Origin of the sequence: Burkholderia sp. MBR-1, from assembly GCF_013822785.1 — a bacterium.
GTDB classification, from domain to species: domain Bacteria; phylum Pseudomonadota; class Gammaproteobacteria; order Burkholderiales; family Burkholderiaceae; genus Burkholderia; species Burkholderia vietnamiensis.
This window is the reverse complement of record NZ_CP053610.1, coordinates 1606669-1837354: the sequence shown is the minus strand read 5'-3', so window position 1 is coordinate 1837354 and position 230686 is coordinate 1606669. Positions and strand designations below refer to the sequence as shown.

Annotated in this window: 186 protein-coding genes, 2 tRNA genes, 3 rRNA genes and 3 pseudogenes (2 of these 194 running past the window's edge); 109 read left to right on the top strand and 85 right to left on the bottom strand. The window is 67.2% G+C overall.

What is annotated here, in order from left to right; all coding sequences use genetic code 11:
- Positions 1 to 357 carry the 3' end of a methyl-accepting chemotaxis protein gene (locus MBR110_RS22825; RefSeq protein ID WP_059475311.1) on the top strand. 1278 nt of this gene lie to the left of the window's left edge, so only the last 357 of its 1635 coding nucleotides appear in the window; the start codon falls outside the window, past its left edge; the stop codon is at positions 355 to 357.
- Here the strand turns inward: MBR110_RS22825 and MBR110_RS22820 are convergent.
- On the bottom strand, positions 330 to 1439 hold the full coding sequence (locus MBR110_RS22820; RefSeq protein WP_059460635.1) for an AGE family epimerase/isomerase: 1110 nt from the start codon (positions 1437 to 1439) through the stop codon (positions 330 to 332). The genes MBR110_RS22825 and MBR110_RS22820 overlap by 28 nt on opposite strands.
- Positions 1440 to 1554: 115 nt before the next feature.
- Here MBR110_RS22820 and MBR110_RS22815 point away from each other — a divergent pair, with 115 nt between their 5' ends.
- The 5 genes from MBR110_RS22815 to MBR110_RS22795 all read left to right on the top strand — a co-directional run bounded on the left by MBR110_RS22815 (position 1555) and on the right by MBR110_RS22795 (position 5291).
- The gene (locus MBR110_RS22815; RefSeq protein WP_011881016.1) at positions 1555 to 2250 is read left to right on the top strand and encodes an MgtC/SapB family protein; all 696 of its coding nucleotides are present in this window, start codon (positions 1555 to 1557) and stop codon (positions 2248 to 2250) included.
- Between the two features lie 46 nt (positions 2251 to 2296).
- Entirely contained in the window at positions 2297 to 3919 is a 1623-nt protein-coding gene (locus MBR110_RS22810; RefSeq protein ID WP_258569980.1) for a flagellar hook-length control protein FliK, read from the top strand.
- A gap of 175 nt (positions 3920 to 4094) precedes the next feature.
- Positions 4095 to 4250 (top strand): hypothetical protein, encoded by a 156-nt coding sequence (locus tag MBR110_RS22805; RefSeq protein WP_011881014.1) that lies wholly within the window; start codon positions 4095 to 4097, stop codon positions 4248 to 4250.
- Between the two features lie 175 nt (positions 4251 to 4425).
- Positions 4426 to 4905 (top strand): GNAT family N-acetyltransferase, encoded by a 480-nt coding sequence (locus MBR110_RS22800; protein WP_046425007.1) that lies wholly within the window; start codon positions 4426 to 4428, stop codon positions 4903 to 4905.
- Between the two features lie 182 nt (positions 4906 to 5087).
- On the top strand, positions 5088 to 5291 hold the full coding sequence (locus MBR110_RS22795) for a hypothetical protein (protein WP_404842078.1): 204 nt from the start codon (positions 5088 to 5090) through the stop codon (positions 5289 to 5291).
- A 56-nt stretch (positions 5292 to 5347) separates the two neighbouring features.
- Here the strand turns inward: MBR110_RS22795 and MBR110_RS22790 are convergent, their stop codons facing one another.
- Positions 5348 to 8122: a heavy metal translocating P-type ATPase gene (locus tag MBR110_RS22790; protein ID WP_081057472.1), complete on the bottom strand. Its 2775-nt coding sequence runs from the start codon at positions 8120 to 8122 to the stop codon at positions 5348 to 5350.
- A 314-nt stretch (positions 8123 to 8436) separates the two neighbouring features.
- On the opposite strand from MBR110_RS22790, the gene MBR110_RS22785 reads away from it, so the two are divergent.
- Positions 8437 to 9876: a DUF1254 domain-containing protein gene (locus MBR110_RS22785; RefSeq protein ID WP_059558505.1), complete on the top strand. Its 1440-nt coding sequence runs from the start codon at positions 8437 to 8439 to the stop codon at positions 9874 to 9876.
- 152 nt (positions 9877 to 10028) lie between these two features.
- Entirely contained in the window at positions 10029 to 13907 is a 3879-nt protein-coding gene (locus MBR110_RS22780) for a DUF748 domain-containing protein (protein ID WP_059568480.1), read from the top strand.
- A 75-nt stretch (positions 13908 to 13982) separates the two neighbouring features.
- On the opposite strand, the gene MBR110_RS22775 is transcribed toward MBR110_RS22780, so the two are convergent.
- Positions 13983 to 14204 (bottom strand): hypothetical protein, encoded by a 222-nt coding sequence (locus MBR110_RS22775; protein ID WP_011881008.1) that lies wholly within the window; start codon positions 14202 to 14204, stop codon positions 13983 to 13985.
- Between the two features lie 251 nt (positions 14205 to 14455).
- On the opposite strand from MBR110_RS22775, the gene MBR110_RS22770 reads away from it, so the two are divergent.
- Entirely contained in the window at positions 14456 to 16114 is a 1659-nt protein-coding gene (locus tag MBR110_RS22770) for an alkaline phosphatase family protein (protein ID WP_059460638.1), read from the top strand.
- 108 nt (positions 16115 to 16222) lie between these two features.
- On the opposite strand, the gene MBR110_RS22765 is transcribed toward MBR110_RS22770, so the two are convergent.
- On the bottom strand, positions 16223 to 17119 hold the full coding sequence (locus tag MBR110_RS22765) for a LysR substrate-binding domain-containing protein (RefSeq protein WP_060122082.1): 897 nt from the start codon (positions 17117 to 17119) through the stop codon (positions 16223 to 16225).
- Positions 17120 to 17280: 161 nt separating this feature from the next.
- Between MBR110_RS22765 and MBR110_RS22760 the strand changes: the two genes are divergently transcribed.
- From MBR110_RS22760 to MBR110_RS22740, 5 genes are all read left to right on the top strand, one after another.
- Complete coding sequence (locus MBR110_RS22760) at positions 17281 to 18132, top strand: ABC transporter permease (protein WP_059453868.1); 852 nt, start codon at positions 17281 to 17283, stop codon at positions 18130 to 18132.
- Between the two features lie 7 nt (positions 18133 to 18139).
- A complete protein-coding gene (locus MBR110_RS22755; protein ID WP_059475307.1) occupies positions 18140 to 19192 on the top strand; it encodes an ABC transporter ATP-binding protein in 1053 nt (350 codons plus the stop codon).
- A 26-nt stretch (positions 19193 to 19218) separates the two neighbouring features.
- Entirely contained in the window at positions 19219 to 20307 is a 1089-nt protein-coding gene (locus tag MBR110_RS22750) for an extracellular solute-binding protein (protein ID WP_011881003.1), read from the top strand.
- A 10-nt stretch (positions 20308 to 20317) separates the two neighbouring features.
- Positions 20318 to 21148: an ABC transporter permease gene (locus tag MBR110_RS22745; protein ID WP_059568482.1), complete on the top strand. Its 831-nt coding sequence runs from the start codon at positions 20318 to 20320 to the stop codon at positions 21146 to 21148.
- 70 nt (positions 21149 to 21218) lie between these two features.
- Complete coding sequence (locus MBR110_RS22740; RefSeq protein ID WP_106919422.1) at positions 21219 to 21674, top strand: TIGR00725 family protein; 456 nt, start codon at positions 21219 to 21221, stop codon at positions 21672 to 21674.
- Between the two features lie 178 nt (positions 21675 to 21852).
- Here the strand turns inward: MBR110_RS22740 and MBR110_RS22735 are convergent, their stop codons facing one another.
- From MBR110_RS22735 to MBR110_RS22725, 3 genes are read right to left on the bottom strand one after another with little or no spacing between them, the layout of a single operon-like run.
- Entirely contained in the window at positions 21853 to 22032 is a 180-nt protein-coding gene (locus MBR110_RS22735; RefSeq protein WP_011881000.1) for a hypothetical protein, read from the bottom strand.
- Entirely contained in the window at positions 22004 to 23011 is a 1008-nt protein-coding gene (cydB, locus tag MBR110_RS22730) for a cytochrome d ubiquinol oxidase subunit II (RefSeq protein ID WP_011880999.1), read from the bottom strand. Before cydB ends, MBR110_RS22735 begins: the two co-directional genes overlap by 29 nt.
- Before the next feature lie 28 nt (positions 23012 to 23039).
- Positions 23040 to 24461 carry a cytochrome ubiquinol oxidase subunit I gene (locus MBR110_RS22725; RefSeq protein ID WP_011880998.1) on the bottom strand — a complete coding sequence of 474 codons (1422 nt, stop codon included), beginning with the start codon at positions 24459 to 24461 and terminating at the stop codon, positions 23040 to 23042.
- A 390-nt stretch (positions 24462 to 24851) separates the two neighbouring features.
- Here MBR110_RS22725 and ltaE point away from each other — a divergent pair, with 390 nt between their 5' ends.
- Entirely contained in the window at positions 24852 to 25865 is a 1014-nt protein-coding gene (gene ltaE / locus MBR110_RS22720; RefSeq protein ID WP_059460645.1) for a low-specificity L-threonine aldolase, read from the top strand.
- 105 nt (positions 25866 to 25970) lie between these two features.
- Here the strand turns inward: ltaE and MBR110_RS22715 are convergent, their stop codons facing one another.
- Positions 25971 to 26879, bottom strand: coding sequence for an HTH-type transcriptional regulator ArgP (locus tag MBR110_RS22715; RefSeq protein WP_059568484.1), 909 nt, complete (start codon positions 26877 to 26879; stop codon positions 25971 to 25973).
- Positions 26880 to 27091: 212 nt separating this feature from the next.
- On the opposite strand from MBR110_RS22715, the gene MBR110_RS22710 reads away from it, so the two are divergent.
- Entirely contained in the window at positions 27092 to 28162 is a 1071-nt protein-coding gene (locus tag MBR110_RS22710; RefSeq protein WP_045577634.1) for an MBL fold metallo-hydrolase, read from the top strand.
- A gap of 34 nt (positions 28163 to 28196) precedes the next feature.
- Positions 28197 to 28295: pseudogene (locus tag MBR110_RS22705) on the top strand (glutathione S-transferase family protein); the annotation flags it as partial.
- Between the two features lie 176 nt (positions 28296 to 28471).
- On the opposite strand, the gene MBR110_RS22700 reads toward MBR110_RS22705, so the two are convergent.
- Positions 28472 to 29167 (bottom strand): phosphatase PAP2 family protein, encoded by a 696-nt coding sequence (locus tag MBR110_RS22700; RefSeq protein ID WP_034193386.1) that lies wholly within the window; start codon positions 29165 to 29167, stop codon positions 28472 to 28474.
- A gap of 426 nt (positions 29168 to 29593) precedes the next feature.
- Positions 29594 to 30826 (bottom strand): MFS transporter, encoded by a 1233-nt coding sequence (locus MBR110_RS22695; RefSeq protein WP_034193443.1) that lies wholly within the window; start codon positions 30824 to 30826, stop codon positions 29594 to 29596.
- A gap of 100 nt (positions 30827 to 30926) precedes the next feature.
- Between MBR110_RS22695 and MBR110_RS22690 the strand changes: the two genes are divergently transcribed.
- On the top strand, positions 30927 to 31910 hold the full coding sequence (locus MBR110_RS22690; RefSeq protein WP_046425034.1) for a LysR family transcriptional regulator: 984 nt from the start codon (positions 30927 to 30929) through the stop codon (positions 31908 to 31910).
- A 15-nt stretch (positions 31911 to 31925) separates the two neighbouring features.
- On the opposite strand, the gene MBR110_RS22685 is transcribed toward MBR110_RS22690, so the two are convergent.
- Positions 31926 to 32564: a 2-hydroxychromene-2-carboxylate isomerase gene (locus MBR110_RS22685; protein ID WP_034193385.1), complete on the bottom strand. Its 639-nt coding sequence runs from the start codon at positions 32562 to 32564 to the stop codon at positions 31926 to 31928.
- 138 nt (positions 32565 to 32702) lie between these two features.
- A pseudogene (locus MBR110_RS22680) lies at positions 32703 to 33180 on the bottom strand (SRPBCC family protein).
- Positions 33181 to 33661: 481 nt separating this feature from the next.
- Here MBR110_RS22680 and MBR110_RS22675 point away from each other — a divergent pair.
- From MBR110_RS22675 to MBR110_RS22665, 3 genes are all read left to right on the top strand, one after another.
- Positions 33662 to 34195 (top strand): GNAT family N-acetyltransferase, encoded by a 534-nt coding sequence (locus MBR110_RS22675; RefSeq protein ID WP_011880989.1) that lies wholly within the window; start codon positions 33662 to 33664, stop codon positions 34193 to 34195.
- A gap of 57 nt (positions 34196 to 34252) precedes the next feature.
- The gene (locus MBR110_RS22670) at positions 34253 to 35038 is read left to right on the top strand and encodes a YhfC family intramembrane metalloprotease (protein ID WP_045577637.1); all 786 of its coding nucleotides are present in this window, start codon (positions 34253 to 34255) and stop codon (positions 35036 to 35038) included.
- Between the two features lie 112 nt (positions 35039 to 35150).
- Positions 35151 to 35729: a membrane protein gene (locus tag MBR110_RS22665; RefSeq protein WP_045577638.1), complete on the top strand. Its 579-nt coding sequence runs from the start codon at positions 35151 to 35153 to the stop codon at positions 35727 to 35729.
- A 92-nt stretch (positions 35730 to 35821) separates the two neighbouring features.
- On the opposite strand, the gene fabV is transcribed toward MBR110_RS22665, so the two are convergent.
- On the bottom strand, positions 35822 to 37024 hold the full coding sequence (gene fabV, locus MBR110_RS22660; protein WP_014724132.1) for an enoyl-ACP reductase FabV: 1203 nt from the start codon (positions 37022 to 37024) through the stop codon (positions 35822 to 35824).
- Positions 37025 to 37336: 312 nt separating this feature from the next.
- Between fabV and MBR110_RS22655 the strand changes: the two genes are divergently transcribed.
- Positions 37337 to 37960, top strand: a complete 624-nt coding sequence (locus MBR110_RS22655; RefSeq protein ID WP_045577639.1) for a glutathione S-transferase family protein — start codon at positions 37337 to 37339, stop codon at positions 37958 to 37960.
- Between the two features lie 51 nt (positions 37961 to 38011).
- Here the strand turns inward: MBR110_RS22655 and MBR110_RS22650 are convergent, their stop codons facing one another.
- Complete coding sequence (locus tag MBR110_RS22650) at positions 38012 to 39415, bottom strand: serine hydrolase domain-containing protein (protein ID WP_059460652.1); 1404 nt, start codon at positions 39413 to 39415, stop codon at positions 38012 to 38014.
- A 252-nt stretch (positions 39416 to 39667) separates the two neighbouring features.
- Here MBR110_RS22650 and MBR110_RS22645 point away from each other — a divergent pair, with 252 nt between their 5' ends.
- The 4 genes from MBR110_RS22645 to MBR110_RS22630 all read left to right on the top strand — a co-directional run bounded on the left by MBR110_RS22645 (position 39668) and on the right by MBR110_RS22630 (position 43030).
- Positions 39668 to 40087: an HIT family protein gene (locus tag MBR110_RS22645; protein ID WP_011880984.1), complete on the top strand. Its 420-nt coding sequence runs from the start codon at positions 39668 to 39670 to the stop codon at positions 40085 to 40087.
- 254 nt (positions 40088 to 40341) lie between these two features.
- Positions 40342 to 40524, top strand: a complete 183-nt coding sequence (locus MBR110_RS22640) for a hypothetical protein (RefSeq protein WP_011880983.1) — start codon at positions 40342 to 40344, stop codon at positions 40522 to 40524.
- A gap of 628 nt (positions 40525 to 41152) precedes the next feature.
- Positions 41153 to 41590 carry a hypothetical protein gene (locus MBR110_RS22635; RefSeq protein ID WP_011880981.1) on the top strand — a complete coding sequence of 146 codons (438 nt, stop codon included), beginning with the start codon at positions 41153 to 41155 and terminating at the stop codon, positions 41588 to 41590.
- A 603-nt stretch (positions 41591 to 42193) separates the two neighbouring features.
- Positions 42194 to 43030, top strand: a complete 837-nt coding sequence (locus MBR110_RS22630) for a bifunctional allantoicase/(S)-ureidoglycine aminohydrolase (protein WP_011880980.1) — start codon at positions 42194 to 42196, stop codon at positions 43028 to 43030.
- Positions 43031 to 43108: 78 nt separating this feature from the next.
- On the opposite strand, the pseudogene MBR110_RS22625 reads toward MBR110_RS22630, so the two are convergent.
- Positions 43109 to 43913, bottom strand: a pseudogene (locus tag MBR110_RS22625) (aminoglycoside phosphotransferase family protein).
- A gap of 324 nt (positions 43914 to 44237) precedes the next feature.
- Here MBR110_RS22625 and MBR110_RS22620 point away from each other — a divergent pair.
- Positions 44238 to 44501: a hypothetical protein gene (locus MBR110_RS22620; protein WP_226097757.1), complete on the top strand. Its 264-nt coding sequence runs from the start codon at positions 44238 to 44240 to the stop codon at positions 44499 to 44501.
- A gap of 10 nt (positions 44502 to 44511) precedes the next feature.
- Positions 44512 to 45123, top strand: a complete 612-nt coding sequence (locus tag MBR110_RS22615) for a trimeric intracellular cation channel family protein (RefSeq protein WP_181709352.1) — start codon at positions 44512 to 44514, stop codon at positions 45121 to 45123.
- Positions 45124 to 45645: 522 nt separating this feature from the next.
- On the opposite strand, the gene MBR110_RS22605 is transcribed toward MBR110_RS22615, so the two are convergent.
- The 4 genes from MBR110_RS22605 to MBR110_RS22590 form a co-directional block, all read right to left on the bottom strand.
- Entirely contained in the window at positions 45646 to 45873 is a 228-nt protein-coding gene (locus tag MBR110_RS22605; protein ID WP_011880976.1) for a hypothetical protein, read from the bottom strand.
- A gap of 71 nt (positions 45874 to 45944) precedes the next feature.
- Positions 45945 to 46328 (bottom strand): DUF6232 family protein, encoded by a 384-nt coding sequence (locus MBR110_RS22600; protein ID WP_011880975.1) that lies wholly within the window; start codon positions 46326 to 46328, stop codon positions 45945 to 45947.
- 109 nt (positions 46329 to 46437) lie between these two features.
- Entirely contained in the window at positions 46438 to 46698 is a 261-nt protein-coding gene (locus MBR110_RS22595; RefSeq protein ID WP_011880974.1) for a DUF2866 domain-containing protein, read from the bottom strand.
- A 219-nt stretch (positions 46699 to 46917) separates the two neighbouring features.
- On the bottom strand, positions 46918 to 48075 hold the full coding sequence (locus tag MBR110_RS22590) for a porin (protein WP_011880973.1): 1158 nt from the start codon (positions 48073 to 48075) through the stop codon (positions 46918 to 46920).
- A gap of 302 nt (positions 48076 to 48377) precedes the next feature.
- Between MBR110_RS22590 and MBR110_RS22585 the strand changes: the two genes are divergently transcribed.
- Positions 48378 to 49184 carry a MetQ/NlpA family ABC transporter substrate-binding protein gene (locus tag MBR110_RS22585; protein ID WP_034193379.1) on the top strand — a complete coding sequence of 269 codons (807 nt, stop codon included), beginning with the start codon at positions 48378 to 48380 and terminating at the stop codon, positions 49182 to 49184.
- Between the two features lie 143 nt (positions 49185 to 49327).
- Here the strand turns inward: MBR110_RS22585 and MBR110_RS22580 are convergent, their stop codons facing one another.
- The 3 genes from MBR110_RS22580 to MBR110_RS22570 form a co-directional block, all read right to left on the bottom strand.
- A complete protein-coding gene (locus MBR110_RS22580; protein WP_011880971.1) occupies positions 49328 to 50443 on the bottom strand; it encodes a succinylglutamate desuccinylase/aspartoacylase family protein in 1116 nt (371 codons plus the stop codon).
- A 256-nt stretch (positions 50444 to 50699) separates the two neighbouring features.
- Positions 50700 to 51482: an ABC transporter substrate-binding protein gene (locus MBR110_RS22575; RefSeq protein ID WP_011880970.1), complete on the bottom strand. Its 783-nt coding sequence runs from the start codon at positions 51480 to 51482 to the stop codon at positions 50700 to 50702.
- A gap of 226 nt (positions 51483 to 51708) precedes the next feature.
- Positions 51709 to 52629 carry a LysR family transcriptional regulator gene (locus MBR110_RS22570; RefSeq protein WP_011880969.1) on the bottom strand — a complete coding sequence of 307 codons (921 nt, stop codon included), beginning with the start codon at positions 52627 to 52629 and terminating at the stop codon, positions 51709 to 51711.
- Between the two features lie 438 nt (positions 52630 to 53067).
- Here MBR110_RS22570 and MBR110_RS22565 point away from each other — a divergent pair, with 438 nt between their 5' ends.
- From MBR110_RS22565 to MBR110_RS22555, 3 genes are all read left to right on the top strand, one after another.
- Positions 53068 to 53814, top strand: coding sequence for an SDR family oxidoreductase (locus tag MBR110_RS22565; RefSeq protein ID WP_014724123.1), 747 nt, complete (start codon positions 53068 to 53070; stop codon positions 53812 to 53814).
- Positions 53815 to 53965: 151 nt separating this feature from the next.
- Entirely contained in the window at positions 53966 to 54820 is an 855-nt protein-coding gene (locus tag MBR110_RS22560) for a DJ-1/PfpI family protein (RefSeq protein WP_059734688.1), read from the top strand.
- 127 nt (positions 54821 to 54947) lie between these two features.
- Positions 54948 to 55430: a YybH family protein gene (locus tag MBR110_RS22555; RefSeq protein ID WP_011880966.1), complete on the top strand. Its 483-nt coding sequence runs from the start codon at positions 54948 to 54950 to the stop codon at positions 55428 to 55430.
- Between the two features lie 54 nt (positions 55431 to 55484).
- Here MBR110_RS22555 and MBR110_RS22550 read toward each other — a convergent pair whose 3' ends face one another.
- The 3 genes from MBR110_RS22550 to MBR110_RS22540 all read right to left on the bottom strand — a co-directional run bounded on the left by MBR110_RS22550 (position 55485) and on the right by MBR110_RS22540 (position 58050).
- The gene (locus tag MBR110_RS22550; protein ID WP_081058948.1) at positions 55485 to 56432 is read right to left on the bottom strand and encodes a GlxA family transcriptional regulator; all 948 of its coding nucleotides are present in this window, start codon (positions 56430 to 56432) and stop codon (positions 55485 to 55487) included.
- A gap of 330 nt (positions 56433 to 56762) precedes the next feature.
- On the bottom strand, positions 56763 to 57455 hold the full coding sequence (locus MBR110_RS22545) for a hypothetical protein (RefSeq protein WP_131929037.1): 693 nt from the start codon (positions 57453 to 57455) through the stop codon (positions 56763 to 56765).
- A 193-nt stretch (positions 57456 to 57648) separates the two neighbouring features.
- Positions 57649 to 58050, bottom strand: coding sequence for a hypothetical protein (locus MBR110_RS22540; RefSeq protein ID WP_230948557.1), 402 nt, complete (start codon positions 58048 to 58050; stop codon positions 57649 to 57651).
- A gap of 823 nt (positions 58051 to 58873) precedes the next feature.
- Here MBR110_RS22540 and MBR110_RS22535 point away from each other — a divergent pair.
- Together MBR110_RS22535 and MBR110_RS22530 are read left to right on the top strand one after the other, a co-directional pair.
- Entirely contained in the window at positions 58874 to 60076 is a 1203-nt protein-coding gene (locus tag MBR110_RS22535) for a hypothetical protein (protein WP_059695108.1), read from the top strand.
- Between the two features lie 11 nt (positions 60077 to 60087).
- Entirely contained in the window at positions 60088 to 60738 is a 651-nt protein-coding gene (locus tag MBR110_RS22530; RefSeq protein WP_034193440.1) for an ABC transporter ATP-binding protein, read from the top strand.
- Between the two features lie 132 nt (positions 60739 to 60870).
- On the opposite strand, the gene MBR110_RS22525 is transcribed toward MBR110_RS22530, so the two are convergent.
- The 3 genes from MBR110_RS22525 to MBR110_RS22515 all read right to left on the bottom strand — a co-directional run bounded on the left by MBR110_RS22525 (position 60871) and on the right by MBR110_RS22515 (position 64107).
- Positions 60871 to 61464, bottom strand: coding sequence for a hypothetical protein (locus MBR110_RS22525; protein ID WP_011880959.1), 594 nt, complete (start codon positions 61462 to 61464; stop codon positions 60871 to 60873).
- A gap of 196 nt (positions 61465 to 61660) precedes the next feature.
- A complete protein-coding gene (locus tag MBR110_RS22520) occupies positions 61661 to 63055 on the bottom strand; it encodes an NCS2 family permease (protein WP_059734691.1) in 1395 nt (464 codons plus the stop codon).
- Positions 63056 to 63456: 401 nt separating this feature from the next.
- Positions 63457 to 64107, bottom strand: coding sequence for a TetR family transcriptional regulator (locus MBR110_RS22515; RefSeq protein ID WP_014724114.1), 651 nt, complete (start codon positions 64105 to 64107; stop codon positions 63457 to 63459).
- 92 nt (positions 64108 to 64199) lie between these two features.
- Here MBR110_RS22515 and MBR110_RS22510 point away from each other — a divergent pair, with 92 nt between their 5' ends.
- On the top strand, positions 64200 to 64865 hold the full coding sequence (locus MBR110_RS22510; RefSeq protein ID WP_059734692.1) for an O-methyltransferase: 666 nt from the start codon (positions 64200 to 64202) through the stop codon (positions 64863 to 64865).
- Positions 64866 to 64902: 37 nt separating this feature from the next.
- On the opposite strand, the gene MBR110_RS22505 is transcribed toward MBR110_RS22510, so the two are convergent.
- The 5 genes from MBR110_RS22505 to MBR110_RS22485 all read right to left on the bottom strand — a co-directional run bounded on the left by MBR110_RS22505 (position 64903) and on the right by MBR110_RS22485 (position 69527).
- A complete protein-coding gene (locus MBR110_RS22505; RefSeq protein WP_034193370.1) occupies positions 64903 to 66018 on the bottom strand; it encodes an alkene reductase in 1116 nt (371 codons plus the stop codon).
- A 64-nt stretch (positions 66019 to 66082) separates the two neighbouring features.
- On the bottom strand, positions 66083 to 66889 hold the full coding sequence (gene dkgB / locus MBR110_RS22500; RefSeq protein WP_059896402.1) for a 2,5-didehydrogluconate reductase DkgB: 807 nt from the start codon (positions 66887 to 66889) through the stop codon (positions 66083 to 66085).
- 121 nt (positions 66890 to 67010) lie between these two features.
- Entirely contained in the window at positions 67011 to 67955 is a 945-nt protein-coding gene (locus MBR110_RS22495) for a TIGR03571 family LLM class oxidoreductase (protein WP_034193368.1), read from the bottom strand.
- Positions 67956 to 67970: 15 nt separating this feature from the next.
- Complete coding sequence (locus MBR110_RS22490) at positions 67971 to 68294, bottom strand: MoaF-related domain-containing protein (RefSeq protein WP_181709350.1); 324 nt, start codon at positions 68292 to 68294, stop codon at positions 67971 to 67973.
- Between the two features lie 30 nt (positions 68295 to 68324).
- Positions 68325 to 69527 (bottom strand): MFS transporter, encoded by a 1203-nt coding sequence (locus tag MBR110_RS22485; protein ID WP_034193366.1) that lies wholly within the window; start codon positions 69525 to 69527, stop codon positions 68325 to 68327.
- 101 nt (positions 69528 to 69628) lie between these two features.
- Between MBR110_RS22485 and MBR110_RS22480 the strand changes: the two genes are divergently transcribed.
- Positions 69629 to 70576: a LysR family transcriptional regulator gene (locus tag MBR110_RS22480; RefSeq protein ID WP_046424027.1), complete on the top strand. Its 948-nt coding sequence runs from the start codon at positions 69629 to 69631 to the stop codon at positions 70574 to 70576.
- 43 nt (positions 70577 to 70619) lie between these two features.
- On the opposite strand, the gene zwf is transcribed toward MBR110_RS22480, so the two are convergent.
- Positions 70620 to 72095, bottom strand: a complete 1476-nt coding sequence (zwf, locus tag MBR110_RS22475; protein WP_126220661.1) for a glucose-6-phosphate dehydrogenase — start codon at positions 72093 to 72095, stop codon at positions 70620 to 70622.
- Positions 72096 to 72299: 204 nt separating this feature from the next.
- On the opposite strand from zwf, the gene MBR110_RS22470 reads away from it, so the two are divergent.
- Positions 72300 to 72878 carry a TetR/AcrR family transcriptional regulator gene (locus MBR110_RS22470; RefSeq protein ID WP_011880948.1) on the top strand — a complete coding sequence of 193 codons (579 nt, stop codon included), beginning with the start codon at positions 72300 to 72302 and terminating at the stop codon, positions 72876 to 72878.
- A 214-nt stretch (positions 72879 to 73092) separates the two neighbouring features.
- Positions 73093 to 73968 (top strand): SDR family NAD(P)-dependent oxidoreductase, encoded by an 876-nt coding sequence (locus tag MBR110_RS22465; RefSeq protein WP_176043885.1) that lies wholly within the window; start codon positions 73093 to 73095, stop codon positions 73966 to 73968.
- A 136-nt stretch (positions 73969 to 74104) separates the two neighbouring features.
- Here MBR110_RS22465 and MBR110_RS22460 read toward each other — a convergent pair whose 3' ends face one another.
- Positions 74105 to 74683 (bottom strand): peroxidase-related enzyme, encoded by a 579-nt coding sequence (locus tag MBR110_RS22460; protein WP_181709349.1) that lies wholly within the window; start codon positions 74681 to 74683, stop codon positions 74105 to 74107.
- Between the two features lie 263 nt (positions 74684 to 74946).
- On the opposite strand from MBR110_RS22460, the gene MBR110_RS22455 reads away from it, so the two are divergent.
- A complete protein-coding gene (locus MBR110_RS22455) occupies positions 74947 to 76137 on the top strand; it encodes a M20 aminoacylase family protein (protein ID WP_014724102.1) in 1191 nt (396 codons plus the stop codon).
- 55 nt (positions 76138 to 76192) lie between these two features.
- The gene (locus tag MBR110_RS22450; protein ID WP_059460665.1) at positions 76193 to 77524 is read left to right on the top strand and encodes an MFS transporter; all 1332 of its coding nucleotides are present in this window, start codon (positions 76193 to 76195) and stop codon (positions 77522 to 77524) included.
- A gap of 96 nt (positions 77525 to 77620) precedes the next feature.
- Here the strand turns inward: MBR110_RS22450 and MBR110_RS22445 are convergent, their stop codons facing one another.
- On the bottom strand, positions 77621 to 78409 hold the full coding sequence (locus MBR110_RS22445) for an IclR family transcriptional regulator (protein WP_014724100.1): 789 nt from the start codon (positions 78407 to 78409) through the stop codon (positions 77621 to 77623).
- A gap of 227 nt (positions 78410 to 78636) precedes the next feature.
- Here MBR110_RS22445 and pcaF point away from each other — a divergent pair, with 227 nt between their 5' ends.
- The gene (gene pcaF, locus MBR110_RS22440; protein WP_014724098.1) at positions 78637 to 79839 is read left to right on the top strand and encodes a 3-oxoadipyl-CoA thiolase; all 1203 of its coding nucleotides are present in this window, start codon (positions 78637 to 78639) and stop codon (positions 79837 to 79839) included.
- A 94-nt stretch (positions 79840 to 79933) separates the two neighbouring features.
- Here pcaF and MBR110_RS22435 read toward each other — a convergent pair whose 3' ends face one another.
- Positions 79934 to 80413: a DUF523 domain-containing protein gene (locus MBR110_RS22435; protein ID WP_046424053.1), complete on the bottom strand. Its 480-nt coding sequence runs from the start codon at positions 80411 to 80413 to the stop codon at positions 79934 to 79936.
- A gap of 374 nt (positions 80414 to 80787) precedes the next feature.
- Between MBR110_RS22435 and MBR110_RS22430 the strand changes: the two genes are divergently transcribed.
- Positions 80788 to 82332: a methyl-accepting chemotaxis protein gene (locus MBR110_RS22430; protein WP_181709348.1), complete on the top strand. Its 1545-nt coding sequence runs from the start codon at positions 80788 to 80790 to the stop codon at positions 82330 to 82332.
- A 399-nt stretch (positions 82333 to 82731) separates the two neighbouring features.
- The gene (locus MBR110_RS22425; RefSeq protein ID WP_175995269.1) at positions 82732 to 84276 is read left to right on the top strand and encodes a methyl-accepting chemotaxis protein; all 1545 of its coding nucleotides are present in this window, start codon (positions 82732 to 82734) and stop codon (positions 84274 to 84276) included.
- Between the two features lie 123 nt (positions 84277 to 84399).
- On the opposite strand, the gene gabD is transcribed toward MBR110_RS22425, so the two are convergent.
- Both gabD and MBR110_RS22415 read right to left on the bottom strand, forming a co-directional pair.
- On the bottom strand, positions 84400 to 85863 hold the full coding sequence (gabD, locus tag MBR110_RS22420; protein WP_059888623.1) for an NADP-dependent succinate-semialdehyde dehydrogenase: 1464 nt from the start codon (positions 85861 to 85863) through the stop codon (positions 84400 to 84402).
- 77 nt (positions 85864 to 85940) lie between these two features.
- Positions 85941 to 87224, bottom strand: a complete 1284-nt coding sequence (locus MBR110_RS22415; RefSeq protein ID WP_011880937.1) for a 4-aminobutyrate--2-oxoglutarate transaminase — start codon at positions 87222 to 87224, stop codon at positions 85941 to 85943.
- A 126-nt stretch (positions 87225 to 87350) separates the two neighbouring features.
- Here MBR110_RS22415 and pdxR point away from each other — a divergent pair, with 126 nt between their 5' ends.
- The 4 genes from pdxR (at position 87351) to MBR110_RS22395 (ending at position 92381) form a co-directional block, all read left to right on the top strand.
- Positions 87351 to 88859, top strand: a complete 1509-nt coding sequence (pdxR, locus tag MBR110_RS22410; protein ID WP_011880936.1) for a MocR-like pyridoxine biosynthesis transcription factor PdxR — start codon at positions 87351 to 87353, stop codon at positions 88857 to 88859.
- Between the two features lie 281 nt (positions 88860 to 89140).
- Entirely contained in the window at positions 89141 to 90205 is a 1065-nt protein-coding gene (gene selD / locus MBR110_RS22405; protein ID WP_059734703.1) for a selenide, water dikinase SelD, read from the top strand.
- A gap of 175 nt (positions 90206 to 90380) precedes the next feature.
- Entirely contained in the window at positions 90381 to 90971 is a 591-nt protein-coding gene (locus MBR110_RS22400; RefSeq protein WP_034193358.1) for a LysE family translocator, read from the top strand.
- Positions 90972 to 91283: 312 nt separating this feature from the next.
- A complete protein-coding gene (locus MBR110_RS22395) occupies positions 91284 to 92381 on the top strand; it encodes a purine-nucleoside phosphorylase (protein WP_034193357.1) in 1098 nt (365 codons plus the stop codon).
- Between the two features lie 206 nt (positions 92382 to 92587).
- Here MBR110_RS22395 and MBR110_RS22390 read toward each other — a convergent pair whose 3' ends face one another.
- Positions 92588 to 92881 (bottom strand): DUF4148 domain-containing protein, encoded by a 294-nt coding sequence (locus tag MBR110_RS22390; protein WP_059475137.1) that lies wholly within the window; start codon positions 92879 to 92881, stop codon positions 92588 to 92590.
- A 486-nt stretch (positions 92882 to 93367) separates the two neighbouring features.
- Positions 93368 to 94372, bottom strand: a complete 1005-nt coding sequence (gene ceoR / locus MBR110_RS22385) for a putative multidrug efflux transcriptional regulator CeoR (RefSeq protein WP_011880930.1) — start codon at positions 94370 to 94372, stop codon at positions 93368 to 93370.
- Positions 94373 to 94545: 173 nt separating this feature from the next.
- Between ceoR and MBR110_RS22380 the strand changes: the two genes are divergently transcribed.
- From MBR110_RS22380 to MBR110_RS22360, 5 genes are all read left to right on the top strand, one after another.
- A complete protein-coding gene (locus tag MBR110_RS22380; protein WP_059734705.1) occupies positions 94546 to 95406 on the top strand; it encodes an alpha/beta hydrolase in 861 nt (286 codons plus the stop codon).
- Between the two features lie 31 nt (positions 95407 to 95437).
- Positions 95438 to 96655 (top strand): multidrug efflux RND transporter periplasmic adaptor subunit CeoA, encoded by a 1218-nt coding sequence (gene ceoA / locus MBR110_RS22375; protein WP_011880928.1) that lies wholly within the window; start codon positions 95438 to 95440, stop codon positions 96653 to 96655.
- 46 nt (positions 96656 to 96701) lie between these two features.
- The gene (ceoB, locus tag MBR110_RS22370) at positions 96702 to 99902 is read left to right on the top strand and encodes a multidrug efflux RND transporter permease subunit CeoB (protein WP_181709347.1); all 3201 of its coding nucleotides are present in this window, start codon (positions 96702 to 96704) and stop codon (positions 99900 to 99902) included.
- Between the two features lie 10 nt (positions 99903 to 99912).
- Positions 99913 to 101448 carry a multidrug efflux transporter outer membrane subunit OpcM gene (gene opcM / locus MBR110_RS22365; RefSeq protein ID WP_181709346.1) on the top strand — a complete coding sequence of 512 codons (1536 nt, stop codon included), beginning with the start codon at positions 99913 to 99915 and terminating at the stop codon, positions 101446 to 101448.
- A 471-nt stretch (positions 101449 to 101919) separates the two neighbouring features.
- Positions 101920 to 102261 carry an aegerolysin family protein gene (locus tag MBR110_RS22360; RefSeq protein WP_224020109.1) on the top strand — a complete coding sequence of 114 codons (342 nt, stop codon included), beginning with the start codon at positions 101920 to 101922 and terminating at the stop codon, positions 102259 to 102261.
- A 792-nt stretch (positions 102262 to 103053) separates the two neighbouring features.
- Here MBR110_RS22360 and MBR110_RS22355 read toward each other — a convergent pair.
- From MBR110_RS22355 to MBR110_RS22335, 5 genes are all read right to left on the bottom strand, one after another.
- Positions 103054 to 103905 carry an alpha/beta fold hydrolase gene (locus tag MBR110_RS22355; protein ID WP_014724087.1) on the bottom strand — a complete coding sequence of 284 codons (852 nt, stop codon included), beginning with the start codon at positions 103903 to 103905 and terminating at the stop codon, positions 103054 to 103056.
- A 263-nt stretch (positions 103906 to 104168) separates the two neighbouring features.
- On the bottom strand, positions 104169 to 104390 hold the full coding sequence (locus MBR110_RS22350; protein ID WP_011880922.1) for a DUF3579 domain-containing protein: 222 nt from the start codon (positions 104388 to 104390) through the stop codon (positions 104169 to 104171).
- Between the two features lie 16 nt (positions 104391 to 104406).
- The gene (locus MBR110_RS22345; RefSeq protein WP_059460667.1) at positions 104407 to 105768 is read right to left on the bottom strand and encodes a sigma-54-dependent transcriptional regulator; all 1362 of its coding nucleotides are present in this window, start codon (positions 105766 to 105768) and stop codon (positions 104407 to 104409) included.
- Positions 105758 to 107644 carry a sensor histidine kinase gene (locus tag MBR110_RS22340; protein ID WP_059568497.1) on the bottom strand — a complete coding sequence of 629 codons (1887 nt, stop codon included), beginning with the start codon at positions 107642 to 107644 and terminating at the stop codon, positions 105758 to 105760. The genes MBR110_RS22345 and MBR110_RS22340 overlap by 11 nt, the downstream gene beginning before the upstream one ends.
- Positions 107645 to 107829: 185 nt before the next feature.
- Positions 107830 to 109194: a 2-hydroxycarboxylate transporter family protein gene (locus MBR110_RS22335; protein WP_034193352.1), complete on the bottom strand. Its 1365-nt coding sequence runs from the start codon at positions 109192 to 109194 to the stop codon at positions 107830 to 107832.
- A 431-nt stretch (positions 109195 to 109625) separates the two neighbouring features.
- On the opposite strand from MBR110_RS22335, the gene MBR110_RS22330 reads away from it, so the two are divergent.
- Genes MBR110_RS22330 through MBR110_RS22305 form a run of 6 tightly spaced genes read left to right on the top strand, consistent with a single transcriptional unit; the run spans position 109626 to position 115845 of the window.
- A complete protein-coding gene (locus MBR110_RS22330) occupies positions 109626 to 110456 on the top strand; it encodes a MetQ/NlpA family ABC transporter substrate-binding protein (protein ID WP_011880918.1) in 831 nt (276 codons plus the stop codon).
- Between the two features lie 10 nt (positions 110457 to 110466).
- Positions 110467 to 111879 (top strand): LLM class flavin-dependent oxidoreductase, encoded by a 1413-nt coding sequence (locus MBR110_RS22325; RefSeq protein ID WP_014724080.1) that lies wholly within the window; start codon positions 110467 to 110469, stop codon positions 111877 to 111879.
- A gap of 18 nt (positions 111880 to 111897) precedes the next feature.
- Positions 111898 to 113076, top strand: coding sequence for a methionine ABC transporter ATP-binding protein (locus MBR110_RS22320; RefSeq protein ID WP_181709345.1), 1179 nt, complete (start codon positions 111898 to 111900; stop codon positions 113074 to 113076).
- Positions 113069 to 113725 carry a methionine ABC transporter permease gene (locus tag MBR110_RS22315; RefSeq protein WP_011880915.1) on the top strand — a complete coding sequence of 219 codons (657 nt, stop codon included), beginning with the start codon at positions 113069 to 113071 and terminating at the stop codon, positions 113723 to 113725. The genes MBR110_RS22320 and MBR110_RS22315 overlap by 8 nt, the downstream gene beginning before the upstream one ends.
- Positions 113726 to 113779: 54 nt before the next feature.
- The gene (locus MBR110_RS22310; RefSeq protein ID WP_011880914.1) at positions 113780 to 114637 is read left to right on the top strand and encodes a hypothetical protein; all 858 of its coding nucleotides are present in this window, start codon (positions 113780 to 113782) and stop codon (positions 114635 to 114637) included.
- A complete protein-coding gene (locus tag MBR110_RS22305; RefSeq protein ID WP_011880913.1) occupies positions 114634 to 115845 on the top strand; it encodes an acyl-CoA dehydrogenase family protein in 1212 nt (403 codons plus the stop codon). The genes MBR110_RS22310 and MBR110_RS22305 overlap by 4 nt, the downstream gene beginning before the upstream one ends.
- 226 nt (positions 115846 to 116071) lie before the next feature.
- On the opposite strand, the gene MBR110_RS22300 is transcribed toward MBR110_RS22305, so the two are convergent.
- Both MBR110_RS22300 and MBR110_RS22290 read right to left on the bottom strand, forming a co-directional pair.
- Positions 116072 to 116923 (bottom strand): helix-turn-helix domain-containing protein, encoded by an 852-nt coding sequence (locus tag MBR110_RS22300; RefSeq protein ID WP_011880912.1) that lies wholly within the window; start codon positions 116921 to 116923, stop codon positions 116072 to 116074.
- Between the two features lie 306 nt (positions 116924 to 117229).
- A complete protein-coding gene (locus MBR110_RS22290; protein WP_059734710.1) occupies positions 117230 to 118606 on the bottom strand; it encodes an MFS transporter in 1377 nt (458 codons plus the stop codon).
- Positions 118607 to 118856: 250 nt separating this feature from the next.
- On the opposite strand from MBR110_RS22290, the gene MBR110_RS22285 reads away from it, so the two are divergent.
- Complete coding sequence (locus tag MBR110_RS22285; RefSeq protein WP_059734712.1) at positions 118857 to 120434, top strand: aldehyde dehydrogenase (NADP(+)); 1578 nt, start codon at positions 118857 to 118859, stop codon at positions 120432 to 120434.
- Between the two features lie 302 nt (positions 120435 to 120736).
- On the opposite strand, the gene kdgD is transcribed toward MBR110_RS22285, so the two are convergent.
- Positions 120737 to 121651, bottom strand: coding sequence for a 5-dehydro-4-deoxyglucarate dehydratase (kdgD, locus tag MBR110_RS22280; protein WP_011880909.1), 915 nt, complete (start codon positions 121649 to 121651; stop codon positions 120737 to 120739).
- 230 nt (positions 121652 to 121881) lie between these two features.
- On the opposite strand from kdgD, the gene garD reads away from it, so the two are divergent.
- The 3 genes from garD to MBR110_RS22265 all read left to right on the top strand — a co-directional run bounded on the left by garD (position 121882) and on the right by MBR110_RS22265 (position 124675).
- A complete protein-coding gene (garD, locus tag MBR110_RS22275) occupies positions 121882 to 123435 on the top strand; it encodes a galactarate dehydratase (protein WP_034193347.1) in 1554 nt (517 codons plus the stop codon).
- Positions 123436 to 123602: 167 nt separating this feature from the next.
- Entirely contained in the window at positions 123603 to 124058 is a 456-nt protein-coding gene (locus tag MBR110_RS22270) for an RbsD/FucU family protein (RefSeq protein WP_011880907.1), read from the top strand.
- A gap of 179 nt (positions 124059 to 124237) precedes the next feature.
- Complete coding sequence (locus tag MBR110_RS22265) at positions 124238 to 124675, top strand: DoxX family protein (protein ID WP_011880906.1); 438 nt, start codon at positions 124238 to 124240, stop codon at positions 124673 to 124675.
- A 122-nt stretch (positions 124676 to 124797) separates the two neighbouring features.
- Here MBR110_RS22265 and MBR110_RS22260 read toward each other — a convergent pair whose 3' ends face one another.
- Together MBR110_RS22260 and MBR110_RS22255 are read right to left on the bottom strand one after the other, a co-directional pair.
- Entirely contained in the window at positions 124798 to 126108 is a 1311-nt protein-coding gene (locus MBR110_RS22260; RefSeq protein WP_059558592.1) for an MFS transporter, read from the bottom strand.
- 333 nt (positions 126109 to 126441) lie between these two features.
- A complete protein-coding gene (locus MBR110_RS22255; protein WP_011880904.1) occupies positions 126442 to 127578 on the bottom strand; it encodes a branched-chain amino acid ABC transporter substrate-binding protein in 1137 nt (378 codons plus the stop codon).
- Positions 127579 to 128300: 722 nt separating this feature from the next.
- Between MBR110_RS22255 and MBR110_RS22250 the strand changes: the two genes are divergently transcribed.
- Positions 128301 to 129095 carry an AraC family transcriptional regulator gene (locus tag MBR110_RS22250; protein WP_045577671.1) on the top strand — a complete coding sequence of 265 codons (795 nt, stop codon included), beginning with the start codon at positions 128301 to 128303 and terminating at the stop codon, positions 129093 to 129095.
- A 73-nt stretch (positions 129096 to 129168) separates the two neighbouring features.
- On the opposite strand, the gene MBR110_RS22245 is transcribed toward MBR110_RS22250, so the two are convergent.
- Together MBR110_RS22245 and MBR110_RS22240 are read right to left on the bottom strand one after the other, a co-directional pair.
- A complete protein-coding gene (locus MBR110_RS22245; protein WP_011880902.1) occupies positions 129169 to 129432 on the bottom strand; it encodes a hypothetical protein in 264 nt (87 codons plus the stop codon).
- Positions 129433 to 129737: 305 nt separating this feature from the next.
- Positions 129738 to 131630, bottom strand: coding sequence for a bifunctional sugar phosphate isomerase/epimerase/4-hydroxyphenylpyruvate dioxygenase family protein (locus MBR110_RS22240; RefSeq protein WP_046426016.1), 1893 nt, complete (start codon positions 131628 to 131630; stop codon positions 129738 to 129740).
- Between the two features lie 253 nt (positions 131631 to 131883).
- Here MBR110_RS22240 and aroQ point away from each other — a divergent pair, with 253 nt between their 5' ends.
- Genes aroQ through MBR110_RS22225 form a run of 3 tightly spaced genes read left to right on the top strand, consistent with a single transcriptional unit; the run spans position 131884 to position 134568 of the window.
- Complete coding sequence (gene aroQ / locus MBR110_RS22235; RefSeq protein ID WP_011880900.1) at positions 131884 to 132339, top strand: type II 3-dehydroquinate dehydratase; 456 nt, start codon at positions 131884 to 131886, stop codon at positions 132337 to 132339.
- Positions 132336 to 133190, top strand: a complete 855-nt coding sequence (locus tag MBR110_RS22230) for a shikimate dehydrogenase (RefSeq protein ID WP_014724070.1) — start codon at positions 132336 to 132338, stop codon at positions 133188 to 133190. The genes aroQ and MBR110_RS22230 overlap by 4 nt, the downstream gene beginning before the upstream one ends.
- Positions 133191 to 133233: 43 nt before the next feature.
- The gene (locus MBR110_RS22225) at positions 133234 to 134568 is read left to right on the top strand and encodes an MFS transporter (protein WP_011880898.1); all 1335 of its coding nucleotides are present in this window, start codon (positions 133234 to 133236) and stop codon (positions 134566 to 134568) included.
- Positions 134569 to 134657: 89 nt separating this feature from the next.
- On the opposite strand, the gene MBR110_RS22220 is transcribed toward MBR110_RS22225, so the two are convergent.
- Positions 134658 to 135767 carry a 2-aminoethylphosphonate--pyruvate transaminase gene (locus MBR110_RS22220; protein WP_181709343.1) on the bottom strand — a complete coding sequence of 370 codons (1110 nt, stop codon included), beginning with the start codon at positions 135765 to 135767 and terminating at the stop codon, positions 134658 to 134660.
- Positions 135768 to 136021: 254 nt separating this feature from the next.
- Here MBR110_RS22220 and phnS point away from each other — a divergent pair, with 254 nt between their 5' ends.
- The 13 genes from phnS to MBR110_RS22155 all read left to right on the top strand — a co-directional run bounded on the left by phnS (position 136022) and on the right by MBR110_RS22155 (position 151202).
- Positions 136022 to 137113 carry a 2-aminoethylphosphonate ABC transporter substrate-binding protein gene (gene phnS / locus MBR110_RS22215; RefSeq protein WP_011880896.1) on the top strand — a complete coding sequence of 364 codons (1092 nt, stop codon included), beginning with the start codon at positions 136022 to 136024 and terminating at the stop codon, positions 137111 to 137113.
- A 34-nt stretch (positions 137114 to 137147) separates the two neighbouring features.
- Entirely contained in the window at positions 137148 to 138251 is a 1104-nt protein-coding gene (gene phnT / locus MBR110_RS22210; protein ID WP_059475493.1) for a 2-aminoethylphosphonate ABC transport system ATP-binding subunit PhnT, read from the top strand.
- Complete coding sequence (phnU, locus tag MBR110_RS22205) at positions 138229 to 139149, top strand: 2-aminoethylphosphonate ABC transporter permease subunit (protein WP_046426008.1); 921 nt, start codon at positions 138229 to 138231, stop codon at positions 139147 to 139149. Before phnT ends, phnU begins: the two co-directional genes overlap by 23 nt.
- Entirely contained in the window at positions 139139 to 139999 is an 861-nt protein-coding gene (gene phnV, locus MBR110_RS22200; RefSeq protein ID WP_014724067.1) for a 2-aminoethylphosphonate ABC transport system, membrane component PhnV, read from the top strand. Before phnU ends, phnV begins: the two co-directional genes overlap by 11 nt.
- Entirely contained in the window at positions 139996 to 141306 is a 1311-nt protein-coding gene (gene phnA, locus MBR110_RS22195; protein WP_046426010.1) for a phosphonoacetate hydrolase, read from the top strand. The genes phnV and phnA overlap by 4 nt, the downstream gene beginning before the upstream one ends.
- Positions 141303 to 142757, top strand: a complete 1455-nt coding sequence (phnY, locus tag MBR110_RS22190; protein ID WP_059621747.1) for a phosphonoacetaldehyde dehydrogenase — start codon at positions 141303 to 141305, stop codon at positions 142755 to 142757. The genes phnA and phnY overlap by 4 nt, the downstream gene beginning before the upstream one ends.
- 4 nt (positions 142758 to 142761) lie before the next feature.
- Complete coding sequence (locus MBR110_RS22185; RefSeq protein ID WP_034193339.1) at positions 142762 to 143313, top strand: phosphonate degradation HD-domain oxygenase; 552 nt, start codon at positions 142762 to 142764, stop codon at positions 143311 to 143313.
- Positions 143314 to 143820: 507 nt separating this feature from the next.
- Positions 143821 to 145356 (top strand): 16S ribosomal RNA (locus MBR110_RS22180).
- 64 nt (positions 145357 to 145420) lie between these two features.
- Positions 145421 to 145497: transfer RNA gene (locus MBR110_RS22175), tRNA-Ile, on the top strand.
- 38 nt (positions 145498 to 145535) lie between these two features.
- A tRNA-Ala gene (locus MBR110_RS22170) sits at positions 145536 to 145611 on the top strand.
- Between the two features lie 285 nt (positions 145612 to 145896).
- Positions 145897 to 148774 (top strand): 23S ribosomal RNA (locus MBR110_RS22165).
- A gap of 154 nt (positions 148775 to 148928) precedes the next feature.
- Positions 148929 to 149041: ribosomal RNA gene (gene rrf / locus MBR110_RS22160) — 5S ribosomal RNA — on the top strand.
- The 16S, 23S and 5S rRNA genes sit together here with 2 tRNA genes alongside, the layout of an rRNA operon.
- 733 nt (positions 149042 to 149774) lie before the next feature.
- Entirely contained in the window at positions 149775 to 151202 is a 1428-nt protein-coding gene (locus MBR110_RS22155; RefSeq protein WP_046424451.1) for a DHA2 family efflux MFS transporter permease subunit, read from the top strand.
- 567 nt (positions 151203 to 151769) lie between these two features.
- Here the strand turns inward: MBR110_RS22155 and MBR110_RS22150 are convergent.
- The 3 genes from MBR110_RS22150 to MBR110_RS22140 form a co-directional block, all read right to left on the bottom strand.
- A complete protein-coding gene (locus MBR110_RS22150; protein WP_034194759.1) occupies positions 151770 to 152513 on the bottom strand; it encodes a 2OG-Fe(II) oxygenase in 744 nt (247 codons plus the stop codon).
- A 316-nt stretch (positions 152514 to 152829) separates the two neighbouring features.
- The gene (locus tag MBR110_RS22145) at positions 152830 to 154422 is read right to left on the bottom strand and encodes an inorganic phosphate transporter (RefSeq protein WP_014724061.1); all 1593 of its coding nucleotides are present in this window, start codon (positions 154420 to 154422) and stop codon (positions 152830 to 152832) included.
- A 153-nt stretch (positions 154423 to 154575) separates the two neighbouring features.
- The gene (locus tag MBR110_RS22140) at positions 154576 to 155484 is read right to left on the bottom strand and encodes a LysR family transcriptional regulator (protein WP_034194758.1); all 909 of its coding nucleotides are present in this window, start codon (positions 155482 to 155484) and stop codon (positions 154576 to 154578) included.
- A 109-nt stretch (positions 155485 to 155593) separates the two neighbouring features.
- On the opposite strand from MBR110_RS22140, the gene metE reads away from it, so the two are divergent.
- Positions 155594 to 157897: a 5-methyltetrahydropteroyltriglutamate--homocysteine S-methyltransferase gene (gene metE, locus MBR110_RS22135; RefSeq protein ID WP_181709342.1), complete on the top strand. Its 2304-nt coding sequence runs from the start codon at positions 155594 to 155596 to the stop codon at positions 157895 to 157897.
- Positions 157898 to 158002: 105 nt separating this feature from the next.
- Here metE and speB read toward each other — a convergent pair whose 3' ends face one another.
- Entirely contained in the window at positions 158003 to 158959 is a 957-nt protein-coding gene (speB, locus tag MBR110_RS22130) for an agmatinase (RefSeq protein WP_181709341.1), read from the bottom strand.
- A gap of 139 nt (positions 158960 to 159098) precedes the next feature.
- Here speB and MBR110_RS22125 point away from each other — a divergent pair, with 139 nt between their 5' ends.
- Positions 159099 to 160010 (top strand): LysR family transcriptional regulator, encoded by a 912-nt coding sequence (locus tag MBR110_RS22125; RefSeq protein ID WP_011880883.1) that lies wholly within the window; start codon positions 159099 to 159101, stop codon positions 160008 to 160010.
- Positions 160011 to 160067: 57 nt separating this feature from the next.
- Here MBR110_RS22125 and MBR110_RS22120 read toward each other — a convergent pair whose 3' ends face one another.
- Complete coding sequence (locus tag MBR110_RS22120) at positions 160068 to 160532, bottom strand: Lrp/AsnC family transcriptional regulator (RefSeq protein WP_011880882.1); 465 nt, start codon at positions 160530 to 160532, stop codon at positions 160068 to 160070.
- Between the two features lie 133 nt (positions 160533 to 160665).
- On the opposite strand from MBR110_RS22120, the gene MBR110_RS22115 reads away from it, so the two are divergent.
- The 3 genes from MBR110_RS22115 to MBR110_RS22105 all read left to right on the top strand — a co-directional run bounded on the left by MBR110_RS22115 (position 160666) and on the right by MBR110_RS22105 (position 164883).
- On the top strand, positions 160666 to 161289 hold the full coding sequence (locus tag MBR110_RS22115; RefSeq protein ID WP_011880881.1) for a LysE family translocator: 624 nt from the start codon (positions 160666 to 160668) through the stop codon (positions 161287 to 161289).
- Positions 161290 to 161547: 258 nt separating this feature from the next.
- The gene (locus MBR110_RS22110) at positions 161548 to 163134 is read left to right on the top strand and encodes a S53 family peptidase (protein WP_046424458.1); all 1587 of its coding nucleotides are present in this window, start codon (positions 161548 to 161550) and stop codon (positions 163132 to 163134) included.
- Between the two features lie 72 nt (positions 163135 to 163206).
- A complete protein-coding gene (locus MBR110_RS22105; protein WP_059669183.1) occupies positions 163207 to 164883 on the top strand; it encodes a S10 family peptidase in 1677 nt (558 codons plus the stop codon).
- 87 nt (positions 164884 to 164970) lie between these two features.
- Here the strand turns inward: MBR110_RS22105 and nadE are convergent, their stop codons facing one another.
- From nadE to MBR110_RS22090, 3 genes are all read right to left on the bottom strand, one after another.
- Entirely contained in the window at positions 164971 to 165819 is an 849-nt protein-coding gene (gene nadE, locus MBR110_RS22100; protein ID WP_014724057.1) for an ammonia-dependent NAD(+) synthetase, read from the bottom strand.
- A gap of 437 nt (positions 165820 to 166256) precedes the next feature.
- A complete protein-coding gene (locus MBR110_RS22095; RefSeq protein ID WP_046424465.1) occupies positions 166257 to 167126 on the bottom strand; it encodes a DMT family transporter in 870 nt (289 codons plus the stop codon).
- Positions 167127 to 167334: 208 nt separating this feature from the next.
- A complete protein-coding gene (locus MBR110_RS22090; protein ID WP_011880876.1) occupies positions 167335 to 167520 on the bottom strand; it encodes a hypothetical protein in 186 nt (61 codons plus the stop codon).
- A 200-nt stretch (positions 167521 to 167720) separates the two neighbouring features.
- Between MBR110_RS22090 and MBR110_RS22085 the strand changes: the two genes are divergently transcribed.
- Positions 167721 to 168479, top strand: a complete 759-nt coding sequence (locus MBR110_RS22085; protein WP_014724053.1) for a DeoR/GlpR family DNA-binding transcription regulator — start codon at positions 167721 to 167723, stop codon at positions 168477 to 168479.
- 104 nt (positions 168480 to 168583) lie between these two features.
- A complete protein-coding gene (locus MBR110_RS22080; protein ID WP_059568034.1) occupies positions 168584 to 170368 on the top strand; it encodes a phospholipase D-like domain-containing protein in 1785 nt (594 codons plus the stop codon).
- 133 nt (positions 170369 to 170501) lie between these two features.
- On the opposite strand, the gene MBR110_RS22075 is transcribed toward MBR110_RS22080, so the two are convergent.
- Together MBR110_RS22075 and MBR110_RS22070 are read right to left on the bottom strand one after the other, a co-directional pair.
- On the bottom strand, positions 170502 to 171176 hold the full coding sequence (locus MBR110_RS22075) for a TetR family transcriptional regulator (protein ID WP_034194751.1): 675 nt from the start codon (positions 171174 to 171176) through the stop codon (positions 170502 to 170504).
- 116 nt (positions 171177 to 171292) lie between these two features.
- Positions 171293 to 172561: an NAD(P)/FAD-dependent oxidoreductase gene (locus tag MBR110_RS22070; protein ID WP_181709340.1), complete on the bottom strand. Its 1269-nt coding sequence runs from the start codon at positions 172559 to 172561 to the stop codon at positions 171293 to 171295.
- A gap of 623 nt (positions 172562 to 173184) precedes the next feature.
- Between MBR110_RS22070 and amaB the strand changes: the two genes are divergently transcribed.
- Positions 173185 to 174696 (top strand): L-piperidine-6-carboxylate dehydrogenase, encoded by a 1512-nt coding sequence (gene amaB, locus MBR110_RS22065; RefSeq protein ID WP_034194750.1) that lies wholly within the window; start codon positions 173185 to 173187, stop codon positions 174694 to 174696.
- Positions 174697 to 174826: 130 nt separating this feature from the next.
- Here the strand turns inward: amaB and MBR110_RS22060 are convergent, their stop codons facing one another.
- On the bottom strand, positions 174827 to 177286 hold the full coding sequence (locus tag MBR110_RS22060) for a DUF3772 domain-containing protein (protein ID WP_014724048.1): 2460 nt from the start codon (positions 177284 to 177286) through the stop codon (positions 174827 to 174829).
- Between the two features lie 439 nt (positions 177287 to 177725).
- Here MBR110_RS22060 and MBR110_RS22055 point away from each other — a divergent pair, with 439 nt between their 5' ends.
- Together MBR110_RS22055 and MBR110_RS22050 are read left to right on the top strand one after the other, a co-directional pair.
- The gene (locus tag MBR110_RS22055; RefSeq protein ID WP_011880869.1) at positions 177726 to 179144 is read left to right on the top strand and encodes an MFS transporter; all 1419 of its coding nucleotides are present in this window, start codon (positions 177726 to 177728) and stop codon (positions 179142 to 179144) included.
- A gap of 262 nt (positions 179145 to 179406) precedes the next feature.
- Positions 179407 to 180663, top strand: coding sequence for a hypothetical protein (locus MBR110_RS22050; RefSeq protein ID WP_059475919.1), 1257 nt, complete (start codon positions 179407 to 179409; stop codon positions 180661 to 180663).
- Positions 180664 to 180673: 10 nt separating this feature from the next.
- On the opposite strand, the gene MBR110_RS22045 is transcribed toward MBR110_RS22050, so the two are convergent.
- Both MBR110_RS22045 and MBR110_RS22040 read right to left on the bottom strand, forming a co-directional pair.
- Positions 180674 to 182869: a penicillin-binding protein 1A gene (locus MBR110_RS22045; protein WP_181709339.1), complete on the bottom strand. Its 2196-nt coding sequence runs from the start codon at positions 182867 to 182869 to the stop codon at positions 180674 to 180676.
- Positions 182870 to 182973: 104 nt separating this feature from the next.
- Positions 182974 to 183327 (bottom strand): hypothetical protein, encoded by a 354-nt coding sequence (locus MBR110_RS22040; protein WP_144410608.1) that lies wholly within the window; start codon positions 183325 to 183327, stop codon positions 182974 to 182976.
- Between the two features lie 41 nt (positions 183328 to 183368).
- Here MBR110_RS22040 and MBR110_RS22035 point away from each other — a divergent pair, with 41 nt between their 5' ends.
- Positions 183369 to 184007: an FMN-binding negative transcriptional regulator gene (locus tag MBR110_RS22035; RefSeq protein ID WP_181709338.1), complete on the top strand. Its 639-nt coding sequence runs from the start codon at positions 183369 to 183371 to the stop codon at positions 184005 to 184007.
- A 49-nt stretch (positions 184008 to 184056) separates the two neighbouring features.
- Here the strand turns inward: MBR110_RS22035 and MBR110_RS22030 are convergent, their stop codons facing one another.
- Complete coding sequence (locus MBR110_RS22030) at positions 184057 to 184683, bottom strand: thioredoxin family protein (protein ID WP_181709337.1); 627 nt, start codon at positions 184681 to 184683, stop codon at positions 184057 to 184059.
- Positions 184684 to 184907: 224 nt separating this feature from the next.
- Between MBR110_RS22030 and MBR110_RS22025 the strand changes: the two genes are divergently transcribed.
- The 6 genes from MBR110_RS22025 (at position 184908) to MBR110_RS22000 (ending at position 189255) form a co-directional block, all read left to right on the top strand.
- A complete protein-coding gene (locus MBR110_RS22025) occupies positions 184908 to 185648 on the top strand; it encodes a response regulator (RefSeq protein WP_011880864.1) in 741 nt (246 codons plus the stop codon).
- Positions 185649 to 185659: 11 nt separating this feature from the next.
- Entirely contained in the window at positions 185660 to 186982 is a 1323-nt protein-coding gene (locus MBR110_RS22020) for an ATP-binding protein (RefSeq protein ID WP_041494234.1), read from the top strand.
- A gap of 212 nt (positions 186983 to 187194) precedes the next feature.
- Positions 187195 to 187557, top strand: a complete 363-nt coding sequence (locus MBR110_RS22015) for a hypothetical protein (protein ID WP_131753930.1) — start codon at positions 187195 to 187197, stop codon at positions 187555 to 187557.
- A gap of 103 nt (positions 187558 to 187660) precedes the next feature.
- The gene (locus MBR110_RS22010; RefSeq protein ID WP_146230277.1) at positions 187661 to 188002 is read left to right on the top strand and encodes a hypothetical protein; all 342 of its coding nucleotides are present in this window, start codon (positions 187661 to 187663) and stop codon (positions 188000 to 188002) included.
- 210 nt (positions 188003 to 188212) lie between these two features.
- Complete coding sequence (locus MBR110_RS22005; RefSeq protein ID WP_080938725.1) at positions 188213 to 188470, top strand: hypothetical protein; 258 nt, start codon at positions 188213 to 188215, stop codon at positions 188468 to 188470.
- Between the two features lie 263 nt (positions 188471 to 188733).
- Positions 188734 to 189255 (top strand): GNAT family N-acetyltransferase, encoded by a 522-nt coding sequence (locus MBR110_RS22000; protein WP_249208000.1) that lies wholly within the window; start codon positions 188734 to 188736, stop codon positions 189253 to 189255.
- Positions 189256 to 189516: 261 nt separating this feature from the next.
- Here the strand turns inward: MBR110_RS22000 and MBR110_RS21995 are convergent, their stop codons facing one another.
- The 3 genes from MBR110_RS21995 to MBR110_RS21985 form a co-directional block, all read right to left on the bottom strand.
- Entirely contained in the window at positions 189517 to 189942 is a 426-nt protein-coding gene (locus MBR110_RS21995; RefSeq protein ID WP_014724038.1) for a cupin domain-containing protein, read from the bottom strand.
- Positions 189943 to 190019: 77 nt separating this feature from the next.
- Positions 190020 to 190847: an AraC family transcriptional regulator gene (locus MBR110_RS21990; RefSeq protein ID WP_014724037.1), complete on the bottom strand. Its 828-nt coding sequence runs from the start codon at positions 190845 to 190847 to the stop codon at positions 190020 to 190022.
- A gap of 189 nt (positions 190848 to 191036) precedes the next feature.
- The gene (locus MBR110_RS21985; protein WP_034195535.1) at positions 191037 to 191864 is read right to left on the bottom strand and encodes an SDR family NAD(P)-dependent oxidoreductase; all 828 of its coding nucleotides are present in this window, start codon (positions 191862 to 191864) and stop codon (positions 191037 to 191039) included.
- Between the two features lie 99 nt (positions 191865 to 191963).
- Between MBR110_RS21985 and MBR110_RS21980 the strand changes: the two genes are divergently transcribed.
- The 3 genes from MBR110_RS21980 to MBR110_RS21970 all read left to right on the top strand — a co-directional run bounded on the left by MBR110_RS21980 (position 191964) and on the right by MBR110_RS21970 (position 195774).
- Complete coding sequence (locus tag MBR110_RS21980) at positions 191964 to 192335, top strand: heavy metal-responsive transcriptional regulator (protein WP_034195534.1); 372 nt, start codon at positions 191964 to 191966, stop codon at positions 192333 to 192335.
- Positions 192336 to 192728: 393 nt separating this feature from the next.
- Positions 192729 to 194126: a cysteine--tRNA ligase gene (gene cysS, locus MBR110_RS21975; RefSeq protein ID WP_181709336.1), complete on the top strand. Its 1398-nt coding sequence runs from the start codon at positions 192729 to 192731 to the stop codon at positions 194124 to 194126.
- A 253-nt stretch (positions 194127 to 194379) separates the two neighbouring features.
- On the top strand, positions 194380 to 195774 hold the full coding sequence (locus MBR110_RS21970) for a Kelch repeat-containing protein (protein ID WP_196480344.1): 1395 nt from the start codon (positions 194380 to 194382) through the stop codon (positions 195772 to 195774).
- A 340-nt stretch (positions 195775 to 196114) separates the two neighbouring features.
- Here the strand turns inward: MBR110_RS21970 and MBR110_RS21965 are convergent, their stop codons facing one another.
- The 3 genes from MBR110_RS21965 to MBR110_RS21955 all read right to left on the bottom strand — a co-directional run bounded on the left by MBR110_RS21965 (position 196115) and on the right by MBR110_RS21955 (position 198164).
- A complete protein-coding gene (locus MBR110_RS21965) occupies positions 196115 to 196726 on the bottom strand; it encodes an alpha/beta fold hydrolase (RefSeq protein WP_034195550.1) in 612 nt (203 codons plus the stop codon).
- Positions 196727 to 196779: 53 nt separating this feature from the next.
- Positions 196780 to 197514: a metallophosphoesterase family protein gene (locus MBR110_RS21960; RefSeq protein WP_011880854.1), complete on the bottom strand. Its 735-nt coding sequence runs from the start codon at positions 197512 to 197514 to the stop codon at positions 196780 to 196782.
- 116 nt (positions 197515 to 197630) lie between these two features.
- Positions 197631 to 198164: a GNAT family N-acetyltransferase gene (locus tag MBR110_RS21955; RefSeq protein ID WP_181709335.1), complete on the bottom strand. Its 534-nt coding sequence runs from the start codon at positions 198162 to 198164 to the stop codon at positions 197631 to 197633.
- 123 nt (positions 198165 to 198287) lie between these two features.
- Between MBR110_RS21955 and MBR110_RS21950 the strand changes: the two genes are divergently transcribed.
- Both MBR110_RS21950 and MBR110_RS21945 read left to right on the top strand, forming a co-directional pair.
- Entirely contained in the window at positions 198288 to 198488 is a 201-nt protein-coding gene (locus tag MBR110_RS21950; protein WP_045577694.1) for a hypothetical protein, read from the top strand.
- Positions 198489 to 198783: 295 nt separating this feature from the next.
- Positions 198784 to 200706 carry an SMP-30/gluconolactonase/LRE family protein gene (locus MBR110_RS21945; protein ID WP_059896487.1) on the top strand — a complete coding sequence of 641 codons (1923 nt, stop codon included), beginning with the start codon at positions 198784 to 198786 and terminating at the stop codon, positions 200704 to 200706.
- 28 nt (positions 200707 to 200734) lie between these two features.
- Here MBR110_RS21945 and MBR110_RS21940 read toward each other — a convergent pair whose 3' ends face one another.
- The 3 genes from MBR110_RS21940 to MBR110_RS21930 all read right to left on the bottom strand — a co-directional run bounded on the left by MBR110_RS21940 (position 200735) and on the right by MBR110_RS21930 (position 205199).
- Positions 200735 to 202930, bottom strand: coding sequence for a TonB-dependent siderophore receptor (locus tag MBR110_RS21940; protein WP_181709334.1), 2196 nt, complete (start codon positions 202928 to 202930; stop codon positions 200735 to 200737).
- Between the two features lie 227 nt (positions 202931 to 203157).
- On the bottom strand, positions 203158 to 204123 hold the full coding sequence (locus tag MBR110_RS21935; RefSeq protein WP_059622862.1) for a PDR/VanB family oxidoreductase: 966 nt from the start codon (positions 204121 to 204123) through the stop codon (positions 203158 to 203160).
- Complete coding sequence (locus tag MBR110_RS21930) at positions 204120 to 205199, bottom strand: aromatic ring-hydroxylating dioxygenase subunit alpha (RefSeq protein WP_041494232.1); 1080 nt, start codon at positions 205197 to 205199, stop codon at positions 204120 to 204122. The genes MBR110_RS21935 and MBR110_RS21930 overlap by 4 nt, the downstream gene beginning before the upstream one ends.
- Positions 205200 to 205395: 196 nt before the next feature.
- Here MBR110_RS21930 and MBR110_RS21925 point away from each other — a divergent pair, with 196 nt between their 5' ends.
- The gene (locus tag MBR110_RS21925) at positions 205396 to 205884 is read left to right on the top strand and encodes a MarR family winged helix-turn-helix transcriptional regulator (RefSeq protein ID WP_011880848.1); all 489 of its coding nucleotides are present in this window, start codon (positions 205396 to 205398) and stop codon (positions 205882 to 205884) included.
- 70 nt (positions 205885 to 205954) lie between these two features.
- Here the strand turns inward: MBR110_RS21925 and MBR110_RS21920 are convergent, their stop codons facing one another.
- Positions 205955 to 206701: a TetR/AcrR family transcriptional regulator gene (locus MBR110_RS21920; RefSeq protein ID WP_080938586.1), complete on the bottom strand. Its 747-nt coding sequence runs from the start codon at positions 206699 to 206701 to the stop codon at positions 205955 to 205957.
- A 170-nt stretch (positions 206702 to 206871) separates the two neighbouring features.
- On the opposite strand from MBR110_RS21920, the gene MBR110_RS21915 reads away from it, so the two are divergent.
- The 7 genes from MBR110_RS21915 (at position 206872) to MBR110_RS21885 (ending at position 215985) form a co-directional block, all read left to right on the top strand.
- Positions 206872 to 208053 carry an isovaleryl-CoA dehydrogenase gene (locus tag MBR110_RS21915; protein WP_011880846.1) on the top strand — a complete coding sequence of 394 codons (1182 nt, stop codon included), beginning with the start codon at positions 206872 to 206874 and terminating at the stop codon, positions 208051 to 208053.
- A gap of 31 nt (positions 208054 to 208084) precedes the next feature.
- The gene (locus MBR110_RS21910) at positions 208085 to 209692 is read left to right on the top strand and encodes a carboxyl transferase domain-containing protein (RefSeq protein WP_014724023.1); all 1608 of its coding nucleotides are present in this window, start codon (positions 208085 to 208087) and stop codon (positions 209690 to 209692) included.
- Between the two features lie 19 nt (positions 209693 to 209711).
- Positions 209712 to 210497, top strand: a complete 786-nt coding sequence (locus MBR110_RS21905; protein ID WP_181709333.1) for an enoyl-CoA hydratase/isomerase family protein — start codon at positions 209712 to 209714, stop codon at positions 210495 to 210497.
- 36 nt (positions 210498 to 210533) lie between these two features.
- On the top strand, positions 210534 to 212534 hold the full coding sequence (locus tag MBR110_RS21900; RefSeq protein ID WP_059889085.1) for an acetyl/propionyl/methylcrotonyl-CoA carboxylase subunit alpha: 2001 nt from the start codon (positions 210534 to 210536) through the stop codon (positions 212532 to 212534).
- 270 nt (positions 212535 to 212804) lie between these two features.
- On the top strand, positions 212805 to 213947 hold the full coding sequence (locus MBR110_RS21895; RefSeq protein WP_011880842.1) for a DUF2827 domain-containing protein: 1143 nt from the start codon (positions 212805 to 212807) through the stop codon (positions 213945 to 213947).
- Positions 213948 to 214688: 741 nt separating this feature from the next.
- The gene (locus MBR110_RS21890; RefSeq protein ID WP_011880841.1) at positions 214689 to 215492 is read left to right on the top strand and encodes an EAL domain-containing protein; all 804 of its coding nucleotides are present in this window, start codon (positions 214689 to 214691) and stop codon (positions 215490 to 215492) included.
- Positions 215493 to 215553: 61 nt separating this feature from the next.
- On the top strand, positions 215554 to 215985 hold the full coding sequence (locus MBR110_RS21885; protein WP_011880840.1) for a hypothetical protein: 432 nt from the start codon (positions 215554 to 215556) through the stop codon (positions 215983 to 215985).
- A gap of 46 nt (positions 215986 to 216031) precedes the next feature.
- Here the strand turns inward: MBR110_RS21885 and MBR110_RS21880 are convergent, their stop codons facing one another.
- The 7 genes from MBR110_RS21880 to MBR110_RS21850 all read right to left on the bottom strand — a co-directional run.
- Positions 216032 to 217996: an FkbM family methyltransferase gene (locus MBR110_RS21880; RefSeq protein WP_059735957.1), complete on the bottom strand. Its 1965-nt coding sequence runs from the start codon at positions 217994 to 217996 to the stop codon at positions 216032 to 216034.
- 34 nt (positions 217997 to 218030) lie between these two features.
- A complete protein-coding gene (locus MBR110_RS21875; RefSeq protein WP_011880838.1) occupies positions 218031 to 219167 on the bottom strand; it encodes a DUF2827 family protein in 1137 nt (378 codons plus the stop codon).
- 21 nt (positions 219168 to 219188) lie between these two features.
- The gene (locus MBR110_RS21870; RefSeq protein ID WP_059462763.1) at positions 219189 to 219656 is read right to left on the bottom strand and encodes a DUF4019 domain-containing protein; all 468 of its coding nucleotides are present in this window, start codon (positions 219654 to 219656) and stop codon (positions 219189 to 219191) included.
- A 25-nt stretch (positions 219657 to 219681) separates the two neighbouring features.
- A complete protein-coding gene (locus tag MBR110_RS21865) occupies positions 219682 to 220836 on the bottom strand; it encodes a DUF2827 domain-containing protein (RefSeq protein ID WP_034195520.1) in 1155 nt (384 codons plus the stop codon).
- 14 nt (positions 220837 to 220850) lie between these two features.
- Positions 220851 to 221996, bottom strand: a complete 1146-nt coding sequence (locus MBR110_RS21860; protein ID WP_059735955.1) for a DUF2827 domain-containing protein — start codon at positions 221994 to 221996, stop codon at positions 220851 to 220853.
- A 310-nt stretch (positions 221997 to 222306) separates the two neighbouring features.
- Complete coding sequence (locus tag MBR110_RS21855; RefSeq protein ID WP_059735953.1) at positions 222307 to 222987, bottom strand: OmpA family protein; 681 nt, start codon at positions 222985 to 222987, stop codon at positions 222307 to 222309.
- A 94-nt stretch (positions 222988 to 223081) separates the two neighbouring features.
- Positions 223082 to 230686 carry the 3' portion of an ESPR-type extended signal peptide-containing protein gene (locus MBR110_RS21850; RefSeq protein ID WP_181709514.1) on the bottom strand. Its footprint extends 2241 nt past the window's final position, so only the last 7605 of its 9846 coding nucleotides appear in the window; its start codon lies beyond the right edge, outside the window; it ends in the stop codon at positions 223082 to 223084.

The window sequence follows — 230686 nt, the reverse complement described above, 5'->3', positions numbered from 1 at the left end:
TCGGAGCTCGTCGAGCGCGCGGGCGCGGCGATGCGCACGGTATCGACGTCGATCACGCGCGTCGCGCAGACGATGACGGAAATCACGTCCGCATCGGTCGAGCAGAGCGTCGGCATCGAGCAGGTGAACCAGGCCGTCACGCAGATGGATCAGCTGACGCAGCAGAACGCGGCGCTGGTCGAGCAGGTCGCGGCGGCGGCGTCGTCGCTGAACGACCAGACCGCGCAGCTGATGCGCGCGGTGTCGGTGTTCGAACTGGGCGACGCGCGTGCGCAGCGTGCGGTGCGCGACGAGCGCGCCGCGGTGTCGCCGTCGCCGGCCGACGCCGCTTACGAAGCGGCGGGCAGCGCCGCGTAGGCGGTCGCGAGGTGGTAGGGCGTGGTCGACGGCATGTCGGCGCGCGACACCTGCCCGTCGGCCGACTTGCATTCGATCCAGCCGCGCGGCAGCAGGAAGCGCGCGGCGAAGCGCGCGATCTGCTGCGCGAGCGGCGCGCCGGCCGGCGTGTCGCCGTGCGTCGCGAGTGCGCGCAGGTATTCGGTCTGCGCCCAGATCCGCTGGGTGCCGTCGATGCATGCGCCGTGCGCGTCGAGCGCCGCGCACACGGCGCCCGTCTGCGCATCGACGCCGTGCCGTTGCGCGAACGCGAACGCGCGCCCGAGCGCGTCGCGCAGCCCCGTATGCGCGAGCCGCGCGCCGGCCGCATCGACCAGATAGAACCATTCGAACTGATGGCCGGGCTCGAAACGGTTGCTGGACGCACCGAGCGGCAGCTCGGCGACGCAGCCGGTCGCGGGATCGACGAACGTGCGCTCGACCGCCTGCGCGGTGCGCGCCAGCGCATCGTCGAACGCCGCGTCGCCGAACGCATCGGCGGCCGCGAGCCACGCTTCGGTCAGATGCATCAGCGGATTCTGCAGCGCGCCGCTGCCCGACGACGAGAAATCGGCGTGGCGCGCGGCATCGAGCAGCGCGGCGCGCGGCTGCGGCGCGAAGCGGTCCTGGATCAGCGCGGCGGTCTGCTCGGCGACCGTGCGTGCCGCGGCGTCGCCCGACGCCGCATGCCATGCCGCGCATGCGAACACGACGAACGCATGGGTGTAGAGATCCTTCGTCGTGTCGAGCGGCGCGCCCTGCGCGTCGATGCTGTAGAACCAGCCGCCGTGCTGCGGGTCGCGAAAGCGGCTGCAGAGCGAATCGAACAGCGTGGCCGCGTGCGCGGTGTGACCGGCTTGCGCGAACACGAACAGTTGCCGCGCACAGGCCATCGCGCGATACCGCGTGACGGGCAGCGGCGCATGGGTGACCGGATCGACGGCTTCGAACGGCAGCCGCAACGTGCGGTCGAACCCTGGACCCTGCCAGATCGGCAAGATGACGTGCGCAAAATGGTCGCGCAACTGGGCGGCCTGGGCGGAAGCGGAGTCGGAAACGGACATGACGGGGTTGTGCGCTGGGATCGAAACGTGTCGGCGCGGCCCGGTGGACCGGCGCGACCGAGGCCAAGGATAAAACATTCCGCGGCGCCGGCAGCAAAAAAAGGAGATAAATCCGATGCTCGGCAATCTGGAACTCGTGATGCGGCTGGTGCTCGCGGCCGCGCTCGGCAGTGTGATCGGCTTCGAACGCGAGCGGCTGTCGTGGGCGGCCGGCCTGCGCACGCACATGCTGGTGTGCGTGGGCTCGACGCTGATCATGATCGTGTCGGCGTTCGGGTTTGCGGATGTGCTCGGCCGCGAGCACGTCGTGCTCGACCCGTCGCGGATCGCCGCGCAGGTCGTGTCGGGCATCGGCTTTCTCGGCGCCGGCTCGATCCTGCTGCGCGGCGAGATCGTGCGCGGGCTGACCACGGCCGCGAGCCTGTGGTCGGTCGCGGCGATCGGGCTCGCGGTCGGCGGCGGCCTGTACGTCGCGTCGATTTCCGCGACGATCATCATTCTGATCATCCTCGCCGGCATCAAGCCGCTGGAGCGGCGCTACTTCACGGTGCGGCAGCGCCGGCAGCTCGCGCTGACGGTGGTGAGCGGCGCGCTGACGTTCGATTCGCTGCACGCGGCGCTCGGCCCCGACAGCGCGCGCGTGAAGCAGTTCATCGTGCAGCGCGCCGACGAAACGGGCGAGCACGACGAAGTCCGCATCGCGCTCGCGCGCGTGTCGGACCTCGAATTCCGCGCGATCTGCGACAAGCTGCGCGGGTTGCCGTGCGTGACGCGATTCGACGAAGGCAACGGGTTGGCGGGCGACGAATGAACGTCGGTCGAGCGCGTCGGCGCAGCGGCCGGATCGACATTTGGTCATGCGACAATGGCCGTCACCGATTCCGTTCGACATCCGGCGCCGCTGGCGCGACCCGTCATCCGACTCCATGACCGAATCCGTTTCCGTGCCGCGTTCCCGTTCCCGTTCCAGCCGTTCTTCGACTCGTTCGCGTTCGGCCGCGGCCGCCGCTGCCGCGGATATCGCCGCTAATGCCTCTGCGCGGCCGGCCAACGCGCCGGCTGGCGATGCGTCAGACTCCAACCGTTCTTCGACTCGTTCGCGCTCGGCCGCGGCTGCCGCGGATAGCGCCGCCAAGGCATCCGCGCGGCCGGCCAACGCGCCGGCTGGCGATGCGTCGCGGGACGAAGTTACGCTCGACCTGTTCGGCGATCCGGTGCTCGAGCCGGCTGCTCGTGCCGCGGGCGCTGCGCGTGACGATACGTCGGCGGACGCACGAGCGGCAGCGGCCACGGCGGACAGCGAGGACGCCGGGCGGCAGGCGACGCTGGACGGGTTTGGTGCCACCAGCGCGATCGGTGCGACCGCGATGCGTGATGGAGACGTTGCCGCGTCGGCGGAATCGGAACTGGGGTCGTCGCCTGCGGTGCGACATGGCGATACGCGCGACGCGGATGTCGTGCACACGGTCGACCCCCACGCAACGAAGGCAGCCGACGTACGGCAACCCGCTGACGTCGGTGCGATTGCGATTAGCGAGCCGGCGATCGACGGCGCGCAAGCTCCGGCCGGCGGCGTGCCGGAAACCGCCGCCGAGGCCGTAACGGCTGCGGGGCTTGCGACCGAGACTGCCAGCGCAGTTGCCGATGCGGCCGCCGCTGAACCGCCCGTGAAATCCGCTAACGATGCGGAACTTGCGGGCACGCCGGACCAACGCGACGAAGCAGAGCGGACGCGCGGCCAGAGCAGCAGGGCGCGCCGCGCGTCGTCGGGCGGCAAGCGGCGCGCAGCGAGCGGTGCGCGCGAAACGACGGCAGCGAGCGGCACGCCGGAAGCGCAGGCGTCTGTTGCGACCGCGGAGCCGGCTTCGGCTTCGGTCCCGTCTTCAACGATGCCCGAGTACGTTGCGCCATCCGCTGAACGGCAGGCGTCGGTCGAGCCAGCCAAACCGGCCGCTCCCGCCGCCGTAGCGATTGCCACGAGCGCCGGAAATGCGCCGCGCACTGCCGCGCCGACGCAGCCCGCCGCGCCGCCGGTGGCGTCCGCGGCGTCGTTCGTGACGAAGCCGTCGGCCGATCGCGTGCAACCGGCCGTGCAGAATTCGTCGGCCTTCGATCCCGACGTTCATCTGCGTCCGCTGTCCGAGCGGCTCGCCGCGTTGCAGGCCGACACGGCCGGCATCAAGCAGGTTGCCGATCGCGAGATGCGCCGTGTCAACCGGCTGCTGCTGGCGTTGGCGGTCGTCGTGTGCGCGGGGCTCGTCGCGCTGGTGTTGCAAACCCGGCAAATCGCGCAGTTGAAACAGGACCTCGATATCAGGCAACAGCGAATCGATCGGCTGGCGGCCGATCTGTCGGCGCAGCAGGCGACGTTGATGACCCTCGCGGACCGCCACGAGGCGCTGCTGTCGCAAGTCGACCGGCTCCAGCGCAATGCGAATCGCGAGGCCGCGGCCGCGAAGCGCGTGCGTCGAACCCGCTAAGCGGTCCGACCCTACCTGCAACGCCACGCCGGGCAACGATCGCCGTATTACGGCGTCGTGAGACGACTACAGCGGTGCGACGAATTGATGCGTAACGCTGGCGGAGTTCAGGGAAAACCCTTAGAATGGAAGCCGTCTAAGGGAAAACCCTAGCGCACTTTGTCAGGAGTCTCAAATGAGCTTCATTCTCGCCCTGCTGCAAAAGATCGACGACCTGTTCGTCTCCCCGCACCTCCCGCTCGACACCGATTATTCGTACGCCGCGCGTCACGCCGAAGTCGAGCGTATGCGCCGTGCGAACCTCGCGCCGATCGTCCTGTACCGTCGCTGATTCGCTGATTTGCTGATTCGCTGATTCGCTGATTCGCTGATTCGCTGATTCGCTGATTCGCTGATTCGGCGCGGCGCTCGCCGCACCTGCCTGCCCGTTTTCCGCCGCCGCATCGCGCGCCGGTGCGACCGTCCCGCTACACTGGAAGTCCGACTCTCCTCGCGACCTCCGAGCCATGCTGCTGATGCGGCCGATGACGGCCGGCGAATTCCATGCATACCGCACGCGCGCCGTCGACGGCTACGCGCGCGACCTCGTGTCCTCCGGCCAGAACGCGATCGACGATGCGGCCAGCCGCGCCCGCGCCTGCTTCGATACGCTGCTGCCCGACGGCCTGCTCACCCCCGGCCAGACGCTCGTCCAACTGATCGACACCGCCACCGGCGATACGGTCGGCGATCTCTGGTACGCGATCGTCGCCGAAGGGCCGAACCGCACGCTGTTCATCTACGACCTCGACATCGTCCCGTCCCGGCGCCGTCAGCGCTGGGCGACGCGCGCGCTTGATGCGCTCGAGGCCGAGGCGCGCCGTCATGGCGTCACGGAGATCGGACTGTCGGTGTTCAATCACAACACGGCTGCACGTGCGCTTTATCGGGCGTGCGGCTTCGTACCGATCACGACCACATTGCTCAAGCCGGTCGTTCAGGACTAGCGGCGGGGATTCCCCCAACGACGGCTCGGCGTTCGCATTCCATTCCATTCCGGAAGGAAGCGTGATGCATCGGCCATGCGTTCGAGAAATCGTGGCCGCAACGAAAGACGCCCCGGAATGCCACGTCCCACGGACGGTTCAATACTGATATGCGAAAACGCCCGTTGCGCATCTCGATCGGTATGGCGCTGCTGATTGCCATCCTGCTGACTTGTGCGTTCAACGCAATCAGTCTCAATGCGGCGTACGGCGATGGTCCGCCGTACTGCGCGCGCAGCGCCAACATGGCCAAGTGGACGAACCCGCTTCCGTTGCCGGGTATGGTCGACGGCGCGATGTTGGTCGTGATCGCCGCGTATCGTTCGTGGCTTCGTCGAAGCCGTTGAACCCTGCGCGGTGCGAAGCGGGCGGATGATGGCCCCCGTGTTCGCCCCGCGCCACATCACCGCGCCTTGCCTTTCCATCTCCTCAACAGCAACGCGTTGGTCACGACGCTGACGCTCGAAAACGCCATCGCCGCGCCCGCGATCACCGGATTCAGCCAACCGAGCGCCGCCAGCGGCACGCCGATCAGGTTGTACACGAACGCCCAGAACAGGTTCTGCTGGATCTTCCGGTAGGTGCGCTTCGAGATGTCAATCGCGTCGGCGACGAGCGTCGGATCGCCGCGCATCAGCGTGATCCCGGCCGTATGCATCGCGACGTCGGTGCCGGTCGCCATCGCGATGCCGACGTCGGCCGCGGCGAGCGCCGGCGCGTCGTTGATCCCGTCGCCGACCATCGCCACCACGCCGCCATGCGTGCGCTTCAGCTCGGCGACCACGCGCGCCTTGTCGTCGGGCAGCACCTGCGCATGCACTTCGTCGATCCCGAGCGCCGCCGCGACGGCCGCCGCGCTGCCGCGGTTGTCGCCCGTCACCAGCACGCTCGCGACGCCGCGCGCCGACAGCGCCGCGATCGCGTCGCGCGCGCCCGGCTTCACCGTGTCGCCGAAGGCGATCAGCGCGAGCAGCGCGCGCGGCGCGTCGGCGCGCATCAGCCACGAAATCGTGTTGCCCGCGCGTTCGAGCTCGGCCGCGCGCGCCCCGAGTTCGGGCGGAACCGCGATGCCCAGCTCGTCGCGCCAGCGGCTGCTGCCGAGCGCGACCAGCCAGCCGTCCACACGCGCTTCGACACCGCGTCCGGCGACCGCCCGCGCGTCGGTTGCCGCCGCAGCATCGGCCGCCACGGCTGCGCCGCCGCGCGCGGCGACGTCCGCGTCGTACGCGGCGACCACCGCGCGCGCGAGCGGATGATTGCTGTGGCGCTGCACGGCTGCTGCCACAGCAAGCGCTTGCTCACGCGGGATGTCGACGGCGTCGAAGGCCGTCACGGACGGCTTGCCTTCGGTCAACGTGCCGGTCTTGTCGAACGCGATGACGGTCGCGCGCTGGGCGAGCTCGAGCGCCTGCGCGTCCTTGATCAGCACGCCGCGGCGCGCCGCGACGCCGGTGCCGGCCATGATCGCGGCGGGCGTCGCGAGACCGAGCGCGCACGGGCATGCGATGACGAGCACCGCGACGGCGTTCAGGATCGCCGTTTCGGCGCCGGCGCCGGCGATCAGCCAGCCGATCAGCGTCAGCACGGCGATGCCGAGAATCGACGGCACGAACACTTCGCTGACGCGGTCGACGAGCCGCTGGATCGGCGCCTTCTCGGCCTGCGCGGATTCGACGAGGCGGATGATGCGCGCGAGCGTCGTCTCCGCGCCGATCGCGGTGGTGGCGACGACGAGCGCGCCTTCGCCGTTGATCGAGCCGGCCGTGACGGGATCGCCGTCGTCCTTCGGCACCGGCAGGCTTTCGCCGGTGATCAGCGATTCGTCGACGTGCGAGCGGCCCGACACGATGCGCCCGTCGACCGGCACGCGCTCGCCCGGACGGATCGCCACGGTCGTGCCGACGCGCACCTGCGCGAGCGGCACGTCGCGCTCGACGCCGTGCTCGACGATGCGCGCGCGATCGGGGCGCAGCGCGTTCAGCGCGCGGATCGCGTCGGTGGTCTGGCGCTTCGCACGGGCTTCGAGCCATTTGCCGAACCGCACCAGCGTGACGATCACGGCCGATGCCTCGAAATACAGGTGGCCCGGATGCGCGGGCTCGCGCAGCAGCATCCACAGGCTCAGGCCGAAGGCGGCCGACGTGCCGAGCGCGACGAGCAGGTCCATGTTGCCGGTGCGCGCCTTTACCGCGTGCCACGCGGCCCGATAGAAGCGCGCGCCGAAACCGAACTGGACGATCGACGCGAGCACCAGCTGCAGCCAGCCGGGCAGCATCGCGTCGATGCCGAGCGGCGCGACGAGCATCGGCACGATGAGCGGTGTGCTCAGCACGGCCGCGCCGATCACGAGATTGCGTTCGCGGATCGCGTCGCGGCGCTTGCGCGCGTCGGTGGTCTGCGCTGGGTCGGCCGCGGCGGGACCGGCTGCCGCGGCCTGCGCCTCGGCGGCGAGCGACGCCTGATAACCGGCCGACGTGACCGCCGCGATCAGCGCGGCGGCGTCGAGCGTGCCGGCCGCCTGCACCGACGCGCGCTCGGTCGCGAGATTGACCGACGCGCGCGCGACGCCCGGCACCGCGGCCAGCGCCTTCTCGACGCGGCCCGCGCAGGACGCGCAGGTCATGCCGCCGATGTCCAGCTCGAAACTGGCCGGTCCGGCGCGGTCGGCCGTGGGTGTGGCGGCGACCGGCGTCGCGCCGTAACCGGCCTGCCGGACCGCGTCGACGAGCCGCGACGCGGACACGTCCGGCGCGGCGTCGACGCTCGCGCGCTCGGTGGCCAGATTGACGGATGCACGCGTGACGCCCGGCACCTTCGCGAGCGCCTTCTCGACGCGGCCGGCGCACGATGCGCAGGTCATGCCGCCGATGTCGAGTTCGATGCTGGCCGGAGCCGCAGCCTGAGGAGCCGCAGCCGGCTGCGCGCTGGCGGTCGGCTCCGCCGCGACCGGCGTTGCGCCGTAGCCGGCCTGCCGCACAGCGTCCGCGAGCTGCGTCGCACCGACGTCCATAGTGGCGGCCACGCTCGCCCGTTCGGTCGCAAGGTTCACGGATGCCCGTGCGACGCCCGGCACCTTGGCGAGCGCCTTCTCGACGCGGCCGGCGCACGATGCGCAGGTCATTCCGTCGATGTCGAGTTCGATCGTGTGCGTTGCCGTGGACGCGAGTGATTCAGTCATGTCGGATTCCCCAAAGGCACGGTTCGTGCCGCGAATGACATCAGTATCGACATTCCCATGATGGGAAGGTCAAGCGGCGATGTCGATTCGGAGCGAGATATCAAAATAATGGTTCGCGATCGACCCTCGGCCCCGCAATGACCCTAGCCTGCTATTCGGCATATTGGGGGATGCCCTTAGGCGCTATGATACCGGCCTGACATCAGCGCCCGCCGCGACGAGACGGCAACCGGGGCCGCTGAAGTGCCTTGCTTGCGCCGAGCATGCGTCGAACAAGGCGTTGACTGACAAAAAAGATATTCGGCCAGTGATCAATGATTGAAAATCGACGAGAAACCGTTTCTCTGCGACGCGCCGCCGCCGCGTCGCTCGCCATCGCGGCGCTGTTGGCGGGATGCGCGTCGCAACCCGATGCGATCCAGCGCAAAACCGGCTGGATGCGCGCCGAAGTCGCCGACTCCTATATATATGCGTATCCGCTCGTGCTGATGGACGTCGCGAAGGAAGCTGCGACCGGCGGGGACGGCGCGCAGCCGGGCCAGGCGCCGCTCAACACGCTGCGCCACGCGCAGGCGCTGCCGCCGGTCGGCGCGCTGAATCCGCCGCTGCCGGGCGTCGATACGCTCGACTCGACCGGCTGGCTCGACGTCGGCGCCGAGCCGGTGATCGTCTCGCTGCCCGACACGCGCGGCCGCTACTGGGACGCGCGCGCACTCGACATGTGGACGAACGTGCTGTGGTCGTCGTCGAGCGTGGCCGTGCGCGGTGCGCGCGGCGCCATGCGCTCGCAAACGATCGCCTTCGTCGCGAAGGACTGGCAGGGCACGCTGCCGAAGGGCGCGGTGCGCGTCGACGTGCCGTCGGCCAACGCATGGCTCGAAGTGCGGCTGCAGACGAGCGGCGGCCGCGACCTGACGAACGTGAGGAAATTGCAGCGGGCGATCCGCGTGGTGCCGCTGTCGGTGTATACGGGCGCCGCGCGCGGCGCGTCGGTGGCCGTCCATGCGGGCAGCGCACCGTCGGAAGCCGCGAGCGGCGGCACGCCGGCCGAACAGGTCGCGGCGCTCGATCCGAAGGCGTTCTTCACGCGCTTCGCGCAGGCGCTGCAGGACAACGCGCCGCCCGCCGACGACGCGCACGCGCAGGAACTGCTCAGCGACATCGGCGTGTCGGCCGGCTACCCGGTGCAGTGGACGGGCGACCGCCTGAGCGCGGCGACGGCCGGCGTCGCCGAAGCGCGCGCTCGCCTCGCGACGCCGCCGTCGAACCTGCTGGGCGCGAACGGCTGGAGCTGGATCGGCGACACGGCCGGCAAGTACGGGCAGGACTACGCGCTGCGCGCGTACGCGGCCTACACGCAGTTCGGCACCGCGACGCGCGACGACGAAACGCTCGCGCTCGTGCGCGTCGACAGCGACGGCCAGCCGCTGAACGGCGCGAACCGCTACATGCTGCATTTCGCGCCGGGCGCGGTGCCGCCGGTGCGCGGCTTCTGGACGCTCACGCCGTATGCGACCAACGGCGCGCTGCCCGACGTCGGTGCGGCACGCCGCTCGCTCGGCGATCGCGAGCGGCTGCGCCGCAACCGCGACGGCTCGATCGACGTGGTCGTAGCGGCGACGCCGAGCGGCGCGCGCGGGGCCAACTGGCTGCCGGCGCCGCGCACCGATTTCGCGCTCGCGCTGCGCCTGTACGCGCCGAAGCCGCAAGCGACCGACGGCTCCTGGTTGCCGCCCGCCGTCGTCCGGAAATGAACGGACACGCGCCGCCGCTGTCCGATGCGCGGGCGTGGCGGCCGCACCCCAACGACGCTCCGTCACCACCTCGGCCTATACTTTCGGGATAGCTTGCAAGGCCGCGCCGGAAAACCGGCGCGGCCTTGCTCGTGTTCCCGAGGCATTCAAGCATGGCAAGCGCAGACAAGAAAACCGTAACCTCGACCCTCCATGCCCTCGGCGGCATTGCACGCTCGCGTCGGACCCGGCGCATCGGCATCGGCGTGCTGATCTTCGTCATCGTGTTCGGGCTGCTGGGTTTCTTCGCCGCGCCGCCGCTGATTCGCCATCTCGCCGAACAGCAACTGAGCAAGCAACTCGACCGGCCGTCGACGATTCGGCGCATCGCGCTGAACCCGTACACGCTGAACCTCGAAGCCGATGGCGTGCATATCGGCGAGCGCGGCGGCCGCGGCGACTTCATCGACATCGGCAAGCTGGTGGTGCGGCCGTCGTGGACGTCGCTGCTGCGCGGCGCGCCGATCGTCAACGAACTGCGCGTCGACTCGCCGCGCTTTCACATCGTCCGCTACGACGCGCAGCGCCTGAACTTCACCGACCTGATCGAGAAGTTCTCGACGCCGTCGCAGCCGGCCAGCAAGCCGACGCTGTTCTCGGTGTCGAACATCCAGGTCAACGACGGCCGCATCGATTTCGACGACCGCCTGCTGAACGAGCGGCACGTGGTCGACAACTGGACGCTCGGCATCCCGTTCATCGCGACGCTGCCGTCGAAGACCGACATCTTCGTGCAGCCGAAGCTGCGCGCGCGGTTCGACGGCAGCCCGATCGCGATCGACGGCCGCACGAAGCCGTTCGCGCAGTCGCGCGAATCCGAAGTCACGCTGACGTTCGACCGGCTCGACGTGCCGAAGCTGATTTCGTATGCGCCGACGAAGCTGCCGGTCGTCGTCACGAGCGGCCTGCTGAGCAGCAATCTGACGCTGAAGTTCGTGATGAGCGGCGACACGCCGTCGCTGCGCGTCGCGGGCACCGTCGATCTGAACGACGCGAAGGTGACCGGCCTCGCGTCCGAGCCGCTGTTCGCCGCGCGCGGCGTGCACGTTGCGGCCGCGGGCCTCGAGCCGCTGCGCAACGTGCTGCATTTCGACGAGATCCGCATCGACCAGCCGGTCGTCGATCTGTCGCGCGACCGGCAGGGCGTGCTGAACGTCGAGAAGCTCGGCGGCCAGCCGGCCGCCGCGGCGAAACCGGCAGCGGACAAGACCGCAGCAGAAAAGACGGCAGCAGAAAAGCCCGCAGCCTCGGGCGCGGCCGCATCGGGTGCCGCGAGCGTCGCCACGGCGAGCGTCACCGCCGCGAACGTCACCGCCGCCAGCACGCCGACCGCCCCCAACGCCGACACCACCGCGAAGCAAGCGCCGCCGCTCGACCTGACGATCCGCCATTTCGCGATCGACGGCGGCACGCTCAACTTCGACGACCGCGCGCCAGCGACCCCGGCCGCGATCTCGCTGACGAAGCTCGCCGCGACGCTCGACGGCTTCACGCTGCAGGGCAAGACGCCGGCGAAATACACGCTGTCGACGTCGCTGTCGCGCGGCGGCGACCTGAAGGCCGAAGGCGCGGTGAGCGTCGCGGCGAAGCAGGCCGACACGAAGCTGAGCGTCGCTGCGCTCGCGCTGCCGGCGCTGCAGCCGTACCTCGCCGATGCGACCCGCGCGCGCGTGCTCGACGGCACGCTGGGCGCGAACCTCAACGCGAAGGCTGACTGGGGCAAGACGCCGCTCGACGCGCAGGTCGTCGACAGCACGGTCAGCCTGACAGCGCTGAAGCTCGCGACGCCCGACGCGAAGGCGCCCGCGATCGCGCTCGGCGACGCCAGCGCGAAGATCGCGAAGATCGACGTCGGCGCGCGCACGGCGGACATCACGAGCGTCGACACGACGGGCCTCGCGCTCGACGTGCAGCGTCTGAAGGACGGCAGCATCGACCTCGCGGCGCTCGGCGAGCCGGCCCGGCCGGCGGCGCCTGTGCCGGCGCGCACGGTCGCGCGCAAGGCCGCCGCGAGCGCGCCGGCGTGGCATTACCGGATCGACGCGCTGAACGTGAAGGACGCGTCCGCGAACTTCACGGACCTGACGACGCCGCGCCCGGTGAAGCTCGCGATCAAGCCGCTCGAGCTGTCGGTGCAGCAGATCAGCGACGACCTGACGAAGCCGCTGCCGGTGCGCCTGAAGGCGACGCTGAACCGCAAGGGCTCGCTCGCCGCGTCGGGCGACGTCACCGCGATGCCGCTGAAAGTCGGCCTGAAGATCGACGGCAACCGGCTCGACGCAGCCGCGTTCGAGCCGTACTTCGGCAGCGCGCTGAACGCGACCATCGCGAGCGCGCTGCTCAATGCGCAGGGCAACCTGACGTTCGCGCAGGTGAAGGGCGCGCCGCGCGCGACCTACCACGGCGACGCCGCGCTGGTCGACGTGCGGATGCTCGACAAGGCGACGTCCGACCCGTTCGCCGGCTGGCGCTCGCTCGCGCTGTCGAGCCTGAAAGTGAACTACGACGAGAAGGGCACCGACGTCGACGCCGCGCGTGTGACGTTCTCGAACTTCTATGGCCGCGTGCTGCTCGACGCGCAGGGGCGGCTGAACCTGAAGGACGTCGTCGCGAAGGAAACCGGACCCGCGCAGTCGCTCACGCGCGACGCGAGCAAGAGCGAACCGGTGCCGCTGTCGCCCGGCGTGACGCCGCCGGCCGCCGCGCAGGCGGCGTCGGCCGCGGCCGCGCGGCAGGCATCGGCGCCGTCCGCCGCAGCGGCGACGGTGATCGTGAAGGCCGCGCCGCCGCCGCAGAATCCGGTGCGTATGCATTTCGGCGAGCTGGTGCTGCAAAACGGCCGCGTGACCTACACCGACAACTTCATCAAGCCGAACTACACGGCGAACCTCGTCGCGATCAAGGGCACGGTCGGCGCGTTCGGCACGGATTCGACGACGTCGGCTCCGGTCGACGTCGCCGCGAACCTGGCCGGCAACGGGCCGATCTCGATCAGGGGCTCGGTGAACCCGCTGATCGACAAGCCGGCGCTGGACCTCACCGCCACCGCGCACGGCGTCGAGTTGACGAACCTGACGCCGTATTCGGCGAAGTACGCCGGCTACCCGATCACGAAGGGCAAGCTCAACGTCGACCTGCATTACCAGCTCGCCAACGACCAGCTGCAGGCGAACAACCATATCTTCATCGACCAGCTGACGTTCGGCGATCACGTCGAGAACGACACGGCGACCAAGCTGCCGGTGAAGCTCGCGATCTCGCTGCTGAAGAACACGCGCGGCGAGATCGACGTGAACCTGCCGGTGTCGGGCTCGCTGTCGAATCCGGAGTTCAGCATCGGCGGGCTGATCTGGCGCGCGGTGCTGAACCTGATCGCGAAGGCGGTGACGTCGCCGTTCACGCTGCTGTCGCATGCGTTCGGCGGCAGCGGCGGCGAGGATCTCGGCTACGTCGAGTTCGCGCCGGGCTCGTACGCGCTCAGCGACGCGCAGCAGAAGAAGCTCGACACCGTCGCGAAGATGCTGACCGAGAAGCCGTCGATCCGGCTCGACCTGATCGGCCGCGTCGATCCGGCCGTCGACACGCCGGGGCTGCGCGACGTGTATGTCGACCGGCTGGTTCGTCAGCAGAAGCTCAAGGACGTGATCGGGCAGGGCGAGAGCGTCGACCCGATGACGGTGAAGGTCGCGCCGGCCGAGTACGACAAATACCTGACGCGCGCATACAAGGCGGCCGATTTCAAGAAGCCGCGCAACCTGGTCGGCCTGCAGAAGACGTTGCCGGATGCGGACATGAAGAAGGCGCTCGCCGATCACGCGCCGGCCGACGACAACGCGCTGCGCGCGCTCGCGCAGCAGCGTGCGCAGGCGGTGCGCCAGTATCTCGACGGCAAGATCGATTCGAGCCGGATGTTCGTCGTCGCGCCGAAGCTCGATGCGAAGGGCATCGAGGACAAGGGCGCGACGACGCGCGTCGATTTCGGCCTGCAGTAACGCGGCAAGCGAGCGGCCGCGCGTCGTTCGGCGCGGCCGCGCCGCGCACGATCGCGCGGCGCGGCCCGTGCGGCGTCAGCGCCCGTCGAGCGCCGGTTCGCGCTTGTCCAGTTCCTTCCTCGCGGCGAGCGGCAGGCGCGCATCGTCCCACTGCGTCAGCCATTCGACTTCCTTGGCCGTGAACACCTGGCCGTAATTGCGCAACGCGTACTGCAGCGCGTCGACGACGTGATGGCGAATGATTTCGGGGGTGCGTGCATCGTCCAGCACGAACCTGAGCGCTTCCAGGGTCGACATACTCGTGCTCCGGGTCAGGGAAAACCCTTTATTACACGCCAATAGTCGCGCGCCAAGTCCGACAAAAATCCGGCCGCGTGCACGCGCGGCGGCCGACGCGGCGCATCGCGACCGTCCGATGCCGCTTGCGATTGGTTACGTTTGACAGACAACAGAAAGCCCCGCTTCATCGGACCGCCGCACGAGCCGGCCATATTTTGCGCGCCTTCCGGCAAGTCATGCGGTTCAACGTCAATCGATGAGGTGGGGTGATGATTTCCAGATTCGCCAAGCAACGAAACGTCGCGGTGATGGTGGCGGGCGCGCTGGCGCTCGCGAGCGCCAGCGCCCAGGCGGCGCAGCAGGACGACGGCAGCCACGGCCGGCGCGTCGCGAAGCACGTGCTGCTGATCAGCGTCGACGGCCTGCACGAGCAGGATCTCGCGCGCTGCATCGGCGCGAACACGTGTCCGAACCTCGCGGTGCTCGCGCAAAGCGGCGTCACCTATACGAATGCGTACACGCCCGGCCTGTCGGACTCGTTCCCGGGCCTCGCCGCGCTCGTGACGGGCGGCTCGCCGAAGACGGCCGGCCTGTTCTACGACGTGTCCTACGACCGCAACCTGTACGCGCCGAGCGACACGACCTGCTCGGGCAAGCAGGGCTGGAACGTGGTGTTCGACGAGACGACCGGCATCGACGCGATGAACGGCGGCGCGCTCGTGCACCTCGACGGCGGCGGCGCGTTCAACCCGCAGGCGATTCCGCACGCGAAGGTCGGCGGCCGCTGCGTGCCGGTCTACCCGCACGATTACCTGAAGACCAACACGGTGTTCGAGGCCGTCAAGGCCGGCGTGCCGAACGCGTACACCGCGTGGGCCGACAAGCACGCGTGGGGCTACGACTGGCTGAACGGCCCGTCCGGCACGGGCGTCGACGATCTGATGCGCACCGAGATCAACTCGATCGACCCGGCCACCAACAGCCCGTACACCGACGTTTATTCGCACACCGCGCGCTTCGACAACCTGCACGTGCAGGCGCTGATCAACCAGATCGACGGCCGCGATTCGACCGGCGCCAGGACGGCGCCGGTGCCGACGCTGTTCGGCGCGAACTTCCAGACGCTCAGCGTCGCGCAGAAGGCGCCGGTCGCGAAGGGCGGCGGCTATCTCGATGCGAACTTCACGCCGAACGGCCAGGTCGCGAATGCGATCACCTACGTCGACGGCGCGATCGGCCACATCGTCGCCGAGCTGAAGCAGCGCAACCTGTACACGTCGACGGCCGTGATCGTCACCGCGAAGCACGGCCAGTCGCCGACCGATCGCACCAAGCTCGTGAAGAATGGCGACACGCTGACGAAGCTGCTCGAAGCGAACGATTACCTCGATCCGAACGGCAACTTCGGCCAGAACAACACGACGACGGGCAACCCGAACGACGGTTCGGGCCTCGCCGGCACGGGCTTCGTGCAGACCGACGACGTCGGCCTGATCTGGCTGCGCGACCGCGGCCAGCGCACGGCCGTGGTGCGCACGCTGCAGGCCAACCTCGGCTGCAACGCGCCGGGCATCTGCGCGGACGGCCCGCAGGCGTACATCCTGTACGGCGCGGCGCTGGCCGAGCGGTTCGGCGACCCGGCCAACGGCCGCACGCCGGACCTCATCGTGCAGCCGAATCCGGGCGTGATCTACACGTCGAGCACGAAGAAGGACGAGGAGCATGGCGGCAACGCGCCGGACGACAGCCATCTCGCGCTGCTGGTGTCGTATCCGGGCCTGCAGCGCGCGCGCAGCGTGAGCGATCTGGTCGGCACGAAGCAGGTCGCGCCGACGATCCTCGGGCTGCTCGGCGCCGATCCGAAGCTGCTGCACGCGGTCGTCGCCGAGAACACGCGCGTGCTGCCGGGGCTCGGTATCGATCGCTGACCTTGCGCGGGCCGGATGCCGCCGTCGCGCGGCGTCCGGCACCGGATACGCCAGCCCGCGTCCGGTCGCCCGGACGCCGATGGCGACCGCTCCGGCGCTCGCCGTCGATCAACCCTGCGTCGCTTCGTCGAGCATCCACTCGCGGAAACGCCGCAGCGCGTCGCTGGTCGCGAGGCGTTCGGGCGCGTAGCAGAGATAGTGCCCCTGCGCGTCCAGGTCGACCGGGGCGTCGAACGGCTCGATCAGCGTGCCGGCCGCGCGATTGTCGAGAATCAGGAAGCGCGGCACCAGGGCGATCCCGAGCCCGGCCTGGACGGCCTGGATCAGCACCGAATACTGTTCGAAGCGGGCGCCGGCCAGCGCATTCATCCGCGTCGCGTGGTGGCGCTGCGCCCATTCGGACCATGCGCTCTCCGCCTGTTCGTGCACCAGGCGCGGCGCCGACGCGACGTCGGCGGGGCCGCGCAGCGCATGCCGCTCCGCGAATTCGCGCGTGCAGACCGGCACGAAGGTCCGGCCGTCGAGATAGTCGCTTCGTACGCCTTCCCATGCGCCGTCGCCATAGCGGATCGCCGCATCGAGCCCGAACGGAAACGGGTCGCCCGGCGCGAGATGGCGGCGAAAGCCGAGCGTGACGCCCGGCGCGCCGGCGAGAAAGCGCGTGAGCCGCGGCAGCAGCCACTTGGTCGTAAACGTCGGGACGCTCGCGATCGTCAGCAGGTCGCGGTTCTCGCGGGCGCTCAGCAGCTCGATCGACGCATTGCCGATCTCGCGCAGCGGCGCGACGACGCGTGCGTGATACACCTCGCCCGCGCGGGTGAGCGTGAGGCCGCGTCCTTCGCGCACGAACAGCTTCACGCCGAACAGCGCCTCGAGGCTGGCGATCTGCCGGCTGACCGCGCTGGGCGTCAGGCCCAGCTCGCGTGCCGCGTACGAGAAGTTCAGGTATTTCGCCGACGCGACGAATGCGTGCAGTTCCGCGACGTTCGGATACAGGTGTTTCATCGGCTGCTGTTCCGTTCTCGCATGGATCGATGCCGTCTTTGTACGTTTTTTTCATGACGGTGCCATGTCGAATCCGCACACTGCGCGGGTTCCGACAACGCCCACGAGCCCGTTCCGACGGGCATTGCGCGCGGTCCTCCCCCATCGTCAGCGAGTGTGTCATGCATCCGTCATCCGTCCCGGCATTGGCCGACGGTGTTCCGATTCGTCGTAGCAAAGCAGCGCGCCCCCGCATCGGCCGGCTGTTGCTGCAGGCACTCGTCGCCGCGTTCGGCCTCTACCTGCTGTTGCCGATCGCGCTGCTGCTGGTCGGCTCGGTCGGGCAGTCGTGGACCAATACGCTGCTGCCCGCCGGCTTCACCGCGCACTGGTTCACCGATCTGGCCGCGAACCGGGGCTTCACGCGAGCGTTCGGCGTCAGCCTGATGGTCGCGCTGGCCTGCTGCGCGCTCAACGCGACGATCGGGCTGCCGCTCGCGTATGCGCTGCATCATCGCGCGCAGGCCGGCGGCGGGCTTGCGACGCGCATCGTGATGCTGATGCCGATCGCCGTGCCGGCGCTCACGCTCGGTTTCGGCTACATCGCGATCTTCAGCGGCGACACGCTGCCCTGGCTCGGCACGCTGCCGCTGATGATCGCCGCGCATGCGGTATTGACGCTTCCGTATCTGCTGCAGACGCTGCTGAGCGATTTGCGGCATCTCGGGCTTGCGCGTCTCGAGGCCTGCGCGGCGACGCTCGGCGCGACGCCGCTGCGCCAGTTCTTCACGATCGTGCTGCCGAACCTGCGGCACAGCCTGTTTTCCGGTCTGGTGATGGTGGCCGCGTTGTCGATCGGCGAATTCCAGATCTCGAACCTGATCGCCGGTTTTCGCTACCGGAACTATCCCATCGTGCTGCTGCAGGCGTTCTACGGCGCGACGGGGATGGCCTGCGCGGCGACCGTCGTGCTGCTCGTCCTCGCCGTGCTCGCGACGCTCGTGTCCACCAGCACCATGCAACGCCTGAAGTGAATCAGCCATGAGCCTCGAATTCGAACACGTCAGTTTCCAGTACCCCGGTGCGCGTCACGGCCTCGACGACGTCACGCTGTCCGCCGCCCAGGGCGAACTGCTCGCGGTGATGGGGCGCAGCGGCTCCGGCAAGTCGACGCTGCTGCGGCTCGCCGCCGGCCTGCTCGACGGCTGGCGCGGCCGCATTGCAATCGGCGGCGACGACGTCGCCGGCGTGCCCGTATGGCGGCGCGAAGTCGGGATGGTGTTTCAGCACTACGCGTTGTTTCCGAACCTGTCGGTCGTCGACAACGTCGCCTACGGGCTGCGGATGCGCGGCGTCGCGGCCGGTGCGCGGCGCCAGCGCGCGCTGGACATGCTCGAGCGGGTCGGCCTGGCCGCGCATGCGACGCGTGGCGTGGCGATGCTGTCGGGCGGGCAGCAGCAGCGCGTCGCGCTGGCGCGCGCGCTCGTGATCGAGCCGAAGCTGCTGTTGCTCGACGAGCCGCTCGCCGCGCTCGACGCCGGCATCCGCCACCAGCTGCGCGACGAGATCCGCATGCTGCAGCGCGCGTGCGGCGCGACGACGCTGTTCGTCACGCACGACCAGGACGAGGCGCTGAGCATGGCGGATCGCGTCGCGATCGTCGACGGCGGCCGCGTGCTGCAGGCCGGCACGCCGCGCGACCTGTACGAGCGTCCCGCGAGCGCGCAGGTCGCGCGCTTCGTCGGGCATTCGACGCTGCTGCCCGGCCGTGTGCTCGCGCACGGCGCCGTCGACGTGCGCTTCGCGACGCTGCACGCGGACACGGGCGCGCACCGGCCCGGCGCCGAAATCGCGGTGCTGGTGCGGCCCGAGCACGTGCAGGCGGATCCGCCGACGCACACGGTGAACCGGCTCGACGGCCGTCCCGGCCACGTGCGCTACCTCGGCGCGACGCAGCGCTACGACTTTCATCCGCACGGAGCGTCCGACCCGTTGCTGTGCGAGGGGCGCGAGCCCGCCGCCCGCAGCATCGCGATCGATCCGCGCCATCTGCTCGTGTTGCCCGTGCTGCCGGCGTCGCCGGACGCGCCATGACCCCTTTCGTTCAACGGAGATTCACCATGTCTGCAGGTTCCCTTTTCGTGAAAGGCATGCGTGCGCGCGTGCTCGCACTGTGCGCGCTCGCGGCGCTTTCCTGCGCGGCTGCGCATGCGGCGCCGCTGTATCCGGGCGAGGACGCGCTGTATGCGAAGGCCGCCGACGAAGGGCTCGTCGTGTCGTTCGACACCGGCCCCGAATGGGCGAACTGGAAGGCGCTGTTCGCCGAATTCCGCAAGCGCTACCCGAAGGTCGAAATCACGTACAACGACATCGGCTCCGCGGCCACCGTCGTCGCGCTGGACAAGTCGCGCCGCCGTCCGCAGGCCGATACCGCGTACTACTTCGCGGCGTCGGCGCTCGACGCCGCGAGCAAGGACGTCGTCGCGCCGTTCCGGCCGATCAACTTCGACAAGCTGCCGGGCGTGTTCCGCGCGGCCGACGGCCGCTGGTTCGCCGTGCATTCGCTGAACATCGCGTTCCTCGTCAACCGGAAGCTCGTGAAGGACGTGCCGCAGCGCTGGTCCGATCTGCTGAAGCCCGAGTACCGCAACGCCGTGGTCTATCTTGACCCGCGTTCGACCGGGCAGGGCCAGGTCGCGGTGTTCGCGGCCGCGTATGCGAACGGCGGCGGCGTCGACAATCCGAAACCGGGCGCCGAATTCTTCGGCAAGCTCAAGCGCGCGGGCAACGTGCTGCGCGTCGAAGGCACGACGCCGTATGCGAAATTCGTGAAGGGCGAGATCCCGATCCTGATCGGCTACGAGAACGACGGCCTGAAGGCGAAGTATGCGGACGGGATGGGCGACGCGGCCGACGTCGTGATTCCGCAGGACGGCAGCGTGTCGGCGCCGTATGCGATGAGTCTCGTGAAGAACGGGCCGAATCCGTCCGCCGCGCAGCTGTGGCTCAACCTCGTGATGAGCGACGTCGGCCAGGCGCTGTTCGCGCAGGGTTACGTGCGTCCGGCCGTGCCCGGCACGCCGGTGGCGCAGGACGTCGCGGCGAAGCTGCCGAATGCGCCGCAGGTTCGCCCGCTCGATGTCGCGAAGGCGGCCGCGCGCAAGGCCGAGGTCGACCAGCTGTGGTCGCAGGCCACGCTCGGCAACTAAGGGGCTCGCGATGCAGGCTTCGTTACCGGAACGCGGCGTGCTGCGCCGCTTCGGCGCGCTTCCCGCGGCCGCGCTGCTCGCGGTGTGCTTCGTGCTGCCGCTCGCCGCGCTGGTCGACGCCGCCTGTGCGGACGGCGGGCGGGCATTCGCGGCGGTGCTGCGCGACCCGCTCGTCGCCGCTGCGATCGCCCGCTCGCTCGCGCTGGGCGTCGGCGCCGGGACGCTGTCGGTCGGCGTGGGCGTGCCGCTCGCCTTCGTGCTGGCGGGCCAGTCGCCGGCCCGCCGCCACTGGTCGCTGGCGCTGCTCGGCGTGCCGCTCGCGTTCTCCGGCCTCGTGATCGCGTACGGCTTCATCCTCGCGTTCGGCCGCGCGGGCTTCGTCACCATGCTGCTGGCGGCGCTGGGCGCCGATCCGAACGCGATCGGCGGCGCGATCTACACGATGCCGGGGCTCGCCTTCGCCTATGCGTATTACCTGATTCCGCGGGTCGCGCTGATGATCTATCCGGCCCTCGCGAATTTCGACCGGCGGCCGCTCGAAGCGGCGCTGACGCTCGGTGCGCGGCCGTGGCGGGCGTGGCTCGACGTCGCGTGGCGCGAGCTGTGGCCGTCGATCATGTCCGCCTGGTGCCTCGTGACCGCGATCGCGCTCGGCACGTACGGCACGGCGCTCGCGCTGGCCGGCACGCAGATCAACATCCTGCCGCTGCTGATGTATCTGAAGCTGTCGGACGGGCAAACCGATTTTTCGCAGGCGGCCGTGCTGTCGATCGTGCTGACCGCCATCTGCATCTGCGTTCTTGCACTGGGGGAAGGCCTTGTTCGGCAACGGCGGCATTGAATGGTCGGGGGCGGCGCGGGATCAGCTCGCGCGGCTGGCGCAGCGGCAGAACGGCTTGCGCCGGCATCGGATGCCGGTGGGCGTGATCGGCCCGCGCGACGCGACGGACGAGCAGATGCGCGTCGCGGAGCGGCTCGCCCATGCGTTGGCGACGGCGGGTGTCGCGCTCGTCGGCGGCGGCAAGCAGGGCGTGATGGAAGCCGCCGCGCGCGGCGCGCATGCGGCGGGTGGCTGTGCGATCGGGCTGCTGCCCGAAGACGACGCGACGCTCGCGAATCCGTATCTGAGCGTCGCGCTGCCGACCGGGCTCGGCATCACGCGGAACGCGCTGGTGGCGCGCGCGTCGCTTTGCCTGATCGCGGTCGGCGGCGGTCTCGGCACGCTGTCCGAAATCGCGCTCGGCTTGCAGTGGGGCAAGCCGGTGTTCACGATTTGCGACGCGCCGCAGGTGGCGGGCGTCGAGTGCTTCGACGACGCCGACCGGCTCGTCGCGCGGGTGGCGCAGTGGCTGGCCGATTCGGCGTAGCGCCGCACGGCCGGGATGCAGCGGGCCAACGGTTCAGACCATCCGCCGCAGGTTCTGCATGGCGGGATCGAAGCCCGGCATCGTGCGATGGGTGCGCACGGTCCGTACCGTTGCGGGGGGAGCGCGCATCCGCCGGTTGATCGACGGATGCGCGAGGAGGCGGTATGGGCCGCGCCGCTTACTTCACCGCAAACAGCGTCAGGTTCATGAACAGCTTGAACGCGTAGCCGAGCGTGACCGCGCCGAGCACGCCGCCCGCCCACAGCACGACGAACCACATCCAGCCGCGCATCCGGGGCCGCGGCGCGCCGGCCGGGCGCGCGCGGCAATCAGTGGTGGTAGTAATGCTGGTCTTCATGACGCACCTTGCCTCGGAATACCCAGTAGCCCATCGTCGTGTACGCGATGATGATCGGCAGGATGATCGCTGCGCCGACCAGCGTGAAGGTCTGGCTCGAACGCGGCGCGGCGGCTTCCCAGATCGTCATCGTCGGCGGGATCGCATACGGGAACATCGTGACGAGCAGCCCGACGTAGCCGAGCAGCACGAGCGCCAGCGCCAGCACGAACGGCGTCATGTCGTGCCGGTCGCGCACCGCGCGACGCATCCACACCGCGCATCCGGCGACCAGGAACGGCACCGGCAGCAGGCGCCAGAACAGCCCCGTGTCGAACCAGCGCTGCGCGATCGCCGGGTCCTGCAGCGGCGTCCACAGGCTGACGACCGCGATGAAGCCGAGCAGCACGACCGTCAGCGGCCACACGACGCGATGCAGGCGGCGTTGCAGGTCGCCTTCCGTCTTCGCGACGAGCCAGCAGCAGCCGAGCAGCGCATACGTGACGACGAGGCCGAGGCCCGTCAGCAGGCTGAACGGCGTGAGCCAGTCGAACGCGTCGCCGGCGAATACGCCGTTCTTCACGTTGATGCCCTGCAGGAACGCGCCGAGCGCGATCCCCTGGAACAGCGTCGCACCGGCCGAGCCGCCGATGAACGCGAGGTCCCACAGATGCTTCGTGCGGCGCGCCTTCGCGCGGATCTCGAACGACACGCCGCGGAAGATCAGGCACACCAGCATGAAGATCAGCGGCAGGTAGAGCGCCGACAGCACCGTCGCATACACGACCGGGAACACCGCGAACAGCCCGGCGCCGCCGAGCACCAGCCACGTTTCGTTGCCGTCCCACACGGGCGCGACGGTGTTCATCATCAGGTCGCGTTCCTTCTCGTCCGGGAAGAACGGGAAGACGATGCCGATGCCGAGGTCGAAGCCGTCGAGCACGACGTACATGAAGAGCCCCAATGCGATGATCGCGGCCCAGATTACGGTGACGTCCATAGGTTTTCTCGTTTGCTCAGAAGGGGGCTCAGACGGTCTCGATCAGTTCGTCGACCGCCGACATCGGGCGGCGCGCGGTGTGATCGCGGCGCGAGCCGGGCGCGTCGTGGTTCGCGTCGTGCGTCGCGTCGGGCAGCGCGGGGCCGGCCTTCATCAGCTTCAGGATGTAGTACATGCCGGTGCCGAACACCAGGAAGTAGACGATCACGAAGGTCATCATCGACAGGCTGACCTGCTGCAGCGTCAGCGGCGACACGGCCTGCGCGGTGCGCATCACGCCGTACACGACCCACGGCTGGCGGCCGGCTTCGGTCGTCACCCAGCCGGCGAGCAGCGACACGAAGCCGGTCGGGCCCATCGCCAGCGCGAAGCGGTGGAACCACTTCGATTCGTACAGGCTGCCGCGGCGGCGCAGCAGCCACGCGAGCACGGCGAGGCCGATCATCGCGAAGCCGATGCCGACCATGATCCGGAAGCTCCAGAACACGATCGTCGAATTCGGGCGGTCTTGCGGCGGGAAGTCCTTCAACCCGCGGATTTCGCCGTCCCAGCTATGCGTGAGGATCAGGCTGCCGAGATGCGGAACCTTCACCGCGTAGCGCGTCGTTTCGGCCTTCATGTCCGGAATGCCGAACAGGTTGAGCGCCGTGCCGCCCTTTTCGGTGTCCCACAGCCCTTCGATCGCGGCGATCTTCGCGGGCTGGTGCTTCAGCGTGTTGATCCCGTGCTGGTCGCCGATCACGGCTTGCAGCGGCGCGAGCACGAGCAGCAGCCACAGCGCCATCGAGAACATCTTCTTCACGCCGCGGTCGCGACGGCCCTTCAGCAGATGCCATGCGCCCGTCGCGGCCACGACCAGCGCCGCGACGATGAACGCGGCGATCGCCATGTGCAGCAGGCGGTACGGGAACGACGGGTTGAAGATGATCGCGAGCCAGTCGGTCGGCACGATGCGTCCGTCGACGATCTCGAAGCCCTGCGGCGTCTGCATCCAGCTGTTCGACGCGAGGATCCAGAAGGTGGAGATCAGCGTGCCGATCGCGACCATCAGCGTCGCGCCGAAGTGCGCGCGCGGGCTGACGCGATTCCAGCCGAACAGCATGATGCCGAGGAAGCCCGCTTCGAGGAAGAACGCGGTCATGACCTCGTACATCAGCAGCGGGCCGGTGACGGAGCCGGCGAAGCTCGAGAAGCCCGACCAGTTCGTGCCGAACTGGTAGCTCATCACGACGCCGGAGACGACGCCCATCCCGAACGCGACCGCGAAGATCTTCGACCAGAACAGACACAGGGTTTTGTAGTAAGACTTGCCCGTCTTCAGCCAGCGATATTCGAGCACGGCGATGAAGCTGGCGAGGCCGATGCTCAGCGCCGGGAACACGATGTGGAAGGAGACGGTGAACGCGAATTGCAGGCGGGCCAGATCGAAGGCCGAAAATGCGGTGTTCATACCAGTTGACCGAGGCTGACGATACCCGCCGGCGGGTGCCGGCGGCCCCCGAACCGTCGAGGGCGGCGGGGTTGGCTGGAGTATCTGCCCCGATGCTGCGCTGCGAAATGTGCCAACTCGTCGCAGATGTCCAGCGCGTCGCGCCCGTTTTCGAGATAAATCGTTGATTCGTATCAACAACGCGATGCGCGGCGCATGCGACGGCTGCGCGGCGGTCTGCCGCACGTGCGGCAATATGGCGCGACGCATCATGCGGATCGCCTGTCGTGCGTCAACACGCCGCTGCGTGCGCGGCTGCGGCGTGCGTCGCATGAATTGCGTACACTCTGAGTCTCGTTTCGGCAGGGCCGGGCGTCTCGGTTCCGGTCCGCTTTCACACAGGGCACGAAGATGATCGATTTACGCAGCGATACCGTGACGCGTCCGAGCCAGCCGATGCTGGCCGCCATGACTGCCGCCGAAGTCGGCGACGACGTGTGGGGCGACGACCCGACCGTGCTGCGCCTGCAGGCCGTCACGGCCGAGCGCGCGGGCAAGGAAGCCGGCCTGTTCTTCCCGAGCGGCACGCAGAGCAACCTCGCTGCCTTGATGGCGCATTGCGAGCGCGGCGACGAATACATCGTCGGTCAGCTCGCGCACACCTACAAGTACGAGGGCGGCGGCGCGGCGGTGCTCGGCAGCATCCAGCCGCAACCGCTCGAGAACGCGCCCGACGGCACGCTGCCGCTCGAGAAGATCGCCGCGGCGATCAAGCCGCTCGACAATCACTTCGCGCGCACGCGCCTGCTCGCGCTCGAGAACACGATCGGCGGCAAGGTGCTGCCGGAAGGCTATGTGCGCGAAGCCGTCGCGCTCGCGCGCAGCCGCGGGCTCGCCACCCACCTCGACGGCGCGCGCGTGTGCAATGCGGCCGTCGCGTCGGGGCGCTCGCTCGCCGAGCTGTGCGAGGGCTTCGATACCGTGTCGATCTGCTTCTCGAAAGGGCTCGGCGCGCCGGTCGGGTCGGTGCTGGTCGGCAGCCGCGCGCTGCTCGAGCGCGCGCAGCGCTGGCGCAAGGTGCTGGGCGGCGGGATGCGGCAGTCGGGCATCCTCGCGGCCGCGTGCCTGTACGCGCTCGATCACAACGTCGAGCGGCTCGCCGACGATCACGCGAATGCCGCGCACCTCGCCGAGGGCCTCGCGCGCATCGAGCCGGTGAAGGTGACGTCGCAGGCGACCAACATGGTGTTCGCGCAATTCCCCGAAGCCGACTGCGCGCCGCTCGAGGCGTGGCTCAAGGAGCACGGGATTCTGACGCAGATGCTGTACGCGTCGCGCTTCGTCACGCACTGCGACGTGTCGCGGGCGGATATCGATACCTTCGTTGACGCAGTGCGCGCGTATTTCGCGAAGCGTCGCGGGTAACCGGATGGGTGGGGCGGTTCGGCCGATTGCGTTGGTTGCGTCGGTTGGGCCGATTACACGGATCACGCGGTGCAGAGTGCGATGCGCACGTGGCCCCACCTGCTCTCAATCCGCCAGCGGCGCGAGCAAACGGCGCGCCGCTTCGACGACCCGCGCGGACAGCGACGCCATCGTCGGCGACTGCACCGTCCACGCGTGCCAGTACAGCGTGATGTCGGTCGGATGCGCGGGCGCGAGGTCGACGAGACCCTGGGCGTCGAGCGGCACATCGCCGAGCAGCGGCTCGGGCGCCATCGCATAGCCGAGCGCGTGCCTGACTGCCGCGAAGTGGGCGTGCGTGCCCGGCACGTAGTGGCACGGATACGCGCCGTCGGGCAGCCCGAGCTTCTCCCTCAAAAACGTGGACTGCAGCGTGTCGCGGCGCGAATACGCGACGACGGGCGCCGCGCGCGCGCTCGCGCGGTTCAGCCCGCGCGGAAACCACCGCGCGGCGAACGCGGCCGCCGCGAGCAGCCGATAGCGCATCGTGCCGAGCGGCGTCGCGACGCAGCCGCGCATCGGCTTCGACTCGGTCGTCACGCAGCCGACGGCCATGCCGCTTTCGAGCAGCGCGAACGTGTGGTCCTGATCCTCGACGATCAGCTCGAACAGGATGCGCTCGCCGGCCAGCACCGACGTCAGCGCGGGCAGGAACCACGTGCCGAGGCTGTCGGAGTTCAGCGCGATCGTGACCGAGATCGGCGATGCACGCTCGGCCGCGAGCGTGCTTTGCAGGTCGGCTTGCAGCAGCGCCACGCGGCGCAGATGCTGCAGCACGCGCTGGCCCGCGATCGTCGGTCGGCATGGCCGCGTGCGCAGCACGAGCGGCGTGCCGAGGCTCGCCTCGAGCGCGCGCACGCGCTGCGTGACGGCCGATGCGGTCACGTGCAGCCGGACGGCGGCCTGTTCGAAGCTGCCGGTGTCGGCGACGGCGAGCAGCGCGGCGGCCTGCTTGGGGTCGATCGTCAGAGACATGCGACGCAACTCCGGTGACGTGAGATGAGGCCCGCCAGTGTAAGGCCGCACGCGACTGCCCGCAGCGTCACGCGTTGCCCGTACGAAGCCGCCAATGGCCGCCGCGTTTTGCACTACGCTTGTGGGTACACGTGCGCATATCGCCCCGCATCGGCGGCATCCATGCCGCCTTCCGCGCGACCGCCACACTCCGCCGACGGAGCAACATCGCCATGATCTTCCGCCAACTGTTCGACCCGCAATCGTCGACCTACACCTATCTGCTCGCCGACCCGGCATCGCGCGAAGCGCTGCTGATCGATCCCGTGTTCGAACAGGTGCGTCGCGACGCGGCGCTCGTCGACGAGCTCGGGCTGCGGCTCGTCGCGACGATCGATACGCACGTGCACGCCGATCACGTGACGGGCGCGTGGCTGCTCAAGCAGCGCGCCGGCAGCACGATCGCGATCTCGGCCGCGAGCGGCGCGCAAGGCGCCGACCGCTATCTGAACGACGGCGAGCGCTGCCGGTTCGGCGGCCGCTACCTGACCGTGCGAGCGACGCCCGGCCATACGAGCGGCTGCATCAGCCTCGTGCTCGACGACGAATCGATGGCCTTCACCGGCGATTGCCTGCTGATTCGCGGCACCGGCCGCACCGATTTCCAGCAGGGCGACCCGCGTGCGCTGTATCGCGCGGTGCACGGCCGGCTGTTCACGCTGCCGGCCGCGTGCCTGCTGTATCCGGCGCACGACTACCGCGGGCTGACGGTGACGAGCGTCGGCGAGGAGCGGCGCTTCAACCCGCGCCTCGGCGGCGATCTCAGCGAAGACGATTTCGCCGGCTACATGCGCAACCTCGGGCTCGCGCATCCGCGGCAGATCGACGTCGCGGTGCCCGCGAACCTGCAGTGCGGCGTCGCCGCGAACGCGCCCGATGCGCAGGCCGCGCCGGATTGGGCGCCGCTCGTCTACACGTTCGCCGGGTTCTGGGAAATCGATCCGCAGTGGCTCGAAGATCATCTGCGCACGGTGCAGGTCGTCGACGTGCGCGAACCGGACGAATTCACCGGCCCGCTCGGCCATCTGCCCGGCGCGACGCCGATTCCGCTCGGCGAACTCGCCGCGCGCACCGGCGAGCTCGAGCACACGCGGCCGATCGTGACCGTGTGCCGCGCGGGCGGCCGCTCCGCGCAGGCGACCGTGATCCTGCGAAAGGCCGGCTTCGACGCGGTGGCGAACCTCGGCGGCGGGATGCTGCGCTGGCGCAGCGAAGGGCGCATCGTGGCGGACGGGCGAGCGTAAGAACATCACGAGCGGATGTCGAATTGGCTGGACGCGCACGCGGTTGCTTGCGCGTCCGTCGTTTGCATGCGCGGTTGATGAAGCGCGATCGTATCGTGCGTCCTTTCCGCTCGGCGCGTCCGATCGCGACTGACGCACGTGGACGCAGCCTTACTCACGCCGGCACCGGTTCGGCATCGGCATCGGCTCGGCATCGGCACCCGCATCGCATCCACCTCCATGCGAGCTGCGCGATGCGATCGCCCGCGGCCCACAGCGTATGCGCGCGCGTCGCGACGACCGCACCGAACGCATCCGCCGACCACGCCGTTACAACGTCGTATGCGTGACCGACTGCGCGAGCGTGAGCAGTTCGTCGAACTGCGTGATCAACTCGAAGCACAGCAGGAACGCGAGCGTATAGGCCGGCGCGGGAAAGCGCCGGATCGCGGCGAGCGCGTGCGGCGCGAAGCGCGAGCGGACTGCATCGCGCGTGAGCAGCCACGCGATCGCGATGCCGATCGCGGCGCCGGCGATCAGGTCGGTCGGATAGTGATAGCCGAGATACGCGCGCGGCACGCAGATGAACACGACCGCATACAGCAGCGCGAACACGCCGGCGCGCCGCGCGATGATGAAGATGCCCGTCGCGATCGCCATCCACAGCATCGCGTGGTCGCTCGGGAACGAGCTCCACGCTTGCAGCGTGGCCGCGCGCAGCGTGTCGGACGGGAAGTGCAGATGCAGCTCGGGGTTGTAGATCGGCCGCACGCGGAACGGCAGCGTTTTCGCGAGCAGCCGCCCGACCGCGAGCGCGACGAGCCCGCTCGCCACCGTCGCGACGACCAGCTCGCGTTGCCGTTCGCGCCGCGGCCCCGGCTGAAACCATAGCCAGCACAGCACGGGGATCAGGACGAAGCCCTTGAACGTATAGAGGCCGGCGATCACGCGGATCGCGTGATTCATCAGCGGCCCGAACGTGATGTGCGTGAGGAAGACCTGGATCGTGGTGTCGAAATCATTCATGTCATGCGGCCCGACGGCACGGCAACCCATCGGCTGCGACCGGCGGAATCAGAAAGCGCGCTCGCAACGGAGCACGACGGGGGGCAAGTATGTCATCGGTAATGTTGAAGAAAATGGGAAAAAATACCGGGAATTCCCGGAGAAAATGCGGTTTTTCGATGGGGCCGGATTGCTCGACGCCGTGCGGCGCGGCTCCGCGAAATCGTCATACGGTTGCAGGAGCAACCATCGGGGCGTGCGGAAAAATAATCGGCCGGACTGCCGAGCGGGCGACGTGCCGTCGACCTTGCACCGGATGAGCGGACCGGGCGCGCCGGCCGCGCCCGGCTGTCGCGCGGCGGCGCCCCGTGCGACCCGCGAAAGAAAATAAAAAAAGCGGGCAGGCCGTCGAGCCTGCCCGCTTCGTATCCGCGCTACGCGGAAGAATTACCGGCGCCACATCCGCACGGCGAGCGCCGCGACCGACGTCGCGACGGCCAGCACGATCACCGCATTCCAGCCGAACTGCGCGAGCAACGCACTGCCCGCCGCGGCGCCGGCCGCCATCCCGATGAACATGCCGACGAACAGCACGGCGTTCAGGCGGCTGCGCGACGCGGGATCGATCCGGTAGACGATCGCCTGATGCGCGATCAGCGTGGCCTGCACGCCGAGGTCGAAGCCGATCGTCGCCGCGGCGAGCAGCGCGAGCTGTGCATGCGGCGTCATCAGCGGCGCGGCGCCCATCGCGGCGAACGACACCGTCGCGATCGCGATGCCGATCCGCGTGACGCGCTCGGGGCCATGATGATCGGCCAGGCGTCCGGCGATCGGCGCGGCCAGTGCGCCCGCCGCGCCGGCGAGGCCGAATGCGCCGGCGGCCGCGCTGCCGAGATGGAACGGCGCGCCGTGCAGCATCACCGCGAGCGTCGACCAGAACGCGCTGAAGCCGACGGCCAGCAGCCCTTGCGCGAGCGCCGCACGGCGCAGCGCGGGATGACGGCGCCACAGTTCGCCGAGCGACGCGATCAGCGCGCGGTAGGACAGCTGCGTGGCCGGCTCGAAGCGCGGCAGCCCGCGTGCGGCGATCACGCCGATCGCGGCGACGCTCGCGGCCGCGAGCGCGAACATCGCGCGCCAGCCGATCGTTTCGGCGACGAAGCCGGCGACGACGCGCGACAGCAGGATGCCGAGCAGCAGCCCCGTCATCACCGTGCCGACGATGCGGCCGCGATGGGCGTCGTGCGCGAGCGTCGCGGCGGCCGGCACGACGTCCTGCGCCATCGTCGCGGTCAGGCCGATCGCGAAGCTGGCGGCCAGCAGCAGCCCGAGCGACGGCGCGAACGCGGCGAGCAACAGGGCGACGACCAGCGCGGCGGCCTTCGACACGATCACGCGGCGTCGGTCGAAGCGGTCGCCGAGCGGCGCGAGCAGCAGGATGCCGAGCGCATAGCCAAGCTGCGTCAGCGTCGGCACGAAGCCGATCGCGCGGGCCGATGCGCCGACGTCGGCGCCGAGCGCGGCGAGCATCGGCTGAGCGTAATAGAGCGGCGCAACGCCGAGGCCGGCCGCCGCGGCTAGCAGCATCACGAGACGGCGGTCGGGCAGAGACGCAGCGGCCGCATGGGCCGGCGCGTGAGCCGCGCGGGGCGCGGCGGCGAGATGGGTGGGGGTGGACATCGCGTGCATCCTGGTTCGGGTAACGGATGGAACGCAGTGTGCCGATTGCCGCCAGGCGTGGGTAGTACCGCGCGGCGCACATTTGTTATACGCTGCGCGAATGACAGACGAAATCTCCGATTCGCCCGCTGCTGGCCGGTCTCCGCGCCTCGAGACGGTTCCAGTCGACGGCGCAGGCTACCGTTTCGAGCTGATGGAAACGTTCGTGCGCATAGTCGAAGCCGGCAGCCTGTCGGCGGCCGCCGCGCAGTTGCACACGACGCAGCCGACCGTCAGCCGGCGGCTGCAGGCGCTCGAGCGCTCGCTCGGCATGCGGCTGCTGCAGCGCACGACGCATGCGATGCGGCTGACCGTCGACGGCGAACGCTGCTTCACGCGCGCAAAGGAGCTGCTGGCCGGCTGGGCCGCCTTCGAGGCCGACCTGCGCGGCGCGCAGGAGGAGCCGGACGGGCTGCTGCGGGTCGCGGTGCCGCATGCGTTCGGGCAGGAGCGCTTCGTCGCGCCGCTAGCGCAGTTCCTGCGCGACTATCCGCGCGTCTCGGTGGAATGGTTGCTGCAGGACGAGGTGCGCGACTTCGTCGGCAGCGGCATCGACTGCGCGATCCAGGTGGGTGAGCCGAGCGACCCGGGCGTCGTCGCGATCCGGCTGACGAAGGTGCCGCGCTTCGTGGTGGCCGCGCCGTCGGTGCTCGATCGCGCGGCCGTGCCGGCCGATCCCGACGCGCTCGCCGCGTTGCCGTGGCTCGCGCTGCGCACCTATTACCGGAACGAACTCACGCTGACGCACGCCGTCACCGGCGACACGCGACGCATCGCGATCCGTCCGCGCGTCACGACCGAGAACCTGTACGCGCTGCGCAGCGCTGCGCTGCTCGGCGTCGGCGCATGTGTCGGCTCGTCGTGGCTGCTCGCCGAGCATCTCGCACGCGGCGAACTCGTGCATCTCGCGCCCGACTGGCAGGCGTCGCCGCTGCCGGTGTACCTGACCTATCCGCATGCGCAGTTCTATCCGTCGCGGCTCGTGCGCTTCGTCGCGATGATGCGCGACGCGGTGCCGCCGCTCGTCGAAGACCGCGGCGCGTAGGCGCCGGGCGCGCCGTCAGCCGCGCCGGAGGCCTTCCGGCAGCGTGCTGATGCGGCGCACTTCGGGCGAGTCGAGCCACGCGCGCGACGTCGCGCAGTCGACGAACATGTCGGTCGCGTCCTCGCCCCAGAACAGGTCGCCGTCGAGTTCGAAGGTCGGCACGCCGAACACGCCGTGCGCGATCGCCCGGTCGGTGTTCGCGCGCAGCGCGTCCTTCACCGGTTGCGCGTCGACGGCCGTCACGCCGTCCGGGAAGCCGACCGCCTCGCACAGCGCGGCGAAGCCGTCCGGTGTCGACACGTCGTTGCCGTCGCGCCAGATGTGCCGGAAGATGCGCCGGATCGCGTCGGGCGAGCCGCCCATCGCGATCGCGAGCCGCAGCGGCCGGATCGGGTTGAACGGATGGGCGGGCGGCATCCGGAACGCAATGCCGAGCTTGTCCGCGCGGTATTGCGCGTGGCGGTAGGTGAACACGCGCTTCGCCGCAATCTCGGCCGGCGCTTTCTGTCCCCAGTGCGCGAGCAGCGCGCCGAGCACGATCGGCTTGGGCTCGAAGGCGATGTCGGGCGGCAACGTGTCGAAGCGTTCCTGCTGCAGATAGGCGAACGGCGAAACGAAATCGAAATACCAGGTGGCGGTGCGCGTGGCGTTCATCGTCGGTCCCTTGTGCGGAGTCGGAAGGCGGGCACGTGCAGCGCGCCGGCGGGCGGCGCGCTGCACGCAGCGGCGGCCAGTGTCGCATGCGGCGGGCTTTCGCGCTGCCGGCTGGCAGTGTGTGCGCTGCGGGCCGGCTCAACCGTGCTCGACGAGCGCCGCGAGCTTCGCGAGCGCCATCCGCCAGCCGATCTCGTTGTCGGCGGCCGGCACGCCGGGCGGCACGCCGTCGTGCACGGCCTCGACGCGCGTGCCGCCCGCTTCGTCGGACAGCGTGATCGTGACCGTCATCGCGCCGCGCAGCAGCGGATCGTCGGTTTCGAACACGTCGATCTCGACGATCCGCTCGTCGGGCACGAGCGTCACGAAGCGGCCGTGATAAGTGTCGGTGTGCGCGGTGGTCTTGCCGGTGCCGTCCGACGGCGCGTCGTAGCTGAGCGACACGCGCAGCGCACCGCCTTCGCGCGCGTCGTAGGCGTGCACGCGGCACGTCATGCCGTCGGGCACCCTTCCATCGTTCGACCGCGTGCGGGTCGAGCAATGCGCGGTAGACGCGTCCGCGCGGTGCGTTCAGGTGCCGGCTGACCCGGGTCGAATGCGTGTGCATGTGCAGCATGTCGCCTCCTGCGAAGCGCGTGACGGTGCACGCCGGCGACGGCGTGTCGTCGTGCTTCTTTCACGCATCGTAGGCGCGCGGCAGGCGTCTCGCAATGACGAGCCGCTTGCAGGGCCGCGAGCGTTCCGATTCGCGGATCGCGCCAGGGCGGGGGCGCTGCGACACGCTTCAGGACGACGGTCGCGTCATATCGAACGGTGCGGCCAGCGCCGGAATGGTCCGCGCGCCGTTGTCGGCGCAGCAACGCTCAACGCATCGACCCGGCGGCCGGCGCCTGCGATACACCGCTGAAAGCGGGCCGTGCAGCGAGCATAGGCCGTGCCTCGTCGGTTCGCGTAGCATGACGGGGCGGCATCACTCGGCGGCCCGGCTCGGTGCCGTATTGGCGGACGCGGGCCGTCCCGTGCGCGCCTTCGCGCGCATGCCGTCGTCGGCTTCGATCGGGCGCATGCTGCCCGCCTGACTTCCGGAGAGAGAAGGAATGACCGAACCTGTCACCGTGCGTCGCGTCGACGCGCGCGAAGCACATGCGTGCGTCGATGCGCTGGCCGACGTGCTGATCGACTGCGTCGAGGGCGGCGCGTCCGTGAGCTTCATGCTGCCGATCGCGCGCGCGACGGCCGTTGCATTCTGGAAGCAGGTTGCCGAAGGCGTGGCGCGCGGCGAGCGCATCCTGCTCGTCGCCGAGGACGCGGCCGCGCGCATCGTCGGCACCGTGCAGATCGTGACCGCGCAAGCGGAGAACCAGCCGCATCGCGCCGACGTCGCGAAGATGCTCGTGTCCCGGCGCGCGCGTCGGCAGGGCATCGCCGCGAAGCTGCTGGCCGCCGCCGACCACGCCGCACGCGAAGCCGGCAAGACCGTGCTCGTGCTCGACACGGTGACGGGCGGCGATGCCGAACGCCTGTACGAGCGAGCCGGCTGGCAGCGCGTCGGCGTCGTGCCGAACTACGCGCTGATGCCCGACGGCACGCCGTGCGCGACCACGTATTTTCACAAGCAGCTTGTGTCGTGATGCACGCACGATCGGCGCTGCGCACGTCCACTCGCCCTTTCATCCCGTTCCGTTCCCATGCACATCATCGATCCGGTTCTGCTGTTCGCCACGTTCTGCGCGGGCGTCACCGCGTTGGCCGGCCCGCCGCTGCTCGCGCTCGTGTGGCGGCATCGCGCGGGCGTGCCGTGGCGCGCGTTTTTCTGCGGGATGCTGATCTTCTTCGTATTCCAGCCGGTGCTGCGGCTGTCTTGGCAGATTCCGCTGTTTCGCTGGCTCGGCGACGATCCGCGCTGGCATATGCCGATGCTCGTATTCGCGGCGCTCACCGCGGCACTGTTCGAGGAGTGCGGGCGCTGGGTCGCGTTCCGCTATCTGCTGGCCGGGCAACGCGATCCGCGCACCGCGGTGATGTACGGGCTCGGCCACGGCGGGCTGGAGGCGATGCTGCTGGTCGGCGTCGGCTTCGTCGCGCTCTGCGGCGGCTATCTGCTCGCGCGCGCCGGGCTCGTGACCAGCGCGGGCGTGCAAACGCTGATCGCGTCGCAGTTCGCCGGCATGACGCTCGCGTCGCCGTTCCTCGCGGTGCTCGAGCGCGTGAGCGCGGTTGCCGCGCATGTCGGGATGTCGCTGATGGTGATGCAGACGTTCGTGCGCGGCACGAAGCGCTGGCTGCTCGGCGCGATCGCGGTTCATTTCGCGATCGATCTCGTCGTCGTGCTGCTGTCGCGCTATTGGCACCTCGACTCGACGCTGCTCGAGGCGCTCCTGCTAGGATGCAGCGTCGCGATTCTGTGGCTCGGGATCCGGTCGAGTCGATGGGGCGCCGCGGCCGACGGGCTGCGGGGCGGGCAGGCGACGTGATCGCGCCGCCGCTGGCGCGCGACGGCGCAAAAAGCTGCGCAGGCCGCGCCGCCCGACCGTCCGATCGATCGATGCCGCAACATCCTCCTTCCCACCAAGGAACCCCGCCCCGATGAAACGCACCCCCATCGCCGTTGCCCTCGCGGGCCTGCTCGTCGCGTTGCCCGTCGCCGCATGGGCGCTCGTCAAGCCGTTGCGCGTGATCGCGCCCGCGCTGGTTCCCGGCGTGTCGTGCGCGGGCGCCGACATCTGCATCGACGATCCCGCGAAGCTCGGCGAGGCGCGGCAGCTCTATCGCGACGGTTACGCGCGCGCGGCGGCGGTGACCGGCGCATTCCGCTTGGCGCCGCGCGTCGTGTTCTGCTCGACGCGCGCGTGTGCCGACCGGTTCGGCCTCGGCGAACGCGCGGCATTGACGCTGGGAGACTTCGGCGTGGTCTTCGCGCCGCGCGGCTGGCAGACCTACTTCGTGGCACACGAGCTGATCCACCATCGGCAGGCGGAAGCGCTCGGCAATCTGACGGTCGCGACCAAGCCGCGCTGGCTGATCGAGGGAATGGCGTATTCGCTCAGCGGCGATCCGCGTCACCCGCTGACCGAGCCGTTCGAATCGTGGCGCACGCGTTTCGATGCGTGGCATGCGGCGCTCGGCCGGCAGCCGCTGTGGGATGCCGCCGCGGCCGTCCAGTGAAGCGACCGCGCTGCGCGCTGCGGCGGCGAACGCGATGACGTCCGCGCCGACACGGCCCGCCGCACGCATGCGCACGCGGCGGGCATCGGCCGTCAGGCCGTCGTGTCGATGATGCCGGGGATCTTCACGTCCGGGTTCACGTCCGCGTCGTAGTCGACGCCGGCGATCTCGAAGCCGAACAGACGCAGGAACTCGGTCTTGTAACCGGCGAAGTCGGTCATCTCGTACAGGTTGTCGTTCGTGACCTTGTCCCACATCGCGACGACCTGCGCCTGCACCTGCGGATCGAGCTCCTTGTAGTCCGCGCGCAGCCGGCCTTCGTCGTCGATGTGCGGCGTCGCGCCGTACATGCTGTCCTTCAGCAGCCCGTACACCTGCTCGATGCAGCCTTCGTGCGTGCCCTTTTCCTTCATCACCTTGAACAGCAGCGACAGGTACAGCGGCATCATCGGGATCGCCGAGCTCGCCTGCGTGACGACGGCCTTCAGCACCGACACGCGCGCGTCGCCGCCATGCACGGCGAGCTTCTCGCGGATCGACACGACCTTCTTGTCGAGATCCTTTTTCGCCTCGCCGATCGAGCCGTTCCAGTAGATGTCGTGCGTGATCTGCTCGCCGAGATACGTGAACGCGGTGGTCTTCGCGCCGTCGGCCAGCACGCCGGCGTCGGCGAGCGCGTCGATCCACATCTGCCAGTCCTCGCCGCCCATCACGGCGACGGTGCCGTCGATCTCTTCCTGCGTCGCCGGCTCGAGCGTCACCTCGCGGATCGTTTCCTTGTCGGTGTCGAGGCCGCGGAACGTCACCGACTTGCCGACCGGCTTCAGCGTCGAGCTGATCGTCTCGCCCGTCTTCGGATGCGTGCGGCGCGGCGCGGCCAGGCTGTAGACGACCAGATCGACCTTGCCGAGGTCCTGCTTGATCGTGTCGATCGTGATCTGCTTGACCTTGTCGGAGAACGCGTCGCCGTTGATGCTGCGCGCATAGAGCCCCTTTTCGGCGGCGAATTTCTCGAACGCGGCGCTGTTGTACCAGCCGGCGGTGCCCGGCTTGGTGTCGCTGCCGGCGCGCTCGAAGAACACGCCGAGCGTGTCCGCGCCCGAGCCGAAGGCGGCCGAGATCCGGGCCGCGAGGCCGTAGCCGGTCGACGCGCCGATCACGAGCACCTTCTTCGGGCCGTTGGCGATCGGGCCGTGCGAAGTCACGTAGTCGATCTGTTCCTTGACGTTGGCCTCGCAGCCGACCGGATGAGTGGTCACGCAGATGAAGCCACGCACGCGCGGTTTGATGATCATGAAATCCTCTTGTCAGAAAGGCAGGGACGGCCTGAAAACGGAAAAATCCCGCGCATTGTAATGGAAGCGGCGGGCGCGGCGGGCGCGGTGGGAACAGGGCGGCGCTTGCGAGCGTCGGGTCGGACCGCCGCGGCGCGTGCGTGCCGCGGCGCGTAGCCGGGCCGATGCGGGCGGCGCGACGGCGGCGGAAACGCCGATTTCACGAGCGCGCGCTGTCGATTTCCGCGCGCTCGTGTATAAATCCGACGTGACCGCGTTCGGCCGCGCCGTGCCGGCCGACCGCTCCGCTCTCGACCCTCACAAGGAGCCCGCATGCTGCAGATCCTCGGCAAGATTCCGTCCATCAACGTGCGCAAGGTGCTGTGGCTGTGCACCGAACTCGACCTGCCGTTCGAGCAGGAAGACTGGGGCTCGGGTTTTCGCTCGACCAACGACCCCGCCTATCTGGCGCTGAATCCGAACGGCCTCGTCCCGGTCATCAAGGACGACGATTTCGTGCTGTGGGAATCGAACACGATCATCCGCTATCTGGCGAACCGCTACGGCGACGACGCGCTGTATCCGGCCGACCCGCGCGCTCGCGCGCGGGTCGATCAGTGGATCGACTGGCAGGCGTCGGACCTGAACCGTTCGTGGGTCGGCGCGTTCCTCGGCCTCGTGCGCAAGTCGCCGCAGCATCAGGACCCGGCCGCGATCGCGCAGTCGATCGCCGGCTGGACCAACCACATGCAGGTGCTGAACGCGCACCTCGACGCGACCGATGCGTTCGTTGCCGGCGAGCACTTCACGCTCGCCGACATTCCGATCGGCCTGTCGGTGAACCGCTGGTTCGGCACGCCGTTCGAGCGTCCCGATCTGCCGGCGGTGCAGCGCTACGTCGAGCGTCTGGCGACGCGCGAGGGCTTCAAGAAGTACGCGGGCAGCGCGAACCCGTAACGATGCACGCGGCGTCGCGCGCGTGCGGCCGCGTGCTGCGACGTTGCAACGTCATCGGCCCGCCGCCGGCACCGCCTGCAGCACGCGCGCGAGAAACGCGTCGTGATTCCACGCGGATTCCGGCCGCGACAGCCCGAGCCGCACGACTACCAGCTGGCGGCTCGGCACCACGCTCACGAACTGGCCTTCATGGCCGACCGCATGAAACGCGTCGGCCGGCAGCGCGCTCGCGGCTCCATCGTGAGCGTCGAACGGCTCCGGCACCTTGACCCACAGGTGCGCGCCGAATTCGCCGCGCGTCGACAGCGGCGTCGGGCGCGTCAGGTAGCGCACCCAGCCTGCCGGCAACAGCCGCCGGCCGTCCCATACGCCGTCCTGCAGCAGCAGCTGGCCGAAGCGCGCCCAGTCGCGCGCGCTCGCATACATGAACGACGCGCTGCCGAGCGTGCCGGCCGCATCGGGCTCGAACACTGCGCTGCGCATCCCGAGCGGCGCGAACAGCGCGCGGCGCGGAAAGGCGAGGTAATCGGCGTCGCTGCCGCCCATCGCTTCGCGCATCACGCGCGCGACGATCGCGCTCGTGCCGCTCGAGTACTGCCACTGCGTGCCCGGTCGCGCGGCGAGCGGCATCGCGGATGCGAAGCGCGCGGTGTCGGGCTGCGTGAACAGCATCACCGCGACGTCGGACAGCGGGTCGTCGTAGTCCTCGTTGAATCGCAGGCCGCTCGTCATGCGCAGCAGCTCGTCGAGCGTGATCGCCGCGCGCGGGTCGCCGCTGCCGCGCCATTCGGGCAGCAGCGCCGCCGCCTGCGGCGACAGCCGGTGCTGCGCGACCAGCATGCCGACCAGCGCGGCCGTCACGGTTTTCGTCATCGACCAGCCGGGCAGCGGCGTGTCGGCGGTGAAGCCGGGCGCATAACGTTCGGCGATCACCTGGCCGCGCCACATCACGACGACCGCGCGCGTGCGCCGCGGCCGGGCCGGATCGGGTTCGTCGAAGGCGCGGTCGAGCGCGTGCTGCAGCTTGCCGGTGTCGATGCCCGATAGGGCGGCCGGCGCGGCTACGGCCACGGCGTGCGGCGGATCGGCAACGGGCGGCAGCGCGGCCGGCAGTACATCGTGCGCCGGCCCGAGCGCGAGCGTGCAGCCGAGCCCTGGCCGGAAGTCGGCCTCGCGTCGCGCGAAACCGGCGAACGTCGCGACCGCGCGCCGATGCTCCGGATCGAGCGACGGACGCACGAGCTTCAGCAGCGGATGAACGCCGGCCATGATGTCGACGTCGATCACCGATGCGGCCGGACGGCCCGACACGAACACGCCCGAACACAGCGCCTTGGCCGCATAGCCGGTGGCGATCGGCGCGAGCCGCGACAGCATGTAGCCCGCATAGCCGAGCGTGACGGCGACTGCGACGGCGGTGCCGCGCAGGATCAGCGATTTGAACGGGAGCGTCATGCGCGAGCGTCCTCGGTGGCGTGCCGGCCGGCAACGATCCGGCAGTGTCGCAGGTTCGGGCGACGCGGTGCAATCGCGCGCGCGTGACGAACGGCGGCAGCGTGCATCGCGCGTCGCTGCACGTGCGATGGCGCGACCGGCAAGCCGGCAAACGCGCGCCGGAGATGCGCAGGTTGAACTGCGGACGGCGGCCGGTCGATAATCGACCGGCATCGTTACCCCTCGAACCCAATCCAGAAACCGGAAAACGCCATGTCCTACGACAACAACAACCCGTTTGCCAGGATCCTGCGCGGCGAACTGCCGTGCGTGAAGATCGCCGAAGACGACGCCACCGTCGCGATCATGGACGTCATGCCGCAGGCCGACGGGCACGTGCTCGTGATCCCGAAGGAGCCGGCCGCGCAGCTCTTCGAGCTGTCCGGCGACGCGGCCGCGGCGAGCATCCGCATGACGCAGCGCGTCGCGGCGGCCGTGCGCGACGCGCTCGGCCCGGACGGCATGTTCATCGGCCAGTTCAACGGTGCTGCTGCGGGCCAGACGGTCCCGCACGTGCATTTCCACGTGATTCCGCGCTGGGAAGGCGTCGAGTTGCGGATGCACGCGCGCGACTTCGCCGATGCGGCGACGCTGGAAGCCCTCGCGCAGCGCATCCGCGCACGTTTCGTGTAACGGCCGCGCGGCTCGCTCCGGCCAGCGCGCGAGCACGCGCGCGCCGCGCCGCCCGCCGCGACTGTTTCCGCGGTGACGCCCGGTAACACCTGTAACGGCCAGCGAAACGCCTCCCGCGGAGGCCGGCGCTAGACTCCGCGCATCGCTACACCGGGCGACGGCAACGCGGATCGGCGCATGCGGCCGTACGGTCGCGCGCCGCGACGGCACGGCGCTCGCGCGGTGCGATGCGTTCTTTTCGCCGGAGTCGAGCCATGTACAAAGTCCTCATCTCGTTTGCGCTGATCGCCGGCCTGTCCGGCTGCTATGTCGCGCCGCCTTACGGCTACGCGCCCGCGCCCGCGTACGGCTATGCGCCCGCCTATTACGGTTATGCGCCGGCCTATTACGCGCCGGCGGTCAGCGTCGGCATCGGCGGCCACTTCCGCATCCGCTGATCGCGCGGTACGCGCGGCGCGTGCAGCATGCGCGCCGCGCGGCCGTGTCGAGCCGGCGTGTTCACATTGCTGCGCGTCGTGACGCCGCGTTCTCCGTACGTCGCGCCATCCCATCCCAACTCTGTCGCGCGAGCCATCGACGGCTTGCTCGTTCATTGAGCCGGCTGCGCCTCGTCCTATTCTTCACGTGGATTCCGCCCGCCGCAGGCAGCCGCTGCGACGAACCCGCAATGCATGCGTAGCGCAATGCGCGCGTCGATCGGACTCCGCGTGTCGCGCGATCGTTGCCGCCGCGTGCGGCTGCGCCGATGTGTTGCCACGTGTGTCCGAAGCGATGCCTCGCGCCCGTTCCGGCCCGCGCGGAAACCGTGGGCGGCCGCCGGCGGAGCCCCGTCCGACGGGCCTTCGCGGCCGATTTTCGGCAAGCTTTTCCGGTTCGGTTTCGGCGAACAACTTGTTACCGAATGACGGCGGCAAGGACCTGCGAGCGGTGCTATTCTTCGCCGCAAGCTCATTGAAATGAATTGGTCGCGGTTCCGCACAATGCCGGAGTCGACGCCGACCGGTTCGGATCGTGGTAGCGAGCGGACCTTCAATAACCAGATTGCGAACAAGGAAGAATACGGGAATGTGGAAGAAAATCGCCCCCGCTCTCGTCGTCGCCGTGCTGACCGGCGCGACTGCAGTGCCGGCAATGGCCGGTGACCTGAACAATGCGCTTGGCGGCGCGCTCGGCGGGGTTGCCGGCGCAGCGGTCGGCGGCGCAGTCGGCGGCAGCACGGGTTCCGTGATCGGCGGCGCGATCGGCGGCGGCGCGGGTGGCGCGGTGACGTCGAACCGTCGCGAGCGCACCGGCGCGATCATCGGCGGCGCGCTCGGCGGCGGCGCAGGCACCGCGGCGGGCAACGCAATGGGCGGCCGCACGGGCGGCCTGCTGGGCGCGGCGGTCGGCGGCGGCGCCGGCGCGGCGCTCGGCGGCAACCTGTCGCGCAGCTCGTACGACCGCGACCATGGCGATCGCGGCTATCGCCATCGCAAGCACCGTCATCACCGCGACTGGGACTGATCGCGACGGGCCTCGCACGGTGCGCGACGCGCGCACCGGCGCGCCCGATCCGGCAGGCGCGGCGGCCTCGCAGAGGCCGCCGTCGCCGACGAAACCTGCAGTCTTGTCGTTCCTCCGCAGTCCTTCCCCGGCTACGCTCGATTGGCCGGCGCATTCTCTCCTGCCGTACCTTCTCCTCTTCGACGACATCGCGCGCTACGTTCCCTTGTAGCCGTTCGGCATACGCGCGTACATCCATGCAACTGCTCGGCACAGAGCCCGATGTCCGCCGACACCGTCACGATTCCCCCCGACGCGCACAACTCGCGCTCGCCGAGCCTCGGCACCGGTAGTGCGGAATCGAATGAAAGGCATCGCAACATTTAATTGGTCGATCGCAATCGACTTCGCTATCGTCAGCGCTGCCCGCGTACGGAATCGAGCGTTGCCGTCCCGATCCCGTCCCGCGTGACGCCGAGCGTGTGCGGAGCGGCAAGCATCGGCGCGCGCCCGGATCCGCGCACGGCCCCGTCGCGAAGCCTGTCCGACCGAACGAAGGCGCTGTCGTGCGACGCGGCCGCGTTGCGCAGCGGACGTCGGACCAACCCATTGCCTGGATGCCTTATGTCGAAGACTACGTATTACGCGCCGCATGGCGGCCACCCGCCGCAGACCGATCTGCTGACCGATCGCGCGATGTTCACCGAGGCGTACGCGGTCATTCCGAAGGGAGTGATGCGCGACATCGTGACGAGCTGGCTGCCGTTCTGGACCCACACGCGCCTGTGGGTGATCGCGCGCCCGCTGTCGGGTTTCGCCGAGACCTTCTCGCAGTACATCGTCGAAGTGAATCCGGGCGGCGGCAGCGACAAGCCCGAGCAGGACCGCAACGCCGAAGCCGTGCTGTTCGTCGTCGAGGGCGAGGCCGAACTGACGCTGCAGGGCAAGCAGCACACGCTGAAGCCGGGCGGCTATGCGTTCATTCCGCCGGGCGCCGACTGGACGCTGCACAACGTCAGTGATGCCGCGGTGCGTTTCCACTGGATCCGCAAGCACTATCAGGCCGTCGACGGCATCGCGCTGCCGGACGCGTTCGTGACCAACGAGCAGGACGTCGAGCCGATTCCGATGCCGGGCACCAACGGCGCATGGGTGACGACGCGTTTCGTCGACATGAGCGACATGCGTCACGACATGCACGTGAACATCGTGACGTTCGAGCCGGGCGGCGTGATTCCGTTCGCCGAGACGCACGTGATGGAGCACGGTTTGTACGTGCTCGAAGGCAAGGCCGTCTATCGCCTGAACCAGGACTGGGTCGAGGTGGAGGCGGGCGACTTCATGTGGCTGCGCGCGTTCTGCCCGCAGGCGTGCTATTCGGGCGGGCCGGGCCGCTTCCGCTATCTGCTGTACAAGGACGTGAACCGCCACATGAACCTGACGCTGAATCCCGCGCGCTGAGCATCGCGCGTCGGATCGGAGGAAACGCCAGCGCATGCCGGCGTCTTTTTGGGTGATACGGGGCGTGTGCGTCGCGTGCTACTTCAGGCCGAGGGAACCGGCGGCCAGCATCGCGACCTGCAGCGGCGTATCGGCCGTTCGTCCGTCGTCGATCGACCACACCGCGGACAGCCCGGCCCACGCGACGATCCATTGCAGCAGCCGTTGCCGGTCGATCTGCGCGGCGTCGGCGACGAGCGCCACACGGCGCTCGAAGCGCGCGCGATCGACCGCGAGGTCGTGCGCGGGATTGCAGAACAGGTTCGCATAGTCGAATGCGCGCTCGCCGTGCAGGCCCTTCGGGTCGATCGCGAGCCAGCCGCGATCGCCGAAGTTCAGCACGTTGCCGTGATGGATGTCGCCGTGCAGCACGGCTTCGTCGACGGGGGGCGGCCAGCAGCCGCTGGGCTATCTCGGCCGACACGCGCAGCACTTCGTCGTGGCCGTCGTCGCGCGCGTGCGCGAGCAATGCGTGGAACCAGTCGCGCAGCGGCACCGTCGCGGGCGGCTGCGGCGCGCGATGCGCATGCAGCCGCGCGACGGCGTCGCACGCGATGCGGATCGCATCGTCGTCATGGCCGGCGGCCGACAGCTCGCCCAGCGTCGGCGTCGCGCATGCGCGTTCGAGCAGCACCGCGTCGCGATCGTGCAGCCATACCCGCGCGGCGCCGTTGCCGTTCCACCACGTCATCAGCGCGTTGCCGCGCCGCTCTTCGTCGCAGGTCGCGACCTTCAGCATCGCGGGCTGCGCATGCCGGGTGACCGGCAGCACGCCGCCGCTCGCGCTGAGGATCGGGCCGCCGTCGGGAACGAGATCCCATCGGCGCAGATAAGTGTCGAACATGCAGACGATGGTACAGGCGAAGCCGCCCGCGCGCAGGGCGCGGCGCCCGGGGCTGAGGCCCGTGCATCGGCCTTTCCTAAATAAAATTTAGCCAGTCAAAGTTTGGCTAAAGAATGTTCCGGTATCGCGGCATCCCTTCGACAATGCGCGCGTTTCGCGATCGACGAACGCCGCTGCGGCGCGCGCGGTCGCCACATCGAATCAGGAGCCTGCATGATCCATCGCACCGCCGATCCATCGTCGCGACCACGAGTGTGTGCGGCATTGCCGCGCCGCTGTGTTCGGCGCATCCCGCTCGCGGTGACCGTCTCGCCCGACTACTACATGAAGACTACCGACGACGGAACCCTATCGGTGGCCGTGAAGCCGCCGCGCATGGCGCGCGTCGGCCGACGCGATTTCGCACATGCGCGATCCGCGCGCAGTACGCGCAGCGACGACTTCGCGCCTTTGATCCGCCGCGTCGTCGCGCTCGGCGCTTCGGGAACCATCGAGCGCCACGCGCAACGCAAGCCGGCAACGCCGCTGCCCGCGATCGACGCAGCCGGGCGCGCGCGTGTGCGCGGCCTGTTTCGTATCGAAAGCTGAGGCGCGCACGATGCATACGCTATATCTGATTGCGATCGTTGCGGAAGCGATGTCGGGCGCGCTGATGGGCATGCGGCGCGGGATGGACCGGTTCGGCCTCGCGCTGGTCGGCGCGGTGACGGCGCTCGGCGGCGGCACCGTGCGCGACGTGCTGCTCGGACACTATCCGCTCGGCTGGATCGCGCATCCGGCCTATCTGCTGATCACGCTCGCGGCCGCGACCGCCGCGTCGTGGGCTGCGCGGCACCTGTCACGGATGAAGACGCTGTTCGTGACCGTCGACGCGATCGGCCTCGCGGCGTTCACGATCATCGGCTGCGACATCGGCGCGTCGACCGGCGCGGCGCCGATCATCGTCGTGCTGGCAGGTGCGATCACCGGCGTGTGCGGCGGGATGCTGCGCGACCTGCTGTGCAACGAGGTGCCGCTGGTCCTGCGCGACGAACTGTACGCGAGCGTCGCATTGTTCACGGGCGGGTTGTACGTCGGCATGCAGTATCTGGGTATCGGCGCGGGGCCGGCGACGATCGTCGCGCTCGTGGCAGGCTTCGCGACGCGGATGCTCGCCGTGCGACTCGGATGGAAATTGCGGACTTTCGCGGTCGCGGATGTCGAGCGCTGAGCAATCGTGCCGGCGCGAACCTTGGCGCGCTGCTCGGGCAGCGGGGCTGACACGCGGAGATGCGGCGCGCTGGTGGTGCCGGTCGTGCCGGTCACACGCCGGAGCCTGAATACGGGGAGGGCATGGCGAGCGCCCTGGACATGCGGTCATCGACGCAACAAGCGGCGAACGATGGCCTACATCGCTACAGATGAGGAGCGTTCACGACAAATGGACGGAAAACGGCCGATTCGCCGGCGTGCTGCATAGGCGGCGGGGTTCGCTTGGCTCACACCGGCAACCCGGCAACCCGGCAACCCGGCGGACCGGGGGCCGGCAAACCGGGAGAACGGGGAGAACGAGGCGAACGAGGCGAACGAGGCGAACCGGGCGAACCGGGCGAACCGGGCGAACCGGGCGAACCGGGCGAACCGGGCGAACCGGGCGAACCGGGCGAACCGGGCGAACCGGGCGAACCGGGCGAACCCGCCCCCACGGCCCAACCGCCCCGCACGAAGCCTGCCCCACCATCCGCCCGCCCCACTACGCCAACGATTCGATCCGAATCAACAGGTTGCGCGCATGCGCGATGAACGCCTCGTGCGTCGCACGATCCCCATGACCTTCGAACCCGCCTTGCTCGGCGAACGCGAGCTGCTCCGCATAGAGATCGACGACGGCGCTGCGTGTATCCGGCGGCAGCGCGCGGATCATCGACACGAGCAGCAGCTCCTGCGCGCGCAACATGCCGGACAGCGATTGGGCGTTCATGCCGACCTCCTCGAACGATGCGGCGGCGTGCCGCTCGTTTCATAGTAGGCGCTCGGCGCGCCCAACGGAAATCAGCCGGCGGCCGTGGCGGCGCGTGCGTCGCGCACCGTGCGGGCGACGCGCTCGACGAATTCGACATCGACGCTCGACAGCGCTTCGCGCTTGCCGTCGGGCGTCTCGACCATCAGCCGGTACGTGACGTCCTGCGTGGTCCAGGCGAGATAGCCGACCACGACCAGCATCACGCCGACCACCAGCGCGGCGCTCGATGCGCCGATACCGCCGGCCACGGCGACGGCCGCGCCGATCAGCGAGATCAGCCACGGTACGAGACGATTTTTCGGAATCTTGACGACGTCGACGTTGCGAATGTCACGCAGCGGAAAGACCTGCCCGGCGGCCGACAGGCCGTTGCGCGTGATCGTCACGCCGCGTTCGTTGAATGCGTTTTCCATCGTGTGTTGCGTGGACGAAAACGCGCAGCGTAGCAGACTTCGCTGCCACGTCAAACGGGACCGAGTGCCGCACGAGCCATGCGCGCGGCGCAACCGGCCGCGGCGGGCGTCAGAACTGCAGCCGGCCGTCGCCGTACAGGCGGCCCGGCACGTGCGACGCGACGACCTCGGCGATCTGTTCGTCGGTCGATTCGGCCGGCACGATCTGGCGCCGCGCGGGCGCGTCGAGGTGCATCGTCCATTCGACGAGCCGGTACGGGCGACCCCACGGCCGCAGCATTTCCACCGACACGCGGCAACTCTGGACCGGGAGCGAATGCTGGCGCGTCAGAATCGCGTGCAGATGGCTGAAAACGGTATCTTCGATCATCATGGCCTCCGATCCTGTCTTGTGAGCAGTTGCTGGCGGTGCCGTAGTGGTTCTCAAAAAAAAGAAGCCGCCGATGCTCAGGCGGCCAACAGGGGGGGTGAGAGCATCCTCTCAGCCCAGAATTAAGCGAAACTTAAAAGCGCATAAAAAAGCGCCCCGCACGCGGGGCGCTGCTTGCCGGCGGGGTCCGCGAACCGCGCGGACCCTCGGCCGAGTGCCTTAGAACTTGTGGCGGATACCGACGCGCACCGCGAGCTGGTTCTGCGAGTTCGTGCCCGACGTGCCGAAGTAGCTGCTCGTGCTCGAGCCGATCGCCGCTTGCGCGCCGTCGCCCGACGCGTCCTGGTAGATCACCAGGCCATACACGTCCGTACGCTTGCTGAGCGCGTAGTCGAGCGCGAGGTTGCCCTGGTTCCAGTGAGCCGAGCCGCCGTTGCGCGTCGCGTTCGTGTACGTATAGCCCGCCGCTGCCGACAGCGCCGGCGTGAATGCATACTTCAGGCCGCCTTCATATGCGTTGAAGAACGTGCCGCCCGCGCCCGAGATCGTCGAGAACTGCGTACGCGTCCACAGCAGCCATGCCGTTGCCGGGCCCCACACGTAGCGGCCGCCCACGCCGTAGGTGCGCAGGTCGCGGATGTTCGACAGCGCGAGGTTCGCGATCGTCGTCGAGAACGCCGGCGCCGACTGGCTCGGGTAACGGATGTCCGTGTAGGCCGCACCGATCGCGAACGGGCCGTTCGCGTAGTTCATGCCGAAGCTGTAGGCACGCGACGAGCCGCCCGTGTTCGTGGTGCCCGTGCCCGGCGCACCCGCGAAGTCGGTCGAGTTCGAGAAGCCGTACAACGCGCCGAACGTGAAGCCAGAGTAGTTCGCACTCTGGAACTTCACGGCGTTGTTGATGCGGCTCGACGTGAGCTGGTCGACGTCGTTGACGTGGTATGCGTAGTTGCCCGCGACCGTGTTGCCGCCCGTCGAGTAGGACGAGCCGAGGATGTCGGTCGAGAACGAATACTGACGGCCGAACGTCAGCGTGCCGTACTGCGTCTGGCTCAGACCGACGTAAGCCTGGCGGCCGAACATCGCGCCGCCCTGACCGGCCGCGCCGGTGCCGACGCTGAAGCCGTTTTCGAGCACGAAGATCGCCTTCAGGCCGCCGCCCAGGTCTTCCGTACCGCGCAGGCCCCAGCGGCTGCCTTGCGCGATGCCGTCGTCGAACTTGAACAGCTTGCTGCCGGCCGCGGTCGAGCTCTTGGTGCTGTGGTTCACGTAGCTGATGCCGGCGTCGATCACGCCGTACAGCGTGACGCTGCTTTGCGCGTGGGCGGTACCGGCCGTTGCTGCCAGGATGGCGATGGTCAACAGTTTCTTGTTCAAAGGATTCTCCGAGCGAGTAAAGGGCTTTTACAGTTGCGGCTCCGGCGCTCTCTATGGGCGCTCTCACGGACCGGCGGCAACTTTATCGACGGACCACTTAATGAATGTGACAGCGTTGTCATCTGACGAATATGTGGTTCTGATGCCACAGTCGCTCCCGCGCGATCGCGCCACGGGTTATGCCGAACGCGCGCGTCATTCCATCGCTGTCCGGAATATGCACATGAAATAAGCTTGGTTGGTGCCGCTGAGCGGGCGTGCCACGATGCGCGCTCCATCACGAAACGGGACAAGAGCACACCATGCGACGTTCGATCCTGACCGGCCTCGGCGCGCTTGCCGCGGCGCTGGCCTTTGCCTCATCCGGCGCGCACGCCGATTCGCAGACCTTGAAGATCGGCACGATGAGCGGCCCCGATGCGCAGATCTGGAGCGAGGTGACCAAAGTCGCCGCACGCGAGGGCCTCGCGATCAAGGTGATCGAGTTCAACGACTACGTGCAGCCGAACGCGGCGCTCGACGCCGGCGACCTCGACGCGAACGGCTTCCAGCACCAGCCGTTTCTCGACAGCCAGATCAAGCAGCGCGGCTACCGGATCGTCAACGTCGGGCTCACCTACACCGCGCCGATGGGCTTCTATTCGAAAAAGCTGAAAGCGCTGAAGGACTTGCCGGCAGGTGGGAAGGTCGGCATCCAGAACGATCCGTCGAACGGCAACCGCGCGTTGCTGTTGCTGCAGAAGTACGGGGTGATCAAGCTGAAGCCGGGCGTCGGCACGAACGGCGTCAATGCGACGCCGCTCGACGTCGCCGAGAATCCGAAGAAGATCAGGATCGTCGAGCTCGATGCAGCGCAACTGCCGCGCGCGCTGCCCGACCTCGATGCCGCGTCGATCAACACCGACTATGCAGTGAAGGCCGGGCTCACGCCGGTGAAGGACGCGATCGCGATCGAGGACCTGCGCGGCCCGTATGCGAACCTGATCGCGGTGCGCGCGCAGGACAAGGACAAGCCGTGGGTGAAGAAGCTCGTCGCGGCCTATGAATCGGACGACGTGCGCAAGTTCATCGACCGGACCTTCGGCGGCGCGATCGTGCCGGCGTTCTGAGCGTCGACAGCACGTCGGCCGCTGCCGGGCCGCTGCGCCGGGGCATCGGTCGCATTCGCCTGAGCCGAAAAGCAAATCGCCCGCGCAAGCGGGCGATTTCGTTGATGTTGATGCACGCGGCGATAGCGCCGCGGGCCGTTCGCTCAGGCCGACAGCAGCGAGCCGCTGCGGATCGGCGTCGCGCCGGCGATGCGCGCGACTTCCATTCCGGCGGTGGCGAACCGCACGACCTGCCGCGCGTACAGCACGCCCGACACGCTGCTCTTCAGCGTGATCACGCGATCGGTCAGCGGATCGACGATGTCGGCCACTTCCTGGCCGGCCTCGATCCACGCGCCGACCGGTGTGCGGAACACGATCACGCCCGACACCGGCGCGACCAGCGGATCGGTGCCCGCGAGCGGCGTGGCCGGGTGCGCGAGCGGCGGCAGCGGCGCCGGCGTGCCGTCGATCAAGCCGCGTTCGGTCAGATAGTCGACGATCGCTTGCGCGTCGTGCTCGGCCAACTCGTACGACACGTCGCGTTCGCTGCGCAACTCGACCGTGACCGAGATCGCGCCGTTCGGGATCGGGAAGCGATCGCCGAACCGGTCGCGCAGATCCGACCAGCAGAAGCTGTGGATTTCATCGAACGGATTGCCGACCGAATTCAGCGCCAGCAGCGACGCCTGCGCATTCAGATAGCGCGCCAGCGGCTCGACGTCCTGCCAGAGGTCGGGGTTCGTGTACAGGTGCATGACCGCGTCGTTGTCGCAGTGCAGGTCGAGCACGATGTCGGCGTCGAACGACAGCTTCTGCAGCGCGAGCCGCTGCGACTCCAGCTCGGTGCGCGGCTTCTGCTCGTCGAGCGCTTCGCGCATCGCGGTGCGCACCGCGGCGACGTTGCGCTGCGCGTCGCCCGTCAGCCGGCCTTCGATGCGCGGCAGCACGAGCGCGGCGAGATCGTGGAAATTGCGGTTGAAGTTCTGCATCGAGCCGAGCTCGAAGCGGCCCAGGTGATCGCCGAACACATGTTGCGCGAGGCCGATCGGGTTCGGCACCGGCACGATCACGACTTCGCCGCGCAGCTTGCCCGCCGTCTCGAGCGCGGCGATCTTGCGGCGCAGCAGCGTGGCGACCAGCATGCCGGGCAGTTCGTCCGCATGCAGCGACGACTGGATGTAGACCTTCTTGCCGCCGCGCGGGCCGTAGTGGAAGCTCGTGATCTGACGTTCGGTGCCGATGGCGGGGGAAATCAGCGGATGGGTCTGCGTTTGCATGATGGGGGAAGGCGGCGCAGCCGCGAATGATCCGGTATGCGTGGAAGGTCGATTGTACGTTGCCTTGCGCGAAGCTATCAAACCGCGTCGGCGGTATCGCGTTTTCCGTTGCGAATCATCGGCTTGGCGCGAAAACAATCGCCCGCGGGGCGCGTCCCGCGCGAGCGTTCGCGCAGCCTTGCGCCGCGCCGGCGCAAAAAAAACGGGCTCCTTGCGGAGCCCGTCTGCGCGGCTGCAAAGCGCGCGTTGCGCGCTGTTACTTGCCGTACACGTCGAAATCGAAGTACTTCTTCGCAATCTTGTCGTACGTGCCGTCCTTGCGCATCGCGGCGATCGCGCCGTCGATCTTCGTCTTCAGGTCGGTGTCTTCCTTGCGCAGGCCGATGCCCGCGCCGTTGCCGAGCGTCTTCGGATCGTCGAGGTCCTTGCCTGCGAAATCGAAGCCGGCGCCGCGCGGCGTCTTCAGGAAGCCGATCTCGGCTTGCACGGCGTCCTGCAGCGCGCCGTTCAGGCGGCCCGAGATCAGGTCGGCGTAGACCTGGTCCTGGTTCTGATACGGGACGACGGTGACGCCCTTCGGCGCCCAGTACGTCTTCGCGTAGGTTTCCTGGATCGTGCCTTGCTCGACGCCGATCGTCTTGCCCTTCAGCGATTCGGCCGTCGGCAGCAGGCCCGCGCCCTTCTTCGTGACGAGGCGCGTCGGCGTGTTGAACAGCTTCGCCGAGAAGGCGATCTGTTCCTCGCGGGCCGGGGTCATCGACATCGACGACAGCACGCCGTCGAACTTGCGGGCCTTCAGCGCCGGGATCATCCCGTCGAAGTCGTTCTCGATCCACACGCATTTCGCGGCGATGCGGCGGCAGATCTCGTTGCCGAGGTCGACGTCGAAGCCGACCACCTTGCCGTCGGCGCCTTTCGATTCGAAAGGCGGGTAGCTTGCGTCGACGCCGAAGCGTACGGTCGACCAGTCCTTCGCGTATGCAGTGCCGGCCGATACGGCCAGCAGGGCCACGGTCACAGCCGCAAGAATCTTTTTCACTCGGTGACTCCTCGTTTTGTTCGATGGGTGCGCGGTTGTGCCGCGCCGTAAGCGTTCGCCCCGGCGCGGCTTCGCGTCGGACGGTCCGTTTCGCATGCCCGATGCGGGCGCGCGACGTGCGCAAGATTATCAAGACAAAATACCGGCAGGGCGCCTAGGACATGCCCCGATACCGGCCCGGACGGCCGCGCTCGCGCGATGCGGCCGTTTCAAAGCAAGGAACGATTCAGCCTAGCGTTTCGTTGACCGCGCGCTGCAGGCATGTGACGAATTGCGACACGGCGGGCGTCGGCAGCAGGTCGCGGCGGGCGATGATCGACAGGTCGAAGCGCGGCATGGTTTCGTCGAGATCGGCCGTGCGGATGCCGAGCGGCGCGACCATGGCGGCCAGCGGGCGCGTGAAGCAGCCGATCACGTCGGAGCGTGCGACCAGGCCGAGCGTCACCGCGAACGACATCGGCGAACGCAGCAGGCGCTTCGGCAGCGGCAGGCCGCGCGCCTCGAACATCGCCATCATCACGCTGTGCGGAAACTGCTCGGCGCCGACGGTGACGATCCATTCCGCGTCGAGTAAATCCTCTAAACGGCGCGCGTGCGCGAGCGGGTGGCCGTCGCGCATCACGACGGTGAACTCGGTGGACAGCAGCGGCGTCTGCGTGAATTCGCGGTCGAGCGCGGGCACATGGTGCATCGCAGCGATGTCGAGCGTGCCGTTGTGCAGCTGCGCGAGCGCGTCGGGCACCGTCACTTCCTCGAGATGAAGGCTGACGTTCGGCATCGCGCGGCGGAACGCGGTGACCGCGTGCGGCAGCGCGGTCAGCGCGATCGACGGCATCGTGCCGACCGCGACGCGGCCCGACATCTCGCCTTTTACCTGCTCGACGGCTTCGACGGTGCGGCGCATGTCGCCGAGCAGCTGCTCGGCGCGCGGCAGCAGCGCATGGCCGCACGCGGTCAGGTCGACGCCGCGCACGCTGCGCACGAGCAGCTCGGCGTTCAGCGCGGTTTCGAGTTCGCGGATCGTATGCGTGATGGCGGGCTGCGTGACGCCGAGCTCGCGCGCGGCGGCGCGCAGGCTCTTGTGATGCGCGACGCAGACGAACGCGTGGAGCTGCGCGGTGTTCAGGTGGTTGCGGATGCGGGTCATCGATCGGTTCGAGGCTGGCGGCGGCGCGGTGGCGCGGTGGCGTTGACGCGGGGATCGATAGGGTAGCGCGGGGGTGGGGGCGGTGGTGGGGTGGACAAAAAACGCCGGGGCCGCGGGGGTGGCTTCGTTTGCTCGCCGTTACTTCATCGAGGCCCGTGATTCATCCGTTTTAGCCAGCAACTGGTACGAGCACGCTGCCTCGTGAGCCGAGGGTTAGCCGCGAGCGCGTCTTCCTTGCGCGCGGCCCGCCAGTAAGCGCCGAAATGCGTCATTCATCAAGCTGGGTCGTGTGGCGTATTGTGAGGGTTATACGACCTTTGAGCCATTCGGCTCCAGTTCCATAATTTGCGCAGCAATCAAGCCGGATCAAGAGCACAAATGCGATTGCCCATTGATCTCCCGGTTTGATCAATTTCGCGCAAACGAAAGGAACAGAGAATGAGGCTTAAGAACAAATCGGCTTTGATTACCGGCGGCACTAGCGGAATCGGTCTCGCGACCGCGAAGCTCTTTATTGCAGAAGGCGCTCGGGTCGCGGTGACCGGTCGCGATGTCGCTGCATTCGAGCGTGTGAAGGCCGAGCTTGGCGACGATGCATTGGTTTTCAGGGCCGATGTGCGTTCGATCGACGACATGCGTGCCGTTGCCGCCCAGTTAAAAGAACGGTTCGGCGGCCTGGATGTCGTATTCGCCAACGCTGGCTGGGCTTTCCCGTCCGCAGTGAATGACATCGACGATGACCTCTACAACGAGATCATGGACATCAACGTCAAGGGCGTGGTCTACACGCTTCAGGCGATGCTGCCGGAGTTGCGAGAGGGCGCCTCGGTCATCCTCAACACCTCGTTCGTCGCCCAGACCGGCAAGCACGGCATATCGTTGACCGCGGCAGCCAAGGCCGCCGTGCGATCGCTTGCCCGTAGTTGGTCCTACGAGTTTCTCGATCGCAAGATCCGGTTCAACGCGATCGCGCCCGGTGGCACGGACACGCCCCTGCTCAGCAAGTGGGGGATGTCGGACGAGGACGTCCGCAACTTCAAAAGCGAGTTCGCGAAGACCATCCCGGTTGGCCGTCTGGCAAAGGCAGAGGACATTGCCTACGCAGCGCTCTATCTCGCCAGCGACGAATCCTCCTACGTGGTCGGCAGCGAACTGGTTGTCGATGGCGGCGCCTCGCAGCTTTAAGCCAGAGCACTCGGGTTCACGAGCCCGGCACGACCTTCCGATTCATCCATACCTGATCACATGTCCACTGCGCGTTATTCGCGCGGTGGTGTTCAATCCGGCCCAGCCTCGTTGCAAAAGTGGAGCGGCCGAAGCGCAAGGAGAAACGATCTTGACCGACACTAGCGAAAACAATCGCACCGGGAAGCCACTCACCGAAGCCGGTCGTTCGCGCCGCGATATTCTCAAATTCGGAAGCATCGTCACGCTCGGCGCCGTACTGGGTGGCGGAGCACTGCTTGGCCATACCGCGCCTGCTCTTGCGCAGGCAGCCAGCAAAGGAGAACTCGCTCCGAATGACCCGCTCGACATTTTGATTGTCAATTACGACGGCGGGACACTGCTCGACTTCGCCGGCCCCAGCGAGATTTTCCACCGATTACCGAATACGAACGTTCGCTATGCGAGCCTCAATGGGGGCAACGTGACGCTCGAATTCGGAGTCGTGTACGGCAAGACCGAACGGCTGGCCGATATCGAGCGAACCGATCTGATTCTGGTGCCCGGTGGCTCCGATTTGACGGCGCCGATGCGGCCCGAGTATCAGGCGCAGATCCGGCGTTTGGCCCAAAGTGCCAAACATGTGACCTCGGTTTGCAACGGATCGTTGGTGCTCGCTGCGACGGGCATTCTCAATGGCAGGCGTAGCGCCTGCCATTGGGCGTTCGTCAACAAGCTGTCCGAATATGGCGCCATCCCCGTGCCGGATCGATTCGTCGAAGACGACAACGGCCGCTTCATGAGCGGCGGCGGCGTGACGGCCGGCATCGATTTCGCACTTCGCGTCGCGGCGAAGCTGCGCGGTCAACAGGCTGCCGAATTCACGCAACTCGTAATCGAATACGATCCCGCTCCGCCGTTCCATTCCGGCCACCCCAGAGACGCACGGCAGGAAGTCATCGCGATGGTCGACAAAGAACTGCCCGGTGCATCCAAGGGACTCGCACGAATCCCGGGCGTTCGCTGAAATTCCCGCGGGCAATGTCTGCGAGGACTCGCACGGCTCTCGATGAAGCCGCAACCAACATTGCTTGCGTCACCTGCGCGATCTGGCGCAGGCCCGTCTATTTGAAATCTGATCGGAAAAATCTCAAATGCAACAGATTCGTCGTCTTGCCGCACCCGTTGCGGCCTGCTTTGCTTTTTTCGCCTTTGCCGTGCCGGCAGTTGCCAGTGGCCCGCAGCCTCGAATCGAAGCGGCCATCAATACCGAAAACGCGCGGTGGGCCGATGCCTTTGCGCGAGGGGATTACGAGGCGATAGGCCGCTTGTATACGCACGACGGCGCACTGCTGCCGCCCGGCGGCAACAGGGTGACGGGTGGCAGCGCGATTGCCGCATACTTCGCCAAGCAGTATGCCGGGGCAAAGCCCGACACCGTATCGTTCAGCAATTACGAGTTCTACGGTAACGACCGGGCCGTGACGGAGGTTTCGGATGCGGAAATCCGTGACCATGCTGGAGCCGTTAAATACCGTGGCAAGCAGATCCTCCTTTTTCTGAAGGAGGGCGGTGCGTGGAAATTGCATCGCGATATCTGGAATGATTACGCTACCCAGAAATCCGATAGCCGTTGAGCGCGGGTGATATAGGCAAACACCGACCGCAAGCGCCATCCGGCTGGCGCTCGATCAGCGCGCTTTATTCAATCTGCTCTCGCGTCGGATCGCCTGCGGAGGGTGGCCATGCAGTTTGATGAAGGCCCTCCGCATTCTTTCCGGATCAGTGAACCCTACCGCCAGAGCAATTTGTTCGATCGGTTCGCTGCCCTCCTGCAGGCGCAGCCTCGCAGCTTCGACCCGCAAACGTTCGACGGCCTTGGCAGGCGTTTCACCCGTTTCCCGGCGAAATGCTCGTCCGAACTGTCGCAGGCTTAATCTCGCTGCATCGGCGAGTCGTTCCACAGGTAACGCTTCAGCCAGATGTTCCCGGGCAAAGTTCAGGGCGATGCGGATACGATCCGATTCCGGCTCCATTTGCGACATGGCGGAAAACTGCGATTGCCCGCCTGGTCGACGATACGGAACGACCAAAAGCCTGGAGACAGCGCGCGCAACATTCGAACCCAGATCTCTATCGATCATGCCGAGCGCCAGGTCTATTCCAGAGGCGATTCCCGCCGACGTCCAAATACGGCCGTCAACGACATAGATACTATTGCCCTCGACCCTGGTGCGAGGGAAGCGCGACTGCAATAGAGCAGCGTATCGCCAGTGTGTCGTTGCTTTCAACCCGTCCAGCAAGCCGGTTTCCGCCAGCAGAAACGCTCCTGTGCACACGCTTGCCACTCGCGAGGCCCGGGCGGCCAATTTCGTGGCAGCTGCGATGTTCTCCGGTGTCTGCATCGGATCTAAATCGCCGCCCACGAAAACGACGGTATCGAATGTGCGCCTTCCGATCGGCTTTGTCTCGATCGCAATGCCCGTATTACCGGGAACCGGACCTCCAGACTGCGAGACGACATGAAGATCGTACGGAGTATGGCCAGCGGCTGTGGCTACCTGATTAAAAGCCGAAAGTGGACCACCGAGATCGAGAGCATCATGGCCGCGGCAAACGAAAAATCCAATTCGATGCATGACGAAGTCGGTGGTCGAAGATTCAAGGGAGGGCTTAGTTTATAGAAAACCCTCGAATCGCGTCGTGCGGTTCGTCGTGGGGAAGATGCGTCGTTTGTGCTCTCGTCGGGCGGCTACCGTCCTGCGGCGGGTGACTGTCGCAGATCGCCCCACGAGAAACGTTCAATCTCAGCGGAATCGGACGCTCGATGGCATCAGGCGTCGCTATCACGCCCTGCCGGAGCCTGAGTCTTGGCGGACCACAGCACGGCAGCGAGGGGTTCCGGGTCGAACCACCTGCGCCGCTCGGACTTGCCCTTTGCGATCGCCGTCTCTCACTGAGCGCGACGTCTACTGTGGTAACCCCAAACCACCTTGCCCATCGACAGACATTATCGACAACAAATAGCTATCGATTTGCCGGAGACTGACGGCGTGCCGAAGGTTGTCCTCCATCAAATCGCGGAGTTCCAGAACACGCGCACACCAGTCCTTATAGCGAGCGACTTTTCCGAAGTCGCGCCAACCCTTATAGCTGCCTTCCAAATCGTCCATAACCCACGACCAACCTTCACGGACAATCGAGTCCACAATGGGGAAAAAGGTTGGCCGATGAAAGTGCAGGTATTTAGATGCTAGGCTGCTGTTTTCGCGATTGTTGGCGGTCGCCAATGCCTGACAAAGTTCAAGATGAATAGCAGCGGCTTCGGGCACGCGGTCAAGGGTGAGCTTGTCGTCCAATCCGATAGCATCTAATAGCGTGGCACATTTTGACCCGGCAATAGCAGTGGCGGCCTCGATGACGACTTCAAGCGCGCGTCTTTCATCCTTGCCAAGCCCTTTGGTCTTTCTCCGCTCCACCGAAGCAGAGTAGGTGCGTCCGATTAACATTAGCTTTCCGATGATTTGTGATTTATCGGTATTGCTAGGGTGAGCTTTCACGGCTGAATATAGCATTGTATTCAGCGTATCGAAGGGTGGGCAGCCGTGCTCATTTCCAAGCCAGTGGAGCTGCGGGGGGAATAGGTAGTTCTTCTTTTTCATCGATCGCTTGCTATCTATATGGTCAAGATTGGGGCGTTAAATTAAATCGTTCTTCTTTCCGTTCGTTTCGTCCGCGCCCAACGAGTTAATGTCGCAGGCGATGGCGACCACGTTCGTCGTGGGTTATATAGGGCAACTTGAGTGTCCGCTTCTGGTCGAGGGTGCTCGTCGCCGCACATCGCATGTACGACTACTAAAGCGCTCGGTAGCCTTGATTCAGCAATCGCTGACATACCCAGACGGCGCCATTGCGAGCACTGTAGATGTTCTTTGCCACGAAGGGTATCAACGCCGCAATCAAAAGGGCCGGACGGTCGGAGGAACTGAGAAGACCGGAGCCAGCATCGACAGCGGCCATCCGCCCTCCTTGAACAACCAACCCTTCCGAGTATGCCCAGATTGTGCCGAATATCAGGGCAGACCAGTTGAAACCGAGCTTCACGCGCCGCTCCGGCATTATCGGATGGATGATTAAGGTTGACGGCATCGTAGATACGGAATCGATTGCGGCGATATGTCGATTATCGGCTTGGAAACGACGTTCTTTAGAGGTCCAGTAGCGAATGATCCGATACCGGACCGACATCGTGGACAATCGCGATCCCGCTGCTGAATAGCCGCTCGTGGTCGGCGGCACCCGATGCGTTCGGCTGTAGCCGACCTGGAGCGGGCGTAGACCATACGAGGCTCGCGGCGGCGGCGCGGCCAGCCGAGGCGGCCCGCGCCACTTGTGTAGCTATCCTTCGGCCCAGCATCTACGATGACTCGCCGCCACTGGGAGAGAAAGGCCGAAGCGCATCTTCTCGGGGGAGTTCTGCAGGAGCATTGCCTGCCAGCCCGTAGACCTCGATACCACTCAGCAAACCGCCGCTCTCGAATATGAATATCCCGGCTGCTTCATCGTGTGGACCGAAAATAAAATCGCCGAGGACGTGTACGCCGGGAGGCGCAGGGTCGCGGCCCTTGATCTGGAAATTGATGGACCCACAGCCGCAAGGACAGCGCCATGGCGTAACCTCGGCCTCTGCGAGTTGTTCCAAAAAATCTCGCGCCTTCGGCTCACCGTGCTCAAGCATCCAACGAGCGAGAGACATCTCGGATGCGGCCAATGGGCGGTTTCGTTCGAGAGTAGTCATGGAGTGAGAGTTCGCCGGTGCCGGCCAGTTTAACAGCCCGGTATAGGGCGTTATCCGCTCTCATCCGCGACACCCGCGCGGACATCGGTGAATGCTCAAAGTGGCTGCGGATCCAACCTATATGCGCTATTCCGACAAACGCCCCATATGCTTCCTTCGACACAGTTGCCCGACGCTCATCCAGCCTGCGCGGCAGTGGCGTACGAGTTGTGCCGTGCCGGCCGACATGGCAGGATACCGCTTCGATCATGCGGGGCCGCGTGGCGCATTACGGGAATAAGAATGATGCTTTCGTGGCGATTGCGTTGGTACGTACTGGCGACGGCCCGGGTGCTGCATAGGCACTGGCAGGCGCTATCCCTTACTGTCCTGCTGCTGCTGCCCACAATGCCCGTATTCGCACAGTCCCGCCTCCTGGGTGCGCCGGTACTCGCACCTTTGGCCCCGGAGCATGGCTTCGAATGGCGGTTCGTCTGGGTGCATATGCTCGAAGCCATCGGCATGCTTTGGGTGCTAATCCAACGTACGGCCATTAGCGGCGGCCCGTTTGCCGTCTTCGTCAAATCGTTGCCTGTTTCTGATCGGCATCGCCGTGCCCTCGATGCAGCCGTCGTGCTGATTGCCAGTACGCCGCTGCTGTTCCCCGTCATTTCCGCAGCGATCGCGTTCGCTTATTTGCCGGATAAGGCCTCGAACTATCTGTACGTTATCGCTCTGACGATGATTACGCTTGGATGGCAATTGGCCGCGTTGTCGCGCAATATCAGTAACGGAATTCCGTTGGTGGTTGCCAATCTCGTTCTGATCGGCGCGCTGCAGACGGATAACGCCGTGCGGACGCTACTGCTAGCAGCGTCGCTGATCCTTGCTGCGTTCGCGTTGGCCCATGCGCCTGCGGCATCCTCTCCGCGTGCGAGGCAGTTTGGTCCGACGTGGCGTCGAGTAGTCGGTCGCATGTCCGCAAATACGGCACATCGGCTTCCGGTTTTCGTCAACCTGCAGCTCGGTATTCTAGGGCGTCACTTCGCAGAGACCGTCAGCCGCTGCGCAGTCATGGGCGCGGTCGCCGCTTCTACCTGTTACATGGTTGACCTTTGGGGTTTCGACACGCGCGCCGTGCCGTTGACGCTGATCGCACAGGCCGTGATCGCGCTGATCGCGTCAACGACCTATCGCGATTTGCGTGCGAGTCACGTTCGGGCGGCCCATTTTGTGCGATCGCTCCCGCTAGGCTCGATGGTGCAGGTTCGTGCGGATGTACTGACGGTCGTCATGCTCGCACTGCCATTTGCCGCCGTCGCGCCGGTGCTTCTGGTAGCGCACGGAGCCCTGTCGGTCCACGTCGCCGTTGCGATCGTATCGGCAGGCGCGCCTCTGCTTGCGCTGCTGCGCTTGCCACAACGCTATGCTCCGAGAGAATCCGTTTTGCTCGGCGTAACACTCGCCGTGAGCTGGATCGTCGCCGCATGGCAAATCTTCATCTGATGGACTTCACAATGCTTCGAATCGAAAACATCAGCAAGCGCTATGGTGAGTACGTCGTATTCCAAGGGCTGCACCACGTGACCGGGGCAGGGTGCGTGGCGCTTTGTGATGAGAACGGCAGCGGCAAGTCGACGCTGCTTGGCATCCTCGCCGGGACCATCGATGCCGACGAAGGTAACGTGTGGATCAATGGTCATTCACTACGTGACGCGCCGCTCAAGGCAAAGTCTTCACTAGCATACGTGCCGGACGACTGCATGGCGTATCCGTTCCAGACTGGACGCGAGTTTCTCGAATTCGTCGCCTCGATCAAAAGGACGGTAGTCGGTCGCGACACTCTCGATCTGGCACATCGCTTCGGGTTGGCGTCGCACCTGGAAAAGCGTTTTGAACAGATGTCACTCGGCACCCGCAAGAAGATTTATTTGAGCGCCATCACGCTAGGGGAATCCTCAGTCGTAGTGGCGGACGAACCTGGCGACGGGCTCGACGCCGCTGCGCGCGGTGTCCTGATGGACTTGTTCCGCACGCTGGCGAAAGATCGAGTCGTGTTCTTTTCGAGCCACGATCCCAAGCTGGTAGAAGGCTGCGGTGCCAGGACGCTCAATTTTGCCGATCTCGGTAGGTCGGATAGCGCGCCGGTTCAGCCGTTCAGTCAGTAATCTCAATACCCGATGGTTTCGGTGCCTATGGTTCGTTTCCGCTGGGCAACCGGAGTGAGAGAAGCAGAAGCAGCCTGCCGATGACGGGTGGCGGCCCAACCGCCCCCCTTGATCCAACGCTATCTATCCACCTCACCCCACCGCAAGCTCCACAGCCGCGAGCGTCCGCCGCCGAATCCAGCCGCTCGCGAGCCGGATCGCGAGCCAGTACGGCACGAACAGCGCGCGCGTGCGCTTGCTCGGGCAATGAACGAAGGTTTCCGTGCGCAAGAACCGCGCGCCGCTCGGCAGCCCGACGACCTCGAACCTGAGCACCAGCTTCGCGTCGTGGGGATCGGCGTGCCGCACGAACGCCGCGGCGTCGTCGATTGGCCGGACGTCGGGCGTCGGACGCCAGAAGCGGCCGACGAGGCCAAGCGACAGCGACGTATCGTCGCGATGCAGCAGCGTGAACGTATCGAAGCCGAAGCGTTCACGCGCAGCGCCGCCGCTGCGGCGGCCCACCAAACGAGCGACGGCCGCCGGCGCTTCGCGCACGGCGAGCAGCGCATCGATCACCGGATCGGCGCGCATGTCGAGCGCGGCGACGGCATCGATGATGCGAGCCGACGGCGCGTCGATCGGCTGCGATTCGTGCGTTTCGACGAAGCCGAACGACGGGATGAACGGCGGCTTGCGCGGCGCGGTCCGCGTATCTGATTCGGAGACGATACCGAACGGATTCATGACGGTTCCGGAACACAAAGCGCGATCGTAGCACCGCGTGCGCAATCGTGATTCGACGCGCCAGCACGCGCTCGCCGCATCTGCGAAGCACCACGCCCGTACGGGCAAAAAAGCCTGGAAACATCCGCTTCCGGGCCTGCAGAGCGCTCGCCGGTGAGCGTGAACGCAAACATTCCCGTCCCGCTGCGCACCGGCTTCAGATCGCCCAGCCGCCGAGATAGAACGTCACGAGCACGGCCGCGATCAGCACGGTGCCGACGTTCAGCTTGCGCGATTCGCCGCTCGCGACGCGGCCGATCACGAGCGTCGAAAAGCCGAGCATGATGCCCGTCACGATGTTCGCGGTCAGCACGATGAAGACGGCGCACACGAGGCCCGACATCGCGTCGACGACGTCGTCCATGTGCAGCTTGCTCACGCTGCCGAGCATCAGCAGGCCGACGTACATCAGCGCGGGCGCCGTCGCATACGACGGCACGAGCGCCGCGAGCGGCGAGAAGAACATCACGACGAGAAACAGCACGCCGACCACCGCTGCCGCGAGGCCCGTCTTCGCGCCGGCGGCCACGCCGACGCTCGACTCGATGTAGGCCGCCGCCGGTGCGCCGCCGAGGAAGCCGGAGAAGATCGAGCTGACCGAATCGGCGGTCAGCGCGCGGCCGCCGTTGACGATGCGGCCGTGCGCATCGAGCTGGCCGGCTTGTCCCGCCACCGCGCGAATCGTGCCCGTCGCGTCGAACACGGCGGTCATCACGAGCGCCAGCACGCTCGGCAGCACGGCCATCGACAGCGCGCCCTTGATGTCCATCGCGCCGATCAGCGACGCGTGGCCCGGCGCACTGAGCGACGGCAGCGCGAAGATGCCGCGGTACTTCACCGCGGGATCGAACGCGAGGCCAATCGCCGACACGGCCACCACCACGAGCAGGATGCCGCCCGGCACGCGCCGCTTCTCGAGCCCGAAGATCGCGGCGAGCCCGACGATCGACATGATCGCCGGGAACGCGGTGATCTGGCCGAGCGACACCGGCAGCCCCGCGCCCGGATTCTTCACGACGAGGCCGACGTCGTTCGACGCGATCAGCAGCAGGAACAGGCCGATGCCGATCCCGGTGCCGTGCGCGACGCCCGCGGGCAGATTGCGCAGGATCCACGAGCGCACGCCGGTGACCGAGATGCCGGTGAACACGACGCCCATCACGAACACGGCGCCGAGCGCGACGCTCGGGTGCAGGCCCTTGCCGAGCACGAGGCCGAACGCTGTGAATGCGGTCAGCGAGATCGCGCAGCCGATGGCGATCGGCAGCTTCGCCCACAGGCCCATCAGCAGCGAGCCGAACGCCGTGGTCAGGCAGACCGCGACGAACACGGCGCTCGTGTCGAAACCGGCCTTGCCCAACATGCCGGGCACGACGAACACCGAATAGACCATCGCGAGGAACGTGGTCACGCCCGCGACGATTTCGCGGCGCTGCGTGCTGCCGCGCGACGAGATGTCGAAGTACCGGTCGATGACTCCCTTGGTGCCGAAGTCCGTTTCTTCCGCGCCGACGCCGACGCCGACCGTCGGCTGCACCGGGGTATCACTCATGAGCTTGCTCCTTTATCAGCATGCTGAAACGGCCGCGGCGGACCGTCGTCAGGGTGTCTCGAATCTGGTTGGAATGATCGGCATCGTCGTGCGCACGCATGATGCGCGGCGGGTGTCTCCGGCCGCGCGCCAACCGGCGCGCGTGCGTCGCGTCGTACCACGCGCGGCGAGGCGGACTCGGCCGCGTGCTTTGCCGTAGCGAAGGTTAGGCGAACGGCCCGGCGCGTCCCATTGGAGGAACGGCATGCAGCGCATGTCGGCGCGCTTATATCCGCGTGCCGCGGGGCTTCGTCGACGAGGAACGCGCGTATACGCCTAGTTCGAATCCGTTAAGGCGACTATTCGTAGGCGGGATGGGCGGCAGTGGCACTGCAGCGGCAGCGCAGCGCGGCCGCGCTGCCTCAGTCGCGCGCGGGATGCGCGCCACGGACCAGATGCTCGAGATATGCGCAGAACATGTCGGCCATCGCGTTCGAGTACGCGTCGATCTCGGCCGCGCTGCGTTCGGTCTCGGAAAACGCCTTGCCGCCCGCCGTGAGCGTGGTCACGATCAGGTCGCCCGCGAGCGTGCGCGCGGCGTCCGGCACGTCCGGCAGCGCTTCGCGCATGAACGCGCCGAACACGCGCTCGCTTTCGGCTTTCAGTTCGCGCGCCTCGGGCGCATCGCGATAGAGCGGCGCGGCGTCGTCGAGTGCGGTGCGCATCGGCGCCTCGTCGCACTCCGAGCGCACGAACGCATGGACGGCAGTGCGCAGGCGCTCGAGCGGCGTCTTCGCGCCGTCCTGCAGCATCGCGCACAGCATGCCGGAGGTTTGCCGCCATTCGTCGTGCTGCAGGCGGAACAGCACGGCGGCCTTGTTCGGGAAGTACTGATACAGCGAGCCGACGCTCACGCCGGCACGCTCGGCGACGCGCGCCATCGTGAAGCGCTGCGCGCCTTCGGCCGCCAGAACCTGAACAGCGGCCTGCAGCACGGCGTCGACGAGTTGGGTCGAGCGGGCCTGCCGAGGCAGTCTGCGTGAGGCGATCCGGGTGGTGCGGCGGTCGGTCATGGCGGCTCCGGGAATGCGAATAGTAAAACGTGAATAGTTCGTCATATTCTAGTCGGGCGCCCTGACGCGCTCAACCTGACCCGGAGATTTGCATGACCACCCTGATTCAAGATCCGCTCGCATCGCTGCTCGCGCGCCTGTTCGACGAAGCCGACGCGTCGTCGCCCGCGTCGGACCCGGCGTTCGCCGGCGTGTCGCGCGACGAGCTGGCGCGGCTGATGCGCAGCAAGACCGATTACGCCGATTTCTATGCAGGTCTGAAGGACTATCCGCTCGCGGTGTCGCGCGAGACGGGCACGCTGCTGTACATGCTCGCGCGCGGTTGCGGCGCGCGCTCGATCGTCGAGTTCGGCACGTCGTTCGGCATCTCGACGCTACATCTGGCGGCCGCGCTGCGCGACAACGGCGGCGGCCGCGTGATCACGAGCGAATTCGAGGCGTCGAAGGTGGCGCGCGCGAGCGCGAACCTCGCGGCGGCCGGGCTCGCGGATCTGGTCGAGATTCGCGCAGGCGATGCGCTGCAGACGCTCGCGATCGACCTGCCGGCCACCGTCGACCTGCTGCTGCTCGACGGCGCGAAGGCGCTGTATCCGGAGATACTCGCGCGCGTCGAGCCGCGGCTGCGGCGCGGCGCATTCATCGTCGCCGACAACGCCGAGCACAGCCCCGACTACCTCGACTACGTGCGCGCGCCGGCGAACGGCTACCTGTCGGTGCCGTTCGGCGCCGACGTCGAGCTGTCGATGCGGCTCGTCTGACATCGGCGCGCCATCGCGCGGGCGCTCACGTTCACGTTCACGCGCAAGCCTGCGCGAGCGCCGGGTAGTCGGTGAGGCCCTTGGCGCCGCCGCCGAACAGCGTGTTGCGATCGTGCGGCGCGAGCGCGGCGCCGCTGCGCAGGCGTTCGGGCAGGTCGGGGTTCGCGACGAACGGGCGGCCGAAGGCGATGAGATCGGCCCAGCCGGCGGCGATCGCTTCGCGCGCGCGCTCGGCGGTGTACTTGCCCGCATAGATCAGCACGCCGCCGAACGCCGCGCGCAGCTTCTGCTTGAATGCCGGCGGCATCAGCGGCGCGTCGTCCCAGTCGGCTTCGGCGATGTGCAGATAGCCGACGCCCAGTTCGCCGAGCAGCGTCGCGGCCGCGAGGTAGGTCGTTTCGGGATCGTCGTCGACGCAACCGTTCAGCGTGGTCAGCGGCGCGAGGCGGATGCCGACGCGCGACGCGTCGCCGGTGCCTTCGATCAGCGCCTGCGCGACTTCGCGCAGGAAGCGCAGACGGTTCTCCAGCGAGCCGCCGTATGCGTCGGTGCGCGTGTTCGCGTTCGAGTCGATGAACTGGTTCACGAGATAGCCGTTCGCGCCGTGCAGCTCGACGCCGTCGAAGCCGGCTTCCATCGCGTTGCGCGCGGCGGCGCGGTATTGAGCGACGATCTCGCCGATCTCGGCGACCGTCAGCGCGCGCGGCTCGGACGCCTGCACGAAGCCCGGCGTGCTGCCGTCGTCGCCGGCGATGAACACGTTCACGCCCTTCGCCTGGAGCGGCGACGACGACACCGGCTGCGCGCCGCCGAGCAGGCTCGTGTGGCTCAGGCGGCCGACGTGCCACAGCTGCGCGAAGATGCGGCCGTGCGCGGCATGCACGGCGTCGGTCACCTTGCGCCAGCCGGCGACCTGCGAGCGCGTATGAATGCCGGGCGTCCACGCGTAGCCCTTGCCGAGCGGCGCGATGTAGGTGCCTTCGCTGACGATCAGGCCGGCGCTCGCGCGTTGCGCGTAATACTCGGCCATCAGTTCGTTCGCTTCGTCGCCGGGCTGGGTCGCGCGTGAGCGCGTCATCGGCGGCATCACGATACGGTTCGGCAGCGTCAGCGCGCCGAATTGCAGCGGTTGGAACAGCGGGTCGTGGTTCATGCTGGTGTCCTTTGAGTGCCGCGGCCGGCTGGCCGCGCATGGGTCGATCGACGGATGGGCGCGCTCAGTCCCACTGCGGGGCGAGGCCGGCCGGATCCACTTCGCGGCCGTTGCGCTCGAGCGTGGCGATCTGCGCGAGGTCTTCGTCGGTGAGGCGCAGCGTCTGCGCGAGCAGGTTGCTCGCGAGGTGCTCGCGCTTGGTCGACGACGGAATGACGGAGTAGCCGAGCTGCAGCGCCCACGCGAGCGCGACCTGCGCCGGCGTCGCGCGGTGGCGTCGCGCGATCGCGTCGAGCACCGGGTCGCCGAGCACCTTGCCGTAGGCGAGCGTCATGTACGACGTCACGTGGATGCCTTCGCTCTGCAGAAACTCGACGAGCTTGCGGTTCTGCAGATACGGGCTCAGCTCGATCTGGTTCGTCGCGATCGCGTCGCTGCCGACGGCCGCGATCGCTTCCTTCGTCAGCGCGATGTTGAAGTTCGACACGCCGATCTCGCGCGTGAGGCCCTTCGACTTCGCGTCGGCCAGCGCGGTCATGAACGCGTCGACCGACACGCCGTTGTCGGGCGCCGGCCAGTGGATCAGCGTCAGGTCGACGTAGTCGGTGCGCAGCTTGCGCAGGCTGTCCTCGAGGCTCGCCGCGAGCTTGTCCGGCGCGTAGTTGTCGACCCAGATCTTGGTCGTGACGAACAGGTCTTCGCGACGCACGCCCGATGCCGCGATCGCCGCGCCGACTTCCGCTTCGTTGCCGTAGATCTGTGCGGTGTCGATCGCGCGATAGCCGAGCTCGAGGCCGTTGCGGACCGAGTCGATGACGACCTGGCCCTGCAGGCGGAACGTGCCGAGGCCGAAGGCGGGAATCTTGCTCATCGTGTGCTCCTGGAAGAGGTGGAACGGTTGCGGTATGGGGTCATTCTGGCGGGTGCAACTGATGAGATAAACGCCGTCAGAGGTCAAAAATATTTGATTTCAGATCAAGGATCGTGCGGCGCTATGCGGCGCGGGTCGTTGCGGGCGCATGGAACGCGGGCAGCACGTGCGTCGCGATCTCGGACATCGTCTCGTCGAGCGGCCGGCGATTGCGCCGGAAGTGCAGCCCGATGTGCTGCACGCCCGCGTCGCGCATCGCCGCGAGTTCCTCGGCCAGCGCGATGCGCCCGGCGCGCGCGCCGAAGCGGTGGCGCTGCAGCGGTTCGTGCGGGTCCTCGGCGAGATCGAGGTGGATGAAGCTCACGTACGGCTTGTTGCCGGCCACCGCGCGCCAGTTCGCGGCGCGCTGCCGGTGATCGTCCGGCGTGCCGGGATACGCGAGGCAGCCGTCCAGGTGTTCGCCGATCCACGCGGGCGTCTGCTGCGCGAGGCCCGCGACGAGCAGCGGCAGCGGCGCGGCGACGTGCGGCAGGACCTCGAGCCCCGGCGGCAGGTGGCCGCGCGCGCCGTCGCGCAGCAACGCGATCTGCGCACGGAAATTCGCGCCGCGCGACGCGAAATCGCGGCCGAACAGAGGATATTCGACCGGCCGGTCGCCGCTCGCGACGCCGAGCAGCAGGCGGCCGCCGCTCAGCGCGTCGATCGTCGCGGCCGATTTGAGCGTCAGCAGCGGCTCGCGCAGCGGCAGCACGACGGCCGCCGTGCCGAGCAGGATGTCGCGCGTGATGCCCGCGAGGTAGCCGAGATACGAGAACGCCTCGAACACCTGCGCGGCATCGCCGAACGACGGGTCGTACACCGGCACGTCGCGCACCCAGAGCGCGCGGAAGCCGAGCGTGTCGGCCAGTCGCGCGAGTTCCGCGTGCCTGGCCAGATCCGGCACGCCGGGGCGGCGGCCGTCGTGCTGGCGCTTCGCGTCGCCGGCCGGCGACCAGTCGTTGTCGAGCGGCAGCTCGATGCCGATGCTGAAGCAGCCGGCGGCGAGCGCTTGAAGTGACGTGGACATGATGGACGTCTCCGTTCAGACCGCGCGCAGGCTGCCGTCGAGCCGGTGGAAATCGAGCGACGCCGCGGTGAAGAACGTGCGCGACGTGCCGGCCGCGAAATCGTCGATGTGCACGACGGTCGCGCGATCGGCTTCCTGCCACGCGATCGCGTAGGTGTCGGCGGCGACGGGCTGCCACGTGTATTCGACTTCGCCCGTCGCACCCGCGTACGGGCCGTCGGTGATCGCGTAGCGCATGTGGCGGCCGCCCTCGTCATAGGCGTTGAGGGCGGTCAGCCCGTCGTAACGGACTTCGAACGTCTTGCCGGCGAACGGCGGACGTCGGGTCGATGCATTCATGCTGGGTCGCTCCTGCAAAAAGGGTGACGTTCAATGGGCGAGTTCGACGGGTTCGGCCGTGCGTTCCGGCAGCCCGGCGCTGCGGTCGAGGCGGCCGCTGAGCGCGGTCAGCGCGAACGCGCCGAGCGTGACCAGCGCGGCGATCCACGGCGTATGGCCGAGGCCCACGTTCGCGACGATCAGCCCGCCGAGCGACGAGCCGCCCGCGACGCCGAGGTTGAACGCGGCGATGTTGAAGCCCGAGGCGACGTCGGTGGCGTCCGGCGCGAAGTGGCGCGCCTGCTTGACGACGTACACCTGCAGGCCCGGCACGTTGCCGAACGCGACCGCGCCCCACGCGAGCATCGTCAGCACCGCGAGCCATTTCACGTGCACGGTGAAGGTCAGCGCGAGCAGCACGACGGCGAGCAGCAGGAAGATCCGCTTGAGCGCGCCGACGGGGCCGACGCGGTCGGCGAGCTTGCCGCCCCACACGTTGCCGAACGCGACCGACACGCCGTAGCCGACCAGCACGAGGCTGATCTGCGACGGCGTGAAGCCGGCGATCCGTTCGAGCAGCGGCGCCATGTAGGTGAATGCGATCAGCGAACCGCCGTAGCCGACCGCCGTCATCGCATAGACGAGCAGCAGGCGCGGCTGCGCGAGCACGCGGAACTGGCGGGCGAGCGGCGCGGGCGCCGTCTGCGGCAGGCCGCGCGGCACGAACGCCACCGCGCCCGCGAACGCGACGACGCCGAACAGCGCGACGATCAGGAACGTCGCGCGCCAGCCGAAGTGCTGGCCGATGAAGGTGCCGAGCGGAATGCCCGCGACGAACGCGACGGTCATCCCGCTGAACATCGTCGCGATCGCGCTGGCGGCCTTCTCCTTCGGCACCAGCGTGGTCGCGATGATCGAGCCGACCGAGAAGAACACGCCGTGCGCGAGGCCGGTGAGGATGCGCGCGACGATCAGCGATTCGTAGCCGGGCGCCTGCCACGCGACGAGATTGCCGATCGTGAACAGCGCCATCAGCGCGGCGAGCAGCGTCTTGCGCGGCACGCGGGCGGTGAGCGCGGTGAGCAGCGGCGCGCCGATCGCGACGCTCAAGGCATAGAGGCTGACGAGCAGGCCGGCCGACGGCAGGCTGACGCCGAGATCGGCGCCGATGGTCGGGATCAGCCCGACGATCACGAACTCGGTGGTGCCGATGGCAAACGCGCTGATGGTCAGCGCAAGTAGGGCGAGTGGCATGACGGGATCCTGGTTCCGGTGAGGACGGATCGCAGTGTGCCGGCTTTACTTTTGCGGAAAAACTCGTCTATAAACCAAATTGTTTTGATTTGAGATCAATAATGAAGATCACGCTCGACGAACTCCAGGCCTTTGCTGCCGTGGTCGATACCGGCTCGATCACCGCTGCCGCGCAGCGGCTCGACCTGACCGTGTCGGCCGCGAGCCGTACGCTCGCGCGGCTCGAGGAGAAGCTCAAGACCACGCTGCTGCGCCGGACCACGCGCCGGCTCGAACTCACCGAGGAAGGGCGGGCGTTCCTGCAGGACGCGCGCGCGATCATCGAGTCCGTCGAGAATGCCGAGGAGCAGATGCTCGCGCGGCGCGAGATGCCGTCGGGGCGCTTACGCGTCGACGCGGCGACGCCGTTCATGCTGCACGTGATCGTGCCGCTCGTGCGCGGCTACCGCGAACGCTTTCCGAAGGTCGAACTGGAGTTGAACAGCAACGAGGGGATCATCGACCTGCTCGAGCGGCGCACCGACGTCGCGATCCGGATCGGCCGGCTCAAGGATTCGACGCTGCACAGCCGGCGCATCGGCAACAGCCGGCTGCGGATGCTCGCGAGCCCCGCGTACCTCGACGCGCACGGCCAGCCGCGCAAGGTCGACGAGCTGCGCAAGCACACGCTGCTCGGCTTCACGCAGCCCGAATCGCTGAACGTGTGGCCGATCCTCGGCGCGGACGGCGAGCCGGCCCGCATCGAGCCGGCGATCTGGTCGTCGAGCGGCGAGACGCTGCGGCAGCTCGCGCTCGACGGCGCGGGCATCGTCTGCCTGTCGGACTTCATGACCGCGCAGGATCGCGAGGCCGGGCGGCTCGTGCAGGTGCTGACGCGCCACACGCTCGACGTCGACCAGCCGATCAACGCGGTGTATTACCGCAACACCGCGATTTCGTCGCGGATCGCGTCGTTCGTCGATTACCTGATCGATGCGCTGCGCGGCGGCAGCGGCACCGGCAGCGAAGCGCCGGCGCGGCGCAAGGCCGCCTGGATGGGGCCGCTGTGACGGCGCGCCGCGCGCGTGCGCGGCGGGCCTGCCGGCGGGCGGCTTACGCCTCTTCGGACCACGACATGTTGTCGCGCGCGAGCAGCGCCGACGACGCGGCCGGCCCGAACGTGCCGGCCGTATAGAGGCGCGGGCGGTCGCCGAGCTGCTTCCAGCCGTCGAGGATGGGCTCGACCCACGACCACGCGGCTTCGAGCTCGTCGCGGCGCATGAAGTGCGTGAGGCGGCCGCGGATCACGTCGATCAGCAGCCGCTCGTATGCTTCCGCGCGCCGTTCCGGAATCGCCTGCTGCAGGTCGAGGTTCAGGCTCACGGGCACCATCTTCATCCCGCTGCCCGGTTCCTTCGCGAGCATCTGCAGCTGGATCGATTCCTCCGGCTGCAGCTGGATCACGAGGCGGTTGCTGTAGTGGCGCGGGCCGCTCGGGATGATCGAGAACGGCATGTCCGCGAATTCGATCACGATCTCCGACTGGCGGCGCTGCAGCCGCTTGCCGGTGCGCAGGAAGAACGGCACGTTCGCCCAGCGCCAGTTGTTGACGTACGCGCGCAGCGCCACGAACGTCTCGGCGTGGCTGTCGGCCGGCACGTTGTCTTCCTCGAGATAGCCCTTGACCGGCTGGCCGTCGACGGCGCCGGCCGTGTACTGGCCGCGCACCGTGTCGCGCGCGACGTCCGACAGCGCCATCGGCCGCAGCGAGCGCAGCACCTTGAGCTTTTCGTCGCGCACCGCGTCCGGGTCGAGCGACACGGGCGGCTCCATCGCGACGATGCACAGCAGCTGCAGCAGGTGGTTCTGCACCATGTCGCGCAGCGCGCCGGTGTGGTCGTAGAAGCCCGCGCGGCTGCCCACGCCGACCGTTTCCGCGACCGTGATCTGCACGCTGCGGATGCTCGGCGCCTGCCACAGCGGCCCGAAGATCGGATTGCCGAAGCGCAGCACCATCAGGTTCTGCACCGTCTCCTTGCCGAGGTAATGGTCGATCCGGTAGATCTGCGATTCCGTGAAATGCTTGCCGACTGCATCGTTGATCGCCTGCGCCGATGCGAGGTCGTGGCCGAGCGGCTTTTCGAGGACGACGCGCGAGCGCGCATCGACCAGATGCGCGGCCGACAGGTTGTCGCAGATCGTCGTGAACAGCTCCGGCGACGTCGACAGGTAGAACACGCGGATCGCGTCGCTACGCGCCGCTTCGCCGAGCCGCGCGTAGTCCTGCGGCGCGTTCACGTCGATCAGCACGTACTTGAAGAGGTCCAGGAAACGCGCCCAGGCATCGGCGTCGAACGCCTTCGCGTCGATGAACGGGCGCGACTGCTCGTCCATGAACTGGCGGTAGCCGTCGATGCCCCAGTCGCGGCGGCCGACCGCGATGATGCGCGTGTCCGGCGGCAGGTTGCAGTGCAGATGCGCCATGTAGAGCGCGGGCAGCAGTTTGCGGGCGGCCAGGTCGCCGCCGCCGCCGAAGATGATCATGTCGACGGGCTGCTCGGCTTCGGTCTGGTTGGGCTTGTTCGTCATGGAGGATTCGCGGTCTGAAACGGGTGAGCGTTGGAACGGACATCGAAGCACCGGCGCCGGTGGGTTGGCACGCCGATACGTGGAAACGCTAATAGTGCACGTTTTTGCTGCGGGATGTCTGCAGTGGGCGCGCTTGTAACAGCGCTTGCGTTTCATTCGTCGTCTTGATTATGATTGAGCGCTCACTCATTAAAGGATCCGAACGTGGCCCGTCCCCGCAGTCCCGACAAACAGGAGGCCATCCTTGCCGCCGCGGCGCGCGCGCTCGCGGAGGACGGCGCGAGTGCGACGACGGCGCGCATCGCCCGGCTCGCCGGCGTCGCGGAAGGCACGGTGTTCACCTATTTCGACAGCAAGGATGCATTGCTGAACGCGCTGTATCTCGACCTGAAGGCCGGCATGCGCGACGCGATGATGACCGGCTTTCCGGAGCAGGCATCGGCCGAGCAGGCGATGCGCCATGCCTGGAACGGCTATGTGTCGTGGGGCGTCGCGAACCCGGACGGGCGGCGCGCGCTGCAGCAGTTGATCGTGAGCGGGCGTATCGACGACGCTCATCGTGCGGCAGGCGCCGAAGGCTTCGGCGCGGTGCATGCGCTGTTGCACGAGCACGCCGCCGCGTCGGGTGACTTGCAGGCCGAGCATGCGCATGCGTTTCGCGCGTCGTTGTTTACGGCCATCGCCGAAACGGCGATGGAGTCGATCGCGCGCGAGCCGGCCGCGGCCGATGCGTACCGGGAGGCCGGGTTTCGCGCGCTCTGGGCGGTATTGCACGCGGTGTGAGCGGTCGCGCGGCGCGCCGGGGTGGCGTGCGCAACGTGCGGGTGAGGCAATACGGCGCGCCCGGTTCGGGGGTCGTCCGGACCGGACGCCGCCGCGGTGACGAAACACGGGCTCAAGCAGCGTGACACAGGATGCAAGCGCCCGATGTAGCGTCGATATTAATGAGTGAGTAATCATTCATTGTGAGCGGTTCAACGTTGGACGGGAGTCGAATATGTCGAAGGTCTGGATTGTGACGGGGGCCGCGCGCGGCCTGGGGCGCTCGATCGCGGAAGCGGTGCTGGCGGCGGGCGATCGATTGGTGGCCGGGGCGCGCGATCCCGCGCGGCTTGCCGATTTGGCGGAACGTTACGGCGACCGCTTGCGAACGGTCCAGCACGACGTGACGGACGAAGCCGCGGCCGCGCATGCGGCCGCTGTCGCGCGCGACGCGTTCGGTCGTATCGATGTGCTGGTGAACAACGCCGGCTACGGCCATACGGCGCCGTTCGAGCAGATGAGCGCCGAGCGGTTCCGCGACCAGATCGACACGAACCTGTTCGGCGTGATCAACCTCACGCGCGCGGTGCTGCCGACGATGCGCGCGCAGCGTTCGGGCCACATCTTCCAGGTGTCGTCGGTGGGCGGGCGGACGGCCACGCCGGGCCTCTCGGCGTATCAGGCCGCGAAGTGGGCGGTCGGCGGGTTCAGCGATGTGCTCGCGAAGGAAGTTGCGCCGTTCGGCGTGCGCGTGTGCACGCTGGAGCCGGGCGGGATGCGAACCGAGTGGGCCGCGCAGGCGAAGCGCGAAGTCGACGCGCTGCTGCCCGACTATCAGCCGTCGGTCGGGAAAATGCTGGACATGCTGGGCTCGTATGGCGGCCGCGAAGTCGGCGACCCGGCCCGGATCGCGGCGCTGATCGTCGAGTTGTCGCGCCGCGACGACGTGCCGTTGCGCCTGCTGCTCGGCGCCGACGCGCTGTTCGTCTGCGAACAGGCCGAAACGCAGCGCGCACAGGAGGCGGCGCGGTGGCGCGATACGACGTTGTCGACGATGTTCCCCGACGCGAAGCTGCCAGAGGGGCTGCACACGTTGAAGCAGGTCGGGTAGGCGGGCAAGCGCCGGTTTCGGCCGCGCGTCCTGCGGCTGCGCCGCTGCCGACGTGACGCGTGCGGCGAACCGGCCGGCGCATACGGCGAACGGCGCGGCAGCACGAGGCCGGCTGCGCCCGCGACGGCCCGCGCCGTCAACGCCCGAGCGCGTAGAACTGCGCGTTCGGGCGCATGTTCGTCACGTTCGCGAGGCGGTTCGACATGCCGAAGAACGCGGCGATCGCCGCGATGTCCCACGCGTCGTCGTCGCTGAAGCCGTGCGACTTCAGCGTGTCGAAGTCCGCTTCGCACACTTCATGCGCGGCCTGCGAGACCTTCATCGCGAAGTCGAGCATCGCCTTCTGCCGCGCGGTGATGTCGGCCTTGCGGTAGTTCGTCGCGATCTGGTCGGCGATCAGCGGATCCTTCGCGCGGATGCGCAGGATCGCGCCGTGCGCGATCACGCAATACTGGCACTGGTTCGCGCTGCTGGTCGCGACGACGATCATCTCCCGTTCGGCCTTGCTGAGATTGCCGGGCTTGTCCATCAGTGCGTCGTGGTACGCGAAGAACGCGCGAAACTCGTCCGGGCGATGCGCGAGCGTGACGAACACGTTCGGGATGAAGCCCGACTTCTCCTGAACGGCGGCGATGCGTGCGCGAATGTCGTCGGGCAGATCGTCGAGCGCGGGCACGGGGAAGCGGCTGATGGGCGCGTGGTCGGCAGCGGTCATGGGGTCTCCTTGATAGTGGCGCGGTCGGGCGCGCTGCGCGCGCCGCCGGCCGGAACGTGAACGATAAACCGTTGGGCCGCGGCGTCAACGGCGTGCACGTGTCGGCCGCCGAGAGCCGTGTTTACCCTGATTAATAAACTTTATCGGGGTGAAAAATTCCGCATCTTATTGAACCGATATCAGCTCGTTATAGTGGCTCGCTTTCCCGCATGCCGCTCGCCGCGTGCGGGCTGACACGCAGACGCTCAGCAGGAGCCCGCTTGATGACCACCGATGTCCGCTTCACCGAAATCGACGACCTGATGCCCGCAGCCGCCGCGCTGCGCGAGATCCGCCATCACATCCACCATCATCCCGAGCTTGCTTACGAGGAGCACGAGACGGCCGCGCTGGTCGCGCACAAGCTCGAGCAGTGGGGCTGGCAAGTGACGCGCGGCGTCGGCGGGACGGGTGTGGTCGGCACGCTGCGCGTCGGCGACGGCGCGCGCAGCATCGGCATCCGCGCGGACATGGACGCGCTGCCGATCGTCGAGGCCACCGGCCTGCCGTATGCGAGCGGCACGCACGGCAAGATGCACGCATGCGGCCATGACGGCCACACGACGATGCTGCTCGGCGCCGCGCAGCAGCTCGCGAAGACGCGCAACTTCCGCGGCACGGTGCATCTGTATTTCCAGCCGGCGGAGGAGCACGGCGTCGACAGCGGCGCGAAGAAGATGATCGACGACGGCCTGTTCGAGCGCTTTCCGTGCGATGCGGTGTTCGGCATGCATAACCATCCGGGCGCGGCGCCCGGCGTGTTCCTCACGCGGCGCGGCCCGTTCATGTCGGCCGGCGACAAGGCGATCATCAAGATCGAGGGCGTCGGCGGCCACGCGGCGCGCCCGCATCTGACGGTCGACCCGGTGGTGGTCGCGGCGAGCATCGTGATGGCGCTGCAGACGATCGTCGCGCGCAACGTCGATCCGTCGCAGCCGGCGGTCGTCACGGTCGGCTCGATGCACGCGGGCACCGCCAACAACGTGATTCCGAGCGGCGCGCGGCTCGAGCTCAGCGTGCGTTCGTTCAGCCCCGACGTGCGCGCGCTGCTCAAGCGCCGCATCGTCGAGCTGGCCGAGACGCAGGCGGCGAGCTACGGCGCGACGGCCGACGTCGAGTACATCGAAGGCTATCCGGTCGTCGTCAATACGGACGCCGAAACGGACTTCGCGGCGCAGGTCGCGCGCGAGCTGGTCGGCGACGCGCACGTCGTCGAGCAGGCCGACCTGCTGATGGGCAGCGAGGACTTCGCGTTCATGCTGCAGCAGCGGCCGGGCTCGTTCGTGCGGCTCGGCAACGGCGAAGGCGAAGACGGCTGCATGGTGCACAACCCGAAGTACGACTTCAACGATCGCAACCTGCCGATCGGCGCGGCCTTCTGGACGCGCCTCGTCGAGCGTTACCTCGCGCAGTGATCCCGGCCGCGGTGGCCGCGCGGCGCTTTCGGCCGCATTGTCAGGAGATTGAACGATGCAGAAAGATCCTCTCGCGCTGCACGCCGGAGCGGCCGGCGCCGCCGCGGTCCACACGCACGATGCACCGGCCGTCACGCAGCGCGGCGCGATCGCGGCGGCGGTGATCGGCAACTGGCTCGAATTCTTCGACTTCACCGTGTACGGCTTCTTCGCGGTGCTGATCGGCAGGCTGTTCTTCCCGTCGAGCGATCCGACCACGTCGCTGCTGCTGTCGGTCGCGACGTTTGCCGCCGGCTTCTTCACGCGGCCGCTGGGCAGCGTCGTGCTCGGCGTCTATGCGGATCGCAAGGGCCGCAAGGCCGCACTGAACCTGACGATCCTGCTGATGGCGCTCGGCACCGGCCTGATCGCGATCGCGCCGACCTACGCGCAGGCCGGCGTCGCCGCGCCGCTGCTGATCGTCGTCGCGCGGCTGATGCAGGGCTTCTCGCAGGGCGGCGAGTTCGGCGCGGCGACGTCGACGCTGATCGAGCACGGCGGCACGTCGCGCCGCGCGTTTCGCGCCAGCTGGCAGCTCGCGACGCAAGGCGGCGCGGCGCTGATGGGCTCGGGCTTCGCGGCGCTGCTGTCGAACACGCTGACGAAGGACGCGCTCGAAGGCTGGGGCTGGCGTCTGCCGTTCTTCGCCGGCTTGCTGATCGCGCCGGTGGGGATGTACCTGCGCCGCCGCCTCGCCGACGACGCGCCGGGCGACCACCACCACGCGATCGAGCGCGGCGTGCTGCGCGAGCTGTTCTCGAAGCACGCGCGCACGGTGCTGCTGCTGATGCTGACGGTGATGGGCGGCACGGTGTCGACCTACATCCTGACCTTCTACATGCCGACCTATGCGATCCATACGCTCGGCGTGCCGATGAAGCTGTCGATGTTCGTCGGCGTCGCGTCGGGCTGCGTGATGCTCGTCACGTGCCCGCTGTTCGGCTGGCTGTCGGACCGCCTCGGCAGCCGGCGCATGCCGATCTTCGTCGGGCGCGGCGTGCTGGTGCTGCTGCTGTTCCCCGCGTTCTGGCTGATGAACCACCATCCGACGCTGTCGGTGATCCTGCCGCTGACCGCGCTGATGCTGCTGTTCTATTCGCTGGGCTCGGCATCGGAAATGGCGCTGATGTGCGAATCGCTGCCGCGCCATGTGCGCGCGACCGGCATTTCGATCGCGTATGCGCTGGCGGTGACGATTTTCGGCGGCACCGCGCAACTGGTCGCGACCTGGCTCGTGAAGACGACCGGCAGCAAGCTCGCGCCGGCCGGCTATGTGGCCGCTTGTGTGGTGCTGTCGCTGATTGCGGTCGCGATGCTGCGCGAAACCGCGCGCGAGTCGATGGACTGAGGCGGCGCGCGGCCGTTCGGGCCGCGCGATGTCGCGCCATGTCGTGCGATGGTCTTCGGTTCGGACGGCATCGCGCGTGAGGTGCGCGCATTGCGTCTAACCGCGCCTCGCGACGAGTTCCGACACCGTCTGCGCCGCCTGCTGCAGCGGCCCCAGAAACTCCTTCACCATCTGCTTCGCGGTATGCCGCTGCGCGTTGCCGCTGATGTTCATCGCGGCGATCACCTGCCCGCGGCGGTTGCGGATCGGCGCGGAAATCGACATCAGCCCGACCTCGAGCTCCTGGTCGACCACGGCCCAGCCCTGCTGGCGCACCTGCGCGATCGCGGCCTTCAGCTCGCCGAGGTCGGTGAGCGTGCGCGGCGTGTGCGCGCGAATGTTGCTCTGCGCGAGCGTGTCGTCGAGCGTCGCATCGTCGAGCGCGGACAACAGCACGCGGCCCATCGACGTGCAGTACGCGGGCAGGCGGCTGCCGATCGACAGGTTGATGGTCATGATCTTGTGGGTCGGCACGCGCAGCACGTAGACGATCTCGGTGCGATCGAGCACCGCTGCCGAGCAGCTCTCGTGGATCTGTGCGGACAACTGCTCCATCACCGGATCGGCGAGATTCCAGAACGGCATCGACGTCAGGTACGCGAAGCCTAGCTCGAGGATCTTCGGCGTGAGCCGGAACAGCCGGCCGTCGGCCTCGACGTAACCGAGCGTCTGCAGCGTCAGCAGGATGCGGCGCGCGCCCGCGCGCGTGAGCCCGGCGGCCGCCGCGACCTCGGTGAGCGTCTGCTCGGGGCGCTGCGCATCGAAGGCGCGGATCACCGCGAGGCCGCGCGCAAACGACTGCACATAGGAGTCGCCGGGTTTCGTCTGGATGTCTTCGGTGGTCATGAACGGTCGGATTGTCGTGCAGCCGAGAAGATAGCGCATGGGGCCCGGCACGCCAACCGCACCGCGGCGCGCGCGCTTGACAGCGCATCCCCGCACTCCCTATGATGCGGAAATCGTTCGATACACGATCTTATGTTCGTATAAAGAACATTTAAGCGCATCCCGGCGGGCAAGGCAAGGGGCGCGTAGCAGTTATTTCCCAGCGTTGCATGAGACCGGAGACACCGATGACCGAAGCTTTTTTGTGTGATGCGATCCGTACCCCGATCGGCCGTTACGGCGGCGCGCTGTCGGGCGTGCGTGCCGACGACCTCGGCGCGGTGCCGCTGAAGGCGCTCGTCGAGCGCAACCGCGACGTCGACTGGACGGCGCTCGACGACGTGATCTACGGCTGCGCGAACCAGGCCGGCGAGGACAACCGCAACGTCGCGCGCATGTCGGCGCTGCTGGCCGGCCTGCCCGACGGCGTGCCGGGTTCGACGATCAACCGGCTGTGCGGGTCGGGCATGGACGCGGTCGGCGTGGCCGCGCGCGCGATCAAGTCGGGCGAGGCCGCGCTGATGGTGGCGGGCGGCGTCGAAAGCATGACGCGCGCGCCGTTCGTGATGGGCAAGGCCGCCAGCGCGTTCGCGCGCCAGGCCGACATCTACGACACGACGATCGGCTGGCGCTTCGTGAATCCGCTGATGAAGCAGCTGCACGGTGTCGATTCGATGCCGGAGACGGCCGAGAACGTCGCGGTCGATTACAACGTCAGCCGCGCCGACCAGGATCTGTTCGCGCTGCGCAGCCAGCAGAAGGCCGCGCGTGCGCAGCAGGACGGCACGCTCGCCGCGGAAATCGTCCCGGTGACGATTCCGCAGAAGAAGGGCGATCCGGTCGTGTTTTCGCGCGACGAGCATCCGCGCGAAACGTCGCTCGACGTGCTCGCCAAGCTGAAGGGCGTCGTGCGTCCCGACGGCTCGGTGACGGCCGGCAACGCGTCGGGCGTCAACGACGGCGCGGCCGCGCTGCTGCTCGCCAACGAAGCGAGCGCGAAGCGCTTCGGGCTGACGCCGCGCGCCCGCGTGCTCGGCATCGCGACGGCCGGCGTGGCGCCGCGCGTGATGGGCATCGGCCCGGCGCCCGCCACGCAGAAGCTGCTCGCGCGGCTCGGGATGACGATCGGCCAGTTCGACGTGATCGAGCTGAACGAGGCGTTCGCGTCGCAGGGGCTCGCGGTGCTGCGCATGCTCGGCGTCGCCGACGACGATCCGCGCGTGAATCCGAACGGCGGCGCGATCGCGCTCGGCCATCCGCTCGGCGCATCGGGCGCGCGCCTCGTGACGACCGCGATGTACCAGCTGCATCGCACCAACGGCCGCTTCGCGCTGTGCACGATGTGCATCGGCGTCGGCCAGGGCATCGCGATCGCGATCGAGCGCGTCTAAACGCGCAATGCGGCGCAGCGCGGCGCGGCCCGCCGCGCGCGTAGCCTTTCCTCGACGATGTGGCCGGCACGACGCGCGCGTGCCGGCCACATCGTCATTCGGCCGGCGAATGCTGCGCGATGCGCGCGGCGAGCGCGTCGATCTCGGTGTCCGCGAATACCTCGATGCCATGCTCGCGCAGCAAGGCCGCCGTCACGCCGGCGCCCGGATGCCGACGCCCCGCAAAATTCCCGTCATGAATGAAGCGGCTGCCGCACGACGGACTGCCGTCCGCGAGCAGCGCGAAGCGGCAATCGTGCGCGCGGGCCAGCGCGAGCGCGGCTTGTGCGCCGCAGACGAACTGCGCGGTCAGATCGGTCCCATGCACGTCGACGATCCGTGCGGCGCCGGCGAGCACGCGCTGGCCCGATGCGCCGCTGGCGATCTCGGCGGGCGGCCGCGGCACGCCCAGCCCGCCGGCGAGCTCCGGGCAGACGAGCACCAGCCGCCCGTCGCGCTGCCAGCGCGCGAGCGCGTCATGCGCGCTGCGCCTGGCTGCGCCGTCGTAGCGGACGGGATGCCCGAGCAGGCACATGCTGACGAGGATCTTCGGCGTGGCCGCTTGTTGCTCCGTGTGCTGCACGGTCGTTCTCCAGGTTCGCGTCGAGCGCTGCGCGCACGTCCGCATCGTTTTGCGGTTTGCAACGGTCGATGGGATCGCTGCATTGACGGCGCTGCGTGCACACCGTTTAGGCATCGCCTCGGCGCCGGTTATTGCCAGATTGTTTGATTGAAATCATATTTAGCGTCGAATTCGATATTTTGTGTCGATCAGGCCTAAGGTTTTGCCGCTAGTTGCCGTCAGCAGGGGACGATACCGTCGTAAAGCGATCAACCGTTTTCCGGCTACTGAGCGCGATTCCGCGCCCGCGCGGGCCCCCAACCCGGACCCGCTCTTCGGAGCCCTCCATGCGCAACAACCAGCCCGTCACCCAACAAGAATTCGATTTCCCCGACGACGTCACGCTGATGTCGACGACCGATGCCGACAGCATCATCACCTATGCGAACACGACGTTTGCGTATGTGAGCGGTTTCTCCACCGACGAACTCGTCGGCCAGCCGCACAACATCGTGCGCCACCCCGATATGCCGAAGGAAGCGTTCGCCGACATGTGGGCGACGCTGAAGAACGGCGAGCCGTGGACCGCGCTCGTCAAGAATCGCCGCAACAACGGCGACCACTATTGGGTGCGCGCGAACGCGGTGCCGGTGATGCGCAACGGCGCGCCGCACGGCTACATGTCGGTGCGCACGAAGGCGCCGCGCGACGAGATCGCGGGCACCGAGGCGCTGTATCGCGCATTCCGCGAAGGCAAGGCCGGCAGCCGCCGTTTCCATAAGGGGCTGGTCGTGCGCACCGGGCTGATGCGCATCGTCTCGCTGCCGCAAACGATGTCGGTGCGCGCGCGCGTTCACTCGGCGTTGGCCGTGCTGGCGCCGGTCGTGATCGGCGCGGGCTGGGCGTGCGGGCTCGGTGGCGGCGCGCTGGCGGCGCTTACGGCCGTGACGGCCGGCGCGTCGGTGGCCGCCGGGCTGTGGCTCGATGCGCAGATCGTGCAGCCGCTGAAGCGGCTGCACGATCAGGCGCTGAACGTCGCGACCGGCGCAAGCCGCCGCGGCGTGGCGATGAACCGCGTCGACGAGATCGGCATGACGCTGCGCACGATCAACCAGCTGGGGCTGATGTTCCGCTGGCTGGTCGATGACGTCAGCGAGCAGGTGCACAACGTGCAGCGCGCGAGCAACGAGATCGCGCAAGGCAATAACGACTTGAGCGCACGCACCGAGCAGGCCGCGTCGAGCGTGCAGGAGACCGCCGCGTCGATGGCCGAGATGACGGCCACCGTGTCGAGCAACGCGGAGACGGCGCTGCAGGCGAACCAGCTGTCGGTGTCGGCGAGCGAGGCGGCCGAGCGCGGCGGGCAAGCGGTCAGCGAAGTCGTCATGACGATGAACGACATTACCGCGAGTTCGCGCAAGATCGCCGACATCATCGGCGTGATCGACGGGATCGCCTTCCAGACCAACATCCTCGCGCTGAACGCGGCCGTCGAAGCGGCGCGCGCCGGCGAGCAGGGGCGCGGCTTCGCGGTGGTGGCGGGCGAGGTGCGCGCGCTTGCGCAGCGCAGCGCGAACGCGGCGAAGGAAATCAAGACGCTGATCGGCGCGAGCGTCGAGCGCGTCGAGTCGGGCTCGCGCATCGTAGACGGCGCGGGCAAGACGATGGAAGACATCGTCGCGCAGGTCAAACGCGTGTCGGACCTGATCGCGGAGATCAGCTCGTCGACGGCCGAGCAAAGCACGGGCGTCGCGCAGGTCGATCAGGCGGTCGTGCATCTGGACAACATCACGCAGCAGAACGCGGCACTGGTGGAGCAGAGCGCGGCGGCGTCGGAGAGCCTGAAGCAGCAGGCGATGCGGCTGGTCGACGCGGTGAACGTGTTCCGCTGATCGCGCAGGCGCGCTTGCCGGTGCATGTGCATCGTATGGCCGTCGGCCCGCTCAGGCCGCGGTCATGCGATTCGATCCAGTGCAAAAAATGAGAGAGATTCGCATTCTGGATATCGAATCGATTCGTCGATTCGCGTGACCGGCGATTATCGAATAATCGGATGATTGGGCTCCGAACGATTTGCCTGACGAATTTTTCGATTTACGTATGAATCAAGGATTCGGCAAAGGCGCGTGAAGCGGAATTAATGCGAATTTACCCTTGGGCGGCATAAGGTTTTCGCCAGATTTGCCGAAAGCGCAGGAGTCTGATTGACCGAATGCGGCGCGAGCGCGCTGCATCCGGCCTCGATCCTATTCACGAGCGGACGCAAGATCCGCCACCAGGAACCTCATACCATGCGCAATAACCAGCCTGTCACGCAACGCGAATTCGAGTTTCCCGATGACGCGACGCTGATGTCGACCACCGACGCCAACAGCTACATCCAGTACGCGAACGCGGCGTTCATTCAGGTCAGCGGATTTTCTCCGGAAGAAATCGAAGGTCAGCCGCACAACGTCGTGCGCCATCCGGACATGCCGAAGGAGGCATTCGCCGACATGTGGGCGACGCTGAAGAACGGCGAGCCATGGACGGCGCTCGTGAAGAACCGCCGCAAGAACGGCGATCACTACTGGGTGCGTTCGAATACGGTGCCGGTGATGCGCAACGGCCAGGCGACCGGCTACATGTCGGTGCGCACGAAGGCGTCGCGCGACGAGATCGCGGCTGCCGATGCGCTGTACCGCGCGTTCCGCGAAGGCAAGGCCGGCAGTCGGCGTTTCCATAAGGGCCTGGTCGTGCGCACCGGGCTGATGCGCGTCGCGTCGCTGTTCCAGACGATGTCGGTGCGCGCGCGGCTGCATGCGACGCTCGGCGTGCTGGCGCCCGTCGTGGTCGGCGCCGGCTGGGCGTGCGGCCTCGGCGGCGGCGCGCTGGCCGGGTTTGCGGCGGTGACGGCCGGCGCGTCGCTGGCCGCCGGGCTGTGGCTCGACGCGCAGATCGCGCGTCCGCTGATCCAGTTGCGCGACCAGGCGCTGCGGGTGGCGACCGGCGAGAGCCGTAGCGGCGTGGCGATGAACCGCGTCGACGAGATCGGCATGACGCTGCGCACGATCAACCAGCTGGGGCTGATGTTCCGCTGGCTGGTCGACGACGTCAGCGAACAGGTGCACAACGTGCAGCGCGCGAGCAACGAGATCGCGCAGGGCAACAACGACTTGAGCGCGCGCACCGAACAGGCGTCGACCAGCGTCCAGCAGACGGCCGCGTCGATGGCCGAGATGACGGCCACCGTGTCGAGCAACGCGGAGACGGCGCTGCAGGCCAACCAGCTGTCGGTGTCGGCGAGCGAGGCGGCCATGCGCGGCGGGCAGGCGGTCAGCGAAGTGGTCGCGACGATGAACGACATCACGGCGAGTTCGCACAAGATCGCCGACATCATCGGCGTGATCGACGGGATCGCGTTCCAGACCAACATCCTTGCGCTGAACGCGGCCGTCGAAGCGGCGCGTGCCGGCGATCAGGGCCGCGGCTTCGCGGTGGTGGCGGGCGAGGTGCGCGCGCTTGCGCAGCGCAGCGCGAACGCGGCGAAGGAGATCAAGGCGCTGATCGGCGCGAGCGTCGAGCGGGTGGAGTCGGGCTCGCGCATCGTAGACGGCGCGGGCAAGACGATGGAGGACATCGTCGCGCAGGTCAAACGCGTGTCGGACCTGATCGCGGAGATCAGCTCGTCGACGGCCGAGCAAAGCACGGGCGTCGCGCAGGTCGATCAGGCGGTCGTGCATCTGGACAACATCACGCAGCAGAACGCGGCGCTGGTGGAGCAGAGCGCGGCGGCGTCGGAGAGTCTGAAGCAGCAGGCGACGCGGCTGGTGGATGCGGTGAACGTGTTTCGTTGAGCGCGCAGGCGCGCACGAGGAGGTGACGCGGGCACGGCGGAGAGGGGACGCCGGCCCGCGTCGTGACCGCCCGGTTCCGGCCGGGCGGTCAGGGCCTGCCGCTTGCGCGACAGGCCCGAACCGTCAGACGGCCAGGCAGAGGTACTTGATGACCACGTAGTCGTCGATGCCGTAGTGCGAGCCTTCGCGGCCGAGGCCCGACTGCTTGACGCCGCCGAACGGCGCGACCTCGTTCGAGATGAGGCCCGTGTTCACGCCGACCATCCCGTATTCGAGCGCTTCGGCGACCTTCCACACGCGGCCGATGTCACGGCTGTAGAAGTACGCGGCCAGGCCGAATTCGGTGTCGTTCGCGAGGCGGATCACCTCGTCGTCGCTGCCGAACTTGAACAGCGGCGCGAGCGGCCCGAAGGTTTCTTCCTTCGCGACCTTCATCGCCGGCGTGACGCCGGTCAGCACGGTCGGCTCGAAGAAGCCGTGGCCGAGCGCATGGCGCTTGCCGCCCGTGACGACGGTGGCGCCCTTCGCGAGCGCGTCCTCGATGTGCGCCTCGACCTTCAGCACGGCCGCTTCGTTGATCAGCGGCCCCTGCGTGACGCCCGGCTCCGTGCCGCGCCCGACCTTCAGCTGGCCGACCGCCGCCGCGAGCTTCTGCGCGAACGCGTCGTACACGGCTTCGTGCACGTAGAAGCGGTTCGTGCAGACGCAGGTCTGGCCGCTGTTGCGGTACTTCGATGCGATCGCGCCCTGCACGGCCGCGTCGAGATCGGCATCGTCGAACACGATGAACGGCGCGTTGCCGCCGAGCTCGAGCGACACCTTCTTGACCGTCGCCGCGCATTGCGACATCAGCAGGCGGCCGACCGGCGTCGAGCCGGTGAACGACAGCTTGCGCACGATCGGGTTCGACGTCAGTTCGCCGCCGATCGCTTTCGGGTCGCCGGTGATCACGCTGAACACGCCGGCCGGCACGCCCGCGCGCTCGGCCAGCACGGCCATCGCGAGCGCCGAGAACGGCGTCGCCTCGGCCGGCTTCACGACGATCGGGCAGCCTGCGGCGAGCGCCGGGCCGACCTTGCGCGTGATCATCGCCGCCGGGAAGTTCCACGGCGTGATCGCCGCGCACACGCCGATCGCTTCCTTCGTCACGACGATGCGCTTGTCGCTCGCCGGCGTCGGGATCGTGTCGCCGTACACGCGCTTGCCTTCCTCGGCGAACCACTCGAGGAACGACGCCGCGTAGCCGATCTCACCCTTCGCTTCGGCCAGCGACTTGCCCTGTTCGGTCGTTAGGATCAGCGCGAGATCGTCGGCGTTCTCCATCATCAGGTCGTGCCACTTGCGCAGGATCGCCGCGCGTTCCTTCGCGGTCTTCTTGCGCCACGCCGGCCAGGCGGCGTTGGCGGCGTCGATCGCCTGACGCGTCTCGGCCGCGCCCATCGCCGGCACGGTGCCGAGCAGGCCGCCGGTGGCCGGATTGCGGACCTCGAACGACTCGCCGTTCGCCGCGGATTGCCATTCGCCGTTGATGTACGCCTGCTGGCGCAACAGCGACGGATCTTTCAGTGCCAGGTTTTCCGTGCTCATATTGAATAGCCTGCGTTGAAGATGAAACGGCCGCTGCCGTCGGTACGACGGCAGCGGCGCATTCGGTTGACGGGAACTCAGGCCGGTACGCCGACCGTTTCCTTCAGCACTTCCTCGAGGATCGTGAGCGCTTCGTCGAACACGGCCTGCGGAATCGTCAGCGGGAACAGGAAGCGCACGACGTTCGAGTACACGCCGCACACGAGCAGCAGCAGACCGCGCTCGAGCGCACGCGCCTGCACGCGCTTCGTGAAGTCGGCGTCGGGCTCGCCCGTGGCCGGGTTCACGAACTCGACCGCGACCATCGCGCCCGGACCGCGCACGTCGGCGATCGGTGCGATGTCGGCGCGCAGCGCGTTCAGCTTCGCCTTCAGCGCGTCGCCCAGTTGCGTCGCGCGTTCGCACAGCTTCTCTTCGTCGATGATGTCGAGCACCGCGTGCGCCGACGCGACGGCGAGCGGGTTGCCGGCGTACGTGCCGCCGAGGCCGCCGGGCGCTGCCGCGTCCATCACGTCCGCACGGCCGACGACGCCCGACAGCGGCATGCCGCCCGCGAGGCTCTTGGCCATCGTGATCAGGTCGGCCAGCACGTCGTACTGCTGCATCGCGAACAGCTTGCCGGTACGCGCGAAGCCCGTCTGCACTTCGTCGGCGATCAGCATGATGCCGTGCTCGTTACAGATCTTGCGCAGTGCGCGCACGAAGTCGGCCGGCGCCGGGTTGAAGCCGCCTTCGCCCTGGACCGGTTCGAAGATGATCGCGGCGACGCGCTTCGGATCGATGTCGGCCTTGAACAGCATCTCGATCGCCTTGATCGAGTCGGCCGTCGTCACGCCGTGCAGCGGGTTCGGGTACGGTGCGTGGAACACGTCGCCCGGGAACGGACCGAAGTTCAGCTTGTACGGTGCGACCTTGCCGGTCAGCGCCATGCCCATCATCGTGCGGCCGTGGAAACCACCGGCGAACGCGATGACGCCCGGACGGCCGGTTGCCGCACGCGCGATCTTGATCGCGTTTTCGACGGCTTCGGCGCCGGTCGTGAAGAACGCCGTCTTTTTCGGGTAGTCGCCCGGTGCGCGCGCGTTGATCTTTTCAGCCAGCTCGACGTACGACGCGTACGGGACGATCTGGTAAGCGGTGTGCGTGAAGCAGTTCAGCTGGTCGGCGATCGCCTTGACGATCTTCGGGTGGCGGTGGCCCGTGTTCAGCACGGCGATGCCGGCGGCGAAATCGATGAAGCGGCGGCCCTCGACGTCCCACAGCTCCGCGTTTTCGGCGCGGGCGGCGTAGAAATCGCACATCACGCCGACGCCGCGCGGGGTGGCGGCGTTCTTGCGGGCATGCAGGTCGGCATTCTTCACGGTCAGCTCCTTGATGTTGTGTCCGGTGAGGTAAAAATCGGCCGCGTTGGCAGCCCATGGAGGCGACTATAATCACATTTGGCTCCGGCAATCAGAGCCATTTCAATAAATATTCAGGAGCCAATCATGCGCGCAAGCGTGTTGTCGGACTGGCTGGCGCAGCGCCTCGTGCGCGGCAGCGAGCAGCCCATCTACCGGCAGCTGCACCGGCTGCTGCAGCAGGCGATCCTGTCGCGCGAGCTGCCGGCCGGCACGCGCGTGCCGTCGTCGCGGCTGCTCGCGGCCGAGCTGGGCATCGCGCGCAACACGGTCACGCAGGTGTACGAACAGCTGGCGCTCGAAGGCTACGTGCATTCGGCGACGGGGCGCGGCACGTTCGTTGCCGACAGCGCGCCGGACGAAATCGTCGGCGCGCCGCTCGAGCCGGGCGCGAGCCCGGCGGTGGCGGCCTCGCCGGCGCGGCGGCTGTCGGCGCGCGGCACGCGGCTCGTCGAAGGCGCGGGCGTGTCGAAGCGCCAGGGCGGCGCGTTCATGCCGGGCGTGCCCGACGTGTCGCGCTTTCCGGCGCGCGTCTGGACCCGGCTGCACAACAAGTACTGGCGGCGCCTGCGCCCCGATCTGCTGACCTACGCGCCGGGCGGCGGCCTCGCGCTGCTGCGCGAGGCGCTGGCCGACTATCTGCGCACGTCGCGCTCGGTGCGCTGCACGCCCGAGCAGATCGTGATTACCACCGGGATCCACCAGTCGATCGACCTCGCGGTGCGCGTGCTGACCGATCCGGGCGACGTGATCTGGACCGAGGACCCGTGCTACTGGGGCGTGCGCAGCGTGCTGAACGTGTCGGGGCTGACCACCCGGCCGATCGCGGTGGACGACGAAGGAATCGCGCCGTCGGCCGACGATCTCGCCGAGCCGCCGAAGCTGATGCTGGTCACGCCGTCGCACCAGTATCCGCTCGGCATGGTGATGAGCCTCGCGCGCCGCCGCATGTTGCTCGAATACGCGCGCCAGCACGGCTGCTGGATCATCGAGGACGACTACGACAGCGAATTCCGCTACGGCAGCCGTCCGCTCGCGTCGTTGCAGGGGCTCGATACGGCCGGGCAGGTGATCTACGTCGGCAGCTTCGGCAAGACGCTGTTTCCGGGGCTGCGGGTCGGCTATCTGGTCGCGCCCGAGCCGCTCGCGGAGAGCTTCGCGACCGCGAGCGCCGAGCTGTACCGCGAAGGGCAGCTGCTGCAGCAGGCGGTGCTGGCCGAGTTCATCGCGGACGGGCATTTCGTTTCGCATATCCGCAAGATGCGCACGCTGTACGGACAGCGCCGCGAAGTGCTGCTCGACGCGGTCGCGCGACGCTATGGCGACACGCTGCACGCGCTCGGCAGCGATGCGGGGCTGCATCTCGTCACGCGGCTGCCCGACGGCGCCGACGATCGCGCGGTCGCGCAGGCCGCGCTGGAGCGCAACATCGTCGTGCGGCCGCTGTCCGGCTATTACGCGCAACCGGAGCGCGCGGCATCGGGTTTGCTGCTCGGCTATGCGTGCGTGCCGGAGGACGAGATCGCGACCGCGTTCGCGAAGCTCGCGGAAGCGATCGACGAGCGGGCGTTCGACGGGGTCGTTGCGGCGGCTTGATGGGGAGTGGGCGTGTGTGGGCGTGTGGTGGCGTGGTCGCGACCGGAGGCGGCCGCGTCGTAGGACACGTGCGACGCGACGGTGAACGCGTGACACGCCCGTGTCGTAGCCGAGGCGCCGCGTCGGACCATGCGGTTTGCCCGGTTCGCCCGGTTCGTGCCGACTTCGCGGTTTGCGCCGACGTGGACCGCGGCGCACGCATTCCATCCCGCATCCGGATATCGCGCGTGCTCGCGCGGAATTGTCGATAATGGAACGTTGTTATTCACCGGATACCGACGATGACCGAAGCCACCCTCACTCCGCCCGCCGTTCCGCGCCTGACGAGCCTGTCGCACGGCGGCGGCTGCGGCTGCAAGATCGCGCCGGGCGTGTTGTCCGAGCTGCTGAAGCGGGCCACGCCGCCCGCGTTGTTTCCCGATCTGCTGGTCGGCACCGAAACCTCCGACGACGCGGCCGTCTACCGATTGAACGACGAGCAGGCGATCGTCGCGACCACCGACTTTTTCATGCCGATCGTCGACGATCCGTTCGACTTCGGCCGCATCGCCGCGACCAATGCGCTGTCCGACGTCTACGCGATGGGCGGCAAGCCGATCCTCGCGCTCGCGCTGGTCGGCATGCCGATCAACGTGCTGCCGCACGAGACGATCGCGGCCGTGCTGCGCGGCGGCGAAGCCGTATGCGCGGAAGCGGGCATTCCGGTGGCCGGCGGCCATTCGATCGATTCGGTCGAGCCGATCTACGGGCTCGCCGCGATCGGCGTCGTGCATCCGTCGCGCGTGAAGCGCAACGCGGCCGCGCGCGCGGGCGACGTGCTCGTGCTCGGCAAGCCGCTCGGCGTCGGCGTGCTGTCCGCCGCGCTGAAGAAGAATCGGCTCGACGCCGCCGGCTACGCGCAGATGCTGGCGACGACCACCAAGCTGAACCGGCCGGGCGCCGAACTCGCGGCATTGCCGGACGTGCACGCGCTGACCGACGTCACCGGTTTCGGTTTGCTCGGCCACACGCTCGAGCTGGCGCGCGGCGCGGGGCTGACCGCGCGCGTGCATTACGCGTCGCTGCCGTGGCTGGCGGGCGTCGAGGCGTTCGTCGCCGACGGCGTGTTCACTGGCGCGTCGGGACGCAACTGGGCCGCGTATGGCGCCGACGTGCGGCTCGCCGACAACCTGCCGCCCGTCGCGCAGGCGCTGCTCACCGATCCGCAGACGTCGGGCGGGCTGCTGGTCGCGTGCGCGCCGGAAGCCGTCGACGACGTGCTCGCGTGCTTCCGCGCCGACGGCTTCGACCGTGCGGCCGTGATCGGCGAGATGGTGGACGGGGCGTCGCGCGTCGAGGTCGCGTGACGCGGGTTTCGATCGCGCGGGATCTTCGCCGCTCGTGGTTTCGATCGCGCGGTGGTGATCGGCGAGAGGGTGGACGGGCCGTGGTGAGTCGACATCGTGTGACGCAGATTTCGATCGCACACGATCGTCGCCGCGCGTCGCAATCGACGGCGCGTATCGACAGCCGTCGCGGGCGATGAACGATTTCCTGTTCGGGCTGACGGTCGCGCTGTCGGTCGGCCCCGTCGCGCTGATGATCGCGAACCATGCGCTGCGCGCCGGCATTGCGAGCGGTGTGCGCGCGGCAGCGGGCGTCGCGACGGCCGACGGCTGCTATGCGGTTGCCGCGTTCACGATCGGCGCGATGCTCGCGCACACGCTCGCGTCGCATCTTGCGCAGTTTCGTCTGGTCGGCGCGCTCGTGTTGCTCGCAATGGGCGCACGCATGCTGTGGCACGCGCTGAAAGACCGGCGCCGCACGCTCGACGGCGCCGCGCCGCCGCCGGGCACACGGCCGTTCACGTCGATGTTCTTCGTCACGCTCGCGAATCCGCTGACCATCCTGCTGTTCTACGGCTATGCGGCCGCGGCGGCCGGCGCGTACCGGCACTGGCTGCTCGGGGCGGCGTGCGTGTTTGCCGGCAGTCTCGTCGGCCAGCTCGTGTTCGCGTTCGGCGGCAGCGCGATCGCGCGCGTCGTGAAGTCGCCGCGATGGCTCGCGGCGAGCCACGTGCTTGCTGCGCTGGTCGTGCTCGGTTATGGCGTCGCGGGGATCGTCCGCGCGTAGCGGGGCCGGGACGGTCGTCGAAGCCTCGGCCGCTCAAGAATGCCTGCATGCCGTGGCACGCGGCCTCGTAGCGATTCTCAGTGTCGGTCGCAGCGGCGTGCGGCGATTACGGCGCGAACGCGCTGATCCGCGCAACCGGCAACCGGCGTAATCAGCGTAATCAGCGTTATCGGCACCTTCAATCACCCCGCGCCACTCCCCCCAACCCCCCGTTTCGTAGTCGGGTTCCGCATCGCAGACCCGCGTTCTATACTCGGTCGCGCAGTCTCCGACAGCCGTTCTCACCCAACATCATCGAAACAAGGAACGCCGATGCTGACTCGCTCCATTCTTTCCGCAGCCGCCTTCTCGCTCGCCGCCTGTGCGACCGCGCCGTCGATCGCGCAGGACCATCAGCGCGACGACGCAGGCAACGCGGCCACGACGGCCAACGCTGCATTCGCCGAGACCGCGGCACAGGGCCGCCCGGTCAAGGTCATGATCATCACGATGTTCGGTCCGGAGGGCCAGGCGTGGCTCGACCGGCTCGGCCCGTGGCGCGACGTCGCGGTGCCGGGCCTGTCGCCCGACTATCCGGTCGTCCACTGCAACCGGCAGGACGTCTGCGTCGTGACGACCGGCATGGGCTACGCGAACGCATCGGCGACGATCATGGCGCTCACGTTCTCGCCGCGCTTCGACCTGCGCCGCACCTACTTCCTCGTGTCCGGCATCGCGGGCGTCGACCCCGCGCAGGGCACGGTCGGTTCCGCGGCGTGGTCGAAATACCTCGTCGATTTCAGCCTGCAGTGGGAGCTCGACGCGCGCGAGATTCCCGCCGGCTGGAACACCGGCTTCCTCGGCATCAACACGAAGAGCCCGAGCGACAAGCCGCCGCTCGACTACCGCACCGAAGTGTTCCAGCTCAACGCGCAGCTGACCGATGCCGCCTATGCGCTGTCGCGCAACGTCGTGCTTGCCGACAGCGCGCAGGCGCAGGCCGCGCGCGCGAAGTTCACGTATGCGCCGGCGAACCGGCCGCCGACGGTGATCCAGTGCGACACGTCGTCGGGCAATACGTGGTTCTCGGGCACGCTGATCGGCGAGCGCGCGCGTCAATGGACCAAGATCCTCACCGACGGCAAGGGCACCTACTGCATGACCGCGCAGGAAGACAACGCGACGTACGAGGCGCTCAAGCGCGCGGCGAGCGTGAAGCGCGTCGACCTGTCGCGCGTCGCCGTGCTGCGCACCGGCTCCGACTTCGACCGCCCGTATGCGGGCCAGACGAGCGCCGACAACCTGCTGAACTACGCGGATCAGGGCGGCTTCGCGCCCGCGACGGAAAACCTCTATCGCGCGGGCAATCCGCTCGTGCAGGACATCGTCACGCACTGGGGCGAATGGCGCGACGGCGTGCCGCGTCGATGACGCACCGGCGCTCGCATCGGCGCGTGACGGACGCGTTCAGTGCGGTTGCGACGACGAACGAAACGGCGTCCAGACGGGCGTCGTGTCGTCCCAATGATCGAGCGGCGAAGGAAGTTGATCGTTCATCACGGACTCCTGCAACTGACTGACGTGTGTCGGGTTCGCGACGCCGCGCGACGGACGATCCGTCGCGCGGCGTCATGCGTTTACCGGCCTGCGCCGGCGAGCTGGTTGCCTTCGGGCGTCGGGCGATACGGGCCTTGCGCGAGCTCGACACCTTGCGGATACGAATTCACCTTGCGCAGGTATGCGAGCGTGCCGTCGCGGCGTGCCTGTTCGACTTCCGCATTGACTTCGGCGCGCGTGCGCGGGCCGTTGCTCGGCTGCGTGTACGACGCGCCGGCGTAGTTGGCGGCTTGCGGCGCATTGGTATCGGCGAATGCCGGCGCGGACACGGCGAGTGCGAGTGTGACGGCGGAGAGAAGATGGCGGCGGTTCATGACGTAACTCCTGTGTTGGTCGGAGTTGGCGCAAGAGCGCTCGCTCCGGTCCCGTCGAACGGGATGTTGGATGCGCAACGATGTGCGCGACAGGGTTAACTTTAGGTGTGTGTCCCGGCGCGATAAATGCAGCTGATGCGAATTGAATTGTCGCGATGCTGGAACAATCGCGATCCGTCACGGCCGCACGGTGATGCCGGAATCGCGCACAGCCGCCTGTGGCGCGGCTCGCGGCGACGCGGCCCGACTTCGCGACGGCGTGTCGGCGCGACGCGGCGATTGCCGCGCGCGATGCAAAGGTGTGATGCGGATTCCGGAAAGACGCGATGTGCGCGCGGCTGCGATGTCCGAAGGAGCACGACGCATACGCGGAAGGAGAACCTGCGGGAACGCCGACCGAGCGAGGTATGAAGAAAGCGCGAGGACGCGCGAGCGCGCGGCCCGCGCGCCGCTCGTCGGATTAAGCGACCAAGCGACTCAGGCGCCCTACGCGACCCACTCGTTGATGACCGGCGTGTCGAGCGCCGGCGCGCGCTCGGCTTCCTCGAACGTGCGCTTGCTGCACGTCGCGTCGAGGCTGCCCTTGCCGCTCAACAGCGGGCAGCGGTCGAACACTTCGGCGATCCAGTCGACGAACACGCGCACCTTCGGCGACAGGTGGCGGCTGTGCGGATACACGACCGAGATCGGCATCGGCAGCGGCTTCAGGCCCGGCAGAACTTCCTTGAGTCGGCCGTCGCGCAGGTGCGGCAGCACCATGAACAGCGGCGGCTGGATCAGCCCGAAGCCTTCGAGCCCGCAGGTCACGTACGCGTCGGCATCGTTCACCGACACGATCGCGTTCATCTTCACTTCGACTTCCTTGCCGTCGGTCAGGAACGTCCAGTCGATCGTGCGGCCGGTGCGGCTCGAAAAGTAATTGACCGCCTTGTGCTCGGCGAGATCTTCGATGCTGCGCGGCTCGCCGTACTTGTCGAGATACGCGGGCGCGGCGACCGACACGCATTCGAACAGGCCGACCCGCCGTGCGACGAGCGACGAATCCTGCAGCGCGCCGACGCGGATCACGCAGTCGACGCCTTCCTGCAGCAGGTCGACCGGACGATCCGACAAGCCGAGCTGCAGATCGATGTCCGGATAGCGCGTGTGGAATTCGCACAGCGACGGAATCACCAGCAGCCGCCCGATCGAGCCCGGCATGTCGATGCGCAACTTGCCGTGCGGCTTGCGGTTGTTGTTCTGGAAGCTTGCTTCGGTTTCCTCGACATCGGCGAGGATCCGCACGCAACGTTCGTAGTACGCGGCGCCGTCGGGCGTGAGCGACAGACGGCGCGTGGTCCGGTGCATCAGCCGCACGCCGAGGAACGCTTCGAGATTCTGGATGATCGTCGTGACGGACGCCCGCGGCAGGCTCAGCGTTTCTGCTGCCTTGGTGAAGCTGCTTGTATCGACGACGCGAGTAAACACCTGCATGGCCTGAAGCCGGTCCATCACAACCTCCACGATCTAATGAGCCTCAGGAACAAAGAGGCTGCGTCACTTTATAGGCGACGCAGCCTGGGATTGTTCGGGGGCGTTGAATTGTGTTGCCGGATTATAGGCATTTATCCCAATGTCTGCCGGACCCAGAATTCGTTCCATCTCGAAATGGATGCCGCATCGTCATGGACGCTTCTGAATTCAGCAAATTCCTGAAAGCCGCATTGCCCGTCGAAGCCAGAGCCGGCGCGGCACTGACGGTCGCGGACGTGGAAATTCCCGGCTACGCGCAGGACATCGCGTTGCGTCTCTATCGGCGTGCCGACAAAACCGGATTGCCGGTAGTGCTTTACTTTCACGGCGGCGGTTTCGTGCGCGGCACGCTCGACGACGCCGATTTCGCCGCGCGCTTTTTAGCAGAACGCTTACCGGCTCTCGTAGTGTCGGTCGATTATTCGCTCGCGCCGGCCTTTCCGTTTCCGGCCGCGCCGGAGGATGCGTATCGCGCGGCCGTCTGGGCCGCGACGCGCGCCCGCGCGTTCGGCGGCAATCCGAAGAAGATCGGCGTCGCGGGGCACGATGCGGGCGGCCAGCTCGCGAACTGTCTCGCGTTCATCGCGCGCGATCGCGGCGAGGTGCCGGTCGCCGCGCAGGCGCTGTTCGGGCCGATGCTCGATCCGAGCATGACCCGCATCGGCGACGCCGACCGCTTGTCGTCCGACATCACCGCCCGCGAATGCGCGGCCTGCTATCGCGCGTACCTGCCGCAGGCCGCGCAGCGCATGCACCCGTATGCGGCGCCGCTCGAATCGGTGCGCCTCGCGGGGCTGCCGCCGACGCTGATCGTCACCGCGCAGAACGACGTGCTGCACGTCGAGGCGGAGAAATATGCGGGCTGCCTGATTTCGTCGGGCGTGCTCACGCAGGTGATCCGCTACCCGGACGTCACGCACGCCGCGCTCGCGACCCATGCGGCCGCGCTGGAGGAGGCCGTGCGCTTCTTCCAGTGCCGCTTCCAGGCCCGTCAGCCGAATCGTTCCGAATAACCACACCAATCCTCGCTTACCGGAGATCCACATGGCCATCCTACGCACCACCCGCTCCCGAATCGCCACCGCGGCGATCGCGACGCTCGCCGTCGTCGGTCTCGGCACGTTCGGCGCGATGCGCGTGAACGCGAACGCGCCCGACAAGGCCGCAGCGCCGCTGCCCGAAGTGGACGTCGCGACCGTCGTGCCGCAGACCGTCACCGATTGGCAAAGCTACTCGGGCCGCCTCGAGGCGGTCGAGAAGGTCGACGTGCGTCCGCAGGTGTCGGGCACCATCGTCGCGGTGAACTTCAAGGACGGCGCGCTCGTGAAGAAGGGCGACGTGCTGTTCGTGATCGACCCGCGCCCGTACCAGGCCGAGACCGATCGCGCCGCCGCGCAACTCGCGGCCGCGCAGGCGCGCAACGGCTACGCGCAGAGCGACTGGCAGCGCGCGCAGCGGCTGATCGGCGACAACGCGATCGCGAAGCGCGACTACGACGAGAAGCAGAACGCGGCGCGCGAGGCGAGCGCGAACCTGAAGGCGGCCGAAGCCGCGCTCGAAACGGCGCGCATCAACCTCGGCTATACGCGCATCACCGCGCCCGTGTCGGGCCGCGTGTCGCGCGCCGAGATCACCGTGGGCAACGTCGTGTCGGCGGGCGCCGCGGCGACGCCGCTGACGACGCTCGTATCGGTGTCGCCGATCTACGCGTCGTTCGACGCGGACGAACAGACCTACCTGCAATACATCAACGGCGCGCGCGACGGCCGCAAGGTGCCGGTCGAGCTCGGCCTCGCGAACGAAACCGGCTATTCGCGCAGCGGCGTGATCGACTCGGTCGACAACCGGCTCGACACGTCGTCCGGCACGATCCGCGTGCGCGCGCGCTTCGACAACGCTGACGGCACGCTGGTGCCGGGCCTCTACGCGCGCGTGAAGGTCGGCGGCAGCGCGCCGCACCCGGCATTGCTCGTCGACGATGCGGCGATCAACACCGACCAGGACAAGAAGTTCGTGTTCGTCGTCGACCAGCAGGGCCGCGTGTCGTACCGCGAAGTGCAGCAGGGCATGCAGCACGGCAACCGGCGCGTGATCGTGAGCGGGCTTGCCGCCGGCGATCGCGTGATCGTGAACGGCACGCAGCGCGTGCGGCCGGGCGAGCAGGTCAAGCCGCACATGGTGCCGATGACGGGCGGCGACGATCCGTCCGCGCCGCTCGCGGACGCCGCGAAGCCGGCCGCACCGGCGAAGGCGGAATCGTAAGCGGCACGCCGCTTCGATTTCCGCGTTCAACCAGACAGAGCCACCCATGAACATTTCCAAATTCTTTATCGACCGGCCGATCTTCGCAGGCGTGCTCTCGGTGATCATCCTGCTCGGCGGGGTGATCGCGATGTTCCTGCTGCCGATCTCCGAGTATCCGGAAGTCGTGCCGCCGTCGGTGATCGTGAAGGCGCAGTATCCGGGCGCCAACCCGAAGGTGATCGCCGAGACGGTCGCATCGCCGCTCGAGGAGCAGATCAACGGCGTCGAGGACATGCTGTACATGCAGTCGCAGGCGAACAGCGACGGCAACATGACGATCACCGTCACGTTCAAGCTCGGCACCGATCCCGACAAGGCTACGCAGCTCGTGCAGAACCGCGTGAACCAGGCGCTGCCGCGCCTGCCGGAGGACGTGCAGCGGCTCGGCATCACCACGGTGAAGAGCTCGCCGACGCTGACGATGGTGGTCCACCTGATCTCGCCGGCCAACCGCTACGACATGACCTACCTGCGCAACTACGCGCTGATCAACGTGAAGGATCGCCTGTCGCGGATCCAGGGCGTCGGTCAGGTGCAGCTGTGGGGTTCGGGCGACTATGCGATGCGCGTGTGGCTCGATCCGCAGAAGGTCGCGCAGCGCGGGCTGTCGGCCGAGGACGTCGTGCAGGCGATCCGCGAGCAGAACGTGCAGGTCGCGGCCGGCGTGATCGGCGCGTCGCCGTCGCTGCCGGGCACGCCGCTGCAGCTGTCGGTGAACGCGCGCGGCCGTCTGCAGACCGAAGACGAGTTCGGCGACATCGTCGTGAAGACGACGCCCGACGGCGGCGTCACGCATCTGCGCGACATTGCGCGGATCGGGCTGGATGCGTCCGAGTACGGGCTGCGTTCGCTGCTCGACAACAAGCCGGCCGTCGCGATGGCGATCAACCAGTCGCCGGGTGCGAACTCGCTGCAGATCTCCGACGAAGTGCGCAAGACGATGGCCGAGCTGAAGCAGGACATGCCGGCCGGCGTCGACTACAAGATCGTCTACGACCCGACGCAGTTCGTGCGTTCGTCGATCAAGGCCGTCGTGCACACGCTGCTCGAGGCGATCGCGCTGGTCGTGATCGTCGTGATCGTGTTCTTGCAGACCTGGCGCGCGTCGATCATTCCGCTGATCGCGGTGCCGGTGTCGATCGTCGGCACGTTCTCGCTGCTGCTCGCATTCGGGTATTCGATCAACGCGCTGTCGCTGTTCGGGATGGTGCTCGCGATCGGGATCGTGGTCGACGATGCAATCGTCGTCGTGGAGAACGTCGAGCGCAACATCGAAAGCGGGATGAACGCGCGGCAGGCGACCTACAAGGCGATGCAGGAGGTCAGCGGGCCGATCATCGCGATCGCGCTGACGCTCGTCGCCGTGTTCGTGCCGCTCGCGTTCATGTCGGGCCTGACCGGCCAGTTCTACAAGCAGTTCGCGATGACCATCGCGATCTCGACGGTGATCTCGGCGTTCAACTCGCTGACGCTGTCGCCGGCGCTGTCCGCGATTCTGCTCAAGGGCCACGGCGATAAGGAAGACTGGCTCACGCGCGTGATGAACCGCGCGCTCGGCGGCTTCTTCCGCGGCTTCAACAAGGTGTTCCATCGCGGCGCCGAGAACTACGGCCGCGGCGTGCGCGGCGTGCTGTCGCGCAAGACGCTGATGCTCGGCGTGTATCTCGTGCTGGTGGGCGCGACCGTGCTCGTGTCGCGGATCGTGCCGGGCGGCTTCGTGCCCGCGCAGGACAAGGAATACCTGATCGCGTTCGCGCAGTTGCCGAACGGCGCGTCGCTCGACCGCACCGAGAAAGTGATCCGCGACATGGGCTCGATCGCGCTGAAGCAGCCGGGCGTCGAGAGCGCGGTCGCGTTCCCGGGGCTGTCGGTGAACGGCTTCACCAATAGCTCGAGCGCGGGCATCGTGTTCGTCACGCTGAAGCCGTTCTCCGAACGGCACGGCAAGGCGCTGTCGGCCGGCGCGATCGCTGGTGCGCTGAACCAGAAGTACGGCGCGATCAAGGACTCGTTCGTCGCGGTGTTCCCGCCGCCGCCGGTGCTCGGCCTCGGCACGCTCGGCGGGTTCAAGATGCAGATCGAGGATCGCGGCGCGGTGGGCTACGCGAAGCTGTCGGATGCGACCAACGACTTCATCAAGCGCGCGCAGCAGGCGCCTGAACTCGGTCCGTTGTTCACCAGCTATCAGATCAACGTGCCGCAGCTCAACGTCGATCTCGATCGTGTGAAGGCGAAGCAGCTCGGCGTGCCGGTGACCGACGTGTTCAACACGATGCAGGTGTATCTCGGCTCGCTGTACGTGAACGACTTCAACCGCTTCGGGCGCGTGTACCAGGTGCGCGTGCAGGCCGATGCGCCGTTCCGGCAGCGTGCGGACGACATCCTGCAGCTGAAGACGCGCAACGATCGCGGCGAGATGGTGCCGTTGTCGTCGCTCGTCACGGTGACGCCGACGTTCGGCCCGGAAATGGTCGTGCGCTACAACGGTTACACGGCGGCCGACATCAACGGCGGCCCGGCGCCGGGCTTCTCGTCGGGGCAGGCGCAGGCCGCGATCGAGCGCATCGCGCATGAAACGCTGCCGCGCGGCGTGCGGTTCGAGTGGACCGACCTCACGTACCAGCAGATTCTGGCGGGCGATTCGGCGATGTACGTGTTCCCGATCAGCGTGCTGCTCGTGTTCCTCGTGCTGGCCGCGCTGTACGAGAGCCTGACGCTGCCGCTCGCGGTGATCCTGATCGTGCCGATGAGCATTCTGTCGGCGCTCACGGGCGTGTGGCTCACGCAGGGCGACAACAACATCTTCACGCAGATCGGGTTGATGGTGCTGGTCGGGTTGTCGGCGAAGAACGCGATCCTGATCGTCGAATTCGCGCGCGAGCTCGAGCATGACGGACGCACGCCGCTCGAGGCCGCGATCGAGGCGAGCCGGCTGCGGTTGCGCCCGATCCTGATGACGTCGATCGCATTCATCATGGGGGTGGTGCCGCTCGTCACGTCGACCGGCGCCGGTTCGGAAATGCGTCATGCGATGGGTGTCGCGGTGTTCTTCGGGATGCTCGGCGTGACGCTGTTCGGGCTGATGCTGACGCCGGTGTTCTACGTCGTGCTGCGTACGCTCGCGGGCGGCAAGATTCACGTCGCCGGCAAGGATTCGTCGGGGTACGGCGTGCCGGCCCACGGCGTACCGGCTTCGGATGCTTGAGGACAACAAGATGGACAACATGCACAACACGAACGGCCTGCTGCGCATCGCGAAGCTGGCGGCAGCGAGCACTCTGCTCGCGACGCTGCTCGCCGCGTGCGCGGTAGGACCCGACTACAAGCGCCCGGACGTGGCGACGCCCGCGGCGTTCAAGGAAGCGCCGACGCTCGCCGCCGGCGAACAGGCCGGCACGTGGAAGACCGCCGAGCCGGCCGACGCCGAGCATCGCGGCGAATGGTGGAAGGTGTTCGGCGATCCGGTGCTCGACGCGCTGGAGTCGCAGGCGCTCGCCGCGAACCAGAACCTGAAGGCCGCGGCCGCGCGCGTCGAGGAAGCGCGTGCGGCGACCCGCACCGCTCGCTCGCAGTGGTTCCCGCAGGTCGGCGTCGGGTTCGGGCCGACGCGCGAGGGGGCGTCGTCGGCGTCGCAGTTCCAGCCGCAGGGCACGGGGCCGACCAACACGACGCTGTGGCGTGCGCAGGGCACGGTGTCGTACGAGGCCGACCTGTTCGGCCGCGTGAGCCGCAACGTCGAGGCGTCGCGTGCCGACCAGGCGCAGAGCGAGGCGCTGTTCCGTTCGGTGCAGCTCGCGCTGCAGGCGGACGTCGCGCAGAACTACTTCGAGCTGCGCCAGCTCGATTCGGACCAGGATCTGTACCGTCGCACGGTCGAGCTGCGCGAAGAGGCGCTGAAGCTCGTGCAGCGCCGCTTCAACGAAGGCGACATCAGCGAGCTGGACGTGTCGCGTGCGAAGAACGAGCTGGCGAGCGCGCAGGCCGATGCGGTCGGCGTCGCGCGGCGTCGCGCGGCGTCCGAGCATGCGCTCGCGATCCTGCTCGGCAAGGCGCCCGCGGACTTCGCGTTCAAGGAAACGCCGATCGTTCCGGTCGCGGTGAAGATCCCGGCGGGGCTGCCGTCGGCGCTGCTCGAACGCCGCCCGGATGTGGCGGCGGCCGAGCGCGCGATGGCTGCCGCGAACGCGCGGATCGGCCTTGCGAAGTCGGCGTATTTCCCGAAGCTCGATATCACGGGCGCGTTCGGGTATGAGGCGTCGACGCTCGGCGATCTGTTCCTGTGGTCGAGCCGCACGTTCCTGCTCGGGCCGTTCGCCGGCACCGCGCTGACGCTGCCGCTGTTCGACGGCGGACGTCGTGCGGCCGGCGTGCAGCAGGCGCGCGCGCAGTACGACGAGCAGGTCGCGAACTACCGGCAGCAGGTGCTCGTCGCGTTCCGCGAGGTCGAGGACAATCTCGCCGATCTGCGGTTGCTCGACGATCAGATTCGGGCTCAGGATGCCGCGGTCAATGCGTCGCGCCGTTCGGCGACGCTGTCGCGTACGCAGTATCAGGAAGGGGAAGTGGCGTATCTCGACGTGATCGATAGCGAGCGGTCGGTGCTGCAGTCGCAATTGCAGGCGAATCAGTTGACTGGGGCGCAGGCTGTTTCGACCGTCAATCTCATTCGTGCGCTGGGCGGCGGATGGGGACCGGCGCCGACGGCGGTCGGCGATGCGGCGACCGGCAAGGCGGAGGTGGCGGCGCGGTGAGGGGGAGTGGCGGGTGGGGTTCGCTCGCCAGTCTTGAAGTGAAGAAACCCGGTATGCAGGCTTAGGGTTGTGTGCCGGGTTTTTTTGTGGTTCGACGACGGATTGGCGGGGCGTCGCTCGCGATCGGCCATGTCGCTGGCTCGAAAAGCTGAATGGGCGGCTCGCGAGCAAGTCGGCCCGTAATGGCGTAACTATGCGGCCACTGCATTGACTGGAGCGTTCGGATAGCTGAACTGTTGCAGTTCTGGTAACGCTCGCTTCTACCCTTGCGATTCTAGATTTCTGCTTGTTTGTGTTTTAAATCAAAAAATAATCTATTGAACTATTGAGTTGATTTGCGCTGCTATAACTGTCAGCTTTCGAAGCGGATGGGTGTGTCCTATGTTTGAAGCGCATCGGGATCGCGTTAAGTCGCCGTGATGCACTATCAACTTTATTTTGGAGACCGATATGTCTGCGCGAAGCACTGTCGTGAAGTTGCAAAACAATTCGGGGAACACGTTATTCCTGGATCCCGCGTCGATCAACCTGCTGCACGGGGAATGGGTGACATATCCTCCGGAGAAAATCCCGGATGGCCAGACTGGCCAATGGGAAAGCGATTCGGACGGTTTTATGACGGGAACGGAAGGTCAGCTTCAATATCAATTTGCAGACGGCGGCGGTATCGAGAACGTCAGGCTTTACTGGGACAACCCCTATGTCGGAAATAACGGATACTCGATCACCGTTAGTGCCGCGGGTTATAAGGTTGGTTATGACGGTGGCTCCGGGGATAACGCAACCGTCAACTTCTACATCAAGAAGGGCTGACGCCGTGTGAGGCGCTCGCGCCCGTCTCGATGGGGCGCGAGTGCTCGACGGACGTATTGAGGGCTTGGCCGGATCTCGCGCCCTTGGCGATCGGTCGGTTCCAGCCGCGCGCCTGATACCCGGCGCTGTCATTCGAACGGCTGCTGCTTCGCAACGGGAACGTGTCAGCCATCGTTCGTTGGAAACCCGCGTCCGCTGGAACGCTACTGGAAAATTCGATCGCCGCCTGGCAGGTGAGTCATGCGGCTCCGCAATGCCGCCAACTGCTGGTGCCATGACGACGACTTTGCCGCTGACGTTTTCACGCATGGCCTTCATTGCACGTCGCAACTAACGGTCAGTCCTGCCCGCCGACTTCCAATGGCGCGGTGGCGTCCCGCCACGCGCACCGGCAGTGCATGAAGGTCAGCGGTCACGCAGCGAAGGCGACGCCTGCCGCTACGGACGCACCCGCGCAGAACCATCCGCGCCCCTACTCAATCACCGCCGCGCCTCATCCCCGCGTGAAACATCTTCCCCATCAGCCTCGTTCGCATCCCATCCGCTAACCAAACGTCCGCGCAAGATCACACGCGCGCTTTGACGCGTGTGGCGGTCAGGGAAGGACCAGGAGCGTGATTGGATTGGATTTCGCGGCGGCCGTGCGGGCGTGCTTGCGGCGTCGCCGCGCCCCGCGCATAAAGGCTGCCGCGGACAACGCAAAGGGATCCGAAGCGATCGCATGCGGACATGCACATCGTTCGCTTCGGCAACAGCGCGTTCAACGGGCGGCACACACACCGCCCACCCACCTTACGCCGTGACGAACTCGTGCACGTACCGATTGAACACCGCGGGACTCGCCGCATTCATCCCGTGCGACGCACCGGCGACGGTCTGCCGTTGCGCAGCGCCGATCCACTGCGACAGCGTATCGACGTTGTGGCGGAACATCTTCGGGCTGCGTTGTCCGTCGATCAGCAGCGTGCGGCATGCGATATCCGACGCCGTGTGTTGCGAATAAGCGGGCAACGGGTCCTGCAGCTGCTTCGGCAGCGTGCTTGCGTTGTCGATCGCCATCATGCGGAAGCGCGACGTGCTCTTGTTCCACGCACCCGGCATGCTGACCGAGTCGACGAACATCTCGAGGCCGGCTTCCACGTTGCCTGCGCCGATCAGCTTCACGGCTTGCGTGCGCAGCGCGATCGCGGCGGCCGGCAATGCGGCTTCGCGCACGCCCGGCTGTTGCAGCGGGCCGCCGGGATCGGCGAGCGTCAGCGTGTCGACGAGCTGCGGATGCTGGCGCGCGACGTTGAACGCGACGCTGCCGCCGCGTGAATGGCCGACCAGATGAACGGGGCCGAGATCGAGCGCGTCGATGAATTCGGCCAGCTCGTCGACGTGGTTCTGCCAGCTGAACTCGTCCTGGATGCCCGCTTCGACGGCCGGCCAGTAGTGGCTCAGGCTCGGCGCGATGCAGCGGTAGTGCGCCGACAGCGACGCGAGTTGCGGCTCCCAGTAGCGGTAGTCGCACAACGATCCGTGCACGAACACCATCGGCGCGCCGCTGCCCCGCTCGACATACGGCAGGCTGATGCCCGACGAAAGCGTCGCAAATTGCAGGTCCGGGTTGGCGAGCACCGAAGGCTCGATTCGCATGTTCATGACTGAAAACTCAATGGGTGCGTCATCACGCCGCAACTATGCCTCACCGCGACCTGCAAGAAAAACGCATTATTTTCATCGTCACGATCAATTTTATTGATGACAACGCCGAAAACCCTTGTCGCAGCGTGGTACGCACTTCAGCCTTCAATCGTCTGACGGTTTGATTCCGCGCTGAAAGCGAGCGTGTGCGGCCGCGCGGGCGCGCATCGGACGCGACCGCGTGCTGCGCAAAATGAAGGTCGCGCGACGTCGTTCGCGCGTTATCGCGCCGCGGGCGCGGCCAAGGTCCGAAGCTCGCCAGGTAGATCGTTGTCCGCAGCGAATGGCATCGCGAAGTCGAATGCATCGGCGCACATGACGCGCAACGCGTCCGCGACGAACAGGCATTTGACGCGGCCGTCGACCACCGGCATCGCGAGCCACTCGGACCAGTCGCGCGTGACACCGCGCGTCAGATCGCCGCCGATCCGGCCGCGATCCATGCCCGCATACGCGGCCTCATTCCCCGCCGTCGGCGGCCGCATCGCCGCGCGCGGGAATCCGCAGGTTGCGCAGCTTGTGATAGAGCGTCTTCTTCGGCATCCCGAGCGCAACGCTCGCGTCCGCGACGTTGCCGTTGTGACGCCGCAGCATGTCTTCGATCAGCATCCGCTCGAAATACGCCATCTGCTCGGCGAGCGTGCTGCCGGCCGCAGGCGGGCCGCTGGACGACAGCAGGCTGTCGCCGGTCAGCCCGAGCACGAAGCGATCGGCGACGTTCTGCAGCTCGCGCACGTTGCCGGGCCACGCGTGCGTCATCAGTTCGGACACCTGCGCGGCGCTGACGACGGGCGCCGGCTGCCCGAAACGCCGCGCGGCCGCGAGCACGAAATGCTCGAACAGCAGCGGCACGTCCTCGCGCCGCTCGCGCAGCGGCGGCAGCTCGATCTGCGCGACGTTGAGCCGGTACAGCAGGTCCGCACGGAAGCGCCCGTCGGCAGCGAGCTCGGTCAGGTCGGCCTTCGACGCCGCGACGACGCGGCAGTCGACCGGAATCAGCTCGTTCGCGCCGAGCCGCTCGACCACGCGCTCCTGCAGCACGCGCAGCATCTTGATCTGCAGCGGGATCGGCATCGTCTCGATCTCGTCGAGGAACAGCGTGCCGCCGTGCGCCCACTCGATCTTGCCGATGCGCTTCTTGATCGCGCCGGTGAACGCGCCGGCCTCATGGCCGAACAGCTCGCTCTCGAACACCTGCTCGGGCAGACCGCCGCAGTTCAGCGCGACGAAATGCGCGTCGCGCCGTCCGCCGAAGTCGTGCAGGCTGCGGGCGATCAGCTCCTTGCCGGTGCCCGTCTCGCCGGTGATCAGCACCGACACCGACGTGTCGGCGAGCCGCAGGATCTTCTTGCGCACGTCGGCCATCGCCGGCGACTTGCCGAGCACGTACGCGTCGATCCCGTGCCAGTTGTCGAGCGCGGCGCGCAGCCCCTGCACCTCGAGCGTGAGCCGGCGCTTCTCGACGGCCCGCGCGACGCGCCCGGCGATCAGGTCCGACGAGAACGGCTTTTCGATGAAGTCGTACGCGCCGTCGTGCATCGCGCCGACGGCCGTCGAAATGTCGGCGTGACCGCTGATCAGCACGACCGGAATCTGCGCGTCGACGGCCATCACGCGCTCGAGCAACTGCAGCCCGTCGATGCCGGGCATCCGCACGTCCGACACGATGACGACCGGTGCGCCGGGCGCGACGTGCGCGAGCGCGTCAGCGGCCGATGCGAACGCGTCGACCGGGAAGCCGGCGAGCGCGACGGCCTGCTCGACGCCGATGCGCACGTTCTCGTCGTCCTCGACGACGAGCACGCGGATCTCATGTTCCATGCTCTGTCCTTTGTGGCGGCGTCGCCGCCGCGAATTCGATGATGAACTGCGCGCCGCCTTCGTCGCGGTTCGCCGCGGCGATCCGCGCGCCGAACGCGTCGACGATGCGCGACGTGATCGCCAGGCCGAGCCCGAGCCCCTGGCCGCGCGGCTTGGTCGTGACGAACGGCTCGAACAGGTGCGGCAGCACGTCGGGCGCGATGCCGGCGCCGCTGTCGGCCACGGTCAAGCGCACGCGGCCGGCGTCGTCCGGCCCGCTCGCTTCGATGACGATGCGCCGCACCGGCGCGTCGCGCACGGCGTCGAGCGCATTGCCGAGCAGGTTCACGATCACCTGCTGTAACTGGCTCGATTCGGCGGACACCGTCGTGCCCGGCGCGATGTTCACGTCGAGCTGCACGCCTTCGTCGCGGATCCGCGCTTCGTAGATCAGCCGCGCATGCGCGATGGCTTCGTTCAGCGATACGGCGACGCGCTCGACGTCGGGCTTGCGCGCGAAGGTCTTGAGCTCGCCGGTGAGCACGGCCATGCCGTCGACCAGCTTGCCGATCCGTTCGAGGTTCGCGAGCGCCGGTGCCGGCTGGCCGCGCTCGAAGAACGTGCGCGCGTTGTCGCACAGCGTGCGGATCGCGACGAGCGGCTGGTTCAGCTCGTGCGTGAGGCCGGCCGCCATCTGCCCGAGCACCGCGAGCTTGCCCGCGTGCACGACTTCCTGTTGCGAATCGCGCAGCCGCTGCTCGGTGCGCTCGCGCTCGACGATCTCGCGCTGCATCCGCTCGTTCGCGGCCGTCAGCGCGGCCGTGCGCTGCGCGACGGTCAGCTCGAGCCGGTCGTTCGCGCGGCGCAGCGCGTCCTGCGCGTTCAGCCGCGCGACGATGGCGCGGCGCCGCTGGATCGCGTAGCCGGCCAGCAGCGCCGCGATCAGGAACGCGCCGGTGACGAACACGAACGCCGTCTGCTGCTGGCGGCGCGCGCTCGCGATATCGAGCAGCACCATCAACGAATCGCCGGCCTGCGGCGCGGGGCGTGACATCACGAGATAACGCGTGGTGCGGCCGGCGCGGCGCGGATCGGGAAAGGTGCCGAACCACGCGGCCGAGCTGCGGTCGCCGATGCGGCGGTACGGCAGCGCGTCGACGGTGCGGCCCGCGTACTGGCGCGACGCCTGGATGTCGCGCTGCTGCTGCGCGGTGATCGGGCGCAGCGCGGTGAATTTCCACGCGGGCTCGGTCGAGATCACGACCACGCCGTTGCCGTCCACCACCATCGCGGCGACGCCCGGCGCGCGCCACGCGGATTCGAGCGGGTCGACGCTGATCTTCACCGCCGCCACGCCGATCGGCACGCCGTCGTCGCGTACCGCGCTGGCGAAGTAGACGCCCGGCACGCCGGTATTGGTGCCGATCCCGAAGAAGCGGCCGCTGCCGCGCGCGAGCGCGTCCTTGAAGTACGGCCGGTACGACACGTTCGTGCCGACGAAGCTGATCGTCTCGTTCCAGTTGCTCGCGGCGATCACCTCGCCGCGCAGGTCGATCACGTCGACGGCGCCGCTGCCCGCGTCGCGGTTCACGGCTTCGAGATAGGTGTTCACCGCATGCACGAGCGCGGGCGCATCGTGCGGCGTGGCCTTCAGCAGCGCGCGCACGCCGTCCTGGCGCGCGACCAGCGCGGGCAGGATCTCGAAGCGGCCGAGTTCGCTCTTCAGGCTCGATGCATAGAGGTCGAGCCGGTGCGCGCCGGTTTCCTCCAGCGCGTCGATCGCGCGTTCCCACGCGAAATCGACGGCCGCGCCCGCCACGCCGACATACAGCGCGGCGGCCGACACCCAGCCCCACCACGGGATACCTTTGAAGCTCTTCTGCACGTTCGCCCTCATCGATGCCGCGCTACCGGCCGTCCGTTAGCGGTCCTCCGCTACCGGCTCTTTGCTGCCGGCTCCCCGCCAGGCCGCTTCCAAACGACGCCTCGAAACGACACTTCCAAACGACGCGCGCCGCACACCGGCAAAGCCGGCGGCGGCGCGTGCGAAGCGGCCGGCGCGCTCGCGCGCGCAGCGCTGCGTTATCCGAAGTGTGCGACCAGGATCAGCGTCACGGTCACGACGATCGCGCCGCCGATGCGCGTCGCGATCTGCGCGAACGGCATCAACTGCATGCGGTTCGCGGCGGTCAGGATCGCGACGTCGCCGGTGCCGCCCTGGCCGCTGTGGCAGGCGTTCACGATTGCGGTGTCGATAGGGTACATCTTCAGCAGGCGGCCGACCACGAAACCGGTGCCCATCAGCGTCGCGACGGTCGACACGATCGTGATCACGTTGACCACCGTGAACGCGGCGGTCAGCTTGTCCCACGGCGTCATCGCGACGCCGATCGCGAACAGCAGCGGATAGGTGACGGCCGTCGAGAAGAACTTGTAGACGACGAACGCGCCTTCCTGCAGCGGCGGCGACACCGCGCGCGCGAGCTTCACGAGCACCGCGAGGAACAGCATCGCAACCGGCGCGGGCAGCCCGAACAGCTTGTGCGCCATCAGGCCGACGAGGTACAGCGTGATCGCGGTGATGCCGGCGCCCGCGATGTGCGTGACGTCGACGTGGCCGCGGATCTCCTCGTTCTCGGGCGTCATGTCGCCGCTTTCGCCGACCTGCAGGCGGCCGTTGCCGGTCAGGTGCGGCAGCCGCTTGCCGAGCATGTCGAGCGCGCCCGACAGGATGATCGCGGTCAGGCTGCCGAGCATCACCGACGGCAGCACCATCGCGAACATCTCGCCCTGCGGCAGGTGCATCAGTTCCGAATAGCCGATCGACAGCGGAATCGCGCCCTCGCCGACGCCGCCCGCCATGATCGGTACGACGATGTACAGCAGCGTGTGGCGTGCGCCGAGGCCGAGCGCGGTGCCGACCGCCGTGCCGACGATCGCGGCCGCGATCGAGCCGGCCGCGAGCGGCACGAAGATCTTCACGAAGCCCTGGATCAGCACGCGCCGGTCCATGCTCAGGATGCTGCCGACGATGATCGACGCGATGAACAGGTACAGGAAGTTGGTGGATTTCGTGAATTCGACGGTGAGGTTTAGCACCGGCTTCGGCAGCACGTGGTAGTAGGTGAGCGCCGACGGCACGAAGGTCGCGAAGATCGCGGCCGCGCCGATGTTGCGCAACAGCGGCAGCCGCTTGCCGAGCTCGGCGCAGGTGAAGCCGAAGAACGCCAGCACGGCGATCGCCATCGAGATTTCGCCGGGCACCTTGCCGGTCACCACGAACCCGACGATCAGCGCGAACAGGATCACGTAGATCGGCAGCGGGATGATGCCGATGCGGATTTCCATCAGCTTCCACCAGCCGTGCGGCCAGAAGCGCTCGCGCGTGGCGGGGCTGGCGTGGGCAACCGGCTCGGGATGCGATGGCGTATGGATAGAGGTCTGCAAGACGTGTCTCCTGATGTTGGAATGCCTGCATGGCTTCGCGGCATCGTGTGCCGTCTGTAACGCAACCGTCGTGCCAGAAATTCGGCCTGCCCGATTTTTCGCAAGCCGTTGATTCCAAAGGATTCGTTTCGTCAGCTGAAATCTCGGCCGCGCTCGCGTGGCCGAGATTTCGGAATTCGCGCCGCGCGCAGGCCGAGATTTCAGCCGGCGGCGTGCGCTCGTGCGTGCGGCCCCGCGCTTGCGGACCGCGATCGCGCCATATCGCCACGCGCGATTTTCTTCGCACAATCGCTTCGTAGACCGCCCATCCGCCGCTCTCTATCATCGGCTGATCCTTTTCCGATGTGACGACCACCTCCGGAGAACGCCCGCGCGTTCGCCGCGGCGTCGCTCATCCGTCGCTACCGTCTTTGCCCAGGAGAGTGGTTTCCATGCTGCATGCCGTTTTTTCCGCCCGCTTTTCCCCCGGCCGCGCGGCTCGCGTGCTGGCCGCAGCGCTGCTCGGCGTCGTGCTGCTCAACGGCGCGCGCGCCGACACCGCGCCGCTGAAGGTGGGCCTCTCCACGAGCCCGCAGATCGAAGCGCTGAAGATCGCCGCGAAGGAGGCGAAGGCGCAGGGCCTCGACGTGCGGATCGTCGAGTTCACCGACTGGAATACGCCGAACGCGGCGCTCGCGAACAAGGACATCGACGTCAACTACTTCCAGCACATCCCGTTTCTCGAGAACGCGAAGAAGCAGGGCGGATACGACTTCGTCGCGATCGCGCCGGGCACGATCATGAAGATCGGCCTCTATTCGAAGAAGGTGAAGCGCTTCGACGAACTGAAGGACGGCGCGCGCGTCGCGATCGCCAACGACCCGGTCAACGGCGGGCGCGGCCTGTTGCTGCTGCAGCGCGCGGGGCTCGTCACGCTGAAGCCCGGCGTCGACTACCGCGCGACCACGCGCGACATCGTGTCGAACCCGAAGCATCTGAAGATCATCCCGCTCGAGGCGTCGCAGCTCGCGCGCTCGCTCGACGACGTCGACCTCGCGCAGGGCTACCCGAGCTTCATCAAGCTCGCCGGCACGGCCGACCCGAACAGCGCGCTGCTGTTCGACGGCACCGAGAACAAGAGCTTCGCGCTCCAGTGGGTCGTGCGGCCCGACAGCGTGAACGACCCGCGCATCCGCAAGTTCATCGCGATCTATCAGCACTCGCCGGCCGTGCGCCGCGCGCTCGACGACGCGTTCGGCTCGCTGTACGCGATCGCCTGGTGACGGAGACGACATGACGACCGCCAACCGCAAGAAGATCCTGCTCAACGCGTTCAACATGAACTGCGTCGGGCACATCAACCACGGGCTGTGGACCCATCCGCGCGACCGCTCCGCGCATTACACCGATCTCGACTACTGGACCGATCTCGCGCAGACGCTCGAGCGCGGCAAGTTCGACGGGATCTTTCTGGCGGACATCGTCGGCGTCTACGACGTGTACGGCGGCGGCCCCGACGCCGCGCTGCGCGAATCGGTGCAGGTGCCGGTGAACGATCCGCTGCTGCTCGTGCCCGCGATGGCGCAGGTCACGCGGCATCTCGGCTTCGGCGTGACCGCGAACCTGACCTACGAGCCGCCTTATCTGTTCGCACGCCGGATGTCGACGCTCGATCACCTGACGAAGGGGCGCGTCGGCTGGAACATCGTGACCGGCTATCTCGACAGCGCCGCGCGCGGCATGGGCCTCGCGCAGCAGATCGGCCACGATGATCGCTACGAGCGCGCGGACGATTACATGGAGGTCGTCTACAAGCTGTGGGAGCAGAGCTGGGACGACGACGCGGTGATCCGCGATGCGCACGCGCGCGTGTTCGCGCGGCCCGACAAGGTGCGGCGCGTGAAGCACGACGGGCCGTTCTATTCGGTCGATGCGATCCATCTGAGCGAGCCGTCGCTGCAGCGCACGCCGGTGCTGTATCAGGCCGGTTCGTCGGCGCGCGGCGTCGAATTCGCCGCGCGCCACGCCGAATGCGTGTTCGTGAACGGCCAGAGCAAGGCGGCTGCGCGCGCGGCCGTGCTCGATATTCGCGCGGCCGCCGCACGCCAGGGCCGCGACCCGGCGTCGATCCGGATTTTCGCCGGCGTGAGCGTCGTGACCGCCGAGACCGAGCGGCTCGCGCGCGAGAAGTTCGACGAGTACCGGCGCTATGCGAGCGCGGAAGCGGGCCTCGCCCATTTCGCCAGCTCGACCGGCATCGACTTCGCGAAGTACGGCCTCGACGAGCCGATCTCGTATGTGAAGACCGATTCGATCCAGTCGGCCGTCGACGCGATCTCGCGCAAGAGCACGAGCGGCACGTGGACCGTGCGGCGCATGCTCGAGCAGATGTCGCTCGGCGGACGCTACGCGCCGATCGTCGGAGCGCCGTCGCAGGTCGCGGACGAGTTGCAGGCGTGGATCGACGAGACGGGCATCGACGGCTTCAACCTGACGCGCACCGTGATGCCCGAATCGTTCGTGGATTTCGTCGACTGGGTCGTGCCCGAGTTGCAGAACCGCGGCGTCTACAAGGAAGACTACGATCCCGCGCCGACGCTGCGCGAGAAGCTGTTCGGCGCCGGCGCGCGGCTGCCCGCCTGGCACACCGGTGCGCGGCACCGGCCGGCCGCCGCGGTGGCGGCGGCGGAAGCCGCGCATGCATGAACGTGACGGAGCGAAGCGATGACGCAATGGTTCGATCCGCCGGGATTCATCGACGCGACGGCGGCGCGCGCGAGCGCAAACGCGCATGCAGCGGCCGCCGACGAAGCGGGCGCAATCGCCGCGGCCGTCTCGTTCGACCGCGTCGGCAAGGTGTTCGCGACGCCGCGCGGCCACGCCGCCGCGCTGCGCGACGTGACGCTCGACGTGCGACGCGGCGAGGTGTTCGGCATCATCGGCCGCAGCGGCGCCGGCAAGTCGACGCTGCTGCGGCTCGTGAACGGCCTCGAACGCGCGAGCTCGGGCAGCGTGCGCGTGCACGGCGTCGAGGTCGGCACGCTCGACGACGACGGGCTCGTCGCGCTGCGCCGCCGCACCGGCATGGTGTTTCAGCATTTCAACCTGCTGGCCGCGAAAACCGTGTTCGAGAACGTCGCGCTGCCGCTGAAGATCGCCGGTGTGCCGAAGGCTGAGCGCGTGCGCAAGGTCGATGCGCTGCTCGAACTCGTCGGGCTCGCCGCGAAGCGCGACGCGTATCCGGCGAGCCTGTCGGGCGGCCAGAAGCAGCGCGTCGGAATCGCGCGGGCGCTGGTGCACGATCCGGAGGTGCTGCTGTGCGACGAGGCGACGTCGGCGCTCGATCCCGAAACGACGCAGTCGATCCTCGCGCTGCTCGCCGACATCAATCGCCGTCTCGGCCTGACGATCGTGCTGATCACGCACGAGATGGAGGTGATCCGAGCGGTGTGCGACACGGTCGCGGTGATCGAGCAGGGCGAGGTGGTCGAAACGGGCGCGGTGTGGCGCGTGTTCGGCAAGCCGCGCCATGGCGCGACGCGCGCGCTGCTCAGCACGCTCGTGCACGACCTGCCGGCCGAACTCGCCGCGCGCGTGCAGCCGTTGCCCGAGCACGCGGCGTTGCCCGACGGCGCGCAGATCGTGCTCGACATCCGCTATACGGGCGAGAGCGCCGGCGAGCCGGATCTCGGCGCGCTCGCGGCCGCGCTCGGCGGCGCCGTGCGCTTTCTGCACGGCGGGATCGAGCGGATCCAGGGACATGCACAGGGGCGCCTCGTGATTGCGGCGCAGCCGCGCGCGGCCGAACCCGGCGAGCCGCCTGCCGGCCCGCGCACGGTCGCCGCGTTGCTCGAACGCGCGCGCCGGCACGCGAACCACGCGGAGGTGCTCGGCTATGTTTGAGCTGTGGTGGCCCGAACTGCTCGACGCGATCCGCGACACGCTGTCGATGGTCGCCGCGTCGGCCGCGATCGCGGCGCTGGCCGGCATTCCGCTCGCGGTGGTGCTGGTGACGACCGCGCCCGGCGGCATCTACGAACGGCGCGCCGCTAACGCGGTGCTCGGCGCGCTCGTCAACGTGTTCCGCTCGACGCCGTTCATCATCCTGCTCGTCGCGCTGTTGCCGTTCACGCGCGTGCTGATCGGCACGACGATCGGCGTGTGGGCGGCCGTCGTGCCGCTGTCGATCGCAGCGATTCCGTTCTTCGCGCGGATCGCCGAAGTGAGCCTGCGCGAGGTCGATCGCGGGCTGATCGAGGCCGCGCTCGCGATGGGCGCGAAACGCCGCCACATCGTGTGGCACGTGCTGCTGCCGGAGGCGCTGCCCGGCATGCTCGGCGGCTTCACGATCACCGTCGTCGCGCTGATCGGCTCGACCGCGATGGCGGGCGCCGTCGGCGCGGGCGGGCTCGGCGACCTCGCGATCCGCTACGGCTATCAGCGCTTCGACACGACGGTCATGGTGACCGTGATCGCGATCCTGATCGCACTCGTTTCGGCCGTGCAATTCACGGGCGACCGCCTGGTGCGGCGCGTGGCCCGGCGTACCTGAGCGGCGCCGCGCGCGTCCGCTCGTTTCATTGAAGACCCTGAGAGAACGATACCCATGAACTTACCCATCGGCGCACCGCGCGACTGGAACGGACAATTCGAGGAAGCGCTGTTTCTCGACGTGGCGCGACGCCATCGTCCGGGCTTCCCCGACAAGCTGGCGACGCCGCCGCGCGAGCCGCACGGCGACGACGAACTGGCTGCCGTGGCCGACTACTACACGAAGATGGCGTCGCACGACCTGTTCATCGTGCAGGTCGTCGCGAAGGCGATCGACACGCTGTTTCGCGACGATCCGCATTTCCAGCTGATCCTGTCGCGCCAGCTCGGCGACGACGGCGCGCACGCGGTGATCGGCCGCGAGCGCGTGACCGAGCTGACCGGCCGCGATCCGCTGGCCGAGGTTGCGCGGCTCGTCGATGCGCACTGGGCGCGCATCGGCGACATCGCGGTGCGCGACGTCGCGGGCTTCCTCGCGTTCGAATGGCATTACGAGCTGCACATCCTCGCGAAGCTGTGGATTCAGCGCAAGACCGGCCGCATCGCCGACGGCGCGATGCGCGAGCATGGCGAGAACCGCATCCGGCCCGACGAGGAGTGGCATCGCGTGCAGATCGTGCAGTGGTGGTTCGACAAGCTGGCGGCGCTGCCGGCTGCCGAGCGCGAGGCGCTGATCGACCGCGTGATCGCAGCCGACGAGGAAACGCAGGCGCGCCTCGACGGCTATCTGCACGACGAGTACGCGCATACCGCGCACGTGTTCGGCGCGGATATCGCCGAGTACCGCGCGATCTACGACGACTGGCGGCGCGAAATCCTGGCGCGGCTGACCGGGCGCCGGCTCGATGCGCTCACGCCGCTGTCACGCGACGTCGTTGCGCGCGAAACCATCGTTGCGGAAGCCGTCGCATGAACGATCCGCGTGGCCCGGCGACGTTCGCGCCGGATACCGACGAGCGCGCCCACGCCGACGCGGCGCTCGATCGCGCGCTCGATGCGCTGCGCGAGACGGCCGTCGCGCGCGACCGCACCGGCGGTCATGCGGCCGATGCGAAGCAGCGGCTTGCCGACGCGGGCGTGCTGACGCTCGCGGTGCCGCGCGAATTCGGCGGGCAGGAGGCCGAATGGCCGGCCGTCTACGACACGATCCGGCGGATCGCGCGCGTCGACAGCGCGCTCGCGCATCTGGTCGGGTTCCAGGCGCTGCAGGTGGTGAGCGTCGACGTGTGGGGCAATGCGGCACAGCGCGAGCGCTATCTGCGCGGCACGGTCGAGCATCGCTGGTGGTGGGGCAATGCCGTCAATCCGCTCGACACGCGGCTCGCTGCAACCGCGTTGCCGGACGGCGGCTACCGGCTCGACGGCGTGAAGGGCTTCTGTTCGGGCACGCGCGGCTCGCAGCGGATGACGGTGTCCGCGCACGATCCGGCCACCGGCCGCCCGGTGTTCGGCGTGGTGCCGACTGCGCGCGACGGAATCGCCGTCAACGACGACTGGGACCCGATCGGCCAGCGGCAGACGGATAGCGGCAGCGTGCAGTTCGACGGCGTGCGGCTCGCGCCGGACGAGGTGCTGCATCGCTCCGAAACGCCGCCGACGCCGCACGCGACGCTGCGCACGCTGGTGTCGCAACTGGTGCTGACGAACCTGTTCGTCGGCCTCGCGCAAGGTGCGCTCGCGGAGGCGCGCGATTACGTGCTGACGCACGGCCGGCCGTGGATACATGCGGGCGTCGCGCAGGCGGGCGACGATCCTTATACGCTGCAACGCTTCGGCGAGATGCACGTGCAGGCGGTCGCGGCGGCGTCGCTCGCCGATCGCGCGGCTCTCGACCTGCAGCGCGCATGGACGCTGCGCGACGCGTTGAGCGCGAACCAGCGCGCGGAAGTGGCGATCGCGGTGTCGAACGCGAAGATCGTCGCGCAACGCGCGGCGCTCGCGAACGGCGAGGCGTTGTTCGATGCGTGCGGCGCGCGTGCGACGGCCGCGTCGCTCGGCCTCGACAGATTCTGGCGCAACGCGCGCACGCATACGCTGCACGATCCGCTCGACTACCGGCTGCGCGACGTCGGGAGGTTCGCGCTGACCGGTGAGTTGCCGCAGGCGTCGCTCTATACGTGACGACGGTGGGGGACGCTCGCGTGTGCCGGTTGTCGATGGCGTGGCGGCGAGCCGGGACGCGACCGCGTGAACGAACATGCGTTACGCGATTCGCGGGCGCCGTGTGTGATCGCTGTCGCGGGCCGTTCCGCACACCAAGTCAGCCGCTCGACGTTCGCGCAAGATGCGCCGTGTCACATGTCGGGACCGACGCGCCGCGCGACTACAGCCGCGCCGGCCCGCCCGCTCACTGCGCCGCCAGCGTATCGGCCAGTGCGCGCATCGCGTCAGCCGTCTGCGGGTTCGCCGGGAAAAACGCCTCGATCGCAAGCTCCGACAGCGTGACGTCGACCGGCGTGCCGAATACCGTCGTCGTGCTGAAGAACGTCAGCTCGCCGCCGCTTGCCGTGCGCAGCCGCAGCGGGACGGCGATGTCCGCGTAGTCGGTACGCGGCTGCGCGTCGTCGGGCTGGCCGGCCGGCGCCGGATACGCCGCCAGTTCATCGCGCAGCGTGTGCAGCGTGCGGTCGCCGCTCGCGTCGATCTGCCGTTGCAGCCGATGCAGGATGTGCGCGCGCCATTCGTGCCAGTTGACGATCTGCGCTGCGAGGCCGTCCGGATGCAGGCTGAGCCGCAACACGTTGACGGGCGGCTGCAGCAGCGCGGGATCGGCTTGCTCGACCAGCGCGCCGAGCATCCGGTTCGCGGCGAGCAGCATCCAGTGGCGATCGACCGCGAGCGCCGGATACGGCTCGTGGCCGCGCAGCACGGCTTCGACTGCATGCCGAGCGGCATCCAGTTGCGGATCGGAGAATGGTCGCTCGCGAAACAGCGGCGCGTAGCCGGCTGCGACGAGCAGCGCATTGCGTTCGCGCAGCGGGACGTCGAGGCGCTCGGCCAGATGCAGCACCATGTCGCGGCTCGGCTGCGCGCGGCCCGATTCGACGAAGCTCAGGTGCCGCGCGGAGACCTCGGCTTCCAGCGCGAGCGCCATCTGGCTCAGGCGGCGGCGTTGCCGCCAGGTGCGCAGCAACGGGCCGATGCCGGACGCGCGGCCGGCGGACGACGGGAGCGAGTGGAGGGCGACGGTCGAGTTCATGGGGGCGATGATAGGCAATCCCGCGCGCGCCGGGTATTACCTGCGAGGTAAGCGTTGGGGCTACGCGGGCTGCGGCGGGCGCCGGAGCGGTGGAGGCGAAGCACCCGAAGCACCCGAAGCACCCGAAGCACCCGAAGCACCCGAAGCACCCGAAGCACCCGAAGCACCCGAAGCACCCGAAGCACCCGAAGCACCCGAAGCACCCGAAGCACCCGAAGCACCCGAAGCACCCGAAGCAATTCCCACACGCCCCCGCCGCCTCACCAGCCCCCGATCACACAGCCCAGCGCCTCTAGCCACCGCCCATCAAGCATCGCGATGACGCAGCTCGACGCGCTTGATGTCCTTCACGATCACGAGATAGCTGAGCACCGTGACCAGCGCATTGAGCCCGACGAACACGAGCGCGCCGTTGAACGAACCGCTCGCGCCGACCAGATAGCCGATCGCGATCGGCGCGACGATGCCGGCCGTATTGCCGAACATGTTGAACAGGCTGCCGGACAGGCCGATCGCTTCCTTCGGCGCGGTGTCCGCGACGACGGCCCAGCCGAGCGAGCCGATGCCCTTGCCGAAGAACGACACGGCCATCAGCGCGATCACCAGCGCTTCGCTGTCGACGTAATTGCAGCCGATGATGACCATCGACAGCAGCATCCCGCCGACGATCGGAATCTTGCGTGCGAGCGTCAGCGATACGCCGCGGCGGATCAGTGTGTCGGACAGCATCCCGCCCAGCACGCCGCCGAGGAAGCCGCAGATCGCCGGCAGCGACGTCATGAAACCGGCTTTCAGCAGCGACATCCCGCGCGCCTGCACGAGATAGATCGGGAACCAAGTGAGGAAGAAATAGGTGAGCACGTTCACGCAGTACTGGCCCAGATAGACGCCGAGCAACATCCGGTTCGACAGCAGCTGGCGCACGTAGTACCAGCCGGCGACGCGGCTGCCGCCCGACGCCGTGCCGTTGCCGCGCGACGTGGTGCGCACGAGGCCGCCGCCTTGCTCGATGTGCTCGAGTTCCGCGCGGTTCACGGCCGGATGGTCGACCGGGTCCTTCATCACGCGCAGCCACAGGCACGCGAGCGCGATGCCGGCGAGCCCGAGCCACAGATACACGTGATGCCAGCCGTACGCGTGCGTGAGCCACGCCATCAGCGGCGAGAACACCACCGCCGCGAAATACTGCGCGGCGTTGAAGATCGCCGACGCCGTGCCGCGCTCCGCGGTCGGGAACCAGCTCGCGACGACCTTCGCGTTGGCGGGGAACGCGGGCGCTTCGGCGATGCCCACCGCGAAGCGCATCGCGAACAGCGCGGCCACCGCGAACGCCGCGCTGCCGCCCAGACCGATCGTGCTTTGCAGCAGCGTGAACGCCGACCACAGGAAGATGCTCGCCGCATAGACGCGCCGCGCGCCGAAGCGGTCGAGCAGCCAGCCGCTCGGCAATTGCGCGAGCACGTACGCCCAGCTGAACGCCGAGAAGATGTAGCCCATCGTCACCGGATCGATGCCGAAAGCCTTGCGGATCGGCGTGCCGGTGATCGACAGCGTCGCGCGGTCGGCGTAGTTGAGCGTCGTGACGACGAACAGCATCGCCAGAATCCAGTAGCGCACGGCGGTGCGGCGCGCGCTGCCGGCGAGGTCGATGGGGAGATCGCGAGAGGAGGTTCGATGGGTCACTTTAAATGTACGTCGTCGTATGACATAGGCGGGAGTTTATGGGGAACGGTCCAATACATAAACTTCGGGTTTTCCCTTTGATGACTGTCACAGAGTGTGGGAAGTGGCCGGATAGCTTGGCCTAGATTGGCCTGGCGGTGTATCGTGCGCGCCTTCGCAGGCGGCGCGATCGGCAGTGCGTCGTCAGCAGACATCGTATCTGTTGAGATACAATGAGCGCACCATTCCCGAACGAACACGGAGCACACCCATGCAACTGACTGGAGAGATGCTGATCGGCGCCGACGCGGTGGCCGGCTCGGCCGGTACCTTGTACGCATTCGATCCGACCAAGGGCGCGCAGATCGACACGCCGGCGTTCGGCGTCGCGTCGCCGGCCGACGTCGACCGCGCGTGCGAGCTGGCGCGCGACGCGTTCGATGCGTACCGCACCCAGCCGCTCGCCGTGCGTGCGGCGTTTCTGGAAGCGATCGCCGACGAAATCGTCGCGCTCGGCGACGCGCTGATCGAACGCGCGCACGCCGAAACGGGGCTGCCCGTGGCCCGCTTGCAAGGCGAGCGCGGCCGCACCGTCGGCCAGCTGCGGCTGTTCGCGCGCGTGGTGCGCGACGGGCGCTTCCTCGCCGCGTCGATCGACCCGGCGCAGCCGGCGCGCACGCCGCTGCCGCGCTCCGATCTGCGGCTGCAGAAGGTCGCGCTCGGGCCCGTGGCCGTGTTCGGCGCGAGCAACTTCCCGCTCGCGTTCTCGGTGGCCGGCGGCGATACGGCGTCCGCGCTCGCGGCCGGCTGTCCGGTGATCGTCAAGGCGCACGAGGCGCATCTCGGCACGTCCGAGCTGGTCGGTCGCGCGATCCGCGCGGCGGCCGCCAAATGCGGGATGCCGGCCGGCGTGTTCTCGCTGCTGGTCGGCCCCGGCCGCGTGATCGGCGCGCAGCTCGTCAGCCATCCGGCGATCCAGGCAGTCGGTTTCACCGGATCGCGGCAGGGCGGGATGGCGCTCGTGCATCTCGCGAACGCACGCGCACAGCCGATCCCCGTCTACGCCGAAATGAGCAGCATCAATCCGGTCGTGCTGTTCCCGGCCGCGCTGGCTGCGCGCGGCGATGCGATCGCGGCCGGCTTCGTCGACTCGCTGACGCTCGGCGTCGGCCAGTTCTGCACGAACCCCGGCCTCGTGCTCGCGATCGACGGTCCCGATCTCGACCGCTTCGAAACCGTCGCCGCGCAGGCGCTCGCGAAGAAGCCGGCCGGCGTGATGCTGACGCGCGGCATCGCCGACGCGTATCGCAACGGCCGCGGCAAGCTGGCCGAACTGGCCGGCGTGCGCGAGCTGGGCGCCGGCGAAGCGCCGCAGACCGAATGCCAGGCGGGCGGCGCACTGTACGAAGTCGCCGCGCAAGCGTTCCTCGCCGAGGAGGCGTTCAGCCACGAGGTGTTCGGGCCGGCGTCGCTGGTCGTGCGTTGCCGCGATCTCGACGAAGTCGCGCGCGTGCTCGAGGCGCTCGAGGGGCAGTTGACGGCCACGCTGCAGATCGACGCCGACGACAAGCTGCTCGCGCGCCGCCTGCTGCCGGTTCTCGAACGCAAGGCCGGGCGCCTGCTGGTCAACGGCTATCCGACCGGCGTCGAAGTGTGCGACGCGATGGTGCACGGCGGCCCGTTCCCGGCGACGTCGAATCCTGCCGTCACGTCGGTCGGCGCGACCGCGATCGAGCGGTTCCTGCGGCCCGTGTGCTACCAGGACTTCCCGGACGATCTGCTGCCCGAAGGGTTGCAGGAAAGCAATCCGCTCGCGATTCCGCGTCTGCGGGACGGCAAGGCGGAGTGACGCGGCCGCGGCCCCGCGCGGATGCGCGGGCCGCCATGCCGGAACGGAAAAGCGGACGCGGCCGGCTGGCCGCGTCCGCTTTTTGTTGGTCGTCGCCGGGGCGGTTTCAAACCAGTGATGGAATGGGCGCGCCGGGTGCCGCAGCAGCGGCGCATGCGGACGGAATCTGCGCATCGGCAGCGCTGCCGCCGGCCCATCGCACGCTGCGCCGCTCCAAACGACAGCGGCCGGCAAGCGCCGGCCGCAAAACAGTCGAGCAACTTCACGACGGCGGCCGGCACGACGCCGGCCGCCCGCCGCGCTTACTGCGGGCCCATCTTCTTGATCAACACGTCGAGCTCGGCCATTTCGTCGTCGGTGAGATCGATCAGCGGTGCGCGCACCGGGCCGGCGTCGTGGCCGACCAGCTTCGCACCTGCCTTCACGATGCTCACCGCGTAGCCCGCGCGGCGGTTGCGGATCTTCAGGTAGGGCAGGAAGAACTCGTCGATCAGGCGGCCGACCGTCGCGTGGTCGTCCTTCGCGATCGCTTCGTAGAACGCCATCGCCGTCTTCGGGATGAAGTTGAACACGGCCGACGAGTACACCGGCACGCCGAGCGCCTTGTACGCGGCTGCGTACACTTCCGCCGTCGGCAGGCCGCCGAGGTACGCGAAGCGGTCGCCGAGACGGCGGCGGATCGTGACCATGCTCTCGATTTCGCCGACGCCGTCCTTGAAGCCGATCAGGTTCGGGCAGCGGTCGGCCAGGCGCTCGAGCATGTCCGCATTGAGCTTCGAATTCGCGCGGTTGTACACCACGACGCCGATCTTCAGCGCGCGGCACACCTGCTCGACGTGCTCGGCGATGCCTTCCTGGCTCGCTTCGGTCAGGTAGTGCGGCATCAGCAGCACGCCGCTCGCGCCGAGGCGCTCGGCTTCCTGCGCATATTCGATCGCGACGCGCGTCGCGCCGCCGGCGCCGGCCAGGATCGGCACCTTGCCCTTGCAGGTTTCGGTCGCGACGCGAATCACGTCCGAATACTCGCGCTGCGTGAGCGAGAAGAATTCACCGGTGCCGCCCGCGGCGAACAGCGCGGTCGCGCCATACGGCGCGAGCCACTCCAGACGCTCGGCATAGGTGGACGGCCGGAAGTTGCGTTGTTCGTCGAAGTCCGTCAGCGGAAACGACAGCAGGCCGTGGGAGATGATCTGTTTGAGTTCTTGCGGTGAAGTCATGGTTGGGTCGTCCGTCTAGCGCGAGTGCTGGGTTCGTCGGGCACGCCATCCGAGCCGTAGTGGCGATGTCGTTGTATGTCATCGTACAACGCACGAATGCACTGCGCAAGCGGTTTGCTGATCTGTCAACGCTAGGGTCTATCCGGATAAGGGTTTACGCAACATCCCGGCGGATCGATGAATGTCGTATGATGACTAACGATTAAATTGGTGGCTTCCCAGGAATTCCGATGACTGCTTCCCCTCTCTACATTCGCGTGCATCCGGACGACAACGTCGCGATCGTGGTCAACGATGGCGGCCTGCCCGAGGGCGCGACGTTCGCCGACGGGCTGACGTTGCGCGAACGCGTACCGCAAGGGCACAAGGTCGCGCTGACCGATCTCGCGGCCGGCGCGCCGGTGGTCCGCTACAACGTCGTGATCGGCTATGCGCTGACCGACTTGCCGCGCGGCAGCTGGGTGAACGAGCGCACGATGCGCATGCCCGAGCCGCCGGGGCTCGACGACCTGCCGCTCGCCACGCGCGCCGCGCCGCCGCTCGCGCCGCTCGACGGCTATACGTTCGAGGGCTTTCGCAATGCCGACGGCTCGGTCGGCACGCGCAATATCCTGGCGATCACGACGACCGTGCAGTGCGTGTCGGGCGTCGTCGAGCATGCGGTGAAGCGGATCAAGGCCGAACTGCTGCCGCGCTACCCGCACGTCGACGACGTGGTCGGGCTCGAGCACACGTACGGCTGCGGCGTCGCGATCGACGCGCCCGACGCGGACATCCCGATCCGCACGCTGCGCAACATCAGCCTGAACCCGAACTTCGGCGGCGAAGTGATGACCGTGAGCCTCGGCTGCGAGAAGCTCCAGCCCGAGCGTCTGCTGCCGCCGGGCGCGATCCCCGTCACGGCCGACGGCGCGGCCGGCAACGGCGGCGTCGTGTGTCTGCAGGACGCCGGGCACGTCGGCTTCGAGTCGATGATCGACTCGATCATGACGATGGCCGAAGCGCACCTCGAACGGCTGAACCGCCGCCGCCGCGAAACCTGCCCGGCGTCGGATCTCGTCGTCGGCGTGCAATGCGGCGGCAGCGACGCGTTCTCCGGCCTGACGGCGAATCCGGCGGTCGGCTTCGCGGCCGACCTGCTGGTGCGCGCGGGCGCGACGATCATGTTCTCGGAAGTCACCGAAGTGCGCGACGGCGTCGCGCAGCTGACGTCGCGCGCGGCCAACCAAGAGGTGGCGCGCGAGATCATCCGCGAGATGGACTGGTACGACCGTTACCTGGAGCGCGGCCGCGTCGACCGCAGCGCGAACACGACGCCCGGCAACAAGAAGGGCGGCCTGTCGAACATCGTCGAGAAGGCGATGGGCTCGATCGTGAAGTCCGGCAGCGCGCCGATCGCCGGCGTCGTGCGGCCGGGCGAGCGGGCGCGGCAGAAGGGGCTGCTGTACGCGGCGACGCCCGCGAGCGACTTCATCTGCGGCACGCTGCAGCTCGCGGCCGGGATGAACCTGCATGTGTTCACGACCGGGCGCGGCACGCCGTACGGGCTTGCGCAGGTGCCGGTGATCAAGGTCGCGACGCGCAGCGATCTCGCGCGCCGCTGGCACGACCTGATGGATCTCGACGCCGGCCAGATCGCGACCGGTGCGGCGTCGATCGAGGACGTCGGCTGGGAGCTGTTCCGGCTGATGCTCGACGTCGCGAGCGGCAAGCGTCGCACGTGGGCCGAGCAGTGGAAGCTCGCGAACGCGCTGACGCTGTTCAATCCGGCGCCGGTGACCTGACGCGCGCGCGGTGGCTTGCTGCGGCCGAAGCGGGCGCCTTCGCGCGCCCGTCGTCACGTCGTCACCGCGCCGCCGCGCGGCCGCGTGACATGCATGACGCGTCGCCCGCGGCGCACGGGATCGGGTAACGTTATGCGGTTCGTTCCTGATCCCGGAGACTTGCTCACATGTTGAAGAATCTCGATCCGCTGCTGCACGCCGACATCCTGCACGCGCTGCGCGCGATGGGCCACGGAGACGAAGTGGCGATCTGCGACGCGAATTTCCCGGCCGAGTCCGTCGCCGAACACACGGTGGTCGGCCGCGCGCTGCGCATCGACGGCGCCGACTCGGCGCGCGTCGCGCGCGCGGTGCTGTCGGTGCTGCCGCTCGACACGTTCGTCGACACGCCGGCATGGCGGATGGAAGTAGTCGGCGATCCGGCCGCGGTGCCGCCCGTGCAACGCGAGGTGCAGGCCGAGATCGATCGCGCGGAAGCGCGCGCCGTGCCGCTCACGGGCCTCGATCGCTTCGCGTTCTACGAGCGCGCGCAGCGCGCGTACGCGGTGATCGTCACCGGCGAGCTGCGCGGCTACGGCTGCTTCATCTTCAAGAAAGGCGTGCTGCTGAGCGACGCCGGCTAGCGACGTGCCCGCCTCGACGGTAAGGGCTGCAGTGTAAAGATTTGCTACAACCTTTTTCTTGGACACGGCCACAAGACCCTCTATGCTGGCCCATTTGCCGCCGGCCCCGCTCGGCCGCGCGGTTCGAACCGCACGGGTGCGCCCGTGCGGACGGCCGAACTGCATACGAGGAGAGAGGCATGACGCGTTCCGTCGATTCCGGCGTCATTTTTTTCGCACGCCTGGCGCTGGCGGCGTTGTTTCTGTGGGGCGGCGTGATGAAGCTGCTCGGCTACGGCGAATTCATCGGCTATCTGCACGCGCTCAACGTGCCGTATACGCAGGTGACGGGCCCGCTGATCGTCGCGATCGAGGCGCTCGGCGGCCTGCTGCTGATCGTCGGCTACAAGGTGAAGCCGCTCGCGTTGCTGATGGCGTGCTACACGATCGCGACCGCGATGGTCGGGCACAATTTCTGGGACGCGACCAACGCCACGCTCCAGCACGACATGGTGATCCACTTCTGGAAGAACGTCGCGATCGCCGGCGGCTTTCTGCTGTTGTTCGTGACGGGCGCGGGCGGCGCGAGCATCGACGCGCTGCGCCGGCCGAGTTCGTCGTACGGCGCGCTGCGCTGAGCGGAACTGAGCAGAACTGATCCAGCCGACGTGCGCGGCACGCGCTGACAACGCAAAAGGGCCGAATCCCGCAGGTCGCGGGATTCGGCCCTTCGTTCATCTGCTAGGCGCGCAGGCGGCGCTCAGCGAGCGTCCGTCAGCTCCTTCGCATCCTTCGAGAACTGCACGGCAATCGCGCCGAGCACGCAGATCGCCGCGACGTAGGCGACCGGCGCGAGCGGGTTCGACTTCATCATCAACGAGACGATCACCGGCGTGAGGCCGCCGAAGATCGCATACGCGACGTTGTACGAGAACGAGATGCCCGAGAAGCGCACGACCGCGGGAAAGCTGCGCACCATCACGAACGGCACCGCGCCGATCGTGCCGACCGTGAAGCCGGCGATCCCGTAGTACAGCGGCAGCGTCGACGCGTCGGCGGCGACCTGCGCGAACAGCAGGTAGTAGCACGCGGCGAGCACGAGGCCGCCGAGGCCGAGCACGCGCTTCGCGCCGATCCAGCCCGCGAGCGAGCCGGCGGTGATGCAGCCGGCCGTCAGGCACAGCGTCGCGATGCTGTTCGCGAACAGCGTGGTCGCGGGCGCCAGATGGAACTGCTTCTGCAGCAGCGCGGGCGTCATCAGGATCACGACGACGATCGCCGCCGACAGCATCCAGGTGAGCAGCATCGACACGATCACCGCGCGGCCGTGGTCGCGCAGCACGGCTTTCAGCGGAATCTCGGCCGCGAGCGCCTTCTTCGCCTTCATCTCCGCGAACACCGGCGTTTCGTGCAGCCAGCGGCGCAGGTATACGGAGAACAGGCCGAACACGCCGCCGAGCAGGAACGGAATGCGCCACGCGAACGCGGTCACTTCGGCGCCCGAGTAGCGGCTGTTGATGGCCGCCGCGACCAGCGAGCCGAGCAGAATGCCGGCGGTGAGGCCCGCGGTCAGCGTGCCGCACGCATAGCCGATGTGGCGCGACGGCACGTGCTCGGACACGAACACCCAGGCGCCGGGCACTTCGCCGCCGACCGCCGCGCCTTGCAGCACGCGGAACAGCAGCAGCAACACCGGCGCGAGGATGCCGATCGTGTCGTAGGTCGGCAGCAGCCCCATCAGCAGCGTCGGCACCGACATCATCAGCACGCTCAGCGTGAACATCCGCTTGCGGCCGAACAGGTCGCCGAAGTGCGCCATGATCACGCCGCCGAGCGGTCGCGCGAGATAGCCGGCCGCGAAGATGCCGAAGGTCTGCAGCTGGCGCAGCCAGTCGGGAATGTCGTGCGGGAAGAACAGCTGTCCGATCGCGGGCGCGAAGAACACGAAGATGATGAAGTCGTAGAACTCGAGCGCACCGCCGAGTGCGGCGAGGCCGAGGGTCTTGTAGTCGCTGCGCGTGAGCGCGCGTTCGGCGGCGCGAGGCACGCCGCTCAATTCAGATGCTTGCATGGTCAGGGCGATCGGTTTTCGAATGTTGTTGTCGATGCTGCGTCTCCAGGGCCCGCTATCGGCATGGACTGGCATGGACTGGCTTGGCGCGGCATGCGTCGTCGAACGCGTGCGAAGCCGGGTAGGGCACGGAGCACGCGCCGCCGCACCGGGATGGGGTGCGGCGGAGACGAAGCGTCAAAAGCGGGTGGGGGGATTCTACAGGAGCGCGAAATGCGTGCGCGGAGCGCGTGTCGACGAATGCTTCGGACGCCGTGACGCCGCAAGGCACGCGGCGCGGCACACGGGGGAGCGTGCCGCGCCGCGCGGGACAGGGGCGGGGATGTCGTCGAATCAGTTGCCGGCGATCGTGTCGACCGGCTTGAAGGCGCCATGCTCGACCTTGTAGATCGTCACCGGCGCGTCCTTCAGGTCGCCCTTCGCGTCGTACGCGATGCTCGGCGCCGACACGCCCTTGATCGACACCTTGCCGAGATACGGCGTATAGACCTTCGGATCGGTCGAGTTCGCGTCCTTCATCGCGGTGAGCAGCGCGATCGTGCCGTCGTACGAGTAAGGCGAATAGGTGATCACGTCCTCGTTGAAGCGCGCCTTGTAGCGCGACGCATAGCTGGCGAAGCCGGGCATCTTCTCCTTCGGCAGCCCGCCCATGTAGACGATCGCGCCTTCGGCCGCTTCGCCGCCGACCTTCAGGAACGTCGGCGAACGCGACATCTCGCCGGTCACGAACGCCGCCTTGATGCCGAGCTGGCGCATCTTGCGGATCATCGGCGACGATTGCGCGTCGCCGCCGCCGTAGAAGATCGCATCCGGATTGACGCCCTTCAGGTTGGTCAGGATCGCGGAGAAATCGAGCGCCTTGTCGTTCGTGAAGTCGCGCTTGATGATCGTGCCGCCCGCGGCCTGCACGGCCTTCGCGAACTCGTCGGCGATGCCCTGGCCGTATGCGGTGCGGTCGTCGATGATCGCGATGCGCTTGAAGCGCAGCGTCTTCACCGCATAGGTGCCGACGATGCGGCCCGCCTGCGCGTCGCTCGTCAGCAGCCGGTAGGTCGTCTTGTAGCCGCGTGCGGTGTACTGCGGCGACGTCGCCATCGAGATCTGCGGCAGGCCCGCGCGATCGTACAGATCGGACGCCGGAATGCTGGTGCCCGAGTTGAAATGGCCGATGATCCCGCGGACGTTGTCGTCGATCAGCCGCTGCGCGACCGTCGTGCCGGTGCGTGGGTCGGCCTGGTCGTCCTGCGAGTCGAGCTGGAACGTCACCGGCTTGCCGCCGATCGTCGGATGCGTCGCGTTGAAATCGGCGATCGCGAGCTGCACGCCTTTCTGCATGTCGGTGCCGTAGTTCGATTGCGGCCCGGTCAGCGGCGCGGCGAAACCGATCTTGACGACGTCGGCGGCGAGGGCGTGGGCGCCCGACAGTGCGCAGGCGGCAGCCAGCGCGACGTGCGATACCTTCAGCTTCACTTTCACTTCCCCTTGATGGCGTGGTTGGGCCGCGACCGACCCTGCGACCGGTGCGGTAAGCCGGGCGAGACGTGTCGACCCTGCGTGGTGCCGAACGCGCCGCCACGGCGATGCGAATGCGCGGCACGCAGCGCATGCTGTGCCGGAATCGGCGTAGGCTGCGGTGGAGGATGGACGTCTCGTAACCGTTCATTAAAGTCTAGATAGTGAAAATTACCGCGTCTTGCGCGTTAGATGCGTGAGGAGCGACGATTTCGGCATATCGTAGATAACCCTGATATATGCTGAAATCGTCATGGGTGATGCGCAGACGGGCCAAGACGCGGGACGTCGTCGTTCCTAGGATGGCGGGTTTGGGTTGCAGGCGGCGGTGGGCGTGGCGATGGGGCGGCGTCGGGGGATGTGTGATGCCGATGAGGGCCTTGCGAGTCTTGCAGCGGTTGCGCGTACAACCTCCTGCTGCGCGGCGCGTTGTGAGCTCCCTGCAACCGGCGATTTGCGAATTGCGACGGGCGACGGGCGACGGGCGGACAGGCGACAGTCCGCCCCACGCCCTCCACCCGCCAATCCCGTAGCGATAACGTTCCGCGACGCGAAGCGTGGCGCCCCGGCCCTCGCCATCACCTCCACCGCGAGAACCACCGCACCGCGAACCTTGCGCCGCGCCGGACCGCCCGCTTCTATAATCGACGCCATCAGCCACCCCCTTTGCCGACGCCGGGATGACGACCTTGCTTGCCGCACCGCCCATGAGCCTGTCCGATACGTTGCGCTACCAGCCCGACAACGCCGATCTCGGCGCGATGCTCGCGCATTTCCGGCTGCTCGAGCCGGTGTTCGACGCGCTGCCCGACGTCGCGTTCTTCGTGAAGGATGCGAGCGGCCGCTATGCGCTCGTCAACCGGACGCTGGCGCTGCGCTGCGGCTACAAGGACAAGCGCGACCTGCTCGGCAAGACGACCGACGAGGTGTTTCCGCGCCGCTTCGGCCGCACCTATTTCGAGCAGGACATGGCGACGATCAATGCCGGCCTGCAGTTGATGGATCAGCTCGAGCTGCATCTGTATCCGGGCCGGCTGCCGGGCTGGTGCCTGACCTGCAAGGAGCCGCTGCGCGACGCGTCCGGCAAGGTGGTCGGCCTCGCGGGCATCTCGCGCGACCTGAAGGCGCACGAAGGTTCGCATCCGGCCTACAGCCGGCTCGCCGACGTGGTGCAGCACATCCAGGACCATTACGTGCAGCCGCTGAACCTGAAGCAGCTCGCGCAGATGGCCGGGATGTCGGTCGCGCAGCTCGAGCGTTACTTCCACAAGGTGTTTCACCTGACGCCGCGCCAGGTGCTGCTGAAGACGCGGCTCGAAGCCGCCACCGCGTTGCTGGTCACGCACGACAGGGTGACCGACGTGGCGGCGCTATGCGGTTATACGGATCACAGCGCGTTCACGCGCCAGTTCAAGGCGACCGTCGGCGTGACGCCGAGCGAATATCGGCTGATGCTGCAGGAACGCGCCGGTTGAAACGACGCGCGCGCCGGGGCGGCGGCGCGCAATGACGGGCGTGGGGCGGGTGGGGGAAGGGGAAGCTGACGGCTCAGCGGTAGCCAAGCCCTTTCAGGACGGCCGTGCCGTCCTCGGTCAACCGGAAGCTCGGCGCGGTATCGGGATCGAGCTTGACCATCTCGACGAGGCCAGCCTCCTGCAGCGCCGGCAATTCGGGTTTCGCGTTCGCGCCGATCGGCGCATGCAGCAGCACGAGCAGCGTCGCGATTTCGTGATGGCTGAGCAAGCGGCGCAGCATCGTCTTTTTCGCAGGTGGGGCGGCCGGGCGGCCGGCGGGTGCATCTACGGCGCTCATCGCTGTCCTCCTATTCGAGATGACCATCGGGTAACTGGTTGCGGATGGTGCCGTCGAAGACTTAAGCGATTATTAAAACTGCCGCCTTGCCGCACATGCTGCGATGCCGCATCCGTTACTGGACGTAACGGCGGCCATGCGCGTGCCGCCGGGCGCGTGCCTTCGCGCCTTGCCGGACGGCCTTCCTCGGCCGTATTCCTCGCATCAATGAGTCCGCGCCGCCGAGCGGTGGCGTGCCGTGCGATTCGGCAGCGGCACGCGGACGGTCATGGGATCCGGCGCCGAACCGGAATCTCGCCGCGTCGCTATTTCCGGCGCTGGGCCTGCGCGGCCAGCCGCACGGCCGCATTGGCCGCGCCGTAGCCGTCGTAGCCGCCGCGCCGCTCGACGATCTCGAACGAGAAGCGGTTGTCGACCAGCTCGGTATACGCATGCAGGAATTCGCCGCCGTGCTCGTCGCGGTCGTACAGCAGATGGTGAGCGCTCAGCGTGTCGATCAGCGCGTCGGGCAGCGCGTAGCGCGCGGCGAGATCGTCGTAATAGTTGGGCGGAATCCGCAGGAACGGCACGCCGTCGGCCGCGAACGCGGCGATCGTCTTGACGATGTCGTCGGTCCGGAACGCGACGTGGTTCAGCCCCGTGCCGTGATAGCGGTCGAGCGATTCGGCCACGGCCGTATGACGGTCGAGCGACGCATTCAGCGCGATTCGCACCGAGCCGTCGGCGCTGCGCACCGCGCGGCTGCGCATCAGCCCGTACGGATCGGGCACCAGCCAGCTGCGCTCCGCTTCGAAGCCGAACGCGGTCTTGAAGAACAGGATCCACGTATCGAGCGCGTCGGCCGGCAGCGCGAGGCACACGTGGTCGATGCCCGTCAGCGGGCCGACCTCGGTCGGGCCGTCGATGTCGGTCAGCAGGAAGTCCGACTCGTAGAGCGTCGGCGCGTTCGGCGCCTCGTCGACGAAATACTCGAGGCTGCCGTCCGGCGCCTGCACGCTGGGCAGCACGCGCTCGTTCGGGCCGACGCGCCCGGAGAACGGCGCATAGCCGAATCCGGCCGCGCGTTCGAACGCCACTTTCGCATCGTCGACGCGAAACGCCGATGCGCACAGCGACAACCCGTGCTGCTGAAAGAATGCATCCGCGAACGAGTCGTGCTCGGCGTTCAGCACGATCGACGCCGCGCCGTGCTGGAACAGCGTGACGTCCTTCGAGCGGTGGCGGCCCGCGAGGCGGAACCGCATCCGGCCGAGCCAGTCGCCGACGGTCGCGGCCGCCTGCGCGTCGACCGCGAATTCGATGAACTGGAAGCCGACGTGCGCGGGCGGCGCCGGCGGCGCGAACAGCGGCTGGCCGGCGGCCGGCGCGTGCCCTTCCTGCGCGAGCCGCGTGCGCGTCAGGTCTTCCAGATAGAGCAGCGAACGGTGGCCGTCGGCGGCCGTGATCGCGGTCGGCGCGGCGCGAAAGCCGTCGTTGAAGATTTCGAGCGACAGCGGGCCCGTATAGCCGGACTCGATCACGCGCGCGGTGAAGCGGGCGAGGTCGAAGTCGCCCTGGCCGGGGAACGACCGGTAGTGGCGGCTCCATTCGAGCACGTCCATCGCGAGCTTCGGCGCATCGGCGATCTGCACGAAGGCGATCCGCTCGCCGGGGATGGCGGCGATCGCGTCCGGACAATCGTCGAGCGACAGCGTGTGGAAGCTGTCGAGCGCGAGGCCGAGGTGCGGGCTGTTCACCGCGTTCACGAGCTGCCACGCGTGGCCGTAGCGTTTCACGACACGGCCCCACGCGAGCGCCTCGTACGCGGCGACCACGCCGGCCGCGCGCGCGGCCTCGGCGAGCGCGCCGAGCTGGTCGATCAGCAGCGCGTCGTCCGCGATCGTGTCGGGCGACACGTTGCTGCATACCAGGATGCGGTCCGTGCCGAGCGCGTGCATCACGTCGAACTTGCGGCGGATGCGGTCGAGGTTGCGCGCGAGCTGCGCCGGGCTCACGCCCTCGAAGTCGCGAAAGGGCTGGAACAGCACGATGTCGAGCCCGAGATCGGCGGCCATGCGCCGCACGTCGGCGGGCGATCCATCGAAGTAGACGAGGTCGTTCTCGAAGATCTCGACACCGTCGAAGCCTGCGGCCTGGATGGCGGTGAGCTTCTCGGCAAGCGTGCCGGACAGTGACACGGTGGCGATCGAGCGCTGCATGGGCGAGTCCTGCGGAAGGGCGGGCATGGCGCCCGTCGCATCGAGCCGGATGAACCAGTCGTGGAATTTGCGACGAACACCATTTCCCGAATTTACTATGGGAGTTTCGGAAATTATACAAACTAACTAGTTGGTACAAATTAGCGAAAACCCGCAAAGACTTTGCGCTTGCGCAAGCGCACACTAGCGCCGAATCTTGACGTCAGAGGCGGGACCCGATCAGCGGCCCGCCCGTTCCTGGAGCAAAACCGACATGAGCAAGCACAAGGTGCTGGTGCTGAACGGCCCGAACCTGAATCTGCTGGGCACCCGCGAGCCCCATATCTATGGCGCGGAAACCCTGGCCGACGTCGAGCAGCGGTGCCGCACCGCGGCCGACCGGCTCGGGCTGGAACTCGAGTTCCGTCAGTCCAACGCCGAACATCAGCTGATCGACTGGCTGCACGCCGCGCGTCACGACACGCACGGCATCGTCATCAACCCGGCGGGTTACACGCACACGTCGGTCGCGCTGGCCGATGCGCTGTCGGCGATCGCGAAGCCGGTGATCGAGGTACATATTTCCAACGTGCATCGCCGCGAGGCGTTCCGTCACCATTCGTACGTGTCGGCCGTCGCCGAAGCGGTGATCTGCGGCTGCGGCACCGAAGGCTACCTGTTCGCGCTGCAACGCCTGGCGACCCTTTTTGCGCAGGGAGCCGCCCGATGAGCCGCCCGTCGTTTCTGATCGGTCTGATCGGCCAGGGCATCGGCGGTTCGCTGTCGCCCGCGATGCACGAGGAAGAAGGCTTCCGCCAGGGATACGGCTATGTATACAGGCGCATCGATCTCGACGCGCTCGGCGTGAATGCCGACGCGCTGCCGCAACTGCTCGATGCCGCGCAGCAGATGGGCTACAACGGGCTGAACATCACCCACCCGTGCAAGCAGCGCGTGATCGAGCATCTGGATGCGTTGTCGGACGACGCGCGCGCCCTCGGCGCGGTGAACACCGTGCTGTTCAAGGACGGCAAGCGGATCGGCCACAACACCGACTGGTCGGGCTTTGCGCGATCGTTCCGGCGCGGGCTGCCGGACGCGTCGCTCGCACGCGTCGTGCAGCTGGGCGCGGGCGGTGCGGGTGCGGCCGTCGCGCATGCGGCGCTGCAGATGGGCGCCGCCGAACTGACGATCTTCGACGTCGACGGCGCGCGTGCCATCGCGCTCGCGGGCGAGCTGCAGCAGCGCTTCCCGGCCGCGCGGGTCGCGGCCGGCGACGATCTCGCGGCCGCGATGCGCGCCGCGACGGGCCTGATCCACGCGACGCCCACCGGGATGGCCAAGCATCCGGGCCTGCCGCTGCCGGCCGAACTGCTCCACGCGGGCATGTGGGTGGCAGACATCGTCTATTTCCCGCTCGAAACCGAGCTGATCCGCGCGGCGCGGGCGGCCGGCTGCGCGACGCTGCCGGGCGGCGGGATGGCCGTGTACCAGGCCGTCGACGCGTTCGAGCTGTTCACCGGCCGCACGCCCGACGACGAGCGGATGTTCGAGCACTTTCAGTCGCTCGTCGCGCGCTGACCCTTCGACTTAGCAGCACGAAAAAAGAAACCAGGAGACAACCATGCAGCACAGCACCCACACGAGCGCGTCGTCCGCGCAGGCGGCCGGTACGGTCCGGCGGACGTCGGCGCGCTACAAGATCCTCGCGCTGCTCGCGATCGGCACGATGATCAACTATCTCGACCGCACCGTGCTCGGGGTCGCCGCGCCGCAGTTGACGAAGGAGCTCGGCATCAACGCGGCCGTCATGGGCATCATGTTCTCCGCGTTCTCGTGGACCTACGTCGCGATGCAGGTGCCGGGCGGTCTGTTTCTCGACCGCTTCGGCAGCAAGATCACCTATTACTGGTCGATGACGCTGTGGTCGTTCTGCACGCTGCTGCAGGGCTTCGTGCCGGGCGTCGCGACGCTGCTCGCGTGCCGGCTCGGCCTCGGCGTGACCGAAGCGCCGTGTTTTCCGACCAATAGTCGCGTCGTCGCGACCTGGTTCCCGCAGAGCGAGCGCGCAATGGCGACCGGCACCTATACGGTCGGCGAATACATCGGCCTCGCGTTCTTCAGCCCGGTGCTGTTCGCGCTGATGGGCGCGTTCGGCTGGCGCTCGCTGTTCTGGGTGGTCGGCGCGGTCGGGATCGTGTTCGGGCTGGTCTGGTGGAAGCTCTATCACGAGCCGCGCAACCATCCGGGCGCGAATTCCGAGGAACTCTCGTACATCGAGGCGGGCGGCGGCCTCGTGCACGGCGTCCGCAAGGACGGCGGCAAGCCGGCGCAGACGCGGTTCAGCTGGGCGATGGCCGGCCGGCTGCTGAAGAAGCGCCAGCTCGCGGGCATCTGCCTCGGCCAGTTCGCCGGCAACTCGACGCTCGTGTTCTTCCTCACCTGGTTCCCGACCTATCTGGCGACCGAACGCCACATGGGCTGGCTGAAGATCGGCTTCTTCGCGGTGATGCCGTTCATCGCGGCGTCGGTCGGCGTGATGTTCGGCGGCATCTTCTCCGACTGGCTGCTGCGCCGCGGCAAGTCGGCGAACCTCGCGCGCAAGCTGCCGATCATCGCCGGCCTGCTGCTCGCCTCGACGATCATTCTCGCGAACTACGTGAAGAGCAACGAAGCGGTGATCGCGATCATGTCGGTGGCGTTCTTCGCGCAGGGCATGGCGGCGCTCGGCTGGACGCTCGTGTCCGACATCGCGCCGGACGGCCTGCTCGGCGTGACGGGCGGCATCTTCAACTTCGCGGCGAATCTGGCCGGGATCGTCACGCCGTTGGTGGTCGGCTTCATCGTCGCATCGACCGGTTCGTTCGTCGGCGCGCTGGTGTTCATCGGCGTGATCGCGCTGATCGGCGCGCTGTCGTACATCTTCGTCGTCGGCGACATCAAGCGGATCGAACTGTAAGCATCGGCTCCACGCACCCACGGTGCATTCGCCCGGCGGTCCCTTCGGCCGCCGGGTTTTTTATTTGGCGCGCCATCGGTGCGCCCGCGCTACGCGCGCTGCATCGCGATGCCGAGCGACTCGACGGCGCGCGCGATCGCCGCGACCGCCCGGCGCATGTCGCCGGCGTCGATCGCGCCGATGCAGCCGACGCGAAACGTGTCCACCTGCGTCAGCTTGCCCGGATACAACACGAAGCCCGTATCGCGCACCGCGTCGTAGAAGCGGCCGAAATCGTAGGCGGGATGGTCGGGCGCATGAAACGTGACGATCACGGGTGCCTGCACGCTCGGATCGAGAAACGGCCGGAAGCCGAGCGCGCGCATCGCCTCGACCAGCGTGCGGCAGTTGTCCGCATAGCGCGCGCCGCGGGCCGGCTGGCCGCCTTCGGCCAGATACTGATCGAGCGCGGCGCGCAGCGCGGCGACGACGTGGGTCGGCGGCGTGAAGCGCCACTGGCCCGTCTGGTGCAGGTAGCGGTACTGGTCGTGCAGATCGAGCGCGAGCGACCGCGCATTGCCCGCGCATGCGTCGAGCGCGTCGCGCCGCACGATCGCGAAGCCCATCCCCGGCACGCCTTCCAGGCATTTGCCGCTCGCCGAGATCAACGCGTCGATCCCGCTGTCGGCCAGCGCGATCGGCAGCGCGCCGAACGAACTCATCGCATCGACGATCAGCCGCTTGCCGTGCCGCCGGCACAGATGCGCGATCGCGTCGAGCGGATTCAGGATGCCGGCGCTCGTTTCCAGATGCACCTGCGCGACATGCGTGATGCGCGGCTCGCGCGCGAACGCCGCTTCGACCGCCGCCGCGTCGACGGTCGCATCCTCGCCGAACGGCAGCGCGATCGCGTCGATGCCGAGCCGGCCGAGGATCGTCAGGATGCGCGCGCAATACGCGCCGTTGTGCGGCACCAGCACGACGCCGTCGCGCGGCACCAGCGTGCCGAGCGCGGCTTCGACCGCGAACGTGCCGCTGCCTTGCAGCGGCACGCACGCGTACGCGTCACCGCCGCCCGCGATCGCCACCAAGTCTGCGCAGACGCTGGCCGTCAGCCGGTTGAAGGCGGCGTCCCACGAGCCCCAGTCGTGTTGCATCGCGTGGCGTGTCGTGGCGGACGTGGTGAGCGGGCCGGGCGTGAGCAGGATCGGATCGGACATGGTGGGTTCTCGGCAAGGATCGGACGAAATGCCTGGATGGCAGGTCCGGGCGAATTGCAAGATATTGGCAAAATATGTCATTTTGTGGAATTCAGGGCGGTCGTCACGGGGTTGTCATCGAACGCTGTGATGCTTCGCTTGCCGCGCCATCCCACGCAGCGCGGCAGCGACGCAGGCCGGCTGTCGGGCGGCGTCGACTAAAAGGAGCCGGATCTTCCCCCGGCCGTTTGGTGTTCCGCCTACGGAGAAGTGAGATGACACTGCAGAATTCCTCGCGCGCCGCTGCCGGCGCGTTCCGCAAGCTCGCACTGGCCGCGTGCGCGGCCGGGCTGCTGCAAGGCGCGGCGCTGCCCGCGCATGCGGCGAACGCGGTCGTGCTGTATACGGCGGACGGTCTCGAGAACCTCTATCGCGACGTACTGCCGGCGTTCGAGAAGAAGGAAGGCGTGCGGGTCAACATCGTGACGGCGGGCAGCGGCGAGGTCGTCAACCGCGCGAACATCGAGAAGAACTCGCCGAAGGCGGACGTGATCGTCACGTTGCCGCCGTTCATCCAGCAGGCCGGCCAGATGGGCCTGCTGCAGCCGTACCAGAGCGTCAACTACAAGAACGTGCCGGCGATCGCGAAGGCGGAGGACGGCACGTGGGCGACGTTCGTGAACAACTACTTCTCGTTCGCGATCAACCCCGACGTCGTGAAGAATCAGCCGAAGACGTTCGCCGATCTGCTGTCGCCGAGCTATGCCGGCAAGGTCGCATACTCGAACCCGGCGACCGCCGGCGACGGGATGGCCGTGCTGATCCTGACGACGTCGCTGATGGGCGAGGACAAGGCGTTCGACTATCTCGCGAAGCTGTCGCAGAGCGTGAAGTTCCACACCAAGGGCACGGGCTATCTGAACGTGCTGCTGTCGCGCAACGAGATCAGCGTCGCGAACGGCGACCTGCAGATGGACCTCGACGATGCCGAGCACGGCGCGCTGTCGGTCAAGCCGATCTTCCTGGCCGCCAAGGAAGGCGACCAGCCGACCACGTTCCAGCTGCCGTACGGCATCGGCCTGATCAAGAGCGGCCCGAACCAGGACGCGGGCAAGAAGCTGATCGATTACCTGATGTCGACCGACGTGCAAGCGAAGGTGCCGGACATGTACGGCATCCCCGGCCGTACCGACGTGCCGCTGGCCGGCAAGAACGGCGACGCGGTCAGGAAGGCGATCGCGGGCGTCAAGCTGATCCCGGTCGACTGGAACCAGGTGATGGCGAAGAAGCCGGTGTGGATCGAGCGCTGGAAGAAGGACGTGATCGGCAGCTCCGGCAAGCCGGTCGACGTCGTCAAGCCGAAGTGATGCACGCACGCCGCCCGTATTCGTGACCGAGAGGATGAACCCGGTGGACACCACCCTGACCCATCCCGGCGCGTTCGGCGCCGCCGAGCCGCGTGCGACGCTGCGCGCCGGCGCGCCGGGCGGCGTGCTGATCGAGCATCTGAGCGTGCGCTACGGCGCGCGCACGGTGCTGGAAGATCTGTCGCTGTCGATCGGCGCCGGAGAATTCCTGACCGTGCTGGGCAAGAGCGGCTGCGGCAAGACCACGCTGCTGCGCTTCATCGCCGGGTTCGTGAAGGCCGACGGGCTGACCGGCACGCTGAGCGTCGCCGGGCGCGACCTGACCCATGCGCCGCCGCACAAGCGCAATCTCGGTCTGTTGTTCCAGAATTACGCGCTGTTCCCGCACCTGTCGGTGTTCGAGAACGTCGCATTCGGGCTGCGCGCGCGCCGCATGGCGTCGTCGGAGGTGACCCGCCGCGTCGCCGACGCGCTCAAGCTCGTGCAGCTCGGCGACGCCGGGCATCACCTGCCCGCGCAGCTGTCGGGCGGGATGCAGCAGCGCGTCGCGCTCGCCCGCGCGCTCGTGATCGAGCCCGACGTGCTGCTGCTCGACGAGCCGCTGTCGGCGCTCGACGCGAACCTGCGGGCCTCGGTGCGCAGCGAGCTCAAGGCGCTGCACGAGCGCTTGCCGAACCTGACGGTCGTCTGCGTGACGCACGACCGCGACGACGCGCTCGTGCTGTCCGACCGTGCGCTGCTGCTGCGCGACGGCCGGATCGCGCAGCTCGGCACGCCGCAGCAGTTGTACGACGCGCCGCGCGACGGCTATGTCGCGCGCTATCTCGGGCCGGCCAACCTGTTGCCGCCGCACGTGATCTTCCCGCTCGGCGACCCGCGCCACGACGTGCGCGACAAGGTCGCATGCGTGCGCCCCGAGCGGCTGACCGTGATGCCGCTCGCGGCGGGCGGGTTGCACGGCACGGTGTCGTCGGTCGAATGGCAGGGCGCGGACCTGTCGATCGCGGTCGTGCTCGACGCGGCGCCCGACGAACCCGTGCGCGTGACGATGCAGCGCGGCCGCGGCGCGGCCCCGGCGCGTGGCGCGCGCGTGTCCCTGCATTGCGAGGCAGACGATGTCGTCCTTATCGAGCCCTGAAGCCGCGCTGCCGCCGCAGGTGCGCGCGTCGGCCGCCGCGCATGCGGCCGTTGCGCGGCGCCGCAAGCGCCTGGGCGACCTGCATCTCGTCGCGCTCGCGACCGTCGTGCTCGGCCCGCTCGTCGTCTATCCGCTGGCGCGCCTCGTGCTGCTGAGCGTCTCCGGCGATCACGGCCCGAGCCTTGCCGCGTATCGCGCCTTCTTCGGCAATCCCGAGATGCGCAACGTGCTGCTGACGACCGTCGGCGTGCTGTTCGCGAGCGCCGGCACCGCGTCGGTGCTCGGCGTGCTGCTGGCTGCGCTGTTGTTTTTCAGGCCGTTCCCGGGCGCGTCGCTCGTCACGCGCTTCCTCGAACTGTACGTCGCGTTCCCGTCGTTCCTCGTCGCGTTCACGCTGATCTTCCTGTACGGCTCGCAAGGCTCGATCGGCGTCGCGTTGCAGCAGCTGTTCCATCTCGAGCAACCGCCGCTCGATTTTCTGTTCGGCATCGGCGGCGTGATCCTTGCGCAGACCGTGTTCTACACGCCGTTCGTCGTGCGGCCGACGCTCGCGTCGTTTGCGACGCTCGACCTGCGGCTCGTCGAAGCCGCGCGCAGCCTCGGCGCGTCCGGCGCGATGCTCGCGCGCCGCGTCGTGCTGCCGATCGCATGGCCGGGCATCGCGGCCGGCACCGTGCTGTGCTTCCTGCTCACGCTGAACGAGTTCGGGATTCTGCTCGTGCTCGGCAGCGCGCGCCTGGTGACGCTGCCGGTCGCCATCTACAGCAGCGCGACCGTCGATCTCGATTTGCCGACCGCGTCGGCCGGCGCGGTCGTGATGCTCGCGCTGTCGCTCGCGCTCTATGCGGTTTATCGCCGGGTGAACCGGCGTGCGACGGGAGGAAACGATGTCCGCTGAATTCCGTATCGGGCAAGCGGTGCCGCGCCGTCGGGCCGACTGGAGCGACACGCTGCTCAAGCATGCATCGCGCGCGGCGCTCGCGCTGGCCGCGTTCGCGTGCTTCTGGCTGTTCGTGCTGCCGGTCGTCGTCGTCGCGCTGTCGAGCGTGGCGACGCGGTGGTCGGGCACGATCCTGCCGGCCGGCTACAGCCTGCGCTGGTTCGAACGGCTCGGCGCGCCGGAATACGACGCGTTGCTGACGAGCCTCGAAATCGGCTTCGGCGTGGCCGCACTCGGCACGATCGTCGGGCTATGGCTCGCGCTCGCGCTCGAAGGGCGCGACCGACGCGGCGTCGGCGCCATCGTCGATGCGCTCGTGATGGTGCCGAACGGCGTGCCGAGCGTCGTGCTCGGGCTCGCGGTGCTGATCGCGTATCACCAGAAGCCGCTCGACCTGTCGAGCTCCGCCGCGATCGTCGTGCTGGTGCAGCTCGCGCTGATTCTGCCGTTCTGCTATCGCTGCGCGGCCGCTGCGCTGCGCCCCGAGTTGACCGTGCTGCGCGAAGCCGCGGCGAGCCTCGGCGCGCCGCCCGCGATGGTGCTGCGCCGCGTGCTGCTGCCGCAGCTCGTGCCGGCGCTGCGCGCGAGTCTCGCGCTCGGCTTCGCGCTGTCGCTCGGCGAGCTCGGCGCGACGCTGACCGTCTATCCGCCCGGTTTCGCGACCGTGCCGATCGTCGTGATCGGCCAGGTCGAGCGCGGTTATTACCTTCCCGCATCGGCGCTGTCGCTGCTGATGCTCGGCGCGTCGCTCGCGGCGCTGCTGCTGATCGCCGCGCGCGTGCCGCGCGGCACGAGGGCTGCATCATGAACGCCGCATTCTCCTTGCGACTGCCCGGTGAGCACGTGCGTGCCGGCAACCTGTCGGCCGATCTCGCGACGCGCTGCGTCGACGTGAACGGCCGGCGCTATCGGCTGCCGGTCGAGCCGACGGTCGTCGTCTGCGTCGACGGCTGCGAGTACGACTATCTCGAGCGCGCGGTGGCGGCCGGCGTCGCGCCGTTCCTCGGCCGCATGATCGCGGAGGGCACCGCGTGGCGCGCCGACAGCGTCGTGCCGACCTTCACGAACCCGAACAACCTGTCGATCGTTTGCGGCGTGCCGCCGTCGGTGCACGGCATCTGCGGCAACTACTTCTGGGACGCGACCGCCGACGGCGGCCGCGGCGCCGAAGTGATGATGAACGATCCGTCCTACCTGCGCGCCGGCACGCTGCTCGCGGCGGCGTCCGACGCCGGCGCGCGCGTGGCCGTGGTCACCGCGAAGGACAAGCTGCGCCGGCTGCTCGGCTGGCGGATGAACGGCATCTGCTTTTCCGCCGAGAAGGCCGCCCAGGCCAATCTCGCGGAAAACGGGATCGTCGACGTGCTCGACTGGGTCGGCCTGCCGTCACCCGATGTATACAGCGCGGCGCTGTCCGAATTCGTGTTCGCGGCCGGCGTGCGGCTGGCGCAGACGCGGCAGGTCGATCTGATGTACCTGTCGACCACCGACTACGTGCAGCACAAGTGCGAGCCCGGCAGCGCGGGCGCGAACGCGTTCTACGCGATGATGGACCGCTATCTCGCGCAACTCGACGCGCTCGGCTGGGCGATCGGGCTCACGGCCGACCACGGGATGAACGCGAAGCACGATCCGGCCACCGGCCGTCCGAACGTGGTCTATCTGCAGGACGCGTTCGACCGCTGGTTCGGCGCGCAGTCCGCGCGCGTGATCCTGCCGATCACCGACCCGTACGTCGTGCATCACGGCGCGCTCGGCTCGTTCGCGACGGTCTACCTCGCGCCGGGTGTCGACCGGACCGACGCGATGTGGCGCATCGGCGACCTCGACGGCATCGAGCTCGTGCTCGACAACGCGGAAGCCGCCGCGCGCTTCGAGCTGCCGGCCGACCGGATCGGCGATCTCGTGGTGGTCGCGCGCCGCGACACGGCCGTCGGCACGCGCGAGCGCGAGCACGACCTGTCCGGCCTGACCGTGCCGCTGCGCTCGCATGGCGGCGTGTCCGAGCAGGAAGTGCCGCTGATCTTCAACCGCCGGATCGAGCCGCGCGACCCGGCGCGCCGTCCGCGCAACTTCGACGTTTTCGATTTCGTGCTGAACCGGATCGCGTCATGATCGTTCATCCGCGCCAGGATCATCCGGCGTTCCGCGCCGAGGCGCTGCGCTGGTGCGGCACGCGCGCCTCGCGCGCCCGCGTGTTCGACATCGACGATCCGTACACCGGCACGCGCGTCGGGACCGCGCCGCTGGCGAGCGTCGACGACGTGCGCGCCGCGTTCGACTACGCGATCGCGTATCGGCCCGCGCTCACGCGCTACGAGCGCTCGCAGATCCTCGAACGTGCGGCGGCGCTGCTGCGCGCGCGCTGCGAGGAGGCGTCCGACCTCATCACGCTCGAGTCCGGGTTGTCGAAGCAGGACTCCCGCTACGAGATCGGCCGCGTCGCCGACGTGCTGAAGTTCGCGTCCGTCGAGGCGCTGCGCGACGACGCGCAGAGCTTCTCGTGCGATCTGACGCCGCACGGCAAGGCGCGTCGCGTGTTCTCGCAGCGGCAGCCGCTCGACGGCGTGATCGTCGCGATCACGCCGTTCAATCACCCGATGAACCAGGTCGCGCACAAGATCGCGCCGGCGATCGCCACCAACAACCGCGTGATCGTGAAGCCGTCGGAGAAGGTGCCGCTGTCGGCGTTCTATCTGGCCGATCTGCTTTACGAAGCCGGCTTGCCGGAGCCGATGCTGCAGGTGCTGACCGGCGACCCGCGCGAAATCGCCGATGAGCTCGTCACGCATCCGCACGCAGCGCTGATCACGTTCACGGGCGGCGTGTCGATTGGCAAGGCGATCGCGGCCCGGGCCGGCTACCGGCGCATCGTGCTGGAGCTGGGCGGCAACGATCCGCTGATCGTGCTCGACGATGCGGATCTCGAGCGCGCCGCATCGCTGGCCGTGGTGGGTTCGTACCGTAACTCCGGGCAGCGCTGCACGGCGGTCAAGCGGATCCTGGTGCAGCGCTCGATCGCGCCGGCGTTCACCGAGCTGCTCGTCGAAAAGACGCGCGCGTGGAAGTACGGCGATCCATTCGACGTCGCGAACGAGATGGGAACGGTGATCGACGCCGCGGCGGCGCGGCTGTTCGAGGCGCGTGTCGGCGAAGCCATCGCGCGCGGCGCGCGGCTGTTGACGGGCAACGTGCGGCGCGGTGCGCTGTATGCGCCGACCGTGCTCGACAACGTCGATCCGTCGATGACGATCGTGCGTGAGGAGACGTTCGGTCCCGTGTCGCCGGTGATCGCGTTCGACACGATCGACGACGCGATCCGCATCAGCAACGGCACGGCGTTCGGGTTGTCGTCGGGCGTGTGTACGGACAGCACGGCGGCGGTCGTGCGGTTCGTGAACGAACTGAAGGTGGGCACGGTGAACGTGTGGGAGGTGCCCGGCTACCGGATCGAGCTGTCGCCGTTCGGCGGCATCAAGGATTCGGGGCTCGGCTACAAGGAAGGCGTTCAGGAGGCGATGAAGAGCTTCACGAACCTGAAGACGTTCTCGCTGCCGTGGGAGTAGGCGGATGGCACTGACCGTGGACGAGATCGACGGGCTGTATCGCGCGCACGGTCATGTCGCGTACAGCGGCGAACCGGTGACGCAGCTGGAGCATGCGCTGCAGTGCGGCTTGCTGGCGGAGGAAGCCGGCGCGGACGACGCGCTGATCGCGGCGGCGTTCCTCCACGATCTCGGGCATCTGCTGAACCGGCAGGGCGACACGCCGAGCGCACGCGGCATCGACGATCTGCACCAGTATTACGTGCTGCCGTTCCTGCGGCCGCTGTTCGGCGACGCGGTGCTGGAGCCGATCCGGCTGCACGTCGACGCAAAGCGCTGCCTGTGCCGTACGGAAGCGGGCTACGTCGACGGCCTGTCGGCGGATTCGGTGCGCAGCCTCGCGCTGCAGGGCGGCATCTTCGATGACGACGAGGCGGCGGCATTCCTGCGGCGCCCGTTCGCCGCGGATGCGCTGCGCCTGCGCCGCTGGGACGATAGGGCCAAGGAGCAGGGCAAGGTCACGCCGGGCCTCGATCACTATATGGAAATCGTGGCCCGCCAGGCGCGGACGGGCTGACTGCTCGGCTGTTTGCGTATAAAGCCCCGCACGCGGCAGCGTGCGGGGCTTTATATATTTCACGAAACCCCTTGCGCGATTGCCGTGAGCTGCATAGAATCACGCCTCTTTCGCGCTACCGGAAACGCGGTGCGGAAGAAGAAGGGAAGCGGTGCGGTTGGGTGGTTGTAGTGACCCGAACGCACACGAAGCTGAACCCCTCACCGTCGCAGCGAAGCAGTTCAAAAAGTTGTTGACGAGTGAAGAAAGACGGTTCATAATCTCGCTTCTCTGCTGCTGAAAACGCAGCGCTGTTGAGAAACACGAAGTTCCTCGCAGAAATGCTCTTTAAAAATTAACAGCCGATAAGTGTGGGCGCTTGATGGAAGCGAGCTGATCTTCGGATCAGAAAGCGAAAGTATCAAGAGTCTCACACTAAAGTAAGTCAGGTTTATGAAGAGATTCATATACCTGTCAGCTTTGAGTGAGCGACCGGTTCTTAACGGAACCGAAAACAGTAACAGGTTTAAACTGAAGAGTTTGATCCTGGCTCAGATTGAACGCTGGCGGCATGCCTTACACATGCAAGTCGAACGGCAGCACGGGTGCTTGCACCTGGTGGCGAGTGGCGAACGGGTGAGTAATACATCGGAACATGTCCTGTAGTGGGGGATAGCCCGGCGAAAGCCGGATTAATACCGCATACGATCTATGGATGAAAGCGGGGGACCTTCGGGCCTCGCGCTATAGGGTTGGCCGATGGCTGATTAGCTAGTTGGTGGGGTAAAGGCCTACCAAGGCGACGATCAGTAGCTGGTCTGAGAGGACGACCAGCCACACTGGGACTGAGACACGGCCCAGACTCCTACGGGAGGCAGCAGTGGGGAATTTTGGACAATGGGCGAAAGCCTGATCCAGCAATGCCGCGTGTGTGAAGAAGGCCTTCGGGTTGTAAAGCACTTTTGTCCGGAAAGAAATCCTTGGCTCTAATACAGTCGGGGGATGACGGTACCGGAAGAATAAGCACCGGCTAACTACGTGCCAGCAGCCGCGGTAATACGTAGGGTGCAAGCGTTAATCGGAATTACTGGGCGTAAAGCGTGCGCAGGCGGTTTGCTAAGACCGATGTGAAATCCCCGGGCTCAACCTGGGAACTGCATTGGTGACTGGCAGGCTAGAGTATGGCAGAGGGGGGTAGAATTCCACGTGTAGCAGTGAAATGCGTAGAGATGTGGAGGAATACCGATGGCGAAGGCAGCCCCCTGGGCCAATACTGACGACGCTCATGCACGAAAGCGTGGGGAGCAAACAGGATTAGATACCCTGGTAGTCCACGCCCTAAACGATGTCAACTAGTTGTTGGGGATTCATTTCCTTAGTAACGTAGCTAACGCGTGAAGTTGACCGCCTGGGGAGTACGGTCGCAAGATTAAAACTCAAAGGAATTGACGGGGACCCGCACAAGCGGTGGATGATGTGGATTAATTCGATGCAACGCGAAAAACCTTACCTACCCTTGACATGGTCGGAATCCTGAAGAGATTCGGGAGTGCTCGAAAGAGAACCGGCGCACAGGTGCTGCATGGCTGTCGTCAGCTCGTGTCGTGAGATGTTGGGTTAAGTCCCGCAACGAGCGCAACCCTTGTCCTTAGTTGCTACGCAAGAGCACTCTAAGGAGACTGCCGGTGACAAACCGGAGGAAGGTGGGGATGACGTCAAGTCCTCATGGCCCTTATGGGTAGGGCTTCACACGTCATACAATGGTCGGAACAGAGGGTTGCCAACCCGCGAGGGGGAGCTAATCCCAGAAAACCGATCGTAGTCCGGATTGCACTCTGCAACTCGAGTGCATGAAGCTGGAATCGCTAGTAATCGCGGATCAGCATGCCGCGGTGAATACGTTCCCGGGTCTTGTACACACCGCCCGTCACACCATGGGAGTGGGTTTTACCAGAAGTGGCTAGTCTAACCGCAAGGAGGACGGTCACCACGGTAGGATTCATGACTGGGGTGAAGTCGTAACAAGGTAGCCGTATCGGAAGGTGCGGCTGGATCACCTCCTTTCCAGAGCTATCTCGCAAAATTGAGCGCTCACGCTTATCGGCTGTAAATTTAAAGACAGACTCAGGGGTCTGTAGCTCAGTCGGTTAGAGCACCGTCTTGATAAGGCGGGGGTCGTTGGTTCGAATCCAACCAGACCCACCATTTGTCTGGCGGTAACACCCTGAGGCATCTGTACTCATGGGGGCATAGCTCAGCTGGGAGAGCACCTGCTTTGCAAGCAGGGGGTCGTCGGTTCGATCCCGTCTGCCTCCACCAATCCTCAATGACAAGCGTTCGACGCGTCGAGCTTTTGTCATTGGCGATTGAGCCAGTCAGGGTGATATGAGTAACACCATATCGGCTGTCGTTCTTTAACAATCTGGAAGAAGTAAGTAATTTGGATAGCGGAAGCGTCTTGAGATGGACGTGAAAACTATCCGGGTTGTGATTGTATCGATGTATCTCAAGATGATTCGAACTTCATGTTCGGCTCTAATTGGAATACGGCACAACGCGAGAACTCAACCTGTAGCGACTGTCGATGAGACAGACTCGTTATAGGGTCAAGCGAACAAGTGCATGTGGTGGATGCCTTGGCGATCACAGGCGATGAAGGACGCGGTAGCCTGCGAAAAGCTACGGGGAGCTGGCAAACGAGCTTTGATCCGTAGATGTCCGAATGGGGAAACCCGGCCCTTTTGGGTCATCCTGGACTGAATACATAGGTCCAGAGAAGCGAACGCGGTGAACTGAAACATCTAAGTAACCGCAGGAAAAGAAATCAACCGAGATTCCCAAAGTAGTGGCGAGCGAAATGGGATGAGCCTTGCACTCTTTATTTGTATTGTTAGCCGAACGCTCTGGAAAGTGCGGCCATAGCAGGTGATAGCCCTGTAGGCGAAAACAGTATGAAAGAACTAGGTGTGCGACAAGTAGGGCGGGACACGTGAAATCCTGTCTGAAGATGGGGGGACCATCCTCCAAGGCTAAATACTCGTGATCGACCGATAGTGAACCAGTACCGTGAGGGAAAGGCGAAAAGAACCCCGGGAGGGGAGTGAAATAGATCCTGAAACCGCATGCATACAAACAGTCGGAGCCTCGTAAGGGGTGACGGCGTACCTTTTGTATAATGGGTCAGCGACTTACGTTCAGTAGCAAGCTTAACCGTATAGGGCAGGCGTAGCGAAAGCGAGTCCGAATAGGGCGTTCAGTTGCTGGGCGTAGACCCGAAACCAGGTGATCTATCCATGGCCAGGATGAAGGTGCGGTAACACGTACTGGAGGTCCGAACCCACTAACGTTGAAAAGTTAGGGGATGAGCTGTGGATAGGGGTGAAAGGCTAAACAAACCTGGAAATAGCTGGTTCTCTCCGAAAACTATTTAGGTAGTGCCTCGTGTCTCACCTTCGGGGTAGAGCACTGTCATGGTTGGGGGGTCTATTGCAGATTACCCCGCCATAGCAAACTCCGAATACCGAAGAGTGCAATCACGGGAGACAGACATCGGGTGCTAACGTCCGGTGTCAAGAGGGAAACAACCCAGACCGCCAGCTAAGGTCCCCAAATATAGCTAAGTGGGAAACGAAGTGGGAAGGCTAAAACAGTCAGGAGGTTGGCTTAGAAGCAGCCACCCTTTAAAGAAAGCGTAATAGCTCACTGATCGAGTCGTCCTGCGCGGAAGATGTAACGGGGCTAAGCTATATACCGAAGCTGCGGATGCGAGCTTTGCTCGCATGGTAGGAGAGCGTTCCGTAAGCCTGCGAAGGTGCCTTGTAAAGGGTGCTGGAGGTATCGGAAGTGCGAATGCTGACATGAGTAGCGATAAAGGGGGTGAAAGGCCCCCTCGCCGTAAGCCAAGGTTTCCTACGCAACGTTCATCGGCGTAGGGTGAGTCGGCCCCTAAGGCGAGGCAGAAATGCGTAGCTGATGGGAAGCAGGTCAATATTCCTGCACCATTGTTAGATGCGATGGGGGACGGATCGCGGAAGGTTGTCGGGTGTTGGAAGTCCCGGTCGCTGCATTGGAGAAGGCACTTAGGCAAATCCGGGTGCGTAATTCAAGGGTGTGGCGCGAGCTCCTTCGGGAGCGAAGCAATTGGAAGTGGTTCCAAGAAAAGCCTCTAAGCTTCAGTCTAACGATGACCGTACCGCAAACCGACACAGGTGGGCGAGATGAGTATTCTAAGGCGCTTGAGAGAACTCGGGAGAAGGAACTCGGCAAATTGGTACCGTAACTTCGGGATAAGGTACGCCCTTGTAGCTTGACTGGCCTGCGCCAGGAGGGTGAAGGGGTTGCAATAAACTGGTGGCTGCGACTGTTTAATAAAAACACAGCACTCTGCAAACACGAAAGTGGACGTATAGGGTGTGACGCCTGCCCGGTGCCGGAAGATTAAATGATGGGGTGCAAGCTCTTGATTGAAGTCCCGGTAAACGGCGGCCGTAACTATAACGGTCCTAAGGTAGCGAAATTCCTTGTCGGGTAAGTTCCGACCTGCACGAATGGCGTAACGATGGCCACACTGTCTCCTCCCGAGACTCAGCGAAGTTGAAGTGTTTGTGATGATGCAATCTACCCGCGGCTAGACGGAAAGACCCCATGAACCTTTACTGTAGCTTTGCATTGGACTTTGAACCGATCTGTGTAGGATAGGTGGGAGGCTATGAAACCGGAACGCTAGTTTCGGTGGAGCCGTCCTTGAAATACCACCCTGGTTTGTTTGAGGTTCTAACCTTGGCCCGTGATCCGGGTCGGGGACAGTGCATGGTAGGCAGTTTGACTGGGGCGGTCTCCTCCCAAAGCGTAACGGAGGAGTACGAAGGTACGCTAGGTACGGTCGGAAATCGTGCTGATAGTGCAATGGCATAAGCGTGCTTAACTGCGAGACCGACAAGTCGAGCAGGTGCGAAAGCAGGTCATAGTGATCCGGTGGTTCTGTATGGAAGGGCCATCGCTCAACGGATAAAAGGTACTCTGGGGATAACAGGCTGATACCGCCCAAGAGTTCATATCGACGGCGGTGTTTGGCACCTCGATGTCGGCTCATCTCATCCTGGGGCTGTAGCCGGTCCCAAGGGTATGGCTGTTCGCCATTTAAAGAGGTACGTGAGCTGGGTTTAAAACGTCGTGAGACAGTTTGGTCCCTATCTGCCGTGGGCGTTGGATATTTGAAGGGGGCTGCTCCTAGTACGAGAGGACCGGAGTGGACGAACCTCTGGTGTACCGGTTGTCACGCCAGTGGCATCGCCGGGTAGCTATGTTCGGAAGAGATAACCGCTGAAAGCATCTAAGCGGGAAACTCGCCTTAAGATGAGATATCCCTGGGGACTAGATCCCCTTGAAGGGTCGTTCGAGACCAGGACGTTGATAGGTCAGGTGTGTAAGCGCAGTAATGCGTTCAGCTAACTGATACTAATTGCCCGTAAGGCTTGATCCTATAACAAGTCTGCCTTGTAGATCGGCGCCGTGCGAAAGCACTGGCCGCGATCCAAAGCGACATGTTGGATTCTCGTGTGTGATACACACAACCTAAATTACTGCTTCTTCCAAGATTGGTTCTGTTGGCCACGCCAGCAGAACAACCCTCTTTGCCTGATGACCATAGCGAGTCGGTCCCACCCCTTCCCATCCCGAACAGGACCGTGAAACGACTCTACGCCGATGATAGTGCGGATTCCCGTGTGAAAGTAGGTAATCGTCAGGCTCCCCTAAGCCAAGAACCCCCGCCCAAAAGGCGGGGGTTTTTGCATTGGCGCGGCAGAAAGAGCACTCGGCCAGTTGCATCGGCTCGAGTCGGCAGGATCGAACGAACCCGGTCGGTTTGCGATAGCTCGGTGATGTGCCCAGGACCGACTCGCTAGAAGCCACGCTGCTCACCAGGTTCACGACGAGTCGGCTCATATCCCCTGATCGTCACGCTGCCGCGGAACTGCTCATCGCCGGAACGCGCGATGCATCAAGCTGGCGATATCTGCGATGCATGTCCGGCGGCCACGCGCCAACGATCTCCTACTGGGCGCCACAGCCGCGTGTAGGCGAACCTGCCGCTGAACGCCGTGCCATCGAAATCACCGGCAAGCACGACCGTTGTCGCGGTGACGATGCCGCGTACAGGATTCCGCGCGTCCCCGGCGTCGCGATATAACGGGTGATAGCGTCGACGTAGAAGACGATGCTGCGTGTTGAGCGGAAATGGCCGCTAGATGCTCAATCACGTCGCCGACGTAAGTGCGATTCGCCGGTCTTGCGGGGCTTCACCTAGTGGCCGGTATATCCCAATATCCCAATAAAAATCTATGCGCATAAAGTCGCTGAGCGCCAGATGTCATCGGCGAGCTTCCCGCCATTCACGGTAATATCGCCGTTCGTCCGACTGCCGGCATTCGTCTGCCTGCCACTGCTCGGTGTTCCTACAACTCATTCCCGCACATTGATTCATGACCGACCGCGCCGCCGCTTCATGTCGTCGGACGACCGACTTCCTGCCTTATCTCGTCGCCGCGACGTTTTTCATGGAGTACCTCGATACGACGGTGATCGCCACCGCGCTGCCGCAGATGGCACAGTCGTTTGGCGTCGGGCCGAATGCGCTGAGTGTCGGGATGACGGCCTACATGCTGGCGCTCGCCGTGTTCATCCCGATTAGCGGCTGGATCGCGGATCGCTATGGTTCGCGTACCGTCTTCGCCACCGCGATCTTCGTCTTTTCCGGCGCATCGGTGCTGTGCGGGCTCTCCGATGGCGTGCTCACGTTCACGGCCGCGCGTCTGCTCCAGGGTGTCGGTGGGGCAATGATGGTGCCGGTCGGGCGAATGATCGTCGTGCGCAGCACGGAGAAAGCCAAACTGATGCGTGCGATCGCGACGATCACGTGGCCGGGCATCGTCGCGCCAGTCGTCGGGCCGCCGGTCGGCGGCTTCATCACCACCTACGCGTCGTGGCGCTGGATCTTCCTGTTGAACGTTCCGTTTGGCATAGCCGCGCTGGTTTGCACTTGGCTTATCGTCCGCAACACGCGTGCCGATGAGCGGCGGCCGCTCGACTGGGTCGGCTTCGTGCTGGCCGGCGCGGCGCTGACTTGTCTGTTGATCGGTACCGAAGCGGCGGGCCAGCAGGACGTCGATTTCACGCGCGCAGGTATCCTGGTCGCCGCGAGCGTGTTGTTCGGCATTGCCGCATGGTTGCATGCGCAACGATGCGCGCATCCGCTGCTCGATTTCACGACGCTGAAGGTGCCGACGTTCTCGGTCACCGTCATCACCGGTTCGATCACGCGGATAGCGATCAACGCCGTGCCGTATCTGCTGCCGCTGTTGTTCCAGATCGGCTTCGGGCTGTCGCCATTCCAGTCCGGCCTGCTGTTGCTCGCCAGCGCGATCGGCAATCTCGGGATGAAGGCAGGCACGTCGTGGATACTCGATCGCTTCGGTTTCCGGCGCGTCGCGCTCGTCGACGTGACGATCGTCGGCCTGTTCACGATCGCGTGCGGCTGGCTGACAGCGTCGACGCCGTTGGCCGTCACCTTGTTGGTCGTGTTCGTCTACGGGCTCACGCGATCGATGCAGTTCACGACGCTCGCGACACTCGCGTACGCGGATATTCCGGCGCGGCAAACCAGTGCGGCCAGCACGCTGTGGAGCGCCGCGCAGCAGATGACGATCGGAATGGGCATCGCATTCGGCGCGTTGTCGCTGCGGGTCGCGGCGTTGGCGCGTGGCGACGCCGCCAGAGTGCATTATGTGCTCGACGATTTTCGCTGGGCGTTCATTGCGGCCGGCGTGCTCGCTCTGCTGACGTTGCCCGGCTATGCGGGACTCGCCGCCGATGCCGGCGATCGGCTTCGCGCAAATGTGGCGCGCGGGTAGAGCGTCGTTCTGATCGCGGCGGTCGCGCGAAGGCCGGCGGTCAGCGATTCGTCGCCACTGCGGACTGAGTCGAGACGCCGCCCCAGCAATGAGCAGCGGACCGCGCGTATGGAGCAGCCAGTCGTCGGTTGCAGTTTACGGCGCGCGAACTCTAAATCGCGTGGCGTTGCCCGCTTATAACTTCACGCCGTCCGGGCTGCTGCCGGCGACAGGCAACCGGCGAGTGGCAACCGGCGAGTGGCAACCGGTAACCAGTAACCAGTAACCGGCGCCCGGCACTCGCAACCGGCAACCCGCAACGGGCACTCGGCACTCGGCACTCGGCACTCGGCAAGCGGCAAGCGGCAAGCGGCAAGCGGCAACGGGCAACGGGCAACCGGCAACCGGCAACCGGCAACCCGCAACCCGCAACCCGCAACGGGCACTCGGCACTCGGCGACCGGCGACCGGCAACTTCCAATCGGTAATCGGCAATTGGCCACCGCCAACCGCCAACCGCCAACCGCCCGCCCACGCTCCCCCAACGTGCCGAGTCCCATCTCCACCTCATCCGCACCACCAACACCCTCACAACGCATCATGAAAGATGATGCCGACCGTATGGCGGTGACCGCTGCGAATCCTGCTCACCCCGTGGCGCAAGTTCACGCGGTAGATGCCGCGTGTTCCCTGCACGGGCCTGCCATGCACCGCGAAGACCACCGCGTCGCCTTGCATCAGCGGCACCACTTCCGCACGCGACTGCATACGCGGCCGCTGCTCCGTCAGCACGAATTCGCCGCCGGTGAAATCCCGCCCGGGCGCTGACAGCAGAATCGCCACCTGCAGCGGAAAAACGTGCTCGCCGTAGAGATCCTGATGGAGACAGTTGTAGTCGTCCGCGCCGTATTGCAGGATCAACGGCGTGGGTCGCGTCTGTCCGGCGTCGTGGCAGCGGTCGAGAAACGCCGCATGGTCGCGCGGATAGCGAACGTCGATCCGCAGCGCGTCATTCCAGCGATTGGCAATCGGCGCGAGATGCGGGTAGATCGTTGCGCGCAGCGCGTCGACGACTGCGGGCAGCGGATACGCGAAGTACTTGTATTCGCCGCACCCGAAGCCGTGACGTGCCATCAAGACACGCGAACGATAGAGCGCATCGTGCGGATAAAGCGCGCGCAGCGCATCGCATTCGCCGCGCGACAGCAGGCTCGACACGTGCGCGCAGCCGTAGCGATCGAGTTCGGCCTCGACGGTCGACCAGTCGATTGCGTCGACGCGCGCCGCGATGTCCTGCAAGTCGGCGGCAGGTTGCAGATCGGCGATATTCACGGACATCCCCCGGTTCGTTTGCGACGTCGCATCGCGCGTACCCGCGGCGTGCTTCGCAGGCATGCAGCACACGCGGGGCGTCGCGATGCATGTCGATGAACCGAGTCTAGCGACCGGCGCGCGCCGTTGCACTCCGGATGTTGCGCTTCAATTCGCGAAGCGACGGCGAGCCGCGCGACGACGGCACGCCGATTGCGGCGACGTGCCTGAGCGCAGCGACAAAGAAGAATGAACCCACTGCCGAACCCGCCGCTACCGAACCCGCCGCGGCAACCGCCCGGCCGTGAGCCGTCGCCGCCCGCTCGCCGTTATCCGCTCAAGCCAGCGCGCGGAACAACCAGTACAGCCCGCCGGCCAGCACGATCGACGCCGGCAGCGTGAGAATCCACGCGAGCACGAGGCTGCGCACGGTACTCCACTGCAGCCCCGATCCGTTCGCGGCCATCGTGCCGGCGACGCCCGACGACAGCACGTGCGTCGTCGACACCGGCAGCCCGTATGCATCGGCCGCGCCGATCGTCAGCATCGCGACGAGTTCGGCCGACGCGCCCTGGCCGTACGTCAAATGCTGCTTGCCGATCTTTTCGCCGACGGTCACGACGATCCGCTTCCACCCGACCATCGTGCCGAGACCCAGCGCAATCGCGACGGCCACCTTCACCCAGGTCGGGATGAACTTGGTCGCGTGATCGAGCTGCTTGCGGTAGTTGTCGATCGCGAGCTTGTCGTCGGCGGCAAACGCGGGCTGCCCGGACTTCTCGATCAACCGGATCGCCTCGGACACCAGGTACATCGTGTTGCGCACGTTGTCGACGTCGTTTTGCGGCACGGCCGCCATCGATCCCGATGCGCCGACGGCGCGCGCGAGCGACGTCGACAGCTGCTGCACCGCGGGCAGCACGGCTGGCGTGAGCTTGCGGTGCTGCACGAACTGCTCGACGTCGGCGCGCGGATTCGCGGACGGCGCGACGCCGTTCGAGTATTTCGCGAAGGTGGACGCGGCGTGCGTCGCGACGGCGACGAAGGTCTGCGACTCGGCTGGCGTGACGGCCTTGTTCAGCGCATACGCAGTGGGTACGGTGCCGATCAGGATCAGCATGATGAGCCCCATGCCCTTCTGTCCATCGTTCGATCCGTGCGCGAACGACACGCCGGTGCAGGTCAGGATCAGCAGGCAGCGAATCCAGAACGGCGGCGGCTGATCCTTCGGCGGCTCCTGATACAGATCCGGCACGCGCACGACGGCGCGCAGCACGAGCAGCAGCAGCGCCGCGCACAGAAAGCCGACGAGCGGCGAGAACAGCAGCGACTTGCCGACGCCGAGCGCCTGCCCCCAGTCGACGCCGCTCGTGCCGTTCGGGCCGTGCATCAGCTGGTTCATCAGCCCGACCCCGATGATCGACCCGATCAGCGTATGCGAGCTCGATGACGGCAGCCCGAAATACCACGTCGCCAGGTTCCACACGATCGCGGCGATCAGCAGCGCGAACACCATCGCGAAGCCCGCGCCGCTGCCCACCTGCAGGATCAGCTCGACGGGCAGCAATTGCAGGATGCCGAACGCGACGGCGCCGCTCGATACCATCACGCCGAGGAAGTTCCACATGCCCGACCAGATCACCGCGACGTTCGGCGTCAGCGAATGGGTGTAGATCACGGTCGCCACCGCGTTCGCGGTGTCGTGGAAGCCATTGACGAACTCGAAGCCGAGCGCGATCAGCAGCGCGGCGCCGAGCATCAGGTATGGAAACAGCGACCCTTCGCGCACCGGCGCAAGATCGGCGATCAGATGGGTGGCGATATAGACGGCACCGACCGACAGCACCAGCAGGAACACGGCATAGCCGGCACGTCGGGCGCGTTCGGTGGAACCGGGATGGTGTGCGGCGGGCGAAGCAGGTTGATTCATGGCGGCATCTCGCAGTGGAACCGCGTCCGATCCTAGCTTCGGCTGTCCGTCAGTTTGATGACAGTACGGACCGCGAAACGCCGTTGTTCACGCCGTCGTCCATATAGTGAGCACGCTCATGCATCCGGGCCGCTTCGCGCCTTGCGCGCGCGCCTATCGCAGCATGCGTGGCGCGTCCGACGCCGAGTCGCGTGCGAGCGCGAGAAATGCGGACAGGTAATCGATCGATGCGTCGGCGTCGCGGATGCCGAGAAAGATCTGTTTCGCGATGCCTTGCTTGCCGAGCCTGACCGGCACGACCGGCATGCGGTCCGCGTATTCGTCGGCGAGCCACTTCGGCAATGCGGCCACGCCGCGTCCGCTCGCGACCATCTGCAGCATGATGTCGGTCGTCTCGATCGACTTGTGGCGCCGCGGCACGATGGCGGCCGGCGTCAGGAACTGGTTGTAGATGTCGAGCCGGTCGGTCTCGACCGGGTACGTGATCAGCACCTCGTCGGCCAGTTGCTCGGGCGTGACGTAGTCGGCGTTCGCGAGCCGGTGCGCGTCGGCGACCACCAGCACCTGCTCGTAGTCGAACACCGGATCGAAGCGCAGGCCCGGCTTGTTCAGCGGGTCGGGCGTCACGAGCACGTCGATGTCATGGCCGAGCAGCGCGCCGATCCCGCCGAACTGAAAGCGCTGCTTCACGTCGACGTCGACGTCCGGCCAGCGCGCCAGATACGGCGACACCACCTTCAGCAGCCACTGGTAGCACGGATGGCATTCCATCCCGATGCGCAGCGTGCCGCGCTCGCCCTTCGCGTACTGCTTCATCCGCTCCTCGGCGAGCTCGAACTGCGGCAGCAGCCGGTTCGCGAGCTTCAGCAGATATTGCCCGCCCTGCGTGAGCCGCAGGCCACGTCCTTCCCGATCCCAGATCGGCGTGCCGAGCTGCTGCTCGATTTTCCGCACGGTATGGCTGAGCGCCGACTGCGTGAGGTGCAGCGCGTTGGCAGCCGCAGTCAGCGAGCCCTGGCGCTCGACTTCGCGGATCACGACGAGATGGAATCGCTCGAGCATCAATACATGAACAAAGTTAATGGATGAATGAAATAATGCCATTTTATTTCATGGGGCGAAATCCCTATGATGGCTGCTGAATCTTCTATTACTTCTGGACGGCGGCTTCATGGTCAAGACCCACAACCTCGGTTTCCCGCGCATCGGCGCACAGCGCGAACTCAAATTCGGCCTCGAACGCTACTGGAACGGCGACGCCACGCGCGACGAGCTGACGGCGCTCGGCGCCGCGCTGCGCCGGCGCCACTGGAACGACCAGCGCGATCTCGATCTCGCGCCGCTCGGTGATTTCGCGTTCTACGACCACGTGCTCGACATGAGCTTCACGCTCGGCAATCTGCCGAAGCGCGTGCAGGACTTTCACGGCGACGCGCTCGACAACTATTTCCGCGTGGCGCGCGGCCGTTCCGCGCATTCGGCGCACGAGCATGCGAGCTGCTGCGGTGGCGTGGCGGCCGGCGAGATGACGAAGTGGTTCGACACCAACTATCACTACATCGTGCCGGAGTTCCACGCCGACACGAACTTCTCGCTCGACCCGTCGCGACTGCTGCAGCAACTGGCCGAGGCGAACGCGCAGCGCGTAAACGCAAAGCCGGTGATACTCGGCCCCGTTACGTATCTGTGGCTCGGCAAGGCGAAGGACGATTCCGACCGGCTCGCGCTGCTGCCGAAACTGCTGCCGGTGTACGGCGCGCTGCTCGATACGTTGACCGCGCAGGGCGTCGAATGGGTGCAGATCGACGAACCGATCCTCGTCACCGAGCTCGACGCCGACTGGCGGCGTGCGTTGCGCACGGCGTACGAGGCGCTCGAGACACGTCGTATCAAGCTGCTGCTCGCGACGTACTTCGGCCCGCTTCAGGACAATCTGGAGCTTGCCGTTTCACTGCCGGTCGATGGACTGCACATCGACGCCGTCAATGCCCGCGACGAGGTCGACGTGCTGGCGCGCACGCTGCCGGCCACACGCGTGCTGTCGGTCGGCGTGATCGACGGCCGCAACATCTGGCGGACCGACCTGAACGCGGCGCTCGATTGGCTCGAGCCGCTCGCGCGGCAGCTGGGCGAGCGACTGTGGCTGGCGCCGTCGTGTTCGCTGCTGCACGTGCCGGTCGATCTCGCGAGCGAGCAGAAGCTCGACGCCGAGATCCGCTCGTGGCTCGCGTTCGCGCTGCAGAAGCTCGCCGAACTGAAGCTGCTCGCGACCGCGCTGAACCAAGGGCGCGACACGGTGGCCGACGCCCTCGCTGAGAATGCGGCCGCGATCGAGTCGCGGCGCCGCTCGCCGCGCGTGCACAACCCGGCGGTGAAGGCTGCCGTCGCGCGCATCGACGCGCGGCTCGGCAACCGTGCGAGCGCCTATCCGCAACGCGCGGCCGCGCAGTCGGTACGCCTGAAGCTGCCGCTGTTCCCGACCACGACGATCGGCTCGTTCCCGCAGACCGCGGAGATCCGCGACGCGCGCCGCCGCTTCAAGGCCGGCGAGCTCGACGAAGCCGGCTACCGCCACGCGATGCACGCGGAGATCGAACGCAGCGTGCGCGAACAGGAAACGCTGCAGCTCGACGTGCTGGTGCACGGCGAAGCCGAGCGCAACGACATGGTCGAATATTTCGGCGAGCAGCTGGATGGCTACGCGTTCAGCCAGTTCGGCTGGGTGCAGTCGTACGGATCGCGCTGCGTGAAGCCGCCGATCCTGTTCGGCGACATCAGCCGACCGAGCGCGATGACGGTCGAGTGGATCGCCTACGCGCAGTCGCTGACGAGCAAGCCGATGAAAGGCATGCTGACCGGGCCGGTGACGATCCTGAACTGGTCGTTCGTGCGCGACGACCAGCCGCGTTCGGTGTCGTGCTACCAGCTCGCGCTGGCGATCCGCGACGAAGTGCTCGATCTCGAGCGGGCCGGGGTGCGCGTGATCCAGATCGACGAGGCCGCGCTGCGCGAGGGGCTGCCGCTGCGTCGTGCGCAATGGCCGGCCTACCTGAAGTGGGCGATCGACGCGTTCCGGATCGCCGCGAACGGCGTGCGCGACGACACGCAGATCCACACGCACATGTGCTATTCGGAATTCAACGACATCATCGCGTCGATCGCCGAAATGGACGCGGACGTGATCACGATCGAGACGTCGCGCTCGGACATGGAGCTGCTCGACGCGTTCGACGGCTTCCGGTATCCGAATGAAATCGGGCCGGGCGTGTACGACATCCATTCGCCGAACATCCCGACGCAGGAGCACATCGTCGGCCTGATGAGGAAAGCCGCCGAGCGGATTCCGGCGCAACGGCTGTGGGTGAACCCGGACTGCGGGCTGAAGACGCGCCGCTGGGCGGAAGTGCTGCCGGCGCTGACGAACATGGTCGCCGCGGCGAAGACGTTGCGCAGCGAGCTGCGCAACGGGCTCTGACAAAGCGTTCCGATAACCCGCCGGCTCCGCGCTCGCGCAACCAGCGCGTGCGCGAACGCTCCCGGCGCAGCGCCGCCCCGGAACCCGCCCTATGCCGCACCGCGATCAGTCGCGATACGCGATGCCGGGCAGCACGCACAGCAGCTCGTACGCGAGGTTCGCGCCGAGCAGCGCGGTGGTGCCGAACGGGTCGTACGGCGGCGCGACTTCGACGAGATCGCAGCCGACGATGTTCAGCCCCTTCGCGCCGCGAATGATCTCGAGCGCCTGCGGCACCGTGAGGCCCGCGATTTCCGGCGTGCCGGTGCCGGGCGCGTAGGCGGGGTCGATGCCGTCGATGTCGAAGCTGATGTAGACGGGCGTGTCGCCGACGCGCGCGCGCACTTCCTCCATCAGCGGCACGAGCGACTGGTTCCAGCACGCCTCGGCCTGCACGACGCGAAAGCCTTGGTCGCGGCACCAGTCGAAATCCTCGGCCGCATAGCCGGTGCCGCGCAGGCCGATCTGCGTGACCTTGTCGCCGTGCAGCAGACCTTCTTCGACCGCGCGGCGAAACGGCGTGCCGTGCGCGATCTTCTCGCCCATCATCGTGTCGTTCACGTCGGCGTGTGCATCGACGTGGATCAATGCAACCTTGCCGTGCTTGCGATGGATCGCGCGCAGGATCGGCAGCGCGATCGTGTGGTCGCCGCCGAGCGTGATCGGCTTGCAGTCGTGCGCGAGGATCGCGTCGTACGCGGCCTCGATGCGGGCGATCGAATCGTGCAGGTTGTACGGATTGATCGCGACGTCGCCGATGTCGGCGACCTGCAGCGAATCGAACGGCGCCGCCCGCGTGGCCATGTTGTACGGGCGCAGCAGCACCGACTCCGTGCGGATCTGGCGCGGGCCGAAGCGCGCGCCGGTACGGTTCGACGTGCCGAGATCGAACGGCACGCCGACGAAACACGCGTCGAGCCCCGCGGCGCTCGCGACGTGCGGCAGGCGCATCATCGTTGCAATGCCGCCGCTGCGCGGCATTTCGTTGCCGCCGAGCGGCTGGAAATGGAGAGGGTCGTTCATGGGCTGTTCTCTGTCGATATGGGGTTGCCGTATCATTCGACGCGGCCTGGCGCATAGTTTTGCGCGCCGCGCGCGAAAGAAGAATGCGAACATGTCGACGTAAACATCGACTTTCATCGATGTATCGGAGGGGAATAGCGTGCTCGGGAATCTGTCGACGCTCGATTTGCGGCTGATCCGCGTGTTTCTCGCGGTGACCGATGCGGGCGGCGTGTCGGCCGCGCAGACGATGCTCAACGTCGGCCAGTCGACGATCAGCGCGCAGTTGTCGTCGCTCGAGACGCGCCTCGGCTACCGGCTCTGCGAGCGCGGCCGCAGCGGCTTCCGGCTCACGCCGAAGGGCGAGCGGTTCCATGCGATGAGCCGCAAGCTGCTCGCTGCGCTCGACGAGTTCGGGATGGCAGCGCGTCACATGGACCGCCAGCTGGTCGGCACGCTCAACATCGGCTTGATCGGCCATACGCCGGTGAGCCAGAACGCGCGGATCGCCGAGGCGATCGCCGCGTTCCGCACGCGCGACGAAGCCGTGCGCTTTGCGATCTCGGTGCGCACGCCGGGCGATCTCGAGGAGAAGCTGCTGAGCAACGAGATTCAGATCGCGGTCGGCTACTTCTGGCACCGCGTACCGTCGCTGCACTACACGCCGCTGTTCGTCGAACACCAGATCGCGTATTGCGGGCGCGGCCATCCGCTGTTCGAGCGCGCCGGCCAGCTGACCCCGGCCGACGTCGCGGAATTCGAATGGGCGTGGCGCTCGTATCCGCTGCCGGAGGCCCATATGTCGACGACGCCCGATCGCGTGACCGCCACCGCCGACAACATGGAGGCCGTCGCGCTGCTGATCCTGTCCGGCCATCACCTCGGCTACCTGCCGCAGCACTTCGCGGCGCCGTACGTCGCGCAGGGGCTGCTCGCGCCGCTCAACCCCGAGCAGTTGCGCTACGACGTGACGTTCCACATGGTCGTCGCGCGCGACGCGCGCGGCGATCCGCTCGTCGCCGCGTTTCTCGAAGACCTCGAGCGCGCGCACCAGCCGGGCGATGCCGGATGACGGTGATCTTCCCGATCGCCTGGGCCCGTGTCGTGCCGGCGCGCCCGGTCGCTCGCATCAAGGCACCGGCAAACCCGCGTCGTGCTTCACTTCCCGCAGCGACAGCGCCGATTCGATCGACGTGACGCCCGGCAGCGTGCGCAGCGAATCGCGCAGGAACGTGCCGTAGTCGTCGAGATCGCGCGCGACCACCTGCAGCAGATAGTCGGCCGTGCCCGCGACGTTGTGGCACGCGAGGATGCGCTCGATGCCGAGCACTTCCCGTTCGAAGCGGTCGGCGACCTTGCGGTCGTGCGTCGCGAACCGCACGAGCACGAACGCGACGACGCCGAAGCCGAGCGCCTGTCGCGACAGCTGCGCGCGGTAGCGCTCGATGTAGCCGTCGTTTTCGAGGCGCTTCAGACGCCGCGCGCACGGCGTTTCGGACAGCCCGACGGCGTCGGCGAGGCGCGCGATCGGCAGCCGGCCGTCGCGCTGCACGGCCGCGAGGATCGCGCGGTCGGTTTTGTCGAGTTCGGTCATGGTGGCGGAATCCGTTTTAAGATCGGCCAATTGTGGGGGATTCCGCCACGAAGCGGCAATACGGAACGAAAGATGGCCAATAAGCGCTCCGCCTTCGACGGCAACATATCGTCATCGAAGGACGAGCCCGACCATGATTTCCACGCATTTGCTGTTGATCTATCTCGCCGCGCTGGCGGCCATTTACGCGGTTCCGGGGCCCGACATGGCGCTCGTGCTGCAGACCAGCATCGGCCGCGGCGTGCGGCCGGGCCTCGCGGCGGCCGCCGGCCTGTCGCTGTCGCGTGCGGTGCACGTGACGCTGTCCGCGTGCGGCGTCGCGGCGCTGATTCGGAGCGCGCCGTGGCTGTATGAAGTGATCCGCTACGGCGGCGCGCTGTATCTCGCGTATGTCGCGATCCAGGTGTTCCGCTCGCCGGTATTCGCGCTCGGCGACGCCGAAGCGGCCGCCGCGAGCGCGCTGCGCCAGTCGTTCTTCAAGGGACTGCTGACGAACCTGCTGAACCCGAAGGCGCTGTTGTTCTGCTCGGTGCTGCTGCCGCAATTCGTGCGCACCGACGCCGGGCCGGTCGTGTGGCAGATGTTCGAGCTCGGCGCGCTGCTCGTCGCGGCCGGCGTGTGCTTCGATCTCGCCTGCGTGTTCGGCGCGTCGCGCATCGCCGCTTGGATGCGCGCGCACCCGCTCGCGCAGACGGTGCAGCGCTGGACCTTCTCGGCCGCGCTGATCGGCTTCGCGCTGCGCCTGTCGATGGACTGAGCGGCGCCGTCGTAGGCTGGCCGCGCCGCTCGACGGGCAGCGTGGTGCGATGCGTCATCGAACGCGCGCCGTGCGCGCGGCCGGCCGGCCAAGCGCTGCGCCGGCCCGCCTGGCGCCGCGCGCAAATCCTCTGACTGTTCTAAACTTCCTTGAACTTCGCCGCGTGGCGAACCGACTGACCGAACGGAACCGTCTTCCGCTGGCCCTGTCCGATTTCCTGGCTGTTCCGTGCAACGCGGTACATAGGAGGGTCTGAACATGGCAAGGCATCTTCAAGCCGACCGTGAACCCCGCATCGTCGCCGAGTCGACATGCCTCGGCCAGTGCGATCCGGCAGAACGCATCCACGTCACGATCATGTTGCGGCGGCGGGAAGAAGGGCAACTCGATGCATTGGTTCACCAGCTCGCGGCCGGCGACGCGAGCGCCAAACCGCTGTCGCGCGATGCATTCGCGCAGCGTTTCTCCGCCGATCCCGACGACATCCGCAAGACCGAGGAATTCGCGCACCGTCATCAGCTGACGGTCGATCGCGTCGATCCGGTCGAAAGCGTCGTCGTGCTGTCCGGCACGATCCAGCAGTTCGAAGCGGCGTTCAGCGTGAAGCTCGAGCGGTTCGAGCATCGCGCGATCGGCCAGTATCGCGGCCGCACGGGCCCGATCGCGCTGCCGGACGAGCTCGGCGATGCCGTCACGGCGGTGCTCGGCCTCGACAGCCGTCCGCAGGCACGGCCGCACTTCCGGTTGCGTCCGCCGTTCAAACCCGCGCGCGGCGCCGCGGTCACCTTTACCCCGGTGCAGCTCGCGTCGCTGTACGGCTTTCCGGCCGGCGACGGCGCCGGCCAGTGCATCGCGATCGTCGAGCTGGGCGGCGGCTATCGCGCGGCCGACATCGCTCAGTATTTCCGCGGGCTCGGCATCGACAAGCCGCCGACGCTCGTCGATGTGAACGTCGGCACCGGCCGCAACGCGCCGACCGGCGAGGCAAGCGGCCCCGACGGCGAAGTCGCGCTCGACATCGAAATCGCCGGCGCGATCGCGCCGGCCGCGAAGATCGCCGTCTACTTCGCGCCGAACAGCGACGCGGGCTTCATTCAGGCGGTCAACGCGGCCGTCACCGACAAGACCAATCGGCCGTCGGTCATCTCGATCAGCTGGGGCGGCCCGGAAGCGATCTGGCAGGCGCAATCGGCGCACGCGTTCAACCGCGTGCTGCAGGCCGCCGCCGCGCAAGGGATCACGGTGTGCGCGGCATCGGGCGACAGCGGCTCCGGCGACGGGCTGCAGGACGGCGCCGACCACGTCGATTTCCCCGCGTCGAGCCCGTACGTGCTCGGCTGCGGCGGCACGCAGCTCGATGCGCTACCGGGGCAGGGCATCCGCAGCGAGGTCGCGTGGAACGACGAGTCGGCCGGCGGCGGCGCGGGTGGCGGTGGCGTCAGCACGATGTTCGACGTGCCGACCTGGCAGCAGGGGCTCAACGTCGCGCGCGTCGACGGCGGCCGCGCGCCGCTTGCGAAGCGCGGCGTGCCGGACGTCGCCGGCGATGCGTCGCCGCAGACGGGCTACGAGGTGGCGGTGGCCGGCACGCCCGCGGTAATGGGCGGCACGAGCGCGGTCGCGCCGTTGTGGGCCGCGCTGATCGCGCGGATCAACGCGGCGTCCGGCACGTCGGCCGGCTGGATCAATCCGGTGCTGTACAAGCATCCGGACGCGCTGCGCGACATCACGACGGGCTCGAACGGCACGTATGCGGCCGCACCGGGCTGGGATGCGTGCACGGGCCTCGGCAGCCCCGACGGCGCGAAGCTCGCCGCGCTCCTCGCGCGCAAGCCGTCGAGCTGACGCATCGGCATTGCCTTTCCTTCCGACGCGGGTCGTCTGCCCGCGTCTTTTTTCACCTCCAGGAGCAGCACGATGGGCATCGATTCCGCATCTTCCGGCGGCGTGTATCCGCTGCATCACGGCGACCACAACTCACATGGCGTGCCGCCGAGCGTCGCGCCGGTCGCGCTCGCTCGCGGCCGCGACCAGCCGTTCTTCGATCCGGTCGCGTACGGCAACGGCCCCGACGATTCGGTGACCGACACGACCGAAGCCGCCGCCATCACGCACCATACGATCCTGCTCGACGGCAAGCGCATCGCGTACACGGCGACCGTCGGCCACCTCGTGACGGTGGACCCGAGCAGCTCGCAGCCGGCCGCGAAGATCTTCTACGTCGCGTTCACCGCCGACGATGCGAAGGAGGAGACGCGCCCCGTCACGTTCTTCTACAACGGCGGGCCGGGTTCGTCGTCGGTGTTCGTGCTGCTCGGCTCGTTCGCGCCGAAGCGCATCAAGACGTCGATGCCGGGCTTCACGCCGCCCGCGCCGTACCAGATCGAGGACAACCCGGACAGCATGCTCGACCATAGCGACCTGGTGTTCATCAACCCGGTCGGCACCGGCTATTCCGCGGCCGTCGCGCCGAACAAGAACCGCAATTTCTGGGGCGTCGACCAGGACGCGGACTCGCTGAAGCAGTTCATCAAGCGCTATCTGACGAAGAACAACCGGTGGAATTCGCCGAAGTATCTGTTCGGCGAGTCGTACGGCACCGCGCGCAGCTGCGTGCTCGCCTACAAGCTGCACGAGGACGGCGTCGACCTGAACGGCATCACGCTGCAGTCGTCGATCCTCGACTACCGGCAGGCCGGCAACCCGGTCGGCGCGCTGCCGACCGCGGCCGCCGACGCGTGGTATCACAAGAAGCTCGGCATCGAGCCGGCGCCGGCCGATCTCGGCGCGTTCGTCGAGGAGGTCGCGCAGTTCGCGCGCACCGACTACCTGAGCGCGTTGCGCAACGTGCCGCATGCGGACGCCGCCGTGGTGCAGAAGCTGTCCGACTACACGGGCATCGATACCGCGACGCTGCAGGCGTGGGGGCTCGACATCGCCGGCTACGACGCGCGCGGCAACTCGGTGTTCCTGACGACGCTGCTGCATGCGCGCGGGCTCGCGCTCGGCTCGTACGACGGTCGCGTGACGGGGATTTCGTCGGGCATCGCCGGCAAGATCGATCCGAACTCGGGCGGCAACGATCCGACCATGACCGCCGTGACGGGCGTCTATACGGCGATGTGGAACAGCTATCTGAACGAGCAGCTGAAGTTCACGTCGACCTCGGCGTTCACGGACCTGAACGACCAGGCGTTCCGCAACTGGGACTTCGGCCACATCGACCCGACCGGCGCGCAGCAGGGCACTGATGCGAACGGCAACGTGATCCTCTATACGGCCGGCGATCTTGCCGCGGTGATGGCGCTGAACGTCGACCTGAAGGTGCTGTCGGCGAACGGCCTGTACGATTTCGTCACGCCGTTCTACCAGACCGTGATCGACCTGCAGCAGATGCCGCTCGAGGATCAGAAGGTGCGGCAGAACCTGTCCGCGCGCTTCTATCCGTCCGGGCACATGGTGTATCTCGACGGCGGTTCGCGTACCGCGCTCAAGCGCGATCTCGCGACGATGTACGACGCGACCGTCAGCGATACCGGCGCGCGGATGCGGATCCGCGCGCTGCAGGCGAAGAAGGGCGGCGGGCGCGCGTAGCGTCGCCGGGCGCGCGCGCCGCGCGTGGTGTGCATGGTGTGCGTGGCGCGTGCGGGGCGCGCGGCGTCGGCAGCGAGCCGGGCCGGCTTACGCGGCCGGCCAGTCGAACGGCGTGTAGGGCAGCGCGCGCTTGTGGCGCGAACCGTCGTAGAAGCGCAGCACGGTTTCGTACACGTTGTCCGAGACCGGCTTGCCTTCGAGGAAGTCGTCGATCTCGTCGTAGGTGACGCCATAGGCGTGCTCGTCGGGGCGCAGCGGACGCAGTTCCTCGAGGTCGGCCGTCGGCACCTTCATCACGATCAGCTCGTCGCCGCCGAGCGCGCGGGCGACGGCGCGCACGCGGCGCTTACTCAGGCCGGCGAGCGGCAGCACGTCCGCGCCGCCGTCGCCGAATTTCGTGAAGAAGCCCATCAGCGATTCTGCTGCGTGGTCGGTGCCGATCACGATGCCGCGCCGCGCGCCGGCCACCGCGTATTGCGCGATCATGCGCTCGCGCGCCTTGATGTTGCCGTGCACGAAGTCCTGCTGGGCGGCGGTTTCGAACGCATGACCGGACGCGACCAGCGACGCGAGCATCGCGTCGGCGGCCGGCTTCACGTCGACCGTGAAGGTCTCGTCGGCGCGCACGAACGCGAGCGCGCGCTGCGCGTCGGCTTCGTCGTTCTGCACGCCGTTCGGCAAGCGCATCGCGATGAAGCGCGCGTCGTAGCCGTCGGCGCGCAACTGCTCGACCGCGAGTTGCGCGAGCCGCCCGGCCGTCGACGAATCGACGCCGCCGCTGATGCCGAGCACGTAGGTCCGCATGCCGCTCGAACGAAGATAGCGCGCAAGGAAATCGACGCGGCGCGTGATTTCGGCGTCGACGTCGAAGTGTGCGGCGACGTTCAGTTCGGCGATGATCGCGCGTTGGCGGCTGGCGTAATCGGCGGATGTCATGTCAGTGGTTCCGGAACGAAAATTCGAGGCGCCCATCATAAGCGCAATCGCGGGCGGGTGCCGCGCGGCGCGTGCACGTGGGGAGGGTGAGTTGCATCGGGGAGATGCGTGGGGGCGTCAGGGGGCGGGGCTTGGTTGCGTGCAAGGACGGTGGCGTGGTGGCGGGCGCCCGCTTGCGCCGATGCTTCGGTTGCGTGCAATGGCGTACGGCCGCGCACGCGAACGGCGCTCCGTCTGCGTGCGACGACGGCGGCGACGGCGCGCGCCTCACGCGTGCGCCGGTGCGTCGCTTGCGGCAGCGACGGAAGCGGTGGCGCGCGACCGTGCACATGCACGTGCGCCGGTGCTTCGCCTACGTGCAGCGACGGCGTCGATGGCGTACGACCGCGCACATGCGTCGGCGCTTCGCACGCACGCAACCGCGCGCCGACCGCGGATCAGCGCCGCGCGAGCACGACGCCCACCAGCGCGAGCGCGAACCCCGCGAGCTGGACGGCCGCGAGCGTCTCGCCGAACAGCAGATAGCCCTGCAGCGCGGCGAGCGGCGGCGCGAGGAACAGCAACGACGTCGCGCGCGCCGCATTGCCGCGCCGGAGCATCCACATCAGCATCGTGACCGCGCCGCCGGACAGGAACACGACGCCCCATGCGAGCGACACCCACAGCGCCGGCGCGCCGATCCAGCGCGTTTCGTGCAGCAGCACGACGAACAGCGCCGCGACGATCGCCGCGCCGAGGTTCTGCACGGCCACGGCGGTACGCAGGTCGTTCTGCGCGAGCTTGCCCTTCTGGTACAGCGAGCCGGCGGTGATCGAACCGACCGACAGCACCGACACGGCGACGACGAACCACGCGGGCGCGGCGCCCGGCGGCGGCGCGACGCCGCCCGTCACCTTCGGCGCGAGCACGAGCGCGACGCCGGCGAGCCCGAGCGCCATTCCCAGCCAGCCGCGCGCGGGCAGCCGTTCGTTGAACAAAGGGACGGCGAGCACGGCGGTGGCGAGCGGCTGCAGCGCGCCGAGCAACGCCATCACGCCCGCATTGAGCCCCTGCGCGACGGCCCAATAGCTGGCGCCGAGATAAACGCCTTGCAGCAACGCGCCCGCGATCAGATGGCGCGGCCATTCGCGGCGCGCCGGCCACGGCGCGCGCGCGACGAGCGCGACCGCGCCGAACAACACGGCCGTGCCCGCGAAACGCGCGAGCAGGAACAGGTTCGGATCGGCGTAGGGCTTGATCGCGCGAGCGACGATGAAGCCGGTCGACCATAGCGCGACGAAAGCCGCGGCGACGATGGAGTTCAGCATGCGTGGCGGGCCGCGATACGGCCGGACGGAACGTGGAGCCGGTCAGTATCGGACAGGGCGGCGTCGGCGTCTTGTCGGATTCTGCACTCGGCCGGTCGCGTCGCCGCGTGCGACGATGCGCTCGCCGCTCGCCGCTCGCCGCTCGCCGCTCGCCGCTCGCCGCTCACCGCTCGCCGCTCGCCGCGCATCGGGCGCGCCGAAGCGGGGATCAGTCGAGCGAGAACGTATCGAGCGGCTGATTCGCGCGCGCCTCGGTCGCGAAGCGCGCGGCGAGTTGTTCATACAGGCGGCGCGCCTCGTCGAGCGTCAGGTCGATCCAGTACGGATCGCCGGCGCCGTCGTTGAGTCGTTCCGGCGGAAACTGGATTTCGAGCACACTGCCTTTGCGATACATTGCGCGAGCCCCTTGATGGCTGTCGGTCGGCGGAACGCAAGAGTGTAGCAATCGCGCGCCGTGCCGATTCACGCACATCGGGCAATACAGAATTTCGCATTCGTCGCGCGCGCCCGCGCACCGATGCCGTCAAATGCCCGTCAAACCGCCGTAATACAATGAGCGGCTCTTTCACCACCAGTCGCCTCGGGCGTCTTGCGATGCTGGCGGAACAACGTCATCAATACATCCTGTCGGAGCTCGGACGCGCGGGTGCGCTGTCGGTCGCCGAACTGGTGCGCTCGCTCGACGTGTCGCGCGAGACCGTGCGGCGCGACCTGAACGCGCTCGCCGCACGCGGATTGCTCGTGATGACGCACGGCGGCGCACTGGCGGCCGAGCGGCGTGAGCCGAGCCTGTCCGAGCGCGAGGCCGCGAACGCCGCCGCGAAGCGCACGATCGGACGGCGCGCGGCCGAGCTGGTGCCGGACGACGCGTCGGTGCTGATCGACTCGGGCAGCACGCCGCATGCGGTCGCGCTCGCGCTCACCGACCGGCACCGGCTGTCGGTCTACACCAACGACTGGCGCACCGCCTTCGTGCTGGCGCGTCGCAACGGCAATCGCGTTACGCTGCTCGGCGGCGAACTGTCCGACGACGAAGACGCCACCTTCGGGCTCGACACCATCCAGCAGCTCGCGCAATACCACGTCGACTTCGCGTTCGTCGGCGCGGGCGGGATCACCGTCGACGGCGATTGCACCGATTACTCGCGGCTCGCGGCCGAAGTGCGCAGCCGGATGATCGCGGCGGCCGGTACGGCGATCATCGTCGCCGATCACTCCAAGTTCGGCCGCGTGACGCCGGTGCGGATCAACGGCACGTCGGCCGCGCGATATCTCGTCACCGAGCGCGCGCCGGACAAGTCCGTGCGCCGCGCGCTGACCGCTCGGGGCATCGAGCTGCTCGTCTGCGACTGACGCGGCGCGGACACGGAACCTTCATCCGACCGTCATCGCACGGGAAGAACCGCCGCCGACACTGACTCCTTCCTCTGGCCCGGCCCGCACGGCAGGAGCAATGAATGACCGTCAGCGTACGCAGCTATCTTTCCCCGACCCTGGTGCTGCTGGCCTTCGACTGGCCCGACGCCGCGTCGCGCAGCGACTTTCTCGGCTTCGCGATCCGGCGCACGCCGGGATTCCGCTCGGCCGACGGCCGCACGCGCGCACCGGACAGCTGGCTGCCGAACCGGCTGACGTTCGACGGCCCGGCCGCCGACACGCAGGGCGACGCGCCGACCGATCAGGCGCCGATCCAGAAGTTCATGTGGTGGGACGCGCGCATCGACCCGCAGGATCGCGGCGCATCGTTTCGCTATGACGTGTTTCCGGTGGTCGGCACGCCCGAGCGTCTGCAGGTGCTCGACGCCGAGGCCGGCGCGTGCGACGTCGTGCTGCCCGCGCACATCGTGGACGGCATCGGCACGTGGTTCAACCGCGCGGTGGTGAGTTCGCAGGCGTTCGCGAAGCAGGTCGCGGCGCTGGGCGTCGCGCCGAACCACGCGCCGAGCGCGGCGCAGGCGCTGAAGCTGCGCACCTGGCTCGCGAACGACATGGAGCAGGTGTTCGCAAACATGCTCGACCGCGCATCGCGCGCGGCATCGGCCGTCTATCACCTGACCGACGCGTTGTGGGCGCTGCCCGCATTCGAAGCGTTCGGGCGCCGGCATGGCGACACGTCGCTCGCGATCGTCTACGACGCGCACGCGATCGCCCGCAAGAACGAGCCGCCGCTGCCGTCGCCGAACCAGCCGGCCGTCGACGCGCTGCGGGGCCTCGCGACGCTCGCGCCGCGCGACCGCACGCACATCATGCACGACAAGTTCATCGTGACCGACACGCCGGCGCATGCGGCGCTGCCCGCGCGCGTGCTGACCGGTTCCGCGAACTTCACGACCGAAGGGCTGACCGAGCAGGCCAACGTGCTGCATGCGTTCGACTCGCCGGCGCTGGCTGCGTTGTACGAAGCTCGTGCGCATGCGTTGGCCGCGAATCCGTCGATCGCCGAGACGGCGAAGTTGTCGCCGGGCTGGTCCGAGGCGCTCGCGATCGGCAGTGCGCAGGTGCGCGTCGCGTTCTCGCCGGAGCCGGCGGGGCAGCGCACCGCGATCGATGCGATCGTCGCCGCGATCGCGGCCGCGAAGCACTCGGTGTCGTTCTGTCTCTTCATGCCGACGGACGCGGCGCTGCGCGACGCATGCTTTGCCGCCGGCGATCGCGGGCTGATGATGTTCGGTCTGGTGAACCGCATCAACGTCGCCGGCGCGGCGAACGCAGAGGCGGCGCAGCACGACGGCCGCACGCTCGATGCGGCGACGCTCGCGAATCTGGAGCTCTACCATCGCCGACGCGATCATCGCGACGTGATCGACGCCGCGTACTTCTCGCCGGCGACGGTGCCGCAGGGTTTCGAGCCGGAGCTGCGCCTGTTCCCCGGCGAGCCGGCGCCCGCCTATCCGCCGGTCGTGGTCCACCACAAGTTCATCGTGATCGATGCGGAAGGCGCGAACCCGGTCGTGTACACGGGCTCGGCGAACATGAGCCGCAATTCCGAGCAGTACAACGACGAAAACCTGCTCGAGATTCGCGACGCGCGGATCGCGGCGATCTATCTCGCGGAATTCCTGCGGCTCTACGAGCACTATCGCGCACGCGCGCTGTCGATCGACACGAAACGGCGTGGCGGCGGCGCGCAGCGGCGGCTTGCACTGGCGCCCGACGCGAGCTGGGCGCAGAAGTACTTCGTGGCGGGAAGCCCGGAACAGAAGGCGCGGATCGCGCTGGCGTCGGTCGCGCCGACGGACTGACGCGCTACGTCGCGAACCCGCCGCGGGTCATTCGGCGGCACGCGGCGCCGCGCTCGTTGCGGGAGGGGAAGTGCGTGCGATTGCGCGCACGAGGCGCCCGCGGCACGTGGCTCGCGGACGCGTTCGCGCGGTGTCAGGCGGCGACGTAGCGCAGCACGGAGTCGGCGATCGTCTCGCGATGCCGCACGCGCAGCCGCGGTGCCGACGGATCGCGGCCGAACGCGGCGCCGAACGTGTAGCGGTTCGACACGCGGTGAAAGCAGAACGAGCTGATCAGCAGATGCAGGTCGAACGCGTCGATGTCCTGGCGGAACGCGCCGCTCGCCGCGCCGCGCTCGAGCAGTTGCTCGAGCGTCTTGATGATGCTGACGTTGCGGCTCTTGAACGATTTGAGCTGTTCGAGATACTTCGCGCCGTGGATGTTCTCGATCGACACGAGGCGCACGAAGTCGCGATGCTTGTCGTGATAGTCGAACGTGAATTCGACGAGCCGGCGCAGGCCTTCGCGCGGCTCCATGTCGCCGACGTGCAGTTCCTGCTCGAGCGCGCGGATGTCGCCGTACACCTTTTCGAGCACGGCCTCGTACAGGCCTTCCTTGCTGTCGAAGTAGTAGTAGAGCATCCGCTTCGTCGTGTTGGTGCGCTCGGCGATTGCGTCGACGCGCGCACCGGCGAGGCCCATCGCGGAGAATTCCTGCGTGGCGACGTCGAGGATGTTGCGTTTGGTCTGCTCGGGATCGTATTTGCGCCGCGCTTCGGTCGCAAGCGCTCGGCTTTCGGACGTGGCGGTCTTGCTTCCAGCTTTCATGTGATTTGTTTTGGGTTCGCGGCGGCGGGAAAAAATCATTCTAGCATGCACCAAATGGCCGCCACGCCGATCTTCCGCTCTAATCGGCCGCGCGCTTTCGGCCGGGCGGCGGCCGTTCAGCGCCGCCGCGACGCGAGCGCGTCGCGGGCCTGGAATGCGCTGTACGTGAGCTGCGCGGCGGCGAGGCCGGCGAGCCCGTAGGTGCGCGTCAGGCCGAACGCGGCGAAGCCGGCCGGCACGGGCCGCTCGCCCGCCAATGCGGCGGCGAGCGCTTCGCCGGCGACGGTGGTCGGCGCCATCCCGTGACCGCCGAAGGCGACGGCGTGCCACACGCCGTCCGCGTCGCGGCCGATCTGCGGCATCTTGTGTCGCGCGTAGCTCATCAGGCCGCCCCACGCATGGTCGATCTTCACGCCGTCGAGCTGCGGATACACGCGCAGCAGGTCGCGCCGCAGCAGCCGCGCGATCGCGTCGGGGCCGCGGTCGAGCACCGAGATGCGGCCGCCCCACAGGATCCGTGTGTCCTGCAGCGGCCGGTAGTAGTCGAACGCGAAACGCGTGTCGTAGATGGCGTAAGGCGCGTCGATCGCGTCGGCGAGCCGCGCGCCGAGCGGTTCGGTCGCGATCACGTAGGTCGCGATCGGCAGCACCGCGCGCTCGATGCGCGGCGACACGCCGCGCGCATAGCCGCCGCCGGCGAACACGACGTGCTGCGCGCGCACCGAGCCTTGCGCGGTGCGCACGACGTAGCCGGCGCCGTCGCGCGCGATGCCGAGCGCGGCCGAGCGTTCGTACACGCGCGCGCCGCCGTGCGCCGCGGCGGCCGCGACGCCGAGAACGTACTTCAGCGGATGGAAGTGGAACGCGTTCGGCTCGAACAGGCCGCCGTGATAGCGGGCCGTCTTCAGCTGCGCGCGCAGCGCGTCGCGCGCGACCGGCGCCCAGTCGACGTCGAATTCCTGCTTCATCAGCGTGCGCACGCCGTCGAGCCGCGACGGATCGTCGAACCAGTTCGCGAGCATCACGCCGCGATCGACGATGTCACAGTCGATGCCGTAGCGCGCGATCCGTGCGCGGATCAGGCCGACCGCATCGACGGTGAGCCGGTACAGCCGGCGCCCTTCGTCGCGGCCGAGCGTGCGCAGCAGCGCCGCGTTGTCGAGGCTGTAGCCGCCGAACACGAAGCCGCCATTGCGGCCCGACGCGCCGAAGCCGACCCGTTCGCCGTCGAGCACGACGACGTCGCGCACGCCGCGCTCGACGAGGCCGAGCGCGGTGCACAGGCCGGCGAGGCCGCCGCCGACGATGCAGACGCGGGTGTCGATCGGGCCGCTCAGTTGCGGATAAGGCTGGCGCGTAACGGTGGCTTCGTAGAAGTTTTGCATGCGTTTTCGGTGACGATGGACGACGAACGGGGCGCGCGGCGCGCGTCGATCTTGCCTGAACGTGGGCGCCGCGTCGAATGGCGGGTCCGTATCGCGGCGGGTGGGCTGTCGTCGTGGAAGCGAAGGGCGTCGTGTCGCCATTGGCCGACGGCCGTGGGCGCGCCGGATGCGGAGCACGCCGGCGCCACCTCGTTCGTGTGTGCAAGTCGCCCGCGCGGCAAACGAAATTTGCATACCGGGTAATGCCGCATCGTCATCAAGTTGCTGCGCGCCGCACCGGCGCATGCGTGCCGCCCATCGGCGCTAGACATGTCGGCTCGGCGCGCCGACACGCCCCGCTTCGGCCAGCCCAGTTGTTGCGTTTTGCGCATGAAGTCGTGAGTTAATATCAATAGCGGCGCGACTTGTGGCCATCGACAATGTGATGCATGGATCGTGCGTTACGGCGCGCGGGTTTGCCGTCCTCCACGGCCCGGCGACGGCATCCACCCGAGGCGCGACACAGCGCTGCCGTACTCGCCCCGCCGTGCGTGCGCTTGCACGCGGCGCGCGAACGCGCTCCAATCGAATCACGCGGGCGGCGTCGCCGCCGCACCGATCAATCTGTCCCTGAAGAGGAAGTGATGCAATTCAACGACATTCTTGCCGCGCTCGACATCGATCTCGCCCAGTGGAAGGGCAATGCGCTGACCGCGCGTTCGCCGGTCGATGGCGCGACGCTCGCGACGCTGGCGATCGACTCGCCCGCCGACGCCGAGCGCAAGATCGACGCCGCGCATGCCGCATTCCTCAAGTGGCGCACGGTGCCGGCGCCGGTGCGCGGCGAACTCGTGCGCGTGTTCGGCAACGTGCTGCGCGAGCACAAGGCCGAGCTGGGCCGCCTCGTCACGCTGGAAGCCGGCAAGATCACGTCGGAAGGCCTCGGCGAAGTGCAGGAAATGATCGACATCTGCGATTTCGCGGTCGGCCTGTCGCGCCAGCTTTACGGCCTGACCATCGCGTCCGAGCGCCCCGGCCACCGGATGATGGAGACGTGGCACCCGATCGGCGTGTGCGGCGTGATCTCGGCGTTCAATTTCCCGGTCGCGGTGTGGGCGTGGAATGCGGCGCTCGCGTTCGTGTGCGGCGATCCGGTCGTGTGGAAGCCGTCGGAAAAGACGCCGCTCACCGCGATCGCATGCCATCAGCTGCTCGCCAAGGCGCTGCGCGAATTCGACCGGACGCATCCGGGCGTCGCGCCCGAAGGGCTGCACCAGCTGGTGCTCGGCATGCGCGACGTCGGCGAGGTGCTGACGTCGTCGAAGAAGGTGCCGGTCATCAGCGCGACGGGCAGCGTGCGGATGGGCCAGGAAGTCGCGAAGGTGCTGAGCCAGCGCCTCGCGCGCGGCATCCTGGAACTCGGCGGCAACAACGGGATGATCGTCGCGCCGAGCGCCGACCTCGATCTCGTCGTGCGCGCCGTCACGTTCGCGGCGGTCGGCACGGCCGGCCAGCGCTGCACGACGCTGCGCCGTCTGATCGTCCATCGCAGCATCGTCGATCAACTGTTGCCGCGCATCGAGAAAGCCTATGCGTCGGTGAAGGTCGGCAGCCCGCTCGAGGAAGGCACGCTGGTCGGCCCGCTGGTCGATCGCGCGGCGTTCGACGCGATGCAGAAGGCCCTGGCCGATGCGCGCGAGCAGGGCGGCGAAGTGAAGGGCGGCGAGCGCGTCGACGTCGGTCATGCGGATGCGTATTACGTGCGTCCGGCGCTCGTGCGGATGCCGAAGCAATCGGCGGTGGTCGAGCGCGAGACGTTCGCGCCGATTCTGTACGTGCTCGTCTACGACGACTTCGAACAGGCGATCGACGTGCACAATGCGGTGCCGCAAGGGCTGTCGTCGGCGATCTTCACGAACGACATGCGCGAGGCCGAGCAGTTCATGTCGGCGGCCGGCAGTGATTGCGGGATCGTCAACGTGAACATCGGCACGAGCGGCGCGGAGATCGGCGGCGCGTTCGGCGGCGAGAAGGAAACGGGCGGCGGCCGCGAGTCGGGTTCGGACGCGTGGAAGGCGTACATGCGCCGCGCGACGAACACGATCAACTACAGCCGTCAGCTGCCGCTGGCGCAAGGCGTGAAGTTCGACGTCTGACGCCGCGCGCGCGATAGCGCGCATCGGGTTCGACCGACGAGGGCCGGTTGCCGCGCAAGCGGCAGCCGGCCTTTTTCATGGCGACGGGCGCGCGCGTACCGCCAAGACCGGGCGGTGCGCGTGCGGCCGGTCATTCGTGCGGCGCGGCGCCGTCGCTCGTCGGCATGTTCTGCACGACCAGCACCTGCGGCGTCGAAAGCGTGATCTTCGCCGCGCGCAGCTGCTTCAGGATCTCGAACAGCAGGTCGCTCTTCGTCGAGCTCGCGATGCGCGGGCTCGCCACGTAACCGGTCACGCTGAGCGTGATGCCGTCCGCCGTCAGCTGGCTGAAGGTGACCGACGGCGCCGGCTTGTCGAGGATCGCCGGGTGCTCGCGATAGGCGTCGAGCAGCAGGTCGCGCACCTGCTCGGGGTCGGTGTTCAGCGGGAACGTCAGCATCAGCGTCGCGACGCCCTGCGTGCTGTTGCCCATCGTCACGTTGCGCACGTTTTGCGAGATCAGCTGCGAGTTCGGCACGATCACCGTCGAGCGGTCGCTGAGCTGGATCTCGGTCGCGCGCACGTTGATGCGGCGAATGTCGCCTTCGACGCCCGCGATGCTCACCATGTCGCCCACTTTCACCGGACGCTCGGTCAGCAGGATCAGCCCCGACACGAAGTTCTTCACGATCTCCTGCAAGCCGAAGCCGATGCCGACCGACAGCGCGCTGACGATCCACGCGAGATTGCTCCACTTGACGCCGAGCAGCCCCAGCGTCATCAGCACGAGCAGCACGTAGCCGACGTTGGTGAACAGCGTGACGAGCGACACGCGCATGCCCGCATCCATGCCGAGCGCCGGCATGAACTCGTTGTCGAGCCAGCGGCGCACCGAGCGCAGCAGGTAGAAGCCGATCGCGAAGCCGATCACCGCGTTCATGATGCGGTCCGGCATGATGTTCAGGCGTTGCAGCCGCTCGCCGCCGATCATCGCGACCGCGCTGTCGAGCAGGTCGCCCGGCGTCGTGCCGAAGCCGCCGGTCACCAGCGCGATCGCGGCCACCAGCATCAGCAGGCTCGTGCCGAGGCCGGACACGACGGTGTGCGCCTGTTCGAGATGCCGGTCGTCGAGCGCGAACAGATGCTTGATCTGCTTGCCGGTCGACAGATTCGCGGAGAACAGGCTTTCGCTCGCGTCGCGCGTCAGCTGGATCAGGATGTAGACGCTGCACAGCACGATCTCGAACCACACGAGCTCGTACGTGATGAAGCGCGCGACCGTGATGTAGCCGATCAGCAGCGCGCCCAGCGAAGCGACGATCGCGAGCGTGACGCCGGCATGGATCAGCCCGGCGAGCGTCGAGCGCTGCTCGGGCGCCTCGCCGGCCGCCGCGAGCGCGCTGCGCACGCGGTTGGCGCGCAGCAGCGACGCGCCGACGGTCAGCGCGACGACGAGCGACACGATCCCGCGGCCGAGCAGCGTGACCGACAGGCTGGTGTCGGCGATGCGGTTGATCGATTCGAGCGCGCCGGACACCAGCAGCAGCGCGGCCAGCACGCCGGGGAACGGCTTCATCGCGAGCGCGACGGAATCGGCGAGCGCCGGCAGCCGCCACGACGGATGGCGGGTGCAGAGCAGCGCGCGGCCGAGGCCGGCGATCAGCGCGCAGGTCACCGCGAGCTTCGCGAACGCGTCCCACAGATCGCTCATCGCAGGCGTGAGCTCGTAATGGCGGGCGAGCGCGAGATAGAGGATCTGCACGGCCACCGCGGTGGCGAGCAGCGTCGAGAGCGCGGTCGCCAGCGCGAGCGCGCTGCGCCGCAGCCGCGTGGCGGGCAAGCGGTTCAGGCACACCCAGGCGAGGCCGCGCTCGACCACGCGACGGCCGCCGAGCCACGCCGCGAACGCGGCGAGCACCAGCAGCGTGGTGATCGCGCGCTGGCCCGGCGTCCACGACGAGCGCAGCATGTCGCGCAGCTCGGCGTCGAAGGCGTCGAGCCGCTTCACGTCCTCCGGCGCCAGATGAAACAGCGGCAGCCAGAACTGGGCGCCGAAGATGCTGCCCGAGCGGAACGCGAGCTGGTTCCGCAGCAGGCTGCGGTGCAGCTTCGCGAACTGGTCGGCCAGGTTCGCGAGATTGGCTTTCTGGTCGGCGGCCTGCTTCAGCGCCGCGTCGATCTGCGTCTTGCGCGCGTTCAGCGTCGCGCGCTGTTGCGCGACCGCCGGCGTTTCGGGCGACGCGCCGGGCGCCGGCGGCGGACCGAGCACGTCGAGCTGCGCCTGCACCTGGGTGCGCTGCGGCGCGAGCTCGCTCTGCAGCTTGTCGACGTCGGCGCTCAGCTCCTGGGTCGCGTCGCCGAGTTCGTCGAGCTCCTTGCTGTTGGTTGCCGTCGACGTCTGCTGCTTGATGCGGTCCTGCTGAAGCTGCATCTGCTTGAGCTGCGCGAGCGCGTCGTTCACCGAAATGGTCGGCACCGGGACGCCGACGCCGCTCGCGCCCGGTGCGGACGCGGCCGCCGGAAACGCGGCGGCCGTCGCGATCGCCGCGAACTGCAGCAGTGCGATCAGCGCGATGCGGCGTGCGTAGGTGGAAAGTCGTGGTATTGACATGGAATGCTTGCGTTTTGCTGACGACCCCGGCCGCCGCATGGCGCCGGGGAGGCGGGAAGTTGGACCGCTAGCATGTTACCGGGCGCGGCGCGGGCGGTGGCGCAGGTCGTGCCGCGCGGCCTCGGCGCGCAGGCATGCGCCGGCGGACGCGCGCGGGCGCGCGGCGACGCCGGACGCCCGTGCCGACGGGGCCGCGCCGGCTTTCGCGGGCGGCTGCGGCGGCGCATGGCCTGCGCGCACCGATGGCGATGCGCCGACACATCGTTACGCAATTTACACATCGTCCGGCTGCGAAGCGGTGTGCCCGCGCAGCGCCGAACTCCTCGGACCATCCGAGCCGGCGCGTGCGGCGTGCCGGTACAATGCAGCGAATCGTCGACGCGGCGGCCGGCCGGCCGGCGAACAACAACATACGACACGATCAGGAGACACGACCAAGATGGTCTCATCGGAAAGCATTCCACGGGCAGCCGCCCCGTCCTCCACCATCGACGCGGGCGCAATCTCGGCCCGCCTCGACCGCCTGCCGCCCACCCGCAGCGTCTGGAAGCTCGTCGTGCTGCTGAGCCTCGGCTTCTTCTTCGAACTCTACGATCTGCTGTACAGCGGCTACGTCGCGCCGGGCCTCGTGAAGAGCGGCATCCTGTCGGCGACCACGCACGGGCTGTTCGGCACCACGGGCGTCGCGAGCTTCATCGCGGCGCTGTTCTCGGGCCTGTTCATCGGCACGATCGCATGCGGCTTTCTCGCCGATCGCTTCGGACGCCGTGCGATCTTCACGTGGTCGCTGTTGTGGTACACGGCCGCCAACGTCGTGATGGCGTTCCAGGACACGGCCGGCGGGCTGAACTTCTGGCGCTTCGTCGTCGGTCTCGGCCTCGGCGTCGAGATGGTGACGATCGGCACGTACATCTCCGAGCTGGTGCCGAAGCAGATCCGCGGCCGCGCGTTCGCGTGCGAGCAGGCGGTCGGGTTCGTCGCGGTGCCGGTGGTCGCGTTCCTCGCGTACCTGCTGGTGCCGCACGCGCCGCTCGGCCTCGACGGCTGGCGCTGGGTCGTGCTGATTGGCGCGCACGGCGCGCTGTTCGTCTGGTGGATTCGCCGCGAGCTGCCGGAAAGCCCGCGCTGGCTGGCGCAGCAGGGGCGCGTCGACGAGGCCGACCGCATCATGCGCGCGCTCGAGGCGAAGGTGGAAGCCGAATACGGCCGCCCGCTGCCGCCGCCCGCGCCGCCCGAGCCGGTGCCGCCGCGCGGCCGCTTCCGCGACATGTGGGTGCCGCCGTATCGCAGCCGCACGATCATGATGACGATCTTCAACGTGTTCCAGACGGTCGGCTTCTACGGCTTCGCGAACTGGGTGCCGACGCTGCTGATCAAGCAGGGCATCACGATCACGTCGAGCCTGATGTATTCGAGCGTGATCGCGCTCGCGGCGCCGCTCGGTCCGCTGATCGGCCTGGTGATCGCGGATCGCTTCGAGCGCAAGTCGGTGATCGTCGCGATGGCGGCGGCGATCGTCGTCTGCGGGCTGCTGTTCAGCCAGACGACCGTCGGCGCGTTCCTGATCGTGCTCGGCATCGGCCTCACGCTCGCGAGCAACATCATGTCGTACAGCTTCCACGCGTATCAGGCCGAGTTGTTCCCGACGTCGATCCGCGCGCGCGCGGTGGGCTTCGTCTATTCGTGGAGCCGCTTTTCCGCGATCTTCTCGTCGTTCGTGATCGCCGCCGTGCTCAAGGGCTTCGGTACGTTCGGCGTGTTCGCGTTCATCGCCGGCGCGATGGTGATCGTGATGGCCGCGATCGGGTTCATGGGGCCGCGCACCCGCGGCATCGCGCTCGAGGCGATTTCGAAGTAGTTGTCGCGCGGGGTGCGGGGCAGGCGGCCGGGCGGCGCGCTACGTTGCGCGCCGCTCGGTGCTTCGTGCAGGGCGAACGGCGTCCGAAGCCCGAAGCCCAGAGTAAAGCGCTCGGTGCGCGCCCCACGCCCCGCCGCGCTGCCGTTCAATGCGTGCGCAGGTAGAATGAAAGACCTCACGACTCATTGACCGCCATCGGGCCGAACGTGTTGCCCGCACGAGCGGCTTCGCCCCGGCGAGACGTCGGCGCGGCGCGCATGCGATGCGTTCCACGTACCGGCGAAGCTCGCGCGCGTTGCGCCGCTCGCTATGTCCGGCGGCCGGATCGGCCGATGGCTCCGATCGCATGATGCTTTCCGACCTGACGCGGCGATTCCCCGTGCCGCGTTGCAGTACGCGCACCGTCGCCGCCTTCGTGTGGCTCGCCGCCGCGCTCCCCGTTTCCGTTCTCGTCCCGCAGCCGGCCTTCGGCGCATCCGACGTGCCGGCGTCTGCCGCGCCCGGCGCCTCATCGGCATCGTCTCCGGCTCGGCATGCCGCCGCGGCGCATCCGGCGTCGTCGGCGGCGCCGTCGTCCGCTGCCGCCGCGCATCACTCGCATCCCGCTCGGCCTGTCAGCGGCGCATCGGCTGCTTCGGCCGCATCCGCCGCCTCGGATACCGCAGAAACTTCCGCGAGCGAAGCCGAAGCACCGGCGCCGACGCCGCCGCGCCGGCATCCGCCGTTGTCTGCGGAACAGGCGAAGGAGGCGACCGCGCGTGCGCTCGACATGCGCGAGCGTTTCGCGCAGGAAGTGACGCGGCGGCTGAACGTGCCCGCCAACGACCAGCGCGCATACGCCGATCGCCTTCAGCGCGCACTGACCGACGCCAATCTCGGCGACCTCGCCGGCGAGTACGTCGCGATGGTCGACCGCGCGCCGAACGTGCAGGCGCTGTTCATCTACTTCCGCGCGACGCCGGACAACGCATGGCTGTTGATCGGCGCCTCGCCGGTCGGCACCGGCTGGCCCGGCCAGTACGATCACTTCCTGACGCCGCTCGGCGTGTTCCACCATTCGCCCGACAACATGGATTTCCGTGCCGAAGGAACGATGAACGACCACGGCATTCGCGGCTATGGCGCGCACGACATGCGCATCTACGATTTCGGCTGGGTCGAAGGCGAGCGCGGTTGGGGCAAGGGCGGCAAGTCGCCGATGCGCTTCCAGATGCATGCGACCGACCCCGATCGTCTGGAGCCGCTGCTCGGCATCCGGCATTCGAAAGGCTGCGTGCGGATTCCCGCTTCGCTGAATACGTTCCTCGACCGTCACGCGATTCTCGACGACGACTATCAGGCGCGCGTCGAGTCCGGCCGGTCGCTGTGGGTGCTGCGCCACGATCGCGACATCACGCCGATCGCCGGGCGCTATCTGGTCGTGATCGACAGCGAACGCAGTACCCGTCCGGCATGGTCGCCGGCGCCGGGCCACAAGGCGCGGTCGAAATTGCCGAAGAACGGCGACACGGCGGATTGACGCGCGCCGGTCAGCGGAAGAATTTCAGCCAGTCGAACAGGCCCGAATGCGGCGCACGCCGCTTCGGCGCCGGCGCGCTGCGCGGCCGGAAATCCGGCGAGAACTGCACGCGCGGGTCGATCGCGCGCGCACGCAGCGCCGCATCGAAGAACGTGCCGACGATCGGCAGCGCGCTGTGCGCGCCTGCGCCCCAGTAATCGCTGCGCAGCGTCACGCTGCCGTCGTCGAAGCCGACCCACGCGCCCGCCACCAGTTGCGGATGCATCAGGATGAACCAGCCGTCCGTGTTGTCCTGCGTGGTGCCGGTCTTGCCGGCGACGTCGATGCGGATCCCGTAGCGTTCGCGGATGTCGGCGCCGGTGCCGTAGTCGACGACGCCGCGCATCACGTCGATCAGCGTCTGCGCGGCCGCGACCGGCAGCGCGCGTTCGGGCGGCGCGCTGCCGAACGTCGCGAGCACCTTGCCGTCGCGGTCCTCGATGCGCGTGATCATCTGCGGCGCGACGTACACGCCGCGGTTCGCGATCGTGCCGTACGCGGACACCATTTCCTTCAGCGTGACGGGGCTCGTGCCGAGCGCGAGCGACGGCACCGCGTCGAGCGGGCTGTCGCGCACGCCCATCGCGCGCGCGAGCTGCGCGACCCGCGCCGCGCCTTCGCGCTGCATCACCTGCGCGGTGATGCGGTTGCGCGACAGCGCGAGCGCGTCGCGCAGCGTCATCGGCGCGTCCGTCGGCGGCTCCGCGTCGGTCGGACGCCACTGCGCGTGCGCGCCGATCGGGATCGCGACCGGGCGATCGACGAACGTGTCGTCCGGGCGCATCCCGTCCGCGAACGCGGCGCCGTACACGAACGGCTTGAACGTCGAGCCCGGCTGCCGCCGCGCCTGCGCGACGTGATCGAACGGCTCGCTGTCGAAATCGGGGCTACCGACCCACGCGCGGATCGCACCGTCGCGCGGGTCGAGCGCGACGAAGCCGGCCTGCACGCGCGTCTTGCGCTCGCACAGCGCGCGCATGAACGCGCGGTTCGCGCCGAGCTGCTTCAGCGCGACCGCGTCGGCGAGCCCGGCGTCGCGCGCTGCGCGGTAGTCGGCGCTCTGCCGGACGAAGCCGCGAAACAGGTCGTTGCGCAGCCCGCAACCGGACGCGCCGCGCCACGCGCCGTCGGCGACCGCCTGCAGGCGCTCGGTCTGCTGCGCGAGCGCACGCGTGGCCATCTGCTGCAGTTGCGCGTCGAGCGTCGTGCGCACGACGAGACCGTCCGAATAGAGGTCGTAGTTGTTACGATCGGCCCACGCGATCAGCCATTTGCGCAGTTGCACGGCGAAGTGCGGCGCAGGGCCGGGCTGCGCGGTCTGCGGCTCGAAATCGACGCGCAGCGGCCTGCGCTGCAATTGCGCGAGCTGTTGCGGCGACAGCATGTGCAGCGCCGCCATCCGCGCGAGCACGAGGTTGCGCCGCTGCACCGCGCGCTCCGGATTCAGCACCGGGTTGTAATAGCTGTTGCCCTTGAGCATGCCGACCAGCGTCGCGCTTTCGACGATGTCGAGCTGATCCGCCGATTTGCCAAAATAGGTGCGCGCGGCCATTTCGACGCCGTACGCGTTGTACAGGAACGGCACGGTGTTGAGATAGGTTTCGAGGATCTCGTCCTTGCTGTATACCGTCTCGATCTTGAACGCGGTAATCAGCTCCTTCACTTTGCGCGTGAGGGTCGGCGCACGGCCGATCTCGTCCGGATACAGATTGCGCGCGAGCTGCTGCGTGATCGTCGAGCCGCCCTGGCGGCTGCCCGAGAACGTATGCAGCCCGGCCGCGATCGTGCGGCGCAAGTCGATGCCGTGGTGGGCGTAGAAGCGGTGGTCTTCGGTCGCGATCAGTGCGTCGACCATGTGCGGCGAGATCTGCCGCAGCGGCACCCATTCGCGGTTCACGGGCCGGAACTCGGCGATCAACTGACCGTCGGCCGACAGCACGCGCGCAGGGCGGTCGATGCGGGCGCGGCGGATGTCGCCGATGCTCGGCGTGAACGGCACGAACGCGAGCAGGACCAGCAGCCCGAGCACCGGAAGCGCCGCGAGCGCGAGCACGACGCCGCGGCGCGTCGGATGGCGCAGCCGCTGCCATGCGCCGGCGCACAAGGCGCGCGCGCGGTCGCGGCAGCGGAGCCACAGATTGCGAAGAGACGGCACGAAGCGATTCACGGCGACGGTAGCGCGGAGCGCGGTCCGAAAAGGCGCGATGCTAGCAAACCGCGAGCGGCTGCCGCGGGCCGAAACGGCCGTTTTCTTGCAAGATTTACAGACGATTACGTTTGTTGCCCGCGGACAACCTTTCGCGGCGCCCGCGGCCGCGGCGCGCCGCTCGGGTCGAGGGCGGCCGCCTCCATCTGCGCGATCGAAGCCGCCACGCCGCGCGCTTCCACGAAGCCTTTGCCGCTCGGTCGAGCATCCGCTTCGACGACGGTGGAGCGCGCCGCCTGCAGCGATGCCGCGAGCCGCCACGTGGACGGCGGAACGTCGCCGAGCCGCACGTCGCCGAGCGACGGGATTGCCACGATGCGGGCCGTTCGGGCCGCGATCCTGTTCTGCTGAAACTGCTCGCAACCGGTTCTACAGAAGAAACCAGTTTGCGGGCACAATCTGCGCATGACGAAGCCCATGCAGGGCCGTCAGCCGAACCCCGTCCCACTGTGGAGCCGCCATGTATGTCCCTGCCGATTTCGCCGAATCGAACCCCGACGCGCTGCGCGAGCTGATCGTCCAGCATCCGTTCGGCAGCCTCGTCACGCACGGCGCGAGCGGCCTCGACGCGAATCATCTGCCGTTCGAGCTGTTGCCGCGCGACGGCGGCCTCGGCGAGCTGCATGCGCACGTCGCGCGCGCGAATCCGCTGTGGCAGGAAGTCGCGAACGGCGACGACGTGCTCGTGATCTTCCGCGCCGGCGATGCGTACATCTCGCCGAACTGGTATCCGAGCAAGCATGTCGCGCACCGTCAGGCGCCGACGTGGAACTACGTGGTCGTGCATGCGTATGGCCGCATCACCGTGCGCGACGACGAGAAGTTCGTGCGCGGCGTGGTCGCCCGGCTCACGCGCACGCACGAGGCGTCGCAGCCGGTGCCGTGGAAGATGGCCGATGCGCCGAAGGACTATCTCGATGCGCTGCTGCAGTCGATCGTCGGGCTGCAGATCGAGATCACGCGGCTCGTCGGCAAACGCAAGCTGTCGCAGACCAAGGCGGCCGACGATATTCGCGGCGCGGCCGACGCGCTGATCGCGAACGGGCAGGTGGCCATCGGCGACGCGATGCTCGAGCAGGCGGACGCGAAGCGGCAGTGAGCCGCGCCGATCCGCACGCGCGCCGCACCTGCGCGCGCCGCCGTGCGAGCTACTGCGTGCGCGTCGCGCGTTGCGTCGTGTCGGTGGCCGCATGTGCTTGCGCGAGCGCGGCGCGGATCGCGGCTTCCGTCGTGTCGTACCCGCCTTCGCCGTACCGCGTGTAGACCACCTTGCCGCTCGCGTCGATCAGGTACAGCGCGGGCCAGTACTGGTTGCCGTACGCGCGCCAGGTGTCGTAGTGGTTGTCCTGCGCAACCGGATAGCGGATGCCGAAGCGCTCGAGCGCATCGGCGACGTTGTCGGCATCGCGTTCGAACGGATACTCGGGCGTATGCACGCCGACCACGACGAGCCCCTGGTCGCGATATTTGCGATACCAGTCGTTCACGTACGGAATCGTGTGAATGCAGTTGATGCACGAGTAGGTCCAGAAGTCGACCAGCACGACCTTGCCGCGCAACTGGTCGAGCGTGAGCGGCGCGCTGTTGTGCCAGCGCTCGATGCCGGTGAAGTTCGGCGCCTGCATGCCGGCTGCCGATGCGGGCAGCTTGGCATCGTCGCGCGTGCCGGCGAATGCGGCGAATGCGGCGAATGCGGCGAATGCGGCGAGCGCGGCGAGCGCGGCCGTGGCGGCGACCGCGACCACGGCGACGGCGGTTCTGAAACGGGGCAGCATGGCGGTTCTCCGGTTCGGTGGCCGGCTGGGCGGGTGCGTCGGCCGACGGGTTTCGACGATCCCCATTGGGCCGCACCGACGTATCGGCGATGTGTCCTCCAAGCGGCGTGTGTGCAATGTTGTGTGTCGTCGCGGCGGCGCGATACATTGAGATACAAACGCGCGGCCGCACTGCGGTATAAAAGCGGACATCGCGAGCCGCCACATCACGACGAAGACACCCCATGGACAAGCCCGACCACGTATTGATCGTCGACGACGATCGCGCGATCCGCGAACTGATCGCGGACTATCTCGAGAAGAACGGCATGCGCGTGTCGGTCGCCGCGAACGGCCGCGAGATGCGCAACCTGCTCGACGACGGCGCCCCCGATCTGATCGTGCTCGACCTGATGCTGCCCGGCGAGGACGGCCTCGCGCTGTGCCGCGACCTGCGCGCCGGCCGGTTCCGTACGGTGCCGGTGCTGATGCTGACCGCGCGCGGCGAGGAAACCGACCGGATCATCGGCCTCGAAATGGGCGCCGACGACTATCTCGCGAAGCCGTTCGCGGTGCGCGAGCTGCTCGCGCGCATCCGCTCGGTGCTGCGCCGCGCACGCATGCTGCCGCCCGGCATGCAGGTGACGGAGACGGCCGCGATGCTCGCGTTCGGCGAATGGCGGCTCGACACGACCGGGCGCCACCTGCTCGACACCGAAGGCACGATGGTCGCGCTCAGCGGCGCCGAATACCGGCTGCTGCGCGTGTTCGTCGACAATCCGCAGCGCGTGCTGACGCGCGACCAGCTGCTCAATCTCACGCAGGGACGGCAGTCCGATCCGTTCGACCGGTCGATCGACCTGCTCGTGAGCCGGCTGCGCCAGCGGCTGCGCGACGGCGCGCGCGAGCCGCGCTACATCAAGACGCTGCGCAACGAGGGCTACGTGTTCTCGTCGGCGGTGACCGCGGTCGAAGGTGGCGCATGAGCTCGCGCGCGTTGTCGGCGTTGTCGTTGTGGCACTGGCCGCGTTCGCTGTTCGCGCGGCTCGCGCTGATTCTGTGCGTCGGCCTCGCGCTCGCGCAGACGCTGTCGTTCTGGCTGACCGTGACCGAGCGCGACCAGGCGACCACCAACCTGATGATGGGCTACATCGAGCGCGAAGTCGCCAGTTCGGTCGCGCTCCTCGACAACCTGCCGCCCGCGCAGCGCGCCGCGTGGGTGCCGCGTCTCGCGCGGCGCAGCTACACGTTCATTCTTGGGCCGGGGCAGACCGGCACGCCGCCGGAGGCGCGCCTGTCAGCGCGCGTCGAGCGCTCGATCTCGGACGGCATCGGCGGCGACTATCCGCTGACCGCGAACGCGATTCCCGGCGATCGCGAGCATCTGCAGGTGCATTTGCGCCTGACCGACGGTTCGCCGCTGACGATCGACATCCATCCGATGTCGACGGTGCCGCTGTCGGGCTGGCTGCCGTACGTGCTGGCGCTGCAGCTCGCGGTGCTGGCTGCGTGCTGCTGGTTCGCGGTGCGGCTCGCGACGCGGCCGCTGAACCAGCTCGCGCAGGCGGCCGACGCGCTCGGCCCCGACCTGAAGGGCGAGCGTCTCGACGAGAACGGGCCGTCCGAGGTCGCGCGCGCGGCCCGCGCGTTCAACGCGATGCAGGAGCGCATCGCGCAGTACATGGCCGAGCGCATGCAGATCCTCGCATCGATCTCGCATGATTTGCAGACGCCCATCACGCGTATGCGGCTGCGTGTCGATACGATGGACGACGACGTGCAAGGCGCGAAGCTGCGCCACGATCTGCTCGAGATGGAGCATCTGGTGAAGGAGGGCGTTGCGTATGCGCGCACGCTGCACGGCACCGACGAGGCCGCGCGCCGCATCGATCTCGACGCGCTGCTCGACAGCATCGTGTGCGACTACACGGATGCGGGGCAGGATGTCGCGTTGCACAGCGGCGGGCCGCTCGCGCTCGTCACGCGGCCGAAGGCGCTGCGCCGGATAGTCGGCAATCTGGTCGACAACGCGCTGAAGTTCGCGGGCGCAGCGGAGATCGACGTGCAGGCGGCGCCCGACGGCGGCGCGGTGATCGCGGTGCGCGACCGCGGGCCGGGCATCCCGGACGATCAGCTCGATGCGGTGTTCGAGCCGTTCCGACGCGTGGAGACGTCGCGCAACCGCGATACGGGCGGCACGGGCCTCGGCCTCGCGATCGCGCGGCAGCTCGCGCTCGCGATGAGCGGCACGCTGACGCTGCGCAACCGGGAGGATGGCGGCGGGCTGGAGGCGCGGTTGACGTTGGTGAATGCGGGGTGATGGGGGGAGCGGGGAAGTACGGGCGCCGATCACGCGAGACGAATCGTGCGAGATGAATCAAGCGTGACGAGCGAAGTGCGACGAAGCAAATGTATATGGCTGGACTAGACCAAACAGACAGCGCCAGGTGTCTGACTAAGTTCCGGCCAGGATCGGACGCTCGACATATGAGGCTAGATTGCCGACAATCCGGCGATGTCCGAACTGAAAGAGTGACTCAACTGATGCAGCTGCAATGTTTGCCGCCCGAGATCGCGCTGCAATCGATTTCACCAAGGGAAATCGTCCTTCCGCTAAATGCGGCTATCGCAGCCATCGACTACTGTGCGAACAACAAGATTCGCATCCTGGGTTGGGAAGGATGGATTCAGTCGCCGGATGGACGGGTCGGTCACGGTAACGCGCCGCAGGGAACGACGAGTCTGGAGGATCTTTCGATACCGGAAGCCGCGGATTTCTGCCGTCGGACAATCGCGGCGGCGGCATTGGAGTGGACGGAAAATAATCTCGGAACGACGGACAGACTGCACTTCTGTATTACCGTTGAAGCCAATGATGCGGCGACAAATTCATAGGCATTTGACGGCCAATTTCGGCCGTTCGACCTAGAGGTCAGAATCGTCGATAATCGAGGGCCATCGCCGCTGCGCCTCGCAATGCTTGATTAACGAACAGTCTATGAACCAACGTTTGCTAACCCAGTGCGCTGTACTTTTCCTGTTTCTCGTTTTCGGAAAGCCAACATGGGCGGCGCCGCTTGCCGAAAGCAATCAAATTGTGATCGCTGTGGACTATGGCAGCCTTGACCTGACGCGACTACACCAGCTGGAAGACGAGCTGGAATCGGTAGCGAGGGAGACGAAGTTCGGCGAGCTGGATGGTGATGAAGTGACAGTCGACGGTGGCAAGGCGTCCATCTATATGCTGAGCGCCCACACAGACAAATTAATCGACGCTATCCGTCCGGTGCTAAAGACATACGATTTCTCGCGTGACGCTCACATTCGTGTGGGGCGCTAAGAGTGCGGCGTGACGAAAAACGAAATGTCCGCATTTGAGAAAGCCGAAGGTCACTTCAGGGTCGGTGCGCGCCGTCCTCCGATCCAACGCAGTGTGACGGCGGCATCAGGCGGTCGTCGGCCATGAGGGGACGGTCGACGGCACGGCTAACATTGTCCACAATTTCTCATCCCATATAAGACAGAGTCGCCTTTCTAAGGATCAGTCATCATGACCGAAGATATAGGTAGAGTATTTCGACTTCAAATGGCCTCAGACGTCCTGCGTGATGGACTTGGACTCGAGCTCGTCAACGACCACGAAGAGGTTGTTGCCGAAGTATTTCGCAGCGATGTCAATAATTCGGTGGAGGTCTCCCTTTTTGAGAGGGATTTACCTTTCGTCGAAATCGAGCGCCTATTAAAAAAAGCGCGCACGCTTCTTGGAACATTCGAGGACGGAAGTCCGCTACCGCCCCCGGTGACGTAGTCCGGGGAGCACTCGGTCAATGCGGCCTGCGACATACCGTGCGATGTCAGTTTGATGTGCTCTGAACGACTGTTCTCGAGAACACTGAAGGTCCGCTACGGGTCGGAAGTCGCCGGTCGGGCCGCACCGGGCGCCGACCGGCGACTTCCGGCCAAAAGCAGCCTCTCAAACTTCGGACATCGAATGTCCGCAATCTGACTACTGGTTGGTGTAACGTAAGGTGACGTTGCTAATCTGCGCCGTTCCTCCACCGAAACCGATCAATGCAGAGAAAACCGATGACCTCAAAAAGCATCCGCCGGGCAACAGCAGCAGACGTAACGGTACTTACTCGAATTCGGAACGATGCACACGAAAAGAAGGTGGCTCATGGTGATTATGCGTGGGGCAAGGAAGGAGACGGATTTTCCGAAGGATGGGTGCTAAACAGTCTCTCGCGGCGAGATGTGTATGTTGTCGAGCAGGATGGCATGCCTGTAGGAACGTTCTCTCTGGATTGGAACGATGAAATGTACTGGGGGCCGCAAGAGCCAATTGCGGGTTATTTGCATGGCCTTTCCGTAAGAAAGGGCTTTAACGGCGGCGGCCTTGGCATCTTTATGATCGATTGGTGCGCTAACCAAGTCAGGACCGTGGGCCGACGTTTTGTTCGGCTTGGGTGCGATGCGAGAAATACGAAGCTATGTGCCTACTATGAGTCGCATGGTTTCGTCCGGGTTGGAGTCAAGCCAATGCCCGAGCATGGCGACTATATCGATTCACTGTACGAAAAATCGGCTGACTGACTTTCAATCAGAACGTCGATGTTCGCATGTGGTCACCATACGGTCGGGCACGCACGATCAATTGCTGAAGTCCGGAGCGGTGACCGCTTTGGAGATCGTCGACAGTCCGCTCCGGGTCGGGTTCGGCAAACGGCATCAGGCGACAGTCGGCCAGAACGAGCCGTCGAACCGATGCGTCCAGATCGACGATGATCGCGCTTCCGCAGACTCGCTCAAGCTCGCCGGCTCCGACTATCTCAGCTGGCATACGGAGAGGCTGCCTTAAATCCACTGGTCGTTCTCGACAGTACGCTCGCCCGCTGCGCCGTCGCCCGTGTTCACCACACCTCGCGGCTCGATCAGCAGCAGCTTTACTTCGGCATTTGCACAGGGCTTGTGTTCGACGCCCTTCGGCACCACCGCCATCTGACCGGCACGCAACACAATAGAACCATCGCCCGAAGGGCCCGCGCGAAATTCGATACGCAACTCGCCTCCGAGCACGATGAACGTTTCGTCGGTATCGGCATGGCGGTGCCACTGAAACTCGCTTTCGACTTTCACAACCTTGAACTGATAGTCATTCATTTCCGCGACGACACGCGGTTGCCAGTGACCGTCGATCAGCGCGATCTTGCCGGTCAAATCGATGGTCTGGCACTGGCCGCGTTCGGCCGGCACGTTGTTGTGTTTCGAGGATTGGGACACCGTTCTCTCCGTTCAAGGGGCAATGCTTCGAGGATATACATGCTCCTTGCGGCCGTATTGAACGATCGTGTGTGTTTTCAGCCGCGGTGAATGCTGCCCGTGACCTGGAGCCAGCGCCCTGGCGTCAGCCCGAATGTTTTCGAGAAGTGTCGCGTCATGTGGCTCTGATCAGAAAAACCCGCGGCCGCAGCGGCGTGAGCGAGCGAGGTGCCAGCGAGCAGCATGCGGCGCACCGTATCGAGGCGCCGCATCGTCAGATAACGGTACGGGCTCGTGCCGTAGAAGGTGCGAAAGTCGTGCGATAGACTCCAGCGATCGCGGCCCGTCGCCGCTTCAAGTTCGACGAGCGTGACGACGCGCGCGCAGTTCACGTGCAAATAGTCGCGCGCGCGCCGCGCCGCGAGGAAATCGCCTTTCGGACGGCGTGTGGGCGTGCCGGCAACAGCGGCAATCGCATGCGTCAGTTCGACGAGGGCATCGCTTTGTTCAAGCGGTTCAAGCCTATAGCCGACGTGCTGCAGCAATGTCGTGGTTGCCGCCGCAAGGCGCGCATCGGTCGTCACGCCGCCTTCGAGGAACGGCAGCGCGCGCCCGCCGAGCACGTCCTGAAAAAGCGCGGGTTCCACGTAGATCATCCGGTACCGAAACCCTTCGTCGGTGCCCGCCTGACCATCGTGAGCCTCGTCGGGATGCAGCACCATCGTGTGGCCTGCCAGGCTGTTTCGCAGGCTGCGCCGATAGTTGAAACTCTGGACGCCAGCGAGCGTGCGACCAATCGCATAGGTATCGTGGCGGTGCATGGCATACGCCTTGCCGTGAAACCACGCTTCGATGCGTTCGACACCTTCTATCGGCTCGGCGCGCCTTACCCAGTCGGGGCATGAGATTGCGGGTTGTCGGTTCATGATGTAGAGCGTGGATGGCCTGACGCATCACGCTGCGGCACGGGCGCTCAGGCGCTGTACGATGCAAAGCCGCTATCCGAATTGTCGCATCGGATAGTCCACTAGCGATGACATGCTACGGTCGACGCGCCGGGTTGAAACGCGGCCGTTCGCGACGCCAAGAGACCACCATTTGAAAACAGCGCAACCCTACGCCTTGATATCTGTTGCCGCGAGATTCCGAACTTCTCTCGGTCGAAGGATTTTTTCAACGAGCCGAGCCGACATCTGACGGCTCAGTAGTCTCTGCAAGTTCGCAAGCAGTCGATTTCGCGTCCCCACAACCCGATAGCTCAGATTACGATCGAGCGCCCACAACGCATCCCGCACCACGTTGGCGACCGGCATCGGCACGCCGACTGCAGCCTCCTTCGCGCCAACAACGTCGAAAAAGGCCGTTTGCGTGGCGCCGGGACATAGCGCGACGACCCGGATGCCCCGCTGCCGGTTTTCAGCCCAAACAGCTTCCGAAAATGACAGGAGAAAGGCCTTCGTCGCGCCGTAGACGGCCATATACGGATCGGGCTGGAATGCCGCGGTTGACGCGACGTTGATGACTGCGCCGCCGGATCGCGCTTGCATCCCCGGCAGCAGAAGATGAGTCAGCTCGATCGCGGCGATGCAGTTCACCAGGACTTCATCGCGCTGGCGCGTCAGCGGAATCGTTTCAAAGCGCCCGTAAGCTGCGAAGCCCGCATTGTTGATTAGCACATCGACGAACGTGCCGGTCCCCTTCAGATGGCGATCGATCGTGTCGACGGCGTCGGCTGCGCTCAGGTCGACCGTCAGAAAATCGGCGTCGCACGCGTAATCGCGCCGCAGTTCCGCGGCCAGATCACGCAGCTTGTCGTGAGAGCGTGCGACCAGCAGGAGTCTCGCACCGCGTTCGGCCAACGCGTGGGCAAACGCGCGCCCGATACCCGATGATGCACCCGTGACGAGTGCTGTTTTTCCGCCAAAATCGAAAGATTTGCTCATGGGCTGCTGATGGAGTGGAACGGGAGTTGCACTCTAAACCGTTGACTATAGGCAACGGTCAAGCGTAAATGACGGTCCACGACATTGATTGGAGGCAGCATGCGCATCGGCGAGCTATGCAAGCGGGCGGGTGTATCGCGCGACACCGTCCGTTACTACGAGCGTATGGGTCTGCTGGATAAAGCAACGCAAGGTAACGCGACGAACACTTACAAGCACTATTCCGAACTTTCGTTACAGCGGATACGGCTGATCGTCCACGCGAAGGCGTTGGGCTTCACGCTGGCGGAAATTGGCGACGTTGTCCATGTATGGGAAAGTCCGACGTTCGGCGTTGACCAAAAGGTCGCGTGCCTGCAAGCAAAGCTCGCCGAACTCGACGCAAAGAGTCTCGCGTTAACCACGCTGCGAACCGGGCTGCTGAATGCGCTGGCCAAAGTTGGCGGCGATTGTGTCGAAGAAGTAGCGTGATCAGTCGCGGCCGGTGCAAGTGTCATCCTGCCCCGCACAGGAACTTCGATGGCCGCTTTGATCGCCCGTGAGGGTCCCTTCAGGGTCGGGTTGAGCCAGTCGGTGCCTGCCGGGGCTGCGGCCGGCCGAGTCCGGCCACAAACGGTCAGTCGGAAGACCACGCTCAAAGCGGCCATTCGCCGGTATTGACCTGCGCAGCCAAACGACGCTAGGATCGTCAGCATGATTAGTCGCTCCAAATCCCTCTTTTCGCTGGTCCGCGCATGTTGTCAAAACGTGCCGGGGAGATGCTGCGTCTAGCGATTAACTACACGTCGCATCAATCGCCTCTGGCCGCCCGTTGCAAAACCGGCGGCCTTTTTGTTTTTGCCCCCTTCGAGACGGAGAGAGTTGATGCAACTTACGTTGTATGACACCTGGTCGCGTACCGTGCGCTCGTTCACGCCAATTCACGCTGGCCGCGTTGGCATGTATTGCTGCGGCCCCACCGTCTATGACCATGCGCATATCGGCAATCTAAGAACGTATGTGTTCGAAGACATTCTGCGCCGGGTGCTCATTCGCAACGGCTACGAGGTCCGTCACGTCGTCAATATCACCGATGTCGGTCATCTGACTTCGGATGCTGACGAAGGCGAAGACAAGATGGAAAAAGGTAGCAGACGGACCGGAGAGTCAGCATGGGCTATCGCTCAGCGCTACACCGAGGCCTTCTTCGCGGATTGGCATGCCCTCAACTTGCTGGAGCCGACGGTATGGTGCCGTGCGACCGATCACATCGCCGAACAGATCGCGTTTATCGGCGAGTTGGAACGGTCAGGCTACGTATACAGGACCAACGACGGCCTCTATTTCGACACAAAAAAGCAGGACGATTACGGCTTTCTGGCCCGGCTCGACCGTGCCGGCCTGCAGGCGGGCAAGCGCGTCGTAGTTGGTGCCAAGCGGAACATCACAGATTTTGCGCTATGGAAGTTCAGTCCGGCGGGCGTAACGCGGCAGATGGAATGGGATAGCCCATGGGGGCGTGGATTTCCGGGCTGGCATATTGAGTGCTCGGCCATGTCGGCGAAGCACCTCGGCATCTGGTTCGACATCCACGGTGGCGGAGAAGACCATATCGCCGTGCATCACAGCAACGAGATTGCACAAACTCAAGCGGCCCACGGCACTCGGCTTGCGAACTTCTGGATGCACGGACATTTTCTAACGCTCGATGCCAACACGAAGATGTCGAAGTCGAGTGGCGATTTTGTTCGCTTGCAGACCTTGCGCACTCGGAACATCGATCCACTTGCCTACCGTTTCCTGTGCATGACGGCTCATTACCGGAGCAAGCTGCATTTCAGCTGGGCGTCTCTTGACGCAGCGCAGACAGCCTTGAACCGGCTGAGGCATCTCTATTCCGGTTGGCCGGACGGTGGCCGCATCGATCCGGATTTCGCCGCGCGCTTCGACGCCGAAGTGAATGAGGACCTGAATCTGCCGAGGGCATTGGCCGTGCTATGGGAGTTGGTCAAGAGCGAGCTCCCATCTGCGACCTTGAAAGCGACTGTCGACAGCTTTGATTATGTTCTGGGCCTTGGGTTACGCGATTGGAAGCCAGTTGCGTCTGACATTCCGGAAAGCATCCGAGTGTTGCTCGGTGAACGTGCTCAGGCCCGAGAGGCAAAGGATTGGGCAAAGGCCGATGAGATACGAAAGATGTTAAACGCCCGAGGCTGGAGAGTCGAGGATGGCAACGACGGACAACGTCTGATCGAAATCGCCACGCCCTCGACAGATATCTGAATGGGTGTTAGCTGCATGGGAGCCGCACTGAATGTCCGGATGGCACAGGCTCGATTGACCGCTTGGGGTCGGTGCGCGCCGTCCTCCGATCCAACGCAGTGTGACGGCGGCATCGGGCGGTCGTCGGCCACAAGCGGTCGGCCGACCACGCAGTCGGAATCGGCGACAATCACGACGAGTTGAGCATATTCCGTGCGACCATGTCCAATGACCAAAGAAATGTTTGCCAGCGATTCGGTACAGAATAATGCGTATGAACACTTTGGGAAGCTCTGAATTACGACGCACTTTGATGGCACTGGGGATCGTCCTGTTGACCGGTGTCTCTATGTTCTACGCGACCGACGAGGTCGGGCAAGCAGATATTGATCGTCCATCGATTGAGCGAACAACCACCAAGACCGCTGGTGTTTGGCAGTCCACGACGCGTATGGTGCTCGCCCGCTACGGGCATACCGCAACCTTGCTACCCAATGGCAAGGTGCTGGTGGCTGGTGGTTTCGGTGGCCCCGGAGGCGGCGGTCTTCTGGCGGTGAGCGAGCTTTACGATCCCGCCCACCCAAAATGGTCCAAGGCGGGCGCCATGGTGCTTCCACGCCAAGCGCACAAAGCGGTCTTGTTGGCCGATGGCAATGTGTTGGTGGCCGGCGGGCTGGCCGCTGACTCAAATAACCTCTCTGCGACGCCTTCGGCTGAGGTCTATAGCCCTACCCGTGGCGTTTGGAATCGTGTCGGGAACATGGCGACGGGGCGATTGGGCCATACGATGACTGTCTTGAAGGACGGTCGCGTGCTTGTCACCGGCGGCCATCGCGCGGATGACGTGATGGATGACGACGCTTTTGCTTCGGCCGAGCTGTTCAATCCCACCGATGGCCAATGGGCAGTCACCGCCAGTATGAGTATTGGACGTCGGGGCCACACTGCCACGCTGTTGCCGAACGGCAAGGTGCTTGTGGTTGGCGGGAGAATGGCGGGGAGCAACGGCGACGCGACCGCCATGGCTGAACTCTTTGACCCCGTCAAAGATACTTGGGTAGCGGTTGCCCCGATGAGGAACGCGCGCTACGGTCACTCCGCAACGCTTCTGCGAAGTGGGAAGGTACTCGTCGTGGGGGGCGAGGACGTCAAGAAAGCCGGCGACGACACCAAGAGGTTGGATGCCGCGATGGCGGAAGTCGTCAAGGAGAAAGGCTCGGACTTCACATCGACCGACTTGGCCATCGCGCTTGCCAAGGATCCCGGGCCTTATCGAAGCTTGGCCGAAATTTACGATCCAGTCACGAACCAGTGGTCGCCCGCGGGAAACCTGAACGCGGCGCGATCTGGGGCTCGCGCTGTGCTGTTGCCGAATGGAAACGTGCTTGTGGCACGAGGCGCTGATGACGAAAGCCTCGACCTTAATTCTTCAGAGATCTATGACGTAAAGACGGGTGTGTGGCGCCTGACGGCGCCCATGAACGACGGCGTGGGCATAGGGGCCACGCTTACCGTGCTGCCCGGTGGTGAGGTGCTCGCTGCGGGCGGGGATCGAGGTTACGTCAAGTCCAAGCCGGGCCTTCGAGAGCGTTTGGCGCAAGGAATCTATCGGGCAGACGATTTCAACGATAACAGCGCACTCTCCTCCGCAGAAATCCTGCGCTACTGATCACTTGATGCGACGCACCTCGCGAAACGCTGCGTTGGTCACGTTCATGTACAACCGATAAGCCACAGCAGAACCCGGAGCGGTGGGGAGGAGACTACGCTAACACGAACGACTGGTTCGGAGAAAAACGGGTGACCGCAGTGGGTCGATCACGGCCCTTGATGAAGTGACGGCAAAAGCAATCTTAGACCTGATCTGACGCTAACTGAGACATCAGGTCTTGACTTACGCAAATTCAAATGCGCCGAACCAAGCGCACCCGACTAAGCGCACCGCCCCACGGCCCCACCGCTGTCACAACACCGTCCACCTCGCGCCGCGCGTGCCGAAGCACACAGCCTCAAACCCGCTGCAGATGCGCATCGACGAGCGGCGCGAGCGTATCGGCATGCACGGCCGCGAGATCGTGCCGGCCGCCCGGCACCAGATGCAGCCGCGCATCGGGCAGCCGTTCGAGCAGGCGCTGGCCGGCCGCGACCGGGCTGATCGGATCGTCGTCTCCCCACAGCAGCAGCGTCGGTTGTGCGATGCGTCCGATCGCGTCGGACAGGTCGACGTGCAACGTCAGGAACCAGTCGGGCAAGTGCGGATTTGCGCGCGCGAAATCGGTGCGCCAGTCCTGCGCGCCGAGGCCGCGCATGTCGAGGCCGCCGGACGTGACCGTCAGCACCAGATGCGTGACGAGTGCCGGACGTTCGAGCGCCGCGTGCATCGCAATGACCCCGCCCATCGATTGCGCGATCACGGCGGTCGGCCGGTCGATCGTGTGCAGCACGCGGCGCACGAGGCCGTCGAAATCGGTGACGTCGGGATCGGCCGGCGTGTCGCCGAAGCCCGGATAGCCGACGATGCGCCGTTCGGCCGGATGTACGAGGCGGCTCGCGAGCGGCTGCCAGAACGCGGTGCTGCCCGACGCGCCGGGCAGGAAAAGCAGTTGCGAAGGAACGGGCATCGGGCGGTGATTTTCCAGTAAAAGAAGGATGGCGAACGTGACCTGACGGCGCGTCAGCAGCGGCCGGTGCGCAGCGCGACGGCCCACTCGTCGCGGCCGCGCGCGGCGGCCGTGTCGGCAGCCGTCTGCCAGTCGTATTCGACGGTATGGAGTTCGGCGTGCCAGCCGGCCGGCGTGCGCGACACGATCGCATAGCGCGCGTGCGGCGAGCCGGTTTCGATCCGGTGCGGATACGGGAAATCGTCCCGGTAGGCCGGCAGCCCGACGCTGCCCGGGTTGACGATCGTGCGACCGTCGGCGAGCCGCGCGACGCGCGGCACATGCGTGTGGCCGCACAGGATCAGCGACGCCGGCTCGTCTTCGGCGCGCTGCGCGATTTCGTCGGGCGTCGCCGCGCGGCAGCCGTCGCGCGTCACCGTTTCGAGAAAATAGTCGAGGTCGCTCGCGGGCGTGCCGTGCACCAGCAGCACGTCGTCGCCGAGCGTCGCGCGTTCAGGCAATGCGGCGAGCCACGCGCGGTGGCGCTCGTGCAGCGTGTCGTGCGCCCAACGGTCGGACAGCCCCATCGCGTCGCGCGTGCGCTCCAGCAGTTGCCGTTCGTGATTGCCGCGGATCGTCGGCAGATCGAGTGCGATCAGGCGATCGGCCGTTTCCGCCGGATGGAGCGCGCCCGAGACGATATCGCCGAGATTGACGATCACGTCGGCGCCGCGGCGGCGCACGTCGTCGAGCACCGCGTCGAGCGCGGCGAGGTTGCCGTGGATGTCGGACAGCGCAGCGATTTTCATGGCGGGGCGAGTCGAGCCGGGGAATGCCGATTGTCGCGAATTCGGCGCGGGCCGTCCAATCGCTTCGACGGCGGGCGCAGTGCCATTCACGAGGCCGGTGCCGGTCGCCCGACGCGTCAGTCCGTCGCGAGGCGCGCGTACATCGCGAAATCGCCGGGCACGCCGCGCACCATCCGGTACGCACGCAGCAAGCCTTCGTAGCGGTAGCCGCATTTCTGCAGCACGCGTAGCGACGCGGCGTTGCCGGCCAGCACGACGCCCTGGACGCGCATGAAGCCGTCGGCGAACGCCCATGCGGTCACACTCGCGCACAGCGCGCTGGCGATGCCGCGCCCCCAGTACGACGGCGCGAGATCGTACGCGATCTCGGCCGAGCGATTCGTGGTGGAGACCGTATGCAGCCCGATCGTGCCGGCGAGCGCGCCGGACGCATCGTCGACGATCGCCAGACGGCGGATCGAATCCGGCTGCGCCGATTCGATCGCGTCGAACAGCGGCAGCAGGTCATCGCGCGAGCGCAGGTTCCAGCTCGTGTGACGGACGACGTCGGGCACCGACAGGTACGCGTACCACGCATCGAGATCGGTACGCCCGAGCTGGCGCAGCGACAGGCCGGGAAAGCCGCAGCGCGGCGGCGCGTCGATTCTCATCGTTCACGCCGAGCGGCGGCGAACGGCAACGGCGACATGCGGTCCATGGCGGCGGGCTCCTCGAAAGGCGGTGCTCGATTATCCGGCGCTGGTTCCTCGGTTGTACAGCGGTGCTATCCAAAGATGGCGGCCGGCTTCAGCGCATGGCCGCATGCGCGCCGCAGCGCCGGTTGCATCGTCAGCGGCATCGGCAAGTCGCCGTGCACTGCGTCATTTCCCATCCTTCACGACCTTCGCGACGCGGCGGCATGCACCATGCCCGCCGCGACGCACGATGCTGCACGCGACAATATTTTTTTCTTTCATCTAAATTTCTATTTGTAATCATTCAATCGATTCCGCGTGCGATAAAACCGCTGCGCGAAAATCAGAAAAAATGACATGCACGCATCGAATTATTCGGAATAAAGTGCCGAAAAATTCGGCCTGCACAATGCGGGCGCGACACATCGTAGCGTAGCGGCACGCCCAGCGTTGACGAGAAAAGCGCGCGACATCCGCATAACGTAAAGCCGCAAAATAATTCTCGGCACAATTTGATGGAATTTTTCAGAAATCACCAATGTTTCATCTGCGCCGAATTACAGTATCAACAAACAATCGTCCGGGAGCCTCAGTCATGTCAGTGAAACGAATCGGCGCGGTATTGCTTGCGGCATGCATGATGCTCACGGCACCGCTCGCCCACGCGCAGACGCAATACTCGACGGACTGGCTCGCCAACACGTTCGGCACGCTCGCCGCGCACGTCGGCAACGGCGCGCGCTCGCTGTGGGTCGCGCCCGAAGGGGTGATCTATACGTCGTCGCGCTGGGACGAGAACGCCGGCGGCGTCGCGATCTACCAGAACGGGCAGACGCTCGGCACGATCGGCATCCATGACGAGTTCCAGGGCGGCGCGATCACCGGCAACGCGAATTCGCTGTTCGTCGCGCTCGGCTACAACCGCACGTTCGGCAGCGGCTCGGTGGGGCGCTACAACCGCAGCACGAACCAGCGCGACCTGCGCATCCCGGTCAGCACGTGGACGGGCATCCAGTACGCCGACGTGATCACCGGCCTCGCGACGGCCGGCAACCTGCTGTACGCGAGCGACTTCTACGGCAACCGCGTGCGCGTGTACACGACGGACGGCGTGTGGCAGCGCGACATCGCGGTGTCGGGGCCGGGTGCGCTCACGCTCGACGCGGCCGGCAACCTGTGGGTCGCGCGCAAGAGCGCGGGCGTGGTCGCGCAGTTCAGCCCGAGCGGCGCCGCGCTGGGCACGATCCAGATGGCGGCCCGCGCGCGGCCGGCTTCGCTTTATTTCGATGCGCCGAGCGGGCAGTTGCTGGTGGGCGACGAAGGCCCGGACATGAACATCAAGATCTACGCGCTCGCGGGCCAGCCCGCGCAGGTCGGCACGTTCGGCGTGCAGGGCGGCTATCTCGACACGACGACGGGCATCAAGGGGCAGGTCGGCGACAAGCGCTTCACGCGCATCGCGGGCATCGGCAAGGACGCGGCCGGCAACCTGTACGTGCTGAACAACGCGTGGGGCGGCGGCTGGGATCTCGGCCGCAACGGCAGCACCGACCTCCATTCGTACAGCCCGACCGGCGTCTTGCAATGGAAGTTGCAGGCGCTGAACTTCGAGGCAGCCGCGGCGCCCGATCCGCTCACCGACGGCGCGTTCTTCTACAGCGGCAACACCGTGTACACCGGCACCGCGGGCGGCACGTTCGTCGCGAACACGATCGATCCGTTCACCTATCCGAAGGATCCGCGCCTCGACATGAACGACTATCAGCGCGGCCAGCATTTCGGTCAGCTCGCGCGGGTGAACGGCACGCGGATGCTCGTCGCGACCGGGCAGAACCCCGGCAACTACAACATCTATCACTTCAACGCGGCGAACGGCTACATCGCGATTCCAGACGGTTCGATCCCCGGCAAGCCGTTCAATACGAGCCTGCAGGCGACCGCCGGTTTCATGCTCGACGACAACGGCGACGTCTGGGCCGGCCTCGATCGCACCAATACGATCTCGCACTATCCGATGACGGGCCTCGACGCGACCGGCAAGCCGTCATGGGGCAAGCCGGTGCAGATTCCGATTCCGCGCACGGTGCTGCCGCTCACGCGGATCATCTATCAGGCCGACAGCGACACGATGATCCTCGCGCAGGGCATCGCGGGCACCTGGGACTGGACGGCGATGAACGGGCACATCGAGGTCTATCGCGGCTGGAAAGCCGGCAATACGACCACGCCGAACGTCGCGATCGACCTGACCAGCGCGAACCCGAAGTCGATCGCGGCGGCCGGCCATTACCTGTTCGTCGGCTACGTGCACACGGTGCCGAACGTCGACGTGTTCGATCTGAACACCGGCAGCCTCGTCACCACGCTGACGAACTCGAACACGGCGGCGATGGATGTTGGCAACGACGTCGACTCGATGTACGGAATTCGCGCGTATCTGCGCTCGACGGGCGAGTACGTGATCACGAAGGACAATTACAACGGTTCGAGTCTCGTCGTGTATCGCTGGCGGCCGTGACGCGCGTGTGGCGCGCGGCCGCCGCGCATCAGAACGACACCGTGGTCGTCAGCGTGACGAGCCGCGGCTCGCCGACCGCCACGATCAGGTTGCTGTTGCTCGACGGGTAGTAGGTCTTGTCGAGCAGGTTCTTCACGTTCAGCTGGATGCGCGTTGGGAACTTGCCGACCATCGTTTCATACGCGGCGAACGCATCGACCGTCACGTAGCCGGGCAGCGTGAAGCTGTTCGCGGTATCGCCGGGCCGCGCGCCGACCAGCCGCGCGCCGCCGCCGAAGCGCCAGCGTCCGGGCAGATTCGCGATCGCCGTGTCGTACACCGCGAACAGGCTGCCGGTGTGGCGCGCGACGTTGACGAGCGGCGTGTCGCTGTCGCGATCGTTCGCGTTCGTGTAGGCGTAGCTGCCGATCAGGCTCAGGTGCCGCGTGAGCTGCCCGGCGACGTCGAGCTCGATCCCGCGCGAGCGCGCGGTGCCGATCGTCGACGTCAGGTCGCCCACGGTGACCGCGACGTTGCGCTTGTCGATCTGGTAAGCGGCGAGCGTGCCGCTGATCGCGGGCGTCATGCTGAACTTCAGCCCGGCCTCCAGCACGCGGCCGAACTCCGGCGCGAGCGGCGCGGCGACGTTCGACGCGACGTTCGGCTTGAACGAGCGGCTCACGTTCGCGTACGCGGTCAGCGACGGCGTGAGCGCATACGCGAGCCCGAACTGCGGTAGCCACACGTTGCCGTGCGAGCGGTCGGCGAACACGAACGGCCGGCCCATTCCCGATTCCTGCTGCCAGTCCTCCCAGCGCAGCCCCGCCGACGCGGTGAGCCGCTCGGTGAGCTTCACCGTGTCCTGCACGATCATCGAATACGCGTGGACTTTCGACAGCGAATCGCTTTGCTTGGCGCTGACCGTGCCGCCCGGCGCGAGCAGGCCGTACACGGGATCGTAGAGATCGAAGCCCTTGGTCGCCGTGCCGCGGATCGTGTCGCCGCGGAAGCTGCGTTGCCGTTCGTATTCGCCGCCGATGTACAGCGCATGGTGCATCCCGGCGAGCGTCAGGTTGCCGAGCAGGCCGAGCGTCGCGATCTGATCGGCGTCGTTGCGGCCGAGGTTCGCGTCGGACGAGCGCGTCAGCGCGCCGGTCTTGCTGTTGAACGCAGTCGCGCGCGTGAGGTACTGATCGTAGCGATCGCGGCCCCAGCCGTAGGTCGCGCGGACACGCCAGGCGTCGGAGAAGCGATGCTCGATGCGCGCGCGCAGCGTTTCCTGGATGCCGGCGCTCTGCGACCACGCCTCCTCGTAGCGGCGGTAGCGCAGCGCATCGTCGGGGCGGCCGTTGACGAGCACGGTGCCGCGGTCGAACGGCGTCGTGTAGTCGACGTATTGATAGGCGACGTCGATCGACGTGTTCGCGTCGTGCCACGACAGCGCGGGCGCGATCAGCGCATCGCGCTCGCGGCCGAAGCTGCGCCAGTAGCGGCTCGTGTCGTATTCGCCGGTGAGGCGGAACGCGAGCGTGCCGCCGGCGACCTGCCCCGGCTTGCCGAGCGGACCGGTGAGGTCGAACTGCGCGCTGCTGCCGCCGTGGCTCGTGCGCGATGCCGAGATCGAGCCGCCGAATTCGGCCTCCGGCTTGCGCGTGACGAGATTGATCACGCCGCCCGGGTCCTGCATCCCGTACAGCAGCGAAGCCGGGCCCTTCAGCACTTCGACGCGATCGATCGTCGCGAGATAGCTGTGCAGCACCGGCGTACGGACGCCGTCGACGAGCACCGAGCCGTCGTTGTTCGAACCGAAGCCGCGCTTGATGAACGCATCGCGCGTGCCGCCGAGCGTGTTGGTCTGCGTGATGCCGCTGACGTTGCCGAGCACGTCGTCGAGCGAGTTCGCGTGCTGGTCCTCCATCACGGCGCTGCTGACGACGGCGATCGATTGCGGAATGTCCTTGAGCGCGCGATCGTCGCCGCCCGCGATGCTGCTGGTGCGCGGCTGGTAGCCGACGGTCGGATCGGCGACCGCCGACGCGCTGACGCTGATCGCCGGCAGTTCGCGCTCGGCCGCGGGCGGCGCGGCGGGCGACGCCGTGTCGGCCGCCGAGGCCGCCGAGGCAGGCGCGGCACGCTGGGCCTGCGCGTGTGCGCCGCCGGCGACGCAAAGGGTGATCAGGGCAGGCAGGCCCGCGCGCCACGGACGCAAAGCCCGCGCGCGGCGGAGCGGTCGACGAAATGACATGAATCGTTCAATGACGGAGTGCTGAGGAAAGAGCCGCAGCGTCCGAATGCGTCACCGCGGCAGGATGCGCATGATATATGTAATGAGAATCGTTTGCAATTGTAAATGTGGGACGGCGCACGTCGAAGCCGTCGCGGCCGCGGCTCGCGAAGTGACCGCCGTGTGGGTGACACGTCGATCGTCTGCTGCATCGTGAACGGCGGCCGACGGCCGCCCGCGTGCCGCGTCTACAGGTCGAGCACGAGCAGGTCGCTGCGGGCACGCGAACAGCACGGCATGAACTGGTCGCCGGCGGCCTGTTCCGCTTCCGTCAGATACGAATCGCGATGGTCGGGCTCGCCTTCGAGCACGCGCGTCACGCAAGTGCCGCATATGCCCTGCTCGCACGAGGTCAGCACGTCGATGCCGTGGGCCGCGAGGGCGGCGACGACCGTGCAATCCGCCGGCACGTCGACCACCTTGCCGCTGCTCGCGAGCCGGACCTGGAACGCGCGCTCCGCACCCGACGCGACGACCGCGCCGCCGAAGAACTCGTAGTGCAGCCGCGCGTCGGGCCAGCCGCGTGCGCGTGCGGCGTCCAGCACCGCGTCCATGAAGCCGCGCGGGCCGCAGACGTACAGGTGCGTGCCGGCAGGCGCCGCGTCGAGCGCGGCGGGGAGATCGAAGCGCTGCGCGGCGTCGCCGTCGTCGACGTGCAGGCGCGTGCGGTCGCGGAACGCGGCGGTATTGATCTGCTCGACGAACGCCATGCGTTCGAGCGAGCGCGCGCAGTAATGCAGGTCGAACGACTCGCCGGCCGCGGACAACTGTTCGGCCATGCTGAGCATCGGCGTGACGCCGATGCCGCCGGCGAGCAGCAGATGATGCGAAGCGTCGCGCGCGAGCGGGAACTGATTGCGCGGCATGCCGATGCGCAGCGTGTCGCCCTGCCTGACCTCATCGTGAATCGCACGTGAGCCGCCGCGGCCGTCGGCGTCGCGCAGCACCGCGATCCGATAGCGATCGCCGTGGCGCGGGTCGTTGCACAGCGAATACTGGCGCACGAGGCCGCCCGGCAGATGGACGTCGATATGGGCGCCAGCGTCGAAGCGCGGCAGCGGCGAACCGTCGTCGGCGACGAATTCGAAGCCGCAGATGTCGCGCGCTTCCTGCCACTTGCGGGCGACCCGGACGGTCAGCGTCGGCGCGCTCACGACGCCGCCTCGATCCGCACGACCGCACCCGCGGCCGACGGCGCGCCGGCCGCCTCCTCGGCGGCGAGCAACCGGTCGATCACCTTGCGCGACAGCACGCCGCCCGCGTCGATATTGAGCTTCAGCAGCTTGCGCTCGGGCCATTGCTCGAGATTGCGCTGCTGGCGCTCGAGCATCTCGAGATCCTCGGCGAAGATCTTGCCCTGGCCTTCGCGGATCGTCGCGGTCAGCGCATCGTCGTCGGGCCGGAAGTTGCGCGCCATTCCCCAGAAATACCAGATCGAACCGTCGGTTTCCGGCGTGATGAAGTCGACGACGATCGACGACGCCTTGTGCTCCGCCGGCGCGTCGTAGCCGCCGTGGCCCGCATGCGCGACGCCCACTTCGATCATCACGTGGCTCGGTGGCGTGAAGCGGCAGATCTGCCAGCGGTCGACCGGCACGTCGTCGGCGAGCCCGTTGCCGCGCAGCGCCATCTGCCAGAACGGCGGCGGCATCACGTTGTGCATGAAGCGGCTCGTGACGACTTCGTCGCCGTGGCTGGTGGTCTTCGGCGGTGCTTCGTCGATTTCCTTCTGGCCGATGCTCGTCGCGTGCACGTAGGTCTCGTGCGTGAGGTCCATCAGGTTGTCGATCATCAGCCGGTAGTCGCAACGGATGTGATACAGGCCGCCGCCGTGCGCCCACGCCGGATCGTCGGCCCACGTCAGCGCGGGCAGCGCGGCCGGATCGGCGCGGGACGCATCGCCCGGCCACACCCACACGAAGCCGTAACGCTCGACCACCGGAAAGCTGCGGATCGCCGGAAAGCCGCCGACGCGCTGGCCGGGCATCGCCGCCGTCTTGCCGTTGCAGCCCATCTCCAGCCCGTGATAGCCGCAGACGAGCACGCCGTCGCGCACGAAGCCGAGCGACAGCGGCGCGCCGCGGTGCGGGCAGAAATCCTCGAGCGCGGCGACGCGGCCGTCCGCCGCGCGATAGAACACCATCGATTCGTTGCAGATTTTGCGGCCGAGCGGCTTGCCGTCGATTTCATCGGGCGTGCATGCCACGTACCAAGCGTTCTTGAGAAACACGTTCGTCGTCTCCTTCGGGGCGGTGCCGGTGGTCGGCACTTCTTCATTCCGTGTACTGAATGAGATTCAGTGTACTTATCGAAATGGGCGACGACAAGGCGGACGGTATACTGGTTTTCCCGGCCAATGGCGCGACGCTGCGCGATGCCGCTGGCGCGCGCAACCGCGCGCGCCGCCTTATGTGACCGACTCATCCATGGAAAAAACGAATCCCGCCGACGTGCCGGCTTTCCCGTTCGATCTGTACGACGAACCGGGGCACCTGATCCGGCGCGCGCACCAGATCGCGGTGGCGATGTTCTACGAGAAGCTGGGGCGCGACGTCACGCCGGTGCAGTACGCGGTGCTGAGGATGCTCCAGGAAAGCCCGGGGCTCGACCAGGTGACGCTGGCGCAGCGCGTCGCGCTCGACACGTCGACGACCGCCGATCTGGCGGCGCGCCTCGAAGCGAAAGGGTTGATCGTGCGCGAAGTGCTGCCGCGGCGGCAGCGGCGCCTGCTGTTGACGCCGGCGGGCGTCGAACTGCTCACGCATCTGATTCCGTCGGTGCAGGCGTTGCGCGCGGGCCTGTTCGACGGGATGGGCGAAGACGATTCACGCGAACTGGTGCGGCTGTTGCGCAAGTTCGTCCATTTGAACAACGAGCAAAGCCGCGCGCCGTTGCGGGCCGCGGACGCGTCGTAGCGGCAGCGAGGCGCCACCGCGCCACGCGCGTCGAGTTGGGGGTTACGGCGGCACAACACCGCCGCCCGCATCATGCCTCCGGCGCGTGTCCTTCCAGCCGGCGCATCGCTTCGGCCACCTCGTTCCTGAAGCGCACCAGCGCCGCCTGCTCCGGCGCGGGCGGCTGCACGGCCGCCCACAGCATGTCGATCAGCTGCGTGGCCGTCGTTTCCGTGTCGAGCTTTCGGTGCCCGAGGATCGCGTCCCACAGCACGTGCTCGATCGGCCCGAACACCATCGAGCGCAGCAGGCTCAGCGGCATGTCGCCGCGCACCTGGCCGGCCGCCTGGCCGCGCGCCAGCACATCCATCAGCGGCGCCGTGTAGCGGCGCTGCAGCGCGGTCAGCTCGTCGCTCAGCGCATGCTGCTTCGCGCGGCCTTCCGACAGCACCAGCGCACACAGCCCCGTGCCGTTCACCAGCATCAGCCGCAGGTGCGTGCGCACGATGAACGCGAACTGCTGCTGCACCGACGCTTCCTGCGGCATGCCGAGTTCGAACGCGGCGATGATCTCGTCGTACCAGTCGGCGATCACGCGCGCACACAGCTCGCGCTTGCCGCGGAAATAGCTGAACACCGTCGCCTCCGACACGCCGACGCGCTGCGCGATCTCGGCAGCCGTCGCATGCTCGTAGCCCTTTTCGGCGAACACCTCGCGCCCGGCGCGCAGGATGTCCTGCACGCGCTGCTGGGACTTGCGCCCGGCGGGGGCGCGCGACGGCTCGGCGCGCTCGGCTTTGGCGGTGGCGGTCATGGTGTCGGGGCGGGCGTCTGTCATGCCCGCAATGATATCTGAGTGTCACTCAAAAAACTATTGACGCCAAACCGGACGACGCGCGAAACTGTGCGAAATATACGCTGCATTGGCTTAATGAATCGACGCATTGATCCGATTTGAGCGAAACTCAGAAATCGGCGCATGCGCAACTTTCTGGAGACGGAGGAGACATGATCAACCTGCCTGGCGTGCAATTCATGCTCGGTGAAGACATCGAGATGCTGCGCGACGCCGTCGCGACGTTCGCGGCGAAGGAAATCACGCCGCGCGCGGCGGAGGTCGACCGCACCGACCAGTTTCCGATGGATCTGTGGAAGAAGTTCGGCGATCTCGGCGTGCTCGGCATGACCGTCTCCGAGGAATACGGCGGCGCGAACATGGGCTACACGGCGCACATGGTCGCGATGGAGGAGATCTCGCGCGCCTCGGCGTCGATCGGCCTGTCGTACGGCGCGCACTCGAACCTGTGCGTGAACCAGATCCACCGCAACGGCAGCGACGCGCAAAAGCGCAAGTACCTGCCGAAGCTCGTGTCGGGCGAACACATCGGCGCGCTCGCGATGAGCGAGCCGAACGCCGGCTCCGACGTCGTCAGCATGAAGCTGCGCGCGGACAAGCACGGCGACCGCTACGTGCTCAACGGCACGAAGATGTGGATCACCAACGGCCCCGACTGCGACACGCTGGTGGTCTACGCGAAGACGGACGTCGACGCCGGCTCGCGCGGCATCACCGCGTTCATCGTCGAGAAGGGGATGAAGGGCTTCTCGGTCGCGCAGAAGCTCGACAAGCTCGGCATGCGCGGCTCGCACACGGGCGAGCTGGTGTTCCAGGATGTCGAGGTGCCGGAGGAGAACATCCTCGGCCAGCTCAACGGTGGCGTGAAGGTGCTGATGAGCGGCCTCGACTACGAGCGCGCGGTGCTGTCGGGCGGCCCGACGGGCATCATGGCCGCGTGTCTCGACGCGGTGGTCCCGTATATCCACGACCGCAAGCAGTTCGGCCAGTCGATCGGCGAATTCCAGCTGATCCAGGGCAAGGTCGCCGACATGTACACGACGTTCCAGGCGTGCCGCGCGTATCTGTACGCGGTCGGCCGCCATCTCGACTCGGCCGGCAGCGACCACCTGCGCCAGGTGCGCAAGGACTGTGCGGGCGTGATCCTGTACACGGCCGAGAAGGCCACCTGGATGGCCGGCGAGGCGATCCAGATCCTCGGCGGCAACGGCTACATCAACGAATATCCGGTCGGCCGGCTGTGGCGCGATGCGAAGCTGTACGAGATCGGCGCCGGCACCAGCGAGATCCGCCGGATGCTGATCGGCCGCGAGCTGTTCGCGGAAACGATGTAACGCCCCACGTCACGCGAACGGAGCCTCGCCGATGCCGATCATCGAATCGAAACTGAACCCGCGCTCGGAAGACTTCCGCGCGAACGCCGCGGCGCTGGAGGCCGTCGTCGCCGATCTGCGCGCGAAGATCGAACAGCTCGCGCAAGGCGGCGGCCAGGCCGCGCGCGACAAGCACCTCGCGCGCGGCAAACTGCTGCCGCGCGACCGGATCGCCCAGCTGCTCGACCCCGGTGCGCCGTTCCTCGAGCTGTCGCAGCTCGCCGCGAACGGGATGTACAACGACGACGCGCCGGGCGCGGGCCTGATCACCGGGATCGGCCGCATCGCCGGCCGCGAATGCGTGATCGTGTGCAACGACGCGACGGTCAAGGGCGGCACCTACTACCCGATGACCGTCAAGAAGCATCTGCGCGCGCAGGAAATCGCCGCGGAAAACCGCCTGCCGTGTGTGTACCTCGTCGATTCGGGCGGCGCGAACCTGCCGAATCAGGACGACGTGTTTCCCGATCGCGACCACTTCGGCCGGATCTTCTACAACCAGGCGACGATGTCGGCCGCGGGCATCGCGCAGATCGCGGTCGTGATGGGCTCGTGCACGGCCGGCGGCGCGTACGTGCCGGCGATGAGCGACGAGTCGATCATCGTGAAGAACCAGGGGACGATTTTCCTCGGCGGACCGCCGCTCGTGAAGGCCGCGACCGGCGAGGAAGTGAGCGCCGAGGATCTCGGCGGCGGCGACGTGCACACGCGGCTGTCGGGCGTGGTCGACCACCTCGCGCAGAACGACGCGCACGCGCTGTCGATCGCCCGCAACATCGTCAGCCATCTCGCGCCGAAGATCGCCGCGCCGGTCGCGCTGCGCGAGCCGAAGCCGCCGCGCTACGACGCGCGCAGCCTGTACGGCGCGATTCCGGTCGATACGCGCAAGCCGTTCGACGTGCGCGAGGTGATCGCGCGGATCGTCGACGATTCGGAATTCGATGAATTCAAGGCGCGCTTCGGCACGACGCTCGTCACGGGCTTCGCGCACATCTGGGGCCATCCGGTCGGGATCGTCGCGAACAACGGCATCCTGTTCTCCGAATCGGCCGTGAAGGGCGCGCATTTCATCGAGCTGTGCTGCCAGCGCAAGATCCCGCTCGTGTTCCTGCAGAACATCACCGGCTTCATGGTCGGCCGCAAGTACGAGAACGAAGGCATCGCGCGCCACGGCGCGAAGATGGTGACGGCCGTGTCGAACGCGAAGGTGCCGAAGTTCACGGTGATCATCGGCGGCTCGTTCGGCGCGGGCAACTACGGAATGTGCGGCCGCGCGTTCGGCGCGCGCTTCCTGTGGATGTGGCCGAACGCGCGTATCTCGGTGATGGGCGGCGAGCAGGCGGCCTCGGTGCTCGCCACCGTGCGTCGCGACGGGATCGAGGCGAAGGGCGGCACGTGGTCGGCCGACGAAGAGGAAGCGTTCAAGCAGCCGATCCGCGATCAATACGAGCGCCAGGGCCATCCGTACTACGCGAGCGCGCGGCTGTGGGACGACGGCGTGATCGATCCGGCGCAGACGCGCGACGTGCTCGGGCTCGGCCTCGCCGCGTCGATGAATGCGCCGATCGACGAGACGCGCTTCGGCGTGTTCCGCATGTGACGGCGCGGAGGACTCACCGATGCGATACGAAACGATCAAGGTAACCGAGGCCGGCCGCGTGGCGACCGTCACGCTCGCGCGGCCGGACGTGCGCAACGCGTTCAACGAGACGACGATCGCCGAGCTGACCACCGCGTTCGAATGGCTCGACGCGCATGCGGGCGTGCGGGCGGTCGTGCTCGCCGCCGAAGGCGCGGCGTTCTGCGCGGGCGCGGACCTGAACTGGATGAAGAAGATGGCCGGTTACTCGGATGCCGAGAACCGCGCCGACGCGCGCAAGCTCGCGCGCATGCTCGAGGCGATCCACGGCTGCAGCAAGCCGGTGATCGCGCGCGTGCACGGCGACGCGTATGCGGGCGGCGTGGGCCTCGTCGCGGCGGCCGACATCGCGATCGCGGCCGACGGCGTGAAGTTCTGCCTGTCGGAAGCGCGGCTCGGGCTGATCCCCGCGACGATCGCGCCGTACGTGGTGCGCGCGATGGGCGAGCGGGCGGCGCGCCGCTACTTCACGACGGCCGAAGTGTTCGACAGCGCGCGCGCCGCGTCGCTCGGCTTCGTTCACGACACGGTGCCGGCCGCGGCGCTCGACGACACGGTCGCGAAGCTGGCCGCGACGCTCGTCGCGAACGGCCCCGACGCGGTGCGGGCCTGCAAGCGGCTCGTCGCAGACGTGGCCGGCCGGCCGCTCGACGCGACGCTCATCGAGCAGACCGCCGACTGGATCGCGCGCACCCGCGCCGGCGCGGAAGCGCGCGAAGGGATCGCGTCCTTCCTCGAAAAACGCACGCCTTCGTGGCGTGACTGACGGCGTGCCCATCACTTTCCGGACGACATCGAAGCCATGTTCGACAAGATTCTGATCGCCAATCGCGGCGAAATCGCCTGCCGCGTCGCCGCGACGTGCAAACGTCTCGGGATTGCGAGCGTCGCCGTCTATTCCGACGCGGACGCGAACGCGAAGCACGTCGCCGCCTGCGACGAAGCCGTGCACATCGGCGGCTCGGCGGCCGCGGACAGCTACCTGCGCATCGAGCGCATCATCGACGCCGCGCGCGCCACCGGCGCGCAGGCCATCCACCCCGGCTACGGCTTCCTGTCCGAGAACGAGGATTTCGCGCAGGCGTGTCACGCGGCCGGCATCGCGTTCATCGGGCCGCCGGTCGACGCGATCGCGGCGATGGGCTCGAAGGCGGCCGCGAAGGCGCTGATGCACGCGGCGGCGGTGCCGCTCGTGCCCGGCTATCACGGCGACGACCAGACGCCGGCCCATCTGCATCGCGAAGCCGACCGGATCGGCTACCCGGTGCTGCTGAAGGCGAGCGCGGGCGGCGGCGGCAAGGGGATGCGCGTGGTCGAGCGCTCGGAGGACTTTCCGGCGGCGCTCGCGTCGTGCCAGCGCGAGGCCGCGAGCAGCTTCGGCAACGATCGCGTGCTGATCGAGAAGTACCTGACGCGGCCACGTCACGTCGAAGTGCAGGTGTTCGGCGACACGCACGGCAACACCGTGTACCTGTTCGATCGCGACTGCTCGGTGCAGCGTCGTCACCAGAAGGTGCTCGAGGAAGCGCCGGCGCCCGGCCTGCACGACGACGTGCGGCAGGCGATGGGCGAAGCGGCGGTCGCGGCGGCGCGCGCGGTCGGCTACGTCGGCGCGGGCACCGTCGAATTCATCATGACGGGCGACGCGTTCTATTTCATGGAAATGAACACGCGGCTGCAGGTCGAGCATCCGGTGACCGAGATGGTCACGGGGCTCGATCTCGTCGAATGGCAGCTGCGCGTCGCCGCGGGCGAGCCGCTGCCGTTGCAGCAGCACGAGCTGCGCGTGCAGGGCCATGCGATCGAGGCGCGCCTCTATGCGGAGAATCCGGCGCGCGGCTTCCTGCCGTCCACCGGCACGCTCAGGCATTTGCGGCTGCCGGACGGCGTCGAGTTCGCGATCGGCGCGCCGGTGCGCGTCGACAGCGGCGTGCGTGAAGGCGATGCGATCACGCCGTTCTACGATCCGATGATCGCGAAGCTGATCGTGCACGGCGCGGATCGCGCGGAAGCGCTCGGCCGGATGTTGCGCGCGCTGCGCGCGTGCGAAGTGGTCGGGCTGCACACCAACGCGGCGTTTCTGCAGCGGATCGTCGCGTGCGAGCCGTTCACGATGCCCGATCTCGACACGGGCCTGATCGAGCGCAATCACGACGCGCTGTTCGCGCCGCGCAAGCCGCCGCGCGCGGCGCTCGCGCTGGCGTGCGCGGCGCTGTTCGCGCGCGAGCGCGACGCGGCCGCGCATGCGAGCCGCTCGCCGTGGTGCGCGCTGCCGGATTGGCGGCTGAACGCCGGCTATCGCCGCACGCTCGAATGGCATGAGCCGGAGCGCGAAGTGGACCTGACGGTCGTGTACGACGACGACGGCGGCCGTGCGCGCCTCGCGATCGGCGACGCCGCCGCGCAGCCGTTCGAGTGGACGCGCGGCGCGACGCCGCTCGACTTCGACGTGACGCTCGGCGGCGTGCGCAGCAGCGGGCGCGTCTATGCCGACGGCGATACGTTCCACGTGTTCACGCAGGGCGCGGCCGAGACGTTCGAATGGCGCAACCTGCTCGCGCATGCGGGCGATGCCGAGCACGGCGGCGGCCGCCTGACCGCGCCGATGCCCGGCAAGGTGATCGCGGTGCTGGTCGAGCCGGGCCAGAAGGTCGAGGCTGGCACGCCACTGATCGTGATGGAAGCGATGAAGATGGAGCACACGATCGGCGCGCCGGGGCCGGGCGTCGTCGCCGAAGTGCTGTACGGCGTCGGCGATCAGGTCGCCGATGGCGCGCAACTGCTGATGATGGCGGAAGGCTGACGCAGGCAGCGGCCGAGCGTCGGCCGGCGCGGCCGGGCGAGACGCCGGCTGCCGTCGCAGCGGCAGCGGCAGCGGCAAGCAGCAGGTTGATCGGCGTTGGAAACGCGTGAAAAGCCCGCGCTCGGGCGCACGTTCGAGTGGCCGGGCGCCCGCGCGGCGCATGACGATCCATGACAGTCGGGCGGCGCACGCTACGTTAAACTGGCGGATGGTTCGCGCGGCTGCCGGCCGCGCTACACTGCGTCCAGTCCATCTCTCCTCCCGCCCACGATGAAGTCTCCTGTCCTGAACGGCCTGCGTATCGGTATCACGATCGGCCTGCGCACCGCCGACGAAAGCATGTGGATCAACGGCATCAAGCAGAACGCACTGTTTCTCGCGAAGCTGCTGATGGCGTCGCCGCACGGCTACCGCGTGACGCTGGTCAACACGACCGACGTGCCGTTGACCGACGCGCTGCCGTGGGATCGCACCGTGTACGACACGCGCGCGTTCGCCGACATGAAGGATGCGCTCGACGTGGTGATCGAACTGGGCGGCCAGATCGACGGCGCGCAGACGGCCTACCTGAAGGCGCGCGGCGCGAAGCTCGTCAGCTACTGCTGCGGCGTCGAGTACATCAACGCGATGGAGTCGATGCTGTTCGGCCGCCGGATGTGGGATTCGCTGTTCATCAACCGCGGCTACGACGAGGTGTGGGCGATTCCGCAGATCGCGCCGTCGTCGCTGCCGTTCCTGCAGTCGCTGCGCCGCTGTCCGGGGCGCGTGGTGCCGTTCGTGTGGGACCCGATGTTCGTCACCGAGCGTGCGGCCGTGCTGCCCGGGCACGGCGAATACCGGCCGCGCACCGAGCCCGGCAAGCGGCTCACGGTGATGGAGCCGAACCACGACGTCGTGAAGTTCTGCGTGTATCCGATGCTGATCATCGACGAAGCGTATCGGCGCGACCCCGACGCGATCTGCTTCACGCACGTGACGAACGCCGACCGGCTTGCGCACGACAGCCCCGAGTTCGTGATGCTGATGAACTACCTGGACATCGTGCGCGCGGGCAAGGCGAGCTTCGTCGGGCGCTTCGAGACGCCGCTGTTCCTCGCCGACATGACCGACGTCGTCGTGTCGCATCAATGGTCGAACCCGCTCAACTACTTCTATTTCGACGTGTGCTGGCAGGGCTATCCGCTCGTGCACAACGCCAGCCTCGCGCCCGATCTCGGCTACTACTATCCGGACAACGACGTGCAGAAGGGCGCGGATGCGCTGCTGCACGCGCTGCATACGCACGACGACGACTGGGAAGGCTACACGCGGCGTCAGCGCGAGATCCTGCGCCGCTACACGTCGGCGAACCCGGCGCTGGTCGCCGAATACGACGCGCTGTTCGCGAATCTGATCGGCGCGACGCTCGCGTGACGGGCAACGCGATTCCCGGATTCAGGTCCGAGACAATCGCTGGCGACGCGATAAAAAAAGAAACCGTCGAAACGGGGAGATTCGACGGTTTGAAGGCACGAAAATCGACGGCTCCGAGGGGGAAGTCCGTCAGAAATAATTTTATAGGTTAACTGGTCTGAAAGATTGTTAAACATCTTTCGGCAGATAATCGTAAGATTATTTGAAGATCAATTGTCTATTTGATTTTTCAAAATTGCGCTTTGTGAGTTATCAATCTCGCTTGCGGCAGCGGCATTCGATCCGGCCGCGACCGGACACTTAATATTTGCTATTGATTGTTCTGCCGCGTGGCGCGACGGCGTTGCGTTTCGGCAGATTCGGCGGATTCGGCCGCCAATATCGAAAATACATAATCGTCACATCAAATTAATAACGTTCAGGCGTTTTCGAATAAATCGAACCATGCTGAGTGTCGGCGGATGAGAGGCGCTGGCGGCCGAACCCGATTGTTTCTGAATCGGCGGGTTATGTGACCTGCCGCACCGTCAATGAATCGGGTGCGTGGTGTATTAATGGTATTTGAATATCCTTGACAATGCCGTGTTTGACGGCGCGCCGGCATGAAACGTACGCTGTCGGAAAAGATGAAAACCTGAGGATGGGCCGGGTAAGCGGTGGCACGTGTCGTGGTCGGCATCTGCCATATGTTTCGTGAGCGCGGGCCGTCCATCGGCGGCTCGCCATTTGCCGGAGCGCCGGATGAATGCGGTCGAACCTCGCCTGGAGGCTAACAGGGAACGGAATCGGGACGATATCGAGTGCGTGTTCGGCGCGTCGGACGATCACCCGGATTCCGCGTCGGTACGCAGTTTCGTCGAAAGCCGGCTCGGGTTCGCGCGCGAGCCCGTATGCCGGGCCGATCTGTCCGGCGGCGTTCTGTATCACGAATGCCTCGCGCGGTTGCGCTGGGGCGCGGGCGAGAGTTTGGCGCCAGGCGCATTTCTGCCGCGCCTCGAGGCGCTCGGCCTGATGCGCTGGTTCGACCGGCTCGTGGTCGGCCGGACGATCGATGCGCTGCGTGCCGATCCGAATGCCGTATACGGCTGCAACATCGCGGCGGCGAGTGCGGTGCTCGACAGCGCGTGGCTAGCGATCTTCCGGCGCCTCGAACGTGAGCCGTCGGTTGCAGCGCGGCTGGTCGTCGAGATCACGGAGACGGAGCCGCTGAACCCCGTTGCCGGGCGCGCGTTCGTGCATCGGTTCCGCCAGGCCGGCTGCCGCGTCGCGATCGACGATTTCGGCGTCGGCTACAGTGCGCTGAACAATCTGGTGGTCGGCAATCCGGACATCGTGAAGCTCGACCGGTCGGTGCTATCGCTGATCAAGCGCAATGCGATCGGGCGCTACCAGTTTCGCCGGCTCATTGCGTTCGCGCACGAGAATGCGCGACACGTCGTCGTCGAAGGCGTCGAGAACGAACTCGACCGGGAGATTCTGGTGGATTCCGGCGTCGCGTGGGCGCAGGGCATCCGCTTCTCGTGGCGGTCGCCGGCCGCCGCGTGACAGCGTGGCAGCACGCGTCGGTACGGTATCGGACAATGGCGGATCGCAAAGGAGCGAGAGCATGGCGGTGACGAAGCTGAAGACCGGACACGGGGTGCACGAGCGGCGCGATGGCGCAGGCGCGCTGGTCGCGCTCGCCGAGCTGGCCGACATGCTGCGGGAGTTCAATGCCGAAGCCCGCGAGGCAGCCGATGCGGCCGTCGACATCGCCCCGTTTCTCGAAGGCCTGAAAGCCGTCGAACGGCATATTCGCGCGCTGAAGCCGCTCGATGCCGACGGCCGCGAGTGCGCGGCGCGGCATTATTTTGCCGGCGTGTTCGCCGGCGCCTGCGGCGACGATTCGGTGATCGCGCGCGGTGTGTCGGGCAGCCTCGCGCAGCAGGCGCGCGGCTTCAGCGGGATGGCGGCGCGCTGTTTCGCGCGCGTGGCGCGCATCGGGCAACGGCATGGCCGCGTATTCGCCACGTGGCGCGCACAGCGCGAGCCGGCCTAGCGGCCGATCGCGGGTGTCGGCCGCTTGTCGTCGGCCGCTTCGTCAGTCACTTCCGGAACTCTCCAAGCACGTACGTGAGCGCGCGATCGATCGCGTCATCCCATCGGCCGGGATGGGCGGCGCGCGCTATCCGGACACTGCGGTACAGCGCCGTCTGCGAACCGGTTTCCCAGCGCGCATCGGCCTTCGGGCTCAGCAGCAGAACTGCCGGCACGCCCAACGCGCCGGCCAGATGGATATGCGCGGTGCAGGTCGTGACGACCGCGTCCATCGCGAGCATCAGCGCGGCCAGGTCGCTGAAATCCTCGATCGCATGATGCGCGAAGGTGATCGGCAGATCCGTCTGCTCGGACTGCGCGGACATTTCGCGGTTCATGCAGTACGCCGCGTGTCCGTGCAGGCGTGCGAGCGGCGCCAGATCGCGCACGCTGGCCGCTCGCAGAAAGCGTGCGTCGCTCTCTTCGCGACCGCGCCAGTTCAGCCCGATGCGGCGCGTGCCGGGCGCGCTGCCGTCGTGCGCGATGCGCTCGCGCCACGCGGCCGCGCGCTCCGGCGGGCATGACAGATAGGCAGTCGGTGCGTGCTCCGGCGCCGGCGCAAAGCCGAAGATTGCGGCCAGCACGAGGAACGAGCACCAGTAATCGTGTGCAAGTTCCGACGCGTCGATCCACGGGCCCTGCGCGGCGACGAATTCGATCTGCGGGAACGTGTGGCGCATCAGCGTGGCCAGCGCGGCCGGGACGATGACCGTCACCGCCGCGCAGCCGAGCGCGTCGAGCGCATGCAGGTAGCGCGCGTATTGAAGCTGATCGCCAATGCCGCCGTAGCTGACCACGAGCAGCCGCTTGCCGTGCAGCGGCTGGCCGTCATAGAGCCGCTCGATCGGCAACCCGAACTGCGCGGCGCTCAGCACTTTCTCGCTGACGATGGTCGCGCGTGCCGCTTCGTCGCGCCGGCCGGCGCGCAGCAGCAGCGCCGAGCGTGCCAGCTCGACGCGGCCGCGCAGCGGGTCGGGCAGTACGGCCCGGTCGCCGAAGCGTTCGAGCGCCGCGAGGCCGGCGTCGGGCACGCCGGCGAAGCCGTAGCACGACGCGAGCTGGAACGCGATCGCATCGTCGTCGAGGCCGCGGCCGCGCGCGCGTAGCCAGCGGTCGATCGCGTGCCCCCATTCGCAGCGCGCCTCGTGCTCGAGCGCGCGGTTCCAGTTCGTTTCGGGCGCGTCGGCGTCCGCTATCGCAGCGGCGGCAGCGCCGCGTTGCGCAGCCGGCGCGGTGACGAGCGGCTCGCCCGAGATGAACAACCGCTGCCGGTCCCAGCGCGCATTCGGCACGCACAGCATGTTGAGCCCGTCGATCTGGAAGAACGTGTAGTCGAGCCCGGCGAACGTGTCGGCGATCGCCTCCATGCCGACCTTCCAGTACTCGATCCAGCACCACGGCAGATGCGTTTCGATCAGCTGCCGCGCGCCGCGCAGCGCGTCGATCTCCATCCCTTCGATGTCGAGCTTCAGAAAATCGAGCCGCGGCAGGCCGAGCGAATCGAGTCTGACGATCGGCGTCGGCGTGCCGCCCGCCGCGTGTTCGCCGACGAGCGAGACCTGGCCGAAGTCGCTCGCGCGTCCGTAGTCGACGTCCGGCACCTTCATCGTGCCGTTGCTGCTGCCGAGCCCCATGTTGAGCAGATGGAGGTTGTCGAGCTCATTGAGCGCGATGGTGCCGCCCAGCGCATGATAGAGCGTGCGCTGCGGCTCGAAGGCGTACACCTGGCCGCCGCGCTCGCGCAGCCGGTGCGCAATCGGCACGCACACCAGCCCGGCGTTCGCGCCGCCGTCCACCGCGATCGCGCCGTCGGGCAGTTGGTCGATCACGTGCATGATCGTGTCGAGCTCGCGCTGGATATGCGGGCGGCCGGTCTTGATCAGCGCGTCGGCCTGCAGGTCGCAGTGCCGATTGATCAGGAACGGGCCGTGGATCGATTCGATCACGACGAAATTGCGGATGGTCTGATTCATCGGCGCGCGGATGGATGGGATGTGGGGAAGGCCGTCAGCCCGGCGTACGGCCGCCGAACAGGCGCTGGATCTGCTCCGAATACGTACGCACGTTGTGCTCGGCGAGCGTATCGACCTGTTGCAGGCAGCGGCGTGCCGCCGCCGCGTAGTCGTCGAGCCGCGCGTCGTGCGTCTGCGCGGCGGTTGCGATCGCTTGCGCGGCGTCGAAGATTTCGAAGTCCGGATAGTAATAGCCGACGTCGCGCAGGAACGCCGAGTTGTGCACGAGCGGGTAGTTGCCGTACAGCGCGTCGTACAGCAGGTAGTTCAGGCCGTTTTCCCAGTGGTGCGACACGACGATGTCGGTATGATGCGCGGCCCACGCGACGAACGGCGCGCGCACGTCCGCCGTCGCCTTGCCGTCGCGCACCATCTCGAGCCCGAGCGCGAGGTGCTTGAAGGCGACGTTTTCCTTCTTGTCGAACGTGTTGGTCATGTACACGTGTTCGATCAGGTCGGGATGCTCGACGTAGCACGCGTTCGCGGCGAGCATCGGCACGATCGAGCTTTTCACGACGTTCAGGTTCGGCTCGAAGAACGCGATGCGCTTGGCCGGCCCGTGATTGCGATAACCAAACCGCGCCTTGAGCTCGGGGTCGGCGTCGAGGCTGCGTTCGATGAAGTACGGCGACCAGATGTGCGGCAGCTCGATCACCGGCGCACGATAGACCGCGCGGAAATATGCCGCGCACGTATGCATGTGCTGCGGATTGGTCCAGATCTCGTCGAACTGCACGCGGTTCGGGTTCGGCCGCCAGTCGTTCTTGCCGAAGTTGATCGTCTCGACCGCGATCACGTAGTCGTTGCCGAAGCGGTACGACACGCACTTGCCGCCGCGTCGGCGCACGGCGTCCGTGTGCGACGAGTCGATGAACGCGTTCATCTCGATCAGCAGGTCGGTGTCGTGGACGATCGCCGACAGCGGCCGCAGTGCGTCGCCGAACGCGTCCATCATCAGCGCCGGCGGATAGTCGGTGATGCCGTCGTCGTGCGCGAGCCACACGTTGCCGATCAGCGGCGAGCGTTTCAGCAGCATGTAGAGGAACACGCAATGCTGGTTCGCGCCGTTGTACCAGATCGACTGCGCGGAGTCGCGCTGCACGTTCATCGTAATCGCGACATTGATCTTCATCGCTGGCTCCGGGCGCGCGGCTTAGGGCGCGTAGTTTTGCGATTGACGCGGCACGTAGCCGGTCAGATGCCAGAGGCCGTCGTCCTCGAGGCGGAAGCTGAGCTTTTCGTACACGGTCGTGCCGGTGGTGAGCGTCGTTGCATAGTCGACGTTCGCGTACAGCCCGTCCGGCGTCGTGCCCGCGTTCGTATAGCGGATCCGCGTGATCTGCGCCCAGCCGCGATGACGCACCGTGCCGACCGACTGGCGCGCGCGCTGCATGTCGGCCGCGAACTGGTCCTGCTTGATGCGCGCCTTCACGAACGCGGCCGAATCGGCCCATACCGCGCCGTACTGGCCCACGTCGAGCTGCTTGAAGACGGTGTCGGCGTCGCGCAGCAGCGCGTCCGCCGATTCGCCGCCGGCCTGCGCGTGCGCGCCGATCGCGAGGGACGCGGCGGCGCAGCCGATCAGCCATTTCGCGCGGGAGAGGGACGGGTGTGCGTTCATGTCGGAGTCCGGAAAGGGCGGCGCGTCATGCGTCGCGATAGAGCGCCGCGATCGCGTCCGAATAGGCGGCGACGTTCTCGGGGTTGTAGATGCTGACCGAGTCGAGCACGTGCTTCGATTGCTCGCGGTAGGCGTCGAGGTTCGCGTCGTGTTGCGCGAACGCCTGCAGCAGCGCCCGGCCGCCGGCCTGACAGTCGAAGTCCGGATAGAAATACCCGGCCTTGCCGAGGAACGGCGAGTTGTGGATCAGCGGATAGTCGCCGTACAGCAGTTCGTAATAGAGGTAGTTCTGCGCGTTTTCCCACGTGTGCGACACGACCGCGTCGCCGTAGGCGGCCATGAACTCGTAGACCGCATAGCGGCTTTCGAACGTCGTGATGCCGTGGTTCACGATGTCGAGGCTCTTCGCGAAGTGGACGAAGGTTGGATGCTCTTTCAGGTGCAGCGTGTTGCACACGCGCACGAATTCGAGGAAATCCGGCTTCGCGCGATAGGCCTCCTCGGCCACCAGCATCGGAATGATGCTCGTCTTCACCATGCAGATGTTCGGCTCGAACATCGTCACGCGCCAGCGCGGCTTGCCCGGCCGATAGCCGTACGACAAGCCGGCGCCGAGCGTCGCGCGCGCCTTGTCGAACAGCATCGGATGCCAGATGTGCGGGACGATCGTCACCGGTGCGCGCAGGCCCGTCTGGTAGTAGTGCAGGCACGAGCGCTCGAATTCCGGAATCGTCCACACCGCGTCGTACGGCGCGCCCGAGAACAGGAAGCCCGACGGCTTGTCGAACATCGCGCGCTCGATGTCGATCACGTAGTCGTTGCCGACCCGCATCGTGACGACCTTGCCGCCGCGCTCGTTGAAGGCGCGCAGGTAGTCCGCGCCGAACTGCGCGCTCATTTCGATCAGTACGTCGCAGCGCTCGAGCGCTTCGTCCATCGACAGCAGCGGCACGTCCCATTCGCCGAGCATCATCTGCGGATCGGCGACCTGTTCGCCGCCGTTCACCATCACGGCTTCGGCGACGAGCGGCGACTGGCGCAGCAGCAGGATCAGCAGCAGGCAGTTCTGGAAGATGCCGTTTTCCCACAGCGACTGGCCGGCGCCGCGTACGAACAGCGACACGCCGACGACGAGACGCTTGCCCTCGCCGGGCGCTTGACGGGCATTGGAGTCCGACATGCGTATGCTCCGGTTCAGGCGACCAGGCGCGCGACGAACGCGTCCAGGTTCGCGGGGTTGTCGATCGAGACGGCCTGCAGCAGCCGGCCGGCCTTCGCGCGATAGTCGTCGAGCCGCTCGTCGTGATGCAGCCACGCGTCGTACAGCGCGCGGCCGCCTGCGGCCGAATCGAAGTCCGGATAGTAGTAGCCGGCGTCGCCGAGCAGCGTCGAGTTGTGGATCAGCGGATAGCCGCCGTACAGCACGTCGTAGTAAAGGTAGTTCTGCGGATTTTCCCAGTGATGCGAGACGACCGCATCGGCGTGGCGGGCCATGAAGCCGGGCAGGTCCATGCGCGGCTCGAACGTCGCCTTCTGCTGGCGCACGAGGTCGAGGTTGTTGGCGAAATGGACGAAGGTCGGATGCGCCTTCATGTGAATCGAATTGACGACGAACAGATGTTGCACGGCCTCCGGATGCGCGCGATAGAACTCGTCGCACGCGAGCATCGGGTAATGGCACGACTTGACGACCGAGATGTTCGGTTCGAGCGTCGCGAGGTGCCACGGGCGGCGGCCGGGCCGATAGCCGAAGGTCACGCCTCCGCTCGCGAGCGCGGCGATGCGGCGGTCGAGGAAATACGGCGACCACAGATGCGGCATCGTATGGACCGGCGCGCGCGTGAGCGTGCGCAACAGCGGCACGTCGATTTTCTGCGACTTCTCGAGCACCCACACTTCGTCGAACTGCGTGCCGTTGAACACGTGGCCCGACGGCTTGCCGAAGATCGGCGTTTCGGCGAGACCGCTGTAGGTATGGCCGACGTAGCACGCGACGAGCTTCGTGCCGAGCGCCTTTACGTGCCTGAGCCATTCGACCGGCAGTTGTGCGCCCATCTCGATCACGACGTCGATGTCGTGCGTGACGTCCGTGGGTTTCACGAGCGGTATGTCGAGGCCGTCGAGTTCGAGGCCGGCGGGCAGCGCGTTCGCGTCGCCGCCGTTCAGGAAGTAGACCGGACCGATGCGGTCCGAGCGCTTGAGCATCATCGCGAGATACGCGATGTTCTGATGAATGCCGTTTTCCCAGATTGCCTGGCCGTCACGCGCAAACAGCGAGATGCCGACCGCCGGTCGTTCTCTGCGAGTGCCGCCTGACGCGGCTTGATCGATGTACGTCACCGGTTGGTTTCCTCTGCGGCGTCGCGCGTCAGGCGCTGGTGTCGAGCGACTGGCCTGCGGACGGCGCGCCGTGGATTGTCGTGGTTGCGTTCGCGTCGGCGCGCGCTGACGACGGATCGGGCGGCGCGGATCGCGAGGCGGCCGCCGGATTCCGGTGTGTCGTCGCGCGAAGCTGGCACGGCGCGCGACGCGGGCGGAAAGTTCCGGCGACAGTCTGCGGCGATTGTGGCACGGAAGACGCCGGTTTGTGGAGGGCCATGACGATGTTTGACATAGCGGAGGGTCGGCGCCGGGGCCGCTGTTCGGCGCGTCAGCGCTTCAGCGAGATCTCGACGCGGCGGTTTGCCGCACGGCCTTCGGCCGTCGCGTTCGACCCGACCGGATCGGCGCTGCCGCGGCCGGCGACCGTCGTCGCATGAGCTTTCAGCCCGTGCGCGTGCAGGTAGCGCGCGACGACGTCCGCCCGGCGTTTCGACAGCGCGAGATTGGCCGCGTCGCTGCCGGCCGAGTCGGTATGGCCGGTGACCGTCACTTCGGTGTACGTGTGGTCTTCGCGTTCGCTCAGCAGCTTGTCGAGCGATGCGCGCGCGGCGGGCGTCAGCGTGGCCTGGCCCGTTGCGAACAGCGCGTCGCCCGCGAGGTTCACGTGTTCGACCGCCGCGGGCGCGGGCGCCGGTGTCGGCACGGGCGCGGCGGCCGCGGCCGTTTCGGCTGGTGCGGCGCCGCACTGGAAGACCAGCGTGGCCGGATCGGCGTGGTTGCGCAGTGCATGCGCCGAATCGGCGACGCGCACCGGCTGCTCGCCGCAGATCTTGCGCGCGGCGTTCATGCAGGTCTGCGGGCCCGACAGCAAGCCGTGGCAGTCGACCTGGAACGTGCGCACGCCGTCGCGCGGCTGCAGTTCGGAGGCGCTGTAGGTCGGGCCGGATGCGGTCGAGCACGCGGCGAGGCCCAGCGCCGAGAGCGCGAGCGCAAGAGCGAGTTTGTTCACGGTTACGTCCTCAAAACTGGAGTTGACTGAAGCGCGCGGCACGCCGCACGCCGCCCGGCCGGTGGGCCGGACGGGCGGCGTGCTGCGCGACGGGTTACTTCCACTGATACAGCATGCCGGCGCCGATCACCTTCTGACCGCCGCTGAAGCCGCCGTTGATCGACGCCTTCAGGTTCTCCGTGATGCGCGCCTGCATGTTGACCGCCATCGCCTTCTGGCCGAGGAACGTCGACGTGCCGATACCCATCCCGAAGTTGGCGTCGCGGTCCATCTGCGGGATCGAGGCCATCGCGCCGACGGCCGCGATGCCCTGCTTCGCCATCTGGTCCGTCTGCTGCATTTGCGTGCCGAGCGAGTTGATCTGCGACTGCTGGCCCGACAGCGCGGTCGACAGCGTCGTCTGCACTTGCGTCAGCTGGTTCACGTTCACCGCGTCGGTGCCTTGCGTGCCCGGCGCGACGTTCGTGATCTGGCGCTGCTGCGTGTCGCTGCCGACCGACACCACGTTCGAACGGCCGCCGTCGCTCGAATTCGCGCCGATCGCCACCGAGTTCGAGCCGGCGGTGACGGTCGGGCGGTCGGTGCCGGTGCCGTTCATGTCGGCCGCGATGCCGGAGTTGTTCGCCGTACGCGCCTGGTTGTTGTTCACCGTCGTCGACAGCTGGTTCAGCGTGTTGCTGATGCTCGTCACGCCGGTCGACAGCGACGCCACCGTGCTGTTGGTCGAGCTCAGGCCGGTGGACAGCGAGCCGATGCCGGTCGAGGTCGACGTGGACAGCGACGTGAGGTTGCTGTTGGTCGAGCTCAAGCCGGTGGACAGCGAGCCGATCGCGGTCGAGGTCGACGTGGACAGCGACGTGAGGTTGCTGTTGGTCGAGCTCAGGCCGGTGGACAGCGAGCCGATCCCGGTCGACAGCGACGAGATGTTCGAGGCCGTCGACGTCGACAGGCTGCTGATGGCCAGGTTCGTTGCGTTGAGCTGGCTGCCGTTGACGGCGTCCGTGCTGGTGGCCGAGACGCGGCCTGCGGCGACGTTCGTGATCTGACGTTCGGCGCCCGGTGCGCCGACGCTGAAGACGCCCACCGGTGCGATGCCGCTGACCGCGTACGTGACGCCTCCGACCGTCATGCTCGACACCGCGACTGCATTGCTCGTGGTCGAGTTCGCGCCCATCGCGATCGAGTTGGCGACGTTGGCCTGCGCGTTCGTGCCGAACGCGAGGGCGTCGGTGGCCGTGGCCGCTGCGGCGGAGCCGTAGGCTTGCGCACCGGTGGCGCTGGCGACCGCGTTGCTGCCGAGCGCGAGCGCGCCGGTGCCGGTTGCCGTGTTCGCGTTGCCGAGTGCCACTGCGCCGGTGCCGGTCGCCGTGTCGTTCGCGCCCATCGCGACTGCGCCGGTGCCCGTTGCGACGCTCGGGTCGCCGATGGCGACCGCGCCGTCGCCGCTCGCCGTGTTGCCTGAGCCGATCGACACCGCCTTGCCGCCGGTGGCCGATGCGTTCTGGCCGATCGCGACGGCACCGGCGGTTTGCGCGTTCGAGCCGTCGCCGACGGCGACGCTGCTCGCGCCGGCGGCGCTGGCGTTCACGCCGGCTGCGAGGGCGTTGACGCCCGTCGCGCCGTCGTTCGCGTAGTTGCCTTGCTGCGTGCCGTTGTCGTTGACGCTGAAGTAGTGCGTCTTCGCAGCTTCGATCGCGGTCGACGTCGAGGTGGACAGGGACGTGATCGAGCTCGTGGCCGACGAGAGGCCGGTCGAGGTCGAGGTCGACAGCGATGTCACCGTGCTGTCGGTGGAACTCAGGCCGGTGGAGAGGGAGCTGAGGCCGGTCGAGGTCGAGGTGGAGAGCGAGGCGACCGTGCTGTTGGTCGAGCTCAGGCCGGTCGACAGCGAGCTGAGGCCGGTCGAAGTCGAGGTGGACAGCGACGTGATCGAACTCGTGGCCGAGGACAGGCCCGTCGACGTGGAGGTCGAGAGCGAGGCCACCGAGCTGTTGGTCGAGCTCAGGCCGGTCGACAGCGAGCTGATGCCGGTCGAAGTCGAGGTGGAGAGCGACGTGATCGAGCTCGTGGCCGAGGACAGGCCCGTCGACGTCGAAGTCGACAGCGACGCGACCGAGCTGTCGGTGGAGCTCAGGCCGGTCGACAACGAGCTGATGCCGGTCGAAGTCGACGTGGACAGCGATGTGATCGAGCTGGTCGCGGACGAGAGGCCCGTCGACGTGGACGTTGACAGGGACGTCACCGTGCTATCCGTCGTGCTCAAACCGGTGGACAGCGAGCTGATGCCGGTCGAAGTCGACGTGGACAGCGATGTGATCGAACTCGTGGCCGACGACAGACCGGTCGACGTGGACGTCGACAGCGACGTCACCGAGCTATCGGTGGAACTCAGGCCGGTCGACAACGAGCTGATACCGGTCGAAGTCGACGTGGACAGCGACGTGATCGAGCTGGTCGCCGACGACAGACCGGTCGACGTGGAGGTCGACAGCGAGACCACCGAGCTGTCGGTCGAGCTGAGGCCCGTCGACAGCGAGCTGATGCCGGTCGAAGTCGAGGTGGACAACGACGTGATCGAGCTGGCGGCCGACGACAGGCCCGTCGACGTGGACGTCGACAGGGACGTCACCGTGCTATCCGTCGTGCTCAAACCGGTGGACAGCGAGCTGATGCCGGTCGAAGTCGAGGTGGACAGCGATGTGATCGAGCTCGTCGCCGACGAGAGGCCGGTCGACGTGGAGGTCGACAGCGAGGCCACCGAGCTATCCGTCGAGCTGAGGCCGGTGGACAACGAGCTGATACCGGTCGAAGTCGACGTGGACAGCGACGTGATCGAACTGGTCGCCGACGACAGACCGGTCGACGTGGACGTCGAGAGCGATGCCACCGAGCTGTCGGTCGAGCTGAGGCCCGTCGACAGCGAGTTGATGCCCGTGGAAGTCGAGGTGGACAGCGACGTGATCGAACTCGTCGCCGACGACAACCCCGTCGACGTCGAGGTCGAGAGCGACGCGACCGAGCTATCGGTCGAACTCAGGCCGGTGGACAGCGAGTTGATGCCCGTGGAAGTCGAGGTGGACAGCGACGTGATCGAGCTCGTGGCCGACGACAGACCCGTCGACGTGGATGTCGAGAGCGATGCCACCGAGCTGTCCGTCGAGCTCAGTCCGGTGGACAGCGAGTTGATGCCCGTGGAAGTCGACGTGGAGAGCGAGCTGATTGAGCTCGTCGCCGACGACAATCCCGTCGACGTCGAAGTCGAGAGCGATGCCACCGAACTATCGGTCGAGCTCAGACCGGTGGACAACGAGCTGATACCGGTCGAAGTCGACGTGGACAGCGATGTGATCGAACTGGTCGCCGACGACAGACCGGTCGACGTGGACGTCGAGAGCGATGCCACCGAGCTGTCGGTCGAGCTCAGGCCGGTGGACAACGAGCTGATACCGGTCGAAGTCGACGTGGACAGCGACGTGATCGAACTCGTGGCCGACGACAGCCCGGTCGACGTGGAGGTCGACAGCGAGGCCACCGAGCTATCGGTCGAGCTCAGGCCGGTCGAGAGCGAGCTGATACCCGTCGAGGTCGACGTGGACAGCGACGAGATCGAGCTGGTCGCCGACGACAGCCCGGTCGACGTCGAGGTCGACAGCGAGGCGACCGAGCTGTCCGTCGAGCTCAGACCCGTCGACAACGAGCTGATACCGGTCGAGGTCGACGTGGACAACGACGAGATCGAGCTGGTCGCCGACGACAGCCCGGTCGACGTCGAGGTCGACAGCGAGGCGACCGAGCTGTCCGTCGAGCTCAGACCCGTCGACAACGAGCTGATACCGGTCGAGGTCGAGGTGGACAGCGAGGTGATCGAGCTGGTTGCCGACGACAGACCCGTCGACGTGGACGTCGACAGCGAGGCGACCGAGCTGTCGGTCGAGCTCAGGCCGGTCGAGAGCGAGCTGATACCCGTCGAGGTCGACGTGGACAGCGACGAGATTGAGCTGGTCGCCGACGACAGCCCGGTCGACGTGGACGTCGACAGCGAGGCGACCGAGCTGTCGGTCGAGCTCAGGCCGGTCGAGAGCGAGCTGATACCCGTCGAGGTCGACGTGGACAACGACGAGATTGAGCTGGTCGCCGACGACAGACCCGTCGACGTGGAGGTCGACAGCGAGGCGACCGAGCTGTCGGTCGAGCTCAGGCCCGTTGACAACGAGCTGATACCGGTCGAGGTCGAGGTGGACAGCGAGGTGATCGAGCTGGTCGCCGACGACAGACCCGTCGACGTGGAGGTCGACAGCGAGGCGACCGAGCTGTCGGTCGAGCTCAGGCCGGTCGAGAGCGAGCTGATACCGGTCGAGGTCGACGTGGAGAGCGACGAGATTGAGCTGGTCGCCGACGACAGACCCGTCGACGACGAGGTCGACAGCGATGCCACCGAACTGTCGGTCGAGCTCAGGCCAGTCGACAGCGAACTGATGCCCGTCGAAGTCGACGTGGACAGCGAGGTGATCGAGCTGGTTGCCGAAGACAGCCCCGTCGACGTCGAAGTCGAGAGCGATGCCACCGAACTGTCGGTCGAGCTCAGGCCAGTCGACAGCGAGCTGATACCGGTCGAAGTCGAGGTGGACAGCGACGTGATCGAGCTGGTTGCCGACGACAGACCGGTCGACGTGGAGGTCGACAGCGAGGCGACCGAGCTGTCGGTCGAGCTCAGACCCGTCGACAGGGAGCTGATGCCCGTCGAAGTCGAGGTGGACAGCGACGTGATCGAACTCGTGGCCGAGGACAGGCCCGTCGACGTGGAGGTCGAGAGCGAGGCGACCGAGCTGTCGGTCGAGCTGAGGCCCGTCGACAGCGAGCTGATGCCGGTCGAAGTCGAGGTGGACAACGACGAGATCGAGCTGGTCGCCGATGACAGACCGGTCGACGTGGAGGTCGACAACGAGGCGACCGAGCTATCGGTCGAGCTGAGACCCGTCGACAGCGAGCTGATGCCCGTCGAAGTTGACGTGGACAGCGACGAGATTGAGCTGGTCGCCGACGACAGCCCGGTCGACGTCGAGGTCGACAGCGAGGCGACCGAGCTGTCGGTCGAGCTCAGACCCGTCGACAGCGAGCTGATGCCCGTCGAAGTTGACGTGGACAGCGACGTGATCGAGCTGGTTGCCGACGACAGACCGGTCGACGTGGAGGTCGACAGCGAGGCCACCGAGCTATCGGTCGAGCTCAGGCCGGTCGACAGGGAGCTGATGCCCGTCGAAGTCGAGGTGGACAACGACGAGATTGAGCTGGTCGCCGACGACAGACCCGTCGACGTGGAGGTCGACAGCGAGGCGACCGAGCTGTCGGTCGAGCTCAGGCCCGTTGACAACGAGCTGATACCGGTCGAGGTCGAGGTGGACAGCGAGGTGATCGAGCTGGTCGCCGACGACAGACCCGTCGACGTGGAGGTCGACAGCGAGGCGACCGAGCTGTCGGTCGAGCTCAGGCCGGTCGACAGCGAACTGATGCCCGTCGAAGTCGAGGTGGACAGCGACGTGATCGAGCTGGTTGCCGACGACAGCCCGGTCGACGTCGAGGTCGACAGCGAGGCGACCGTGCTGTCGGTCGAGCTGAGGCCTGTCGACAGCGAGCTGATACCGGTCGAGGTCGAGGTGGAGAGCGACGTGATTGAGCTGGTTGCCGACGAGAGGCCGGTCGATGTGGAGGTCGACAGCGAGGCGACCGAGCTGTCGGTCGAGCTCAGGCCGGTCGAGAGCGAGCTGATGCCGGTCGAAGTCGAGGTGGACAGCGAGCTGATCGAGCTGGTGGCCGACGACAGCCCGGTCGACGTGGACGTCGAGAGCGAGGCGACCGAACTGTCGGTCGAGCTGAGGCCCGTGGACAGCGAGCTGATGCCGGTCGAGGTCGACGTGGACAACGACGAGATCGAGCTGGTCGCCGACGAGAGACCCGTCGACGTGGACGTGGAGAGCGAGGCGACCGAGCTATCGGTCGAGCTCAGGCCAGTGGACAGCGAGCTGATGCCCGTCGACGCGGACGTCGACAGCGACGCCACGGTGCTGTCGGTCGAGCTGAGGCCGGTGGACAGCGAGCTGATGCCCGTGGAGGTCGAGGTGGACAGCGACGAGATCGAGCTCGTCGCCGACGAAAGGCCCGTCGACGTGGACGTCGACAGCGAGGCCACGGTGCTGTCGGTCGAGCTGAGGCCAGTCGACAGCGAGCTGATCGAGCTGGTTGCCGACGACAAACCCGTCGACGTCGAGGTCGACAACGACGCCACCGAACTATCAGTCGAGCTCAACCCCGTCGACAACGAAGTGATGCCGGTCGACAGCGACGAGATTGCGCTGCTGGACGACGACACCGTCGTCGACAGCGAATTCACCACCGAGTTGGTCGCGAACAGTTGCGAGCCGTTGATCGCATCGGTGCTGGTGGGCGTGATCTGGCCTGCCGCGACGTTGGTGATCTGGCGCGTGATGCCGGCGCTCGGGTCGCCGACGCTGACGGTGCTCGTCGGGTTGCCGCCCGCGAACGTGGTGGTCACGCCGCCGACGGTGCCGGTCGGCGTCGGGTTGGGCGCCGCGGTGACCGACCCGCTGCCGAGCGCGACGTCGCCGGCGTTGTTGGCGATGGCGTTCGGGCCGATCGCGACCGAGTCGGCGCCGAGCGCCTGGCTGTCGGCGGCCGTCGAATTCGCGTGGAAATACTTGATGCCCTGGCTGTTGATGCTGTCGATCGCGGAGCCGACGCTGTTCGCGGTGGACGTCGTGCCGTTCGCGTTGTACATCGTGTACGACGGAGCGGAAACCGCGCCTGTCGTCGGATCGTAGGCAGCGCCGCCGCCGAGCGCCGCGGCGGTGCTGTTGCCGAGATTGTCGGTCTTGGTCACGACCGTGCTCAGGCCGGTGGACAGCGAGCTGATGCCGGTCGAGGTCGACGTGGACAGCGACGTGATTGAGCTGTTGGCCGACGACAGGCCCGTCGACGTGGACGTCGACAGCGAAGCCACCGTGCTGTTGGTCGAGCTGAGACCGGTGGACAGCGAGCCGATGCCGGTCGATGTCGAGGTGGACAGCGACGTGATCGAGCTGGTGGCCGACGACAGACCGGTCGATGTCGAAGTCGACAGTGAGGCCACCGAGCTATCGGTCGAACTCAAGCCCGTCGACAACGAGCTGATACCGGTCGAGGTCGACGTGGACAGCGACGTGACGGAGCTATTGGTCGAGCTCAGTCCGGTGGACAACGAACTGATACCCGTCGACGTCGACGTGGACAGAGAGCCGATCGAGCTGGTCGCCGACGAAAGGCCCGTCGACGTGGACGACGACAGCGACGTTACCGAACTATTAGTCGAGCTCAGGCCTGTCGACAACGAGCTGATGCCGGTCGAGGTCGAGGTGGAGAGCGAGGTGATCGAGCTGGTGGCCGACGAGAGGCCGGTCGACGTGGAGGTTGACAGCGACGCAACCGAGCTGTCGGTGGAACTCAGACCCGTGGACAACGAGCTGATACCGGTCGACGTCGAGGTGGACAGCGACGTGATCGAACGCGTGGCCGACGACAAGCCGGTCGACGTGGACGTCGAGAGCGATGCCACCGAGCTATCGGTCGAGCTCAGGCCTGTCGACAACGAGCTGATACCGGTCGAGGTCGACGTGGAGAGCGAGCTGATCGAGCTGGTCGCGGACGA

Excerpts from the sequence above, each read along its gene's own strand:
- MBR110_RS22820 (WP_059460635.1), bottom strand. The coding sequence starts at position 1,439 with ATGTCCGTTTCCGACTCCGCTTCCGCCCAGGCCGCCCAGTTGCGCGAC.
- MBR110_RS22815 (WP_011881016.1), top strand. The coding sequence starts at position 1,555 with ATGCTCGGCAATCTGGAACTCGTGATGCGGCTGGTGCTCGCGGCCGCG.
- MBR110_RS22810 (WP_258569980.1), top strand. The coding sequence starts at position 2,297 with ATGCGACAATGGCCGTCACCGATTCCGTTCGACATCCGGCGCCGCTGG.
- MBR110_RS22805 (WP_011881014.1), top strand. The coding sequence starts at position 4,095 with ATGAGCTTCATTCTCGCCCTGCTGCAAAAGATCGACGACCTGTTCGTC.
- MBR110_RS22800 (WP_046425007.1), top strand. The coding sequence starts at position 4,426 with ATGCTGCTGATGCGGCCGATGACGGCCGGCGAATTCCATGCATACCGC.
- MBR110_RS22795 (WP_404842078.1), top strand. The coding sequence starts at position 5,088 with ATGGCGCTGCTGATTGCCATCCTGCTGACTTGTGCGTTCAACGCAATC.
- MBR110_RS22790 (WP_081057472.1), bottom strand. The coding sequence starts at position 8,122 with ATGACTGAATCACTCGCGTCCACGGCAACGCACACGATCGAACTCGAC.
- MBR110_RS22785 (WP_059558505.1), top strand. The coding sequence starts at position 8,437 with ATGATTGAAAATCGACGAGAAACCGTTTCTCTGCGACGCGCCGCCGCC.
- MBR110_RS22780 (WP_059568480.1), top strand. The coding sequence starts at position 10,029 with ATGGCAAGCGCAGACAAGAAAACCGTAACCTCGACCCTCCATGCCCTC.
- MBR110_RS22775 (WP_011881008.1), bottom strand. The coding sequence starts at position 14,204 with ATGTCGACCCTGGAAGCGCTCAGGTTCGTGCTGGACGATGCACGCACC.
- MBR110_RS22770 (WP_059460638.1), top strand. The coding sequence starts at position 14,456 with ATGATTTCCAGATTCGCCAAGCAACGAAACGTCGCGGTGATGGTGGCG.
- MBR110_RS22765 (WP_060122082.1), bottom strand. The coding sequence starts at position 17,119 with ATGAAACACCTGTATCCGAACGTCGCGGAACTGCACGCATTCGTCGCG.
- MBR110_RS22760 (WP_059453868.1), top strand. The coding sequence starts at position 17,281 with ATGCATCCGTCATCCGTCCCGGCATTGGCCGACGGTGTTCCGATTCGT.
- MBR110_RS22755 (WP_059475307.1), top strand. The coding sequence starts at position 18,140 with ATGAGCCTCGAATTCGAACACGTCAGTTTCCAGTACCCCGGTGCGCGT.
- MBR110_RS22750 (WP_011881003.1), top strand. The coding sequence starts at position 19,219 with ATGTCTGCAGGTTCCCTTTTCGTGAAAGGCATGCGTGCGCGCGTGCTC.
- MBR110_RS22745 (WP_059568482.1), top strand. The coding sequence starts at position 20,318 with ATGCAGGCTTCGTTACCGGAACGCGGCGTGCTGCGCCGCTTCGGCGCG.
- MBR110_RS22740 (WP_106919422.1), top strand. The coding sequence starts at position 21,219 with ATGCCGGTGGGCGTGATCGGCCCGCGCGACGCGACGGACGAGCAGATG.
- MBR110_RS22735 (WP_011881000.1), bottom strand. The coding sequence starts at position 22,032 with ATGAAGACCAGCATTACTACCACCACTGATTGCCGCGCGCGCCCGGCC.
- cydB (WP_011880999.1), bottom strand. The coding sequence starts at position 23,011 with ATGGACGTCACCGTAATCTGGGCCGCGATCATCGCATTGGGGCTCTTC.
- MBR110_RS22725 (WP_011880998.1), bottom strand. The coding sequence starts at position 24,461 with ATGAACACCGCATTTTCGGCCTTCGATCTGGCCCGCCTGCAATTCGCG.
- ltaE (WP_059460645.1), top strand. The coding sequence starts at position 24,852 with ATGATCGATTTACGCAGCGATACCGTGACGCGTCCGAGCCAGCCGATG.
- MBR110_RS22715 (WP_059568484.1), bottom strand. The coding sequence starts at position 26,879 with ATGTCTCTGACGATCGACCCCAAGCAGGCCGCCGCGCTGCTCGCCGTC.
- MBR110_RS22710 (WP_045577634.1), top strand. The coding sequence starts at position 27,092 with ATGATCTTCCGCCAACTGTTCGACCCGCAATCGTCGACCTACACCTAT.
- MBR110_RS22700 (WP_034193386.1), bottom strand. The coding sequence starts at position 29,167 with ATGAATGATTTCGACACCACGATCCAGGTCTTCCTCACGCACATCACG.
- MBR110_RS22695 (WP_034193443.1), bottom strand. The coding sequence starts at position 30,826 with ATGTCCACCCCCACCCATCTCGCCGCCGCGCCCCGCGCGGCTCACGCG.
- MBR110_RS22690 (WP_046425034.1), top strand. The coding sequence starts at position 30,927 with ATGACAGACGAAATCTCCGATTCGCCCGCTGCTGGCCGGTCTCCGCGC.
- MBR110_RS22685 (WP_034193385.1), bottom strand. The coding sequence starts at position 32,564 with ATGAACGCCACGCGCACCGCCACCTGGTATTTCGATTTCGTTTCGCCG.
- MBR110_RS22675 (WP_011880989.1), top strand. The coding sequence starts at position 33,662 with ATGACCGAACCTGTCACCGTGCGTCGCGTCGACGCGCGCGAAGCACAT.
- MBR110_RS22670 (WP_045577637.1), top strand. The coding sequence starts at position 34,253 with ATGCACATCATCGATCCGGTTCTGCTGTTCGCCACGTTCTGCGCGGGC.
- MBR110_RS22665 (WP_045577638.1), top strand. The coding sequence starts at position 35,151 with ATGAAACGCACCCCCATCGCCGTTGCCCTCGCGGGCCTGCTCGTCGCG.
- fabV (WP_014724132.1), bottom strand. The coding sequence starts at position 37,024 with ATGATCATCAAACCGCGCGTGCGTGGCTTCATCTGCGTGACCACTCAT.
- MBR110_RS22655 (WP_045577639.1), top strand. The coding sequence starts at position 37,337 with ATGCTGCAGATCCTCGGCAAGATTCCGTCCATCAACGTGCGCAAGGTG.
- MBR110_RS22650 (WP_059460652.1), bottom strand. The coding sequence starts at position 39,415 with ATGACGCTCCCGTTCAAATCGCTGATCCTGCGCGGCACCGCCGTCGCA.
- MBR110_RS22645 (WP_011880984.1), top strand. The coding sequence starts at position 39,668 with ATGTCCTACGACAACAACAACCCGTTTGCCAGGATCCTGCGCGGCGAA.
- MBR110_RS22640 (WP_011880983.1), top strand. The coding sequence starts at position 40,342 with ATGTACAAAGTCCTCATCTCGTTTGCGCTGATCGCCGGCCTGTCCGGC.
- MBR110_RS22635 (WP_011880981.1), top strand. The coding sequence starts at position 41,153 with ATGTGGAAGAAAATCGCCCCCGCTCTCGTCGTCGCCGTGCTGACCGGC.
- MBR110_RS22630 (WP_011880980.1), top strand. The coding sequence starts at position 42,194 with ATGTCGAAGACTACGTATTACGCGCCGCATGGCGGCCACCCGCCGCAG.
- MBR110_RS22620 (WP_226097757.1), top strand. The coding sequence starts at position 44,238 with ATGAAGACTACCGACGACGGAACCCTATCGGTGGCCGTGAAGCCGCCG.
- MBR110_RS22615 (WP_181709352.1), top strand. The coding sequence starts at position 44,512 with ATGCATACGCTATATCTGATTGCGATCGTTGCGGAAGCGATGTCGGGC.
- MBR110_RS22605 (WP_011880976.1), bottom strand. The coding sequence starts at position 45,873 with ATGAACGCCCAATCGCTGTCCGGCATGTTGCGCGCGCAGGAGCTGCTG.
- MBR110_RS22600 (WP_011880975.1), bottom strand. The coding sequence starts at position 46,328 with ATGGAAAACGCATTCAACGAACGCGGCGTGACGATCACGCGCAACGGC.
- MBR110_RS22595 (WP_011880974.1), bottom strand. The coding sequence starts at position 46,698 with ATGATCGAAGATACCGTTTTCAGCCATCTGCACGCGATTCTGACGCGC.
- MBR110_RS22585 (WP_034193379.1), top strand. The coding sequence starts at position 48,378 with ATGCGACGTTCGATCCTGACCGGCCTCGGCGCGCTTGCCGCGGCGCTG.
- MBR110_RS22580 (WP_011880971.1), bottom strand. The coding sequence starts at position 50,443 with ATGCAAACGCAGACCCATCCGCTGATTTCCCCCGCCATCGGCACCGAA.
- MBR110_RS22570 (WP_011880969.1), bottom strand. The coding sequence starts at position 52,629 with ATGACCCGCATCCGCAACCACCTGAACACCGCGCAGCTCCACGCGTTC.
- MBR110_RS22565 (WP_014724123.1), top strand. The coding sequence starts at position 53,068 with ATGAGGCTTAAGAACAAATCGGCTTTGATTACCGGCGGCACTAGCGGA.
- MBR110_RS22555 (WP_011880966.1), top strand. The coding sequence starts at position 54,948 with ATGCAACAGATTCGTCGTCTTGCCGCACCCGTTGCGGCCTGCTTTGCT.
- MBR110_RS22550 (WP_081058948.1), bottom strand. The coding sequence starts at position 56,432 with ATGCATCGAATTGGATTTTTCGTTTGCCGCGGCCATGATGCTCTCGAT.
- MBR110_RS22545 (WP_131929037.1), bottom strand. The coding sequence starts at position 57,455 with ATGAAAAAGAAGAACTACCTATTCCCCCCGCAGCTCCACTGGCTTGGA.
- MBR110_RS22535 (WP_059695108.1), top strand. The coding sequence starts at position 58,874 with ATGATGCTTTCGTGGCGATTGCGTTGGTACGTACTGGCGACGGCCCGG.
- MBR110_RS22530 (WP_034193440.1), top strand. The coding sequence starts at position 60,088 with ATGCTTCGAATCGAAAACATCAGCAAGCGCTATGGTGAGTACGTCGTA.
- MBR110_RS22525 (WP_011880959.1), bottom strand. The coding sequence starts at position 61,464 with ATGAATCCGTTCGGTATCGTCTCCGAATCAGATACGCGGACCGCGCCG.
- MBR110_RS22520 (WP_059734691.1), bottom strand. The coding sequence starts at position 63,055 with ATGAGTGATACCCCGGTGCAGCCGACGGTCGGCGTCGGCGTCGGCGCG.
- MBR110_RS22515 (WP_014724114.1), bottom strand. The coding sequence starts at position 64,107 with ATGACCGACCGCCGCACCACCCGGATCGCCTCACGCAGACTGCCTCGG.
- MBR110_RS22510 (WP_059734692.1), top strand. The coding sequence starts at position 64,200 with ATGACCACCCTGATTCAAGATCCGCTCGCATCGCTGCTCGCGCGCCTG.
- MBR110_RS22505 (WP_034193370.1), bottom strand. The coding sequence starts at position 66,018 with ATGAACCACGACCCGCTGTTCCAACCGCTGCAATTCGGCGCGCTGACG.
- dkgB (WP_059896402.1), bottom strand. The coding sequence starts at position 66,889 with ATGAGCAAGATTCCCGCCTTCGGCCTCGGCACGTTCCGCCTGCAGGGC.
- MBR110_RS22495 (WP_034193368.1), bottom strand. The coding sequence starts at position 67,955 with ATGTCCACGTCACTTCAAGCGCTCGCCGCCGGCTGCTTCAGCATCGGC.
- MBR110_RS22490 (WP_181709350.1), bottom strand. The coding sequence starts at position 68,294 with ATGAATGCATCGACCCGACGTCCGCCGTTCGCCGGCAAGACGTTCGAA.
- MBR110_RS22485 (WP_034193366.1), bottom strand. The coding sequence starts at position 69,527 with ATGCCACTCGCCCTACTTGCGCTGACCATCAGCGCGTTTGCCATCGGC.
- MBR110_RS22480 (WP_046424027.1), top strand. The coding sequence starts at position 69,629 with ATGAAGATCACGCTCGACGAACTCCAGGCCTTTGCTGCCGTGGTCGAT.
- zwf (WP_126220661.1), bottom strand. The coding sequence starts at position 72,095 with ATGACGAACAAGCCCAACCAGACCGAAGCCGAGCAGCCCGTCGACATG.
- MBR110_RS22465 (WP_176043885.1), top strand. The coding sequence starts at position 73,093 with ATGTCGAAGGTCTGGATTGTGACGGGGGCCGCGCGCGGCCTGGGGCGC.
- MBR110_RS22460 (WP_181709349.1), bottom strand. The coding sequence starts at position 74,683 with ATGACCGCTGCCGACCACGCGCCCATCAGCCGCTTCCCCGTGCCCGCG.
- MBR110_RS22455 (WP_014724102.1), top strand. The coding sequence starts at position 74,947 with ATGACCACCGATGTCCGCTTCACCGAAATCGACGACCTGATGCCCGCA.
- MBR110_RS22450 (WP_059460665.1), top strand. The coding sequence starts at position 76,193 with ATGCAGAAAGATCCTCTCGCGCTGCACGCCGGAGCGGCCGGCGCCGCC.
- MBR110_RS22445 (WP_014724100.1), bottom strand. The coding sequence starts at position 78,409 with ATGACCACCGAAGACATCCAGACGAAACCCGGCGACTCCTATGTGCAG.
- pcaF (WP_014724098.1), top strand. The coding sequence starts at position 78,637 with ATGACCGAAGCTTTTTTGTGTGATGCGATCCGTACCCCGATCGGCCGT.
- MBR110_RS22435 (WP_046424053.1), bottom strand. The coding sequence starts at position 80,413 with ATGTGCCTGCTCGGGCATCCCGTCCGCTACGACGGCGCAGCCAGGCGC.
- MBR110_RS22430 (WP_181709348.1), top strand. The coding sequence starts at position 80,788 with ATGCGCAACAACCAGCCCGTCACCCAACAAGAATTCGATTTCCCCGAC.
- MBR110_RS22425 (WP_175995269.1), top strand. The coding sequence starts at position 82,732 with ATGCGCAATAACCAGCCTGTCACGCAACGCGAATTCGAGTTTCCCGAT.
- gabD (WP_059888623.1), bottom strand. The coding sequence starts at position 85,863 with ATGAGCACGGAAAACCTGGCACTGAAAGATCCGTCGCTGTTGCGCCAG.
- pdxR (WP_011880936.1), top strand. The coding sequence starts at position 87,351 with ATGCGCGCAAGCGTGTTGTCGGACTGGCTGGCGCAGCGCCTCGTGCGC.
- selD (WP_059734703.1), top strand. The coding sequence starts at position 89,141 with ATGACCGAAGCCACCCTCACTCCGCCCGCCGTTCCGCGCCTGACGAGC.
- MBR110_RS22400 (WP_034193358.1), top strand. The coding sequence starts at position 90,381 with ATGAACGATTTCCTGTTCGGGCTGACGGTCGCGCTGTCGGTCGGCCCC.
- MBR110_RS22395 (WP_034193357.1), top strand. The coding sequence starts at position 91,284 with ATGCTGACTCGCTCCATTCTTTCCGCAGCCGCCTTCTCGCTCGCCGCC.
- MBR110_RS22390 (WP_059475137.1), bottom strand. The coding sequence starts at position 92,881 with ATGAACCGCCGCCATCTTCTCTCCGCCGTCACACTCGCACTCGCCGTG.
- ceoR (WP_011880930.1), bottom strand. The coding sequence starts at position 94,372 with ATGGACCGGCTTCAGGCCATGCAGGTGTTTACTCGCGTCGTCGATACA.
- MBR110_RS22380 (WP_059734705.1), top strand. The coding sequence starts at position 94,546 with ATGGACGCTTCTGAATTCAGCAAATTCCTGAAAGCCGCATTGCCCGTC.
- ceoA (WP_011880928.1), top strand. The coding sequence starts at position 95,438 with ATGGCCATCCTACGCACCACCCGCTCCCGAATCGCCACCGCGGCGATC.
- ceoB (WP_181709347.1), top strand. The coding sequence starts at position 96,702 with ATGAACATTTCCAAATTCTTTATCGACCGGCCGATCTTCGCAGGCGTG.
- opcM (WP_181709346.1), top strand. The coding sequence starts at position 99,913 with ATGGACAACATGCACAACACGAACGGCCTGCTGCGCATCGCGAAGCTG.
- MBR110_RS22355 (WP_014724087.1), bottom strand. The coding sequence starts at position 103,905 with ATGAACATGCGAATCGAGCCTTCGGTGCTCGCCAACCCGGACCTGCAA.
- MBR110_RS22350 (WP_011880922.1), bottom strand. The coding sequence starts at position 104,390 with ATGGATCGCGGCCGGATCGGCGGCGATCTGACGCGCGGTGTCACGCGC.
- MBR110_RS22345 (WP_059460667.1), bottom strand. The coding sequence starts at position 105,768 with ATGGAACATGAGATCCGCGTGCTCGTCGTCGAGGACGACGAGAACGTG.
- MBR110_RS22340 (WP_059568497.1), bottom strand. The coding sequence starts at position 107,644 with ATGAGGGCGAACGTGCAGAAGAGCTTCAAAGGTATCCCGTGGTGGGGC.
- MBR110_RS22330 (WP_011880918.1), top strand. The coding sequence starts at position 109,626 with ATGCTGCATGCCGTTTTTTCCGCCCGCTTTTCCCCCGGCCGCGCGGCT.
- MBR110_RS22325 (WP_014724080.1), top strand. The coding sequence starts at position 110,467 with ATGACGACCGCCAACCGCAAGAAGATCCTGCTCAACGCGTTCAACATG.
- MBR110_RS22320 (WP_181709345.1), top strand. The coding sequence starts at position 111,898 with ATGACGCAATGGTTCGATCCGCCGGGATTCATCGACGCGACGGCGGCG.
- MBR110_RS22315 (WP_011880915.1), top strand. The coding sequence starts at position 113,069 with ATGTTTGAGCTGTGGTGGCCCGAACTGCTCGACGCGATCCGCGACACG.
- MBR110_RS22310 (WP_011880914.1), top strand. The coding sequence starts at position 113,780 with ATGAACTTACCCATCGGCGCACCGCGCGACTGGAACGGACAATTCGAG.
- MBR110_RS22305 (WP_011880913.1), top strand. The coding sequence starts at position 114,634 with ATGAACGATCCGCGTGGCCCGGCGACGTTCGCGCCGGATACCGACGAG.
- MBR110_RS22300 (WP_011880912.1), bottom strand. The coding sequence starts at position 116,923 with ATGAACTCGACCGTCGCCCTCCACTCGCTCCCGTCGTCCGCCGGCCGC.
- MBR110_RS22285 (WP_059734712.1), top strand. The coding sequence starts at position 118,857 with ATGCAACTGACTGGAGAGATGCTGATCGGCGCCGACGCGGTGGCCGGC.
- kdgD (WP_011880909.1), bottom strand. The coding sequence starts at position 121,651 with ATGACTTCACCGCAAGAACTCAAACAGATCATCTCCCACGGCCTGCTG.
- garD (WP_034193347.1), top strand. The coding sequence starts at position 121,882 with ATGACTGCTTCCCCTCTCTACATTCGCGTGCATCCGGACGACAACGTC.
- MBR110_RS22270 (WP_011880907.1), top strand. The coding sequence starts at position 123,603 with ATGTTGAAGAATCTCGATCCGCTGCTGCACGCCGACATCCTGCACGCG.
- MBR110_RS22265 (WP_011880906.1), top strand. The coding sequence starts at position 124,238 with ATGACGCGTTCCGTCGATTCCGGCGTCATTTTTTTCGCACGCCTGGCG.
- MBR110_RS22260 (WP_059558592.1), bottom strand. The coding sequence starts at position 126,108 with ATGCAAGCATCTGAATTGAGCGGCGTGCCTCGCGCCGCCGAACGCGCG.
- MBR110_RS22250 (WP_045577671.1), top strand. The coding sequence starts at position 128,301 with ATGACGACCTTGCTTGCCGCACCGCCCATGAGCCTGTCCGATACGTTG.
- MBR110_RS22245 (WP_011880902.1), bottom strand. The coding sequence starts at position 129,432 with ATGAGCGCCGTAGATGCACCCGCCGGCCGCCCGGCCGCCCCACCTGCG.
- MBR110_RS22240 (WP_046426016.1), bottom strand. The coding sequence starts at position 131,630 with ATGCAGCGCTCGATCGCCACCGTGTCACTGTCCGGCACGCTTGCCGAG.
- aroQ (WP_011880900.1), top strand. The coding sequence starts at position 131,884 with ATGAGCAAGCACAAGGTGCTGGTGCTGAACGGCCCGAACCTGAATCTG.
- MBR110_RS22230 (WP_014724070.1), top strand. The coding sequence starts at position 132,336 with ATGAGCCGCCCGTCGTTTCTGATCGGTCTGATCGGCCAGGGCATCGGC.
- MBR110_RS22225 (WP_011880898.1), top strand. The coding sequence starts at position 133,234 with ATGCAGCACAGCACCCACACGAGCGCGTCGTCCGCGCAGGCGGCCGGT.
- MBR110_RS22220 (WP_181709343.1), bottom strand. The coding sequence starts at position 135,767 with ATGTCCGATCCGATCCTGCTCACGCCCGGCCCGCTCACCACGTCCGCC.
- phnS (WP_011880896.1), top strand. The coding sequence starts at position 136,022 with ATGACACTGCAGAATTCCTCGCGCGCCGCTGCCGGCGCGTTCCGCAAG.
- phnT (WP_059475493.1), top strand. The coding sequence starts at position 137,148 with ATGAACCCGGTGGACACCACCCTGACCCATCCCGGCGCGTTCGGCGCC.
- phnU (WP_046426008.1), top strand. The coding sequence starts at position 138,229 with ATGTCGTCCTTATCGAGCCCTGAAGCCGCGCTGCCGCCGCAGGTGCGC.
- phnV (WP_014724067.1), top strand. The coding sequence starts at position 139,139 with ATGTCCGCTGAATTCCGTATCGGGCAAGCGGTGCCGCGCCGTCGGGCC.
- phnA (WP_046426010.1), top strand. The coding sequence starts at position 139,996 with ATGAACGCCGCATTCTCCTTGCGACTGCCCGGTGAGCACGTGCGTGCC.
- phnY (WP_059621747.1), top strand. The coding sequence starts at position 141,303 with ATGATCGTTCATCCGCGCCAGGATCATCCGGCGTTCCGCGCCGAGGCG.
- MBR110_RS22185 (WP_034193339.1), top strand. The coding sequence starts at position 142,762 with ATGGCACTGACCGTGGACGAGATCGACGGGCTGTATCGCGCGCACGGT.
- MBR110_RS22155 (WP_046424451.1), top strand. The coding sequence starts at position 149,775 with ATGACCGACCGCGCCGCCGCTTCATGTCGTCGGACGACCGACTTCCTG.
- MBR110_RS22145 (WP_014724061.1), bottom strand. The coding sequence starts at position 154,422 with ATGAATCAACCTGCTTCGCCCGCCGCACACCATCCCGGTTCCACCGAA.
- MBR110_RS22140 (WP_034194758.1), bottom strand. The coding sequence starts at position 155,484 with ATGCTCGAGCGATTCCATCTCGTCGTGATCCGCGAAGTCGAGCGCCAG.
- metE (WP_181709342.1), top strand. The coding sequence starts at position 155,594 with ATGGTCAAGACCCACAACCTCGGTTTCCCGCGCATCGGCGCACAGCGC.
- speB (WP_181709341.1), bottom strand. The coding sequence starts at position 158,959 with ATGAACGACCCTCTCCATTTCCAGCCGCTCGGCGGCAACGAAATGCCG.
- MBR110_RS22120 (WP_011880882.1), bottom strand. The coding sequence starts at position 160,532 with ATGACCGAACTCGACAAAACCGACCGCGCGATCCTCGCGGCCGTGCAG.
- MBR110_RS22115 (WP_011880881.1), top strand. The coding sequence starts at position 160,666 with ATGATTTCCACGCATTTGCTGTTGATCTATCTCGCCGCGCTGGCGGCC.
- MBR110_RS22110 (WP_046424458.1), top strand. The coding sequence starts at position 161,548 with ATGGCAAGGCATCTTCAAGCCGACCGTGAACCCCGCATCGTCGCCGAG.
- MBR110_RS22105 (WP_059669183.1), top strand. The coding sequence starts at position 163,207 with ATGGGCATCGATTCCGCATCTTCCGGCGGCGTGTATCCGCTGCATCAC.
- nadE (WP_014724057.1), bottom strand. The coding sequence starts at position 165,819 with ATGACATCCGCCGATTACGCCAGCCGCCAACGCGCGATCATCGCCGAA.
- MBR110_RS22095 (WP_046424465.1), bottom strand. The coding sequence starts at position 167,126 with ATGCTGAACTCCATCGTCGCCGCGGCTTTCGTCGCGCTATGGTCGACC.
- MBR110_RS22090 (WP_011880876.1), bottom strand. The coding sequence starts at position 167,520 with ATGTATCGCAAAGGCAGTGTGCTCGAAATCCAGTTTCCGCCGGAACGA.
- MBR110_RS22085 (WP_014724053.1), top strand. The coding sequence starts at position 167,721 with ATGCTGGCGGAACAACGTCATCAATACATCCTGTCGGAGCTCGGACGC.
- MBR110_RS22080 (WP_059568034.1), top strand. The coding sequence starts at position 168,584 with ATGACCGTCAGCGTACGCAGCTATCTTTCCCCGACCCTGGTGCTGCTG.
- MBR110_RS22075 (WP_034194751.1), bottom strand. The coding sequence starts at position 171,176 with ATGAAAGCTGGAAGCAAGACCGCCACGTCCGAAAGCCGAGCGCTTGCG.
- MBR110_RS22070 (WP_181709340.1), bottom strand. The coding sequence starts at position 172,561 with ATGCAAAACTTCTACGAAGCCACCGTTACGCGCCAGCCTTATCCGCAA.
- amaB (WP_034194750.1), top strand. The coding sequence starts at position 173,185 with ATGCAATTCAACGACATTCTTGCCGCGCTCGACATCGATCTCGCCCAG.
- MBR110_RS22060 (WP_014724048.1), bottom strand. The coding sequence starts at position 177,286 with ATGTCAATACCACGACTTTCCACCTACGCACGCCGCATCGCGCTGATC.
- MBR110_RS22055 (WP_011880869.1), top strand. The coding sequence starts at position 177,726 with ATGGTCTCATCGGAAAGCATTCCACGGGCAGCCGCCCCGTCCTCCACC.
- MBR110_RS22050 (WP_059475919.1), top strand. The coding sequence starts at position 179,407 with ATGCGTTCCACGTACCGGCGAAGCTCGCGCGCGTTGCGCCGCTCGCTA.
- MBR110_RS22040 (WP_144410608.1), bottom strand. The coding sequence starts at position 183,327 with ATGGGCTTCGTCATGCGCAGATTGTGCCCGCAAACTGGTTTCTTCTGT.
- MBR110_RS22035 (WP_181709338.1), top strand. The coding sequence starts at position 183,369 with ATGTATGTCCCTGCCGATTTCGCCGAATCGAACCCCGACGCGCTGCGC.
- MBR110_RS22030 (WP_181709337.1), bottom strand. The coding sequence starts at position 184,683 with ATGCTGCCCCGTTTCAGAACCGCCGTCGCCGTGGTCGCGGTCGCCGCC.
- MBR110_RS22025 (WP_011880864.1), top strand. The coding sequence starts at position 184,908 with ATGGACAAGCCCGACCACGTATTGATCGTCGACGACGATCGCGCGATC.
- MBR110_RS22010 (WP_146230277.1), top strand. The coding sequence starts at position 187,661 with ATGAACCAACGTTTGCTAACCCAGTGCGCTGTACTTTTCCTGTTTCTC.
- MBR110_RS22005 (WP_080938725.1), top strand. The coding sequence starts at position 188,213 with ATGACCGAAGATATAGGTAGAGTATTTCGACTTCAAATGGCCTCAGAC.
- MBR110_RS22000 (WP_249208000.1), top strand. The coding sequence starts at position 188,734 with ATGCAGAGAAAACCGATGACCTCAAAAAGCATCCGCCGGGCAACAGCA.
- MBR110_RS21990 (WP_014724037.1), bottom strand. The coding sequence starts at position 190,847 with ATGAACCGACAACCCGCAATCTCATGCCCCGACTGGGTAAGGCGCGCC.
- MBR110_RS21985 (WP_034195535.1), bottom strand. The coding sequence starts at position 191,864 with ATGAGCAAATCTTTCGATTTTGGCGGAAAAACAGCACTCGTCACGGGT.
- MBR110_RS21980 (WP_034195534.1), top strand. The coding sequence starts at position 191,964 with ATGCGCATCGGCGAGCTATGCAAGCGGGCGGGTGTATCGCGCGACACC.
- cysS (WP_181709336.1), top strand. The coding sequence starts at position 192,729 with ATGCAACTTACGTTGTATGACACCTGGTCGCGTACCGTGCGCTCGTTC.
- MBR110_RS21970 (WP_196480344.1), top strand. The coding sequence starts at position 194,380 with ATGAACACTTTGGGAAGCTCTGAATTACGACGCACTTTGATGGCACTG.
- MBR110_RS21965 (WP_034195550.1), bottom strand. The coding sequence starts at position 196,726 with ATGCCCGTTCCTTCGCAACTGCTTTTCCTGCCCGGCGCGTCGGGCAGC.
- MBR110_RS21960 (WP_011880854.1), bottom strand. The coding sequence starts at position 197,514 with ATGAAAATCGCTGCGCTGTCCGACATCCACGGCAACCTCGCCGCGCTC.
- MBR110_RS21955 (WP_181709335.1), bottom strand. The coding sequence starts at position 198,164 with ATGAGAATCGACGCGCCGCCGCGCTGCGGCTTTCCCGGCCTGTCGCTG.
- MBR110_RS21950 (WP_045577694.1), top strand. The coding sequence starts at position 198,288 with ATGGCGGCCGGCTTCAGCGCATGGCCGCATGCGCGCCGCAGCGCCGGT.
- MBR110_RS21945 (WP_059896487.1), top strand. The coding sequence starts at position 198,784 with ATGTCAGTGAAACGAATCGGCGCGGTATTGCTTGCGGCATGCATGATG.
- MBR110_RS21940 (WP_181709334.1), bottom strand. The coding sequence starts at position 202,930 with ATGTCATTTCGTCGACCGCTCCGCCGCGCGCGGGCTTTGCGTCCGTGG.
- MBR110_RS21925 (WP_011880848.1), top strand. The coding sequence starts at position 205,396 with ATGGAAAAAACGAATCCCGCCGACGTGCCGGCTTTCCCGTTCGATCTG.
- MBR110_RS21920 (WP_080938586.1), bottom strand. The coding sequence starts at position 206,701 with ATGACAGACGCCCGCCCCGACACCATGACCGCCACCGCCAAAGCCGAG.
- MBR110_RS21915 (WP_011880846.1), top strand. The coding sequence starts at position 206,872 with ATGATCAACCTGCCTGGCGTGCAATTCATGCTCGGTGAAGACATCGAG.
- MBR110_RS21910 (WP_014724023.1), top strand. The coding sequence starts at position 208,085 with ATGCCGATCATCGAATCGAAACTGAACCCGCGCTCGGAAGACTTCCGC.
- MBR110_RS21905 (WP_181709333.1), top strand. The coding sequence starts at position 209,712 with ATGCGATACGAAACGATCAAGGTAACCGAGGCCGGCCGCGTGGCGACC.
- MBR110_RS21900 (WP_059889085.1), top strand. The coding sequence starts at position 210,534 with ATGTTCGACAAGATTCTGATCGCCAATCGCGGCGAAATCGCCTGCCGC.
- MBR110_RS21895 (WP_011880842.1), top strand. The coding sequence starts at position 212,805 with ATGAAGTCTCCTGTCCTGAACGGCCTGCGTATCGGTATCACGATCGGC.
- MBR110_RS21890 (WP_011880841.1), top strand. The coding sequence starts at position 214,689 with ATGAATGCGGTCGAACCTCGCCTGGAGGCTAACAGGGAACGGAATCGG.
- MBR110_RS21885 (WP_011880840.1), top strand. The coding sequence starts at position 215,554 with ATGGCGGTGACGAAGCTGAAGACCGGACACGGGGTGCACGAGCGGCGC.
- MBR110_RS21880 (WP_059735957.1), bottom strand. The coding sequence starts at position 217,996 with ATGAATCAGACCATCCGCAATTTCGTCGTGATCGAATCGATCCACGGC.
- MBR110_RS21875 (WP_011880838.1), bottom strand. The coding sequence starts at position 219,167 with ATGAAGATCAATGTCGCGATTACGATGAACGTGCAGCGCGACTCCGCG.
- MBR110_RS21870 (WP_059462763.1), bottom strand. The coding sequence starts at position 219,656 with ATGAACGCACACCCGTCCCTCTCCCGCGCGAAATGGCTGATCGGCTGC.
- MBR110_RS21865 (WP_034195520.1), bottom strand. The coding sequence starts at position 220,836 with ATGTCGGACTCCAATGCCCGTCAAGCGCCCGGCGAGGGCAAGCGTCTC.